This is a genomic window from Actinoplanes sp. CA-051413 (assembly GCF_050955795.1).
GTDB lineage: Bacteria > Actinomycetota > Actinomycetes > Mycobacteriales > Micromonosporaceae > Actinoplanes.
In genome coordinates, this window is the sequence record NZ_CP192100.1 from 3,127,067 (window position 1) to 3,353,950 (window position 226,884).

At 70.8% G+C, this 226,884-nt stretch carries 208 protein-coding genes and 2 pseudogenes (1 of these 210 running past the window's edge); 113 read left to right on the forward strand and 97 right to left on the reverse strand.

What is annotated here, in order from left to right; translation table 11 throughout:
* The 4 genes in view from ACQP2Y_RS14850 to ACQP2Y_RS14865 are tightly spaced (at most 57 nt apart) and all read left to right on the forward strand, a layout consistent with a single transcriptional unit that may run on beyond the window.
* A protein-coding gene (locus ACQP2Y_RS14850) for a DUF5996 family protein (RefSeq protein WP_433728400.1) crosses the window boundary here: on the forward strand, positions 1-508 show its 3' portion. It extends 398 nt beyond the left edge of the window; the window shows 508 of its 906 coding nt (coding positions 399-906); its start codon lies beyond the left edge, outside the window; its stop codon occupies positions 506-508.
* Between the two features lie 57 nt (positions 509-565).
* Positions 566-895 carry a PadR family transcriptional regulator gene (locus ACQP2Y_RS14855; RefSeq protein WP_433728403.1) on the forward strand — a complete coding sequence of 110 codons (330 nt, stop codon included), beginning with the start codon at positions 566-568 and terminating at the stop codon, positions 893-895.
* Complete coding sequence (locus ACQP2Y_RS14860; protein ID WP_433728405.1) at positions 892-1,890, forward strand: hypothetical protein; 999 nt, start codon at positions 892-894, stop codon at positions 1,888-1,890. Before ACQP2Y_RS14855 ends, ACQP2Y_RS14860 begins: the two co-directional genes overlap by 4 nt.
* 51 nt (positions 1,891-1,941) lie before the next feature.
* Complete coding sequence (locus tag ACQP2Y_RS14865) at positions 1,942-2,529, forward strand: hypothetical protein (protein WP_433728407.1); 588 nt, start codon at positions 1,942-1,944, stop codon at positions 2,527-2,529.
* 24 nt (positions 2,530-2,553) lie between these two features.
* On the opposite strand, the gene ACQP2Y_RS14870 is transcribed toward ACQP2Y_RS14865, so the two are convergent.
* Both ACQP2Y_RS14870 and ACQP2Y_RS14875 read right to left on the reverse strand, forming a co-directional pair.
* Positions 2,554-3,687 carry a glycosyltransferase gene (locus tag ACQP2Y_RS14870; protein WP_433728409.1) on the reverse strand — a complete coding sequence of 378 codons (1,134 nt, stop codon included), beginning with the start codon at positions 3,685-3,687 and terminating at the stop codon, positions 2,554-2,556.
* Positions 3,688-3,943: 256 nt separating this feature from the next.
* Positions 3,944-4,990, reverse strand: coding sequence for a DUF5937 family protein (locus tag ACQP2Y_RS14875; RefSeq protein ID WP_433728411.1), 1,047 nt, complete (start codon positions 4,988-4,990; stop codon positions 3,944-3,946).
* 99 nt (positions 4,991-5,089) lie between these two features.
* On the opposite strand from ACQP2Y_RS14875, the gene ACQP2Y_RS14880 reads away from it, so the two are divergent.
* Positions 5,090-6,193, forward strand: a complete 1,104-nt coding sequence (locus ACQP2Y_RS14880; protein ID WP_433728413.1) for an MFS transporter — start codon at positions 5,090-5,092, stop codon at positions 6,191-6,193.
* 48 nt (positions 6,194-6,241) lie between these two features.
* Here ACQP2Y_RS14880 and ACQP2Y_RS14885 read toward each other — a convergent pair whose 3' ends face one another.
* Complete coding sequence (locus ACQP2Y_RS14885; RefSeq protein WP_433728415.1) at positions 6,242-7,192, reverse strand: recombinase family protein; 951 nt, start codon at positions 7,190-7,192, stop codon at positions 6,242-6,244.
* Between the two features lie 530 nt (positions 7,193-7,722).
* Here ACQP2Y_RS14885 and ACQP2Y_RS14890 point away from each other — a divergent pair.
* From ACQP2Y_RS14890 to ACQP2Y_RS14900, 3 genes are all read left to right on the forward strand, one after another.
* Positions 7,723-7,950 carry a hypothetical protein gene (locus tag ACQP2Y_RS14890; protein WP_433728417.1) on the forward strand — a complete coding sequence of 76 codons (228 nt, stop codon included), beginning with the start codon at positions 7,723-7,725 and terminating at the stop codon, positions 7,948-7,950.
* Positions 7,951-8,217: 267 nt separating this feature from the next.
* On the forward strand, positions 8,218-8,430 hold the full coding sequence (locus ACQP2Y_RS14895) for a hypothetical protein (protein WP_433728419.1): 213 nt from the start codon (positions 8,218-8,220) through the stop codon (positions 8,428-8,430).
* 326 nt (positions 8,431-8,756) lie between these two features.
* Positions 8,757-8,909 (forward strand): aKG-HExxH-type peptide beta-hydroxylase, encoded by a 153-nt coding sequence (locus ACQP2Y_RS14900; RefSeq protein WP_433731951.1) that lies wholly within the window; start codon positions 8,757-8,759, stop codon positions 8,907-8,909.
* A 188-nt stretch (positions 8,910-9,097) separates the two neighbouring features.
* Here the strand turns inward: ACQP2Y_RS14900 and ACQP2Y_RS14905 are convergent, their stop codons facing one another.
* On the reverse strand, positions 9,098-12,838 hold the full coding sequence (locus ACQP2Y_RS14905) for a hypothetical protein (RefSeq protein WP_433728421.1): 3,741 nt from the start codon (positions 12,836-12,838) through the stop codon (positions 9,098-9,100).
* Between the two features lie 362 nt (positions 12,839-13,200).
* On the opposite strand from ACQP2Y_RS14905, the gene ACQP2Y_RS14910 reads away from it, so the two are divergent.
* Positions 13,201-13,992, forward strand: coding sequence for a hypothetical protein (locus ACQP2Y_RS14910; protein ID WP_433728423.1), 792 nt, complete (start codon positions 13,201-13,203; stop codon positions 13,990-13,992).
* Between the two features lie 165 nt (positions 13,993-14,157).
* Here ACQP2Y_RS14910 and ACQP2Y_RS14915 read toward each other — a convergent pair whose 3' ends face one another.
* Complete coding sequence (locus ACQP2Y_RS14915; protein ID WP_433728425.1) at positions 14,158-14,496, reverse strand: hypothetical protein; 339 nt, start codon at positions 14,494-14,496, stop codon at positions 14,158-14,160.
* A gap of 371 nt (positions 14,497-14,867) precedes the next feature.
* Between ACQP2Y_RS14915 and ACQP2Y_RS14920 the strand changes: the two genes are divergently transcribed.
* From ACQP2Y_RS14920 to ACQP2Y_RS14940, 5 genes are all read left to right on the forward strand, one after another.
* Positions 14,868-17,117, forward strand: a complete 2,250-nt coding sequence (locus tag ACQP2Y_RS14920) for a galactose-binding domain-containing protein (protein ID WP_433728427.1) — start codon at positions 14,868-14,870, stop codon at positions 17,115-17,117.
* Positions 17,118-17,408: 291 nt separating this feature from the next.
* Positions 17,409-19,115, forward strand: coding sequence for a cholesterol oxidase substrate-binding domain-containing protein (locus ACQP2Y_RS14925; protein WP_433728429.1), 1,707 nt, complete (start codon positions 17,409-17,411; stop codon positions 19,113-19,115).
* 318 nt (positions 19,116-19,433) lie between these two features.
* Entirely contained in the window at positions 19,434-20,678 is a 1,245-nt protein-coding gene (locus tag ACQP2Y_RS14930) for a polymorphic toxin type 24 domain-containing protein (protein ID WP_433728431.1), read from the forward strand.
* A complete protein-coding gene (locus ACQP2Y_RS14935; RefSeq protein ID WP_433728434.1) occupies positions 20,678-21,130 on the forward strand; it encodes a hypothetical protein in 453 nt (150 codons plus the stop codon). The genes ACQP2Y_RS14930 and ACQP2Y_RS14935 overlap by 1 nt, the downstream gene beginning before the upstream one ends.
* Positions 21,131-21,176: 46 nt before the next feature.
* Positions 21,177-21,593, forward strand: coding sequence for a hypothetical protein (locus tag ACQP2Y_RS14940; protein ID WP_433728437.1), 417 nt, complete (start codon positions 21,177-21,179; stop codon positions 21,591-21,593).
* A gap of 2 nt (positions 21,594-21,595) precedes the next feature.
* Here ACQP2Y_RS14940 and ACQP2Y_RS14945 read toward each other — a convergent pair whose 3' ends face one another.
* From ACQP2Y_RS14945 to ACQP2Y_RS14970, 6 genes are all read right to left on the reverse strand, one after another.
* Entirely contained in the window at positions 21,596-23,320 is a 1,725-nt protein-coding gene (locus ACQP2Y_RS14945) for an ABC transporter ATP-binding protein (RefSeq protein WP_433728439.1), read from the reverse strand.
* A 33-nt stretch (positions 23,321-23,353) separates the two neighbouring features.
* Entirely contained in the window at positions 23,354-24,001 is a 648-nt protein-coding gene (locus ACQP2Y_RS14950) for a hypothetical protein (protein ID WP_433728442.1), read from the reverse strand.
* 71 nt (positions 24,002-24,072) lie between these two features.
* Positions 24,073-24,276 (reverse strand): MbtH family protein, encoded by a 204-nt coding sequence (locus tag ACQP2Y_RS14955; protein ID WP_433728444.1) that lies wholly within the window; start codon positions 24,274-24,276, stop codon positions 24,073-24,075.
* Positions 24,273-30,239 (reverse strand): amino acid adenylation domain-containing protein, encoded by a 5,967-nt coding sequence (locus ACQP2Y_RS14960; RefSeq protein ID WP_433728446.1) that lies wholly within the window; start codon positions 30,237-30,239, stop codon positions 24,273-24,275. The genes ACQP2Y_RS14955 and ACQP2Y_RS14960 overlap by 4 nt, the downstream gene beginning before the upstream one ends.
* Positions 30,240-30,426: 187 nt before the next feature.
* Positions 30,427-31,260: a metallophosphoesterase family protein gene (locus tag ACQP2Y_RS14965; RefSeq protein WP_433728447.1), complete on the reverse strand. Its 834-nt coding sequence runs from the start codon at positions 31,258-31,260 to the stop codon at positions 30,427-30,429.
* A gap of 13 nt (positions 31,261-31,273) precedes the next feature.
* Positions 31,274-31,666, reverse strand: a complete 393-nt coding sequence (locus ACQP2Y_RS14970) for a winged helix-turn-helix transcriptional regulator (protein WP_433728450.1) — start codon at positions 31,664-31,666, stop codon at positions 31,274-31,276.
* A gap of 88 nt (positions 31,667-31,754) precedes the next feature.
* Between ACQP2Y_RS14970 and ACQP2Y_RS14975 the strand changes: the two genes are divergently transcribed.
* From ACQP2Y_RS14975 to ACQP2Y_RS14990, 4 genes are all read left to right on the forward strand, one after another.
* Positions 31,755-32,612, forward strand: coding sequence for an NAD(P)-dependent oxidoreductase (locus tag ACQP2Y_RS14975; protein WP_433728452.1), 858 nt, complete (start codon positions 31,755-31,757; stop codon positions 32,610-32,612).
* Positions 32,609-33,481: an NAD(P)-dependent oxidoreductase gene (locus tag ACQP2Y_RS14980; RefSeq protein ID WP_433728454.1), complete on the forward strand. Its 873-nt coding sequence runs from the start codon at positions 32,609-32,611 to the stop codon at positions 33,479-33,481. The genes ACQP2Y_RS14975 and ACQP2Y_RS14980 overlap by 4 nt, the downstream gene beginning before the upstream one ends.
* A gap of 61 nt (positions 33,482-33,542) precedes the next feature.
* Complete coding sequence (locus ACQP2Y_RS14985) at positions 33,543-33,902, forward strand: hypothetical protein (RefSeq protein ID WP_433728457.1); 360 nt, start codon at positions 33,543-33,545, stop codon at positions 33,900-33,902.
* A gap of 224 nt (positions 33,903-34,126) precedes the next feature.
* Positions 34,127-36,130, forward strand: a complete 2,004-nt coding sequence (locus ACQP2Y_RS14990) for a sensor histidine kinase (protein WP_433728459.1) — start codon at positions 34,127-34,129, stop codon at positions 36,128-36,130.
* A gap of 15 nt (positions 36,131-36,145) precedes the next feature.
* Here ACQP2Y_RS14990 and ACQP2Y_RS14995 read toward each other — a convergent pair whose 3' ends face one another.
* Positions 36,146-36,832 carry a FadR/GntR family transcriptional regulator gene (locus ACQP2Y_RS14995; RefSeq protein ID WP_433728461.1) on the reverse strand — a complete coding sequence of 229 codons (687 nt, stop codon included), beginning with the start codon at positions 36,830-36,832 and terminating at the stop codon, positions 36,146-36,148.
* Positions 36,833-36,842: 10 nt separating this feature from the next.
* A complete protein-coding gene (locus tag ACQP2Y_RS15000; RefSeq protein ID WP_433728463.1) occupies positions 36,843-38,030 on the reverse strand; it encodes an MFS transporter in 1,188 nt (395 codons plus the stop codon).
* A 184-nt stretch (positions 38,031-38,214) separates the two neighbouring features.
* Between ACQP2Y_RS15000 and lon the strand changes: the two genes are divergently transcribed.
* The 3 genes from lon to ACQP2Y_RS15015 all read left to right on the forward strand — a co-directional run bounded on the left by lon (position 38,215) and on the right by ACQP2Y_RS15015 (position 42,807).
* A complete protein-coding gene (gene lon, locus ACQP2Y_RS15005) occupies positions 38,215-40,467 on the forward strand; it encodes an endopeptidase La (protein WP_433731953.1) in 2,253 nt (750 codons plus the stop codon).
* Positions 40,468-40,544: 77 nt separating this feature from the next.
* Positions 40,545-41,345 (forward strand): Fpg/Nei family DNA glycosylase, encoded by an 801-nt coding sequence (locus ACQP2Y_RS15010; RefSeq protein ID WP_433728465.1) that lies wholly within the window; start codon positions 40,545-40,547, stop codon positions 41,343-41,345.
* Between the two features lie 43 nt (positions 41,346-41,388).
* A complete protein-coding gene (locus ACQP2Y_RS15015) occupies positions 41,389-42,807 on the forward strand; it encodes an MFS transporter (protein WP_433728467.1) in 1,419 nt (472 codons plus the stop codon).
* A 6-nt stretch (positions 42,808-42,813) separates the two neighbouring features.
* Here ACQP2Y_RS15015 and ACQP2Y_RS15020 read toward each other — a convergent pair whose 3' ends face one another.
* The 4 genes from ACQP2Y_RS15020 to ACQP2Y_RS15035 form a co-directional block, all read right to left on the reverse strand.
* Complete coding sequence (locus tag ACQP2Y_RS15020; protein ID WP_433728469.1) at positions 42,814-44,025, reverse strand: PQQ-dependent sugar dehydrogenase; 1,212 nt, start codon at positions 44,023-44,025, stop codon at positions 42,814-42,816.
* Positions 44,026-44,258: 233 nt separating this feature from the next.
* Positions 44,259-45,476, reverse strand: coding sequence for a hypothetical protein (locus ACQP2Y_RS15025; RefSeq protein WP_433728471.1), 1,218 nt, complete (start codon positions 45,474-45,476; stop codon positions 44,259-44,261).
* The gene (locus tag ACQP2Y_RS15030; RefSeq protein WP_433728473.1) at positions 45,463-47,133 is read right to left on the reverse strand and encodes a hypothetical protein; all 1,671 of its coding nucleotides are present in this window, start codon (positions 47,131-47,133) and stop codon (positions 45,463-45,465) included. Before ACQP2Y_RS15030 ends, ACQP2Y_RS15025 begins: the two co-directional genes overlap by 14 nt.
* Positions 47,134-47,152: 19 nt before the next feature.
* Complete coding sequence (locus tag ACQP2Y_RS15035) at positions 47,153-48,322, reverse strand: STAS domain-containing protein (RefSeq protein ID WP_433728476.1); 1,170 nt, start codon at positions 48,320-48,322, stop codon at positions 47,153-47,155.
* A gap of 246 nt (positions 48,323-48,568) precedes the next feature.
* On the opposite strand from ACQP2Y_RS15035, the gene ACQP2Y_RS15040 reads away from it, so the two are divergent.
* The 10 genes from ACQP2Y_RS15040 to ACQP2Y_RS15085 all read left to right on the forward strand — a co-directional run bounded on the left by ACQP2Y_RS15040 (position 48,569) and on the right by ACQP2Y_RS15085 (position 59,280).
* Complete coding sequence (locus tag ACQP2Y_RS15040) at positions 48,569-50,128, forward strand: hypothetical protein (RefSeq protein ID WP_433728478.1); 1,560 nt, start codon at positions 48,569-48,571, stop codon at positions 50,126-50,128.
* Entirely contained in the window at positions 50,125-50,748 is a 624-nt protein-coding gene (locus tag ACQP2Y_RS15045; protein WP_433728481.1) for a hypothetical protein, read from the forward strand. The genes ACQP2Y_RS15040 and ACQP2Y_RS15045 overlap by 4 nt, the downstream gene beginning before the upstream one ends.
* Before the next feature lie 471 nt (positions 50,749-51,219).
* The gene (locus tag ACQP2Y_RS15050) at positions 51,220-52,467 is read left to right on the forward strand and encodes a multidrug effflux MFS transporter (protein WP_433728483.1); all 1,248 of its coding nucleotides are present in this window, start codon (positions 51,220-51,222) and stop codon (positions 52,465-52,467) included.
* 275 nt (positions 52,468-52,742) lie between these two features.
* The gene (locus ACQP2Y_RS15055; RefSeq protein ID WP_433731955.1) at positions 52,743-53,195 is read left to right on the forward strand and encodes a (2Fe-2S)-binding protein; all 453 of its coding nucleotides are present in this window, start codon (positions 52,743-52,745) and stop codon (positions 53,193-53,195) included.
* A gap of 4 nt (positions 53,196-53,199) precedes the next feature.
* Complete coding sequence (locus ACQP2Y_RS15060; protein WP_433728485.1) at positions 53,200-54,180, forward strand: FAD binding domain-containing protein; 981 nt, start codon at positions 53,200-53,202, stop codon at positions 54,178-54,180.
* Positions 54,177-56,372, forward strand: coding sequence for a xanthine dehydrogenase family protein molybdopterin-binding subunit (locus ACQP2Y_RS15065; RefSeq protein WP_433728487.1), 2,196 nt, complete (start codon positions 54,177-54,179; stop codon positions 56,370-56,372). The genes ACQP2Y_RS15060 and ACQP2Y_RS15065 overlap by 4 nt, the downstream gene beginning before the upstream one ends.
* Complete coding sequence (locus ACQP2Y_RS15070; RefSeq protein WP_433728489.1) at positions 56,372-57,424, forward strand: XdhC family protein; 1,053 nt, start codon at positions 56,372-56,374, stop codon at positions 57,422-57,424. Before ACQP2Y_RS15065 ends, ACQP2Y_RS15070 begins: the two co-directional genes overlap by 1 nt.
* 34 nt (positions 57,425-57,458) lie before the next feature.
* Positions 57,459-58,481, forward strand: coding sequence for a zinc-dependent alcohol dehydrogenase family protein (locus ACQP2Y_RS15075; RefSeq protein WP_433728491.1), 1,023 nt, complete (start codon positions 57,459-57,461; stop codon positions 58,479-58,481).
* A 41-nt stretch (positions 58,482-58,522) separates the two neighbouring features.
* Complete coding sequence (locus ACQP2Y_RS15080) at positions 58,523-58,687, forward strand: hypothetical protein (protein WP_433728493.1); 165 nt, start codon at positions 58,523-58,525, stop codon at positions 58,685-58,687.
* A 233-nt stretch (positions 58,688-58,920) separates the two neighbouring features.
* On the forward strand, positions 58,921-59,280 hold the full coding sequence (locus tag ACQP2Y_RS15085; RefSeq protein ID WP_433728494.1) for a cyclophilin-like fold protein: 360 nt from the start codon (positions 58,921-58,923) through the stop codon (positions 59,278-59,280).
* Positions 59,281-59,296: 16 nt separating this feature from the next.
* On the opposite strand, the gene ACQP2Y_RS15090 is transcribed toward ACQP2Y_RS15085, so the two are convergent.
* Both ACQP2Y_RS15090 and ACQP2Y_RS15095 read right to left on the reverse strand, forming a co-directional pair.
* On the reverse strand, positions 59,297-60,184 hold the full coding sequence (locus ACQP2Y_RS15090; RefSeq protein ID WP_433728496.1) for a helix-turn-helix transcriptional regulator: 888 nt from the start codon (positions 60,182-60,184) through the stop codon (positions 59,297-59,299).
* Positions 60,185-60,602: 418 nt separating this feature from the next.
* Positions 60,603-61,952 carry an MFS transporter gene (locus ACQP2Y_RS15095; protein WP_433728498.1) on the reverse strand — a complete coding sequence of 450 codons (1,350 nt, stop codon included), beginning with the start codon at positions 61,950-61,952 and terminating at the stop codon, positions 60,603-60,605.
* Between the two features lie 295 nt (positions 61,953-62,247).
* Between ACQP2Y_RS15095 and ACQP2Y_RS15100 the strand changes: the two genes are divergently transcribed.
* The 4 genes from ACQP2Y_RS15100 to ACQP2Y_RS15115 are packed head-to-tail and all read left to right on the forward strand — an operon-like array spanning position 62,248 to position 65,336.
* The gene (locus tag ACQP2Y_RS15100) at positions 62,248-63,267 is read left to right on the forward strand and encodes an NADPH:quinone reductase (RefSeq protein ID WP_433728500.1); all 1,020 of its coding nucleotides are present in this window, start codon (positions 62,248-62,250) and stop codon (positions 63,265-63,267) included.
* A gap of 6 nt (positions 63,268-63,273) precedes the next feature.
* Positions 63,274-63,750, forward strand: coding sequence for an SRPBCC family protein (locus ACQP2Y_RS15105; protein WP_433728502.1), 477 nt, complete (start codon positions 63,274-63,276; stop codon positions 63,748-63,750).
* Positions 63,743-64,993 (forward strand): endo-1,4-beta-xylanase, encoded by a 1,251-nt coding sequence (locus ACQP2Y_RS15110; RefSeq protein ID WP_433728504.1) that lies wholly within the window; start codon positions 63,743-63,745, stop codon positions 64,991-64,993. Before ACQP2Y_RS15105 ends, ACQP2Y_RS15110 begins: the two co-directional genes overlap by 8 nt.
* A 31-nt stretch (positions 64,994-65,024) precedes the next feature.
* Positions 65,025-65,336: a hypothetical protein gene (locus ACQP2Y_RS15115; RefSeq protein ID WP_433728506.1), complete on the forward strand. Its 312-nt coding sequence runs from the start codon at positions 65,025-65,027 to the stop codon at positions 65,334-65,336.
* On the opposite strand, the gene ACQP2Y_RS15120 is transcribed toward ACQP2Y_RS15115, so the two are convergent.
* Positions 65,326-66,243, reverse strand: coding sequence for an aminoglycoside phosphotransferase family protein (locus tag ACQP2Y_RS15120; protein WP_433728508.1), 918 nt, complete (start codon positions 66,241-66,243; stop codon positions 65,326-65,328). The two genes, ACQP2Y_RS15115 and ACQP2Y_RS15120, sit on opposite strands and share 11 nt — an antisense overlap.
* Positions 66,244-66,402: 159 nt before the next feature.
* On the opposite strand from ACQP2Y_RS15120, the gene ACQP2Y_RS15125 reads away from it, so the two are divergent.
* Entirely contained in the window at positions 66,403-67,371 is a 969-nt protein-coding gene (locus ACQP2Y_RS15125; protein WP_433728510.1) for a zinc-binding dehydrogenase, read from the forward strand.
* Positions 67,372-67,385: 14 nt separating this feature from the next.
* Here the strand turns inward: ACQP2Y_RS15125 and ACQP2Y_RS15130 are convergent, their stop codons facing one another.
* Positions 67,386-67,625, reverse strand: coding sequence for a helix-turn-helix domain-containing protein (locus tag ACQP2Y_RS15130; RefSeq protein WP_433728512.1), 240 nt, complete (start codon positions 67,623-67,625; stop codon positions 67,386-67,388).
* Complete coding sequence (locus ACQP2Y_RS15135) at positions 67,625-68,203, reverse strand: DUF2975 domain-containing protein (RefSeq protein ID WP_433728514.1); 579 nt, start codon at positions 68,201-68,203, stop codon at positions 67,625-67,627. The genes ACQP2Y_RS15130 and ACQP2Y_RS15135 overlap by 1 nt, the downstream gene beginning before the upstream one ends.
* A 123-nt stretch (positions 68,204-68,326) precedes the next feature.
* Here ACQP2Y_RS15135 and ACQP2Y_RS15140 point away from each other — a divergent pair, with 123 nt between their 5' ends.
* Positions 68,327-69,004 (forward strand): DUF4253 domain-containing protein, encoded by a 678-nt coding sequence (locus ACQP2Y_RS15140; protein WP_433728516.1) that lies wholly within the window; start codon positions 68,327-68,329, stop codon positions 69,002-69,004.
* An 81-nt stretch (positions 69,005-69,085) separates the two neighbouring features.
* On the opposite strand, the gene ACQP2Y_RS15145 is transcribed toward ACQP2Y_RS15140, so the two are convergent.
* Together ACQP2Y_RS15145 and ACQP2Y_RS15150 are read right to left on the reverse strand one after the other, a co-directional pair.
* Entirely contained in the window at positions 69,086-70,210 is a 1,125-nt protein-coding gene (locus ACQP2Y_RS15145) for a hypothetical protein (RefSeq protein WP_433728518.1), read from the reverse strand.
* Complete coding sequence (locus ACQP2Y_RS15150; RefSeq protein WP_433728521.1) at positions 70,211-71,266, reverse strand: helix-turn-helix domain-containing protein; 1,056 nt, start codon at positions 71,264-71,266, stop codon at positions 70,211-70,213.
* Between the two features lie 318 nt (positions 71,267-71,584).
* Between ACQP2Y_RS15150 and ACQP2Y_RS15155 the strand changes: the two genes are divergently transcribed.
* Together ACQP2Y_RS15155 and ACQP2Y_RS15160 are read left to right on the forward strand one after the other, a co-directional pair.
* The gene (locus ACQP2Y_RS15155; RefSeq protein WP_433728524.1) at positions 71,585-71,821 is read left to right on the forward strand and encodes a hypothetical protein; all 237 of its coding nucleotides are present in this window, start codon (positions 71,585-71,587) and stop codon (positions 71,819-71,821) included.
* A gap of 87 nt (positions 71,822-71,908) precedes the next feature.
* Positions 71,909-72,541 (forward strand): GNAT family N-acetyltransferase, encoded by a 633-nt coding sequence (locus tag ACQP2Y_RS15160; RefSeq protein WP_433728526.1) that lies wholly within the window; start codon positions 71,909-71,911, stop codon positions 72,539-72,541.
* A gap of 79 nt (positions 72,542-72,620) precedes the next feature.
* Here the strand turns inward: ACQP2Y_RS15160 and ACQP2Y_RS15165 are convergent, their stop codons facing one another.
* From ACQP2Y_RS15165 to ACQP2Y_RS15185, 5 genes are all read right to left on the reverse strand, one after another.
* The gene (locus tag ACQP2Y_RS15165; protein WP_433728529.1) at positions 72,621-73,214 is read right to left on the reverse strand and encodes a hypothetical protein; all 594 of its coding nucleotides are present in this window, start codon (positions 73,212-73,214) and stop codon (positions 72,621-72,623) included.
* 104 nt (positions 73,215-73,318) lie between these two features.
* A complete protein-coding gene (locus ACQP2Y_RS15170; RefSeq protein WP_433728531.1) occupies positions 73,319-73,981 on the reverse strand; it encodes a response regulator transcription factor in 663 nt (220 codons plus the stop codon).
* Positions 73,978-75,126 carry a sensor histidine kinase gene (locus ACQP2Y_RS15175; protein ID WP_433728534.1) on the reverse strand — a complete coding sequence of 383 codons (1,149 nt, stop codon included), beginning with the start codon at positions 75,124-75,126 and terminating at the stop codon, positions 73,978-73,980. Before ACQP2Y_RS15175 ends, ACQP2Y_RS15170 begins: the two co-directional genes overlap by 4 nt.
* Before the next feature lie 22 nt (positions 75,127-75,148).
* Entirely contained in the window at positions 75,149-77,329 is a 2,181-nt protein-coding gene (locus ACQP2Y_RS15180; protein WP_433728536.1) for an MMPL family transporter, read from the reverse strand.
* A gap of 117 nt (positions 77,330-77,446) precedes the next feature.
* Positions 77,447-77,797, reverse strand: a complete 351-nt coding sequence (locus ACQP2Y_RS15185; protein WP_433728538.1) for an ArsR/SmtB family transcription factor — start codon at positions 77,795-77,797, stop codon at positions 77,447-77,449.
* 77 nt (positions 77,798-77,874) lie between these two features.
* On the opposite strand from ACQP2Y_RS15185, the pseudogene ACQP2Y_RS15190 reads away from it, so the two are divergent.
* The 4 genes and pseudogenes from ACQP2Y_RS15190 to ACQP2Y_RS15205 all read left to right on the forward strand — a co-directional run bounded on the left by ACQP2Y_RS15190 (position 77,875) and on the right by ACQP2Y_RS15205 (position 83,608).
* Positions 77,875-78,893: pseudogene (locus tag ACQP2Y_RS15190) on the forward strand (NADPH:quinone reductase).
* Between the two features lie 14 nt (positions 78,894-78,907).
* Complete coding sequence (locus ACQP2Y_RS15195; RefSeq protein WP_433728540.1) at positions 78,908-79,753, forward strand: class I SAM-dependent methyltransferase; 846 nt, start codon at positions 78,908-78,910, stop codon at positions 79,751-79,753.
* A 46-nt stretch (positions 79,754-79,799) separates the two neighbouring features.
* Positions 79,800-80,582 carry a PHP domain-containing protein gene (locus ACQP2Y_RS15200; RefSeq protein WP_433728542.1) on the forward strand — a complete coding sequence of 261 codons (783 nt, stop codon included), beginning with the start codon at positions 79,800-79,802 and terminating at the stop codon, positions 80,580-80,582.
* Positions 80,583-80,896: 314 nt separating this feature from the next.
* Positions 80,897-83,608, forward strand: coding sequence for a tetratricopeptide repeat protein (locus tag ACQP2Y_RS15205; protein ID WP_433728545.1), 2,712 nt, complete (start codon positions 80,897-80,899; stop codon positions 83,606-83,608).
* A gap of 51 nt (positions 83,609-83,659) precedes the next feature.
* Here ACQP2Y_RS15205 and ACQP2Y_RS15210 read toward each other — a convergent pair whose 3' ends face one another.
* Positions 83,660-85,123: an endo-1,4-beta-xylanase gene (locus ACQP2Y_RS15210; RefSeq protein ID WP_433728548.1), complete on the reverse strand. Its 1,464-nt coding sequence runs from the start codon at positions 85,121-85,123 to the stop codon at positions 83,660-83,662.
* 252 nt (positions 85,124-85,375) lie between these two features.
* Between ACQP2Y_RS15210 and ACQP2Y_RS15215 the strand changes: the two genes are divergently transcribed.
* A complete protein-coding gene (locus ACQP2Y_RS15215) occupies positions 85,376-86,545 on the forward strand; it encodes a PQQ-binding-like beta-propeller repeat protein (RefSeq protein ID WP_433728551.1) in 1,170 nt (389 codons plus the stop codon).
* A gap of 1 nt (position 86,546) precedes the next feature.
* On the opposite strand, the gene ACQP2Y_RS15220 is transcribed toward ACQP2Y_RS15215, so the two are convergent.
* A complete protein-coding gene (locus ACQP2Y_RS15220) occupies positions 86,547-87,470 on the reverse strand; it encodes a hypothetical protein (RefSeq protein ID WP_433728553.1) in 924 nt (307 codons plus the stop codon).
* 76 nt (positions 87,471-87,546) lie between these two features.
* Positions 87,547-88,275, reverse strand: a complete 729-nt coding sequence (locus tag ACQP2Y_RS15225; protein ID WP_433728555.1) for a DUF5984 family protein — start codon at positions 88,273-88,275, stop codon at positions 87,547-87,549.
* Positions 88,276-88,345: 70 nt separating this feature from the next.
* Between ACQP2Y_RS15225 and ACQP2Y_RS15230 the strand changes: the two genes are divergently transcribed.
* Positions 88,346-88,888: a hypothetical protein gene (locus ACQP2Y_RS15230; RefSeq protein WP_433728557.1), complete on the forward strand. Its 543-nt coding sequence runs from the start codon at positions 88,346-88,348 to the stop codon at positions 88,886-88,888.
* Here ACQP2Y_RS15230 and ACQP2Y_RS15235 read toward each other — a convergent pair.
* Both ACQP2Y_RS15235 and ACQP2Y_RS15240 read right to left on the reverse strand, forming a co-directional pair.
* Positions 88,857-90,680 carry an RICIN domain-containing protein gene (locus ACQP2Y_RS15235; RefSeq protein WP_433728560.1) on the reverse strand — a complete coding sequence of 608 codons (1,824 nt, stop codon included), beginning with the start codon at positions 90,678-90,680 and terminating at the stop codon, positions 88,857-88,859. The genes ACQP2Y_RS15230 and ACQP2Y_RS15235 overlap by 32 nt on opposite strands.
* A gap of 75 nt (positions 90,681-90,755) precedes the next feature.
* On the reverse strand, positions 90,756-91,769 hold the full coding sequence (locus tag ACQP2Y_RS15240; RefSeq protein WP_433728562.1) for a LacI family DNA-binding transcriptional regulator: 1,014 nt from the start codon (positions 91,767-91,769) through the stop codon (positions 90,756-90,758).
* Positions 91,770-91,999: 230 nt separating this feature from the next.
* On the opposite strand from ACQP2Y_RS15240, the gene ACQP2Y_RS15245 reads away from it, so the two are divergent.
* Genes ACQP2Y_RS15245 through ACQP2Y_RS15260 form a run of 4 tightly spaced genes read left to right on the forward strand, consistent with a single transcriptional unit; the run spans position 92,000 to position 96,732 of the window.
* On the forward strand, positions 92,000-93,253 hold the full coding sequence (locus tag ACQP2Y_RS15245; RefSeq protein ID WP_433728565.1) for a sugar ABC transporter substrate-binding protein: 1,254 nt from the start codon (positions 92,000-92,002) through the stop codon (positions 93,251-93,253).
* A 1-nt stretch (position 93,254) separates the two neighbouring features.
* Positions 93,255-94,208 carry a carbohydrate ABC transporter permease gene (locus tag ACQP2Y_RS15250; protein ID WP_433728567.1) on the forward strand — a complete coding sequence of 318 codons (954 nt, stop codon included), beginning with the start codon at positions 93,255-93,257 and terminating at the stop codon, positions 94,206-94,208.
* Positions 94,205-95,014, forward strand: a complete 810-nt coding sequence (locus ACQP2Y_RS15255) for a carbohydrate ABC transporter permease (RefSeq protein WP_433728569.1) — start codon at positions 94,205-94,207, stop codon at positions 95,012-95,014. The genes ACQP2Y_RS15250 and ACQP2Y_RS15255 overlap by 4 nt, the downstream gene beginning before the upstream one ends.
* A gap of 23 nt (positions 95,015-95,037) precedes the next feature.
* The gene (locus ACQP2Y_RS15260; protein ID WP_433728571.1) at positions 95,038-96,732 is read left to right on the forward strand and encodes an amylo-alpha-1,6-glucosidase; all 1,695 of its coding nucleotides are present in this window, start codon (positions 95,038-95,040) and stop codon (positions 96,730-96,732) included.
* On the opposite strand, the pseudogene ACQP2Y_RS15265 reads toward ACQP2Y_RS15260, so the two are convergent.
* A pseudogene (locus ACQP2Y_RS15265) lies at positions 96,729-97,681 on the reverse strand (helix-turn-helix transcriptional regulator). The gene ACQP2Y_RS15260 and the pseudogene ACQP2Y_RS15265 sit on opposite strands and share 4 nt — an antisense overlap.
* A 62-nt stretch (positions 97,682-97,743) precedes the next feature.
* On the opposite strand from ACQP2Y_RS15265, the gene ACQP2Y_RS15270 reads away from it, so the two are divergent.
* Positions 97,744-98,847: an epoxide hydrolase family protein gene (locus ACQP2Y_RS15270; RefSeq protein WP_433728573.1), complete on the forward strand. Its 1,104-nt coding sequence runs from the start codon at positions 97,744-97,746 to the stop codon at positions 98,845-98,847.
* Positions 98,847-99,896, forward strand: a complete 1,050-nt coding sequence (locus ACQP2Y_RS15275; RefSeq protein ID WP_433728575.1) for a winged helix DNA-binding domain-containing protein — start codon at positions 98,847-98,849, stop codon at positions 99,894-99,896. The genes ACQP2Y_RS15270 and ACQP2Y_RS15275 overlap by 1 nt, the downstream gene beginning before the upstream one ends.
* A 4-nt stretch (positions 99,897-99,900) precedes the next feature.
* On the opposite strand, the gene ACQP2Y_RS15280 is transcribed toward ACQP2Y_RS15275, so the two are convergent.
* A complete protein-coding gene (locus ACQP2Y_RS15280) occupies positions 99,901-101,274 on the reverse strand; it encodes a UTP--glucose-1-phosphate uridylyltransferase (protein WP_433728577.1) in 1,374 nt (457 codons plus the stop codon).
* 206 nt (positions 101,275-101,480) lie between these two features.
* Between ACQP2Y_RS15280 and ACQP2Y_RS15285 the strand changes: the two genes are divergently transcribed.
* Genes ACQP2Y_RS15285 through ACQP2Y_RS15295 form a run of 3 tightly spaced genes read left to right on the forward strand, consistent with a single transcriptional unit; the run spans position 101,481 to position 104,995 of the window.
* Positions 101,481-102,467, forward strand: coding sequence for a 1,3-beta-glucanase (locus ACQP2Y_RS15285; RefSeq protein ID WP_433728579.1), 987 nt, complete (start codon positions 101,481-101,483; stop codon positions 102,465-102,467).
* Positions 102,468-102,479: 12 nt separating this feature from the next.
* Complete coding sequence (locus ACQP2Y_RS15290) at positions 102,480-104,171, forward strand: glycosyltransferase family 2 protein (protein WP_433728581.1); 1,692 nt, start codon at positions 102,480-102,482, stop codon at positions 104,169-104,171.
* Between the two features lie 11 nt (positions 104,172-104,182).
* Positions 104,183-104,995 (forward strand): HlyD family efflux transporter periplasmic adaptor subunit, encoded by an 813-nt coding sequence (locus ACQP2Y_RS15295; RefSeq protein WP_433728583.1) that lies wholly within the window; start codon positions 104,183-104,185, stop codon positions 104,993-104,995.
* Between the two features lie 11 nt (positions 104,996-105,006).
* Here the strand turns inward: ACQP2Y_RS15295 and ACQP2Y_RS15300 are convergent, their stop codons facing one another.
* The 3 genes from ACQP2Y_RS15300 to ACQP2Y_RS15310 are packed head-to-tail and all read right to left on the reverse strand — an operon-like array spanning position 105,007 to position 108,812.
* Positions 105,007-107,910 carry a BTAD domain-containing putative transcriptional regulator gene (locus ACQP2Y_RS15300; RefSeq protein WP_433728585.1) on the reverse strand — a complete coding sequence of 968 codons (2,904 nt, stop codon included), beginning with the start codon at positions 107,908-107,910 and terminating at the stop codon, positions 105,007-105,009.
* Positions 107,911-107,919: 9 nt separating this feature from the next.
* Positions 107,920-108,327, reverse strand: a complete 408-nt coding sequence (locus ACQP2Y_RS15305; RefSeq protein ID WP_433728587.1) for a VOC family protein — start codon at positions 108,325-108,327, stop codon at positions 107,920-107,922.
* Positions 108,324-108,812, reverse strand: coding sequence for a nucleoside deaminase (locus ACQP2Y_RS15310; protein WP_433728589.1), 489 nt, complete (start codon positions 108,810-108,812; stop codon positions 108,324-108,326). Before ACQP2Y_RS15310 ends, ACQP2Y_RS15305 begins: the two co-directional genes overlap by 4 nt.
* A gap of 95 nt (positions 108,813-108,907) precedes the next feature.
* Here ACQP2Y_RS15310 and ACQP2Y_RS15315 point away from each other — a divergent pair, with 95 nt between their 5' ends.
* Positions 108,908-109,573 carry a TetR/AcrR family transcriptional regulator gene (locus ACQP2Y_RS15315; protein ID WP_433728591.1) on the forward strand — a complete coding sequence of 222 codons (666 nt, stop codon included), beginning with the start codon at positions 108,908-108,910 and terminating at the stop codon, positions 109,571-109,573.
* On the opposite strand, the gene ACQP2Y_RS15320 is transcribed toward ACQP2Y_RS15315, so the two are convergent.
* Positions 109,570-110,445 carry a hypothetical protein gene (locus tag ACQP2Y_RS15320; RefSeq protein WP_433728593.1) on the reverse strand — a complete coding sequence of 292 codons (876 nt, stop codon included), beginning with the start codon at positions 110,443-110,445 and terminating at the stop codon, positions 109,570-109,572. The genes ACQP2Y_RS15315 and ACQP2Y_RS15320 overlap by 4 nt on opposite strands.
* Before the next feature lie 10 nt (positions 110,446-110,455).
* Positions 110,456-110,956, reverse strand: coding sequence for an RNA polymerase sigma factor (locus ACQP2Y_RS15325; RefSeq protein ID WP_433728595.1), 501 nt, complete (start codon positions 110,954-110,956; stop codon positions 110,456-110,458).
* Between the two features lie 190 nt (positions 110,957-111,146).
* On the opposite strand from ACQP2Y_RS15325, the gene ACQP2Y_RS15330 reads away from it, so the two are divergent.
* Complete coding sequence (locus ACQP2Y_RS15330) at positions 111,147-111,752, forward strand: response regulator transcription factor (RefSeq protein WP_433728597.1); 606 nt, start codon at positions 111,147-111,149, stop codon at positions 111,750-111,752.
* A gap of 9 nt (positions 111,753-111,761) precedes the next feature.
* Here the strand turns inward: ACQP2Y_RS15330 and ACQP2Y_RS15335 are convergent, their stop codons facing one another.
* On the reverse strand, positions 111,762-114,068 hold the full coding sequence (locus tag ACQP2Y_RS15335) for a sensor histidine kinase (RefSeq protein WP_433728599.1): 2,307 nt from the start codon (positions 114,066-114,068) through the stop codon (positions 111,762-111,764).
* A gap of 119 nt (positions 114,069-114,187) precedes the next feature.
* Here ACQP2Y_RS15335 and ACQP2Y_RS15340 point away from each other — a divergent pair, with 119 nt between their 5' ends.
* On the forward strand, positions 114,188-115,351 hold the full coding sequence (locus ACQP2Y_RS15340) for an epoxide hydrolase family protein (RefSeq protein ID WP_433728601.1): 1,164 nt from the start codon (positions 114,188-114,190) through the stop codon (positions 115,349-115,351).
* Positions 115,352-115,397: 46 nt separating this feature from the next.
* Complete coding sequence (locus ACQP2Y_RS15345) at positions 115,398-115,988, forward strand: TIGR03086 family metal-binding protein (protein ID WP_433728603.1); 591 nt, start codon at positions 115,398-115,400, stop codon at positions 115,986-115,988.
* Between the two features lie 44 nt (positions 115,989-116,032).
* Here the strand turns inward: ACQP2Y_RS15345 and ACQP2Y_RS15350 are convergent, their stop codons facing one another.
* From ACQP2Y_RS15350 to ACQP2Y_RS15360, 3 genes are read right to left on the reverse strand one after another with little or no spacing between them, the layout of a single operon-like run.
* Positions 116,033-117,085: a HAMP domain-containing sensor histidine kinase gene (locus ACQP2Y_RS15350; protein ID WP_433728605.1), complete on the reverse strand. Its 1,053-nt coding sequence runs from the start codon at positions 117,083-117,085 to the stop codon at positions 116,033-116,035.
* A complete protein-coding gene (locus ACQP2Y_RS15355; protein ID WP_433728607.1) occupies positions 117,085-117,750 on the reverse strand; it encodes a response regulator transcription factor in 666 nt (221 codons plus the stop codon). Before ACQP2Y_RS15355 ends, ACQP2Y_RS15350 begins: the two co-directional genes overlap by 1 nt.
* Before the next feature lie 34 nt (positions 117,751-117,784).
* Positions 117,785-119,446: a serine hydrolase domain-containing protein gene (locus ACQP2Y_RS15360; protein ID WP_433728609.1), complete on the reverse strand. Its 1,662-nt coding sequence runs from the start codon at positions 119,444-119,446 to the stop codon at positions 117,785-117,787.
* Positions 119,447-119,759: 313 nt separating this feature from the next.
* Here ACQP2Y_RS15360 and ACQP2Y_RS15365 point away from each other — a divergent pair, with 313 nt between their 5' ends.
* Positions 119,760-120,065, forward strand: coding sequence for a hypothetical protein (locus tag ACQP2Y_RS15365; RefSeq protein ID WP_433728611.1), 306 nt, complete (start codon positions 119,760-119,762; stop codon positions 120,063-120,065).
* Here the strand turns inward: ACQP2Y_RS15365 and ACQP2Y_RS15370 are convergent.
* Complete coding sequence (locus ACQP2Y_RS15370; protein ID WP_433728613.1) at positions 120,062-121,273, reverse strand: low temperature requirement protein A; 1,212 nt, start codon at positions 121,271-121,273, stop codon at positions 120,062-120,064. The two genes, ACQP2Y_RS15365 and ACQP2Y_RS15370, sit on opposite strands and share 4 nt — an antisense overlap.
* 76 nt (positions 121,274-121,349) lie before the next feature.
* On the opposite strand from ACQP2Y_RS15370, the gene ACQP2Y_RS15375 reads away from it, so the two are divergent.
* Positions 121,350-121,604: a hypothetical protein gene (locus ACQP2Y_RS15375; protein WP_433728615.1), complete on the forward strand. Its 255-nt coding sequence runs from the start codon at positions 121,350-121,352 to the stop codon at positions 121,602-121,604.
* A 55-nt stretch (positions 121,605-121,659) separates the two neighbouring features.
* Here ACQP2Y_RS15375 and ACQP2Y_RS15380 read toward each other — a convergent pair whose 3' ends face one another.
* From ACQP2Y_RS15380 to ACQP2Y_RS15400, 5 genes are all read right to left on the reverse strand, one after another.
* The gene (locus ACQP2Y_RS15380; protein ID WP_433728617.1) at positions 121,660-122,235 is read right to left on the reverse strand and encodes a TetR family transcriptional regulator; all 576 of its coding nucleotides are present in this window, start codon (positions 122,233-122,235) and stop codon (positions 121,660-121,662) included.
* A gap of 120 nt (positions 122,236-122,355) precedes the next feature.
* Positions 122,356-122,694 (reverse strand): DUF4387 domain-containing protein, encoded by a 339-nt coding sequence (locus tag ACQP2Y_RS15385; protein WP_433728620.1) that lies wholly within the window; start codon positions 122,692-122,694, stop codon positions 122,356-122,358.
* Positions 122,687-124,066, reverse strand: a complete 1,380-nt coding sequence (locus tag ACQP2Y_RS15390) for an acyclic terpene utilization AtuA family protein (protein WP_433728622.1) — start codon at positions 124,064-124,066, stop codon at positions 122,687-122,689. Before ACQP2Y_RS15390 ends, ACQP2Y_RS15385 begins: the two co-directional genes overlap by 8 nt.
* A gap of 5 nt (positions 124,067-124,071) precedes the next feature.
* Complete coding sequence (locus ACQP2Y_RS15395) at positions 124,072-125,013, reverse strand: phosphoglycerate dehydrogenase (RefSeq protein WP_433728624.1); 942 nt, start codon at positions 125,011-125,013, stop codon at positions 124,072-124,074.
* A 12-nt stretch (positions 125,014-125,025) separates the two neighbouring features.
* Entirely contained in the window at positions 125,026-126,294 is a 1,269-nt protein-coding gene (locus ACQP2Y_RS15400; protein WP_433728627.1) for an MFS transporter, read from the reverse strand.
* A 95-nt stretch (positions 126,295-126,389) separates the two neighbouring features.
* Between ACQP2Y_RS15400 and ACQP2Y_RS15405 the strand changes: the two genes are divergently transcribed.
* Both ACQP2Y_RS15405 and ACQP2Y_RS15410 read left to right on the forward strand, forming a co-directional pair.
* A complete protein-coding gene (locus tag ACQP2Y_RS15405) occupies positions 126,390-127,079 on the forward strand; it encodes a GntR family transcriptional regulator (protein WP_433728630.1) in 690 nt (229 codons plus the stop codon).
* Positions 127,076-128,170 (forward strand): tartrate dehydrogenase, encoded by a 1,095-nt coding sequence (locus ACQP2Y_RS15410; protein WP_433728632.1) that lies wholly within the window; start codon positions 127,076-127,078, stop codon positions 128,168-128,170. The genes ACQP2Y_RS15405 and ACQP2Y_RS15410 overlap by 4 nt, the downstream gene beginning before the upstream one ends.
* On the opposite strand, the gene ACQP2Y_RS15415 is transcribed toward ACQP2Y_RS15410, so the two are convergent.
* A complete protein-coding gene (locus ACQP2Y_RS15415; RefSeq protein WP_433728635.1) occupies positions 128,171-128,539 on the reverse strand; it encodes a cupin domain-containing protein in 369 nt (122 codons plus the stop codon).
* A gap of 76 nt (positions 128,540-128,615) precedes the next feature.
* Between ACQP2Y_RS15415 and ACQP2Y_RS15420 the strand changes: the two genes are divergently transcribed.
* Positions 128,616-129,440 carry an MEDS domain-containing protein gene (locus tag ACQP2Y_RS15420; RefSeq protein ID WP_433728637.1) on the forward strand — a complete coding sequence of 275 codons (825 nt, stop codon included), beginning with the start codon at positions 128,616-128,618 and terminating at the stop codon, positions 129,438-129,440.
* Positions 129,437-130,393 (forward strand): anti-sigma factor RsbA family regulatory protein, encoded by a 957-nt coding sequence (locus ACQP2Y_RS15425; RefSeq protein WP_433728639.1) that lies wholly within the window; start codon positions 129,437-129,439, stop codon positions 130,391-130,393. Before ACQP2Y_RS15420 ends, ACQP2Y_RS15425 begins: the two co-directional genes overlap by 4 nt.
* 14 nt (positions 130,394-130,407) lie before the next feature.
* Here the strand turns inward: ACQP2Y_RS15425 and ACQP2Y_RS15430 are convergent, their stop codons facing one another.
* Both ACQP2Y_RS15430 and ACQP2Y_RS15435 read right to left on the reverse strand, forming a co-directional pair.
* Positions 130,408-130,701 (reverse strand): hypothetical protein, encoded by a 294-nt coding sequence (locus ACQP2Y_RS15430; protein WP_433728641.1) that lies wholly within the window; start codon positions 130,699-130,701, stop codon positions 130,408-130,410.
* Between the two features lie 30 nt (positions 130,702-130,731).
* Entirely contained in the window at positions 130,732-131,439 is a 708-nt protein-coding gene (locus ACQP2Y_RS15435) for a GDSL-type esterase/lipase family protein (protein ID WP_433728643.1), read from the reverse strand.
* A gap of 163 nt (positions 131,440-131,602) precedes the next feature.
* Between ACQP2Y_RS15435 and ACQP2Y_RS15440 the strand changes: the two genes are divergently transcribed.
* The 3 genes from ACQP2Y_RS15440 to ACQP2Y_RS15450 all read left to right on the forward strand — a co-directional run bounded on the left by ACQP2Y_RS15440 (position 131,603) and on the right by ACQP2Y_RS15450 (position 136,020).
* Entirely contained in the window at positions 131,603-133,099 is a 1,497-nt protein-coding gene (locus tag ACQP2Y_RS15440; protein ID WP_433728645.1) for a S8 family serine peptidase, read from the forward strand.
* A gap of 68 nt (positions 133,100-133,167) precedes the next feature.
* Positions 133,168-134,763, forward strand: coding sequence for a diguanylate cyclase (locus ACQP2Y_RS15445; protein ID WP_433728647.1), 1,596 nt, complete (start codon positions 133,168-133,170; stop codon positions 134,761-134,763).
* Positions 134,764-134,835: 72 nt separating this feature from the next.
* Positions 134,836-136,020 carry a S8 family peptidase gene (locus tag ACQP2Y_RS15450; RefSeq protein WP_433728649.1) on the forward strand — a complete coding sequence of 395 codons (1,185 nt, stop codon included), beginning with the start codon at positions 134,836-134,838 and terminating at the stop codon, positions 136,018-136,020.
* A gap of 63 nt (positions 136,021-136,083) precedes the next feature.
* On the opposite strand, the gene ACQP2Y_RS15455 is transcribed toward ACQP2Y_RS15450, so the two are convergent.
* Positions 136,084-136,269: a hypothetical protein gene (locus ACQP2Y_RS15455; protein ID WP_433728651.1), complete on the reverse strand. Its 186-nt coding sequence runs from the start codon at positions 136,267-136,269 to the stop codon at positions 136,084-136,086.
* Positions 136,270-136,316: 47 nt separating this feature from the next.
* Between ACQP2Y_RS15455 and ACQP2Y_RS15460 the strand changes: the two genes are divergently transcribed.
* A complete protein-coding gene (locus tag ACQP2Y_RS15460; RefSeq protein WP_433728653.1) occupies positions 136,317-136,679 on the forward strand; it encodes a hypothetical protein in 363 nt (120 codons plus the stop codon).
* Between the two features lie 79 nt (positions 136,680-136,758).
* Here the strand turns inward: ACQP2Y_RS15460 and ACQP2Y_RS15465 are convergent, their stop codons facing one another.
* Complete coding sequence (locus tag ACQP2Y_RS15465) at positions 136,759-138,042, reverse strand: epoxide hydrolase family protein (protein ID WP_433728655.1); 1,284 nt, start codon at positions 138,040-138,042, stop codon at positions 136,759-136,761.
* A 33-nt stretch (positions 138,043-138,075) separates the two neighbouring features.
* Positions 138,076-139,287, reverse strand: a complete 1,212-nt coding sequence (locus ACQP2Y_RS15470; protein WP_433728657.1) for an epoxide hydrolase family protein — start codon at positions 139,285-139,287, stop codon at positions 138,076-138,078.
* A gap of 305 nt (positions 139,288-139,592) precedes the next feature.
* Here ACQP2Y_RS15470 and ACQP2Y_RS15475 point away from each other — a divergent pair, with 305 nt between their 5' ends.
* Positions 139,593-140,288, forward strand: a complete 696-nt coding sequence (locus ACQP2Y_RS15475; RefSeq protein ID WP_433728659.1) for a type 1 glutamine amidotransferase domain-containing protein — start codon at positions 139,593-139,595, stop codon at positions 140,286-140,288.
* A gap of 22 nt (positions 140,289-140,310) precedes the next feature.
* Positions 140,311-141,114, forward strand: coding sequence for an MBL fold metallo-hydrolase (locus tag ACQP2Y_RS15480; protein WP_433728661.1), 804 nt, complete (start codon positions 140,311-140,313; stop codon positions 141,112-141,114).
* Here the strand turns inward: ACQP2Y_RS15480 and ACQP2Y_RS15485 are convergent.
* Positions 141,064-142,050 (reverse strand): hypothetical protein, encoded by a 987-nt coding sequence (locus ACQP2Y_RS15485; RefSeq protein ID WP_433728663.1) that lies wholly within the window; start codon positions 142,048-142,050, stop codon positions 141,064-141,066. The two genes, ACQP2Y_RS15480 and ACQP2Y_RS15485, sit on opposite strands and share 51 nt — an antisense overlap.
* Positions 142,051-142,063: 13 nt before the next feature.
* On the opposite strand from ACQP2Y_RS15485, the gene ACQP2Y_RS15490 reads away from it, so the two are divergent.
* Both ACQP2Y_RS15490 and ACQP2Y_RS15495 read left to right on the forward strand, forming a co-directional pair.
* The gene (locus tag ACQP2Y_RS15490; RefSeq protein ID WP_433728665.1) at positions 142,064-142,804 is read left to right on the forward strand and encodes a hypothetical protein; all 741 of its coding nucleotides are present in this window, start codon (positions 142,064-142,066) and stop codon (positions 142,802-142,804) included.
* Between the two features lies 1 nt (position 142,805).
* Entirely contained in the window at positions 142,806-142,997 is a 192-nt protein-coding gene (locus ACQP2Y_RS15495; protein WP_433728667.1) for a hypothetical protein, read from the forward strand.
* Positions 142,998-143,079: 82 nt separating this feature from the next.
* Here the strand turns inward: ACQP2Y_RS15495 and ACQP2Y_RS15500 are convergent, their stop codons facing one another.
* Entirely contained in the window at positions 143,080-144,906 is a 1,827-nt protein-coding gene (locus tag ACQP2Y_RS15500) for a CocE/NonD family hydrolase (protein ID WP_433728669.1), read from the reverse strand.
* A 217-nt stretch (positions 144,907-145,123) separates the two neighbouring features.
* Here ACQP2Y_RS15500 and ACQP2Y_RS15505 point away from each other — a divergent pair, with 217 nt between their 5' ends.
* On the forward strand, positions 145,124-146,092 hold the full coding sequence (locus ACQP2Y_RS15505) for an SDR family oxidoreductase (RefSeq protein WP_433728671.1): 969 nt from the start codon (positions 145,124-145,126) through the stop codon (positions 146,090-146,092).
* On the opposite strand, the gene ACQP2Y_RS15510 is transcribed toward ACQP2Y_RS15505, so the two are convergent.
* Positions 146,076-147,521 (reverse strand): ArnT family glycosyltransferase, encoded by a 1,446-nt coding sequence (locus tag ACQP2Y_RS15510; RefSeq protein ID WP_433728673.1) that lies wholly within the window; start codon positions 147,519-147,521, stop codon positions 146,076-146,078. The genes ACQP2Y_RS15505 and ACQP2Y_RS15510 overlap by 17 nt on opposite strands.
* A gap of 92 nt (positions 147,522-147,613) precedes the next feature.
* On the opposite strand from ACQP2Y_RS15510, the gene ACQP2Y_RS15515 reads away from it, so the two are divergent.
* A complete protein-coding gene (locus ACQP2Y_RS15515; RefSeq protein WP_433728675.1) occupies positions 147,614-148,417 on the forward strand; it encodes a maleylpyruvate isomerase family mycothiol-dependent enzyme in 804 nt (267 codons plus the stop codon).
* Positions 148,418-148,594: 177 nt separating this feature from the next.
* A complete protein-coding gene (locus ACQP2Y_RS15520; protein ID WP_433728677.1) occupies positions 148,595-149,335 on the forward strand; it encodes a GAF and ANTAR domain-containing protein in 741 nt (246 codons plus the stop codon).
* A 58-nt stretch (positions 149,336-149,393) separates the two neighbouring features.
* Here ACQP2Y_RS15520 and ACQP2Y_RS15525 read toward each other — a convergent pair whose 3' ends face one another.
* Positions 149,394-149,774, reverse strand: coding sequence for a PPOX class F420-dependent oxidoreductase (locus tag ACQP2Y_RS15525; RefSeq protein WP_433728680.1), 381 nt, complete (start codon positions 149,772-149,774; stop codon positions 149,394-149,396).
* A gap of 63 nt (positions 149,775-149,837) precedes the next feature.
* On the opposite strand from ACQP2Y_RS15525, the gene ACQP2Y_RS15530 reads away from it, so the two are divergent.
* Positions 149,838-150,248 carry a nitroreductase/quinone reductase family protein gene (locus ACQP2Y_RS15530; protein WP_433728682.1) on the forward strand — a complete coding sequence of 137 codons (411 nt, stop codon included), beginning with the start codon at positions 149,838-149,840 and terminating at the stop codon, positions 150,246-150,248.
* Between the two features lie 3 nt (positions 150,249-150,251).
* Here ACQP2Y_RS15530 and ACQP2Y_RS15535 read toward each other — a convergent pair whose 3' ends face one another.
* Positions 150,252-153,143 carry a GH92 family glycosyl hydrolase gene (locus ACQP2Y_RS15535; protein ID WP_433728684.1) on the reverse strand — a complete coding sequence of 964 codons (2,892 nt, stop codon included), beginning with the start codon at positions 153,141-153,143 and terminating at the stop codon, positions 150,252-150,254.
* A 116-nt stretch (positions 153,144-153,259) separates the two neighbouring features.
* Here ACQP2Y_RS15535 and ACQP2Y_RS15540 point away from each other — a divergent pair, with 116 nt between their 5' ends.
* The gene (locus ACQP2Y_RS15540) at positions 153,260-156,502 is read left to right on the forward strand and encodes a GH92 family glycosyl hydrolase (RefSeq protein ID WP_433728686.1); all 3,243 of its coding nucleotides are present in this window, start codon (positions 153,260-153,262) and stop codon (positions 156,500-156,502) included.
* 41 nt (positions 156,503-156,543) lie between these two features.
* Here ACQP2Y_RS15540 and ACQP2Y_RS15545 read toward each other — a convergent pair whose 3' ends face one another.
* Both ACQP2Y_RS15545 and ACQP2Y_RS15550 read right to left on the reverse strand, forming a co-directional pair.
* Entirely contained in the window at positions 156,544-157,323 is a 780-nt protein-coding gene (locus tag ACQP2Y_RS15545; protein WP_433728688.1) for an FkbM family methyltransferase, read from the reverse strand.
* A gap of 29 nt (positions 157,324-157,352) precedes the next feature.
* Entirely contained in the window at positions 157,353-158,090 is a 738-nt protein-coding gene (locus ACQP2Y_RS15550; RefSeq protein ID WP_433728690.1) for a CDP-alcohol phosphatidyltransferase family protein, read from the reverse strand.
* Between the two features lie 432 nt (positions 158,091-158,522).
* On the opposite strand from ACQP2Y_RS15550, the gene ACQP2Y_RS15555 reads away from it, so the two are divergent.
* Together ACQP2Y_RS15555 and ACQP2Y_RS15560 are read left to right on the forward strand one after the other, a co-directional pair.
* Positions 158,523-158,855 carry a PadR family transcriptional regulator gene (locus ACQP2Y_RS15555; RefSeq protein WP_433728692.1) on the forward strand — a complete coding sequence of 111 codons (333 nt, stop codon included), beginning with the start codon at positions 158,523-158,525 and terminating at the stop codon, positions 158,853-158,855.
* A gap of 48 nt (positions 158,856-158,903) precedes the next feature.
* Positions 158,904-159,947 (forward strand): hypothetical protein, encoded by a 1,044-nt coding sequence (locus ACQP2Y_RS15560; protein WP_433728694.1) that lies wholly within the window; start codon positions 158,904-158,906, stop codon positions 159,945-159,947.
* A 3-nt stretch (positions 159,948-159,950) separates the two neighbouring features.
* Here ACQP2Y_RS15560 and ACQP2Y_RS15565 read toward each other — a convergent pair whose 3' ends face one another.
* Complete coding sequence (locus tag ACQP2Y_RS15565) at positions 159,951-160,541, reverse strand: TetR family transcriptional regulator (RefSeq protein WP_433728697.1); 591 nt, start codon at positions 160,539-160,541, stop codon at positions 159,951-159,953.
* 63 nt (positions 160,542-160,604) lie between these two features.
* On the opposite strand from ACQP2Y_RS15565, the gene ACQP2Y_RS15570 reads away from it, so the two are divergent.
* Together ACQP2Y_RS15570 and ACQP2Y_RS15575 are read left to right on the forward strand one after the other, a co-directional pair.
* Positions 160,605-161,438: an NAD(P)H-binding protein gene (locus ACQP2Y_RS15570; RefSeq protein WP_433728699.1), complete on the forward strand. Its 834-nt coding sequence runs from the start codon at positions 160,605-160,607 to the stop codon at positions 161,436-161,438.
* 109 nt (positions 161,439-161,547) lie between these two features.
* Complete coding sequence (locus ACQP2Y_RS15575) at positions 161,548-162,165, forward strand: DedA family protein (RefSeq protein ID WP_433728701.1); 618 nt, start codon at positions 161,548-161,550, stop codon at positions 162,163-162,165.
* Here ACQP2Y_RS15575 and ACQP2Y_RS15580 read toward each other — a convergent pair.
* Complete coding sequence (locus ACQP2Y_RS15580) at positions 162,146-163,042, reverse strand: LysR family transcriptional regulator (protein WP_433731957.1); 897 nt, start codon at positions 163,040-163,042, stop codon at positions 162,146-162,148. The two genes, ACQP2Y_RS15575 and ACQP2Y_RS15580, sit on opposite strands and share 20 nt — an antisense overlap.
* Before the next feature lie 86 nt (positions 163,043-163,128).
* On the opposite strand from ACQP2Y_RS15580, the gene ACQP2Y_RS15585 reads away from it, so the two are divergent.
* Positions 163,129-164,058 (forward strand): LysR family transcriptional regulator, encoded by a 930-nt coding sequence (locus ACQP2Y_RS15585; protein WP_433728703.1) that lies wholly within the window; start codon positions 163,129-163,131, stop codon positions 164,056-164,058.
* Here ACQP2Y_RS15585 and ACQP2Y_RS15590 read toward each other — a convergent pair.
* The 10 genes from ACQP2Y_RS15590 to ACQP2Y_RS15635 form a co-directional block, all read right to left on the reverse strand.
* A complete protein-coding gene (locus ACQP2Y_RS15590; RefSeq protein WP_433728705.1) occupies positions 164,033-165,121 on the reverse strand; it encodes an FAD-dependent monooxygenase in 1,089 nt (362 codons plus the stop codon). The two genes, ACQP2Y_RS15585 and ACQP2Y_RS15590, sit on opposite strands and share 26 nt — an antisense overlap.
* Positions 165,109-165,618: a nuclear transport factor 2 family protein gene (locus ACQP2Y_RS15595; RefSeq protein WP_433728707.1), complete on the reverse strand. Its 510-nt coding sequence runs from the start codon at positions 165,616-165,618 to the stop codon at positions 165,109-165,111. The genes ACQP2Y_RS15590 and ACQP2Y_RS15595 overlap by 13 nt, the downstream gene beginning before the upstream one ends.
* Positions 165,619-165,698: 80 nt before the next feature.
* Positions 165,699-166,463 carry a sulfite exporter TauE/SafE family protein gene (locus tag ACQP2Y_RS15600; RefSeq protein WP_433728709.1) on the reverse strand — a complete coding sequence of 255 codons (765 nt, stop codon included), beginning with the start codon at positions 166,461-166,463 and terminating at the stop codon, positions 165,699-165,701.
* Positions 166,436-167,635, reverse strand: a complete 1,200-nt coding sequence (locus tag ACQP2Y_RS15605; protein WP_433731959.1) for a metal-dependent hydrolase family protein — start codon at positions 167,633-167,635, stop codon at positions 166,436-166,438. Before ACQP2Y_RS15605 ends, ACQP2Y_RS15600 begins: the two co-directional genes overlap by 28 nt.
* 71 nt (positions 167,636-167,706) lie before the next feature.
* Positions 167,707-169,386 (reverse strand): CocE/NonD family hydrolase, encoded by a 1,680-nt coding sequence (locus ACQP2Y_RS15610; protein ID WP_433728711.1) that lies wholly within the window; start codon positions 169,384-169,386, stop codon positions 167,707-167,709.
* A complete protein-coding gene (locus ACQP2Y_RS15615) occupies positions 169,383-169,700 on the reverse strand; it encodes an NIPSNAP family protein (protein WP_433728713.1) in 318 nt (105 codons plus the stop codon). The genes ACQP2Y_RS15610 and ACQP2Y_RS15615 overlap by 4 nt, the downstream gene beginning before the upstream one ends.
* Positions 169,701-169,824: 124 nt before the next feature.
* Complete coding sequence (locus ACQP2Y_RS15620; RefSeq protein ID WP_433728715.1) at positions 169,825-170,400, reverse strand: NADPH-dependent F420 reductase; 576 nt, start codon at positions 170,398-170,400, stop codon at positions 169,825-169,827.
* Between the two features lie 75 nt (positions 170,401-170,475).
* Positions 170,476-171,012, reverse strand: a complete 537-nt coding sequence (locus tag ACQP2Y_RS15625) for a universal stress protein (protein WP_433728717.1) — start codon at positions 171,010-171,012, stop codon at positions 170,476-170,478.
* Between the two features lie 62 nt (positions 171,013-171,074).
* Positions 171,075-171,368, reverse strand: a complete 294-nt coding sequence (locus ACQP2Y_RS15630; protein WP_433728719.1) for a DUF3040 domain-containing protein — start codon at positions 171,366-171,368, stop codon at positions 171,075-171,077.
* A gap of 37 nt (positions 171,369-171,405) precedes the next feature.
* Positions 171,406-172,257, reverse strand: a complete 852-nt coding sequence (locus tag ACQP2Y_RS15635) for a universal stress protein (protein ID WP_433728721.1) — start codon at positions 172,255-172,257, stop codon at positions 171,406-171,408.
* Positions 172,258-172,549: 292 nt separating this feature from the next.
* Between ACQP2Y_RS15635 and ACQP2Y_RS15640 the strand changes: the two genes are divergently transcribed.
* From ACQP2Y_RS15640 to ACQP2Y_RS15650, 3 genes are all read left to right on the forward strand, one after another.
* Positions 172,550-173,458 carry a universal stress protein gene (locus ACQP2Y_RS15640; protein WP_433728724.1) on the forward strand — a complete coding sequence of 303 codons (909 nt, stop codon included), beginning with the start codon at positions 172,550-172,552 and terminating at the stop codon, positions 173,456-173,458.
* A gap of 91 nt (positions 173,459-173,549) precedes the next feature.
* Positions 173,550-174,806, forward strand: a complete 1,257-nt coding sequence (locus ACQP2Y_RS15645) for an NAD(P)/FAD-dependent oxidoreductase (protein ID WP_433728726.1) — start codon at positions 173,550-173,552, stop codon at positions 174,804-174,806.
* Positions 174,807-174,913: 107 nt separating this feature from the next.
* The gene (locus ACQP2Y_RS15650) at positions 174,914-175,243 is read left to right on the forward strand and encodes a TraR/DksA family transcriptional regulator (RefSeq protein WP_433728729.1); all 330 of its coding nucleotides are present in this window, start codon (positions 174,914-174,916) and stop codon (positions 175,241-175,243) included.
* Positions 175,244-175,293: 50 nt separating this feature from the next.
* Here the strand turns inward: ACQP2Y_RS15650 and ACQP2Y_RS15655 are convergent, their stop codons facing one another.
* On the reverse strand, positions 175,294-175,851 hold the full coding sequence (locus ACQP2Y_RS15655; protein WP_433728731.1) for a MarR family winged helix-turn-helix transcriptional regulator: 558 nt from the start codon (positions 175,849-175,851) through the stop codon (positions 175,294-175,296).
* A 90-nt stretch (positions 175,852-175,941) separates the two neighbouring features.
* Between ACQP2Y_RS15655 and ACQP2Y_RS15660 the strand changes: the two genes are divergently transcribed.
* From ACQP2Y_RS15660 to mnhG, 8 genes are all read left to right on the forward strand, one after another.
* On the forward strand, positions 175,942-176,403 hold the full coding sequence (locus ACQP2Y_RS15660; protein ID WP_433728733.1) for a hypothetical protein: 462 nt from the start codon (positions 175,942-175,944) through the stop codon (positions 176,401-176,403).
* A gap of 107 nt (positions 176,404-176,510) precedes the next feature.
* Positions 176,511-176,993 (forward strand): cation:proton antiporter regulatory subunit, encoded by a 483-nt coding sequence (locus tag ACQP2Y_RS15665; RefSeq protein WP_433728735.1) that lies wholly within the window; start codon positions 176,511-176,513, stop codon positions 176,991-176,993.
* A gap of 77 nt (positions 176,994-177,070) precedes the next feature.
* The gene (locus ACQP2Y_RS15670) at positions 177,071-179,899 is read left to right on the forward strand and encodes a Na+/H+ antiporter subunit A (protein ID WP_433728738.1); all 2,829 of its coding nucleotides are present in this window, start codon (positions 177,071-177,073) and stop codon (positions 179,897-179,899) included.
* A complete protein-coding gene (locus tag ACQP2Y_RS15675) occupies positions 179,896-180,306 on the forward strand; it encodes a Na(+)/H(+) antiporter subunit C (protein WP_433728740.1) in 411 nt (136 codons plus the stop codon). Before ACQP2Y_RS15670 ends, ACQP2Y_RS15675 begins: the two co-directional genes overlap by 4 nt.
* On the forward strand, positions 180,303-181,823 hold the full coding sequence (locus tag ACQP2Y_RS15680; protein WP_433728742.1) for a Na+/H+ antiporter subunit D: 1,521 nt from the start codon (positions 180,303-180,305) through the stop codon (positions 181,821-181,823). Before ACQP2Y_RS15675 ends, ACQP2Y_RS15680 begins: the two co-directional genes overlap by 4 nt.
* Positions 181,820-182,413 (forward strand): Na+/H+ antiporter subunit E, encoded by a 594-nt coding sequence (locus ACQP2Y_RS15685; RefSeq protein WP_433728744.1) that lies wholly within the window; start codon positions 181,820-181,822, stop codon positions 182,411-182,413. Before ACQP2Y_RS15680 ends, ACQP2Y_RS15685 begins: the two co-directional genes overlap by 4 nt.
* Positions 182,410-182,670 (forward strand): monovalent cation/H+ antiporter complex subunit F, encoded by a 261-nt coding sequence (locus ACQP2Y_RS15690; RefSeq protein WP_360556738.1) that lies wholly within the window; start codon positions 182,410-182,412, stop codon positions 182,668-182,670. Before ACQP2Y_RS15685 ends, ACQP2Y_RS15690 begins: the two co-directional genes overlap by 4 nt.
* Positions 182,667-183,047: a monovalent cation/H(+) antiporter subunit G gene (gene mnhG, locus ACQP2Y_RS15695; protein WP_433728746.1), complete on the forward strand. Its 381-nt coding sequence runs from the start codon at positions 182,667-182,669 to the stop codon at positions 183,045-183,047. Before ACQP2Y_RS15690 ends, mnhG begins: the two co-directional genes overlap by 4 nt.
* On the opposite strand, the gene ACQP2Y_RS15700 is transcribed toward mnhG, so the two are convergent.
* Entirely contained in the window at positions 183,044-184,270 is a 1,227-nt protein-coding gene (locus tag ACQP2Y_RS15700; RefSeq protein WP_433728748.1) for an Ig-like domain-containing protein, read from the reverse strand. The genes mnhG and ACQP2Y_RS15700 overlap by 4 nt on opposite strands.
* 157 nt (positions 184,271-184,427) lie before the next feature.
* Positions 184,428-184,793: a hypothetical protein gene (locus tag ACQP2Y_RS15705; protein ID WP_433728750.1), complete on the reverse strand. Its 366-nt coding sequence runs from the start codon at positions 184,791-184,793 to the stop codon at positions 184,428-184,430.
* 276 nt (positions 184,794-185,069) lie between these two features.
* On the opposite strand from ACQP2Y_RS15705, the gene ACQP2Y_RS15710 reads away from it, so the two are divergent.
* On the forward strand, positions 185,070-185,483 hold the full coding sequence (locus ACQP2Y_RS15710) for a TrmH family RNA methyltransferase (protein ID WP_433728752.1): 414 nt from the start codon (positions 185,070-185,072) through the stop codon (positions 185,481-185,483).
* Positions 185,484-185,487: 4 nt separating this feature from the next.
* Here ACQP2Y_RS15710 and ACQP2Y_RS15715 read toward each other — a convergent pair whose 3' ends face one another.
* Positions 185,488-185,949, reverse strand: a complete 462-nt coding sequence (locus tag ACQP2Y_RS15715; RefSeq protein ID WP_433728754.1) for a GNAT family N-acetyltransferase — start codon at positions 185,947-185,949, stop codon at positions 185,488-185,490.
* Positions 185,950-186,043: 94 nt separating this feature from the next.
* Here ACQP2Y_RS15715 and ACQP2Y_RS15720 point away from each other — a divergent pair, with 94 nt between their 5' ends.
* The 5 genes from ACQP2Y_RS15720 (at position 186,044) to ACQP2Y_RS15740 (ending at position 189,499) form a co-directional block, all read left to right on the forward strand.
* A complete protein-coding gene (locus ACQP2Y_RS15720; protein WP_433728756.1) occupies positions 186,044-186,382 on the forward strand; it encodes an ArsR/SmtB family transcription factor in 339 nt (112 codons plus the stop codon).
* A 1-nt stretch (position 186,383) separates the two neighbouring features.
* Positions 186,384-187,028, forward strand: a complete 645-nt coding sequence (locus tag ACQP2Y_RS15725) for a dihydrofolate reductase family protein (protein ID WP_433728758.1) — start codon at positions 186,384-186,386, stop codon at positions 187,026-187,028.
* Between the two features lie 9 nt (positions 187,029-187,037).
* Positions 187,038-187,499 carry an SRPBCC domain-containing protein gene (locus tag ACQP2Y_RS15730; RefSeq protein ID WP_433728760.1) on the forward strand — a complete coding sequence of 154 codons (462 nt, stop codon included), beginning with the start codon at positions 187,038-187,040 and terminating at the stop codon, positions 187,497-187,499.
* Between the two features lie 151 nt (positions 187,500-187,650).
* A complete protein-coding gene (locus ACQP2Y_RS15735; RefSeq protein ID WP_433728762.1) occupies positions 187,651-188,571 on the forward strand; it encodes a hypothetical protein in 921 nt (306 codons plus the stop codon).
* 133 nt (positions 188,572-188,704) lie between these two features.
* Positions 188,705-189,499, forward strand: coding sequence for a MarR family winged helix-turn-helix transcriptional regulator (locus ACQP2Y_RS15740; RefSeq protein WP_433728764.1), 795 nt, complete (start codon positions 188,705-188,707; stop codon positions 189,497-189,499).
* Between the two features lie 60 nt (positions 189,500-189,559).
* Here ACQP2Y_RS15740 and ACQP2Y_RS15745 read toward each other — a convergent pair whose 3' ends face one another.
* Together ACQP2Y_RS15745 and ACQP2Y_RS15750 are read right to left on the reverse strand one after the other, a co-directional pair.
* Entirely contained in the window at positions 189,560-190,909 is a 1,350-nt protein-coding gene (locus ACQP2Y_RS15745; RefSeq protein ID WP_433728767.1) for a DUF4832 domain-containing protein, read from the reverse strand.
* 35 nt (positions 190,910-190,944) lie between these two features.
* The gene (locus ACQP2Y_RS15750; RefSeq protein ID WP_433728770.1) at positions 190,945-192,879 is read right to left on the reverse strand and encodes a DUF4832 domain-containing protein; all 1,935 of its coding nucleotides are present in this window, start codon (positions 192,877-192,879) and stop codon (positions 190,945-190,947) included.
* A 142-nt stretch (positions 192,880-193,021) separates the two neighbouring features.
* On the opposite strand from ACQP2Y_RS15750, the gene ACQP2Y_RS15755 reads away from it, so the two are divergent.
* From ACQP2Y_RS15755 to ACQP2Y_RS15780, 6 genes are all read left to right on the forward strand, one after another.
* A complete protein-coding gene (locus ACQP2Y_RS15755) occupies positions 193,022-193,903 on the forward strand; it encodes a carbohydrate ABC transporter permease (protein ID WP_433728772.1) in 882 nt (293 codons plus the stop codon).
* A 14-nt stretch (positions 193,904-193,917) separates the two neighbouring features.
* On the forward strand, positions 193,918-194,799 hold the full coding sequence (locus tag ACQP2Y_RS15760; RefSeq protein ID WP_433728774.1) for a carbohydrate ABC transporter permease: 882 nt from the start codon (positions 193,918-193,920) through the stop codon (positions 194,797-194,799).
* Between the two features lie 28 nt (positions 194,800-194,827).
* Positions 194,828-196,174: an ABC transporter substrate-binding protein gene (locus ACQP2Y_RS15765; protein ID WP_433728776.1), complete on the forward strand. Its 1,347-nt coding sequence runs from the start codon at positions 194,828-194,830 to the stop codon at positions 196,172-196,174.
* A 91-nt stretch (positions 196,175-196,265) separates the two neighbouring features.
* Complete coding sequence (locus ACQP2Y_RS15770; protein ID WP_433728778.1) at positions 196,266-197,762, forward strand: glycoside hydrolase family 36 protein; 1,497 nt, start codon at positions 196,266-196,268, stop codon at positions 197,760-197,762.
* A gap of 87 nt (positions 197,763-197,849) precedes the next feature.
* On the forward strand, positions 197,850-199,019 hold the full coding sequence (locus ACQP2Y_RS15775; RefSeq protein ID WP_433728781.1) for an ROK family protein: 1,170 nt from the start codon (positions 197,850-197,852) through the stop codon (positions 199,017-199,019).
* A complete protein-coding gene (locus ACQP2Y_RS15780; RefSeq protein WP_433728783.1) occupies positions 199,016-199,528 on the forward strand; it encodes a nucleoside deaminase in 513 nt (170 codons plus the stop codon). The genes ACQP2Y_RS15775 and ACQP2Y_RS15780 overlap by 4 nt, the downstream gene beginning before the upstream one ends.
* A 23-nt stretch (positions 199,529-199,551) precedes the next feature.
* On the opposite strand, the gene ACQP2Y_RS15785 is transcribed toward ACQP2Y_RS15780, so the two are convergent.
* Complete coding sequence (locus tag ACQP2Y_RS15785) at positions 199,552-200,307, reverse strand: helix-turn-helix domain-containing protein (RefSeq protein WP_433731961.1); 756 nt, start codon at positions 200,305-200,307, stop codon at positions 199,552-199,554.
* Entirely contained in the window at positions 200,216-200,500 is a 285-nt protein-coding gene (locus tag ACQP2Y_RS15790; RefSeq protein WP_433728785.1) for a nuclear transport factor 2 family protein, read from the reverse strand. Before ACQP2Y_RS15790 ends, ACQP2Y_RS15785 begins: the two co-directional genes overlap by 92 nt.
* 125 nt (positions 200,501-200,625) lie before the next feature.
* Here ACQP2Y_RS15790 and ACQP2Y_RS15795 point away from each other — a divergent pair, with 125 nt between their 5' ends.
* Positions 200,626-201,525, forward strand: a complete 900-nt coding sequence (locus ACQP2Y_RS15795; protein WP_433728787.1) for a hypothetical protein — start codon at positions 200,626-200,628, stop codon at positions 201,523-201,525.
* Here ACQP2Y_RS15795 and ACQP2Y_RS15800 read toward each other — a convergent pair.
* From ACQP2Y_RS15800 to ACQP2Y_RS15820, 5 genes are all read right to left on the reverse strand, one after another.
* On the reverse strand, positions 201,503-204,202 hold the full coding sequence (locus ACQP2Y_RS15800) for an AAA family ATPase (RefSeq protein WP_433728790.1): 2,700 nt from the start codon (positions 204,200-204,202) through the stop codon (positions 201,503-201,505). The two genes, ACQP2Y_RS15795 and ACQP2Y_RS15800, sit on opposite strands and share 23 nt — an antisense overlap.
* Before the next feature lie 45 nt (positions 204,203-204,247).
* On the reverse strand, positions 204,248-205,303 hold the full coding sequence (locus ACQP2Y_RS15805) for a medium chain dehydrogenase/reductase family protein (RefSeq protein ID WP_433728792.1): 1,056 nt from the start codon (positions 205,301-205,303) through the stop codon (positions 204,248-204,250).
* Positions 205,304-205,325: 22 nt separating this feature from the next.
* Entirely contained in the window at positions 205,326-207,137 is a 1,812-nt protein-coding gene (locus ACQP2Y_RS15810) for a multicopper oxidase family protein (protein ID WP_433728794.1), read from the reverse strand.
* Between the two features lie 70 nt (positions 207,138-207,207).
* Positions 207,208-209,235, reverse strand: a complete 2,028-nt coding sequence (locus tag ACQP2Y_RS15815; protein WP_433728796.1) for a hypothetical protein — start codon at positions 209,233-209,235, stop codon at positions 207,208-207,210.
* Positions 209,232-209,570 (reverse strand): PadR family transcriptional regulator, encoded by a 339-nt coding sequence (locus ACQP2Y_RS15820; protein WP_433728798.1) that lies wholly within the window; start codon positions 209,568-209,570, stop codon positions 209,232-209,234. The genes ACQP2Y_RS15815 and ACQP2Y_RS15820 overlap by 4 nt, the downstream gene beginning before the upstream one ends.
* 62 nt (positions 209,571-209,632) lie before the next feature.
* On the opposite strand from ACQP2Y_RS15820, the gene ACQP2Y_RS15825 reads away from it, so the two are divergent.
* The 3 genes from ACQP2Y_RS15825 (at position 209,633) to ACQP2Y_RS15835 (ending at position 211,180) form a co-directional block, all read left to right on the forward strand.
* Positions 209,633-210,046 carry a nuclear transport factor 2 family protein gene (locus ACQP2Y_RS15825; RefSeq protein ID WP_433728801.1) on the forward strand — a complete coding sequence of 138 codons (414 nt, stop codon included), beginning with the start codon at positions 209,633-209,635 and terminating at the stop codon, positions 210,044-210,046.
* 9 nt (positions 210,047-210,055) lie between these two features.
* A complete protein-coding gene (pdxY, locus tag ACQP2Y_RS15830; protein WP_433728803.1) occupies positions 210,056-210,907 on the forward strand; it encodes a pyridoxal kinase PdxY in 852 nt (283 codons plus the stop codon).
* 93 nt (positions 210,908-211,000) lie between these two features.
* Positions 211,001-211,180 (forward strand): hypothetical protein, encoded by a 180-nt coding sequence (locus ACQP2Y_RS15835; protein ID WP_433731963.1) that lies wholly within the window; start codon positions 211,001-211,003, stop codon positions 211,178-211,180.
* Here the strand turns inward: ACQP2Y_RS15835 and ACQP2Y_RS15840 are convergent.
* From ACQP2Y_RS15840 to ACQP2Y_RS15850, 3 genes are all read right to left on the reverse strand, one after another.
* A complete protein-coding gene (locus ACQP2Y_RS15840) occupies positions 211,155-211,859 on the reverse strand; it encodes an alpha/beta fold hydrolase (RefSeq protein WP_433728805.1) in 705 nt (234 codons plus the stop codon). The genes ACQP2Y_RS15835 and ACQP2Y_RS15840 overlap by 26 nt on opposite strands.
* A 119-nt stretch (positions 211,860-211,978) precedes the next feature.
* Positions 211,979-212,596, reverse strand: a complete 618-nt coding sequence (locus ACQP2Y_RS15845) for an NADPH-dependent F420 reductase (protein WP_433728807.1) — start codon at positions 212,594-212,596, stop codon at positions 211,979-211,981.
* Between the two features lie 51 nt (positions 212,597-212,647).
* A complete protein-coding gene (locus tag ACQP2Y_RS15850; RefSeq protein WP_433731965.1) occupies positions 212,648-213,382 on the reverse strand; it encodes an SDR family NAD(P)-dependent oxidoreductase in 735 nt (244 codons plus the stop codon).
* Between the two features lie 156 nt (positions 213,383-213,538).
* Here ACQP2Y_RS15850 and ACQP2Y_RS15855 point away from each other — a divergent pair, with 156 nt between their 5' ends.
* Positions 213,539-214,429, forward strand: coding sequence for a LysR family transcriptional regulator (locus tag ACQP2Y_RS15855; RefSeq protein WP_433728809.1), 891 nt, complete (start codon positions 213,539-213,541; stop codon positions 214,427-214,429).
* Here the strand turns inward: ACQP2Y_RS15855 and ACQP2Y_RS15860 are convergent.
* Positions 214,325-214,873 (reverse strand): hypothetical protein, encoded by a 549-nt coding sequence (locus ACQP2Y_RS15860; RefSeq protein ID WP_433728812.1) that lies wholly within the window; start codon positions 214,871-214,873, stop codon positions 214,325-214,327. The two genes, ACQP2Y_RS15855 and ACQP2Y_RS15860, sit on opposite strands and share 105 nt — an antisense overlap.
* Positions 214,874-215,014: 141 nt before the next feature.
* Between ACQP2Y_RS15860 and ACQP2Y_RS15865 the strand changes: the two genes are divergently transcribed.
* From ACQP2Y_RS15865 to ACQP2Y_RS15875, 3 genes are read left to right on the forward strand one after another with little or no spacing between them, the layout of a single operon-like run.
* Positions 215,015-220,792, forward strand: coding sequence for a ThuA domain-containing protein (locus tag ACQP2Y_RS15865; RefSeq protein ID WP_433728814.1), 5,778 nt, complete (start codon positions 215,015-215,017; stop codon positions 220,790-220,792).
* A 31-nt stretch (positions 220,793-220,823) separates the two neighbouring features.
* Positions 220,824-221,360, forward strand: coding sequence for a hypothetical protein (locus tag ACQP2Y_RS15870; RefSeq protein ID WP_433728816.1), 537 nt, complete (start codon positions 220,824-220,826; stop codon positions 221,358-221,360).
* A 45-nt stretch (positions 221,361-221,405) separates the two neighbouring features.
* Positions 221,406-221,834, forward strand: a complete 429-nt coding sequence (locus tag ACQP2Y_RS15875; protein ID WP_433728818.1) for an OsmC family protein — start codon at positions 221,406-221,408, stop codon at positions 221,832-221,834.
* Positions 221,835-221,849: 15 nt separating this feature from the next.
* Here ACQP2Y_RS15875 and ACQP2Y_RS15880 read toward each other — a convergent pair whose 3' ends face one another.
* From ACQP2Y_RS15880 to ACQP2Y_RS15895, 4 genes are all read right to left on the reverse strand, one after another.
* Positions 221,850-222,899 carry a carboxypeptidase-like regulatory domain-containing protein gene (locus ACQP2Y_RS15880; RefSeq protein ID WP_433728820.1) on the reverse strand — a complete coding sequence of 350 codons (1,050 nt, stop codon included), beginning with the start codon at positions 222,897-222,899 and terminating at the stop codon, positions 221,850-221,852.
* A gap of 101 nt (positions 222,900-223,000) precedes the next feature.
* Positions 223,001-224,650, reverse strand: coding sequence for a hypothetical protein (locus tag ACQP2Y_RS15885; RefSeq protein WP_433728822.1), 1,650 nt, complete (start codon positions 224,648-224,650; stop codon positions 223,001-223,003).
* Between the two features lie 93 nt (positions 224,651-224,743).
* Positions 224,744-225,685 carry a hydroxymethylbilane synthase gene (gene hemC / locus ACQP2Y_RS15890; protein ID WP_433728824.1) on the reverse strand — a complete coding sequence of 314 codons (942 nt, stop codon included), beginning with the start codon at positions 225,683-225,685 and terminating at the stop codon, positions 224,744-224,746.
* A gap of 389 nt (positions 225,686-226,074) precedes the next feature.
* Positions 226,075-226,881: an alpha/beta fold hydrolase gene (locus ACQP2Y_RS15895; protein WP_433728826.1), complete on the reverse strand. Its 807-nt coding sequence runs from the start codon at positions 226,879-226,881 to the stop codon at positions 226,075-226,077.
* Between the last annotated feature and the right edge of the window lie 3 nt (positions 226,882-226,884).

Consider the following 226,884-nt stretch of genomic DNA (forward strand, 5'->3'; position numbering starts at 1 on the left):
CGAGATGCACGACGCGTACGACCGGGAGGCCGCGCAGCTGTTCTGGCGGCAGTTGCTGCGGGCCGAGGAGGTCCTGGGACGGTTCCGCTCCGGGTTCGTCGGCAAGGCGAGCCCGGTGCACTTCTTCTGGGGCGCGATGGACCTGGCGTACACGCGTTTCTCCGGCCGGATCGCCCCGCCGCACCCGGGCGGTGCGCCGAACTGCCCGCCGTCGGTGATGCGGGAGGGCTACTCGCACGAGCTGGCCAGCTTCGGCTTCTGGCCCGGCGGCGGCGAGGAGGGCGCCTTCTACTCGTACGCCTACGTCGAGCCCGCCGGTTACGCCGAGCGACCGGTCCGGCCGGAGGCCGCGTACTACGACCGCGACCTGCGGGAGCTGCTGCTGCCGTACGAGGCCGTGGCCGGTGCGAAGGACCCGGATGCGGTGCTCACCGAGTTCCTGCGTTCCTCCTACGAGGCCGCCGCCGACCTCGGCGGCTGGGACCGCCGGGCGCTCGACGGCCCTTGACCGGCCAACCTCGATACTACGGTTGCCGATATATAACGGCCGCTGTAGCGTGACGGCATGCAGGAACCAACATTTCTCATCCTCACCGCGCTCGCGGCCCAGCCGCTGCACGGATACGGGATCGTCCAGGCGGTGTCGGCGCTGTCCGCCGGCGAGGTGACGTTGCGGCCGGGCACCCTCTACGGGGCGCTCGACCGGCTCGACCAGCAGGGTCTGATCGCGGTGGACCGGGAGGAGCCGGTCGACGGCCGGCTGCGTCGCTACTACCGGCTCAGCGACGGCGGTGCCGCCGCCCTGGCCGAGCAGGCCGAGCGCCTGCGCCGCCGGGTGGCCGCCGCCGACGAGCAGCTGCGCCTGCGTCCCGGGATCGCCGGGGGTGCCGCGTGAGCAGTGTCGACGGCTACGGGCACCTGCTGTCCGCGTACCCGGCTCGGCTCCGCCGCACCTACGGCCCGGAGCTGGTCGCGACCATGGTCGAGATGGCCCCGGGCGGCCGCCCCGGCCGCCGGGAGCAGTTGCGGCTGGTGGCCGACGGTCTGCGCGAGCGGTTCCGCCCGCCCGTGCGCCGCCCCTTCGCGCTGGTGCTGGCCGTGCTGGCCCTGCTGATCGGCGGTGCCCTGGGTGCGGCCGTCGGATCGTGGGCCGGCACCTTCGGATACCCGGCGCTGCCGGACGCCCAGCGGATCCTGCCGGCGGGTGAGATCCATGCCGATCGCACGAGCCGCTACGTGTTCGCGGGGGAGACCCTCCAGGACGGCGCGGCGGTTCGACGGGCGGTCGAGGACAGCCATCGGCAGCTGGTCGCCGAGGGCTGGCAGGCCACCCCGGTGCATCTCGGCGGCCTGGTCACCGGTTACAGCTACACCGCGACCAAGGACGGCGTACGGTTCGATGTCCACTCGGCGTCCGATCCCGCCCAGGGCGCGGTCTACATCGGCGTCAGCGGTTGGCCGCTGCGGCCCGCCGCCTACCTGCCGCTGACCATCGCCGGCATCCTGCTGGGCATGCTGGCCGGCTGGCTGATCGGCGTCGCCCTGACCCATCGGATCCGGGTCGCCCGGCGCCCGATGACCAGCGCGATCCTCGCGGTGACCGGCCTGGCCCTCGCGATCCCGTCCGCGGCCGGCTTCGTCGTCTCGCTGATGAGCTACCTGACCGCCGTCGAGCCGACGCCGATCAGCGGCGCGATGATGCACGAGGAGGGCTTCTCCTTCGGGCCGACCGCGGAAACCCTGCTCGGGCTGCGCGTTTCGGAGTGGCCGCTCGTCTCGGTCCAGAGCCTGCAGCTGCTGTGGATCTGGGGCTTCGCGGTGGTCGCGGTGGCCGCCGTGCTCGCCCGCCGGGGCGTCGAACGGGAAAAGCTGGTGCCCACGGCCGGGTGATGCTCGAAAGCGGAGCAACCGGACGGGCGACGGCCGTGAGACCGTTCCGGAATGATCACAGTCCCGGCGGGCAGCACGCTCCTGCTGCGCTGCCCAGGAGAGCAGCCGCTGGCGTTGATCGTGCTGGCCGAGGTGAGCGCGGATTTCGTCGCCGAGCTGCCACCGATCGCGGTGCTCAGCCCCGACGGCCCGGGCGTCCGCCGCTTCGGCGTCCTCGAGCTGGTCAGCAACGCCGGCGTCACCTGGGTCGAGGCGGAGCTGCGCGACGGCATTCTCACGCATTCCGGCGAAGCACCCACCGACGTGGTCCAGCGCCGCGGTGCCGCGCGGCGCCCCGGCGCGTACGCCGCCACCGGCACCGCCCAGCTCGACTCCGAGCCGGGCCGGCGGCTGGTGGCGGTGTCGGGCCAGGTCGAGGACGTGTCCACCAGCGGCCTGCTGCTGCGCGCGACGCCCGCCGACAGCGTTCACCTGCCGCCCGGCATCGTCCGGAGTCTGCTGCACATCAGCATGCCGTGGGGCGACATGGCGGCCACGGTCGCGACGATCGACCAGCGGGCCGACCAGCTGCGGGGCACGTACGAATGGATGTCCCCGGCCGATGAGGCGGCCCTGCGGGCTTTCTGTTCGGCCCGCTGAGAACAATGGCCCGCGCCGGTCGGCTCATGACGCCGCGTGCTCCCGGTTCACCGCGTCAAGCAGCAGCTTCGCGGCTGTTGCTGCTCCGTCGGGGCTGATGGTGTCAGCGACCGACTTCGCCCTTGCCCGGACATGAGGAGTGAGGGCTGTCCTGAGGGCCTCTGACATCGAGTCGACGGTCGGGGTCCGGCCGCCGTGTGCCGCTCCGATGCCCAGTTCCGCCACCCGCGCGGCCAGGTACGGCTGGTCCGCGATCAGGGGCACCACGATCTGGGGCACACCGGCCCGGGCGGCTGTTGTCGTGGTCCCGGCACCACCGTGGTGCACGACGGCGGCCACCCGCGGGAACAGCGCCTGCTGATTGACCTCTCCTACGGTGAAGCAGTCCTCCTGGTCGTCGATCGGGGTCAGGCCGGCCCAGCCCCGGCCGACCAGGACCCGGCGGCCGTGTGCGCGGCTCGCTTCGATGGTCACCCGAGCGATGTCTTTCGGGGCATAGGCGGCCATGCTGCCGAAGCCCACGTATACCGGTGGTGCGCCCGCTCCCAGGAAGGCCTCAAGATCGGCCGGCAGCGGGCGGTCGTCGGGCAGGATCCAGGCGCCGGTCTGCACCAGATCAAGCTCGGTCATCCCCTCCGACGGGCACAGGGCCGGGTCTGCCGCCAGCCACGGCTGGTCGGTGAAGACGTGGTCGCGGACGTTGTCCACCGGCGGCAGGCCGAGCGCAGCCCGATGGCTGTTGAGCGCCTCGCCGTAGAGGGCGTTCACCCGTTGAGCGTCCTGCTCCCACAGCGCCTGGAGGTCGGTCTCGTCCTGGGGGGACGGCGTGCCCGGCCGCGCGCCTGGAGGAAAGTGCCGCGAGGGCAGCCCGTAGGTGTGGAAGCAGGCGTACACGTAACGGATACCCAGCTTCTCGGCCACGTCGCGGACGCCGGCCGGCATCAGACCGGTGGCCAGCAGCGCATCGCTACCCTCGGCGGCTGCGGTGAGCGTCTCGAACCGCGCGGCGACCAGCTCGCGAGCGAGCCGGAAGGCGTCATCCGCCGTCGGGGGCTTTGTGCCGGCGACCACCGAACGCACCGTCGGGCCCAGCGGCACCAGCGGTACGCCGACCCGCGCCAGCAGGGCCGAGAAGTCTTCGTCGGGCGGCGCGGACACCACTGCCTCCGCGCCGATTTTCCGTAACGCCACCGCGAGGCCCACGAGCGGTTCGACATCCCCGCGGGATCCCCATGTCGACAACAAGACACGCATTCTTGTCTCCCATTCCTGCGCATTCCAGCTTCGGCCGACGATTCTGCGGCACGACCCGGACCTTGCCGCAAGCCCCCCTGTGCGCTATATTCTCGAAATGGCAAGAAGAATGGACTTCTTGCCATTTTTGTTGCCCGGCACGGGTGGCCGGCTCCGGCCCTCAGCGCAGCAGAACGGCGATCAGGTCGGCACCCAGCGCCGCCGTCACCGACAGGTCCAACTGATGGCTGACGTAGCGCCCGCGCCGCGTGGTCACGGTGAGGCCCGCTTTCTTGAGCACGGCCAGATGCCGCGAGACCTCCGGTGTGCTCAGATGCCACGCTTCCGCGAGCTCACCCGTGGTCCGAGGCCCACGCGCCAGAGTCCGGCAGAGCCTGAGCCGTACGGGATGGCCGAGCGCATCGATCCGCCGCTGCACCACGTCGAGCGGCACCGGTTCCTCAGCCGCGGTGGGGTACTGCACGACCGGACGGCGACCCCGCGCGTGCACGGCGAGCAGGTGCGGGCGGCCGAACGCCGTGGGGACGAAGGTCAGCCCGTCCTCGGCGCTGGTCCAGTTGTCCTGCAGCTTGTCCACCACGATGCGAGTCCCGGACAGCGTCAGCGCCGGGGACATCGCCGTGAGTGCTGCGCTCAGCCCCTGCTGCTCGTGCAGGTCGGCCATGCGCCGCGCGTCGACCGCGAGGGCGAAGGCGATCCGGCGCCACGCCTCACCGAAGAACTCCTCGACGCAGTCCTCCAGCAACCGTCGCACGCGTACCCGGACCGGGCCGGGATCGTCGAGCAGCTGTTCGGCGAAGGCGGCCTGGACCGGCCCGCGAGCCCGCGCCAGGTCTTTGAGCCGTTCCGGTTCGCTGCGGCGGAACGACAGCCGGGAGCACCCGCAGGTGGTGATGAGCGCGGCCGCCACGTAGTCCTCGTCGCTGAGCGCGTCGACGTCGTCGAGCTCCTCGGTGAGGGTCGGGCGCGGGTGGGCCGGCACCAGGAAGTCGGCGCGCGACGAGCTCCACAGAAACTCCGCCGCCAGCAGCCGGTCGGTGAACGACGGCTTGCACCCCGCGAGGACACCCGCGGCCCAGGGCTGCAACGCCGGGTGATGACCGGGCGCGGCCAGCACGTGCAGCATCGCGCCCAGCTCGGCCAGCGGCGACGCGGCGAAGCGCAGGCGCTCGGCGGGCAGGCCGGTGATGTCGATCGTCAGGGCCACGTCGCTATTGTGGCGCTGCTTGCGCCGTACGCCCGCAACAGTTGACGCAAACCGTCAATCCGCGGGCCACCGCGGGCCGCGAGGCCGACGCTCGTCGGCATGTTCTCGCGTCGCTTCGCGGTCGCCCTGGCGGTGGATGCCCTCGGCTCCGGCCTTCTGCGGCCTTTTCTTCTCCTGTACGGCCTCAGCGTGCTCCACCTGTCGGCCACCTCCGCCGGCCTGGCGCTGACCGCCGGCCTGCTCGTCGGACTCGCCGGCATCCCGCTGCTCGGCCGCTGGATCGACGCGGGCGGCCGCCGGGCCCCGATGGCGGCGACGATGCTGATCCGCGCTCTGGGCATCGTGGTGCTACTGCTGGGCCACGGCCTGCCCGGCTTCGTCGCGGCCGCGGTTCTGCTGGGCGCGGGCAACCAGGCACTGCCGACCGCCCAGGCGGCTCTGGTCACCGCCCTGACCGACGGCCCGGCGGACCGGGTGCTCGCCCTGGCCCGGACGATCCGCAACGCCGGGCTGGGACTGGGCGCGCTCATCGCTGTCATGGCCGCGGACTCGCTGCGCCTGCTCGCTGCCGTCAACGGCATCGGCTATCTCCTCGCCGGCGCGCTCATCCTCTCCCTGCCGCGCCCCGTCCCGACGCGGGCGCCGATCGAGGGCAGCACGGGCGTCGGGATCGGACCGTTGACGTGGGTGAACCTGCCCTACGCGCTGTGTTTCGGCGTACTGGAGGTTGCCCTTCCCGCACTCCTGATCACCCGGATGGACGCGCCCCCGGCCTGGTCGGCCGCATTGTTCGCGGGCAACACCGTGCTGGTCGTCGCGGTGCAGGTGCTGCTGGTCGTCCGACTGCGGCGGCTGCCCCGCCGCAGCGTCCTGGCGGCCGCGGGCGTGGTCCTCGCCGCGTCGTACCTCGGGTTCTGGGCGGCCGAACCGGCCGGCCCGGCGGCGATCGCCCTGGTCGCGGTGCTCTACACCCTCGGGGAGATCCTGTACGCGGGGAGCGGCACTGCGCTTGTCGCGGCTGCGGCACCACCGGATCTACTCGGTCGGGCCCTGGCCCGCTGGCAGCTCTCCACCGGGTTCGGCAACGCCGCCGCCCCGGCCGTGCTGACGACGCTGCTGGCGGCCGGCCCGGGCCTGCTGTGGGTGACGCTGGCCGGGACGACGCTGGCGGCCGCCGTCCGCCGCTGGGCACCGGCCGTCTGAGCCGGGTTGGCCCGTGCCGGGTGACGGCGGCGTGTTATCGCTCGCGACCTACTTCCAGAGGAACTCCAACCGCTCTGGATCGAACGGGACGTTCCCCCGCCGCGGGGCCCGGTGGACTACCACGTGGTGCAGCACCAGAGAGATCAGCTCGCGTTTCTCCCGGACTTCGGCGTCGGTCCACCAGGTAGCCAGCGCTGCGGGATCCGGTAGCTTCGCGAGTCGTTCGGCCTGCCTGGCGCGTTCCCGCAGAGCGTCCCGCTCCTGTTTTGTCCTGTCCCGGAGCCACTGCAGAGCTTGGGGACCCAGTTCGCCGCGGGCGTGTTCCGCGCCGGCCTCCCGCAGCCGATCATCGAGGTCCGTCAGCAGCTCGTCGAGATGAGCACCCGCGGCACCGGCCGAGCGTCTGAGCCGGCCCAGCACCGTCGGGGACGACAGGCGGGTGAGTGCGCGGGTGGCGACCACGGCCTCGACGGCCGGTCCAGAGATCCGCGTCCGCCCGCAACCGTAGGACGGGCCGCCGGAGCGGCAGATGTATCCGCGGGTGACCGACCCGGACGGCTGGGTGTACAACGTCTTCCCGCACGGGTACGGGTCGCCGGCGCGGTCGGCCTCGATCCCGGAGCCGCACACGAGCAGACCGCCCGACAGCAGATACTTCGGTTGGTTGTCGGCCGGACGCTTGGGGGCGGGGTCGCCGAGAAGTCGCACGAGCTGCTCGTGCTGCCGGCGGGTGATGATGGCCGGCCAGGGCGCCGCGACGAGCTCGCCCTGCGCCCGTCGCAGTCCGGCCAGCCGCGGATACCGCGCGAAGCGACGCAGCGCGCTCTCCGTCCATGCCGCACCCGTCACCGTCGGAACGCCTCGGTTCCGCAGGTCGGCGACGACGGCCCCGGCCTTCTTGCCGCCCAGCAGACCGTCGATGAGGGCGAGCCGGATCTCGGTGACCTCGGACGGCACCAAGTGACGCCCGGTGGCGTCATAGCCCCAGCTGCGCGTCACCGCACCTCCGGATATGTAGGGCCGCAGACCGAAGCGAGGCCAGTTTAAGGTTCAGCGGGCTGCTTCCGCCGACAGTGATGAGACTACGTAGCGTAGGCAAGTCGTCGATTCTGGTCTCCATGGAGCGACGGGGCCTGTCGTGACGAACTGCCCCCTCGGAGGGAACGCTAATATCCTCGGCACCAGTCACCGGTCTCCTGCGGCATACTCCGCCGGGGATGCGGCGCTGGTAACCGACGTACCTCTACTAAGATCAGATGGACCGAGCCGACCGTGGAATGGATCAGGACCCCACGACAATTCGGTGTATGGTCTGCGGCAACAATGAACGGAGAGCCCCGGCGGACGCCGCCGGGCTCACGTCGAAGAGGAGAGAAATTGCTTATCCCACTATTTCCGCGATCCAGGTCGGGCGCGAGGGACCCAGCGCATGAGAATGGGTCCGCGATCGTAGTTGCAGCTACGGCGGACCCATTCAACACCTGCACCCACCAGGCCGACGCTTGCGAACATCAGGACGGGAGTGTGAGGTGCCAGCCAGCATAGTCCACGCCGCAGCGCAGGCGACGTGCGCCCTGGCCGGCCAAGGTTCGGACCATCTGGGCAAGCTAGCGCTGGAGGTCATCGTCGCCGTGCTGATCGGCGGGGTCGCGCAGTATGTCGGGTGGCGCGCTCTCGGTGATCACTGGAAGGCCCTGCTCGTCAGCGTACCCACCGTGGTAGGTGCCATCTATCTGCTCCGGGACCTGTTCAATTGAAAATGCACAACAAATGCGGATGCCTCGAACCGGGGCATCCGCATTTATGTTCCGGCGAATGGGCGAAAGGGTCCGTTAGGAATTCTGTGCGAATTTACATTGTGGAGCGCATTGCATCTGTCTTGCGTCGCCTTTTCGGTACGGTCCGGTGTGTCTGCCGTTTGGTGAGGTCATCCTCGAGGTGCACCGCCGCTGCAACCTCACCTGCTTCCACTGCTACGTGAACGGTGATGGTCGAGGAAAGCGAACTTCACCGCCCACGGCGATATGCCGAGGGCGCTGCACGGCATCGGTGGCGTCGGCAAGTCTCAGATCGCCATCGAGTACGCGTACCGCTACCGCGCCGACTACGACGTGGTCTGGTGGATTCCCGCCGAGCATGACCCTGAGATCACGATGTCCCTCGTCGACCTCGTGAGCAGCGAGTCCGCGGACGTTCAGCGCCGCCGTGTGGTGCGCGCGCTGGTTCCTGATCTTTGACAACGCCGAGATCCTGAGCGAGTCACCAGGAATCCGACTGCTGCAGATCTGCTCGTTCTTCGCCGCCGAGCTCATCTTCCGTGAGCCGCCAGTCGGCGAGGTCGCGGTATGGATCGAGGTCGTCGAAGCGCACTGACAGGCTGGACCAAGCCCGCTGACCGGGTGCGATGTAGCGGTGTGACGATCTGACGGTGCGTCCCAGCGACGAGGACTTCGGCGCCCCCGTGGGACCGTAGCGAACCTGACGATGCGCCACTGCACGAACTCATGCAGATCAAGCTGGGTGGTCTGACGCAGCTGCGCTGACTGTGCAGTGGACGTCCCGGGTGCATCACGCGCCGTGGCGCGATAACCCCCGCCCGCTGGGCGGACTGATGCACGGCGTCTACGCGTTCTTCGGTTTCGCCGGGTTATGGCGCACCAGCGGCCGACAGAAGACCCGACGAAGTGGCCGCTCGCTCAGCCGAACAGCCAGGTGATCCGCCGCCGGCGTTCGACCGGCGCGCAGGGTGGCGGTGCGTACTTGGAGCACCTTCGACTTGCCCGACCCCGATGAGGTGACTAGGAGCGGCTCGAACCAGCAGCTATGACTACAGGCGGTAATTGACCGATCCAGCGACTCGCTCATGATTTATATGGCCACACTCCTCGCGGGCCAAGAGTCGGCTCAAGTCCACGAGATGATCAATGAGCCCTGTCGGCACCAGACGATGACTTCCGCTGACGCGACCGCCGCGATGGACAGCACGGCCGAGCCCAGCACGATGCGGCGCCGCGGGACCGGTGAGAACCCGCCGTTCTCGATGGGGGAGACGACCAGCGTTCCGCCACGATCGCCGGATACGGCGGCCAGACCCGCGCCGGCGTGGGCGAGCGTGACGGCCGTGATCGGCGTGGTGTGCCGCTCCGCGCGCGCCCCCAGCAGCTGAGGATCATCGTCGCCGAGACGCCAGAGGGCCAGCTCGCCGGCCGCATCGCCGGTGACCAGCAGATCACGCCCGCTGCCGTCGGCGGCGACGGCCGTCCGCGGGTCCGCGATGGTCAGCGGCCATCCCCGAGATCCGGACCACTCGTGCACGTCGCTCCACCGCCGCACCCACACCTTGCCGTCGGCGTCACCGCAGCTGACCACCGCTTCTCCGTCGGCCAGCCGACCGAGCGACAACGAGATCGGCTGCGTGATGCCGGTCGCGATCTGCGCGGTGGCTGTGTCCAGGTCATCGGCACTGTAGACGTCCAGCCGGCCGTCGCCGCGGATGGCGAGGACCTGCGTTTCGTCATCGACGGCGGCGACGGCGACGCCCCGGAACGGCCGTAGCGGAATGGGCCGCCGTCCGCCTGCCGTGCTGGTGGCGAGATCGCTGCGAAACTGGCGCCTGAGGCCCCGAGCGTCGACGGTTCCGGTTACCGGCGTACCGCGGATCGGCCTGGACGATCCGGGCGTCGGACCGGCGGCAATCAGGGCACGGCCCGGCCCCAGGAACCAACGTTGGGTGGTGGCATCCTCGCGGGTCACCACACTGACCGATGCCTCGCCGGGTGACGATCCCGCCAGATCGATGTCACGGACGTCCGCCGCCGGGTCGCTGCCGGCCGCCGATGGATCCCAGACCGCCACCTTGCCGTCGCGACCGCAGCTCACCGCCCGAGGGCCGGTCGTCCCGCGGATCATGGCGAGCGTGAGCACCTCGTCCTGGTGCAGGCGGCTCAAGCGTTGCCGGTGCAGCCCGGCGTGTTCATCACGGCTCCAGTACTGAACGACGCCGTCGTAGTCACCGAGCAGGAGCCCGCCCTGGTCGCCGGAGACGATCGACAACGACGAGATGCCGGCCGATCCGGCGTCCGTCACCGTCTTCAGCTCGCCGGTTGACGGGTCATAGAAGTGGACCTCACGACCGCCGGTGCCCAGGACGACCACCCCGGACCCTTCGTCGATGGCGATCGCGGTGACGGACCATCGGCCGATGCGGAACTCGTCGGCTCGAAAGCTGCCGCGCCCGTCCGGTCGTAACAGACGGACCCAGCCGTCCGAGGTGGCGGCTACGACGGTGACGGTGTCGTCGCGCAGGTGCACGGCGACATGCCGGGTATGAGCCCCCGTCGTCTCGGCCACCGTCGTGACTCCATCGGCGCTGAAACGCGTGAGCGATATGGCGCCTTGTTGATCGCAAGCGGCCACCAGCGCCCCGCCAGTTGTGGCGGTCACCGCGACATCGACGATCGAATGGTTGCCCGGCCGGTGGATGACCGGCGTCGGTGCCAGACCGGAATCCACCTGCCAGAACCGCATCTCACCGTCGTCGGCGGCGCTGACCAGCAGCTGAAGCCCATCCGAACCTCGTACGCCGGTCACCGCCGTGACCCGGCGCCGATGGGGATCGAGCTGCACCGCGGGCAGAGCGATACCGTCCATGATCTCGTGGAGCCACAGCGTGCCCTGCTGATCACCACTGACGAGGTACGCGGTGCCGTCCGCCGCTGACAGCAAATCCGCCGCCGTTGTGCGCCCGTCGAGCCGCGCGACGACATCGTGGTCATCCGGCGGGCGCCACTCGCCGCCGCGCGGCGACCAGGGCAACGTCAGACCACAGCTGCGGAAGATGTCACGCAGAGAGAGGTCGCCGATCTGCTGGGCGCTCAAGGCCAGGTAGGCCGCCCGCTCGTTCGGATCGATCGTCCCGACAGGCAACTGACGGTACACACGAGCGACCCTCTTGCCGTCATCCGTCCGTACGTGGCTCAACGCCCAGGTCAGGTTGGCCGGCTCGGCCGTAGCGACGAACTGAGCATCGCCCAGCAGGGCGTCGAGCTCGGCTCCGGCCGCCGCGTGCCGGGCGAGATAGGTGATCAGGTAGCGGTCCGCCGAAGACCAGCCGATGCCCCGGACCGATGTGGACATCCAGGCGGTGACCAACGCGCGTTCCGGTTCGATCGCCGGACATCGGCCGCGCAGATACTGGGCGAGTGCGTCGTGAAAAAGCCGGTAGGTCCGGACGCCGTCGCGTTCGGTGGTGACCAGGTAGGTGGCTGCTCGCTCGAGCAAGACGGACAGGTCCTGTAGCTGATAGTCGTCGCGCGACCGGCCGAGAGCCCGTGCGGCGACGACCCATAGTTCGTTGTCCGGTAGCCCGTCGCCCAACGCGAAGGCCAGCGGCGTGAGCAACTCCCGGATATAGCGCTCCTCGTCTCCGAACCGGGCGAGGTACTGGTCCATCGCGCTTTCGACGTCGACCGGAAACTCGGCCCACCACCGCCGTCGCCGGATGTCGACGCCCTCAGGCCTGTCGGCGAGGTTGCGACTCGCCATCTGGGCGACAAGGAAGTTGCCTCCGGCCCGGGTGACCACCGCCCGGGCGACCCGGCCGATGATGTCCGGGCCGGTGTAGGCGGTCGGGTGGTGGAAGTCTGTCTCCTCGAGCCGGCGCTGGACGTAATCGATCACGTCCTGGCGAACGAGGTAGGGAGCACGATCGACGGCCAGCGTGGTCTCCGGTGTCGCCGCCAGCGACAGCCGCACGACGTCGGCCAGCGAACTACCGGTCGGCGCTCGCCGGACACTCACCACCACCCGGGTGCCGCGGCGGTCCGGATCCAGACTCAGGCGGCGCAGCAGCAGCGCGATCGGCCTGATCTCGTCGGGGTCGGCCTCATCCAGCGCGTCGACGACGATGTTCAGCCCGGTGTCCATGGCGTGAACCGCGGCCACCAGGCGGCCGGCATCGTCGACCTCCAGCTGCGCCGCTTGCGCCACCGCCGTGACCACGTCCTTCATGGTTTTGCCGGTTGCCCGGACAGCCACATCGACCGACCCGGTCAACGCCTCGGTGCCAGGACCCCGGTAGCGCAGTGGCATCTGCTCCCGCAGCACCGGATCGGCCAGTACCAGCACGTGCGCAAGCAGCGCCGACTTGCCACTGCCGGGCTCACCGATGACGGTCAGTGGAGACCTTGGGGAGTTCTCAGCGGTCAGGTGGGCGGCGACACGCGCAACCGCAGCGCCGCGGCCGACGAATCTCCAGGCCGACCCGCCGGCATCGGGGTCGGCGCCGCGAGCCCGCGGCAGCCAGTAGATCGCGAGGTCGTCGTCCGCGGCAAGTGTCCACGGTCGTTGCGGGCGCGACGGCATCGATGCGGTGCTGGTCGCGACGGGCAACGCAACCGGTGCGTCGAGGACGTCGCCGACCATCTCGGCCAGGTCGGGGCGGTCGATGTCACGGAGGTTCTCGGCCAATTCGCCGAGCCTCTTCCGGGCTTCGAGCCACTTCCAGATCTCGTCTGCCTCACGGCCGGGAGGGAACCGGGCGAACTCGTACGTGGGGATGCCGATCAGAATCGCCAGATCGTTCCAGCTGGTATCGAGGCGTTGGACGAGCGCCAGCCTGACTCGGCGTACTTTCTCTGCCGTCATCACGATGAACCGACAGCCTTCCGGATCGGACGGGCAGGAAGTTCAGGATCCCATCGCAAGTCTGGCTCATCGCCGTCGGTGGTCGGTGTCCCGGTGGCCGCCCTGTCCAGTACGCGGCTGCGAACTCTTGGCAAGATCACCTCACTCACCCTGCGTAACGTTGCAGGCGCCGACAAAAGGCTCCGGCATCCAGACCCAGCGTATTCGTCATATGGCTCACGGTAAGTGCACCGTCCGGCCCCTATTCGGCGAGCCAATGCGCTGCGACCTTCTGTAATCGTTTCGCGTTTCCCCGGTCATGCAAAGATCAGAAATGCAACACGAATGCGGCTCGGTGTTGACGTGCGGGCGAAGATACAGCGGTGATCGATGAATCTTACGAGTGGGCCCAGCCGCCGGCGCGATTGACCACCAGGTCGCACCGTGTGCCGGGCGGAGATCACTACTCAGTCGCTCGTCATAATCAATCCCGGCCGGCCGATGACCGCCCCGAGCGCGGGGGCGCTATCCAGGCCCTTGATCACGATGTGCTCATCCGCCGTTCACTGGAGATCTCGTCCAGCTGCTTCACCACGATCATCAGCATCCTGCAGGGCGTCGCGCTGGCGATCCTCGCGGACAACACCTTCAACGACCCCTCGCCGCTCGCCTACTTCCACAGCGTCTGCCTGGCGTTGGTGCTGGTCGGCGTGTTCTACACCTACGTGAACATGAGCATCATGCTCCGCTGGGCGCCGTCCTTCCTGGACTCGTTCATGCCGTTCATGATCGCGGGACTCGAAATACCGCCCGCCTACTTCCTCGGCCAGGTGGCGGCCTGGAACACCTGGCTCGGAATGCTCTGGCTGGGCGCGGCGACCGGCTTCTACGTCAACATCAAATGGTCGCCGGCCTCGCACTTCGGCAAGGAACCCAAGGCGCACCGCATTTTCCACCGGATGTATCACGAACTGATGCTGACCTCGCTGGCCTGCGGACTGGCCATGGGCTTCTTCGGTATCACCGCGCACCTTTACCCGGCCGCCGGCCCCTGGCTGGGCGTCGCCGGAGTCGTCACGGTGCTGGCGACGATGGCGATATTCGTGGCTCGTTCGGAGATCAGGTCCTCGCAGATCCACGCACGGTTCGGCGTCCACCGGCCGCCCTTCAACTGAAGTTCTCCGGTCCGGGTGGAGGCGGTTCGGTGGCTGCGGGCCGTTGATGAAGCCGGGCGAGGCGGGCACGCCACTGCCGAGTGGCCGACCGCACGCACGGAGATGTCGCATCGATCTATCTCCGTGGCCACCGTCAGGCAGTGACCATCAATTGCAATTCCAGCACTAGAAGTCTGCGAGACACGTCCAATAGGTCCACCCATTCGGGCCGTTGATCACGTAGACCGGAAGCCAGCCGTTCGCGCGAGTGACCCCGCAGGCGTCGTACCGGTCACCGAGGACGACCTGCGTGCTGCGGCAGCCGAGAATGTCTCCACGCTGGAGGGTGTCCACGCGGCGCGAGGTGATGGAGTTCCGCTCGAAGATCGGCAGATTGTTGGCGACGGACTTCGCATAACCGGTACGACACGTGGCGTAGGACGCGGCCAGGGCCGGGCTTGCGGGAGTCACCAGAGTCGCGCCCAGTGCCGCCAAAGCCGCCCATGTCACTCTGCTTCGCTTCATGTATCTTCTCCTTCGTCCGGCGCCAATGGCCGTCATGAATGTCTGTGCGCCGACCGTATTGGCTCGTTCTCTCGTTCTGCCCTCGTTCTGCTCTCGTCCGGGCAGTCACCCGAGGTGACCAGCCACCCGGACGAATCAGACTTAACGCCGGATAACAATTTTCCGTGAACTCTTTTCGAATGCATTCGTGAACCGGCCGGCGGACCGGAACCGTCCCACCTGTTCATGCTTTGTTGCCGGGATATTGACGTCTCGCAACACGGAAGTAACAATCACCGGAGAGCGCTCTCTGCTCGTACCGCACGGTCATCCCCCGCCCCGCCGTACGTCTGTCCCCACGGACGCGCGGCAACCCGTCCGACAGGTAGAACATGACTCTGACGTCCCCACCGCCGCAGAAACGCCGACACCGCGGGCGGGTGGTGCTGAGCGCCGTCCTGGCCGCCGCCCTCGGCACCACCGTCGTCTCGATCGCCACCAACGCCAGCGCCGCGGACATCCCGGTGTCGCAGGGCAAGCCGGCCACCGCCTCGTCCGTCGAGAGTGCCGCCTTCACCGCGGCCGCCGCGGTTGACGGCAACGCCGGCACCCGCTGGTCCAGCACGTTCGCCGACCCCCAGTGGTTGCAGGTCGACCTGGGCAGCACCCAGTCGATCAGCCAGGTCGTGCTGAACTGGGAGGCGGCGTACGCCTCGGCCTTCACCATCCAGACCTCGCCGAACGGCACCAGCTGGACCAACATCACCCCGGTCACCGCGGGCCAGGCCGGCGTCCAGACCCTGAACGTCACCGGCAGCGGCCGGTACGTGCGGATGAACGGCACCACCCGGGCCACCCCGTACGGCTACTCGCTCTGGGAGTTCCAGATCTTCGCCGGCGGCACCACGCCGACGCCCACGGTCACCCCGACGCCCAGCGGACCGGCCCTGCCGACCTCCGACACGCCTGACCTGGGCCCGAACGTGCGGATCTTCGATCAGGGCACGCCGGCGTCGACCATCCAGTCGGCGGTGGACCAGGCGTTCAACGCGCAGCTGCGCAGCCCGACCGCGCAGTTCGGCACCCAGCGTCACGTGTTCCTGTTCAAGCCCGGCAGCTACGGCCGGGTCTGGGCCAACGTCGGCTTCTACACCACGCTGGCCGGTCTCGGCCTCAACCCCGACGACGTGACGATCAACGGCGCGATCAACGTCGACTCCGGGTGGAACTACGGCGACGAGAAGAACGCGACCCAGAACTTCTGGCGCAGCATGGAGAACCTGTCGATCGTGCCCGAGGGCGGCACCAACCGCTGGGCCGTCTCCCAGGCCGCCCCGATGCGCCGGGTGCACATCCGCGGCAACCTGACCCTGGCGCCGTCGAACCAGGACAACGGGCAGGGCTACTCCAGTGGCGGCTACCTGGCCGACGCCGTGGTCGACGGCACCGTGTCCTCGGGTTCCCAGCAGCAGTGGTACACCCGCGACAGCCGGATCGGCCGCTGGGAAGGCGGCGTCTGGAACATGGTCTACTCCGGCGTCCAGGGTGCCCCGCCGAACGCGTTCCCGAACCCGCCGCACACCACGCTGGGCACCACCCCGGTCTCGCGGGAGAAGCCCTTCCTGTACGTCGACAGCGCCGGCCTCTACCGCGTCTTCGTGCCGGCTCTGCGGCGCAACTCCGCCGGCGCCAACTGGCCCAACACGGCCGGCGCGTCGATCCCAATGCGGGAGTTCTACGTCGCCAAGCCCAGCGACAGCGCCGCCCGGATCAACTCCGCCCTGGCCCAGGGCCTGAACCTGTTCTTCACCCCGGGCACCTACTCGCTCAACGAGACCATCCGGGTCACCCGCCCCAACACCGTGGTGACCGGCATCGGCTTCCCGACCCTGATCCCGAACAACGGGGTCGAGGCCCTGAACGTCGCCGACGTCGACGGGGTCAAGGTGAGCGGTCTGACCTTCGACGCCGGTACGACCAACAGCCCGACGTTGATGAGTGTCGGACGGGCCGGGGTCCACACCGACCACGCCGCGAACCCGACCAGCCTGCAGGACGTCTTCTTCCGGATCGGCAGCAGCGTGCAGGGCAAGGCCACCACGACTCTCGCCGTGCACAGTGACGACACGATCATCGACCACATCTGGGCCTGGCGGGCCGACCACGGTGGCGCGCCGACCGGCTGGACGGTGAACACCGGCGACACCGGTCTGCTCGTCAACGGTGACGACGTCCTGGCCACCGGCCTGTTCGTCGAGCACTACCAGAAGTACGAGGTGATCTGGAACGGCAACCGCGGCAAGACGATCTTCTTCCAGAACGAGAAGCCGTACGACGTGCCCAACCAGGCGGCCTGGATCGGGCCCCGCGGTAACGGGTACGCCGCCTACAAGGTCGCCGACGCCGTTACCGACCACGAGCTCTGGGGCGGCGGCTCGTACGCCTACTTCAGCGCCAACCCCAGCGTGCGGGTGGACCGGGCCTTCGAGGTGCCCAACCGGTCCGGCGTCCGGCTCCGCAGCGTCCTGACCGTTTCCCTCGGCGACGTCGGCACCATCGCCAACGTCGTCAACGACACCGGCGGCTCGGTTCCCAACCCCGCCGGCAACACCACTCCGCGCAACGTCGTGGCGTACCCCTGATCCTCGATCCTGAATGCAGTGCCCAGCGGCCACCGGTGCGATCCGCACCGGTGGCCGCCGCCGTCAGGTGCCGGCGGCATCAGTGAGGTCGGCCTGGAGGCGGTCGTACAGGGCGCGGAAGTCGGCCCGGCCATCAGGGCGCGCTGATCGCGGGGCCGGCCGTACGGGACCTCCACGTCGGTCCGGACCCCCCAGCCCGGCCGCGGCCAGCCGGGGCTTCGGTGCGACGACCCGGCCGGACGTCAGCTAGATCGACGTGCGGACGCCTCCCGGCGGGCACACGATGGTCGGATGACACAGCCGTTGCCCCGACGCCGGATGCTCACCGCGTCTGCCGGCGCGCTGGCGCTGGTCTGGATGCCGGTCCCACGGGCCGAGGCGGTCCCGGCCGGCGCCGACTGCCCGGCCCCGCCGGACTTCCCGGCGGGCGTGGAGCACTACCGGCAGAGCTACCGGAACTGGGCGGGCGAGCTGCGTGCCGACGATGTCTGGACCGCGGTCGTCCGCACCGCGCAGGACGTGGTGACGTTGGCCAACTGGGCGCATCGGCACGGGTTCGCGCTGCGTCCGCAGGGCTTCCGGCACGGCTGGGCGCCGCTGACCCTGACCGCGGGCACCGATTGCGCGAGCCGCGTCGTGCTGGTCGACACCCGCCGCCTCAACGCGATGGAGCTCGGCGGCCCTGGTGCCGAGCCGGGCTCCGCGACCGTACGCGTCCAGGCGGGCGCCGGCCTGGAGGCGCTGCTCGGCTTCCTGGAGGCGGCCGGCTACGGCCTGACCGCCACCCCGGCGCCCGGTGACTTGTCGGTCGGCGGCGCCCTGGCGGTGGACGCCCACGGCACCGCCGTGCCGGCCGAGGGGGAGGTCCGGCCGCCAGGTACCACGTACGGGTCGCTGAGCAACCTGATCCTGCGGCTCACCGCGGTGGTCTGGGACCCGGGCGCCGGCGCCTACGTCACGCGATCCTTCGAGCGGACCGACCCGGATTGCGCTGCGCTGCTGACCAACCTCGGACGGGCGTTCCTCACCGAGGTCACGCTGCTCGCCGGGCCGCTGGCCCGGCTGCGCTGCGTGAGCAGGGTCGACATCCCGGCGGCGGAGCTCTTCGCGGCGCCCGGCGCCGGGGGCCGCACGCTGGAGAGCTTCATCGCGGCGAGCGGACGGGTGGAAGCCATCTGGTTCCCGTTCACCGCCCGCCCCTGGCTGAAGGTGTGGAGCGTCAGCCCGCAGCGGCCGCCGACGTCGCGTCCGGTCACCGGGCCCTACAACTATCCGTTCAGTGACAACGTTCCGGCGCCGGTGGCCGACCTGGCCGGCCGCATCCTGGCCGGGCAGTACGAGCTGGCCCCGGCGCTGGGCCAGGCGCAGTACGCAGCCACCGCGGCCGGGCTCCTCGCGACCGCCTCGGCCGACCTGTGGGGCGCGGCCAAGAACCTCCAGCTGTACGTGCGCCCGACGACTCTGCACGTTCACGCCAACGGCTACGCGGTGCGGGTCCCACGCTCCGGCGTGCAGGCCGTCGTTCATGCCTTCGCCAACTTCTACACCGCGCTGCTGCTGGCTCATGCGGCCCGTGGCCGGTTCCCGGTCAACGGGGCGGTGGAGATCCGGGTGACCGGCGTCGACGACCCGGCCGAGGTGGCCGTCCCCGGCGCGCAGGCACCGGCCCTGTCGGCGCTGCGGCCGGACTCCGCCCGCCCGGCGGGGCAGGTGGCGGTCTGGTTCGATGTGCTGACGTTGCCCGGTACGGCCGACGCCAACCGCTTCTACCGGGAGGTGGAGCGGTATCTCCTGACCGCTCACCCGGGCACGCGGGTGGAGTGGTCGAAGGGGTGGGCCTACACCGACCAGGCGGCCTGGAGCGATCCCGACGTGCTCGACCGTGCCGTACCGTCCTCGTTCGGCCCGGGCTGGCCCATTGCCGTTGCGGCGCTGGACCGGCTGGATCCGGCCCGGGTGTTCAGCAATCCGTTCCTCGACCGGCTCCTGCGCTCCTGACACCTGGTCCCGGTTCTGACATGTTCGGGTAGCGGCGGTTGCCCCCAGGGTCGCCCCTTCGGCCGCGTGACGGGCGGCTGGTCGTGCTACCCCAGTGGAGTGGTCCACCGCGCCGAACCGCACCGCCGCATCCCAGCCGAGCCGGGTGGGACAGCGCAGAGCCGGCTGCCGCCGGCTCGTGCCCGTGCGGCCCCGGCCACAGGGCCCGCACGCCTGCTGAGTCTGCAGGGCGCGGCGGGAAACCGGGCGGTGAGTTCCTTGGTGATGAGCCAACCCCTTGTGGTGCAACGCGGCCCGCCGCCTGGCGGCGGTGCTGTCGTGTTGACGCCGGCGGAGCAGCAGTACGAGTTGTCGATCTCCACGCTGGAAGCACGCCTGGTCGGGCTGCGGGACGGTAGGCCGTTCTTCCGGGTGCTGTACCGGGGCGAGGAGCTGGGAACGATCGTGCTCGAGAGCAGCACGAGGCAACCGCTGCCGTCGCGCAAGCTGCAGATTCTCGATATGACCGGCTCGCGCGGGGGCGACACGAAGAACTTCGAGACTGCCGTCAAGCAGATCGAGGTGAGCGTCCGGCACACCGCGGACGTGCGGCCGGTATGGACGCCGTCGCCGAAGCTGCCCGGCTTCCTGCGGCGGCGTGGCCTCACCGGCCTGACCTTCAGGGCGGCGACGGCGCAGGCGCCGTTCCCCCGGCACGAATTCGAGATCTGGCCGGCCGTGCTGCCCCCACCGCGAGAGCGGCGCCGACCGCTGGATGATCCCGGCCCGTACGGCGGTGGTGGTCCAGCAGCCGATTCGGGGCAACCTGGCGGGCGCCAGGACGCTGCCCCGGCCGCGCCGGGCGGTCGGCGGCGGAACCGGCTGGCCGAGGCGGTCCGGCAGGGCGTGGACATCGTCACCGACTTCGTGCCCGGCGTCAGCAACGTCAAGGACCTCACGATCTTCCTGACCGGCATCAACCCGGTGACCGGCGAGAAGGTGCCCTGGTGGGGCCGGCTGCTCGCGCTCGTCTTCGCCATTCCCGGGGTCGGCAACCTGCTGAAGTACCTCGGCCGGGGCCTCAAGTACTCGCTCAAGCTGGTGTTCGGACCGCTGTTGAAAGCGGTCCGGCGCCTGAGCCCACGGGTGCGGCGGCTGGGCGAGCGGCTGTTCGGGCGCGGGTCGCGGATCGCGAGCTTCGGCGGCTGGGCCAAAGCACGCGCCGCCGCCGCGCTCGCCGTGCTGACGAAGGCGATCCGCCGCAACGCGGCGGACCGCCTGATCGAGCGTGGGACGCAGGTCAGCGGGCACTTCCCGTACTCCGCCGGCCCGAACGCGGTCCTGTTCCGGCGCAGCCCGCAGACCGGCAAAGTCACCCACTACGCGGTCTACGGCCCGGACGGTCTGCGGGTGAAGCGGGTCGACCTGGACCCGTTGGGTGCTGCGCACGGTGGCGTAGCACCGCCACATGTCATGGAATACGTCCGTAACACCGATCCCGCCACCGGTAGGGTTTTTGCCAATGAGCCGAAGGGCCGCAGCGTGCGGAAGACACGGCCCGACGAGGAACCGAGGGTGAACTGATGAGCGGTCCCGCCCTCTCCGGCGCGGAGTCGGAAGAAGTGCGCTGGCACGATGTCCGGCTGCACGGGTTCGGATTCTCGCCCGGGACCTTCGAACTGCTCCTCGACATCGACTACATCCTGCAATGGCGCGAGCCGCCGGCGGGCGAGGAGTATTACGAGTTCGTCGTCGCGCCGGCGACGCTCGTCTTCCACAGCGTGGCTGACGTGCGGATCGACCTCCAGTCGTACACCGGGGAAGTCAGCATCGACACGGTGCAGCGCGAGGACGCCCAGCCGACCCCGGCCGGGGTGACGGACTACGCGTGGCTGCTGAACACGCACGAGGGCACGATCCGTTTCCGCGCTGCCGGCTTTCAGGTGCACCTCAGGCAGGATCCGCGGGTGTCGGCAGGCCCTTCGCTCACCCTCACCGAGCGCGGCGGGGTCTCGTTCGACCGGCCGCGTGTCTGAGTCTGTGGATCTGTCGAGTCCGGCCCGGCGCCGGGAAGCGCTCCGGATGGTGGACGTCGATGATCCCCGGCCGCACCACGCGCTGCTGCGGCAGATCTTCGACCTCGAAAGGATCTGGCGCGAAGGCTCCGACCACGGCGAGAGCGACGAGTTCGAGCAGATCTACGTGGCCGCCTTGCTGCTGTTCCTCATCGGTGATCCCGCGGACGCGCCCCGCCTGTACGCCGCGAAGTTCCGTACCGGTGACATGGATCTGGGTATCGGCCTCGACGCCCAGGCCATCTTCGGGGCGGGCCGGCACGAGACGCTGCGCTGGCTCGCGGCGAACGGGTACGCCGACGAGCACGCCCATCTGTCCGAGTGGTTGTCGCACTCGGAGGACCCGAGGATCGAGGACTGGGCCCGGCACGTCCGCGGGTACTTCTACTCACCCGACGGCGTCCTGCTGCTGGACGAGCTCTGATCTCACGCGGTGAGGGCGGCGTACCGGCCGCCGACCGAGACCAGGGTGTCGTGGGTGCCCTGTTCGAGGATGCGGCCGTGGTCGACGACGGCGATCTGGTCGGCGTTGCGCACGGTCGACAGCCGGTGCGCGATCGTCACCGTGGTGCGGCCGCGGGCCAGTTCGTCGAAGGCGCGCTGCACGGCCCGCTCGGTGGAGGTGTCCAGGGCGCTGGTGGCCTCGTCCAGGACCAGGATCCGGGGGTTGCGCAGCAGCGTCCGGGCGATGGCGATGCGCTGCTTCTCACCACCGGAGAAGCGGTGCCCGCGCGAGCCGACGACGGTGTCGTAGCCGTCGGGGAGCCTGGCGATCACGTCGTGGATCTGGGCGGCGCGGGCGGCCTGCTCGATCTGGGCGTCGGTGGCGTCCGGGCGGGCGTACCGCAGATTTTCCCGGACCGTGGTGTGCAGCAGGTAGGTCTCCTGGCTGACCAGCCCGACCACCCCGGCCAGGTCGGCCAGGCGCAGGTCGCGCAGGTCGATGCCGTCGATGGTGATCCGGCCGGCGGCCGGGTCGTGGAACCGCACGATCAGCGCGCCGATGGTGGTCTTGCCGGAGCCGGTCTCGCCGACCAGCGCCAGCGACGTGCCGGCCGGCACGTCCAGGCAGACGTTGTCGATCGCGGCCGTGCTGCTGCCGGGGTAGCGGAAGGTCACGTTCTCGAAGCGCAGGTGCCCGCGGACCGGATCGGGCAGCTCGACCGGCTGGGCCGGGTCGTCGACCTCGATCGGCAGGTCGAGGTATTCGAAGATGCGTCCGAACAGCACCTTCGAGGTGCTCAGCGAGACGCCGACGTTGAGCAGGCCCATCAGCGGCCGGAACAGTCCGGCCTGCAGGGTGGTGAAGGCGACCAGGGTGCCGATGCTCAGGGTGCCGGCGGTCGGCGGCAGTCCGGCGCTGAGGTAGATGATCGCCGGGATGGCGGCGAAGATGATGCTCATCGTGGCCATCCGCCACCGGCCGGCCAGCTGCGAGCGCATCTGCAGGTCGATGAGACGGGTCGAGGACAGGCTGAACCGCTCGACGAGCGCGGCGCCGGCGCCCATGGTCTTGCTCAGCTGGGCCCCGCTGATCGACAGGCCCTCCTCGATGGTCACGTTGAGGTCGGCGAGCTCGGTCTGGCGCAGGGCGGTGATCTCCTTGCGCATCTTCGCGGCGCGGCGGCTCAGATGCAGCGCCGGTGGCAGCACGATCAGCGAGACCAGGGACAGCTGCCAGGACAACGCGACCATGGCGACCGCGCTGGCCACCGCGGTGGTCAGGTTGGAGGTGATCGACGCGGCGGTCGAGGTGACCACCGACTGCACGCCGCCGATGTCGTTGGTGATGCGCGACTGGATCTCGCCGGTGCGGGTCCGGGTGAAGAACGCCACCGACTGCCGCTGCAGGTGGGTGAAGACGTCGATCCGCAGCTGGTGCACGACCCGCTGGCCGACGGTGGCGGACATCCACGTCTGGACGACGCCGAGTGCGGCGGTCACCGCGGCGACGGCGACCATGCCGGTGACCAGCCAGGCGAGCAGCGTGGCGTTCTTCTCCGGCAGGGCGCGGTCGATGACCTCGCGCAGCAGGAAGGGGGAGGCCATGCCCAGCACGGAGGACGCCATGATGAGCCCGGTCACCACGGTCAGGCGCAGGCGGTGCGCCTTGAACAGCCGGGCGATGCGGCGCAGCGGGACGTCTGGCAAAGAGCACAACCTTCCGTACGGGATGAGCCGAGGTTAACGGGCCGCCCACGCGCGCAGGAATTCGTAGTGCGGCAGGTGACACCGGTAGCACTCGGCCAGCTTCGGATGGTTGTCCACCGTGTCCGCGTACGTGCGCTGCGGTTCGGTGAAGCCGGAGCTGCCCGCGACGTCGCGGTGCCACGGCCGGGTCCGGCTCCAGACCCGGTGGTCGCCCGGCTGCCAGGAAAGCGCCGAGGCCAGGAACGGTATCCCGGCGTGCTCGCAGTAGCGCCGGACGACCTCGGCCGGCGCCGCGAGCAGCGTCTCGGCCTCGACGACGTGCGGGGTGGCCCCGGACGCCTCCCGGACCCGCCGGGCGAGCTCGGCCTGGTGGCCGTAGCCCACCTCGGCGCAGACCATGTCCGGGTTCATCGCGTAGTGCGAGGCGATCACCGAGCGGGGGTCGCGGATGATGAAGGTGTGCCGACCGGTGGCCGGGATGTCCTCGCCGCCGGTGCCGAGGTAGTCGTACTCGGTCGTCTCCTTGACGAAGACGCGCCGGTCGCGCGCCCGTTCGTCGAGCAGTTTGAGCAGTTCGGCGTGGCTGGTGGCGGTGGCGTCGCCGACCGTCGCGTGGCCCTGCACGACGATGCTGGAGAACGGTTCGTGGTAGACCTCGTGGTCGCCGCGTTCGAGCATCATCCGCAGGAACGCCGTCGATCGGGACCGCGGCGTTCCCCAGAGGAAGAGGAGTCCGGAGTGGGCGGCCGGCATCACACCGGCCCGGCCAGGCCGGCGGGACGGATGTCGGTCCACTCCCGCTCGATGTAGCTCAGGCAGGCGTCGCGGGTGTCCGGGCCGGACACGGTCCGCCAGCCCGCCGGCACGTCGACCGTCTGCGGCCACAGCGAGTGCTGGTTCTCGTGGTTGACCAGGACCAGGTACGGGGTGTCGTCGCGTTCGAAGGGATTGCTCATTCGGCCGGCCTTCCGGTGGTCGTCTGCGCGCTGGGGGAGCGGTCGAGGTGCTCGGCCACCCGGGCGCCGATCATTTCCAGCACCTCCGCCCGGGCCAGCTGCCGGTGCAGGTATTTCAGGACGAGGACGTCGATGTGGCCGGTGACGTACCGCTGCCACATCGGGGAGAAGTACTGCTCGGGCGTTCGCGCCGCGGCCGCCTCGACGAACAGGACATCGCCGTCGAAGAGGCCGAACTCGTGGTTGTCCACGAGCTTGATCATGTTTTCGTAGAAGTCGACGATCGCCCGTCCCTTCTGCCGCATCAGGAACGAGTAGGGGCCCTGACGCTGCCGCAGCTGGTCGTAGAGGGCGTCGCCGGTCAGCAGGTGCCGCTGCTCGGCGGGCACGTCCAGGTCGAAGTGCCGCGCGACCGCGTTCAGCCGGGCCACCTGGGTCGCCCGGCGGTGCGGGGTGGGCCGGGAATCGAGCATCGCCAGCAGCTGCACCCGCTGGCCGTCCCGTTGCAGCTGCACGGCCATCTCGTGGACGATCTCGCCACCGGCGCACAGCCCCAGCAGGTGGTAGGGACCCTCCGGCTGGACGGCGCGGATCTGCTGGACGTAGTCGGCGGCCATCGCGGTCAGGCTGGCCGGCATGGCGTCGCCGGGGCGCAGGCCGCGCGCCTGGACGCCGTACACGCCGACCTCCTCCGGCACGGCGTTGACCAGCGGGTAGTAGAGCCAGCTCAGGCCGCCGAGCGGATGCACGCAGAACAGTGAGATGGTCCCGGTGTGCGGCCGCAGCGGCACGAGCACGTCCAGCGCCGCGTCGTCCGGCCCGGCCGCGACCCAGCCGGCCAGGTTCCGCGCGGTCGGCACGGCGGCGACCACGAGCGGATTGACGGGTACGCCGAACTCCGCCTCGATGGCCCGGCTCAGCCGCTCCACGGTCTCCCGGCCGCCACCGAGGTCGAAGATGTTGTCCTCGGCGGCGACCTGGCCGACCTCCAGCGCGTCGGCGACCAGCCGGCGCATCCGCTGCTCGGTCTCCGCGGAGCCGCTGGGCGCCGCGAGCGTGGGCAGGCCCTCGATCAGGTCGGCCAGGTCGGCCAGCGTCGCACTCTCGAAGACTGCGCGGAACGGCAGATCCACCCGCAGCACCGAACGGACCTGATTGACCAGCTGCATGGCGAGCAGCGAGTGCCCACCCAGGACGAAGAAGTTGTCGTCGCGGCCCGCGCGGGGCACGCCGAGGATCTGCGCCCACAACCCGGCCAGGGCCTGCTCCACGGCGCCCACCGGCTCGACATAGGCCTGCTCGGCCGCATCGCCCGGGTCCGGCAGGGCGAGCCGGTCCACCTTGCCGTGCACGGTCAGCGGCAGGGCGTCCAGCACCACGAACACCGACGGCACGAGATGATCGGGTACGGCGGCTGCCATCTCCCGGCGCAGCACCGCCACGTCGGTCGCGGGGTCGGCCACCACGTAGGCGATCAAGCGGGCGTCGACGCCGGTTCCGCGTACCGTGACCGCGGCCCGGCGTACCCCGGGAAGTGCCGCCGCGGCGGCCTCGACCTCACCCAGCTCGACCCGCACGCCGCGGATCTTGACCTGGTCGTCCTGCCGGCCGAGGAACTCGATCGCGCCGTCGGCGCGGCGCAGCCCCCGGTCGCCGGTGCGGTACATCCGCTCGCCGGCCACGAACGGGTCCGCCACGAACCGTTCCGCGGTCAGGGCGGGCCGGTTGAGGTAGCCGCGGGCCAGCGGACGTCCCGCGATGCAGATCTCACCGGGCACGCCGGCCGGCAGCTGCTCGGCGTCGGCACCGAGCACATAGACCCGGGCGTTGGGGATCGGGCGGCCGATGGGAACGGTGCGGCCGTCGTCGTCCGGCCGGCAGTCCCAGCTGGTCACGCCGATCGCCGTTTCGGTCGGCCCGTACAGGTTGTGGAGCTGGGTGCCGGGCAGTGCCTCGAAGAAGCGGCTGCGCAGTCCCAGCGGAAGGGCTTCCCCGCCGGCGATGACGTGGCGCAGGCTGGTGCACCGCTCGGCGCCCGGCTCGGCCAGGAACATCTCCAGCATCGACGGCACGAAGTCGGCCAGGCAGATCTCTTCGTCGCGGATGACCCCGACGAGGTAGCCGCTGTCGCGGTGCCCGTCGGGCCGGGCCATCACGACGGTCGCGCCGCAGGTCAGCGGCCAGAGCAGCTCCCAGACCGAGGTGTCGAAGGTGACCGGGGACTTCTGCAGCACGCGGTCGCCCGGCGCCGGCGCGAACTTCTCGGTCATCCAGGCGAACCGGTTGCCGATCGCGCCCCGGACGTTCACCACGCCCTTCGGCGTCCCGGTGGTGCCGGAGGTGTAGAGGACGTAGGCGGTGTCCTCGGCGGTCACCACGACCTCGGGGTCGTGCTGCGGCTCCGCCGCCAGGGCGGTGGCCTGCTCGTCCAGGCACAACAGCAGCCCGGGGTCCTCGGGGAGTCGCGGCCGGACCGGCCCGTGGGTGAGCACCACGGCGGTGCCCAGGTCGGCGATCATCAGCGCCCGGCGGGCGGCGGGCAGGTCGGGGTCGAGCGGGACGAACGCGCCGCCCGTCTTCATCACGGCCAGGACCGCGACCACCAGGTCGAAGCCGCGTTCCATGCTGATGCCGATCAGCACGTCCGGTCCGGCGCCGGCCCGGATCAGGCGGTGGGCCAGCTGGTTGGCCCGGCGATTGAGCTCCTCGTACGGCAGGGTCCGCCCCTCGAACCGTACGGCGGGCGCGGCCGGCGTGGCCCGGGCGTGGCCCTCGATGAGCTGGTGGATCCACGGCCCGGTCCGGTCCCGGACGTCGCCGGCGCTCGCCTGCTCGGCCACCCGGCGCTCGTCCGCGCTCAGCAGCGGCAGCCGGGCGATCGGCTTGCCGGGATCCGCCACGGCCGCGGCCAGCAGCCGGCCGAGCATCTCGATCATGCGCTTGGCGGTGTCCCGGTCGAACAGGTCGGCGGCGAAGGTCAGCTCACCGCCCATCCCGGCGGGCCGTCCGCCGGCATCCGAGAACTCCACGAACTGGAAACTCAGGTCGAACTTGGCCGACCCGGAACCGACCGCGACGCGTTTCATGTCGACGCCGGTCAGGTCGAGCACCGCGGTCCGGCCGACCTGCAACGCCACCATGACCTGGAACAGCGGGTGCCGGCCGGGCACCCGGGCCGGGTTGAGCACCTCGACCACGCTCTCGAACGGCACGTCCTGGTTGCTGAACGCCGCCAGGTCCTGCTCGCGCACCCGGCTCAGCAGTTGCTCGAACGACGGATCGCCGGTCAGGTCGGCCCGCAGCACCAGGGTGTTGACGAAGAAGCCGACCAGATCGTCGAGGGCCTCGTCGACCCGTCCCGCGACCGGCCAGCCGAGTGGGATGTCGGCCCCCGCACCCAGCCGCGACAGCAGCGCCGCCACCGCCGACTGGACCACCATGAAGACGCTCGCGCCGTTGCGGCGGGCCAGGGCCACGAGGCTCTCGTGCACGTCGACCGGCACCTTCAACGGCACCGATCCGCCGCGGTACGTGCCCACAGCCGGCCGGACCCGGTCGGTGGGCAGCGGCAACTCGTCGGGCACCCCGCGCAGCAGGCCGGTCCAGTACGCCACCTGGTCGCGGGCCACCTTCACCGCGTCGCGCTGCCACAGGGCGAAGTCCGCGTACTGCACCGGCAGCTCGGTCCACTGCGGGGCCCGGCCCGCGCGGCGCTGCTCGTACGCCTCGCTGAAGTCGCGCATCAGCGGCTCCATGGAGGAACCGTCGGCTGCGATGTGGTGCAGCAGCAGGATCAGGGCATGGTCGCCGGGTCCCACCGTGAGCAGGTGCGCCCGGAACGGCAGGTCCCTGGTCAGGTCGAAGCGACGCTTGACCAGCCCGTCCACGGCCCGGCCCAGCTCGGTGGCCTCGACCTCGCCGCGGACCAGCAGCGTACCGACGTCGGCCATCGGCACGACCCGCTGCTGGGGCTCACCGTCCAGCAGCGGGAACACCGTCCGCAGGGGCTCGTGCCGCCGGACCACGTCGGTGACGGCCGCGTGCAGGGCGGCGACGTCGAGCTCGCCGGTCAGCCGGACGACGACCGGGATGTGGTACGCCGTGTCGTTCGCGCGCAGCTGCGCGGTGAGCCACAGCCGCTGCTGCGGGTACGACAGCGGCACCACCGCCGGGCGTGCGCGGCGGCGCAGCACGGGCCGGGTCCCGCCCTTGAGCACCGACACCCGCCGGGCCAGCTCGGCCAGGTTCGATGTCTCGAAGAGGTCCCGGACCGGCAGCTCGACCTTGAGCACCGACCGCACCCGGTTGACCAGCTGCGTCGCCATCAGCGAGTGCCCGCCCAGGGCGTAGAACTCGTCATTGCGGCCGACCCGGGGCACGCCGAGGATCTCTTCCCACAGCCGGGCCAGCGTCTGTTCCACCGCGCCCACCGGCGCCGCGTACTCCCGCTCGTTCGCGCTGGTGTCGGGATCGGGCAGCGCCTGGCGGTCCACTTTGCCGTTCCCGGTCACCGGCAGCGCGTCCATCAGCACGAACACCGACGGCACGAGATGGTCCGGGACCACCGCTGCGAGACGTCGCCGCAGCGTGCCCACGTCACGGTGGCCGGCCTCGGTGACCACGTACGCCGTCAGCCGCCGATCCGCGCCGGCGCCGTGCACCAGCACCACCGCCTGATCGACTCCGGCCAGGCCCATCAGCGCGGCCTCCACCTCGCCGGGCTCGACCCGTACGCCACGGATCTTGACCTGAGCGTCCGCGCGGCCGACGAATTCCAGCTGGCCGTCGGGAAGCCGGCGCACCACGTCCCCGGTCCGGTACATCCGCTCCCCGGGTGGGCCGAACGGATCGGCCACGAACCGCTGGGCCGTCAGGGCCGGCCGGCCGGCATAGCCGCGGGCCACCCCGGCGCCGGCGAGGTAGAGCTCGCCGGTCGCTGCTTCCCGCAGATGGTCGTCGAGCACGTAGGCGCGGACATTGGGGATCGGCCGGCCGATCGGCGGCGTCCCCTCCGCACCGAGGGGCTCGCTGACGGTGGCGGCGACCGTCGTCTCGGTCGGCCCGTAGGCGTTGAGCATCACCCTGTTCCGGGACCAGCGGGCCACCATCGCGGGCGGGCAGGCCTCGCCGGCGACGACCAGCGTCACGCCGTCCGGCAGCCCACCACCGGTCTCCACAGCGGACAGCAGCGACGGCGGCAACGTCACGTGGGTGACGCCGCGGCTCTCCACCAGCTCGGCCAGCGCGCGGCCGGGCACCAGCCGCGACCCGTCCGCGACGACCAGCGTCGCGCCCGACAGCAGGGTCGACCACAGCTCGGACACCGACGCGTCGAAGCTGACCGAGGCGAACTGCAGGCGCCGCTTGCCCGGACCGAGCCCGAGCAGGGTCCGCTGCGCCGTCGCCAGGTTCGTCACGCCGCGATGGGTCACCACGACGCCCTTGGGCAGGCCGGTCGAGCCCGACGTGTAGATCACGTAGGCCGCGTGCTCCGGCAGCAGCGGGGCGTGCCGCTGTGCGTCCCGGAGGATGCCGGCGTCGTTCGAGGCGATCTCGTCGGCGGTCTTGGGGTCGTCCAGCACCAGCTCCGTGACGCCTGTCGACGTCGAGGCCCGCGTGGCGGTCGTGGTCACCACGCACCGCACCCGGGCGTCCGACATCATGAACGCCGCCCGCGCGGCCGGGTAGGCGGCGTCCACGGGGACGTAACTGCCGCCGGCCTTCACCACCGCCAGCGCCGCGACCACGAACTCGATCGACCGGTTGAGCACCAGCCCGACCGCGACCTCGGGACCGACACCCTGGGCGACCAGGACGCGGGCCAGCCGGTTCGACCGCTCGTCCAGCTCCTGAAAGGACACCGTGGCGTCGTCGGCGACCACAGCCGGGTCGCTGCCGGCGCGTGCGACCTGCGCGGCGAACATCTCCGGCAGGGTCCGGGCCTCTTCGGCAGAGCTGATCAAGGGCTCGTCTCCTCCGGTGTCACGCCGTCGTGCTCAGATCGTGCCAATCTGCTCTTTCAGCGTGGGCGGATCAAGATGAGACAAATCACCGGAAATAAAGTGCACAAAATCGGTCCGGAAAGAGTCCTGGAGGCGTGCTCGGTACAAAGTGGATTTGACGGTGGTCAAGGCAGCGAGCTGGGCGTACCTATGACCCGTCGCCGAGGATCCGGCGCATGGGCTGCGGGGGAGTGCCCCTACGGACCCACTCCCGTGGGTAACCGAGAGATACCTCTTCGAAGCGGACGCCGTCGTGGTGGGTCGTCCGGGGGATGTGCAGATGGCCGTAGACCGCCACGGTCGCCCGGTACCGCCGGTGCCAGTCCGCGGTCAGCTCGGTGCCACACCACTGCGCGAAGTCCGGATAGCGCAGGACATCGGTCGGCTCGCGGACCAGCGGCCAGTGACTGACCAGCACTGTGGACATGGCCGGGTCGACGGCGTCCAGCCGCTCGCGGGTGCGCGCCACCCGGTCCCAGCACCACGACTCCCGGTCCGGGAACGGCGCCGGATGCAGCATCATCTCGTCGGTGCAGACCACGCCGGCCTCGTACGCCCGGCGCAGCGACTCCTCCTTGCCGGTGACCCCGGGCACCCGGAACGAGTAGTCGTAGAGCAGGAACAGCGGCGCCACGGTGACCGGGCCGCCCGGTCCCGTCCACACCGGATAGTTGTCCTCCGGGGTGAGCACGCCGTTGTCCCGGCACATCCGGACGAGCGCGTCGTAGCGTTCCACGCCGCGCAGCTGCACCGGATCGTTCGGGTGGGTCCACAGCTCGTGGTTGCCGGGCGCCCAGATCACCGTGGCGAAACGCTCCCGCAGCCCGGCCAGGGTCTGCTCGACGTCGGCGAAGACCTCGCCGACATCACCGGCCACGATGAGCCAGTCGTCCGGCGACTCCGGGCGCAGCCGGCCGGCGATCTTCCTGTTCCTCGGGTACGAGACGTGCAGATCACTGACGGCGAACAGGCTCCCGGTCACCGCATCGATCATGTCAGAGCTCTGGTACGGGCCCGGGTAGCGGGTTGACGCCCTCGACGAGGCTGCCTTCGGCGGCAAGGCGCTTGACCCGCTGCTGACCCCAGGCGCCGAGTGCGCTGAGGGCCTCGTTGAGGGAGATGCCGTCCGGAGTCAGCGAGTACTCCACGCGGGGCGGCACCTCGCGGTAGATCTCCCGGTGGATCAGCCCGTCCTCCTCCATCTCCCGCAGGTGCTGGACGAGCATCTTCTCGCTCACCCCCGGCAGCCCCCGCCGCAGCTCACCGAAGCGCCGGACGCCGTGGGTGTTGAGCTCCCAGAGGATCAACGACTTCCACTTACCGGTCACCACGTCCATCCCGGCATCGATGCCACAGATGTACGGTCCACGCCTCGCGCCGGCTGCCATCGTCCCCTCCATACTCACCTCTAGGTAAGTACCGAACAAAATAGTGGGTACTTGCCGGCCCGACTGTACGGGCAAACCATCAATACCCATGACCACAATCCTGGGTACGGGCGCGATGGGCACCGCCCTGGCCGAGACACTGCTGGACGCCCGCCTTCCCGCGGTCGTGTGGAACCGCGACCCACGGCGGGCGCAGCCGTTGACCGGTCGTGGCGCGATCGTCGCCGACACCGTCGAGAAGGCCATCACAGGCGACGGCCCGGTCGTCGTCTGCCTGTTCGATCACCGCTCGGTCCACGACGTCCTGGACCCGGTCGCCGCCGCGCTGACCGGCCGCGCCGTGCTCAACCTGACCACGACCACACCCGCCGAATCGCGGGAGCTCGCCGCCTGGGCCGCCGGCCACGGCATCGCCTACCTCGACGGCGCGATCCTGGCCGTCCCCGCCATGATCGGCGGCCCCGGATCGGCGATCTTCTACGCCGGCGCGGAGGCCGTCTTCGCCGAGCACCGCGACCTGCTCGACCGGTGGGGCGAAAGCACCTTCTTCGGTGCCGACGCGGGACTCGCCGCGCTCTACGACATGGCCATGCTCACCGGCATGTACACAATGGTCGCCGGCTTCCTGCACGGCGCGGCGATGCTCGCCGCCGAAGGCGTCCCGGCGGCCGAGTTCGCCCGGCGGCAGGCGCCGTTCCTGGCCGCCATGACCGGCAGCTTCGCCGGCTACGCGGCGACGGTCGACGCCGGGAACTACGCCGGCGGGGGCCAGAGCCTGCGGTTCACCGAGGCAGCCCTGGCCGCCCTGCTGCGCGCGAGCACCGGCCAGGGCGTCTCGACCGAGGTGCTGCAACCCGTGCACGACCTCGTCCGCCGGCAGCTCACCGCCGGCCACGGCGACCTCGACACCGCCCGGATCTTCGAAGAGCTGAGGACCACCCGATGAGCCAGGAACCTGTCACCGTGATCGGCCTCGGCCCGATGGGCCGGGCCATGGCCGGCGTCCTGCTGCGCGGCGGCCACCCCGTCACCGTGTGGAACCGTACGCCCGCACGAGCCGATGGCCTGGTCGAATCCGGTGCCACCCGAGCGGCCACCCCAGCTGAGGCGGTCACCGCGAGCCCGCTCACGATCCTCAGCCTCACCGACTACGAGGCGATGTACCAGATCCTGGGCCGCGACCCGGACTTCCTGACCGGCCGTGACCTCGTCAACCTCAGCTCCGACACGCCTGACGCGTCCCGCACGGCCGCGACCTGGGCGGCCGGCCACGGCGCGCACTTCGTCACCGGCGGCGTCATGGTGCCACCCCCGGTGGTCGGCGGGCCCGGCGCGTACGTCTACTACAGCGGCCCCGGCGAGATCCTCGCCGCCCACGAACCGGCACTGCGGCTGATCGGCGAACCGCGCTACCTCGGCGCCGATCCGGGACTGGCCCAGCTGTTCTACCAGGCCCAGTTGAACGTCTTCCTGACCACGCTGTCCGGTCTGCTGCACTCCACCGCCATGGTGACCGCGGCCGGCGTGCCGGCGGCCGATTTCCTGCCCGACGCGATGACCATGCTCACCGACGTCCCGGCGATGGTCGGCAGCGGCGCGGAGCTGGCGGCCAGGATCGCTGCCGGGCAACACCCGGGTGACCTCAGCACCGTCCTGATGATGGGGGCCACGGCAGGGCACATTCTGCGTACCAGTGAGGAGGCCGGGGTCGACCGGGAGCTACCGGCGGCCGTCAGGTCGCACTACGACCGGGCTGTCGCCGCCGGTCACGGCACCGACGGCTGGACGGCTCTCTACGAAGTGATCAGGGCCTAATTTACAAAACCGGTTCAGTTGTCGGGTGTGGGAAAGCTCCGGCGGGGGCAACAATGGATGCATGTCTATGGACAGCGAAGATCCGGTTGCCTGCCCCGCCCGTATCACCCTTGACGCGGCACAGCTCGCCTTCTTTGGCGAGCTTCCGGTGCCGGCTCCGAGCGTGCAGTCCGAGCTGGGCTGTGAGCTCGAGCGGGGGCACTCGGGCTCACACGCCGCTCTCGGCCAGCAGGTCGAGGAGACGATGTGGTGGGTTCAGTGGACGTTGAGCGCGTCCGAGATCAACCCGTACACCTGGTGCCCGGAGCGCCAGGATCCTGCGGCGCAAAGCCGCGACGACATGGATTGCACCCTGTTCGTCGGGCACCCCGGCGGGCATTCGTCTCCCAAGCGGGGCTGGCACAGCAATGAGGCTGCCTGAAACGGTTCAGCGAGCCGCGCAACGGCGCCTATGCCGGCCCTCGAGGTGATCAAGGCGCGAGCCGGCGTCGTACGGGCACGATCCGTGGTCTTTCGGGGCACCTTCGGCGGATTCTGAACCACCGACTGTTCCACCGAGTACTCACATGGGAGCGATCCCAGATGGAGGCCCGGGGACGTCCACCTGATCCACGGGCACGCAGGAACTGCCATGAATGAGGTCTCGTGGGGCGTAAACCGAGGTCCATCCGTTCCAAGATCATCCTGGTGCTGCTGGTGCCCGTCGCGGCGTTGACCGCGCTGTGGATCCTGGATGTCAACGCGTCGTTCGCCGACGCGACGGCGCTGCGGAACACCAACCACACCCAGGACAACGTCAGCCAGCCGTGCGACAAGATGGTGGCTGCACTGCAGGCCGAGCGCAGCATGTCCGTCGAGATCCTGGCGGCGGCCGGCGGAGACATCGCCGCGCTGCGCGCTCAACGGGCGGCGACCGACGCGGCAGTGGCCGAGTTCCGCGACCTTTCCCGGCACTTCCGGGGCAGCGGCATCTCGGCCGACATCACCCGGGCCCGGATCGCCGACATGCTCGCGGCCCGCGACTCCCTGGTCCTGCTGCGCACCCAGGTCGACGCCGGGAGCATCACCCGTGCCGTGGCCGTGAGCGGCTACAACGGCATCATCAGCTACGCCTTCAGCGTGTCCACCGCGGCCGCCGTCTCCAGCGATCCCCTGGTGGAACGGGTCATGCGCACCTCGGTCGCCATGCGCCGGACCGGCGAGTTGCTCCATCAGGAGGACGCCCTGCTGACCGGCGTGACGTCGGCGGGCAGTTTCGACGCCGGGGAACCTCGGCAGCTGACCGAGATCGTCGGGGCGTTGCGCTTCCAGATCCCGGTCGCCGGCTCCACGCTGCCGGCGCCGGACCAGGCCGCCTTCAAGAGCATGCTCAGCGGCCCCAACTTCGTGGCGCTGCGGGCGGCCGAGGATCGCATCCTCCGGGACGAGGGCTTCGGTGGACCGGTGTCGACCACGCGGGCCGAGTGGAAGGCGACCTTCATCCCGGCTGTCCGTCAGTTCTACGACTTCCTGGCCACCGGCTACGGCAAGGCCGCGGAGTTCGCCGACGCGGAACGCGACCGGATCCTGTTCCGGTTCGGCATCTCGGGCATGCTGGGCCTGATCGCCATCCTGGCGTCGCTGCTCCTGTCGATCCGCATCGGCGGTTCCGTCGTACGGCGGCTGTCGGTCCTGCGCACAGCGGCCAACGAGCTGGCCCATCGGCGACTGCCCGAGATGGTCGTGCGGGTGCGGGCGGGCGAGCAGATCGACACGGACGGCGACCCGCTGCGCCTGTCCCTGGGCGACGACGAGATCGCCGACGTCGGAGCCGCGCTGAGCGAGGTGCAGCAGAGCGCGATCGACTCCGCGGCCGGCGAGGCCGCGCTGCGCTACGACATGAACAAAGCCCTGGTCAACATCGCCCGCCGCAACCAGACGCTGGTGGATCGCCAGCTCCAGGCCCTCGCCCAGACGCCGCCCGGGGACGCCGCCGCAGAACGCGCAACAGCCCGGGCCGAGCAGCTGGCCGTCCAGATGCGCCGGCACGCCGAACATCTCGTGATTCTCGCGGGCTCCGCACGCAGCCGGCGCGGATTCGGCCCGGAGCCGCTGGCCCGGGTCATCACCCGGGCGGCGGGCGAGGTGGAACACGCGGAACGGATCGAGATCGGCCCGCTGACGGACGCGGAAGTGCCGGAGCCGGCCGTGACCGACCTCGGGCATCTGCTCGCCGAGCTGCTGGAGAACGGCACGACGTTCTCGCCGCCGGACACGCCGGTGCGGGTGTCGGCCCAACGGGTCCCGGACGGCGTCACGATCGAGATCGAGGACCAGGGCCTGGGGATGTCCCGGTCCGTCCTGGACGAGACCAATCGCCGGCTGGCCGAGCCACAGGAGTTCGACCCGGCCAAGAGCGCGCGGCTCGGCCTCTTCGTCGTCGGCTTCCTGGCTGCCCAGTGGGGGATCGGTGTGGTGCTCCGGCCATCGCCCCACCGCGGGGTCATCGCGACGGTGACGCTTCCGTCGGAGCTGGCCGTCCCGGTGGCCGCACCGGTCACCACGACGGCCGGGGGAGCACGCCGTTCCAACGCCGCCAAGCTGGTGGGCATGGTCGCCCAGGGCCGCCGAGGGACGGCCGAGCCGGCGGAGGACAGGCAACGCGGGTGACGAACGGCCACGCCGTCAGGAGGGGGTGGCCGGCTCCGCGCCCTCGATCAGCGGCTGGAGCAGCGTCGACATGGTGGCCGCCGCGCGGTCGGAGTCGCCGTCGACGATCGCTTCGACCAGGTCGGTGTGCAGCTGGGCCAGGGCGTCCGTCTCGCCGGCCACGTCGTGCAGCTGCACCTCCTCGAAGACGCCGAGCAGTCCCTCGTAGACCTCCTGCATCAGCGCGTTGTGGGTGGCGCCGACCACCGCGCGGTGCAGGGCCGAGTCGGCGCGCACCCGCTCGTGCGCGTCGCCGCCGGCCCAGGCGTTCTGCCGCTCGTGCAGGAGGGTGACCAGGCGTTCGGTGTCGGCTTCGGTGCGGCGGACCGCGGCGATCCGGGCGGCCGCGGCGTCCAGCGCCAGCCGCAGCTCCAGGCTGTCGCGGCGGGAGGTGGCCGCGACCCGGCGGGACACTGACGAGCGCAGGTCGGACGTCGACACCACGAAGGTGCCGCGGCCCTGCTCGCGCCGCAGGATGCCGGCCTGCACCAGCGAGCCGATCGCCTCGCGTACCGTGTTGCGCCCGGCGCCGCTCCATTCGACCAGCTCGGACTCGGTCGGGATCTTGCCGCCCAGCGGCCAGGTGCCGTCGGTGACCTGGGACCGGAAGAGGTCGGTCACGCGGGTGCTGAGGGCGGCGCGATCAAACATCGGGCGGGACACGGGGTGCAGCCTAATCGGCGGGCGCGGGGACCGGCCGGCACGCGGCCCAGCCGGCGCCGAGGGTGATCAGCAGGGTGGCCGCCAGCAGCACGTACGTCGAGTTCCAGCCGCCGCTGAGCTGGTTGATCGCGCCGAGGGTCAGCGGGCCGACGCAGCCGATGCCGTAGCCGACCCCCTGGACCAGGCCGGACAGCCGGGAGGCGCTCTGCGTGTCGGCCGCGCGGGCGCCGATCAGGGTCAGGCAGAGCGGGAACGTGCTCACCCCCAGGCCGAAGGCGGTCGCCCAGACGAAGGCGCCGGTCGCCGGGGCCGCCAGCATGCCCCCGTAGCCGATGCCCATCAGCGCGACGCACACGACGACGATCGGGTAGCTGTTGCGCATGCGCTTGGTCAGCGGCGGCACCACGAAGGCGGCGATCAGGCCGAGCCCGGCGAACCAGGACAGCAGCAGCGCGCTCGCGGTCGTGCTCAGCCCGGCGTCCTCCAGCATGGCCGGGAACCAGGTCACCAGCGTGTAGACGTGCAGCGTGGTCATGGCCATCAAACCGATCAGACCCAAAACCAGTGGCGTACGCCAAAAGACGGGTGCCGGGGCCGGGGCCGGTATGGCCCGGACGCGGGACCGGGGAACCGCGACGAACCACAGCACCGCCGCCACGGCGGTCACCACGGCCCATGCGCCTGCTGCCGTACGCCAGCCGTACGCGTGGGCCAGCGGCAGCGCGAGCAGCGGCGCGGCCAGCTGGCCGACCTGGAGCAGGACCATGTACATGGTGCTGACCGCGTGCAGCCGCTCCGGGAAGTGCTGCTTCACGATCGGGATCAGAATGACGTTGGACGCGCCGACCCCGGCGAAGGCGATGACAGTGGCGACGATCATGACGGCCGGGGACCACGCGACGGCGCGCAGCAGGATGCCGGCGGTGGTGGCGGTCACCGCGAGCGCGGCGGTACGTTCCAGGCCGAGCCGGCGGGCCAGCGGCGGGGCGGCGAACGCGGCCACCGCGAAGCAGGCGGTCACGATCGTGCCGATGGCCCCGGCGACCAGCGGCCCGAAGTGCAGATCCTCGGCGGCTTCCCCGGTCAGCACGCTGAATCCGGTCACGGCCGTGCGCAGGTTGAGGGCGGTCAGGGCGACGGCGAGCAGGATGCCCCGGGCCAGCCGGGCCGGGGCGAGCGCGGTGGTGGTGGTAGACACCCGACCAGTGAAACATGGGATTATGGGATGAATCCAGTCCGGGTGATTTTCGCCTGCAGTGAACACCGGAAGATCGGGAACGGCTCCGAGGTTGAGCGCGACATACTCAACTTCTCGGAGGTACCGAGTGACCAGCAAGCGACTCCCCGTGTTGTTCCTTGACGACATCGTCCTGCTCCCCGGCATGGTTGTCCCGATCGAGCTGGATGAGGCGGCGCAGGCCGCCGTCGACGCGGCCCGCACCTCGGCCGGCTCCGAACTGCTCATCGCCCCGCGCCTCGAGGACCGCTACGCGACCCACGGCGTCGTGGCGAGCCTTCAGCAGGTCGGCAAGTCCCGCGGCGGGTCGCCCGCCGCTGTCCTGCGTACGGGCGTACGCGCCAAGATCGGCGGCGGGGTGACCGGCCCCGGCGCGGCCCTGTGGGTCGAGGCCGAACCGGTCACGGCCGGCGCGACCACCGAGCACGCCCGCGAGCTCGCCGCCGAGTACAAGCAGCTGGTGGTCACGGTGTTGCAGCGCCGTGAGGCGTGGCAGGTCATCGATTCGGTCAGTGCCATCGACGACCCCGGCGACCTGGCGGACACCGCCGGCTGGGCGCCGTACCTGTCCAACGACCGCAAGCGCGAGCTGCTGGAGACGGCCGATGTGGAGGCCCGGCTGCGGTTGCTGATCGAGTGGACCGGTGACTTCCTGGCCGAGTCCGAGGTCAGCGACAAGATCGACAGCGACGTCCGCGAGTCGGTCGAGAAGCGCAACCGTGAGTACCTGCTGCGTGAGCAGCTCAAGGCCATCCGCAAGGAGCTCGGCGAGGGCGAGGCCGACGGCAGCGACGACTACCGCGCCCGGGTCGAGTCGGCCGAGCTGCCGGACAACGTCCGCGAGGCGGCGCTGCGCGAGGTCGGCAAGCTGGAGCGCGGCGGCGAGCAGAACCCGGAGGCGGGTTGGATCCGGACCTGGCTCGACACCGTCCTGGAGCTGCCCTGGAACGTCCGGACCGAGGACGCCGTGGATCTGGACGCGGCCCGGGCCGTCCTCGACGCCGATCACCACGGGCTGGACGAGGTCAAGGAACGCATCGTGGAATACCTCGGTGTCCGGGCCCGCCGCGAGTCCCGGGGCCTGTCGGTCGTCGGCGGCCGTGGCTCCGGCGCGGTGATCCTGCTGGCCGGGCCGCCCGGTGTCGGCAAGACGTCGCTGGGTGAGTCGGTCGCGCGGACGCTCGGCCGTAAGTTCGTCCGGGTCGCCCTCGGCGGCGTCCGCGACGAGGCGGAGATCCGCGGCCACCGTCGCACGTACGTCGGGGCGCTGCCCGGCCGCATCGTGCGGGCCGTCCGGGAAGCCGGCTCGATGAACCCGGTCGTGCTGCTCGACGAGGTCGACAAGGTCGGCAGCGACTACCGCGGTGACCCCGCCGCGGCGCTGCTGGAGGTGCTGGACCCGGCGCAGAACCACACCTTCCGCGACCACTACCTCGACCTGGACCTGGACCTGTCCGACGTGCTGTTCATCGCGACCGCGAACGTGCTGGAGACGATCCCGCAGGCGCTGTTCGACCGGATGGAGCTCATCTCGATCGACGGCTACACCGAGAGCGACAAGGTCGCCATCGCCCGCGACTTCCTGGTGCCCCGCCAGCTGGAGCGCGCCGCACTGTCGCCCGGCGAGGTGACGGTCACCGAGGACGCTCTGCGCGAGATCGCGGCCAACTACACCCGGGAGGCCGGCGTACGGTCGTTCGAGCGTCTGCTGGCCAAGACGTTCCGCAAGGCCGCCCTCAAGGACCTGCCCGTCACCATCGGGCCCGCCGACCTCAAGGGCCTGATCGGGCGGCCCCGGTTCCTGCCGGAGTCGTCCGAGCGGACCGCCGTCCCCGGCGTGGCCACCGGCCTGGCCGTGACCGGGATGGGTGGCGACGTGCTCTACATCGAGGCCTCGCTGCTGCCCGGCGACAAGGGCGGGCTGTCGGTCACCGGCCAGCTCGGTGACGTGATGAAGGAGTCGGCGCAGATCGCCCTCTCCTACGTGCGGGCGCACGCCGAGGAGTTCGGCATCTCCCCGGAGCAGCTGGATCACCCGATCCACCTGCACGTGCCCGCGGGTGCGGTGCCCAAGGACGGGCCGTCAGCCGGTGTCACCATGACCACCGCGCTGGTCTCGCTGCTGCTCGGCCGCAACGTGCGCGCCGAGGTCGGCATGACCGGCGAAGTCTCGCTGACCGGCCGGGTGCTGCCCATCGGCGGCGTGAAGCAGAAGCTGCTCGCCGCCCAGCGGGCCGGCCTCACCGAGGTGTACCTGCCGCAGCGCAACGAGCCCGACCTCGACGAGGTGCCGGCCGACGTGCTGAAGGCGCTGACCGTACACATCGTCTCCGATGTCCGGGAGATCCTCGGCTCGGCGCTGGAGCCCGTGTCCGCCGGCATGGTCGCGGCGGCCTGAGGGTAGTTGCCGTACAAAGGAAGCCGCCCGGGCGATCGGCCCGGGCGGCTTCCGCGTCCGCCGATCGGGGAGAAACCATGCCGGAGCTGCCGGAAGTCGAGTCGGCGCGGGCGGTCATCGAGCGGGCCGGCCTGCGCCGCGAGATCGTCGACGTGGACGACTCCGACACGTACGTGTGCCGTCCGCACCTGCCGGGCCAGATCCGCGCCGCGCTGGTCGGGCGGGCCCTGACCGCGGCGCACCGCCGGGGCAAGAGCATGTGGTGCGACGCCGGCGACGACGGCCCCGAGCTCGGCATCCACCTGGGCATGTCCGGCAAGATCGTGATCGCCGACCCGGACGGCAGCGAGATCGACGGCGGCGACTACTGGGAGGGCCGCCGCCGGCTCGGCGACTACCGGTGGGGCCGCTTCTCGCTGACGTTCGCCGACGGCGGCCGGCTGATGCTGGTCGACCCGCGCCGGCTCGGCCGCGTACGCCTGGACCCGCCGATCGCCTCGCTGGGCCCGGACGCGGCCACGATGACCCCGGCCGAGTTCCGGGCGGCGCTCGCGTCCGGCACGGCGCCGGTCAAGGCGCGCCTGCTCGACCAGGAGGCGATCGCCGGGATCGGGAACCTGCTGGCCGATCAGATCCTGTGGTCGGCGCGCGTCAACCCGGGACGCCGGGTCGACCGGCTCACCGCCGACGACGTCGACCGCCTGCTGCGGGCCACCCGCCGGGCGGTGCGCTCGGCGATCAGGGACGGCGGGGTGCACACGCTGGGCATCATCCCGTTCCGCATCCCGGGTGGCCACTGTCCCCGCGACGGCGCTCCCATGGTCAAGAGCACGGTCGGCGGGCGGACGAGTTGGTGGTGCAGCCGAGAACAGGCCTGAATCGGCTCGGGCGGGGTAGATCGTCACGGTGACGGAGAACAATGTGGGGCTGCGTTCCGCCCGCGGCCCGGTCCTGCTGGCCATGATGCTCTCCACCGGCCTCATCGCCATCGACTCGACGATCATCGCCACCGCGGTGCCGTCCATCGTCCGCGACATCGGCGGCTTCACCGAGTTCCCCTGGCTCTTCTCCGTCTACCTGCTGGCCCAGGCCGTGTCGGTGCCGATCTACGGCAAGCTCAACGACCTGTTCGGGCGCAAGCCGGTGATCCTGTGGGGGATCGGGTTGTTCCTGGTCAGCTCGATCCTGTGCGGAATCGCCTGGAGCATCGTGCCGTTGATCGTCTTCCGGGTGCTGCAGGGTCTCGGCGCCGGGGCGATCATGCCGACCACCATCACGATCATCGGCGACCTCTACTCGGTCCGCGAGCGGGCCAAGGTCCAGGGGTACGTGGCCAGCGTCTGGGGCGTCGCGTCCGTGGTCGGGCCGACGCTGGGCGGAGTGTTCTCCGAGTGGGTGTCGTGGCGCTGGATCTTCTTCGTCAACATCCCCATCTGCCTGCTGGCCGGCGCCATGATCCTGCGCCGCTTCCACGAGCGCATCGAGCGGCGGCGCCCGGCCGTCGACTATCGCGGCGCGGGCCTGCTCGCGGCCGGTCTCACCCTGGTGATCCTGGGCGTGCTGGAGGGCGGACAGGCCTGGGCCTGGACCTCGCCGATCGGCATCGCGGTCCTCGGCGCCGGGGTGGTCCTGCTGGTCGCGTTCGGCTTCGTCGAGCGCTCCGCGCCCGACCCGGTGCTGCCGCTGTGGATCTTCCGCCGCCGGCTGCTGCTCAGCAGCGGCTTCCTGGCGGTGGGCGTCGGGGCGATCCTGCTCGGCCTCAGTTCCTACATTCCCGTGTACGCGCAGGAAGCGCTCGGCACCGGCCCGCTGGTGGCCGGTCTCGCCCTGGGCGCGCTCACCATCGGCTGGCCGATCTCCGCCAGCCAGGCCGGAAAGGTGTACCTGCGGGTCGGCTTCCGCGGCTGCGCCCTGATCGGCTCGTCGCTGGTGGTCGGCGGGGTCGCGTTGTTGCTGCTGCTCGACCAGCAGTCCTCGGTCTATGAGGTGGGCGCCTATTGCCTGGTCATCGGGCTGGGCATGGGCCTGACCGCGGCGCCCACGCTGATCGCCGCGCAGTCCAGCGTCGGCTGGACCGAACGCGGGGTGGTGACCGCGAACAACATCTTCCTCCGCTCGCTGGGCAGCGCCCTGGGCGTCGCGGTCTTCGGCGCGATGGCCAACGCGGTGGTCGGCCGCGGCGCCGTCGACCCGGCCCGGCTGACCGACGCCGTGCACCGCATCTTCATCGCCATGCTGCTGGTGTCCGTGGTCATGGTGGTGCTGGCCGGCCTGATCCCCCGCTCGGCGGACAAAGTGACCGAGGAATCAGCCACAGCGTCACCCGCTCCGGCCCGATAGCGCGATTCAGCGGTTCGCCACCGCAGCGCTCGAGGGTGGCTGGACGCGCTCGAAGTGCACCCGATTCAGCCAGCCCGGGAGGTCGCTGAGCACGTACAGCTCGCCCTGCACGTCGGTGCCGAACGCGGTCGGCTGGGTGGGGAAGCGGCCGATCGTGGCGGACTCGTAGCCGCCCCCGGGCTTGGGACGCACCGCGAAGGCGAGGGTCGAGCAGTAGTCGCTCGCGATGTAGGTGCCCCGGGCCTCGGGCGTGCGGGACCCTCGGTACACCACACCGCCGGTCACCGAGCAGCCTTCCGTCATGAAGTGTTCGTACTCGAAGACCGGGTCGGTGTACTTGCCGCCCGGCGTGCACTGCTGCGGGTCGAACACCGGGGTGCCCTCGCGGCAGGACCAGCCGAGGTTCGCGCCGCGCTGCGACGGGCGGATGTGGTCGACCTCCTCGACGAGGCCCTGGCCGACGTCACCGATCCACAGCGAGTTGTCGGCCGGGTCGATGGAGAACCGCCACGGGTTGCGCAGCCCGTAGAGCCAGATCTCGGGCCGCGCGCCGGCCGTACGGACGAACGGGTTGTCGAAGGGCACGCAGTAGGGCTTCGCCCCGCAGGCGCGGTTGACGTCGATCCGCACGATCTTGCCGAGCAGCGTGCCGAGGTCCTGGCCGGCCTTGAACGGGTCGTTCGCGTGCCCGCCGTCGCCGAGTGACCAGTAGAGGTAGCCCTCGCGGCCGAACGCCACCTGGCCGCCGTTGTGGTTGCCGTACTCGGAGTGCTCCTGGGTGAGCAGCACCTGGAGCCGCTCCGGGGCGTTGAGGGGCACCCGGGCCAGGGTCAGCGTGCCGGCCGGCAGGCTCGTGTAGGCGACGTAGAGGATCCCGGTCCGCGCGAAGTTCGGCGCGGGCGTGATGCCGAGCAGGCCGCGCTCGTTGTCCGACGTGTCGATCCGGGCGGTCAGGTCGAGCACCGGCTCGGCGGCCAGGCCCGTGTCGGGGTGGTAGGAGCGGATGGTGCCGTCCTTCTCGGCGATCAGCATGCGGCCGTCCGGCAGCCCGGTGATCGCGACGGGGCGCCGCAGGCCGGAAGCCACCTGTTCGGACACGACGGTCAGCTCGGCGAGGGGCGCCGCTCGGGTGTGGGACGGGCCGGCCGCGGCGATGCCCGGCACCGACACCGAGGTCAGCAGGAGCGCGGACAGGACCAGAACGAGTCGTCGCGACATATCGGCTCCTCGAGCAGAGTGGAGGACACAACCTGGGAGCGCTCCCACACTATATCGACTACTGACGATATCCAATACGTCGCCAGTGGACGCTTCGCCGATCGGGGGCGCATGGGCGTACCCGCCCGGCTCACTCTTGATGCGCCCGAGCCTCGCTCACGAGGGGCTGCTCAACCGCCGTCATCGCTGTCGGGCTCCGGCAAGCGTGTGGCCGTGCAGAGGACCCTCGCGCGTCAGAACACCAGGCCCTGCGGCGGGACGTACTCCTTCTGCAGGAAGTTCTTCAGACACAACGCAGCCGAGACGGCTGCCAGATAATGCCACTTGTCGCGAGTTTTCCGGTCGCCAAAATCGCTGACGCCCTTGAGTATCGCCCACCATCGGCCGTTACTCGCCGAGCCGAAGTCCCACGAGTCGTTGTCCACCATGGCGATGGGGAACTCCGTCTCGCCGACCTGCCCGCCGGCGACGTGGCCGCTCCCTGCCGGCCGGGCCGCTGACGACGAGAGCACTGCGGCGTTGAACAGGACCCGGGGCTGGAAACGGGAGGGCATCCGCGGAGGCAAATGATCCTTTCCGACCTTCTTCAGGATTGTCCGCAGCTCGCGCGGGAATCCGGCAGAATCGGGATCGTAACAGCCCAGGTTAAATTGCATGTCGCCGGGAATCCGTAACCGGCCGCCCGGATGCCGATGAATGCTTTGAGGCACGACCACGTCGCCGAGCTTCACCCGCCTCTTGTCGCCGGATCCCACTCCGACCAGAAAAAGTGCACCGGGCTCACAGAACTGGAAGACATCGACTGCGCTTCTCACCGGCTCGGCTTCGCTGTGCCCTCCGGTAGGCAGGATGGCGACCGTAAGCTGGTCGGATGAGCCATCCCGGGCCACCGTGGCGCGGTAGACCGGTTGCCCACCGTTGGAGGACGACTTCTCCACCGGGCGGAACACATCGCGTACGGCGTGGAGCTCGGTTCCGGCCGCGGCGATGATGGCGATATCGACGACGGGCCGCGACACCAGGTCGACTATCTGGTCACCGGCGGTTCTGTTCGGCGCCGTGCCACCAGGTGCAGGGCGCTGCGCATCGTCCGTGCTCGGGTGGCCGACGGGGCGGCCCGGCACGGTCGGATCCTCCAGGGCCAGAGTCTCGTCCCCCGTGAGGCTCTCCTGCGCTCCACGGAGGCTGCCCAGTCCGCGAAGCGGGCCCATGTCGGGTAGATAGTGGGCGAAAAACTCCTCGTCCATCGCGGCGCGCAGCCCGGGTATCAGCAAGAAGCGCCGCGCGGCATAATCCGCGAACAGCAGTCGCTGGGGCACCGCTGGCAGATCGGAGCTACGCAAGAAATGGAGCAGAGCGATACACGACTCGTCGGCCGGCTCAAGCAGGCGCGACCGAGTCTCCGTAACCTCGAGATCCGCCAGCGGACCGGGTTCGTCACCGGACGTCATCGGGGATCCTTCGAGGACTCGGAACGCTGTACACCGGCAGCACCGGTACCCCGCTTATTTCCGCCATGTCGTCCCGATCGAGGATGGGAACGTAGGCGCGCGGCTCGACGCCATGGCTACGCAGGATGTGGATGAGACTGGAAGCAGTGGTGGAGGAGGCGTTCATCTCGTCGATCACCACTACGGTGATCTCCGATTCTGCCTTCTGTAGGTGATCGAGCTGCTTCTCCCAGGCCGCACGGTCCTCGGTCAAATTCGTTTGGGACGCTGGCTCCAGCGCGCTCCGAGGGACGTGGACGGCTACATATCGGTCGTGGAACCGGGGACCCAGCCGGTCCGCGAGTTTCTTGATCTGCGGCTCCTCCGGGCACACGAAGACCAGGTTCTTCGACGGTCGGAGTGACTCGACGATCTGCTCGATCTTGTACGCCAGGTAGTCGCCGTACTCATTGATGGCCGCACCCAGATCAGGGGCTTCGTCGAACAGCTGCAGTCCGCTCGGCCCGTACGGCTCCTGGACCCACGGGAACTGCAGGAAGATGTCCCACGCGTCGAACGAACGCATGGTCAGCTGCCTCTCGACGAGCGGGTCGGTGAACGAAAGGCCGATCCGGCATTGCGGGCAATCGTCGCGGACCACCTTCGACGCGTCCACGCGAGCGAAGTGCTCGAGCGTCACGTCGTCAACGGGTTCGACAGGCCTCGCCCGCCGATCGAGCAGCACGGTAATGGCCCGTGAGGCCAACGGGGTGCCGGCGGCCCGCAAGCGTCTCAGCACCGAGCGCATCGTCGTGCCCGAGTTCACGACGTCGAAGACGCAGACACCGATCGCATCTGCGGCCAGGCCCGGCATGATGGCCTCGGGGTCCGATACGTCGACATAGCCGGCGCCCAGCAGGTGTGCAGCACTCAGCCCGGCTTCCTTCAACCAGGCCGACCGTGGCCCGTGGGTCATCAACACTATGCTCGGGCGCGCGGGCATGATCCGACGTCGGACGTAATCCACTATGGCGTACGTGATGTCGTCGAGGGCGAGGGAGCAGTCGAAGAAAAAGCGGGCACATTGAGGGCCGTCATCGGTCGGTATCGAGAAGTGCCCTAGCTTGCGCAGCATCTTGTGAGAAATTCTTGACTCCAGCGAGCCGGATAGCCGGGCTTGCGATGCCGCGTACTCGTTGATGGGTCCATGCGCAATTTCTGCTTCCGCCGCGCCCACGACGACACCATCGTTTTGGACCACCATCAGCCGCCCCGACTCCACCAGGTCGAGGACGGATGGCCAGAAAATGGATGCGTCCCTCGGAGGCAGCACCGGGATCAGAATGATGACGCTTCGATGCGCTCCGTCGCCGCACCACTCGGTGACGACGTCTCCGACGGCGGCGAGGAGCGGATCAGGAAGCAGGTCATACGGGTTCGCGGTCAGGTCAACGAGGAGAACCGCGTCCGAGTCGCCCTTGAGCGGTAGGGTCTTCTCGAGGGCCTCGCCGATCTGGCCGTACTGCTCCTGCAGAAGCTCTTCCAGCCCAAGATAAACTGTGGCGTCGTATTCGTCAGAGCTGCAGATGCTCCTGGTCAGGTGATCAGCAATCCACTCGTGAAGCTCCGCGCGCTGCCGCGACACCCGCTCGGAAGCTGCCTTTCCGATGCTGAGCACGCGCGGCCGGAGAGGCCGCTCAGGCATGGCCGAGAGGTATGCGGACGGCAATGATGTTACCTTGAAGGGCGAGACCGTGGACTTCTCGCAGTGCCAGGCGATACTTCGTCTTCTCGTCTCCTTTTTCGATTCCCGCAAAAAGGTCACCGGACCAGCATTCCAGTCGGCCGTCGAAGACGTTCGTCACTGACTGGTACAGGGCCTGCAGACTCCGATCGAGCGATCCATGCGACTCGACCGCCGATGCCACCGGCTTCGCCACTGACTTCGTCGTTTCGCCTTCTTGGCTCCCCGCCCGGTCCAAACCGGACGGTCGGTCCTCATCGGTCATCCAAGCGTAACTCTCGATGTCCGTGCCGGAGACGTTCGCATCTATCTCCAGCACGCCATCCTGGGTGCTCGACCTCTCGGCGGCATGCTGATAGAGCCGGCTGCACAGGTTGACCCGCGGTGTGATGGCCCCCTGCCAGGCGGCCACCGTCAGACAACGGATGTTGCCTTCCATCGATATCTGTGAGCCGGTCACCACCATGCCTTCGGCGACGTTGCGCAGCAGGCTCGCCAACATCTCCTGCACCACCACACGAGTAAAGTCCTTGGGGTAGCCGCCGGACCGAGTCTCGGTCCGCCCCTCCAGCACTCTCATCATGAGTGGGTTCCGCCAATGATCCCACTCAGTCTCGATGCAGGTGCTGCGGTCCGACCCGGACTTGATGCCATACGGGCGGAAAGCAAAGAATCGCTTGTTCGACAGGTACTCGATGATGGCGGCCGACGGATCCGTCTCCGGAACGGCCTGGGGCTCGGCCGTGGACTCACCGAAATACCGGACGTCGTGATCGTCGACCAGGAACCGAAATGGAGTGCCGGTCAGATATCCGACAGTCGACGGAAAGCTCTTCTTCCGGAGAAAATCTCGCGCTTCGGAATCCCGAGGTAGCCGGAACGTCGTGGGTAGGTCCCTGCGCCTGCGCTCAGCCACCACCGCCAAGACGTGCAACAGTGCCACGACATCGAATCGGCCGCAATCGCTGAGGTCTATGCAGACCGGTAAGTTCTGGCGCAAGGCCGCCAGCAGGCGACCGAGATCGTGAACAGCGTGACCCTGCAGCTCGGTTCCGACATTGACCTCGACCTCCCGCTTTTGCGGCGTCCGGCGCCGCGAGGGCTCGCGCGCGGTCCGAGCCATACATCAACCTCCCAGGGGGCGTGGCCCAGTCGCCCGCCCCTAAGCGCCACTCGAACTTGACGTGACGCCATGATAGCCAGCGTTCGAGATCAATTGGAGGAACGCGGTTCATTTACTCATGCTGTCCTTCCGGGCGCAACATTACGCCGGACCATCACGTTGCCGGTGAAATGTTGCCTGGCGGCTCGGCGCCGTCAATGATCGATCTAGGAACACCGCCACAGGGCGCCGCATCAAGATCGCAATTTGCCTGAGATCTGGATTTGCGGCGATCTCGTCGTTGTGGGAGGACAAGTGGCAGACCAGCGGTTCGGCCGTCTCACCAATCCCGAGCCGTGGCAGCAGATCCTGCCCGCGCCGCTCTTCAAGGCGCTCGCCGAATGGATTCGTGGACAGCCTTTCGACCTCACCCATCGGAGCTGGCTGACCAGCGGTGGCAGCGGCTCCATCGTCGCAGTGGTCTGGCTCCGGCCGCAGAAGGGGATGTTGCAGGGAGCGGTCCTCAAGCTCGTGCCGCCGGAGCTGGGACCTAGCGAGTCACGCGGCGTCGCCCTGGCGAAGCAACACGTCTCGCCGGATTTCTTCGCCGCACACATGATTGAGACGCGCTGGGCCATGCCACTGCCCGGCAGTGGCTGGTACGTCCACCTGCAAGAGGTGGCGCAGGCCGATCTCGCCCGCATGGTGCCGCTCGCGGAGCTGATCGACGATCCTCGGTTTGGCGACTATTGCGAGACCGTACTGCGGACGATCGTCAACGAGCTGAACGTCGGCGACGACGACCCCGCACCGACCACCGTCGTGCCGAGCGAGTTCCTGCATCGCGATCTCGGTTCAGTCAAGGTGTCGAAACTCCGGGCTTTCCTGGCGGAGGCAGGCCTCGGGACGGCCGGCAACGAGCGCGAGATCTTGCTTCCCGGGAGACCCGATCCCCTGCCCAACCCCATCGCACTTATGGACGGAGCACTCGATGCCGGACCGGTGGAGGTTTTCCGGGGCAACGGTCACGGCGATCTGCATCTGCAGAATATCCTGGTGCCGGTGGAGGACGAGGCCCGTCCCGAACAGTTTCGACTGATCGATTTCGGGCGTTTCGCGCACGACATTCCGGTCTCCCGGGACCCGATGAAACTGCTCCTGTCGGTGGCCGACGCGTGGCTTCCTGCGCTCGCTCCTCGTTCGGCCGCCCGGTCCAGCTTGGCTGAACTGATCGTGCGCCCGCAGTCGTATCTACCGGGGCCTGCCGTCAGTGGATACATCGACGTTGCCCGCAAGGTTCATGAGGCGGCGGGTTTGTGGGGCATCCGCCGAGGGCTGAGCAGCGACTGGATTCGTCAGAACATCTTGGTCCTAGCCGCTTCCGCGTTGCGGACCGTTGCCGACGACACCCTGGCGGCGGAGGAGCGTTGGTGGTACCTGGAGGTGGCCGCGCTGTGCACGGAGGGTCTGCTTCCTCCGAATCGCCAGGACGGGCGCGCGGCGACCAATACTCCGCCGTCCGCGGTGCGACCGGAACACCCAAACGAAATGCCATCCCGGAGCGGCTCCTCGGACGCCGGGGGTTCCTTGGCAGAGGCAGGGCTCGTGAAGCTTCGTTTCTGTCAGGCCGTCGCGGACAGCTGGCAGGATCTGGCCGACGTGCTCGTGATCCGGCCGTACGACCGTCGAAAGTTCGACAAAGGCGATGAGGCACGCGGTATCTGGGAATGGCTGGAGGTGCGAGGTCGGCTCGATGAGCTCCGCGGCGCCCTCCTCGCCATCGAGCGACCCGACCTAGCCCGCATGCTCGACGCGGAATCGCGATGACCCCGATGGACGGGGATCCGCCCGGACTTCCGGCAGTGGACCCACGGCGAAAGAACCCGCAAAGCGATCTCGGCGAAGAACTGTCGGCCCTACGCTGGCATCTGGATCGATATGACCGGCTGCGGGCTTCCACGGCAACTCGGGCCTCCGTGGTCACCAGTGCAAGCGCGCTGCTGTCGGCGGGCAACGCCGTGATCATCGCCCAGCTCTTGGGCGGCACGGCCGACATGCCCAGTGTGTTGCGCGTGCTGTTCGCCGTCGGTGCCCTCGCGAGCGGGCTGCTGGTGGTGCTGTCGCTGCTGGCGGCGGTCGGCGTGCTGGCAACCCCACGTGCCAGCCGGAGCACGTTCGGCGAGGCGCATCTGCCGACGAGCTTCCTCTACAACGGGACGGACACGGTCGCGAGTATCAAGAATTTCGGCGAGTTCAGCGCCGCCTTCGTGAGTCAGTCCCGGCCGGATGACGTGCTGGCTGCTCAGGTGGAGTTGTGGATCAACATAAAACAGCACCGAGCACGGTACGAGCAGCTCAGACGCGCCGTGCAGCTTCTTCGGTTGGCGGCGGTCATGTTCTTCATGCTGCTAACCGGCGTGGTGACCGTCGGTGTTTGGCCCTGGTGATCGCGCTCGTCAGAGCCCGAGATGTAGAAATAGCCCGACCGCGATCACGTATCTGCGCACTCGCTCGGGAACACGGTCTGATCCGCGGCAGCGCAGGCCGGAACGGTCGGCGGGGGATCGGCGCGGTGGTGTAGGCCCGCGGGTTGCGGTCGCGGGTCAGCTCTTGGGTCGGCCGCCCTGAGCGAATCTACTTCGGACGGTAGGTCGCCGGCGGTGGCGTGGTCACCGATCATCTTCACGAGTTCGGGCACCATGTCCGTGCAGGTGATGAACTCCGATGTAAGCGCCCTGGTCACGCTGACCTGCCTCCGCAAGGGGTCAGGCAACAAAGCTGGTGCTGACTCCGGCGGACCCCGCAGAAAGATTCCGCGTCACCCACGAACGCTTCTGATGAGGCGGCCAGCGGTGTACTGCTGGTACACCCCTCAGCCGTGACTTCCTCGCCGCGTCCGATCGGGGTGTGCTGGCCGGGTGCTTTCACTGACCTCCGTACCCGAACAGCCCGTCGCCCGTCGCCGGTCCGCGCTCACCGCCGGGCTGATCGGCACGGTGATCTTCCTGACCGCGATCGCGCCGCTGGCCACCGACATGTACGTGCCGGCGTTCCCGCAGGTGGCCGATGAGCTGTCCGCCTCGGCGACGCAGGTGCAGCTGACCCTGACCACGTTCTTCGTCGGCATGGCCCTGGGGCAGTTGATCGGCGGTCCGGTGTCGGATCAGCGGGGCCGGCGCCGGCCGTTGCTCGTCGCTCTGGTGGTGATGACGGTTGCCTCGATCGTGTGCGCGCTGACCCCGTCGATCGGGGTCATGATGCTGGCGCGGCTGGTGCAGGGCTTCGCCGGCGGCTGGGCGATGGTGATCGGCCGGGCGATCATCGTGGACCTGGCCACCGGCGCCCGCCTCGTCCGGGTGCTGAACGTCGTCGCCGGCGTCGGTGGTGTCGCCCCGATCGCCGGACCGCTGCTCGGCGCGGTCATCCTGCAGCTCTCGCACTGGCGGGTGTCGTTCTGGACCGTCGCGGCGCTGAGCCTGGCGATGCTGGTCGCGGTCCTGGTCGCCGTCCCGGAGTCGCTGCCGCCGGACCAGCGGCACAGCGGCGGTCTGCGCGCCTTCGCAGTCGCCGGGCGCCAGGTGCTCACGAACCGTCGCTACGTCGGCTATCTGCTGGTCACCGGCTCGGCCATGGCGGCGTTGTTCGCGTACGTCGCCACGTCGGCGTTCGTGCTGCAGTCGATGAACGGGATGTCGCCGATCGCGTACTCGGCCGACTTCGCGGCCAATGCCGCCGGGATGACCGTCGCCGCGCTGGTCGCGGCCCGGCTGGCCGGCCGGGTCGCCACCCGCAAGGTCATCCTCGTCGGGCAGGTGGCCGCTCTCGCGGCCGGCGGCGCGATGCTCGCCGGCGCGATCTGGTTCGGTACCCCGCTGCTGCTCGCGGTCGGCTGCTTCTTCGTGCTGATGACCGCCCAGGGCCTGATGATCGCCAACGGCGGTGCACTGGCTTCGGCCGAGGTGCCGGAGCATCCGGGTACGGGCTCAGCGGTCCTCGGCTTCGTCCAGTGGGTCGCCGCCGGAACCATCGCCCCGATCGCCGGGCTCGGCGGCGAACACACCGCGGTGCCGATGGCGCTGCTCATGGTCGGCGGGGCTGTCCTGTCGATGGTCGGACTGCTCGTGCTGGCCCGGGGCGGGACAGAACCGGCGCCCACGCTGCGCTGATGGGCGTCAATGCGGAAAGCGAGCGAAAAGCAGCCTTCCGTGGGGTGTACCGACAGAGTATCCCTGCGGAATCGGAATGCTGCTTTGCTCGGAACCGACCTCGTACTCGATTCCGGTAGGGAGGCATCGTGTCCAGTGACATCTCGGCGACACCGCTGTCGCGGCGCACGTTCATCGCCACGACGACCGCCGTCGGCGGCGCGACAGCGGCCGCCGGCCTGCTGACCGACGCACCGGCCGGCGCCGCGCCGGCCCCGGGCGCACCCGCCCGGGCGGTGTCCCTGACGGTGAACGGCCGGCGGCACCGGGTCTCCGCCGACACCCGCACCTCGTTGCTCGATCTGCTGCGCGAGGACCTGGACCTGACCGGTACGAAGAAGGGCTGCGACCAGGGCGCGTGCGGGGCGTGCACGGTGCTGGTCGACGGGCGGCGGGTCAACAGCTGCCTCACTCTCGCCGTGCGTCTGGACGGGGCCGAAGTGACCACGATCGAGGGTCTGGCCGACGGCGACGACCTGACCCCGTTGCAGGAGGCGTTCATCGCCCACGACGCGTTCCAGTGCGGGTTCTGCACCCCGGGTCAGATCGTGTCCGGCACCGCCTGCATCCGTGAGGGCCACACCGGCTCGCCGGCGGAGATCCGCGAATGGATGAGCGGCAACATCTGCCGGTGCGGCTGTTATCCCAAAATCGTCAGGGCGGTCGAGCAGGCCGCCGGGAAGCGGTGAACCAGTGTTTCCCTTCGCCTACACCAGGGCCGCCGACACCCGGGCCGCGCTGGCGGCCGGTGCTCGGGGTGGCCGCTACATCGCCGGTGGCACGACCCTGGTCGACCTGATGCGCGAAACCGTCGAGCGGCCGGACGAGATCGTCGATATCGAGGCCCTGCCGTTGCGCACGATAGCCGCCACCGGCGGCGGCGGATTGCGCCTGGGCGCGCTGGTACGCATGGCCGACGCGGCCCGCCATCCCCTCGTACGTACCGCGTTCCCGGTGGTGTCGCAGGCCTTGGAGCTGAGCGCGTCACCGCAGCTGCGCAACATGGCCAGCCTCGGCGGCAATATCCTGCAACGCACCCGCTGCACCTACTTCCGCGACGTCTCGGCGGCGTGCAACAAACGCGAGCCCGGCTCCGGCTGTGCCGCCCGCGACGGCTGGAACCGCAGCCACGCGATCCTCGGCACGTCGCCGGCGTGCGTGGCCACCCACCCGTCGGATTTGGCTGTTGCCCTGACCGCCCTGGATGCCGTCGTCCACCTGCTCGGTCCCGCCGGAGCCCGCCAGGTAGCGATCGATGACTTCCTGCTCCAGCCCGGCGGCACTCCCCAGCGGGAACACGATCTGCACCCGGGCGAACTGGTCACCGCGATCGACATCCCGCCGCATCCCCGGCCCCTGACGTCGGGCTACCTCAAGGTCCGCGACCGGCAGTCGTACGAGTTCGCGCTCACCTCCGCCGCGGTGGCGCTGCACATCAGCGACGGGGTGATCCGATCGGCGAAGGTCGCCGCCGGGGGAGTGGGCACCGTGCCCTGGAGGCTGGCCGCGGTCGAACGCCGCCTGATCGGGCAGCGACCGTCCGCCGCGTTGTGGCCCAGTGCGGCGCGTCACGCCGCCGACGGCGCACAGCCGTTACGGCACAACGCTTTCAAGGTGGAGCTGCTGCAGCGCACCGTCGAACGTCAGCTGCGGATCGTGGGAGGAACCCGATGACTCAGCCCCGTATCGCTGTCGGTGCCGACAAACGACGAGTCGACGGCCGCCTCAAGGTGACGGGCGCGGCCCGCTACGCCGCCGACCACCTCATCGACGGCGTCCTGCACGCCGTCATGGTCGACGCCACCATCGGCCGGGGCCGCATCGCCGGCGTCGACACCACCGCCGCAGCCGCCCAAACGGGCGTGCAGGCGGTCATCAGCCACCTCAACGCGCCGCGGCTGCCGTACCGGGAGAACACCGGTTCGAACAACCCACCCGGACAGCGGCTGCGCGTCTTCCAGGACGACCGCGTCCACTTCTTCGGCCAGCCGGTCGCCGTCGTCGTCGCCACCACCCTGCAACAGGCCCAGCACGCCGCGAGTCTCGTGCAGGTCAGCTACGCCGCCGAGACACCATCGTTCGACCTGACCGGCGCACCGGCCAACGAGCCCACCACGTACGCCCGCGGCGACACCGGCCAGGCACTGCCCTCAGCGCCGGTCCGCCTGGACGTCACGTACCGGACCGCCCGCAACCACCACAACCCGATGGAGCCACACGCCACCATCGCCCGCTGGCAGGGCGATCAGCTCACCCTGTGGGACAAGACCCAGTGGGTCGGCGCCGGCACCGCCACCGAACTCGCCGCGGTGTTCGGTCTGCCGCTGGCCTCGGTGCGGGTGCTCTCGCCGTTCGTCGGCGGCGCGTTCGGCAGCGGTCTGCGCGCCTGGCCGCACGTGACGGTCGCCGCCCTCACCGCGCGGCAGACCGGCCGGCCGGTGAAGCTGGTGCTGACCCGCCGGCAGATGTACTTCGGCACCGGCTTCCGGCCCTCGTACGAGTACCGGCTGCGGGTCGGCGCGGACCGGCAGGGCCGGTTGCAGGCGATGAGCCACGACATCCGCGCCGAGACCTCCCGGTACGAGGCCTTCAGCGAGGGCATCCTGCCCGCCGGGCAGATGATGTACAGCCTGCCGCACGTCTCCCAGCACTATGCCTCCGTGCCCGTGGACGCCAACACGCCCATCTGGATGCGCGGCCCCGGCTACGCCACCGCGGTCCACGTCATCGAATCGGCCATGGACGAGCTCGCCCACCGGGTCGGCGTCGACCCGGTCGAGCTCCGCCACCGCAACGAACCGAGCCGGGACGAATCCACCGGGTTGCCGTTCTCGACCCGCCGGCTGCGCGAATGCCTGCAGACCGGCGCCCGTGAATTCGGGTGGCGCACTCGTCCCCGCGCGCCGCGGTCGACCCGCGACGGCGACTGGCTGATCGGCACCGGTATGGCCGCCGGTGTCTACGACACCGCCCGCGCCCCGGCGCAGAGCCGGGCGCGGCTGTCCGCCGACGGCACCGCGGTGGTCGAATCCGCCACCAGTGACATGGGCCCCGGCACCTACACGTCCATGACCCAGGTCGCCGCCGACGCGCTCGGCGTCGACATGGGCCGGGTCCGGTTCCGGCTGGGTGACTCCCTGATGCCGGCGACCCCGCCGCACGGCGGGTCGATGACCATGGCCAGCGTCGGCTCAGCGGTCCAGGACGCCTGCGACAAGGTACGCCGCCAAGCAGTCACCCTCGCCGTCCAGGATCCGCGGTCACCGCTGTACGGCGCCGACCCAGCCACCGTCGTCGTCCGCTCCGGACGGCTGTCCCTGCGCGACCGGCCCGCACGCGGTGAGACATACCGCCGGCTGCTCGACCGGAACGGGCGTGAGCACCTGGAGGCCGACGGCTCGTTCACCCTGCCGACCGGCGAGGCCCGGTTCTCGTTCTACGCCTACGCCGCCACCTTCGCCGAGGTGGCCGTGGACGCGCGCCTGGGCATCGTCCGGGTCCGCCGGCTGCTCGGGGTCTATGACGCCGGCCGGATCGTGAACCCGGTGCTCGCCGACAGCCAGGCCATCGGCGGCATGGTCGGCGGCATCGGCACGGCCCTGCTGGAACACACCGTCACCGACACGCGCGACGGCCGCATCGCCAACGCCAACCTCGCCGACTACCTCGTGCCGGTCAACGCCGACGTGCCGGACCTGCGCGCGATCTATCTGCACGGCGAGGACCGCGAGGCCGACCCGCTGGGCGTCAAGGGTCTCGGCGAGGTGGTCCACGTCGGGGTCGCCCCGGCGATCACCAACGCGGTCTTCCACGCCACGGGCAAGCGGATCCGGGAACTGCCCATCACCGCGGAGATGCTGCGGTAGTGCTGCACGAGGTGTGGTCCTTCGTGGATGCCGAGCGGCGCGCGGGCCGGCCGGTCGTGCTGGCCCGGCTGGTCGGCCGCGACGGCCCGGGCGCGCGGCCGCTGGGCGCCACCATGGCGGTCGCCGCCGGCGGCGCCTGGCGCGGTTCGCTGTCCGGCGGCTGCGTGGAGGGCATCGTGCTCGACGCAGCCGCCGCGGTGCTGGACGGCGCGCCCCCGCGTCTGGAGCTCGTCTCACCGGGTGAGCACCTGATGCCCTGGGAGGACGCCCCGGCCTGTGCCGGGCAGCTGCGCGTCCTCGTCACCCCGGTGCCGCCGGCCACGGTCTGTACGGCGATCACCGCCGCCCTCGCCCGCGACGAGCCACTGGCCGTACGGGTCGCGCTGCACCCGCCGTACCTCTGGTCGACCGCCGCGACCATCGATGAGCTGGACGGGACCGGCGCCTTCGTCGAGCAGCTGCCGCAGCGGCAGCGGCTGATCCTCGTCGGTGCAACCGACCTGGCCGCGACCCTCGCCGAGCTGGCCGGGCCGCTGCGCCGCAGGGTGATCATCATCGACCCGCGTCCCGGGCACCTCGGCTCCGGTGCGTTCCCCGCAGGAGCCGAGACAGTGCCGGCCTGGCCGGACGACTGGATGGTTAGGCACCCGCTGCGGGCATCGGACGCGGTGGTCGTGCTCAGCCACGACCCGCGCATCGACGACCGTGGCATCCGAGCCGCGCTTTCCGGCGGCGCCGGGCACATCGCGGCGCTGGGCAGCCGCGCCACCCACCGGCAACGACTGCGCCGCCTGGACGGCCTGCCCGGCCTGGAGCGGCTGGTGGCCCCGGCGGGCCTGGATCTGGGCGGCTCGTCGCCGGCTGACACCGCACTGTCGATCCTGGCGGGGATCGTCGCCACCGGGAACGGCCGCAGCGGCGGTCTGCTGCGCGACACCGATGCGCCGATTCGCGCCGTCCCGGCGCCGAACGTTCTCAAACCTGCCTGGCGTGCTCTGCCGGTACACCCATCAGCAGGAACTTCCCCGCGCGAGACCGATGCGGTCTGCTGAGACGACGAGAAAATACACCGAGGAGAAGATCATCATGCGTGGTGTTGTCATGCACGGCCCGGGCGATGTCCGGGTCGAGGACCGTCCGGACCCGCGGATCGAGCAGCCCACCGACGCGATCATCAAGGTGTCGGCGGCCTGCGTCTGCGGCTCCGACCTGTGGCCGTACCGGGGCATCGAGAAGCTCGACGGCGCGACCCCGATGGGCCACGAATACGTCGGCATCGTCGAGGAGGTCGGCAGCGAGGTCACCACGCTGCGGCCGGGCCAGTTCGTCGTCGGCTCGTTCTGGGCCTCCGACAACACGTGCGAGATCTGCCGGGCCGGCTACCAGTCCGGCTGTGTGCACCGGGTCCTGATGGGCACCGTCGGCACCCAGGCGCAGTACGCGCGGATCCCCCTGGCCGACGGCACTCTGGTCGCCACGCCCGAGGTGCCACCGGCCGACCTGATCCCCGGCTACCTGGCTGCCTCCGATGTGCTGGGCACCGGCTGGTTCGCCGCAGTAGCCGCCGAGGCCGGACCGGGCAAGACAGTCGCGGTCGTCGGTGACGGCGCCGTGGGCCTGCTCGCGGTGCTCGCCGCGAAGCAGCTCGGCGCCGAGCGGATCATCGCCATGAGCCGGCACGAGTCGCGGCAGAAGCTGGCCCGCGAGTTCGGGGCCACCGACATCGTCACCGAGCGCGGCGACGAGGGCATCGCCAGGATCAAGGAGATGACCGGTGGGCTCGGCGCCCACTCGGTCGTCGAGGCCGTCGGCACGCAGCAGTCGATGATGCAGGCCATCAACTCGGCCCGCCACGGCGGGCACGTCGGCTTCGTCGGCGTGACCCACGACGTCGCACTGCCGGGCCTGGAGCTGTTCGGCGCTCTGGTGCACCTGCACGGCGGACCCGCCCCGGTACGCCGGTTCCTGCCCGACCTGATGGAGCTGATCGGCGACCGCACCATCGACCCGGGCAAGGTCTTCGACCTGGACCTGCCCCTCGACCGGGCCGCCGAGGGCTACCGGGCCATGGACGAGCGCCACGCCGTCAAGACTCTGCTGCGCCCGTAAACGATGCGGCTGCTGCCTGCACGTTGAGAAAGGACCGAGACGTGCGTGTGACCCTCGGTATGAAACTGGCGGTGGCCCTGGCCGTCGCGTTGACGTCACTGCTTTGGATCGCGCCCGGGCCCGCCGATCCGCCGCATCCCGAATCCGCGATCGTGCTTGTCATCGAGCAACCGGCTCCGGTGGACGACCTCTGTCCACGGGTGTGACAGCTGCACTGAGCACGCCTGGGGCCTGTGTGGCAGCCCACCCGACAGATGGAGACGTCATGCCAGCCTCCCGCGCGGCCGTCTGCGCAGCGCTGTTGACCATCGCCGGACTGGCTGTTGCCGGCTGTGGCGACCCCGACCGGTCTGAGGACACCCGGGCGGGTGCATCAGCTACCGGACCGGCGACACCCCAGCCGAGTGGCACCGAGACCGCATCCCCTCAGGAGGAGCAGATGAAGATCAGCATCGCCATCGGCGGCGAGCGCTTCTCGGCCACGATCTTGGACAGTGCCGCGGGTCGTGATCTGGTCGCCCAGCTACCGCTGACCGTCGCGATGACCGATCACGGCTCGGTGGAGAAGACCGGCCCGCTGCCGTCACCGCTGTCGCTGGACGGTCAACCGGACGGTGCCGACCCCGACGTCGGCGATGTCGGCTACTACGCACCCGGCAACGATCTGGTCCTCTACTACGGCGATCAGTCGTACTACCCCGGCATCGTGATCATCGGTCACCTGGACGGCGACGCGGCCGGCCGGATCGCCGACATGGAAGGTGCCGTCACCGCGAACGTCGACGTCCAGGCCGGCTGAGGAAGGTCATCTCAGGTCAGCGGTTGGTGAGCCGCTCGTCGGAGGCCGGGGTCTGGTGAGTGGCGGCCCAGGAGGCGAGCAGGCGCAGGGCGTCCTCGGTGGGGGAGGCGGGCTGCGCGGCGTACAGGGTCATGGTGAGGCCGGGGTCGGCGCGCAGGTCCATGCTTTCGTAGGCGAGTTCGAGGTCGCCGACGGCGCGGTGGTGGAAGGTCTTGACGCCGGTCCCGTGAATGCGCACGTTGTGAGCGCCCCAGCGGCGGCGGAAGTCGTCGCTGCGGGTGGACAGCTCACCGACGAGGTCGTGCAGGCCCTTGTCGTGGGGGTCCTTGCCGGCTGCCGTGCGCAGGTTCGCGACGGTCATGTCGGCGGCGAGGTCGAAGTTGGGGTAGAAGCGGCGGGCCGCGTTGTCGAGAAAGGTGAACCGGGCGAAGTTCGGTGGCCGGTTGGGGTCGGCGTAGACGTCGCTGTACATGGCGCGGCCGAGGTGGTTGGCGGCGAGCAGGTCCTGGCGGTTGTCGACGACGATGGCCGGGCCGGTGGTGATGGTGTCCAGCGCCCATTGCAGGCTCGGCCGGATCTGTCCCGGCCGGCGCCGGCGCTGTGGGCGCAGGACGACGTTGCTGCCGTCGGCCTCGTGGGCCAGGCGCATCAGGTGGGCGCGTTCGGCGTCGTCGAGCCGCAGGGTGCGGGCGATCGCGTCGAGGACACCGGGGGAGACCCCGGCGAGAGTGCCGCGTTCGAGCTTGGCGTAGTACTCGACGCTCATCCCGGCCAGGGCCGCGACCTCGCTGCGGCGCAACCCGGGCACGCGCCGCTGCCCGGAGGAGGGCAGACCGGCCTGCTCGGGGCTGATCTTCGCGCGTCGCGTGGTGAGAAATTCGCGGACCTCGGCTCGGTTGTCCATGTCCCGACGGTACGACGAGCTCAATCGGGCTGGGATGCCCTGCCAGTACACCCATCGTCCGGGACCACCCGTGCCTCGCGTCAGCGTGCACCATGCAGTCGCACATCCCGTTCCGGACGCCTTGAGTGACGACGCGGCAGCCCTCATCGAGCCGCTGTCGGTGGGTATCTGGGCGAACCGGCGGGCGGGCGTCGGGATGGGTTCCCAGGTGCTGATCACCGGCGTCGGCCCGATCGGTGTGCTGGCGGCGCTGGTGGCGCGCGCTGCCGGCGCAGGCCGGGTCGGCATCGCGGACGTCGATCCCGCCCGGCTCGAGGTCGCGGGCCCGTTCGGCGTGGACGACGTCATCGCTCACAGATGGCTTGATGCCATCACGGATCCGCCCGTCATGCGTGATCAGCGGCCTGGCCGTATGGGATCACCCTGTTACAGCAGTTTCGGGCGCCGCGGGTGCCGGCTCCTGCGTGTACCGGGCGCTGAGCCGACGGTACGGCCGGCTGTTCAGCGCCACCACGGTGGCGATCAGACCGATCACCCCGGTCAGCACGAACACCAGCGCGAGCCCGCGGTCCGCCCCGGTGCCGAACCAGCCGCCGATCGTCCGGGCCCCGGCGCCGTCGGTCATGAACGGGATGACCACGAACTGGGCCACCGGCGCGATGAGGAACGCGGTCAGCGGGGACGCGGCCTGCTCCACGCTCTGCGCGAAGCCGAAGACCCGGCCCTGCCGCTCGTACGGCACCACCTTCTGCAGGATGGTCTGCTCGGCCGCCTCGGCGAACGGTACGGCCAGCATGTAGACGTACAGGCCGGCCGCCATCAGCCACACCGACGAACGCAGCGGGAACAGCAGCGTCACGGTCCACAGGGCGATGTTGACCAGCAGCAGCAACCGGACCGGGTTACGGCTCAGCCCGGTACGCGCGATGAGCAGCCCACCCACGATGAACCCGGTGCTCAGCACGCCCCACAACAGTCCCCACGCCTGCACCGAGACGAGGGACAGCCCGTACGCGTCCAGCAGCGCCATGAAAACGCCGCCGAGCAGGTTGTTGAACGCGGAGAACAGGATCAGCGCGGTCAGCCCGGGCACCTCGGCCACTACGCGGATCGTCCCGCGCAGGTCGACGCGGCGTTCCTCGCCGGCGGGCACCTCCACCGCCGGGGCGGGCACCGGCACCACCGCGAGGTGGACCAGGGCGAGGACCAGGACCACCAGGGCCGGCGCCAGCACCCAGAACATGCCGTCGATCCCGACCAGGATGCCGCTGATCACCGAGGTGACCAGGAACGAGGTACCCGACGTCGTGCCGACGAGCCCGTTGGCCCGGTCCCGGGCGTCCTCGTCGATCAGCACGGTCACCAGCGTCGGCAGCGCGATCGTACGGATGCTGCCGGCGATGACACCCACCATGAGCAGCAGGACGAACGCCCACAGCGGCACGCTGCCCGCATCGGTGAACGAGGCCGGGGGCGTGACGAGGTACAGGGTGAACGCGGCCGCGTACAGCAGGAGCGAGACGGCCGCGGAGATCTGCATCATCGTCTTCTTCGCGTGGTGGTCGACCAGGCTGCCGAACCAGATGCCGGTCAGCGCGGTGAGCACGAGGAACACGGCGGCGACCAGGCCCGTGGCGAAGACCGAGCGGGTCTGCAGGTACACCCAGAAGGTCACCGCGAACCAGACGGTGTAGTTCACCACCGACACCAGCAGCGTGCTCACCAGCAGGTGGAAAAACGTGCGGCGGTGGCCCGTGATCGCGGTCATGGCCCGACGGTAGAACGTCGAGCGGGGTTCATGTCCAGTCATTTGCCGCCGGTACCGGCGACACCGCACAGCCGCAGCCGGCCGGCAGGGCCGGGTCGAAGTCCCGGGTGCGTTGGCCGCGCCGGATGACTCGTTCGAGGTGCGCGGTGCCGGCCAGGTGCGTGGCTTTGCTGCCGGGTGGGGTACGGGCCAGGACCGTGCACGCCACCCGGGACGAGCGCGCCCCGCTGACGCGGCGCTACCTGGACGTCGTTCTGACGGGCATCCGGACCGCCCGGCCTGGAAGAATCACGGCATGAAGGCCATCGTGTACGGCACCACCGGCGATCCCGACGTTCTTCAGCTCGCCGAGCGCGACCTGCCCACCCCCGGCCCGGGCGAGGTACGCGTCCGCGTCACCGTGTCCGGGGTGAACCCCACCGACTGGAAGACCCGCTCGGGCGCCACCAACTCCCTGCAGTTTCCCGAGGTCACGCCGCATCTGGACGGCGCCGGAGTGATCGAGGCGGTCGGCGCGGGCGTCGACCAGGGCCGGGTCGGGCAGCGGGTCTGGCTCTACATGGCCACGGCCGGGCGCCCGACCGGCACCGCCGCCGAGTTCACCGTCGTCCCCTCCGCCCAGGCCGTGCCGCTGCCCGACGCGGTCGGGTTCGACGTCGGCGCCTCGCTCGGCGTACCGGCTCTCACCGCGCACCGGGCGCTGACCGTCGCCGAGGACGGGCCGCGGCGCCTGCGGCCCGGAGCGCTCGACGGCAAGGTCGTGCTCGCCGCGGGCGGGGCCGGTGCGGTCGGGCACGCGGTCATCCAGCTCGCCCGGTGGGCCGGCGCCACCGTCATCAGCACGATCAGCGGGCCGGAGAAGGCCCGGCTGGCCACCGCCGCCGGCGCCCACCACGTGATCAACTACCGCGAGGGTGATCCGGCCGCGCGCATCCGGGAGATCGCCCCGGACGGCGTCGACATCATCGCCGAGGTCGCGCTGGGCGCGAACCTCGCCCTGGACCTGGCCGTGCTGCGCACCCGGGGCACGATATCGACGTACGCCAACGACGGCGGCAAGCCGGTGGAGCTGGACGTACGGCAGAACATGATGCTGAACACGCGCTTCCAGTTCCTCGTGCTCTACACGGTGGGACCGGAGGCGCTCGCGGCAGCCGCCGAGGACGTCGCGGCGGCCGTGGGTGACGGCGTCCTGCCGGTCGGGGAGGAGCACGGCCTGCCACTGGTCCGCTTCCCGCTGGAGCGCACCGCCGACGCGCACCGGGCGGTGGAGCAGGGCACGGTCGGCAAGGTCCTGGTCGACGTCGCGTCCTGACGGCCGATGCCCGCACTCATCGAGGTCGTGACGGACATCCAGGCGACAGCCGGGGTGGTCTTCGCGCTGGAACTGGACATGGACGTCCACGCCGCTTCCCTGGCCGGGAGCCGGGAGACGGCTACGACGAGCACCGGCAGGCGGGAAGTCCGGCTCGGGGACGAGGTCACGTTCCGCGCGCGTCACTTCGGCATCGTCTGGTCCATGACCAGCCGCATCACCGCCCATGAGCCTCCGCGTCGGTTCGTCGACGAGCAGGTCCGCGGGCCGTTCCGCGCTCTCGTCCACGAACACGTCTTCGAGGACCTCGGTGGCGGGCGGACACAGATGATCGACCGCATGACGATCACCGCGCCGTTCGGTCCGCTCGGTGCTCTGGTGACCCGAGTGGTGCTCTCGCCGTATCTGCGACGGCTGCTCGAGCAGCGCGCGGCCCACATCAAGCAGCTCGCCGAGCATCAGGAGGAACGGGACAGTGCCTGACGACAGCATGCAGCACCGGATCGGCGAGGTCACTCTCACCGTGCTCGGGCCGGACCGACGGCCGCTGACCGACCGGGTCGTCACCGTGGCCCAGCAGCGACACGCGTTCCCGTTCGGCAACATCGGTTTCGACTTCGTGAGCCTCGTCGGTGGTCCACCGCCCGACGCGGCCGGCCCGGCCTTCGGCGGCGCGACGGCCCTGAACCTGGACCGGCTGGGCGACCTGTGGCTCAACCTGTTCAACACCGCGACCCTGCCGTTCTACTGGGGACCCTACGAGCCGCGGCCGGGCACGACCGACATCGAACGGCTCACGCGAACCGCACGCTGGCTCGCCGACCGCGGCGTCACCGTCAAGGGTCACCCGCTGGTCTGGCACACGGTGCAGCCGCCGTGGCTGCTCGACCTCGACCTCGACGAGGTGGAACGGCTGCAGCGCAACCGGATCCGCGAGCTCGTCGGTGGATTCGCCGGCGTGATCGACGTCTGGGACGCCATCAACGAGGCCGTGATCATGCCGGTCTTCGCGAACGGGGACAACGCCATCACCCGGCTCGCCCGGTCCCGGGGCCGCATCGCCATGGTGCGGATGGCGTTCGAGGAGGCCCGCGCGGCCCATCCGGCGGTCACCCTGGTGCTCAACGACTTCGACCTCAGTTCGGCGTACGAGTGCCTGATCGAAGGGGTGCTCGAAGCCGGCATCCGGATCGACGCGATCGGGTTGCAGACCCACATGCACCAGGGGTACCGCGGTGAGGAGTACATGCGGGGCATGCTCGACCGGTTCGCCCGCTACGGCCTGCCGTTGCACCTGACCGAGAGCACCCTGGTGTCCGGGCACCTGATGCCGCCCGAGATCGTGGATCTCAACGACTACCAGATCCCGGACTGGCCGACGACGCCCGAGGGGGAGGCCCGCCAGGCCGACGAGATCGTCCGGCACTACCGGTCGCTGATGGCCCACCCCGCCGTCGCATCGATCAACTACTGGGGGCTCACCGACGACGGCGCCTGGCTGGGCGCGCCGGTCGGGCTGGTGCGCGCGGACGGCAGCCGTAAGCCCTCGTACGACGCGCTGAAGGATCTCATCAAGGGACAGTGGTGGCTGCCACCGACCGAGATGCGAACCGGCTCCGACGGCACAGTCGTGGTACGCGGCCTCTACGGCGACTACACGGTGTCCAGAACCCCGTTCACCGTCCGTCCCGGCCAGACCGCCGCGTCAGTGCAGATCGCGGAATAGTTCCCTGGCGGGCGTTTGCCACACTCCGTCCATGATGATCACCAAGCCGGCATGGACCGGGGCCGTCGTCGCTCTCGCCGGCCATGGTGTCGCTGTCGGCGTCACGATGGTCGCGGCTGTCAACGCCGGCGGTGGCCCGAACGCCGACCTGGACACCGGCGAGAAGGCCGGTGTGCTCGTCATCGTCGCGACGACGTACGGGATCGCCCAGATCGTCCTGCTGGGCGTCTGCATCGCCCTGCGATGGCGCCTCGGGCCGCTGTCCTCATGGGGCCTTGTTCTTGGTTGGCTGCTGGGACTGGCCGTCAGCGTCCTCTACATGTGCGGAGGTTTCAGCACCTGACATCCCCGCCTTTCAGGACACGGTCAAGGGCCGACCGGCCGGCGGGTCCCCACTTCGGCTTGCCGCCGGGCAGGCCACGGTCCCCGTTCTGACCCATCAGCATCAGGAACAGGCTCTTCAGGGCGGCCAGCCCGCGCGCCCGCCGGACCGTCGCCTCGTCCACCCGGCCGTAGCTGTCGAAGAACCGCGAGACGCTTCCCTCGGGCAGCAGCAGCCAGGCAGCCCCGAGGTCCCAGGCCGGATCGCCGGCGAAGAGCGCGCCGAAGTCGACGACGCCCGCCAGCGTGCCGTCGGCGACGACGACGTTCGCCGGATGCAGGTCTCCGTGCACCCACACCCGTGGACCCGGCCACTCGGGGGTCGCCGCCGCGTCGTCCCACACGGCCCGGATGTCGTCCTCGGCAAAACCGAAGGCGTCGAGGTCCACGGCCGCCAGGAAATGCTCGAACCCGCCCCTGGAATCCTTGGGATGGGTGCCGAAGTCCGAGGCACCCGGCGCGTCGGCGGGCGGCTCCACGTGCAGCGCTCTGAGGAAGGCCGCCAACGTGTCGGCCGCGTGGTCGCCGCGGACGATCGTCCCCTCGTCCAGGGACGTGCCGTCGACCCAGGTCATGACCGTCCACATCTTGGGGAAGCGCTCGGACGGCGTTCCGTGGCGCACCGGAGCCGGGATCGGCAGCGGCAGGCGCGGGCCCAGCACCGGCAGCCAACGCCGCTCCTTGAGCTGCGGATCGGGGCTCGTGTCCATCCGCTGCATCCGGACGACCAGGTCGTCCCCGAGGCGCCACATCTGGTTCCCCCAGCCGCTCGCCACCTCGCGGATGGGACGGTCGGCCAGGTCCGGGTGCTGCTCGCGCAACAGGTCGCGGACCAGATCTTCGCTGACCTCAATCTCGGACTCGATCACGGGAAGTCACGGTACTTGGGCCTCGCGACCCCGCCGGCGTGAGGCAAACGGTCGGTCACCGCTCTCACTTCGACTGAACAGACGGAGGCGTCCGTTAACGTCCGCGGTATCGGTCCGGCGCGGTGTCGGTCCGGTGCACTGCACGACGAGAGGAAGCACGTGAAGGCTGCCGCCATCCAGGCGTTCGGAAGCCCGCACGGCCTGGCGGTCGTCGACCTGCCGGAGCCCAGCCCCGCCGAGGGCCAGGTGGTGATCAGCACCGAAGCGATCGGCGTCGGCGGTGTGGACACCCTGATCCGGAGCGGCGCGCTCACCGCGTACGGTTTCACCGAAGGTCACATCCTCGGCGGCGAAATCGCGGGCACCGTGGCCGCGACCGGCGACGGCGTCGACCCGGCGTGGGTCGGCCGGCGGGTGTGGGCGTTCACCGGCGTCGGCGGCGGCTACGCCGAGCAGGCGGTCGCCCCGGCGGCGACGCTGATTCCCCTCCCGGCGAACTTGTCGGCCGTCGGCGCGGTGACGGTCGGTAGCTCCGCCGCGGTGGCCCACTTCGGCCTGCGCCACGCGCACTTCGCCGCCGGCGAGTCGGTGCTGGTGCGCGGCGCGGCCGGCGGCATCGGCATCATGACGGTCCAGCTCGCCGTCCGCGGCGGTGCCGGTGCGGTGGCGGTCACGACATCGTCGCCCGAGCGCGGTGACCGCCTGCGCAAGCTCGGCGCCACCCACGTGCTGGACCGCGCCGGTGCGGGAACGCCGGGCGACCCCGCCGGCTACGACGTCATCATCGACATCGTCGCCGGCCCGGCCCTGCCGTCGTTCTTCGCCCGGCTCAATCCGAACGGCCGCATGGTGCTGGTCGGCGCGGTCGCCGGCGACCCGCCGGCGGACTTCGGCATGAAGATGGTCGGTGCGTTCCAGAAATCGATGTCGTTCGCGACCTTCAGCGCCAACACGGTGCCCGAGCCCGACCGGTACGCCGTGACGGCCGACCTGCTCGACGCGGCTGGCCGAGGGGAGTACGAGGCGGTCGTGCACGAGGTGCTGCCCCTGGACCAAGCCGTGCTGGCCCACCAGAAGCTCGATGCCGGCGACGTGTTCGGCAGAATCGTCCTCACGCCGGGGAGCTAGCCGGCTCAAGGACACTACCTCCGGCTGCCGGTTCGGTCGGTGACCTCGAGGAGGTCGCCGGGCTGGCAGTCGAGGGCGTCGCAGAGGGCGGTCAGTGTGCTGAAGCGGATCGCCTTGGCCCGGCCGTTCTTGAGGATCGACAGGTTGGCCAGGGTCAGGCCCACCCGGTCGGCGAGCTCGGTGAGGGTCAGGCCCTTGCGGGCGAGCAGGGCGTCGAGGTGCAGGACGACGCGGTGTTGTTCCTCGGGTGGCATCAGATGACCGTGTCGAGCTCGGCGCGCAGGCCCCGGCCGTACCCGATGATCTGGGCGAACGCCAGCAGCAGGAGGCCGAGCATCAGCCACCAGACGCTGAGGGTGTAGTCGACCATCACCATCCGCTCGCCGGGCGGCACCACGGTGGCCGCCAGCAGATAGGCGGCGATGCTGCGGACGATCTCGGAGGCGGCGCCGGCGATCAGGACGACCACGCCGAGGCGGCGCAGGCCGGTTGCGGTGGCCTGGGTGAACGGCTGCGTGGCGGTGATGCGGTCGATGAGGCGCAGGGCGTACCAGATGATCGGCATTGTGCCGACCGCCAGCGGGAGTGGACCGGCGAGCAGGTCGAGCACGGTCTGGTAGGCGGTCGGGTCCTGGATCGACACGCTCACGGCCTGGATGCGCAGCTCGGTGGAGGGCTGCCCGACGGGCAGCGCCTTCGGCAGCACGTCGAAGCGGCGGGTGGCCGGGCCGTCGAGCTGCAGGACCTGGCCGAGAATGGCCACGATGTCGGTCAGTATCAGCACCCAGAGGAAGCTGCGGATGCGAGCGAAGGGGCGGTGGCGCTCGACCATGACCCATCTCCTTATCGATAATCGATGTATTGACAATCGATATCATCCGCTGGTCTGTCAAGGGGGAGTCCGGCCGGCGCCGGCGTTGATGACGGCTCGGCGGTCCATGACTACCGTGACGTGGTGGACAAGATCCTTCGAGCCGCCGGGCTCGAAAACCATCGGGCGCAACAGGTACGCATCCACGACGAGACGGTGATCGTGGTCCGCCCGGCCGGCGACGCCCAGCAGTTGTTGCGCTCCGCCCGCGCCGCCCTCCCGGATCACAATCCCGTACTGGCTTTCGAGAGCGACGCGGTCCTGGATCCCGACTTCCATCACGACAGCAGCCCGAGCGACCTGATCGCCTGGGCCCGGACCGCCGACGTCGATGCCGAACTGGGGCGCCTGCACAGTTTCTCCCACCCTGAGCAAGAGTTGCTGGGCACCGGCGACGAGGGCTACTACCTCGACGGCTACGACGTGACCGGGTACGGAGATCCGGAACTGCTGGTCATCCTGCCCCGTCCGGCGCCGTGGACCGCCTTCGCCTACCTGAATCCGTACGGCAGGTGGGGCACTCCGGGCGACCTGCTGCTTGCCGCGGCCCGTCGGTGGCACGAGCGGTACGGCGCGGCCCCGACCACGATCGGGCTGGCCAACGGCTTCACGGTGCCGCAGCCCCCGACGGAGCTGGCGGATGCCGAGCGGCTGGCGCTCGAACACGTGGCGATAGCGGGGCTGACTGCGCGGACCACGGTGCGGGCCTATGCCCGGGCCCTCCGCGAGCTGAACCAATGGTGCCTCTACAACCGTCCGTGACTCTAGATAGAGGCTGCCCAATGCGATCGCCGCACCGGCCCTCCGAACCATTGGCGGCAAGGCCAGGGGAGCGACGCCGGGTCAGTTCGGGAAGTCCTGGGTCTTGGCGAACGAATGCAGGTTGAGCTCCGCCAGAGCCATGTGCACCTTCACGTTCACCGGAAGCCCCTGCTTGGCTTTCCGCCACCGCGGCTTGTCCGAAGCCCAGGATCGCAGGAATTGGACGCAGTCGATCGGCTCGATCCTCTGTAGCGCCGCCGCTGCCGCGTCCAGCGACGCCCGCACTTTTGTCCCCTCCGCCGTGCCGGTCACCCCGTCGCGGAGTTTCGCGATGAAGTGGGCCCGGTCAGCGAGGAACGACGTCCAGTAATCGAGGCTCTCGTCGATCTCCTGGCTGACGTGCAGGCTCGCGTAAACACCTTCGGCGATGCAGTCGCCGAACTCCTGGAACCACGCGCGGTCGGCCTCGGCGAAGGGGTCGTAGGCCGCCTGTGTCGCCATACCGAGGCGGCCGACTTTGCGGGCACTGACCGCGTCCGCGATGAACAGCCAGTCCTCGTTGTAGATGTCCGGAAAGAACTGGTCCAACTCGTCGATGTGAACGGCGAGCGCACCACCACCGATGAAGGTTGACTGTTCGTTGCCCGCCTCACGGGAGGCATGACACACCACGGAGTTATCCGGAAAATTCTTGATCTCCAGACCGACAGCGTGGAACTCCGAGAGCCAGGCAGCGGCGGCCCGCGCGTGGAAGTCGTGGATGATCTCGATGTCATCGTCGTGATACAGCACCCGGCGCCAGGTGCCGGTCATATGGGCGACGAGCAGGCCCACGTTCCGCTTGAGGCTGCTGTTGTGGTACTTCTCGCCGTGCGGCAGATGACTGATGGCCCGGCTGCTCTCCAGCACCAGTGGCAACTCGGCGTCGCGGAAGTCGACCGCGATGGCCTCTGCCCGGGATGCCATCGCTGCGTCGACTACCTCACCCGGATGGGAGGCTCCACTGCAGAGCACGAGTGCCGGACAGTCGAGGACGTTCGCCAGCCTCAAGGCCGGCCCCAATGACTCGACCCGCCGCGCGGACGGCACGATGATCGCGTCAATCGTCGACTGGCGGGATGTGTCGAGTTCGCGCAGGAGCTGGTCGTGGGACGGTTGGTGGTGGACCATCGTCCGCCTGCCGGCGGGAGGCGGACGTTCCGTCATTCACGCCTCCGGCCATTCATGCAGGAGACTCTCGGGCGAGTTCCAGTCAGGAACCCTGATGCCGCCGGCGATGATCTGAACATAACAGAGAATACTCGAAACATTACTTTCCGCGAATCTCGTCGCAAGGTAGCCCGCATTCCGGTCACGCAGCCGCACATCGGTAAGTGCACGAACCATCCCATAGACCCCCAGAGCATACGATGCATTGAAGATGGTCAGTGACCGCTTGGTGTTGTAGGGGTTGGGGGCCTGGAGGAAGTGGCCGATGTCGGTGAACTCGTCTTCCTCCTCCAGTGTGGGCGTCAAGATTTCGGAGGAGGGTCCCTCGCCGAGCTGGAACCCGCCAGGGTCCGCGTCCGTGGCCCGGGAGAGCTGTCGGAGCGGGACACCGACGCGCCGGTACATCCGGCTGACCAGCCCGTTCCAGTCCACGCCGCCGAGCAGTACCAGGTGGCCGGACCGATCGTCGTCGACGAGCTTCTCCGGAACCCGAATGCTCACCTGGTTGTCCGGGTTGACCGCCCGGATGTGACCGAACAGCTCGATCAAGGAATCGAGGTCGGCGTACTGGTAGGACTCCACGTAGTCCGGGTCGATCGGGGTGATCTGCGTCGGCCACCGATCGGCGGGCAGCTGCGCCGAGACGATGGTGATGTCTTCGCCGGGCGGGAATCGCAACGGCGCCGTGCCTGCCGACGACCGGAGTTGGTTGACCAGGTGGCTACTTCCGGCCTGCCCGAGTGCCGCAGCGCGCATTCCGAGGAGTTCGTTCTCCAATGCCTCGAGCCGGGCCAGGTCTTGCGCACTCAACTCTTGGTCGGTGAGGAGCCTGGGATGGCCGTCCTCGAGTGAGCGAGGAGTGGCGAAGAAACGGGCGTATCCCTGAAGTCGCTCCGCGGGCGGTGTCGTCGGTGCGTCGATCCGTTCCCAGGAAGAGATCAGCTGGCCCGTGGCACCCAACGCCGTGGCCAGCCCCCGCTGGGTCACCCGCGTGCCGAAGAGGCCGCTCTCCCGCAGTTCACGGAGCCGGCGAGCAAGGGCGTCTGCGTCCACCTCCGCCATTCGGTGCCTTTCAAGGTCATGACGCACGATGGCATTCCGACAAAGGGCGCTGAACTATAGCTTCAGCTCATAGCTGAAGGCTACCTTCAGACTCAGCCTCGCAACAGACGGTATTCAGCGATTCCTGAAGTAGGGGAGACATGATGCTTCGGCCGGCGCTCTCCGCGCAACGAGCCCGCGGCGTATGCGAAGGTCTGAGAAGAGGCATGAACACAAACAGCGAGGTACCGCACCCGCGAATCTTTCCCGCTAACTCCATCGATTCAAGGCAGGAAGGAAGCCTCGACGATGCCCTCAAAGGTAGGGCTGATGAGCTCGTTCGTAAATCCGCTGACCAGCGGAAGCGCAGAAAACAACGACCTTACCGTTACCTTCGTCAACGCAACTCTGTTGACGTTGTGCGTGCTCCTCGGGTGGGCGACCATCGACCTGCTCCAGGGTCAGCGGCAGTGGAGGGTGACCCCCATCCAGCGCCGGATATTCCGAGCAATCATCGTGCTCACGACCGTCGCCGCCCTTGGAGTTGGCGCGTTCGCGATCCTTTGACCGGCGGCCGACACAAGTGAAGAGAATGCGCTCGCCCAGGGCCGACGTGCCTGGGCGGGGCGTCGTCCGTCTGTGAGGACCTGACTCGTGGAATTGGAAAGCCCTCTACCCTCTGCCCTCGCCTCGGTGATCTGTCCGCTCCTGCCGGAGCACATCCCGCTGATGTCCAAGACGCTGGGGCGTGGGCATGCGAAGTACTTCCGCAAGCACATGCCCTTGCAGAGGTCCAAACGAGGGATCGTATTGGTCGCTCTGCACCATGACAGGCCGGTAGGTGGGCTCTTCGTGCTTCGCGAGCCGGCCGACGAGCGCATCGTCCGGCAGGAGCTGCCCGGTGTGCCCATCCTGCACCAGCTATGGGTGAAGGAAGACATGCGCCGGCGGACCATCGGCACCCAACTGCTGAAGGCGGCTCACGAACAGCTCCGGGAGTTTGGGCACAGCCACGTCGCGCTCGGGGTGGACGTGCACAACAAGGACGCCATCCGGCTCTATGAACGGTTGGGCTATGAGCGGCTGGAGGGGCGGCGATGGGGGCAGCGGATGGTCGCCGGGAGATCGTTCCGCGAGCAGCCCGAGCGGCCGACCGCGTACGAGCTGATGGTGCTGGACCTGCAGAACAACGACCGCACCCGCTTCTGGGGGCCGCCCACGAGCTGGCGCAACTCGCAGCCGGTACGCGCTGCCTTTTCGGCACGCATTACCCAGCCTGCGCAGTAACGCGCTACCACCCCGGACACGACGAATACGCCTGCGGAAGTCGGAGGGCTTCCGCAGGCGTATCCACATCGGGGACGGGTCAGACGCGGACGCGCAGTGCCTCGAGGCTCAGGGACCGGCCGACGGTGCCGATCTCGACCTGTCCGCTGCGGCGCGAGCACTGCCAGTTCTGCCAGCCGATGTTCTGCACGTGGCCCTGGGCGCAGATGCCCGTACGGGTGCTCAGACGCAGCGCCTCGAGCCGCAGGGACTGGCCCTCGGTCCCGACGGTCACCGTGTCGTTGCGACCGGTGCAGCGGGTGCGCTGCCAGCCCTGGTTCTGCACGTGCGCCTGGGCGCACACCCCACCGGTACGGCGGGTCGAGACCGACAGCGCCTCGAGCCGCAGGGACTGGCCCACGGTGCCGGCCAGCGCGGGCCGGCGGTCGCTGGAACAACGCCAGCCCTGCCAGCCGATGTTCTGGACGTGCGCGTTGATGCACACGGCGTTGCGGTCACGCCGCATGAACATCTTGGCGGCCGGGCTCAGCGCCGGCGCCTTGACGACTGCCGCCGGAGCGGCCGGGCTCACCGGCGCCGCCGAAGCGGAACCGCCGAGGACGGGCAGAGAGATCGCGGAGACGGCCAGGCCGACCATCGCCGCCTTGCGGAGGAAGTTCGGAAACATTGCCATACCGAGAAGAGCCCGAACCCGGCCGCTCATGACGCGGTCCGAAGGCGATTTGTCGCCTTGTCACTCTTGCGGGCTATCACTTGTCGCCCGAACGGGGGCCGCGCTCACTGCACCCGGACCAGTCCCTGCTGATAGGCGACGACCACCAGCTGGGCACGATCACGCGCCCCGACTTTCATCATTGCCCGGTGGATGTGGGTCCGGACCGTCAGCGGGCTCACGACCAGCCGCTCGGCGATCTCCTGGTTGGACAGGCCGTGGGCGGCCAGCGCGGTGATCTCGCGTTCCCGGCCGGTCAGCGTCGCCAGCGAGCCCTGGGGCAGCTCGCCGACGCTGCCGGGACCGGACAGGAAGCGGTCGATGAGCGTGCGGGTCGCCGCCGGCGAGAGCAGGGCCTCCCCGCCGACCACGGTACGGATCCCGGCCAACAGTCCATCCGACGTGACGTCCTTGCCGAGGAACCCGCTGGCCCCGGCCTCGAGCGCGCGGGCCACGTACTCGTCGGTCTCGAACGTGGTGAGGATCAGCACGCGGGTGCCGGCCAGTTCGGGCGTGGCGCAGATGCGTCTGGTTGCGGCCAGTCCATCGACGACCGGCATCCGGATGTCCATCAGCACCAGGTCCGGCCGGTGCCGCCGGGCCAGCTCGACCGCTTCCTCGCCGTTCGCGGCCTCGGCCACGACTGTCATGTCGTCGCAGGAGTCGATCAGCATGCGGAACGTCGAGCGCAGCAACGCCTGGTCGTCGGCGAGGAGAATCTGGATCATCGGGATACCCGTTCTTCCTGCCAGGGGGCCAGTGGGATCGTGAGCGCGACCGCGTACCGGTCAAGGCCGTCCGGGCCCGCCCGGACCGACCCGCCCACCGCGAGGGCGCGCTGCCGCATGCCGATCAGCCCGTAGCCTCCGGTTCCGCCCGGACCGGGACCGGCCGAGGTGTTCACCACCCGGGCGCGGAACGTGTCCTCGTCGTAGGTCAGGGAGATCGTGACGACCGGGCTGACCGCGTGTTTGGTGACGTTGGTCAGGGCTTCCTGCACGATCCGGAACGCAGTCAGCTCGACCAGCGGCGGTAGGCGCCGCGGCGTCCCCTCGCTGATGACGCGGACGTCGATCCCGGCCGCCCGGCAGGCTTCGACCAGTTCCGGGAGCTGGTCGAAGCCGGGCGCCGGGATGGTGCCCGCTGCGGAGTCGTCGCCGGGGTCCCGGAGCAGCCCCACGGTCGCTTTGAGCTCCCGCAGAGCGGCCGAGGTGGAGCCGCTCAGCCCGGCGAGCAGCTCGCGTGCCTGCTCGGGACGCTTGGTCAGCAGGTGGGCCGCCGTCCCGGCCTGCGCGTTGGCGACGGCCAGGTGGTGCGCGACAACATCGTGCAGGTCCCGGGCGATGCGCAGGCGTTCCTCGCTCACCCGGCGGCGTACGTCGTCGTCCCGGCGGCGTTCCGCCTCCTCGGCGCGGGCCTCGACCATCTGCAGGTACGCATGGGTCATCCGGCCGGCGAACACCGCCGGAATCAGCCACAGGGCGACGCCGACGGTCCGCAGGAGCACGGACCCGCCAGTCGGGGTCGCGTCGGTCGTCACCCCACCGAGGATCACCGCGCTCACCGCGATCCCCGTCCACCAGGCGGCCGGCCTGGGGCCGAGCGGCACCGTCAGCCGGTACAGGCACCCGATCAGCGGGGCCAGCAGCAACGGTGTCGGCAGGTAGCCGGCCGCGCAGGCGGCGGCTTCGCAGCAGATCGCGACGGCGGTCGCCGCTCGAGGCCGGCGGGCGGCCGCGAACAGGGCGACGCTCGCGACCAGGCTGAGAATCGCACCGGGAAGCAGCTCGTCCGGCCGGAAGATGCCCTCGGTGCTGAGGCTGGCCCCGAGGACAGCGAAGATGAACGCGACCAGCGCGGCGAGCACGTTCATCGGGCCGACACTACCCGGGTGATCAACGCGCGCTCAGCGCGTGAGCCGGCTCGGGCTCAGGCTGCTCTTCGCTCAGCGACTCGCCTTCCACGTCGACGTGCGGCAGCACCCGGTCGAGCCGGCGCGGCAGCCACCAGGCGCGCTCACCGAGCAGTTGCAGGACGGCGGGCACCAGCGTCAGGCGAACCACGAACGCATCGAAGAAGACCGCGCACGCGAGCCCGAGGCCCACCATTTTGATCAGCGGTTCGTCGGCCGCCGCGAACCCGCCGAACACCGCGATCATGATCACCGCGGCCGCGACCACAACTTTCGAGCTCTGCTCGAAGCCGGTGACGATCGCATCGTGGGCCGGCCGGCCGTGCGCGTGGGCCTCGCGCATCCGCGACACCAGGAAGACCTCGTAGTCCATCGCCAGCCCGAACACGATGCCCACGAGCAGGATCGGCATCAGGCTCATGACCGGCCCGGTCTGCTCGACGCCGAGCACGCCGGCCGCCCAGCCCCACTGGAACACCGCGACGATCACCCCGAGCGCGGCGAACAGCGACAGCAGGAAACCGAGCGCCGCCTTGACGGGGACCCAGACCGACCGGAACACCACCAGCAGAAGCAGCACGGCAAGACCGATCACGATCGACACGTACGGCACGAGCGCCGACTGCGTCTTGCGTGCCATGTCGATGTCCAGGGCGGTGGTGCCGGTGATCTCGTAGCTCACGTTCCCTGCGGCCTCCACGCCCGGGCGTGCCGCCCGCAGCGTTTCCACCAGGGTCTCGGTGCGTGCGTCGGTCGGGCCGCTCGACGGTACGGCGGTCAGGATCGCCGTGTCGCCCTGCTGGTTGAAGCTCGCCTTGGACACCGACACCACGCCGCTGGTCGTCCTGATGCTGTCCGCCACGGTCGCCACCGCGGCTTCCGGATCCGCGGCACCACGCGCGTCGACCACCACCGTCAGCGGACCGTTGAACCCGGGACCGAACGCCGCGGCCCGCAGGTCGTACGCGCGCCGCTGGGTCTCCGTGACCGGCCGCGAGGCGTCCCCGGGGGTGCCGAGTTGCAGTGACAAGGCGGGAACGGCGATCGCGGTCAGCAGCGCGGCGCCGGCCAGCGTGATCGCGAGCGGACGGCGCAGCACCAGCCGCATCCAGGGACGCGCTACCGAGCGGCGAGTCGGGGTGGGGGCGCCGCCACGGCGGTGCGCTCGGGCGAGGACCCGGTTCGGGGCGAAGCCCAGCAACGCCGGGACCAGAGTCAGCGCCACCAGGACGGCCACCACCACCGCGCCGGCGGCGGCCAGACCCATCTTCGCCAGCGACGGGATTCCCACCACCGACAGGCCGGCGAGCGCGATCACCACGGTCATCCCGGCGAAGGCCACTGCGGAGCCGGCCGTTCCCACGGCGCGACCGGCCGCCCGCTCGGCGTCGTCCCCGCCGTGGTGCTCTTCCCGGTAGCGGGACACCACGAACATCGCGTAGTCGATGCCGACTGCCAGGCCCAGCATCAGGGCGAGCATCCCGCTGGTGATCGCCATCTCCAGTGGGCCGGCCACCGCCCAGACGCCGAGGAACGAGATCGCCACCCCGATGACCGCCGTGAGGAGCGGCAGACCCGCGGCCACCATCGAACCGAACGTCATCAGCAGCACGACAGCGGCGATCGCCACTCCGGCGAGCTCCATGGGACTCATCCGGGTGCCGGTCTTGAGAGCGGAGCCGGACATCTCCGCCGTCAACCCGGCAGCACGCGCTCGCCCCACCGCGTCGGTTAGCGCGATGCGCGACTCCTCGGTCACCTCGGACGACGGCACCCCGTACGACACCGACGCGAACCCGGTCGAACCGTCGGCGCTGATGCTCCCGCCGGTCGAGGGCCGTACGACCCGCGCCACCTGAGGACCACCCGAGATGGTCGCCAGCGCCGCGTCGATGGCCTTCGCGTTCTCCGCGGACGTCAACGCCTGACCCGGCGGAGCAACGAACACGAGGGTCGCCGACGCCCCGTCCGCGGCGGCGCCGGGGAAGCGCTCCGCGATGAGGTCGAACGCCTGTTGGGACTCGATTCCCGGCATCGTCGCCCGGGTGTTGACCGGGCCTTCCGACTTGACGGCGAGCAGGACCATCCCGCTGAGCGCGAGCAGCCACACCGCGACGACCAGCCACCGCCGGCGATAGGAAAAGCGACCAAGACGACTGAGCATGCCTGCCATGGGACGACACTCCACTTCTCTGTCGAACGTTGCCCAAAGCCTCTCGGCCGGGCCCCGGTCGCGTCGTCGTGCAGGTGCAGGCTCTGAATACGAAAATTGCAGTACGGCTCACGCTTCGGCGGGCGTCTCCGTGGCGGCGCGGGCCGGGCCGGGCGTGCGCAGCATCGTCAGCAGCCCGGGGAAGCGTTGCTCCACGTCGTCGTAGCGGAGCGTCACCAGCCGCCGGATGCCGTCGACCCGTGTGCGGATCAGGCCGGCGTCGCGCAGCACCTTGATGTGGTGCGACAGCGTTGATTTGCCGATGGTGACGCCGGTGTCTCTGAGGACGTCACTGCCGCACGTCCAGTCCCCGGCGGCGTCGAGGGCGCGGACGAACGTGAGCCGCACCGGATCGGCCAGTGCGCTGAGCACCACGTCGATCGTCACGGTCTCGATGGCGGGTTCGATCACCTCGGTCACGGGACGAGCCTAGCCAGATCTTGCGCAAAGTTCGACCGTCGTCGTACTGTTCGACGCAGATCGAACAGGGGGCAATCATGAAGGCGATCGTCTACCGCGAGAACGGCGACCCCGGCGTACTCCAGCTCGTCGAGCGTGACCGGCCCGCGCCCGGGCCCGGCGAGGTCCGCGTCAGGGTCGCCGTTTCCGGGGTCAACCCGACCGACTGGCAGGCCCGTTCCGGCCTCGCCCACCGCAAGCTGTTCACTGAGATGACCCCGCACCTCGACGGCGCCGGTGTGATCGACGCCGTCGGTGAGGGCGTGGACCCAGGCCGGATCGGCCGGCGTGTCTGGTTGTTCATGGCCGCGGCGGGTCGGCCCACCGGCACCGCCGCCGAGTTCACCGTCGTACCCGCCGATCAGGCCGTGCCGCTGCCCGACGCGGTCAGTTTCGACGTCGGCGCCTCACTCGGCGTACCCGCGCTCACCGCACACCGTGCACTCACGGTGACCGAGGACGGACCCCGCCGCCTGCACCCCGGCGCCCTCGACGGCAAGGTGGTGCTCGCCGCGGGCGGGGCCGGCGCGGTCGGGCACGCGGTGATCCAGCTCGCCCGCTGGGCCGGCGCCACCGTGATCAGCACGGTCAGTGGCGCGGAGAAGGCGAAACTGGCCACCGCGGCCGGAGCCCACCACACCGTCAACTATCGCGAGGGCGACCCGTCCGCCGCGATCCGTGCGTTCGCCCCGGACGGCGTCGACATCGTCGCCGAGGTGGCGCTGGGTGCGAACCTGGCTCTGGACCTGGTGGTGCTGCGCACCCGCGGCACGATCGCGACGTACGCCAACGAGGGTGGACACGCGGTCGAGCTGAACGTGGGGCAGAACAGGTGCTGAACACGCGCCTGCAGTTCCTGGTGCTCTACACGGCCGGCCCGCAGGCGCGCGCCGCAGCCGTCGAAGACGTCGCCGCCGCGATCCGAGACGGCGCCCTGCCGGTCGGCGAGGAACACGGCCTGCCGCTGCTCCGCTTCCCGCTGCACCGCACCGCCGACGCCCACCGATCAGTGGAGAACGGAGCGGTCGGCAAGGTCCTGGTGGACCTCATGCTCTGAAGTAGGGTCGCTTTGTGGATGGCGCTGAACTTGTCGGCGTGCAGAAGACGCTCACGCCTGTTCTCAAGGCCAAAGCCCTGGACAACCGCCTGCCGGACCCGATCCTCGGTGACCAGTACGCCGAGCGGGTGATGCGCCGGCTCGATCCCGGCTACGACCGAGGCCGCGGCGCTACGCAGCTGGGCCTCGTCGCCGTGATCCGGAGTCTGGCCCACGACACCTGGGCCCGGGGCTTTCTCGCCGATCATCCCGACGCGGTCGTGCTGCACCTGGGCTGCGGCCTCGATGCCCGGGTCCACCGGATCGACCCGCCGGCCACCGTCGACTGGTTCGACCTGGACTATCCGGCCGTCATCGAGTTGCGGAAACAGTTGCTGCCGCCGCGTGAGCACTACGTTCAGCTCGGCACCAGCGTCACCGATCTGGCCTGGCTGGACCGCATTCCCCGCGACCGCCCGCTGCTCCTGATCGCCGAGGGGCTGGTGCCCTATCTGACCGAGGCCGACGTCCGGCGGCTGCTCACCACCGTCGTCGACGCCTTTCCCAGTGGGCAGCTGCAGTTCGACACGGTGCCGGTCTGGGCGTGGCGCACCTCGCGCTGGGATCCCACGCTGCGCCGGTACGACGCCCAGTTCCACTGCGGATTCGACGACCCGGCGGCGCTGGCCCAGCGGCATCCGCGGCTGGAATTCGTCGACGAGGCGCCGATGTACGACGCGGCACTGCTGAAGGCCAAGGCGCCCGCGACCGTCCGCCGCATCTACCGGCTGCTCACCCTGCTGCCGGGTCTGAAACGCTCGACGCGAATCGTGCGGTTCAGGTTCTCACCACGGAGGTCGTCCGGTGCCCTTACCTCCTGACAATCACGTGCACAGTGAGTGGTCGTGGGACACGGCGGTGGGCGACATGGAACAGACCTGCGTCCGAGCCGTGGAGCTCGGTCTCCCGGCGATCGCTTTCACCGAGCACCTCGACCACACCGTGTGGCGTGTCGCGCTGGAAGGCCCGTACGTCATGGACAACCTCACCGCGCTGGCCGACGCAGACGGGCTGTTGACGCCGCCTGCCTTTGATGCCGCCGGATATCTGGAGGCGATCGAGCGTTGCCGGGAGAAGTTCCCGCAGCTGCGCGTCCTCAGTGGTCTGGAGCTGGGGGAGCCGCATCGCCACGCCGCTCAGATCGCGCAGGTGCTGGCTGCAGGCCAATTCGACCGGTTGCTCGGCTCGCTGCACACCTTGCCGGACCAAGGCGCCTTCGCCGAACCCTGGGGCATCTTCCCGCACCGGGACCCCCACGACGTGCTGCGCGCCTATCTCGCCGAGGTCGCCGCGATGGTGTCGACCGGCGAGACGTTCTCCGTGCTGGCCCACATCGACTATCCGGTCCGCTTCTGGCCGGCCGAGCACGCCGGCCCCTTCGACCCCGCCGCCTTCGAGGACGAGTTCCGGCATGCGCTGCGGCTGACCGCGCAGTCCGGCCGGGCGCTGGAGGTCAACACCCGGCTGCCGCTGCACGCGACGGTGCTGACCTGGTGGCATGAGGAGGGTGGCGACGCCATCACCTTCGGCAGTGACGCCCACCTGCCGGCCCTGGTCGGACACGGCTTCGCCGAGGCCGCGCAGATGGCCGAGGCGCACGGCTTCAGACCCGGTGGAAGCCCTTACGGCCTGTGGGGACGGATCGATTGACTCGACCGTTCCGGCGGGGCCTCCGCGGTGAGTCCCGTCTGGTTGGATGGGTCCCCGGACGACATGCGGGTGCGCCGGATCGATCAGTGCGGCACCCGGCCGCCAGCGGGACACGCACGCTGACGGCCGGGCCTTCCTGATCTGCGCCCCCGTTCGTCGACCTCGCAGATAAGGATTGAGATCAGGATGAACCCCCGCGGAGCCGGTGCCTCCCGCGAGACTGCGCCCGATTTCCCGGCCCTCGGCGTAACCGCAGGTCACGGGCGTACCGCGCGGGGTCCTGTGCAGGACTTCCCGCATGAGCACGTGACGGCATGAGCGGTCCGGGGTCCGCCAAGCGGGAGCTGAGAGACCGTTTCGCCCAGCTCTACCAGGCCGCCGGCAAGCCGCTGTACGCGACGGTGGCCAGGCACACCCGGTTCAACCTGGAGGAGGCCGGGGCGCCGGCCGCGAACATCGACAAACAGCGGGTCTCGAGCTGGCTCTCCGCGGCCAACCCGACGACCCCGGACACCTTCGCCAAGCTGCGGGCGTTCGTCGCCGCGCTCACCGAGCTGATCGGGAAGCGGCAGGCCACCGCGCCGGCCTGGAGCGAGCAGGACTGGCGGGCGCTGTGGGAACGGGCCCGCCGGCGCCAGCAAGCCGAGCCTGGCGCGTACCCCGGCCGTCGCCGGACCGGTGACCGGCCGCCGGAGCGGGCCCGCTGGGTCCTCCCGCCGGACACGCTGGCCTTCACCGGCCGCACGGCCGAGCTCGACCAGATCATCGCGGCCGCCACCGGCGGCGTGGTGTCGATCCACGCCATCGACGGGATGCCCGGCGTCGGGAAGACGGCGCTCGCCGTGCACGCGGCCCACCTGCTCGCGGACCGCTTCCCGGGCGGCCGGATCTTCCTCGACCTGCACGCGCACACACCCGGCCAGCGGCCGGCCGATCCGGCCGACGCGCTGGCCACCTTGCTGACCGCCGACGGGGTCGACCCGCGGTACGTGCCGGAGTCGCTGGACGGCCGGGCCGCGCTGTGGCGGGACCGGTCGGCGGCCAAGCGGATCCTGCTGGTGATCGACAATGCGGCCGGCAGCGACCAGGTCAATCCGCTGCTGCCCGGCAACCCGGAGTGCGCCGTACTGGTCACCAGCCGGCGCCGGCTCGGCGACCTGCCCGGACGGACCCGTCACCTCGCGCTGGGCCTGTTGCCGCTGGAGCAGGCCCGGACGATGTTCCTGCACCAGGCGCCGCGGGCCGGCACCGAGCCGCTGGCCGCGGTCGACGAGGTGGTCACGCTGGCCGGCCGGCTGCCGCTGGCGATCTCCCTGCTGGCGAAGGTCTACACCGCACACGCCACCTGGACCCTGGCCGACCTGCGGGCCGAGATCAACGCCCGGCTGCTGACGCTGACCGCCGAGCACGCCACCGTCGCGGCCGCCTTCGACCTGTCCTACGACACTCTGCCGGCCGACCGGCAGGACTTCCTGCTGCACCTGGCGCTGCATCCGGGCATCGACGTCGACCCGTACGCGGCCGCCGTGCTCGCCGGGTGTGCGCCCGACCAGGCCGTGGACCAGCTCGACGCGCTGCACCGGGAGAACCTGCTCATCGAGGTCGGCTACCGCCGGTACGGGCTGCACGACCTGATCCGCAGCTACGCGAAGGCCCGCTCCCGTGACCTGCCGGAGCCGGAGCGGCGCGACACCCGGGACAGGTTGCTGGACTACTACCAGCACACCGCCACGGTCGCCGGTGGTTACCTGCTGCCGTACACCCAGCCGCAGCCTCCTGAACTCACTGTGACCTGGGACGGACCCGAGCTGACGGGCAGCGTACGGGCGCTGAGCTGGGCCCGGGCCGAGCGCGCCAACCTGCTGGCCGCCCTGGCCGGCGCCCGGGCCGACGATCCGGCCCGTTTCGTCGGGCTGGCCGCCGGCCTGACCGGTCTGCTGCGGATGGACGGCCCCTGGGCCGATACCCTGGCGATGCACCAGGCCGCGGCGACAGTCGCGCAGGACCGCGACGATCCCTGGGCGCAGGCGTACGCCCTGGTCTGTCTCGCGGACACGCAGCGCCTGCGCAGCGACTACGACAGCGCCGTCGAGGCCCTGCAGCGTGCCCTCGACCTCTACCGCCGGCTGGGCTCCCGGGGCGGCGAGGCCAACGCCCTGCTGCAACTCGGCATGGTGCGGTACTCCGTCGGCGATCACCCGAGCGCGGTGCCGCCGCTGCAGGACGCCCTCGATCGCTATGTGGAGCTGGACGACCGCCGGGGCGAGGCCAACGCGCTGCTGCAACTGGGCATCGTGCGGTACATGGGCTCCGACCTGTCCGGCGCGGTTGATCTGCTGAACCGGTCGCTGCGCCGCTCGCGCGAGCTGAACGACCTGCCGGGAACGTCGTCGGTGCTGACGGTCCTGGGTTACGTGCACCGGATCCGCGGCGACTACCCGGCCGCCGAGGCAGCGCTGACCGAGGCGCTGCCGCAGTGCCGCGAGCTGGGCGACCGGCTGCGGGAGTCGAGTGCGCTCAACCACCTGGGCGCCGTGCTGCACCGCACCGGGGACCGGGCCGGCGCGGCGGACGCGCTCGCCCTCGCCGTCGAACGCAGCCGGGAGGTCGGCAGCCGACTGGGCGTGGCCACGGGGCTGGTCTTCCTCGGGACTCTGCGCCGCGAGAACGGCGACCCCGCGGCCGCGATCGAGACCCTGACGGAAGCCATCGACCTGGTCCGCGACCTCGGCGTACGCGGCGGCGAGGCGGAGGCGCTCAACGAGCTGGGGGCCGCGTACCGGGATCTCGGTGAGCTGGACCGGGCCGCGGAGCATCACCGGCAGGCGCTCGGCCTGGCCCAGGAGATCGACAGTGCCATCGACGAGGCCCAGTCGTACGCCGGGCTGGGCCGCACCGAGCTGGCGGCGGACCGCCCGGCCGCCGCGGCGGAGCACCTGCGCACCGCGCTCGCCCTGTTCGCCAAGGTCGGCACGGGCGAGGCCGCGGAAGTGGCCGCCGAGCTCGAACGGCTCGAGTCCCGATAGCGCCGACGCCCGGGCCGGCCCGTTCGAGGGCGGCCCGGGCGTCGGATCAGCTCACGAGGCGGTGCAGGTGGGCGAGGCGCCGACGGCGCTGCCGGTGCCCTGGAAGCCGAACTCCACCGACTGTCCAGCGGCGACCCGCCCGTTGTAACTGACGTTGGAGAACTGCACGGCGCCGCTGGTGCCGGAGTTGGTGGCGTTCCAGCCGCTGGTCACGGTGGCGCCGCTGGGCAGGTTCAGGCCGACGGTCCAGCCGTTGATCGGTGCGGACCCGACGGTGACGCGCACGGTGGCGACGAACCCGCCGTTCCAGGAGTTGAGCGACACCGCGGCCGAGCATCCGGCCGGGACCGGCGGCGAGCTGGCCGAGGCCGACGGCGAGACCGGGGGCACCGACGGCGAGACCGGCGGCGAGGAGACCGGCGGTGAGCTCGGCGAGGTCGTGGTGCCCCGGCCCTTGTTGAGCTCTTCGAGGACAGCCGTGTAGGCGGCCTTCTTCTGGTAGTTGCCGTTGCTCCCGGTGAACAGCAGGCCACGCTCGGAGGCGCGCCACGACTCGCTGTCGGAGATGCCCCAGACCGTGATGCCCGTGCACCGCGCGACGTTCAAACAGGCCCGGACGACCTTGCGGTAGTTCTCCGCCTGCCCCTGGCCGATGTCGTTGTTGCTGAGGTCGTCGTCGATGTCCAGCTCACTGAGGTGCACCTCGACGCCGAGGTCGGCGAAGCGCTGGATGTTGGCCTGCAGGTCGGCGGTGATGATGCTGTTCGGGTTGTCGTTGAAGTGGCTCTGGAACCCGACGCAGTCGATCAGCTTGCTCGACCCCTGGCTGTACGCCCGCACGATGTCGTACAGCGCGTCGGACTTCCTGTTGCGGCCGCCGCCCTGGACCGTCAGACCCTCGACGTCGTAGTCGTTGATGCAGAGCTTGGTGCTCAGCCCGTTCTGCTGGACGACCTGCTTGGCCCGGGTGAAGGAGTCCCGGATGTAGTCGGTGTCGGTCGCGTCGAAGTAATCGCCGTCGCCGTTGGCGTCGCGGTCCAGGGTGTGCGGCCACTGGCTGCGGCGCGTCCCGGCGTTGTTGTCGGCCAGGGACTCGTTCACGACGTCCCAGTAGGCGATCTTGCTGCCCCAACGCGTCAGCGCGTTGCCGATGTACGTGTTGAGCGTCGACTGGTTGGCGCCCTGCAACTGCCCGGCCTGCGAGTACCAGACCATGGTGTGGCCGCGTACCACCATGTTGTTGGACTGGGCGAAGTTGACCAGCGTGTCCGCGTTGCCGGTGTTGCGCAGCGTGCCGTTGGCGTTGGCGATCGCGTCCGGCTTCATGTCGTTCTCGGGGGTGAGCTGGCCGAACTCGCTGGAGAAGAAGGAGTTCAGTTTGCCGGGACCCGCGGCGGCGCCGAAGAACAGGCCGGCCTCGGCGGCGGCGGCCCGCAGGGTGCTGGCGGCTGCTTCAGCGGTGCCGGTGGACTGCACGGTCACGATGCCACCGACCAGAAGAACCGCTGCGCCCATCGCCGCAAGTTTCGGTCTACTTCCGGCCCGTCCAAGTACGCTACTCACGAGGTTTCCTCCTTGTTTCGACCCGGTAAGCCTCAGCCAAATATCGGGAGCTGTCAATCAGAAGTTGCTGATAGTGGATCTTGAGGCGCCGAAACTTCCGGGGATGTGGAGGTCGCTCGACCGGGTGAGCGCCGCGCCCGGCAGCCGTCCATCCGGGACATTCCTCTCTACGGTGATCTTCTTGTCCCGTGCCGAGGAGATGCCGTGAAACGTCGTTACCTGGCGGTCGCTGTGATCGCCGCGATCAGCGCCACCGCCGGCCAGATCCCGCTCCCGGATCCGGCCGCCGCGACGACGCCCGACGCCTGGGGGCAGGCCGCGGCCCACGCGACCGGCGACTACTACAACCCGGGCGAGACCCGGCTGACCCCCGCGACCGCCGGCAAGCTCAAGCCACGCTGGAACGTCCCGCTGGCCACCGCGAAGTGCGCTGCCCCGGCCGCGTCCCTGGTCGGCGCGAATCGGCTGATCACCGCGGCAGCGTACCGGATCAGCGGCTATGACGCGACCACGGGCGCGCTGGCCTGGCGGACGCCGGCCACCACCAGGAAGACGAGCATCAGCCTCGCCGCGATCGTCGGGACCAGGCTCGTCGCCCAGTCCCGGGACTGCCGCTCCGGCAAGACCTATCTGAGCGCCCACGACGTGACCACCGGCAAGGTCCTCTACAGCAAGCGGATCCCGGAAACCATGTACGGCCTGCTCGTCGACAAGGGCATCGTGGTCGGCAGCGTGTGGGACGCGCCGATCAGCAAGTACGGCATCCGGGCGTACCGCATCGCCGACGGCTCCCGGGTCTGGGCGCGACAGGGCTCGATCGCCGGGGAGACAGTGGCGGCCGGCGGCAAGATCCTCGTGGTCGGCGACGACTCGACCACGGCGGTCGACGTCACGACCGGCAAAACGGTGTGGCCGGCCGACGCGGGTTGTCACACCCCGATCGGCGCGTCACCCGACGGCTCGGCGTTCTACATGCGATGCGATCCGGACGAGCGGATCCGCAGCGTCAACGCGTCCACCGGAGCCGTGCTGAAGACCTTCCCGAGCCACGGCTCTACCTTCGGCTTCGCCACTGATGCTGAGCGGATCTACCTGCACACCTTCTCCAACGAGCTGATCGCCGTCGACGCGAAGGACGGCCGCCGGGTCTGGACGGCCACCTTCACCGAGGACGCCCCCATCACGTTCGCGATCGGCGGGGGAGTGGTGTACGGCTGGCGGGACACCGGTCACCCGCTGGCGGCGTTCGAGACGCGTACCGGAAAACCGATCACGCTGGACGCGAAGACCTCGGCATTGCAGGGCGCACCGATGGTGGCCAACGGCCGGCTGTACGGCCGGACCGGGTCGACGGTGACCGCGTACGCGCCCTGAGTCAGCGGCCTCCGGCCGCCGTGACGGTGTAGGCCTCGCCGTCCACCGCGAAGGGAAAGCCGAAGTAGGTGTAGCCGATGTTGTAGAGGGTGCCCTGCTCCCCGGCGGCGGTCTCGTCGGTGAAGGTGATGCGCAGTGTGGCCGTGTACGACTCGCCGGGCTGCAGACTCGGGTTGCCGTCGGCGTACCACCAGTAGTAGCTGTTGCTCGGGCCTGACACGGGCGTCCACTGGTCGCCGTCGAGGCGTTCGACGATGACCTGGTCGTTGCCGGCACGGTAGAAAGCAAGGCCCGGGCGCAGAATCGAGTACGCCAGCGGCGTCGTGTTGGTCAGCGACATCGTCACGACGGTGGGCGTGCCGACCTGGAGCTGACCGGACCAGCCGGTGATGTCAGCCCGCGGCTCGACCAGGGAGATCCGGTCGGCCCTGCGGTCGGTCGCGAACACGACGCCGTCACCGTCCAGCGCCTCGGTGGCCACGCGAACCGTCATCCTGTCGACGTGCGGCGCGCTGTCGGTGGGCCGGGTGGAGATGCGCAGCTGGATGGTGGCGGTGGCGTCCGCATCGACCGCGGTCAGCGCGGGCGTGGTGGCCACCAGGGCATTGCCGCGGACCTCGTAGTTCAGCGGGCGGTACTGCGTGCCGAACTGATAGCTGAGCACCAGCGTGGAGTCGAGCGGCCGCAGGTCACTGCCCGAGACCGGGGTGACGGTCATCCGCAGCGCGACACTCGACCGCGCGGTGCCGCCGGTGTTGACGACCTCGACCGGAACATCGGCGGCGGTGAGCCCGGCGCCGACCACGGCCGGCGGGGCGAAGGAGATGTGAGGTGACGCGGCCGCGGCGGCCGGAGCGATGGGCAGCGCCACGGCCCCGGCGAGCAGCAGGGACGTCGTGGTGGCGCGCAGGACGGCAAGACGCATGTCGCAATACCCCCGTGTCGTGACAGATCTCCCGGACACCATAGCGGTCCCGGTCGATACGTGCGGTCCCGGCGGCCTAGGGTGTGCTTTCGATGTCACCGACGAGGTGGCGGGCGCCTTGACGGACGGCGGCCCAGTCGGTCGCCGGTGTGCGGCCGAGGTTCCTGGTGAGCCACTGTGCACGGTCCTGGTGTTCCTGCTGCAGCGTGTCGAGGTCAAGATCGACGCCGGGTGGTCCGCCGCGGCGTCGGAGCTCCTGGATCCGCTGGTGCATGGCGGTCATCAGCTCGCGGTCGAGCGTGTGCACCGCCTCGACGTAGGCCTCCGTCGGGACACTGCACCGCTGAGTGAAGCCGATCTCGCCGTCGTCAACGTGCCGCCAGTCCAGGGTGATCTCGTCGCGGTCGCCGTCGACGGTTCGCCAGAGCCTCAGGTCGGGAGGGTTGCGCAGGTAACCGAAGTCGAGGTGGTGGCCGCTGTGCCAGTTCACGGCGGTGACCACCGGGTGATCCGGGCCGTCGTCCACCTCGGGAATGAAGTCGAGCGGATCACACGCCCACTGCGCCGAATCGGTGGCGATGAAGGACTGCAGGTCGTCGGGCACCGCCTCCAGGACGTCGGGGGTGAGGACATTGACGTCCTCCCAGAGCCGGGCCAGGTAGTAGTCGACGCATGGATGCGGCTGCCCGCCGACCTCCAGCCAGTACCGGCCTTCCGTAAGCCCGAACCAGTGCAGCGACGGCCGATCGCCGCCCCACGGCGACACCTCGTCCAGCGGGCAAAGACGGAAACCGAACCTGATCATCGGACAAGTCTGCCGGGCGCCCAGGTGCTGGTGGATCGTGGCCTCTCGTACCGCTGACACAATGGTCCTCGTGGCTTACGGAGTGGTGCTGCGGCCGGACGCGGAGACCTCGCGGTCGTTGATCGAGCTGTCGCACGCGATCGGGGACGGTCACGAGCCGCTCATGCTGCTCGGTGAGAAAGCACCCCCGCACCTCTCGGTCCTGCACATGGACTGCGCCGAGGACCAGACAGCCGGCATCGTCGCCGCGACCGCATCCCACCGAGGCCGGATCTTCCGGGCGACCATCATCGGCCTGCTGTACTCGGTGGTTCCTCCTGGCGACTACTACGTCCCGACCGGCGGCTACTACTTCGGCCTGGAGATGGTCCGGAGTCCGGAGCTGAACGCCCTGCACCAGGAGTTCCTGGGTCTCGGCCATCCGCCGCTGGGTCTGGTGGACCGGGACTACCGCCCCCACATCACCCTGGGCATGACCGCCGGGCCACCTTCCCGACCGCCTTTCGAAAGGATCCCCACCGGGGTCGTCCAGCTGACGATGTCCAGCGGCCCGGTGGGGCCCTTCGGAACCTTCCCCGACCTCATCGACCCAGCAGGCGCCAGGTCTGGTTGAGCGGGCTCGCTTGACCCACGGGCTTGCAGGTCCACTGGTGGACGACGGCGCGCGCCGCGGTGGACACACCACTGACGTCCACGCACTTGCCGCTGTGCCGGGCCACGAGCTGGTAGTCGTGCGCGTCGTTGCCCGCGTAGCTGACCCGCCGCAGAGTGAACTGCTGGTTCAGCCCGCCGCTGAGGCAGGTCCACTGCTGCACGGCGGCGCCGTCGGCGGTTGATACTCCGCTGACGTCGAGGCATTTGCCGCTCTGCTGGTTGACGACCGTGTAGGTGTCGGCCACACCGGACACCGGGCGGAAGTTCCACTGCTGCTGGGTGCCGCCGTCGCAGGGGTACTGCTGCTGCTGGTTGCCGTCGGTGGTCCGCTGGTCGGTGTTGTCGAGGCACATCCCGCTGTGCTGGGCTACGGCGGTGCTCTGGAAGCCCGCCGTGCTGGTGGGCGGCAGGAGCGTGATGGTGTACGCGTCGGTGACGGTGTTGTTGGCGATGGTCACGGTGGTCGCGTTGCCGTTGAGGGTGACGTTCTGGTCCTGCACGGTGGTGGGTCCGGTGACCGCGCCGCCGTTGTTGTGCGGGATGCGTTGCACCTGCACGCGGACCTGGTTGTTGGTCACGATGCCGGTGGTGGTGTTCAGTCCTTGCAGGTTGACCGCGATGTTGCCGGTGGTGCGCCCGCCGCCGACGAGGATCTTGGCGTTGCCGTCGGCCTTGGTGGCGTACGCGTCGTACCCGGCGGACGCCGTGGTGGACACACCGGTGCCGGTCTGTCCGGCGTAGAACCGGTAGACCCACCACTCGCCCTTGGGCTGGTACTGCCCGGCCGAGTTGTGGGTGAGCAGGTTGCCCAGGTCGTTGTGCAGGTTGCCGCCGCTGGCCCAGTTGGCGCGCAGCCCGTCGGCGCCGGCGCGTTCCAGCCGGGTGATGTACCAGGCGCCGTCGCCGGGGTTCTGTTCGTCGCCGGCGCCGTACTCGTTGATCTGGTACGGCCGGCTGTGCGGAATGCCGCGGGAGCCGAGCGAGGAGTTCGCGGCGGCCACGTTGGCCACCGGGTCACCGGGCAGGGAGTGCCAGCTGAAGATGTCCGGCACCGCGTTGTTGGCCTTGACGTAGTCCAGGTACTGGCCCCACCAGCCGCCGCTGGTCGAGGGGACGCCGGCCAGGCTCGGCCCGACGATCAGGGTGCCGGGCATGTCGGCGCGCAGCCGCTGGTAGGTGCGCCGCCAGAGTTCGAAGTACTGGGCCTGGGTGCGGTTCCAGAAGATGGAGAGGTTGGGTTCGTTCCAGATGTCCCACTGGACCGGCACCCCGGTGGCTTTGACGTCGGTGATGACGCGGCTGAGGAAGTTGTCGTAGTCGGTCCAGTTGCCGTTGTCGCCGGGGAACCGGGGGATGCCCGCGCCGTCGGCGCCCCACAGGTCGTGCGGCAGCAGGATGAACGTGCCGCCCAGGGCTTTGGTGCGCAGCATCTGGGCGCGGGTGGCGTTCCATCGGCGGTCGTATCCGCCGCCTTGCCAGCCGCCGCCGGGCAGCTGGGCGCCGCCGGCCCGCATGGCCTGGTATTTGATGTCGGTGAAGAAGTTGTCCGGTGGTGCGGTGCCGTTCTCGGTCATGCCGTAGATCCAGCCGGACGCCCGGTAGGTCGGCGCGGCCGTGGTGGTAGCGAAGTTCACGCTGATGCTCTGGTCGTCGGCGCGGGCCGGGGCCGGTGCGGCGAGAACGCCGGCGGCGGCCAGCGCACCGGCCAGGAGCCGGCCGATGCGGGTACGCGTGGGGGATGCAGGTCTCACGGTGCCTCCGGAGGGGGAGAAGGGCAGCAGGGATCGCGGGAGGAGCCGGCGGCTCGTCCCGGGGGAGTGGACGGTTCAGCTGGTGCGGGCGGGTCCGGTGCTGTCGCGCAGTGAGATGGGTGGCGCGAGCAGCAGGTGACGCGGCGGGCTGGCGGGCGCGGCGATCCGTTCGAGGAGCAGCTCGACGGCGTGCGAGCCCATCTCGAGGGTGGGGACGTCGGCGGCGGTGAGCTGGGGGCGGAAGCCCTCGGCCCAGTGCCGGGCGGCGACCCCGGCGATGGACAGGTCGCGCGGGACGGCGACGTTCAGCCGCTCGATGCCGCGCTGGAGGCCGGGCAGGGCCGCCTCGTTGATGGTCGTGATGGCGGTGACTTCCGGGTGGCGTTCGCGCAGCTGCTCGAACCATTCCTCGCCGGCGGCCGGGTCGTCGGCGCACGGCTGCTCGATCCCGGTCAGGCCGCGCTGGAGCACGGCCTCGGCGAAGCTCGCCTGGGCCCGGTGGGCCGGGCCGTAACCGGCGGCGACCAGTTCGGGCGACCGGTTGAGCAGGGCGATGTTGCGGTGGCCGAGGTCGGCCAGGTGGTGCACGCAGCGGGCCACGAGCGCGGCGTAGTCGACGTCGACCCAGCAGGTGCCGTGCGGGTGGGCGGTGTGGCCGATAGTGACGAACGGCAGCTCTCTCTGCTGGAGCGTGGTGACGCGTTCGTCCTCCAGCCGGATCTCCATGAGGATGACCCCGTCGACCCGGCGGCCGGAGACCAGGCGCTCGAACGAGCGGTCGTGGTCGCCGCCGGACGGCGACAGCAGCACGTCCAGGTCGGCGTGGGCCGCGGCCTCGACGACGCTGGCCACGAAGCCGAGCTGCATGTCGGTCAGGCGCAGGCTGGCCGGCGGGATGACCAGCCCGAGGGTACGGGTCCGGCCCTCCTTCAGGGCCCGGGCGGCGGCGTTGGGCCGGTAACCGATCTCGTCGATGACGGCCTGGATCCGCTGCTTGGTCTCCGTGCTCACCGATCGGCGCCCGCTCAGCGCGTACGACACGGTGCTGCGGGACACCCCGGCCCTTCGGGCGATCTCCCCAATGTTCATGAGCACCTGATCCTATCGATGTCGAATCGGTTCGCGGCTGACGCTAGGCAGCGACATCCAGCGATGTCAATAGGATGCCGCCGCGATGAACGAGATGTTTCAGAAAGCGACAATACCGTCCGGTGGAGGTGTTGACCGCGCGGTGGCGGAGTCCTACTGTCGGCGAACCGAGTAGTCGAACCGATTCGAATGCCTGTCGTTCCCGTTGCCGCATTCAGGAGTTGTCCGACATGAGAACCTCGACCATCAGCCGCCGGGCTGCCGGCTGCGCGTTGCTCGCCATCACTCTGGCCGCGCTCGCCGGCGCCTGCTCCGACTCCGGCTCTCCGTCGTCCGGCGCGTCGGCCAAGGAGTACACGATCTGGGACCCGTACCCGCAGTTCGACACCGGCTCCGACTGGGTGAAGCTGCTGACGGCCTGCGGCACCGACGCCGGGGTGACGATCAAGCGGACCGGCTACGACACCACCGACCTGACCAACAAGGCCCTGCTGGCCGCACAGCAGGGCAACTCGCCGGACGTCCTGATCGTCGACAACCCGGTGGTGTCGACGCTGGCCGAGGCGGGCGTCCTCACCACCACCGCGGACACCAAGATCGACACCTCTGCCGCGGAGCCGAACCTGCTGGCCGCCGGGCAGCTGGGCGGTCAGACGTACGGGATGCCGATCGGGGCCAACACCCTGGCCCTGTACTACAACAAGAAGGTCCTGGACGCCGCCGGAGTCGATCCGGCCCAGGTCAAGGACTGGGCCTCGCTGACCGCCGCGCTGGCCAAGGTCAAGGCGGCCGGCAAGAAGAGCATCACGTTCTCGGCCATCGGCACCGAGGAGGGCAGCTTCCAGTTCCTGCCCTGGTTCTGGGGCTCCGGCGCGAACCTGACCCAGCTGGACTCGCCGCAGGCCGTCGCCGCCCTCACCTTGTGGACCGACTGGCTGAAGCAGGGCTACGCCCCCAACTCCGTCATCAACAACACCCAGACCACCAGCTGGCAGGAGTTCGCCAGCGGCGACTATGCGTTCGCCGAGAACGGCACGTGGCAGCTGGCCAACGCCGAGAAAGCCGGCTTCGAGTACGGGATCATCCCCATCCCGTCCAATGCCGGCGGAACCGCCCCGGCGCCCACCGGCGGTGAGTTCGTCACCGCACCCGTGCAGAGCGACACCGGCCGGTACGCCGTCGCGGCCAAGCTCATCGCCTGCCTGACCAGCGCCGACAACGCGTACACGACGGACACGACGCTCTCCTACATTGCGGCCACCGACGCCGTGCAGGCCAAGCAGGTGGCCGCGACCCCCGCGCTGAAGGTGTGGGTCGAGGCGGTCGACGCGGCCAAGGGCCGCACCAGCGACAACCTCGGCACCAAGTACCCGAAGATCTCCGAGCCGATGTGGGGCGCGTTCCAATCCGCCCTCAGCGGGAGCAAGTCCCCGCAGGACGCGCTGAAGGCGGCACAGGCCACCGCTGCCGCGGCCACCAAGTGACATGGCCGCACCGGTGAAGGAACGCCTGCGCGCGCAGGCGGCGGCGGAACAGCCCGACCGGGCCGCGCGGCGCCGGGGCAGAGTGGAGCAGTGGTGGGCGTGGGCGTTCGCCGCGCCGGTCGTGCTCTACCTCGGCGCGTTCTACGCCTACCCGCTCTATCGCAACCTCGATCTGAGCCTGCGCGCCTACACCGTGCGCTCCTTCGTGCAGGGCGGGGCGCCCTTCAGCGGGCTGGACAACTACCGCACTGTGGCCGCCGACCCGACGTTCCTGCCCGCGCTGACGCACACCGTCGTCTTCACCGTGGTGTGCCTGGTGTTCCAGTTCTCGATCGGCATGGCGCTGGCGCTGTTCTTCCGCCAGAACTTCCCGCTTTCCGCGACGCTGCGCGCCCTGTTCCTCGTACCGTGGCTGTTGCCGTTGATCGTCTCCGCCTCGAGCTGGTCCTGGATGCTCAACAGCGATTCCGGGATCGTCAACGCCGCCCTGGGGGTGTTCGGGGCGGGGCCGGTCAACTGGCTGACCGACCCGCGGTGGGCACTGGTCAGCGTGATCATCGCCAACATCTGGATCGGTGTCCCGTTCAACCTGGTGGTGCTCTACAGCGGTCTGCAGGCGGTCCCGGCGGAGATCCACGAGGCGGCCGCGCTGGACGGCGCCTCCGGATGGCAACGCTTCTGGCGGGTCACGTTCCCGCTGCTGCGTCCCGTCTCGGCCATCACGATCCTGCTCGGCCTCGTCTACACGCTGAAGGTCTTCGACATCATCTGGATCATGACCCGGGGTGGTCCGGCCGACGCCTCCGCCACCTTCGCCACCTGGTCGTACCGGCTGGGCTTCGGCAGCGCGCTGCCCCGGTTCGGCCCGGGCGCGGCGGTCGGCAACCTGCTGATCGTGATGGCGCTGGTGTGCGGCCTGGTCTACATCCGGATGCAGCGCAGGCAGGCGGTATGAGCAGAGCGCTGAAGACGGTCGCCGGCCTGGTGCTGACCGCCGTCATGCTGTTCCCGGTCTACTGGATGATCAACGTGTCCTTCACCCGGGACACCGACATGCGCGCCGACCCGCCGCACCTGTTCCCGTTCGACGGCACGCTGGAGGGCTACCGCGCGGTCCTGGACCAGCAGTTGCCGTACCTGGGCACCAGCCTGCTGATCGGGGTGGGCACGGTGGCGGTGACGCTCGCGCTGTCCGCGCCGGCCGGATACTCGCTGGCCAAGCTGCGTCCCCGGGGCGGCGGCGCGCTCAGCTTCGTCCTGCTGATCGCCCAGATGATCCCCGGCATCATCATGGCGATGGGCTTCTACGCCATCTACCTGCGCGCCGGCGTGCTGAACTCGGTCGGCGGGCTGATCCTGGCCGACTCGACCATCGCCGTACCGTTCGGGGTGCTGATCTTCGCCGCCTTCATGGCCGGCATCCCGGCCGAGCTCACCGACGCCGCGATGATCGACGGCGCCTCCCGATGGCGCACGTTCCGCTCGGTGATCCTGCCGGTCAGCCGCAACGCGATCGTCACCGTGAGCCTGTTCGCCTTCCTGTGGGCCTGGTCGGACTTCGTGTTCGCCGCGACCCTCGACGGCGGTGGCAACCACCAGCCCATCACGCTGGGCATCTACCACTACATCGGCAACAACAACCAGCAGTGGAACGCGATCATGGCCACCGCGGTGGTCGCCTCCGTTCCCGCCACCGTGCTGCTCATCCTGGCGCAGCGTTACGTGGCCGCCGGCGTCACCGCCGGTGCGGTCAAAGACTGAGCAAACACCGGCGAAAGGCACCCATGTCCGTGGTCACCACCTTTTCCGTACGGGACATCCCGTTCAGCCACCGGGAGTCCTGGTTCGACATCTCCCCGGTCATCGCCGAGCAGACATACGCCGAGGATCTGCACCTGGTCTCCCACCGGTCCGGGATGCACGCGGTGCTGCGTTTCGAGGCCCGTAGCGAGGGGGAGCGCGTCGACGCGCCGGTCTCGGCCACCCCGTCCCGGCTGCGCTGGGAACACCCCTCCGGCCACGTCGACCTGGTCTACGAGAACGCCGACACGATCCGGTTGCGCGGCACCGGGCTGGGCCTGCGCATCGCGGTCGCGGCAGCGTCCCTGACCCCGTTCTCCGGCACCTACCTGTACCGCGATCCGCGGGACGGCGCGTACGTGTTCACCTCCTATGCCACCGGCCACCGGTACCGGATCACGGTGCTCTCCGGCGACCCGGCCGCCGCCGGCGCCGAACTGCTCGGCACCGGCGACCGGCACCTGGACCTGCCCGGCGGCCCGGCCTGGGAGCTGGCCATCGAGGAGTACGCGACCAGCCGCGACCCCTACCGCCCGGCCGCGACCTTCGACGAGGTGGCCCGCGACACCGCTGACGCGTTCGGCCGGTACGTCGATGCCGTTGCCCCGTGGCGCGACGCCCGCACCCCGGCCGCCGAACTCGCCACGTACGTGTTGTGGTCGGCCACCGTGGCGCCCGGCGGGTTCCTCGGCCGCCCGGCCGTGCTGATGTCCAAGCACTGGATGGACAAGGTGTGGAGCTGGGACCACTGCTTCACCGCGCTGGCCCTGGCCGCCGGCGATCCCGGGCTGGCCTGGGACCAGTTCCACATCCCGTTCGACCACCAGGACCCGACCGGCGCGCTGCCGGACTCGGTGACCCATTCCGAGGTGCTCTACAACTTCGTCAAACCACCCATCCACGGCTGGGCGTTGCGCGGCCTGCGGCAGGAGCTGCCGCCGCTCGACCGGGAGCAAGTGGCGCAGACCTACCGGCGGCTGAGCGACTGGACCTCGTTCTGGCTCACCCAGCGCCGGGTGCCCGGGCATCCGTTGCCGCACTACCAGCACGGCAACGACAGCGGCTGGGACAACGCGACCACCTTCGACGCGGGCCGGGTGCTGGAGACCGCCGATCTCACGGCGTTCCTGATCATTCAGCTGCGGGAGCTGAGCAGTCTCGCCGCCGAGCTCGGTGATGCCGGGGCGGCGGGGCACTGGACGGCCACCGCGGAGCAGCTGAAGACCGCGTTGCTGTCGACCCTGTGGGACGGCAGCCGGTTCCTGGCCCGTGATCCCCGTACCGGTGCGACCTCGGACAGCACCAGCCTGCTCGCGCTCATGCCCATCGCCCTCGGCGCCGACCTGCCGGCGGAGATCCGCACGGCCCTGGCCGCGGGCCTCAAGGCCCACCTCACTCCGCACGGGCTGGCCACCGAGCCGCTCGACTCGCCCCGGTACGCCGCTGACGGATACTGGCGCGGCCCTATCTGGGCTCCCGCCACCCTGCTGATCGAGGACGGCCTGCGGCGGGCCGGGCACGACGAGCTGGCCGACGACATCAGCAGCCGCTTCCGCGAACTGTGCGAGACGTCGGGCTTCGCCGAGAACTTCGACGCCGGAACGGGAGCCGGTCTGCGCGATCGGGCGTACACCTGGACCGCCGCCGTGTACCTGATCCTCGCCGCTCGAATGACCTAGCCGGCCGCCGCGGCACGCTGGTAGCGCTCCGCCAGCTTGGCCAGGACGGCCACCAGTTCGGGCGCGTCGGCCACGGTGAAGTCGGCGTCGAGCATGCCCAGGTACAGCGCGAGCATCTCGGGGCGGTCCGAGCCGGGGAGAAGGCGCACCGCTGGTCGCCGAGTTCCTCTATGTCCACCGGGATCGGCAGGCGGCTGCGGACGTGCTCCGCCGAGGCTTCGACGACCACGCGAGCCCGGTACCGCCACGTCGCCTCACCCACCCCGCGGGAGATCCGGGCCATGAGCTCCGGGTCCGGCGGCAGCGACCGCGGCGTGAAACGCGGTCCGGTCGGTGTACGGGGGTCCATCCGGTCCACCCGGAACGTCCGCCAGTCGTCGCGGTCCAGGTCCCAGGCCACCAGATACCACCGCCCCCGGTGGTGGACCAGCCGATAGGGCTCCACCGACCGCCGCGCCGCGCAGCCCGCGTGCGTCCGATAGTCGAAGGCCAGCCGATGATGGTCCCGGCACGCGCCGGCGATGGCGGTCAGCACGTCGGGGTCGACAGCGGACCCCGAGGACGGCATCACCACCGTCGCGGCCTGGAAGGCGCTGATCCGGTGCCGGAGCCGCGACGGCAGGATCTGTTGCAGCTTGGCCAGCGCGCGCACCGACGTCTCCCCGATCCCGGTGACGCTCGCCGCCGTACGCAGCCCCACCGCGACCGCGACCACTTCGTCGTCGTCGAGCAGCAGCGGGGGCAGCGCACCACCGGACCCGAGCCGGTATCCGCCGGCCACTCCGGGCCGGGCGTTCACCGGATATCCCAGGGCCCGCAGTCGTTCCACGTCGTTGCGCACCGTACGGGTGGTGACGCCGAGCCGGCCGGCCAGCTCGGTACTGGTCCAGTCCGGACGGATCTGAAGCAGCGACAACAGGCGTAGCAGCCGCGCGGAGGTTTCCAGCATTCTTCGATTGTGACCGCGAACTAGGAACGAGGCTTTCCGCTATTCGTCCTAGCGTGGCCGGCATGGACATCGAGCCCTTCCGCATCGCGATCCCCGACGCCGACCTCGACGAACTGCACCGCCGGCTGACTGGCGCCCGCTGGCCCGCCGAGCTCCCCGGCACCGGGTGGACGCGTGGCATTCCCCTCGGCCACCTCCGTGAGCTCGCCGACCACTGGCGCACCGGGTTCGACTGGCGCGCGCAGGAGGCCCGGCTCAACGCGTTCCCGCAGTTCACCACCGAGATCGACGGCCAGCGCATCCACTTCCTGCACGTCCGCTCGGAGCGGGCCGACGCCACCCCGCTGCTGATCACGCACGGCTACCCGAGCAGCGTCGCCGAGTTCCTCGACCTGATCGGGCCGCTCGCCGACGACTTCCACCTGGTGATCCCGTCGCTGCCGGGCTACGCGTTCTCCACCCCGCTGGCCGGCACCGGCTGGACCATGGCCCGCACCGCCCGGGCCTGGGCCGAGCTGATGCGGCGGCTCGGCTACCCGCGGTACGGCGTCCACGGCGGTGATGTCGGGGCCGGCATCTCGGGCCTGCTGGCCGGCCTCGACGCCGAGCACGTGCTCGGCCTGCATGTCGTGACGGACCCGTGGACGGCGGCCGCGACCGCGACGTTCATCCCGGGTATGGCCGAGCGGCTCGACCCGGGCGACCCGGTCGACCAGCTCATCAAGGACCGGATGGACGCGTTCCGGACGGACGGCTCCGGCTATCTCTCGATCATGAACAGCCGCCCGCAGACCATCGGGTACGGCCTGACCGACTCACCGGTGCTCCAGCTCGCCTGGATCGCCGAGAAGTTCGAGGAGTGGACCGACCTGCCGATCGACCGGGACCAGCTGCTCACCACGGTCAGCCTGTACTGGTTCACCGGCTCCGGGGTCAGCGCCGCGCACACCCTCTACGACCAGGCGCACTCGTCGGACTGGGGCACCCCGCCCGGCGTACCGCAGGGTTTCGCGGTCTTCGGCTCGGACCAGACGGTGCGCAAGCTGATCCCGGCGCCGGCCGGCGCGCACTGGACCGAGCACGAGCGCGGCCGGCATTTCCCGGCTATGGAGGCCCCGGCCGAGCTGGCCGCGGACCTGCGCGCGTTCTTCGGTCCCCTCACGTGATGGAGGTCCTGAGCCGGCGCGAGCTCAACCGGGCCACCCTGGCCCGCCAGCACCTGCTGGAGCGGGCACCGGCCGGGGCGCTCGACATGATCGAGCACCTGGCCGGGATGCAGGCCCAGGCGCCGCTCGCCCCGTACGTCGGCCTCTGGACCCGGCTGCGCGACTTCGCCCCGGACGAGTTGTCCACGTTGACCGAGCAGCGGAAGGTGGTGCGGATCCACGTGATGCGCACCACCGTGCACCTGGTCAGCGCGCGCGACGCCCTGGACTGGCGGCTGCTGTTCGATCCGCCGCTGGACAAGGTGTTCCGCGGCGACTACGACCGGGCGGCCCTTGCGCGCCGGGCGGCGACCCTGCTGGAGGAACGACCGCGGACCCGCGCCGAGCTCAGCCGCCTGCTCGCCGGGGACTGGCCGGACGCCGACCCGGCCTCCCTGGCCTATTCGGCCACGAACTCCCTCGCCCTCTGCCAGGTGCCGCCGCGCGGGATGTGGGGCCGCACTGGTCCGGCCGCGTGGGCCCAGGTGGAGACGTGGCTCGGCGCGAAGCTGCGATCCGTACCGGTGGACGGTCTGGTGCTGCGCTACCTGGGCGCCTTCGGCCCGGCGAGCGTCCCCGACATTCAGATGTGGTCGGGCCTGACGCGTCTGCGCGAGGTCGTCGAACGCCTTGGCCTGCGCACCTTCCGCGCCGAGTCCGGCGACACGCTCTACGACCTGCCGGACGCACCGCGCCCCGGCGGGGACGTGCCGGCCCCTGTGCGCTTCCTGCCCGAGTACGACAATCTGCTGCTCTCGCACAAGGACCGCTCCCGGATCATCCCGCACAACCGTCCGGTGCCGCTCCCGGCCGGCAACGGCGCCACCACCGGCACGGTCCTCATCGACGGCCGGTGGCAGGGGATCTGGCGGCTCCACCGCCGGGTCCTGAAGATCAACCCCTTCACCGCGATCCCGTACGCCGAGCGCGAGTCCCTGCTGACCGAGGCCGAGCGCCTCACCGCGTTCCTGTCACCCGGCGCGACCTGCGACATCGTCGTCGAAGCGTGAGAGGTCATCCGCGCAGCACCGTTCCGTCCGGCACGTGCTGCGGACAGGTCAGCGTGACGTCGCCCTCCACAACGACGTTCGCGCCGAAAGTGACGTCACCCTCGACCCGCAGCCGGGTGGCGCGGCGCAATGATGGTGGCCCCATCGCGAATCGTCGTTCGAAGTCCGGCATCAGCCGGAAATGGTCGGGGTCCAGGGTCACGACAGGCGCGGAGCCGTCGAAGGCGGGCGCCATCCGCCCGTCCCTGGCGATCTCGTAGGCATCCGACCGGACCAGGAGCAGGTCGTCGGTGGTCTTGACCGGCGCGAACCGAGCTCGGGGGGCCAGCGCCGGCCGAGCCCCGGGGATCGAGCCGATCGCGGCGCCCATCGCGGTCTCGAGCTGGATCACCGGCGTGCTCGACGGATCCTTGGGGTCGACGGTCTTGCGGTTGACGATGAGCGGGAGCTGCGGCGCCGCGGGGTCCGCCTGCTGCAGTTGCCGCAATGCGTGCAGGTCGATCCACAGATTGTTGGTGTTGTAGAACTTCCAACGCTCGACGTCGGTGAACGAGGTGTCGCCTTCGGGCACCTGGGCGGTCTCCCGTAATACGACCTGGCCGTCGCGAAGGGCGAGGTGCCCGCCCTTACGGTCGGCGGGCGTGCCCCGGACGGTCTCCATCACGAACGGGATCTGCTCGGCCGCGACCCAGGCGGCGATGCGGATGTCCACGGTCGCCCCGAGGTTGTCCGAGTTCGACACGAAGCACCAGCGCAGACCGGCGTCCAGTAACCGATCGAGGGTCCCCGAGGCCGCCAGGGCGGTGTAGAGGTCACCGTGTCCGGGCGGACACCATTCCAGCTCGGGGTCGGCCGGCCACTCCACCGGGTACAGGTCATCGGCGCGCAATTTGGGCTCACGACCTTGCCGGAAGTCCCGGGGCACACCCTGATCGCGCAGATCGTCGTAGCGATCCAGTGCCTCCAGCGACGGCCCGCGCGTGGCCACCGAGTTCATGAGGAGCAGCGGCAGTCGGGCGCCGTGGCGCTCGCGCACCGCCAGCACCTGCCTGGCGATGACGTCGAGGAAGCTCACGCCGGGTTTGACCTCGAGCAGTGACTTCGGCCCGGACAGGCCCATGCTCGTGCCGAGCCCACCGTTGAGCTTGACCACGACGAGGCGGTCGAGGACCTCGCGGGCCTGCTCTGCCGGCGGCTCAGGTAGATCCTCCAGGCTGACCACGTCTCGGAGAGGCTCGAGAGCCTCACCCGGTAGCAGCCCGGCCTGCGGCTCGCTCAGCTGCCGGAGGCGCGAGCGTAGCGCCGCCAGCTCCACCGGGTGCGCGCCGGCCTGCTGCGCCTTCAGCAACGTCGCCAGGTCATGAGCCGGAGCATTCATGTCTGCCCCTCAGGATGGGGAGTGCACCGAGATGCAATGGAAAGACCGGTGTTCCCGTACCGGCGACTTGTATAACCCCATGCGTCATTACCGACATGTGCCCTCGGCGTGATGACTGGGCATGTCTGGACCGAACAGTTCGCGTTCGTCACATCCTGCGTTGAATCCGGACGGTCGTGAGGCGCATGGCAGATCCGGCAGGTCCCATGATCACAACCCGGAAAGGCCGCCGATGGGCCGCCGCACTCGGCGGTTCGGCGCTGGCACTCGCCCTTGCCGCGTGCGGCGGCGCCGAACCGGCGCCGGGCACCCCCGCACCGGGCCCCTCCGCGCCGTCCGGTGCCGCGCCGTCCGTGGCCGGCGCCGGCTGGAGCCTGGTCTGGAGTGACGAGTTCGATGGCGCGGCCGGCGCCCGCCCCGCCAACAAGGACTGGATGTTCGCGACCGGAACCGGTTATCCGGGTGGGGCACCCCAGTGGGGCACCGGCGAGATGGAGAGGATGACCGACCAGCCCGCCAACGCGTCGCTGGACGGTGGAGGACACCTCGCCATCACGCCGCTCCGCCAGGGACCGGGGGCCGGGTCCTGGACGTCGGCGCGGTTGGAGACCCGGCGTACGGACTTCGCCGCGCCGGTGGGTGGGGCGGTCCGGCTCGAGGCGACGCTGAAGATGCCGGACGTCAGCGGGCCCGCCGCAGCCGGTTACTGGTCGGCGTTCTGGGCGCTCGGCGCCCCGGCCCGAGGGGTCGGGGCCACCAACTGGCCGCACATCGGCGAGTGGGACATCATGGAGAACGTCAACGGCCGCGACTCGGTCTGGCACACCCTGCACTGCGGCGAGCCCGTCGGGGGCCCTTGCGGTGAACCCACCGGCATCAGCAGTGGTGAGTTGCCCTGTGACAGCTGCCGGACCAACTTCCGCACCTACGCGATCGAATATCACCGCGAGGTCGCACCGGAAGAACTGCGCTGGTTCGTCGACGGGAAGAACACCTTCACCGTACGCGCGGACCGGGTCGATCCGGGCACCTGGACCGCGGCCAACGAGCACGGATTCTTCGTCATCCTCAATGTCGCCATCGGCGGCGCCTTCCCGGCGCCCTTCGGTGGCGGTCCTACCGCGGCGACGAAGCCTGGTGTGCCGATGCTGGTGGACCGGGTCGCGGTGTCCACAAGCGCCCGCACGAACTGAGGAGGTGGCGACATGGCCACCGATGGCACCATCACATCGAACGGCACCGACTCGGCCCGGGCACGCGCGGAGCCGACCTGGCGGCCGATCCAGCGGTCCACCCGGCTGGCGGTCGCCGCGGCTCTCGCGGTGACGCTCTACTACATGATCTTCCTGCTCAATCCGGCCTACCGGGGCGACGTGTGGGTGTGGGCCCTGGTCCTCTTCGCCGAGGGAGTCACGATCTTCAACGCGCTGGCGATGTGGTGGACGGTGCTCACGTTCCAGCACCGCCCCGATCCGCCCGAGGTCTACGCCTGGCGTCGTCAGTTGCTGGCCGGCGAGCTGAAGCCCACGATCGACGTCTTCATCACCGTCTACGGCGAGCCGCTGGACATCGTCCTGGTGACGATCCGGGCCGCCCGGGACATGAGCGTCGAGCACCGGGTCTGGGTGCTCGACGACGGCGACAGTGACGAGGTCCGCGCCGCCGCCGCCGCGGAGGGCGTGGGTTACCTGCGCCGTAAAGAGCACCTGCACGCCAAGGCGGGAAACATCAATGCCGCTCTGGTCCGTACCGATGGCGAGTTCGTCGTCATTCTCGACGCGGATCACGTGCCCAGCCCGGACTTCCTGGTCCGGGCCCTGCCGCACATGCAGGACCCGGGCGTCGCCTTCGTACAGACGCCGCAGGCCTTCCCGAGTGCGCGCGGCCTGGTGGCGGAGGGCACCGCCGAGTCCCAGAAGATCTTCTACGAGCTCGTGCTGCCGGGCCGCAACTCCTTCAACGCCGTCTTCTGCGTGGGCACCAACGTCATCTTCCGGCGCCGCGCGCTCGAGGAGATCGGTGGCATGTACGTCGCCAGCAACTCCGAGGACATCTGGACCTCGATCGAGCTGCAGCGACGCGGCTGGCGGTCCTGGTTCGTGCCGGAGGTCCTGGCCCGCGGACTCGCCCCGGACAGCCTGCTGTCCTACTTCAAGCAGCAGTTCCGCTGGGCGTACGGCGCCTTCGAGGTGATGCTGCGCGGCGGCCTGTTCCGCCGCGGCACCGGCCTGACCGTCGATCAGCGCTTCCAGTATCTGCTGGCGGGGGTCAACTATCTGCTGTCGCTCGCCGCGCTCATCCTGATGTGCCTGCCGGCCGCCTATCTGCTCTTCGGGCTGAGCCCGGTCCGCTCGGACATCAGCGTCTGGATCATCCATTACGCGCCCTTCTACACGCTGCTCGTCCTGGTGACGGTGATGCAGCTGGGCGGATTCAAGCCGGCCGCCGTGGTCACCAGCATCGCCGCCGCGCCGGTCCACGTGCGGGCCCTGGTGATGGCGATCTTCAAGCGCAAGGTGCGCTGGACGGTCACCAACGCCGGCCCGGCGGGTCTGCCGGGGGTGGAACTGGTGCTCCCGCACGTCGCGCTGCTGCTGCTCAACGCGGTGGCGCTGGCGGTCGGTGTCACCATGCTGCCGCTGCGCGGCACCAACATCGTCGCGGTCGGGCTCTCCGTCGTCTGGGCCGCCATCTATGTGGTCGTCCTCAGCCGCGTCGTCGCCGAGGCGGTCATCGCGCCGCACGTGATCAAGGAAAGGCTGGAACGGCGCAAGGCCGGTGCGCTGCTGGCCAGGGCGTTGCCCTGGCCGGCGCGGGCAGATGCCAATGACGACGTGATCGACGCGGCCATGGCTGAGTCCGCGGATGCCGGCGCGACGCGACGCCGGTCGAGCTGAGAGGAATCGTCATGGTGCAGCCGATCGATACCAGTTCCCCGGAATCCCGGCCCGCCCCGGCCCAGGCGCCGGCCGCTGCGTTCCAGCCGCCGCCTACTCGTCCCAAGGGCCACGGTTGGCGCAAGTGGCGGGCCCGCTTCATCGTCCTGTTGCTCCTGGCCGGCGCCGTGCTGGTCTTCATCCGGATCAGCGCGGACCGGGCGGCGGACTCGCGCCGGGTGAGCCTCGAAGAGGTGATCCTCACCGCCCAGGCGATACCGGTGGAACCGGCCCAGGCCGGCAAGGTGGTCAGCGTCGAGGTCACCGCCCGGCAACAGGTGAAGGCCGGCCAGCGGCTCGGCACCGTCGAGTTCGCCGGTGTCGACAACGACGGCGACCCGAAGATCACCAAAGCGAACCTGACCGCTCCCCGGTCCGGCATCGTCATCGACGTACCGGCCCCGGTGGGCTCCACGGTGGCGCCCAACCTGCCGTTCGTGGAGTTGTACGACCCGTCGCAGATGACCTTCGTCGCCGAGGTCCCGGTCGAGGACCTGCCCGTGATCGCACCGACCATGACGGCCAACCTACGAACGAAAGGGATGAACCGCACGGTTCACGCGACGGTCCAGCGCGTCATTCCCCAGGTGGAGCCCGTGGTTCCCCAGGCCGAGGCCACCCGATCCGCCGCCGAGGACGAGGATGAACCCGACACCTTGCCGGTCGCTCTCGTGCCGGCGAACGCCGCCGACGCGGCCGGACTGGTCCCAGGAATGCGCTTCACCGGCTACATCAACACGGTCAGCGGCCAGCCCGGCACCGCGCGGCTGGTGTCCATGCCGTGATGACTGCTTGCTCAGGCGGGGACGGCTTGCCTCAGGAGGGCCTCGGCCTTCGCCTTGAGCAGCGGTACGGACGCCACGTCTGAAGTGGACAGAAGCGTGCGCAGAAGTGTGATGGCACCGGGGGAGTCGCCACCGGCCAGCAGCGCTTCGGCCAGCCGCAGATTCGCCAGGAACACCCCGCGGGGATCGCCCGCCTCGACCATGCGCCGCAGCGCCTCGCGCGCGTCGCTCATGGCGGCGGGCAGGTCGCCACGCGCGCGTCGCAGCCGGCTGTGGTGCACGAGCAGCCAGCCGAAGCCGTGGGCGTTGTTGACCGCGTCGGTCACCTCGCGGGCCTGCGCGTACGTCGCGTCGGCCAGGTCGAGCTTCCCGAGCGAGATCGCGCAGTCCAGCTTGCGGACCAGCAGGGCACGATGGCTGTCGTTGTTCCACAGGGCCTGCGTGTGAGTCAGAGCCCGTTCCAGCAGCGGCAGTGCCTCGGCCGGCCGGTCCTGCAGGACCAGGGTGTCGGCGTGGGTGCGCAGGGCCAGCACGATGTCGTCCGGGTCGCCGGTCGCGTACGCGATCGCGGTCGCCTCCTCCGCGTGCGCGAGGGCCGGCCGTCCCTGGAACATCCGGGCGAACGCGAGGCCGGTGAGGCTGTGCACGAGTTCATGGCTCAGTCCCAGGCGGCGGAACACGGCGACCGATTCCTCGAACTCCGCGGCGGCCTCGTCGAGGCTCAGGGACAGCAGGACATCCGCCTGGCTGCTCGCCTGCCGGCTGGCCACCCGTTCGTCCCCGGCCGCCCGGGCGGCGTCTCGGACGTCGGCGCGGACCCGGACGATCTGTTCGTAGCCGCCGCGGATGGACAGCGGTGGAATGGTCAGGTCGGCCAGCAGCGCCGCCTTGTCGTAGCTGCCCAGCACGCACGCCTGCGTGATGGCGTACAGCAGCTGAGCCCGCTCGGTCTGCAGCCAAGCGCCCGGGTCGGCGGTCAGGGACGCGATGTCCACCGGCGCCGCATCGAGGTCGTCCGGCAGCGGGTCAGGCGGCAGCCCGTCCTTGCGGTCCACCCGCACGTGCACGTCATGGGCCAGAACGAGGAACGTGTCCAGCAGCCGCCGGTACGCGTCCCGGGTCACCTCTCGGTCCTCGCCGCAGGCCAGCTCCCGGGCGAAAAGCGCGACCAGATCGTGCGGCCGGTACCGCAGCTGGCCGGTCAGGTCCAGGCCGACCGGCTCCAGCAGTCCGGCCGCCATGAGCTGCTCGACGGCGCGTTCGCCGTCGCCGCCGTCGAGGACCGCGCCGAGCGTCCAGGCGGCGAACGACTCGGCGGGCAGCAGACCCATCCGGCGCAGCGCCAGCTGGACGGGGACGGCCAGCCCGCCGTAACCGACCGCCAGCTCGGAGCGGACTGCCAGCTCGCCCACGGCCAGCTCGTCGAGGCGTCGGCGTTCGTCCCGCAGCCGATCCGCCAGCGCGCGCAGCTGCACGGTGGGCCGGGGCTGGAGCCGGGCGCCGATGATGCGCACCGCGAGGGGGAGGCGGCCGCACAGATTCACCAGCTCCTCCGCTGCCGGCCGCTCGCCGGCGACGCGGTCCGGATCGAGGATCTCAGCCAGCAGCGATACCCCCTCCGCCACCGAGAACGGCTGCAGGCGGTGGTGATCGGCGGCGGGAAGCTCGTCCAGTGACCGCCGGCTGGTGATGAGGACGGCGGAGCCGGCGGTTCCGGGCAGCAGCGGTGCCACCTGTCCGGCGTCGGCGGCGTCGTCGAGCACGATCAGGACCCGGCGGTCGGCCACCCGCGCGCGGAACGTCGCCGCTCGCGCCGGCACCGAGCGCGGCTGCGCGTCCGGGAGCAGTCCGAGGGCGTACAGCAGCTCGCTGAGCACCTCGGCGACGTCCCGAGGGGCCGCTCCGCCACCACCGAGGTTGACGTAGAGCTGGCCGTCCGGGAAGCGGTCCCGTACGCGGTGCGCGACCTGCACGGCGAGCGCGGACTTGCCCACGCCGGCCACCCCGCTCAGCACCACGATCGGCAACCGGGCCGGCTCGCCGCCGGCGTCCAGTGAACCGGCGATCGTGGCCACCTGGTCTGCCCGGCCGACGAAGTCGCCGATCGCCGGGGGCAGCTGGCACAGCGCTGTCGGGTTCGGCGCGGCGCTGCCGGGGGCTTCGCCGTCGAGCGATTCTCCGAGCAGGATCGCCTGGTGCACAGCGCGCAGCTCGGACCCCGGATCCAGGCCCAGCTCGGTGCGCAGCAGGGCTGCGACGTCGCGGTAGACCTTCAGGGCCTCGGCCTGCCGGCCCGACCGGTAGAGCGCGCGCATCAGGTGCGCCCGCAGCCCTTCCTGGAACGGGTACGCCGCGACGAGCGCACGCAACTCCTCGACGACCGCCCGGTGGTGCCCGAGCGCCAGTTCCAGCGCGAACCGGCGTTCGGCCGTCTCGAGGCACCGCTCCTGCAGCTGCGGCACGTCCTCGCGATGCAGGACCGCTGATTCCACGTCGGACAGGATCGGACCACGCCACAGCGCGTTCGCCGCCCGCAACGACTCGAGCGCGGCCGCCCGGTCGCCGTGACCCAGGGCTGTCCGTGCGCTCCCCAGCAGCTCGTCGAGCTCTTGCCGGTCGCAGGAGCCCGGTGGCAGTTCGATGACGTACCCGCCGCTGCGGGTGTGGATGGCGAGGTCCGCACCCAGCTGCCGGCGCAGCCGTGCGACGTACGTCTGCAGGGCCGCGCGCGCCTCAGCCGGTGGCTCGTGGTCCCACAGCCGGTCGATCAGGACGCTGACCGGCACCACGCGGCCCGCGTGCAGCACCAGCGACGCGAGGATGATCCGGAGCTTCGCCGCCGTGATGACGACGAGCACGCCGTCCCGCCGGATCTCCAGGGTGCCCAGGATGCGGAAATGGATGACAGCCGCCACCGGCCCCCCTCAAGCGGGACCCGGGTCCGTCGGCTCCTCGAACAGGGTCAGGTGGATCGTCCCGGGCGCGTCCATCCGGGCGTTGACCGAGTCCCAGGGCGTACGCGTGGGTGGCGCGACCGGCGTGGCCCCGGCCTCGATCGCGGTGCGGGTGGCCGACTCGCAGTCCTCGACCTCGAGCGCCAGGCGGAACCGGGGTGCGACCCGTCGTCCGACCTCGACTTGGTCGATGAGCTCGATCTGTGCGGTGTTCGACAGCTCGAGGGTGGCCCGGCCCGCGTCCAGGATGGTCACTTCGGCGCCGCCGCCACCGGAGTAGGACTCCGCGACCGGCATCCCGAGGGCGTCGCGGAAGAAGGTGACCGCCTGCTCGTAGTCCTCCGCGTGCACCACGAGGCGGAGCTGGCGGACCGTCATGCCGTCGAACTCCGCAGCGCGGCCCGGTGGTGCAGCTCGCGCATGACGTCGAGCAGTTCGTCGGCCGGCCCGGAGACCGGGATGCCCGTGGTCACCGCCTCGACGGGAAGCACGCGTACGGGTCCGGGAGCGAGCCCCCAGCCGCTGCGCCACTCGGTGAGCTGCACCGCGGACACCGCATAGACGATGCGGCCGAGCCCGACCCACGCGTGGGCCGCCGCACACATCGGGCAGTGCTCACCCGAGGTGTAGACGGTGCAGCCGGGCCGGGTCGCCGCGGGCACCTCCGTGGCTGCCCATCGGGCCAGGTCGAACTCCGGGTGTCTGGTCTCGTCCCCGGCTCCGGCGCGGTTGCGTTCCTCGCGCAGCAGCTCTCCATCGGGTCCGACCAGCACGGAACCGAACGGGTCGTCGCCCGCGTCGAGCGCCTCGCGCGCCAGCTCGACGCAACGGCGCAGGTGTGCCAGGTCGATGTCGGTCAGCAATTCTGGCCCCCGTCGGCTTGAAACGGAACGGAACGTATTGCTCCTTCGGCACGCTAGCAGAGCAGCTCAACGTGATCCACTGCTAGCCTCCACTGATGGCCGAGGAACAAAACCGCAGCTCCCTGAGCGGCCGCCGGGCCGAGGCGCAGCGCAACGACGGGCGCATCCTCGACGCCGCCCGGGCGGTGTTCCTGGCCGATCCGGAAGCGCCGATCGCGAAGGTCGCCGTGCAGGCCGGGGTGGGGATCAGCGCTCTGTACCGGCGCTACCCCAGCAAGGAGCACCTCCTGCGAGCGCTGGCCGAGGACGGCCTCAACCGCTACATCGCCGATCTCGAGACAGCGCTGGCCTCCGCCGATGCGCCGTGGGACACCTACGTCGCCTGCCTGGAACGCGTCGTCGACGGTCAGAGCCAGGCCCTGGCGCAGCGGCTGGCGGGCACGTTCACCCCGACAGCCGAGCTCTCGGCTCTCGCCATGCGGGCCGGCAAGCTGGCCGAGACCCTCTTCCAGCGGGTCCGTCGTTCCGGCGAGCTCCGCGGCGACATCTCCGAAGCCGACGTCACCCTGCTGCTGGAGATGATCGCTTTCATCGAGCTCCCCGGCGCCGATGGTGGTGCCGCCCTGCGTCATCGTTACCTCGCTCTGCTCCTGCAGGCTCTGCACGCCCCGGCCGAGGCGACACTGCCGGGCCGCCCCGCGCGCCAGTCCGACCTGGCCGCCCGCTGGCGAACCGCGGGGCTCCCGGATCGCCCGCTCTAACGCGTCGGTGTGGGTTCGACCGGGACGTCGTCGTCGTAGTCCGGCGCCTGACCGTCCGGCGACGCCCAGATCACCACGACGCCACCGGCCAGCGGTGCGGTGTCGAAGATGATCCACGAGCCCGGCACCTCGGAGGCGGGAGCCTCCAGCGACTTCGGGCCGACCCGGTAGCTGGCCGTCTGCCCGTTCGCGCTCAGGAGCCGGCGCGCCTCGGACACGCGCTTGCCGACCAGAGCGTCCAGGGACTCCTTTTCCGTGGTGGTCAGGACGGGGGCATCGCCCTCGACGGATTCGCCGGGCAGCGGAGTGCGGCCGAAGACGATCCGGGCGTGCCCGCGATAGGAGAGCGGAACCCGGACGCCGACCGCGCAGTTGCCGTTGGCGGTGCAGTTCCCCGGCGCTTCCACCGGCTCGATCCCGCGGACGTCGTCCTCCTGGAAGACGACCCGGCCGACGCGCTCGGGCTCGGCGGCAGCCAGCGAGAGGTCGATGTCGAGCCCATGCGCCGCCAGCTCCTCGCGGTATCGCTGCGGATCGGCGGCCGGGTCCTGGATCCGGATCTCCAGGTACTTGTCGCCGGAGGTGATCCGGAGGGTGGCGGCTCGCGCCGGCGTCGGGCCGGTCGGGCTCGACTGGGGCAACCACAGACTGGCGGCCACCACGGCGGCGGCCAGGCCGGTCACCAGCGAGGCGCCGATGGCCAGGCGTACACCCCAGGGGCGGCGGTGCACCGATGGCGGCGTGGACATGACGCGGCGCAGCAGGTCGTCGGCGGCCGGGCCGGTCGGGTCGGCCGCGGGGTGCGGGATGTCGAGGTCCGGGGACAGCAGCTGGATCAGGCGATCGGGTTCGGTCATGGCGGGTTCGGTCATGGCGGGTCCTCTACTTCGTGATCGACGGTGACCGCAGCGCCGCGGCGAACCGGGTACGGGCGCGGTGCAGGCGGATGCGGGCGGCGTTCGCGGAGCAGTCGAGCGCCACGGCAAGCTCCTCCGCGGACAGTCCCTCCCAGGCGACCAGGCGCAGCAGCTCCTGGTCGGCCGCGTTGAGAGTGGCGAAGGCCGCCGAGATCTCGGGGGGTGCCTCGGGCGCGGTGACGATGGCGCCGCCGAGCTCATGACGCAGCCGGGCGGCCAGGTCAGCACTGCGGCGGGCCGCGCGGTACTGGTTGGCCAGCACGTTGCGGGCCACCCCGAACAACCAGGCGCGGCCGTTGCCGGGTGGCAGGTCGTCGAACCGCCGCCACGCGACCAGGAAGGTGTCCGCCACCACGTCGGCGGCCGTCTCCGGCTGACCGGTGCGGCGCAGGGCGTACCGCAGCAGATCCTCGTAACAGGCCCGGTAGAGGCGTTCGAAGTCGGCGGCATCGGATGTGCGGGCCAAGGCGGCTCCCTCAGTCGGTGATACCGGTCAGGTCCTGCCCGGCACCCCCTACATGTCTGTCGCCCCGGCACTATTTCACCGAAACTTCGCCGCCGGCTCGCGTGAGCGGGACGTCAGCGCGGCGACAGCGGGCACCCGTATGCTTCGCGCGGTCCGACATGAGCGAGGGGCGTCCGGAAGGGGAGCCGCCGTGATCCGCGTGCTGCTTGCCGAGGATGTGCGCATGCTGCGGGAGGCGCTGGTCGGCGTGCTCAACCTGGCCGACGACATCGAGGTCGTCAGTGCGGTCGAGGCCGGCGACGCCATCGTGACCACCGCGCTGCAGGTCCGCCCGGACGTGGCCGTCATCGACATCGAACTGCCCGGCCTGGACGGGATCAGCGCGGCCGCCCAGCTGCACCAGTGGCTGCCGGACTGCAAGACCCTGATCGTGACCGGCGCCGCCCGCCCGGGCAACCTGCGCCGCGCCCTCGCGGCCAAGGTGGCCGGCTTCATGGGCAAGGACGCCTCGCCGGAGGACCTGGTCGCGGCGGTGCGCACGGTGGCCGGCGGGGGCAAGGTCCTCGACCCGCAGCTGGCGTTCGCGGCCCTGGACGTGGCCGGCAACCCGCTGAGCGAGCGTGAGTGCGACGTGTTGCGGCTGACCGCGTCCGGCGCCGAACCGACCGAGGTCGCCGAGCGGCTGGGCCTGTCGTACGGGACGGTCCGCAACTACCTGGCCACGGCCGTCACCAAGCTGGGCGCCCGCAACCGGGTCGACGCGATCCGGATCGCCGGCGAGGCCGGCTGGCTGTGAGCCGGGCCGCTACCCGGCGACCGAGACCACGGCGTCGGGCAACCGCCCTTCAGGCCCACCGGTACGGATCTCGGCGACGAGGGTGAACCGGTCGCCCTGACGGTGCACCTCCAGGCGTCCGCCGGCCTCGCGCGCCCGTGACTGGAGGTTCGCCAACCCGTTGCCTGCCGTAGCTCCCGGCGATGCGGACGAGACGCCGTCGTTGGTGATCCGCAGCCGGATACCACCGGGCACCGGACGGGTCTCGATCTCGCAGGTCGTGGCCCGGGCGTGGCGCACGACGTTGGTGACCGCCTCGCGCAGGACGATAGCCAGCGGCGATTCCACCGACGGCTCGGGCCGGGCGAGCAGTTCGACCGCGACCCGGGTCCCGGCGGCCGTGAGCATCGCCCGTGCGCTCTCCACCTCGTCGGCGAACGACAGCCCGGCCGGCTCGGCCGTGACGGACCGCAGCGACCGCAACGCCTCCTCGGCGACCTGGCCCGCCTCGGCCAGTTGGACACGCGCCACGCTCGGATCGGTGCTCGCCAGCCGCCCACCGAGGTCGGCCTTGAGCGCGATCGCGGCGAGATGGAAGCCGAGCAGGTCATGGGTGTTGCGGGCGATGCGGAGCCGTTCGCGCAGCACCGCGAGCCGGGCCAGCTCCCGGCGCGCGACGACCAGTTCCTCGGCGGCGAGCGGGAGGCGGCACAGCGCGGCGACCGCGATCATGGTGAGTAGGGTCCAGGGCAGGGAGAGGGTCATCCAGAGCGCCACCGCCTGCGGCGCGGTGGCGGTGAGGTCGACTCCGCTGTGGTGCTGGGACACGAGTCCGGAAACCAGGATCAGGCCACCGGCGACGGCCCACGACCACGGCCGGCGCACATGGAACAGCACGACGCCGGCGACTGTGCCCGCGTACTGCAGCGCCGGCACGTTCTCACCCCCGACGACCGTGAGCGCGCCGAGCAGCAGAATCTGCAGGACGAGGGTCCACCGCCACCCCGGCGGAGCGCTGCCGGAGCGTGGCCGGACGTGGTGCAGTTGCAGCAGACTCAGCGGCACGACCAGAGCGATGATGCAGATCAGCCGGGGCGTGGAGACCGGTTCGAGGAAGGACCATGACGCCTGCGTCCGGGCCAGAGTGGTGACGAAGAGGTCGAGCTCGAGCACGGCCACGATCCACCACGCCAGCCAGGGGGCGGCGGCGACCGAGCGCGGGCTGCGCGCGCCGCCGGACCGATGGGCCTGGACGGGTATCCGTACGTCGATCCCGTCCGTGCTGCCCGGCCCGGACCCGGCCTGGAGCCGGCCGCCCAGCCGCTCGACCTCCTCGGCGATCCCGTCCGGAGCCGGCCGGCCGGGCTCTCCGCCGGTGCAGCTCACCCGCAGCCATGCCGAGCCGTCCAGCTCTATCCGGCAGCTCATTGGGCGTATGGCCCGCAGCGCGTCGATGACTGTGCGGCGCAGTATCGACCCCAGCAGGGCGTCGACCGGTCCGGGCAGGTCCTCGGGCACCGGCCCGGTGGTCACCTCGACGCCGGCGGCCGTGAGCACGGTACGGGCCGCGGCGACCTCAGCGGCCAGCGAACGGTCACGGTAGTCGTCGGCGACCGTCCGGACCTGGGCCAGCGCCTCCCGGGCCGCGCCGGCCACCGCTCGGGCCTCGTCGCTGTCGAGGGCGGCGTCGGTGCGCCGGCACGTCTTGATGATGGAGGTCAACCGTTCGCCGACCACCTCCCGCAGGCGGCGGGCGATCCGCAGCCGCTCATCCATCACCTCCAGCCAGGCGCCGGCGGCGCGCGTCGTGTCCAGGTCCCGGACCAGCTGACTCAGGCGCGACATGCCGAACAGCAGGAGCCCGTTGGCGACCGCCACGATGGCGGAGTACGCCACCCGCGGATAGAACACTCCGCCGTCGGCGTCCACAATGCCCGGTTGGTCGAGCATCACCCGGATCGTGAGGTCGCAGAGCACCGCGAACGCCGCCACCGCCCAGGAGTACCGACCGGCGAAGGTGAGCAGCACGGCGGCGACGACGAAGGCGCCGGACGGGTCCCACAGGGAGCCGAACACGAGATAGGGCCCGTAGACCAGCAGGACCTGGGCACCCAGCAGCGCGCCGGCGCGCAGACCGGACAGGCGGGTGAACGCGAGCCGGAGCTGCACGACGCCGGTCGCCAGGATGACGCCGGTGGCCAGCACCTGCCCGCCGGGGTCGAAGCCGGGATCGTAACCACCCCAGGGAACGACCTCGAGGATGCGGTACACGCAGTAGAGCGCGACACACAGCACGACCGGGATGGTGGCGAGCCGGATCGGCCTGGACGCGGTCACGAACCCTCCCCGACCGGTGTGCAATCTGCAGCCGAATTCGTGCGGCAGACACTACCTCGCAGCACTCGGCTCTGTGACCGTTCATGCAGGCCGAAGACGTCCACAGGGAGGCGACCGCCGTGCCCGATCCAAGCATTACTCCGTTCCGCATCGCGATACCGCAAGCCAGTCTCGACGACCTGGCCGACCGGCTCGCCCGTACCCGCTGGGCCGATGAGCTGCCCGAGAAGGAGGTCGTCGCCGGTGGCTCGGGCACCCCCGCCCCGGCCGGCTGGGAGTACGGCGTGCCGGGCTCGTACGTCCGGGACCTGGTCGAGCGCTGGCGCACCTCGTTCGACTGGCGGGCCCGCGAGGCCGAGCTGAACGAGTACCCGCAGTTCACGACCGAGATCGACGGGCAGCGGATCCACTTCGTGCACGTGCGCTCGGCCCAGCCGGACGCCGTGCCGCTCATCCTGACCCACGGGTGGCCGAACAGCTTCGTCGAGTACCTGGGCCTGGTGGGCCCGCTGACCGATCCGGCCGCGTACGGCCGTGCGGGCGCGCCGGCCTTTCACGTGGTCATCCCGTCGTTGCCCGGCTTCACCTTCTCCGGGCCCACGACCGAGCACGGCTGGAGCGCGTGGCGGACCGCCGCCGCGTGGGCCGAGCTCATGCGGCGGCTGGGCTACGACCGCTACGGCGCGCACGGCAACGACGCCGGCGCCATCGTCTCGCCGTTGCTCGGTGAGCTGGACCGCGAGCACGTCAGCGGGGTGCACGTCACGCAGATCTTCTCCTTCCCGCGCGGCGACGCGGGCGAGTTCGACGGGCTCACCGGCGAGGACTTCGGCGCCCTGCAGTTCGGCCAGGCGTTCTCCGAGCACGCCGTCCACGACCGGTCCCAGCAGGCCCAGCCGCAGACCCTGGCCCACGCCCTGGCGGACTCGCCGGCCGGACAGCTGGCCTGGAGCGGGCAGCTGTTCGGCACCGCGCTCAGCCCCGAGGACATCCTGACCAATGTGGCGCTGTACTGGTTCACCAACACCGCCGCCTCGGCGGCCCGGTTCTACTACGAGAACCACCGCGCCGCCCGCAACGCCGATCCGGCCGAGCCCACCACCGTGCCGATCGGCCTGGCTGCCTTCGCCTTCGACTTCCACGCCGTGCACCGGTTCGCCGAACGCGACCACCACACCATCGTCGCCTGGAACACCTACGACCGCGGCGGGCACTGGGCCACGCACGACGCCCCCGACCTGCTCGTCGAGGACATCCGCCAGTTCTTCGCGGCACTCACCTGACCGTCCGGCCCGACAGCCGGGAAGAACCCATCGAGAGGAACCATCCGTGACTTTCACCGTACTCACCACCGCTCTTGACGCCCTGCGCCAGGTCACCGCCGGGGCTGTCGACGCCGACCGGCTCGACGACCCGACTCCTTGCTCGGACTGGACCGTGGCCCAGGTGCTGTTCCACGCCGCCGGCGACCAGCACGCCTGGGCGTCCATCGTCGGAGCCGGCTCGCTGCCGTCCTACGACCCGTTCGATCCGCCGCGCCGGCTCGACGCCGGCGTCCAGGACACGGTCACCAAGGCGATCGAGGCGGCCACCGGTGCCTGGGCCGGTGTCGACCCGGAGGCGTCATCGGTGCGCACACCGTTGCCGCCCGTACCGGAGATGACACCGGCTCTCGCGGCTGCCGCCTGCGCTCTCGACGCCGGCGTGCACGCCTGGGACGTCGCCGTGGCGACCGGTCAGCCGACACCGCTGACCGATGCCCTGGCCGAGGAGCTGTTGCCGGCCGCGCGAGCGACGGCCGAACCGCTGCGCGGCTTCGCCTACGCACCCGCCCTGCCCGTGCAGGCCGGTGACGGCCCAGCCGCCACCCTGTTGCGCTACCTCGGCCGCGACCCGCTCTGGACACGGGCCGGCCGCTGACCGGCGCCGCCGGGGCCACCCCAGCCGGTGGCCCCGGGACGCGGTCAGCGGCGCAACGTCAGCCGGAACGCGCAGCCGTCGCCGGCCGGGCCGGGCGAGGCGAGGGTGAGCTCGCCGCCGTGGGCCAGCGCCACCTGGTTGGCGATCGGCAGGCCGAGGCCGGTGCCCGCGACGTCGGTCCGGCTGCGCCAGAAACGCCGGAACACCCCCTCCTGCTCGGCGGGCGGGATGCCGGCGCCGTGGTCGGTCACCACCACGGCGACCTCGTACGCCGTCACCTCCAAGCTGAGCTCGACCGTGCTGCCGGCCGGGGCGTACCGGACGGCGTTGTCGACCAGGTTCGTCACTGCCCGCCGTACGGTGGGTTCGTCGAATGCGCACTCCGCCGCTTCCGGGCCGGAAACGGACAGGTCGATGCTCTTCGCCGCGGCGAGCACGCCGACGTCGTCGGCGACCGCACGGACCACGGCCGTGAGGTCGGCCGGGCGGCGCGCGATCGTGCGGGCCCGGCCCCGGGCGTCCACCAGCAGCTCGTCGATGGTCGCCTGAAGGCGGGCCGCCGCCGTCGCGGTCTTTTGCAGCCCGTGCCGGTACACCTCGATCGACGGTTCGGGATGGGCCAGGAGCACCTCGGCGTTGGCCATCAGCACCGACAGCGGCGTCCGCAACTCGTGGCTGGTCTCCTCGATCAGCCGGCGCTGCGTCTCGGCCGCCTGCTCCAAGCGGGCGAGCATGTCGTCGATGCTCCCCGCGAGCCGGACCACCTCGGTAGGGCCCCGGTCGAGCCCGACGCGCCGGCTCAGATCGGTGGCCTCGATGTCCTCGGCGACGGCCCGGACCCGGTCGATGTCACGCACCGCCCGTCCGGCCAGGCCCCAGGCGAGGGCGGCGGCCACCGGTGCCAGGGCGAGCACCGTCCACGTCACCCAGGCCGACCGGTGCCCGGAGGCGCTGGTCACCAGCTCGCCGCCGCCGGCCGCCTCGGTCTCGACGTCGCTCACCACGACCACGCCGAACAGCAGAAGCGCGGGCACGTAGCCGGCCAGGAACCCCAGCACCGCGATCCGCGTACGCAGCGACCGCCAGCCCCGGCCCATCACGGCAGCAGCCGGTAGCCGGTGCTGGTGACCGTGGCGATCAGCGGCGGTTCGCCGAGCTTGCGGCGGAGCCGGCTGAGGATCACCCGTACCGACGAGGTGAACGGGTTGGCGTTGGCGTCCCAGACGTGCTCCAGCAGCGTCTCGGCCGACAGCACCTCGCCCGGGTGGTGCATGAAGTACCGCAGCAACGAGTACTCCCGCGCGGTGAGGTCGAGCGGTGTCGTGGCCCGCCAGGCCCGGTGGCCGGCGAGATCCAGCGTCAGCTCACCCACCCGCAACCTCGATCCGGCGCTGTCCTCGCGGCGGCCCAGCGCCCGCAGCCGGGCCAGCAGCTCGGCGAAGTGGAACGGCTTGACCAGGTAGTCGTCGGCGCCCGCGTCGAGCCCGGCGACGCGGTCGGCCACCGCGTCGCGGGCGGTCAGCACGAGATGACGCCGGGGCCGGCGCAGGGACGGGTCGGCCGCGGCGCGCCGGACCAGAGCGAGCCCGTCGCCGTCCGGCAGGCCCAGGTCGAGGCACACCACGTCGTACGCCGTGGTGTCGAGCAGCTCCTCAGCGGCCGCGTAGGTCCCGGCCACGTCCACCGCGTACGCCTCGTTGCGCAGACCCAGCGCGACGATCTCGGCCAGGTCCGGGTCGTCCTCGACCAGCAGGACGCGCATGGCACATTCCCCTTCCGCAGGCAGCTTTGCGATGTCATCGGGACCGGCGCGCGGTTGTCGTCCCGGCCGGCCCGGAGACGGTCACCTTGCCGCCGGCGAAGTCGAGGGTCACGTCCGGGCCGGTTCCGGTCGGATCGTCCGGGCGGTACCTGTTCGTGCCGACCGGCACCAGCGGCAGGGCCGGCGGCTGGGTCGGCAGCTCCGCCCCCGCGATGCTGCTGTGCTCGTCGACCGCGTACCAGCCGAGGCGCGGACCGTCGCGGGTGGTCAGCGTGACGTACGTGCGCATCTCGCTTTCGGCGACGACAGTGCCACCCGCGGCCACCGCGGAGATCGGTCCGGACTCGGCTTCTACGCCTGCGCGCTCCTCGCGTCCCTCGTCGGTCCGGCCGGCGAGCATGGAGAGCACGCGCTTCTCATGCTCGCGCAGGTCGTCGGCGGAGAAGCGGCCACGCGGCGGGAACAGCGCACCCACCGCGTCGGCACCGGAGGCCGAGATCCTCGGCCGGTTGCCGGCCACGGTCACCTCGAACGATCCTCCCGTCTCCAGCCGGTACCTCCCGACGATCGCGGCCGGGTCCGCACCTCCGGCCGGCGCGGTCGGCGTCGGCAGGGGATTGCCGGCCACCAGCGACGGTACCGTCGCGGCCAGCAGCTTTTCGGCCGTGAGCACCGATCGGTTGGACGACATGACGATCACCTGGTCCCGTTCGGGGATCCAGAGAACCGCCACGTTGTGGCCGACGTCGCCGCCACCGCCGGCGATGGCCACGATCGGCCTGCCGTACGCCGTGGCGTCGAACGCCATCCAGCCGCCCAGCGTGTACGACCGGCCGTCGCCCACCGGATACCCCGGATCTCCGGCGAGCTTCGCCGACCCGGGCGTGACCAGCCCACCGCGGAACAGCGCGCGGGCCCAGGTGGCCAGTTCCCGGGTGGTCATCGCCAGCGACCCGTTGCCCTCCGTCGTCCAGTACGGACCGGCGAAGTCGCGGGACCGGCTCGGTTTGCCGTCATCGAGGTACCCGGCCGCGAAGGGCCCGGCGGGTGCCGGTCTGCCCTGCCAGAAGCCGCCGGTGACTGCACCGCCGGGCAGCGTGAGGACCTGCGTACGGGTGTAGTCGCGGTACGACAGGCCCGACACAGTGTCGATGATGATCGCCAACAGCGTGTACCCGGCGTTGGAATAGGCGTCGCTCGTGCCGGGTGGGAACGCGAGCTTCAGCTTGTTGATCGCGGCGATGGCGCCGGCCCGGTCCAGCGGTTGGTCGTCGGCGCCGATCGAACCGCTGATCCCGCTGGTGTGCAGGAGCAGCTGGCGTACCGTCGCCTTGGCCACCGGCCCGACGATCGCCGGAACCAGCTCGCCGGCCCGGTCGTCGAGGGACAGCTTCCCGGCCTCGGCGAGCTTGAGGATCGCGGTGGCGGTGAACGCCTTGCTGACCGATCCGATGCTGTACACCGTGTCGGCGGTGTTCCGGGCGCCGGTGGCGTCGTCGGCCGTACCGTAACCGGCGAGGCACTCGAACCGGCCACCGGTCGAGACGGCGACGGCGCCGCTGAACCCGGCCCGCGCCCACGCGCTGAACGCCGCCTCCAGCTTGCCGTCACATTGCGGGGCCGGAGCCGGGTCTTCAGCGGTGCAGCTTGCCGTCACGGCCAGCACCAGCACCAAGGAAAGCCATCGCCTGTTCATGCCGCGACGGTAGGAGCGGGGCTGAGAACGTGATGTAAACGGAGTTGTGGGGAAGGTCGAGGCATGCCGGACGAGCTGGCGCCACCACACCGACACGCCACGTCGCTGGGACACGAGCTGAGGCTGGGACCGGTCGCCGGGCTCTTCGTGCGGGAGACCGAGGGACCGGCCCAGATGGCCCTCGGGACGCTGCTGATCGGGCTCATCCTCTCGCTGTGCCTGGTACCGATCGGAGTGGGGGAGACCCGGGTCGCTCCGCTGTGGGTCGCGTGGGTGACAGTCGCCGGGCTGGTGGTCCGCTTACGAGTTCCCCGTGCTGGCCGACGCGTTGGACGCTTCCGCCGTTCAGCCTCTCGCCCGCCGCGCCCGGCACGCCCTCGCCGCCGGGCAGCCGCTGGTCTTCGGCAAGGTGACCATCGATCGGGGTGGCCTCACGTACGCGAAGAAGGCACCCGTTCGCTGGGACGAGGTCGTCGGCTGGAAGCTCGATGACGGGCGGCTCATCCTCGAGCGGGCGGCGGGCCGGCCCAGGCGGCTCGTCATCCCGACGACGCAGGTCGAGGACGGCTGGATCCTGACCCACCTGCTGGCCGACCGGCTGCCGGCGACGGAACGCTAGCGGCGCCTGGTCTGGAACGCGACCACTGCCACCGTGATGAAGGTGACGGCGGCGAGCGTGGCCAGAGCCGGCCATCCGGCGCCCAGCCAGGCCAGCGGGGCTACGAGTACGGCCGCCGTCGGCAGCGCCGGATCGAACTTGCCGGTGGTACGCCACCGGAAGGCCGCCTGGGCGAGCAGGTGCAGAACCAGGCCACCCACGAGCGCGACCAGCGCAACGCCCTTGAGGGGGTCGCTCAGCGAGTGCGCCTCCTCGTCTCCCACGTACTCGAGGGCCTTCTTCAGACCCAGCGCGAGCAGCACGATCCCGGCCACGAGCGGAAGGTGCAGGAAGCTGTAGGCGTCGCGGGCCAGCCCGGCGCGCCGATCCTCGGCCGCCGTGGCGAGAGCGTGCTCACCGGCGGCCGAGCTGACGTCGAAGTACGCCCACCAGAGCGCACCGGCCAGGGCCAGGCCCAGGGTGGAGGCGACCACGATCGGCCAGGAGATCGGCAGCCGGGCGACACCGACACCGATCGCCACGATCGACTCGCCCAGCGCGATGATGACGATGAGCCCGTGCCGTTCGGCGAAGTGACCGGCGGAACGGACCCGCCATCCGCGCGCCCCGCCGAAGTACGTCCCGGCATAGTCGACGGTCAGCGCGGCCACCCACAGCCAGATGCGCGCTGTGCCGTCGGTTGCGGCGGCGGCCAGCAGCAGCGCCGTGCCGCCCAGCATCGCGGGCGTGAACCGCAACAGCTGATTGCGGAGCCCGGCGTCGCCGCGCGACAGCACGTAGAACAACAGCAGGTGCAGTGCCCGGAAGACGAAGTAGCACACCGCCACGACGACCGGGCCGGAGAGCCCGCCCGGGGCGTCGTCGAACGCCTCGGGGATGGTCAGGGCCAGGACGAACATCGCCGCCATCGCCGCGAACAGGCCGATCCGCGCGATCCCCCGGTCGGCGCGGACCAGATTGGCCAGCCACGCGTAGCCGGTCCAGCTCCACCACAGCAGGGCGACGACGAGCAGGCCGCGGAGCAGGCCGACCCCGCTCAGCTGCACTGCCATGGTGGCGGTGACCTGGGTCAGCGCGAAGACGAAAACCAGGTCGAAGAAGAGCTCGAGCGGAGTGACGGATCCGGTCTCCGGCATCTTCTCGGCGTCGAGCCGGATGCCCCGGCGGGGACGTGCCGGCTCGCCGGCAGAGTCCTGATCTTGGCTCACTGCGCCCCTCCTCGGGATCGGCTCGGCGTGCGCTGCCGCAGACATGTAATCATGTAATCGCCAATCAGGATGCCCCGTGCCAGGGGAACGTGGCCGGGCGGGAAGCTTTCAGCCGGTCTTCGACCGTCTCGGCCAGACGCTCCGCGAGGCGGACACAAATGCCGGCTGGCTCACGGTGGACCGTCGGGTGCGCTACGACGTGCCGAGCGAGGTTGTGCTCGTGCGCCGTTCGACCGGCCGGCCGCGACCGCTCTGGGCGTTGCTGGTTCTTGTGCCGCTCGGGCACGTCGGCGACGAGCGGATCGATCCGGAGGTGACGTGGACAGATTGACGTGGAGCACACCGTTCGGGTGAGGAGCACCGCGCGTCTGTGAGCCCGAGGTTGATCAGGGGAGCCGCGAGGCCGCGGGCACGATGGTGGCGAGGAGCGACATCACGGTTTCGGTGATCGTGGCCAGGTCCGTATCGTCGCCCGCCAGCCATCGCCGGTAGGCCGTACGGAAGACCTGGACCCCCACGTTCGCCGCGAGTTCGGCGGTGTCGGGGTCGGTTCCGCGCCGGCCGAGGGCATCGCTGAACCCGGCGGCCATCTGCTGCTGTTTGATCAGCTCCCGCTCCAGCAGGTGAGCGTTCGAGGCGATCAGCGCGTTCCGCTGGTGCTGGACCTCTCGTGATCCGAGTTTCTCCCAGTCGAAACCGGCCAAGGTCCGGATCACCGCCTGGAGCGGATCCGAGACGTCGGCCGCCTGGAAGAGCTCCTGGACCAGTGCCTCGTTGAGCCCGTCCGCCTCGGCGAAGAGGACCTCTTCCTTGTCCGGGAAGTACCGGAAGAAGGTCCGGGTGGTGACGCGGGCCCGGGCCGCGATCTGGACGGCGGTGGTGTCCTCGAACCCTTGCTCGTCGAACAGTTCCATGGCGGCCTGCTTCAGCCGCTCCTCACTACCGTGTTCCCACCGGGGCATGGCGCCAAGATACCTGCCCCGATGACTCGTCGTGACAACGGCGGGCCGTTCCACGGCTGCGCCGTGCGCCCCCAGCGCGCCGCCATGGACGGCGCGGTATCGGGTCGCCGGCTCTTGTGATCAGGCCGCGGCGGACGGCAGCGGGAACAGCGCCAGCGGTACGTGGTGCTGGCCGGCGTGGATGTCGCGGTCGCGCAGGCTGCCCTGGACCACCGGCCGGGGGAAGGAGATCTTCACGACGTTCAGCTCGGGGATCCGGAAGATCTGGATGGTCTCCGCCGCGACGTCGTAGAGGCGGGCGACGACCGCCGCGTCCAGGTACGCGGGATCGGCCACCGTGGCGTAGCCGGTGGCGTCGCGCATGAACAATTCCATGGTGACCCAGAACGGTCCGGCGTTCTTCGAGCGGACCTCCCGGGCCAGGTCGGCGATCGTCCGGGGGCGGGCGGGCTCAGACATCGCGGTCCTCCGGCGGGTTGATGCGGAACAGGCTGGTGGGGGAGTCCACGTCCACGACGTGGTTGAGGACGAACTCGTACGCCGCCCCGCGCTCGGTCTCGGCCGGTGAGGTGGCGAAGGCGAGGCTGGGCAGGTAGTCCATGTCCGGGGTGGGCAGGTGCAGCAGCAGCGGGTTGGCGATCTTCGCGACGGCCGTGGCTGTCTGCTGGTCCGCGGCGTTGACCAGGAGCATCACGCCGACCTCGCGGGGCGGACCGGTGTCCGGGTCGAGAGCTTCCAGGACGGCGTCGTAGCCGTAGAGGCGGATGTCGAAGGCGTACTCGTCGGGGCTCAGCTTGAGGGTCTGCCCGACCCATTCGGTGATCATCCGGCGCAGCAGCGCGGCCCAGGTGGTGATCTGGCCGAGGATGTGCGGGTCGCGGATGGCGGTGAACGACATCGTCTCGTACCCGGTGATCCGGGCGCCCTCCAGTTTGATGGTGTGCTGCTCGGCGGGTTCGAAGCGGGAGCCCTCGACGCGGACGCGCCGGTCGTCCAGGGCCCGGTAGGTGGCCTCAGAGACGTTGATGGTGCCGGCCGGCTCCCGCATGGAGTACGGGTTGACCGTCTCGTAGAGCATGTGCGCCGACACCGAGGTGGGTGTGCAGGCCACCGCCGGGTCGAGCGGTTCGATGGTGAAGCCGGTGGCGTCGATGGTGGCCAGGACGCCGCCGGAGCGCGGGTTGGTGGTGCACTGCCCGCCGCATTCGACGATCTTGGCGGCGTGCCAGGTGGGGCCGGCCGGCATGCCCGCCATGAGCGGATAGGCGGCGGCGACCGCGGTGTCGGTGGCCCGCCCGGCCAGGACGACGTCGGCGCCGGCGGCCAGCGCCTCGACGATCGGTTCGTGGCCCATCATCCCGACGATGTGCCGGCAGCTCTCCAGGGTCGCCGGGTCGAGCTCGCCGGCCGGCGGCAGCGGGTGCACCCGGCCGGCGTCGAGGTGTTCCTTGAGGTCGGCGGCCTGCTGTTCGCTGTAGATGGTGGCCACCCGCAGGTTCAGCCCTTCCTCGGCCAGGATGTCGCGGGTGATGCCGGCGACCCAGTCGACGCCGGAGTCGGTGCCGCTGGTGCCGCAGGAGCCGACGATCAGCGGGATGCCGGCGGTCGCCGCCGCGCGCAGCAGCAGGCGCAGGTCGCGGGCGACGGCCGCGGCGGCGGTCTTGGCGGTGCCGGAGCCGAGATAGTACGGGCCGGAGTCGGTCGAGCCGCCGTCGACGGTGATGACGTCGGCGCCGAGGTCCAGACCGCGGGTGATGGTCTCGGGCGGGAAGCCGCCGCCGAGCATGCCGCTGGGCGCCAGCACGCGTACGGAATCACGGGTTTCAGTCATGGTCCTCATCTCGGGGTCACGGGGTTGACGGCTGACCGGGGGTGGCCGGCCAGGGCGGCGACGAGTTCCTCGGCGCCCTCCAGCCCGGCGGCCAGGCGGGCCTCGGCGGTCTGCCCGGCCATGTGTGAACAGACGGTGATGCCGCCGACGCCGCGCAGGACGCTGTCGGCCGGTAGTGGTTCGACGTCCACGACGTCGAGGGCCGCACCCGCGAGGCGCCCGGAACGGACGGCCTCGGCGAGGGCCGCGATGTCCACAATGGGCCCACGCGCGGTGTTGATCAGGTGAGCGCTCGGTTTCATCCGGCTCAGCGCGGCCGCGTCGATGAGGTGCCGGGTGCGCGGGGTCAGCGCGGTGTGGACCGAGACGAAGTCGGACCGCTGCAGCAGCTCGTCGAGCGTGACCAGGACGGCGGGCGCGGGCAGCTCGCCGGTGCTCAGCACGGTCATCCCGAACGCCTGGGCGAGCGGCACCACCCGGCGGGCCACCGCGCCCCGGCCGATCAGCCCGAGGGTCTTGCCGCGCAGCTCGTGCCCGTCGCGGCGGGGCCACGCGCCGGCGGCGACCCCGGCGGCCATCGGCACCAGGTTCCGTGCCTGGGCCAGGAGCAACCCGATGGTGAACTCGGCCACCGCGTTGCTGTTGACGCCCGGCAGGTTGCTCACGCTGATGCCGAGCCGGGTGGCGGCCGCGACATCGACAGAGTCGTAGCCGACGCCGGTGCGCACGACGGCGCGCAGCTCGGGCGCCGCTTGCAGCACCTGCTCCGACATCGGCTCGTTGGCGATCAGGGCGCCCTCGACGCCGGCCAGAGCCGCGATCAGCCGCTCGGGCCGCCGCGGTCCCCGCATCGGGTCGTGCCGGGTGGTGAAGCCCTGCCGGGTGAGGTAGGTGTCCACCTCGTCGCCCGGGGTGAGGTAATCGGTGGTGATCAGAACGGTGGGCATCGGACTCCCGTGTCAGGTGAGGATGGGGGTGCCGCGGTCCCGGTGCAGGCGACCGAGGCGGATGACGACGAGGACGGCCAGAGCGGCGAGGATCCCGATGTCCAGCAACATCCAGTCCCAGCCGGTGAGGTCGACGACGGCGCCGATGAGAGCCGGACCGCCGAAACCGCCGAGGTACCAGGTGACCGCGTACAGGCCGGTGTAGGCGCCGAGCACCCGGCTGGACGGCGCCAGGTTCCACAGGGCGACTGCCGCGTTGATCATGAATCCGGCGGCGCCGACGGCCGCGACGCAGAAGGCGACGACCGTCCCGGTGGCGGTCTGGACGGCTGCGCCGGCCGCCATCGCGGTGGCGAAGATGATGATGCCGACGCCCATGGTGCGCAGCCGTCCGTAGCGCTCGGCGCACAGCGCGGCCGGGTAGGCCGCCAGCAGGAAGGCGATGCCGCTGGGCAGGGTGAGCCCGCCGGCCTCACCGCGGGTCAGGCCCAGAGCCTCCATCCCGTACGGGGTGACCAGCGACCGGGAAGCGAACCAGGCTCCGCCGAAGAGCAGGACGGTCAGCAGCAGCAGGAGCCGGCGGCGGTCGCTGTCGGTGACCAGGTCGGTGATGACCCGGCGGAACGGCACCCGCGCCTCGTCGTGAGCGGCGTCCGCGTCCTCGGCCAGCGCGGCCTGGTAGGCGGTCGACCGGCTGTCGCGGACCTTCGCGATCAGCACCACCGTGACGAGCAGCAGGATCACCGCGGGGATGACGAACGCGCCCCGGGGATGCTCGTCGATCACGAAGAGGCTGATCAGTGAGGCCACGATGATGGTCAGCGCGGCCGCGATCTTCACGACGGCGTTGGCCCGGCTGCGCCGCTCGGGCGGCAGGAAGTCCGGGATCATCGACTCGGCCAGCGGCCGGATGGTGTTGACGACCAGCGCGTACAGGAACATCACGGCGACCAGCGTGACCAGCGACGTGGTCCACGGCAGGAACGCGAAGAGCACCGCCGCCAGGGGCATGCCCACCGCGAGGTAGGGCACCCGCCGTCCCCACCGGGTCCGGGTGTTGTCCGACCGGTTGCCGATCCAGGGCTGGATGAAGATGCCCAGCAGGTTGTCCATGCCCATCAGCAGGCCGACGACCGCCGCGCTCGTGACGTGCTCGCGCAGCAGCACGGGCACCTGGTTGTCATAGAAGTTCCAGGTCGACTCCTGCGCGAACAGCGTCAGGGCGATGAAGAACGTGATCTTCCGGTGGGACACCGTGCTGTCCCGCAGCGTAACGGCCATGTTGCCTCCACGTGTCGGGCGTCACGCTAATTTGCTATGGCAAAACCGTCAACAGTTGCATGTGGATTTGCCATGGCAGGCGGTAAAGTGCGCTCATGACTGCCACCCAGACGCTGTCCGACCAGGCGTACCGTCAGCTTCGCAGCGCGATAGCCACCGGCGAGCTCGCTCCGGGGGACAAGGTCACCGAGCGCGGCATGGCCGAGCGGCTGACGATCAGCCCGACCCCGGTCCGCGAAGCGCTGCGCCGCCTGGAGCTCGACGGGCTCATCGAGCGGATCGGCCCCCGTACGGTGCGGGTCGCCGCCATCCGCGATGCCGCCATCGACGACCTCGCGGAGGTGGAGGTCGGCCTGCGCGGCCTGGTGGCCCGCTTCGCCGCCCGGCACGCCACCGCCGCCCAGCTCGACGCCCTGGACGCGATCCTCGACCGGGCCGACGACCTGCTGATCCTGCTCAAGGAACGCGGTCACCCGGGACAACCGTCGGAACGGCACCTCACCGCGCTGCTCGACACCATGCAGGAGTTCAACGACACCGTGGACGCCTGCGCCCACAACCCCGTCCTTATCCGGATGCTCGAGCAGAGCCGGGTGTTCTCCCGGCCGCAGCGCCGCGAGCTGCTGCTGCGGCGGGTGGCCGAGGACCAGACCTTCGGCCTGGAGCGCTACACCAGCCACCGCGCCCTGGTCCGGGCTTTGCGCGCCGGCGACTCCACCGCCGCGGAACGCATCGCCCTCGAGGACTCGCAGGGCGGCCTCGCGGCGCTGCGGGAGGCGCGATGACCGCGCATCGCATCGCCGTCATCCCCGGCGACGGCATCGGCAAGGAGGTCGTCCCGGCCGGCATCGAAGCGCTGCGGGCCACCGCCGACCACTTCGGGCTGCGGCTCGACTTCGACCACTTCGACTTCGCCAGCGCCGACCACTGGCAGCGGCACGGGACGATGCTGCCGCCCGGCTGGGAGGAGACGCTGCGCGGGTACGACGCCATCTACTTCGGAGCGGTCGGCTGGCCGTCGGTCGTCCCCGATCACGTGTCCCTCTGGGGCAGCCTGCTGCAGTTCCGGCGGGTCTTCGACCAGTACGTGAACCTGCGCCCCTGCCGGCTCATGCCCGGCGTCCGCAGCCCCCTGGCCGACCGGGAGCCGGGCGACATCGACTTCGTCGTCGTCCGGGAGAACACCGAGGGCGAGTACTCCAGCGTCGGCGGGCGCATCTTCGAAGGCACCGAACGCGAGACCGTGCTCCAGGAGACGGTGATGACCCGCGTCGGCGTGGACCGCGTCCTGCGCTTCGCCTTCGAGCAGGCGCGCCGCCGCCCGAAGCAGCACCTCACGTCGGCCACCAAGAGCAACGGCATCGCCATCACCATGCCGTACTGGGACGAACGGGTGGCGGCGATGGGCGAGCAGTTCCCGGACGTACGGCTCGACAAGTTCCACATCGACGCGCTGGCGGCGCAGTTCGTGCTGCACCCCGACTGGTTCGACGTCGTGGTGGCCAGCAACCTGTTCGGCGACATCCTGTCCGACCTCGGCCCGGCCTGCACCGGCACGCTCGGCATCGCCCCGAGCGCCAACATCAACCCCGAGCGCGAGCACCCGAGCCTGTTCGAACCCGTGCACGGCTCCGCCCCGGACATCGCCGGCCGGGGCATCGCCAACCCGGTCGGGCAGATCTGGTGCGGGTCGATGATGCTGGAACACCTGGGCCACCCCGAAGCGGCGGCTCAGCTGCTCGGCGCGGTCGAGGACGTCCTGGCGTACGGGCCGAAGGGGGCGCCGCTGACCCCAGATCTGCACGGCACCGGCACGACAGCCGAGCTGGCCCACGCAATCGCCGAGCGGGTCCGCGAACGCCCCCGCAACGGGTGATCAGTGCACGAACGTCGCCACCGGCTGTCCGGTCTCGACGAGGTACGTCGACAGCATGAGCCCGGTGTCCGGACCCAGATCGGTGGCGTTGTGCGGCGTGCGGGGCGGGATCAGGAAGCCGTCGCCCGGGCGCAGAGTGAGCGTCGGCTGGTCGCGGATCTCCATGCGTACCGTCCCGGCGATGATGTAGCCGACCTCTTCGCCGGGGTGGATGTGCCAGCCGGATTCCACGCCGGCGGGGATCTCCGTGCGCACCTGGACGATGTCCCGGCCGGGGATGGAGGAGCCGCGGCGCAGGGTCTCGGTGCGCTTGAGCTTGGCGGCGAGCTCGTCGGCCGGCCTGTTCGGGTCGGCGGCGTCGGACGACATGACAGAACCTCCAGGAAGCCAGGAATCAGGAAACGGCCCATCGGCACCGAACAGCCCGGCGACGACGAAGCTATCGTTGTCCGATGACCACTGCCGCGGTGTCCGGCACGTGAGCCGGGCCGCCGCGGCCGGGCATGTGTGCTGGTCATATGACGACTATCAGCCGTTCGACGCCTACGCGCGGGACTTCCTGCGCGCGGGGCTGGAGGCCGGTGAGCAGGTCTGGTACGTCCCGGGCCGCCACTCCACGGAAACCGCGGACTGGCTCGCAGCCCAAGCGGCAGCATCCGTGCTCTCGTCCGACCAGGCCTATCCCGGCGGCCTGATCGTCGACCCGGCCGCTCAGGTCGCCGCCTACACGGCCGCGACCGAGGACGCCCTGGCCGCCGGCTTCACCGGCCTGCGCGTGGTGGCCGACGCGACGGCGTTCGTGCGCACCGACGAGCAGCGGCACGCCTTCGCCCGGTACGAGTACGCGATCGGGCGCTACATGCGCACCGCCCCGATGCGCGCCGTGTGCGCCTACGACCGTCGTGAGCTGGGCGATCACGCCGTCGCCGAGCTGGCGTGCATGCACGAGTCCAGCCACGCCGAAGGCGTCATGTTCCAGCTTCATCCGGGGGCGACGACCGCCGACGCGGTGCTCGACGGCGAGGTCGACGTGTCGGTGGAGGAGCTGTTCGCCGGCGCCCTGCGGCACACCGACCTGGCCCCGGCCGGTGGGGAGGTCGTGGTGGACGCCGACGACCTCGACTTCATCGACCACCGGTCACTGCTCGCCCTGCAGCAGTACGCCGAGACCCAGAAGATGACCGCCGTGGTCCGGACCCGCCTCGGTGCCGCCGAGCGCCTCGCCGGGCTGCTGGAGCTGGCCCACGTACGGGTGGAGGTGACCCGATGAGGACAGGTGCCGCTGCCGGGCACACCGGCTACTTCCACGAGGCGGTCTGCTACGACTCCGACGACGATCTGCTGGCCGTGGCGGTCCCGTTCCTGCTGGGCGGCGTCGCGGCCGGCGAGCCCACCATCGTCGGGCTGGGCGGGCGCAACGCGGAGCTGGTGCGCGCGGCGCTGCCGGCCGGCTGCCCGGTCACGTTCCTTCAGGGTGGCTCGGTCTACGCGCGGCCGGCCGGGGCCATCCGGTCGTACCGTGGGCTGCTGGCCGACCACGTCGCCGGCGGGGCCGCCCAGATCCGGATCATCGGCCAGCTGCCGGTGGAAGCGCTCGGCGTGACCTGGGACTGGTGGGCGCGCTACGAGTCGGCCATCAACCACGCCTACGACGAGTTCCCGCTGTGGAGCATGTGCGCCTACGACACCCGGGTCACCCCGGACGAGGTGCTCGCCGACGTGCTGTGCACCCATCCGCGCACGGCTCTGCCGGACGGCCGGCACGTCCCCAACAGCCAGTACGTCGACCCGGTGCCGTACCTCAGCGAGCCGCGCCCCCCGGTGCCGGACCCGGTCGAGCAGACCCCGCCGCAGGCCGACCTGCTCGATCCCGGCCTGTCCGAGGCGCGCCGGGCCGTCCGTGACGCCGACCGGGGCCACCTGCCGGCCCAGGACGTCGACGACCTGATCGTCGCGGTCAGCGAAGCGGTGGCCAACGCTCACCGGCACGGCCGCGGGCCGGTGCGGATGCGGCTGTGGAGCGGCGCCGACCGGATCGTCGTCACGGTCAACGACTCCGGCGCCGGGCCCAAGGACCCGTTCGCCGGGCTGCTCGCCGCGGGCGACGGCAGCGCCGGTGGCCTCGGTCTGTGGATCGCTCACCAGTCGTGCAACCACGTCGCCCTGCACCGGCATCGCGACGGCTTCACCATCCGGCTGACCGCCGGAAACCCCCACCACTGACACCGTACGGGGGGTCAGCCGAGACCGCGGTGCCCCGCCCACAGGGCACTGGCCCGGCTGGCCGCCTCGGCGACGAGCGCGGTCAGTTCGGGACTGTCCGGTAGCGGGAACGAGACGTACGTGCCGCGGCCGCCGGCGACGGGACGGCCGTACGCCTTGGCGGCGAGGTGCCCGTCCTTCAAGAGCCGGACGTTCAACGTGGTCAGCTCGAACTCCTGACCACGGCGGGTGTCGGTCCAGCGGAGCTCTTCCGGAATCGAAACGTTGATCGCGAGAGCGCTCACGTCGGGGTTGGCGTCGCTGCCCATGGCCTCATCCTCGCACGGGCGTCAGCGCCTTCACGGCAGCCATCCCGCCCCTTCGAGCGTGTGCCACCAGGTGCGGCGGATCTCGTGGGCGCCCCACGCGTTCGGCTCGATGACGCCGCAGAACCACAGGTCCCGGTTCGCCGGCCGGGGGTCCGGCCGGCTCGGATCGCCGGCCCGCGCGCCGTGGCCCAGGAAGTGTGAGTGCACGTCGGCGACCTGAGCGCCGTGCCGGTCGGCCAGATCGGTCAGGACATCGTTCAGGGCGACCACCAGCCGCGGACCGTCCGGCCACGGCGGGAGGCCGCCACCCGGTACGGCACCCGTCCCGTCGCTCGGGTCGTACACGGTGGTGATCACCGTGCGCGGGAGTTCGCCGGGCCCGGCGGCGAGCTGGGCCAGGATCCGCTCGCCGCGTTCCGCGACCTGCGCGATGACGGCCTCGGCGGCCGCGGTGTCGCCGTACGCGCTCATGAGGTCGTTGCCGCCGATGGTGATCGTGACCAGGTCGGGCCGCCGGTCGAGTCGGGGGAGCTGCTGTCCGAGCACCCCGGCGGTGGTGGCCCCGTCGGAGGTCAGGTCCAGCAGGTCGTAGCCGTGCGTGCCGAGGTCCCGCCCGGCCCAGTCCGGGAAGTCGGTGTCGCGGTTGCGGTGCAGCAGACTCGTCGCGCCCCGGCCGGGCCCGCCGGCGTAGACGTCGATGGACATGGAGTCACCCAGCGCGGTGTACAGAAGCGTCACGACCGCCGCTTGCCCATTCAGCAGTCCGGTATTCGCGTCGTTCTGCCGGCCGATCGGGTGAGGAGTGGAACCCGACCGGCCACCTTTTCCGCAACTTGTTCACAACCGGCGTGATCCTGCCGAGCAGGCGGATCACATCGTCGGGACGTCGAAGGAGCCGCAGTTGAGGAAGACAGTCCGCCTCAGGGCCGCCGGGGCGGCTGTTGTCACAGCGGCCGCCCTGCTCTACCCGGGCACCGCGGAGGCCGCCGTCACGACGGCCTCCTTCACGGACTACACCTTCACCGCCACGGCCGCGACGTTGCCGGACGTGCGCCGAATCGTGCGGGACGACGTGGCGGCGGCCGCCGGCCTCACCGGTAAGGGCGTCGGCATCGCCCTCATCGACACCGGAGTCGTGCCGGTGGCCGGGCTCACCAGCGGCAACGTGGCGAACGGGCCCGATCTGTCGCTGGAGTCGCAGGTGCCGGGCCTGCTGCGCCGGGACACGTACGGTCACGGCACCCACCTGGCCGGCATCATCGCCGGGCGCGACGCCGCCGGAGGGACCTTCAAGGGGGTGGCGCCCGACGCCAAGCTGATCTCCCTCAAGGTGGGCGCGGCCAACGGCGCGGTCGACGTCACGCAGGTGATGGCCGCGATCGACTGGGTGGTGGCGCACCGTAACGACGACCCGGCCAACCCGATCAAGGTGCTGAACCTGTCGTACGGCACGGACAGCACGCAGAGCTGGGTGAGCAGCCCGCTCAGCGAGGCCGTGGAGAACGCCTACCTGGCCGGCATCAGCGTGATCGTCGCCTCGGGGAACACCGGCGGCAACATTCTGAACCCGGGCTCCAACCCGTACATCATCACGGTCGGCGCGACCGATCCGCGGGGAACCACCAGCACCGCCGATGACACGGTGGCGAGCTTCAGCAGCATGGGCACCTCCCAGGACAACGCCCCCGACGTGCTGGCGCCGGGCCGGTCGATCGTCTCGTTGCGTGACCCGGGCAGCTACGCCGACGTCAACTACTCCTCGGCGCGGGTCGGGGACCGGTTCTTCAAGGGCAGTGGCACCTCGCAGGCCGCCGCGGTGGTCAGCGGCGCCACCGCCGTCCTGTTGCAGAAGTACCCGACCCTGTCGCCGATGCAGGTCATGTGTTACCTGCGGGCCACCGGCACGCCGGTCACCGGTTCCTACGCCCCGCAGATCAACCTGCAGACGGCGATCAGGTCCACGCTGACCAGCTGCGGCCAGAGCGGCAGCACCATCACCGGTACGGGCAGCATCCAGAAGGACCGCGGCTCGTCGCAGGTGACCATGGGCGACGGGGTCGCGCTGACCGGGGAGCGGGACATCTTCGGGCCGCTGAGCTCCTCGGCCTGGGCCGCCGCGAGCGCCGCCCGGACGTCGTGGAAGGGCGGGGACTGGATGGGCCGCCCGTGGACGGGCACCGGCTGGGCCGGCTCCACGGACGGGCAGGGCAACTGGTCCGGCAAGGCGTGGTCGGGCAAGGCCTGGTCGGGCAAGGCCTGGTCCGAGCTGGCCTGGTCGGGACAGACCTGGTCCGGTAAGGCGTGGTCCGGCAGCGGCGGCACGGCGCCGAACTGGAGCGGAGCGGCCTGGTCGTCGACCGGCTGGCTCACCGCCGGCGACAAGGGCTGGATGTCCTGAGCGAAAAGGCACCCGAAGTGCAATCCGGTTCCCCTGCCGATGGCCCGGCGGTGGTCGATTCGGCTCCCGTGAGCACAACGGGCACGGGCGCTCCGGGCGCTGGTCGGCGACGCACGTCGCCGGCGCCGGAGCTTGCCCGCCTGCTGGACGATCTCGAGACCTATCAGGGCCGTGACATCGAGGCCAACCTGGCCTCCGCGGCGGCGATCGAGCGGGCGGCCGGGGAGTGCGGCGAGACCACCCTGCAGCTGCGGGCCCGGCTGGTCCAGGCCGACATGGCCCAGCGAAACGGTGACCGCAGTGGTGCCGCGCAAGTGTTCCTGGAGGTCCACCGGCAGGCGCAGGACCTGGCATCGCCCGCGCTGCTGGCCCGCAGCCACTTCCACCTGGCGCTGATCTACAACTACCTCGGCGACCACGCGGCGAGCCTGGAGAACGCGATCAGCGCCGTCGAGGTGCTCGATGAGCACGCCCCGCCGGGACTGCGGCTGATGTACCTGAACCGGCTGGCCAACTCCCTCGGCGACGTCGGCATGATCGACGCGGCGCGGGAACGTTACCTGCAGGCCGAGCAGCTGGCGATCGCGATCAACGACCTGACCCGGCGGCTGCTGGTGCTCAACAACCGCGCGTACACCGAGTTCCAGGCCGGTGAGCTGGCCGCCGCCGCGACGGTGGTCGAGCGCATGCGGGTGGTGGCGGCCGCCCTGGGCCGGGAGTTCCTGATCATCGAACGCGACACCGTCGCCAGTATCCAGATCGGGCTGGGGGAGTACGCGGCGGCCGAGCAGACGCTGCTCTCGGTGCTGGAATCGCCGCTCTGGTACGAGGTGCACGACCTGGCCGAAGCGACCCTCACCCTGGCCCGGGCCCAGCGCTGTCTCGGCGCGCTCGACCGGGCCCAGCAGAGCCTCGACCGCAGCCGTACCCTCGGCGAGGAGCGGGAGCTCACCGGGATCCGGGTGGCCGTGATGGCCGAGCAGGCCGAGCTGTACGCGGCGGCCGGCGCGTTCGAGCAGGCGTTCTTCGAGTACAAGCGGTATGACGCCGCCCGGGAACAGCTGCGGTCGGCCCAGCAGGAGGCGCGGGCCCATACCCGGCAGGTGATGTTCGAGACCGCGCAGGCCCGCAACGACGCCGAGCGGTACCGCGAACAGGCGCTCCGGGATCCCCTCACCGGGCTGCGCAACCGGCGCTACGTGGACGACCACCTGCCGGTCGCCGTCGCCCTGGCCGCCGAGACCCGTTCATCGCTCACCGTCGCGGTCGTGGACATCGACCACTTCAAGCGCATCAACGACACCTTGTCGCACGAGGCCGGCGACGAGGTCCTGGTGGCCGTCGCCCAGTTGCTGCGCTCGGTGCAACAGACCGTGTCGGACACCGGCTTCGTGGCCCGGATGGGTGGCGAGGAGTTCCTGGTCGTCCTGCCCGGCGTCGGCGCCGCACAGGCCGCCGGCCGGCTCGAGGAGCTGCGGGAGGCGGTCGACGTGTACCCGTGGCAGCCGGTGACCGGCGACCTGCCGGTGACGGTCAGCGTCGGGGCCACCGCGACCCAGGGCCATGACGCGCCGGCCGCGCTGCTCGCCGATGCCGACCGGATGCTGTACGCCGCGAAGGACGCCGGCCGGAACCGGGTCATCGTGTCGCCCGCCGCGTCCTGATTCACATGTGTCGATCCGCCTGCTAGCGTCACGTGGCGTGGTTGCGTGACCACCCAATGTGGGGAGGCTCAGGTGAGAACAGCCATCCGTCGAGGCGCCGCCGCAGCAGGCGCCGTTGTCCTGTCGATCCTCGGATTGTCCACCGGTGCGCAGGCGGCACCGGCCGAGGCGGACGTCATCTCGGTAGCCGGGGCCGAAGTGGTGCCGGACAGCTACATCGTCGTCCTCAAGTCGGGCAGGATTGCTCGCACCGTCGCCGCCGAGCACAACGCGACAGTGCTCCACACGTACACCAAGGTCTTCAAGGGTTTTGCGGCGACGATGTCGGCGCGCCAGGCGCGGCAGGTGGCCGCCGACCCGGACGTCGCGTTCGTGCAGCCCAACCTGATCCACCGGATCTCCGAGACGCAGGCCAACCCGCCGTCCTACGGCCTGGACCGCATCGACCAGCGCAACCGCCCGCTGAACCAGGCGTACACCTACTCCACGACCGCGGCGAACGTGCACGCCTACATCATCGACACCGGCATCCGCACCACCCACCAGGACTTCGGCGGGCGCGCGGTCAGCGGACACGACGCGGTCGACGGCGGTGCCGCCGACGACTGCAACGGCCACGGTACGCACGTAGCCGGCACCGTCGGCGGCAGCGCGTACGGCGTCGCCAAGGGCGTGCAGCTCGTCGCCGTACGCGTGCTCAACTGCGAAGGCAGCGGCACCACCGCGCAGGTCGTCGCCGGCATCGACTGGGTCACCGCCAACGCGGTCAAGCCGGCCGTGGCCAACATGAGCCTCGGCGGCAGCGCCGACACCGCCCTGGACAACGCGGTGAGCGCGTCGATCGGCTCCGGCGTCAGCTACTCGATCGCCGCCGGCAACGGCCTGTTCGGACTGTTCGCGCTGGACGCCTGCACCCAGTCCCCGGCCCGGGTGCCGACCGCCATCACCGTCTCCGCGACCAACAGCAGCGACGCCAAGCCGTCCTGGGCCAACCGCGGCACCTGCGTCGACGTGTTCGCCCCCGGCATCAGCATCACGTCGGCTTGGGGCACCGGCGACACCGCAACCAACACGATCAGCGGCACCTCGATGGCCGCACCGCACGTGGCCGGCGCGGCGGCGTTGTATCTGGCCGGTCACCCGGGGGACTCACCGGCGCAGGTGCACAGCGCCGTAGTCAGCAACGCGACCACGGGTGTGGTGACGAGTCCTGGGTCGGGCTCACCGAACCGGTTGCTCTACACGGGCGCCTTCTGAGTTCTCCAGCAACGCGGCGAGCCGGGTGGGATTCCGCCCGGCTCGCCGCACTGATCCGGCGCGTCACTGCGCCGAGAGGCCGGCTGCTTCGGCGAGCAGTCCGGCCTGCGTACGGTTGGCGCAGCCGAGCTTCTCCAGGATCTGGGCCCCGCGCCGCGGGCCATCGTGGAGTTCGCCGACGGGCTCGTCCGGGGACGGCAGGAGCGTCTCCGGCAGGAACCGGAGGCGGACGGCGTCCGTCGGACCCAATGGTGCGCATCGGCTCGCTGACCTGAGGCACGGACCGGAGGAGCGTCATGAGACGCAGGGCGATCACTATCGGCGTGGGGTTGGTGCTGGCTGTGGCCGGATGCGAACCTCCGGCCGCGCCGGATCAGACCCCGATGGCGACCCCAGCATCCCCGGCGGTTGCGTTCGACCTCCGCACGCATTGCGGCATCTTCGAGGCGAAGTTCGAAGGCCGCTATTACGAGGCCGTTCCTCCGCTCTCCGACGCCGATGGTGTCAACCCGCCGGACGGCTGGGGCAACCCCTACCAACGCGGCACGATGCGGATGCTCTCGGCCACCGAGGCGGAATTCCGCGACGAGGCCGGTCACGTTGTGCTGTTCCGCCTTCGCCCCCAGGCCACGGCCGCTGAGCACCCTTGCTGGGACTGACGGGGTCGCCGGCCCGGTCCGGCGACGCCACGGCAGCTACCACGAGCGTGCCGTCAGCGTCGCCGATGCCGGCCCCGGATCAGCGGAACGACCGGAAGGCCGCTCGCAGCTCCTGAGTGAACACCTGCGGCTCCTCCCAGGCCGCGAAGTGCCCACCCCGCCTGGCCTTGCTGTAGTGCCGCAGAGTGGGATAGCTCGCCTCGGCCCAGCTGCGCGGCGCCTGGAAGATCTCGCCCGGGAAGGCGCTGAACGCGACGGGCACACCGACCGACGGAGCGGCCTGGCCCGCCGTGGCGTTGGCGCCTTCCCAGTACGTGCGGGCGGCCGACTCGCCAGTGCCGGTCAGCCAGTAGGTCGAGATGTTGTCGAGGATGTGCTCGCGGGTGAGGTTGCCCGACGGCGGGCCGCCGCGGAAGGCGCGGGAGATCTTGAGGTAGCTGTCGGTGTCGTGATCGAGCATCCAGGCCGCCAGGGCGACGGGGGAGTCCAGCAGTGCGTAGCCGATTGTCTGTGGCCGCGTCGCCTGCTCGACCCGGTAGCCGTTGCCGGTCGTCGCGAAGGTCAGGAGCGCGGCGGCCGCGGCTTTTTCCTGGTCGGTGTTCTTCGGCAGGTTGCCGGTGCCGGCCAACGCCGGGACCAGCAGGTTCAGGTGGATGGCCAACAGTCCTGCCGGCGCCAGGCGCCCGATCTTGTCGGTGACGGCGGCGCCGACGTCGCCGCCCTGGGCGACGTAGTGGGTGTAGCCGAGGCGGCGCATGAGTTCTGCCCAGGCTTTCGCCGTCCGGGTGGTGTCCCAGCCGAGCTCGGCCGGTTTGCCGGAGAAGCCGTACCCGGGGATCGACGGCAGGACCAGGTGGAAGGCGTCCACCGCGGTGCCGCCGTGCGCGGTCGGGTTCGTGAGGGGGCCGACCGTCTCGAGCAGTTCGACGATGGAGCCGGGCCAGCCGTGGGTCATCACCAGCGGCAGGGCGTTGCGGTGCCGCGAGCGGACATGGACGAAGTGGATGTCGACGCCGTCGATCTCGGTCTTGAACTGGGGGAGCGCGTTGAGTTTGGCCTCGAACCGGCGCCAGTCGTAGCTGGTCGACCAGAACCGGGCGAGCGCCTGGGCGGTCGCCAGTTGCACGCCCTGCGAACGGTCGGCGACGAGCTCGCGGGACGGCCAGCGGGTTGCGGCGACGCGGCGGCGCAGCTCGGCCACCTGCTCATGCCGGATCGCGACCCGGAACGGGCGGATCCCGGTCGCGGCGGTGGACGGGGCCGCGCTCGCCGGCGCGGGGCCGAGTGCGGCGGTTGCGGCGACGGTGACGCCGGCGGCGAGGCCGCCCTGCAGCAGCTGCCGTCGCGTGGGTTGGGAAGTCATCGGTATCCACCTCGTGAGTCGTGAAGGTCCATGTCAATTTCCGGTGCGCAGCGGCCGGAAGGCGGCCCGCAGCTGGGCGGCGAACAGTTCCGGCTCTTCCCAGGCGGCGAAGTGGCCGCCCCGCTCGGCCTGGCCGAAGTAGTTGAGGGTCGGGTACGACTGCTCGGCCCAGCTGCGCGGCGTCCGCCAGATCTCGCCGGGGAACGTGCTGAAGCCCACGGGGACGCGGGGGTCCGGCAGCGGTGGGCGGCCCGCGGCGGGCGCGTCCGGCCCGTACGCCTCCCAGTACGACCGGGCCGTGGACGCTCCGGTGCCGGTCAGCCAGTAGGCCGTGACATTGTCGAGGATGTGGTCTCGGGTGAGGTTGCCCGTGGGCCGGCCGTCGACGAACGCACCGGCGATCTTGTAGTACGCGTCGGTGTCGTGGTCGATCATCCAGGCGGCGAGCGCGGCCGGCGAGTCCAGCAGCGCGTACCCGATGGTCTCCGGCCGGGTGGCCATCTCCACGAAGTAGCCGTTGCCGGTGGTCTGGAAGACCTTGATCGCGGCCAGCGCCGCGCGTTCCTCCTCGGTGTCGTCCGGCAGCGCGGCCGGGTCGTTGAGGGCCGGCACCAGCAGGTTGGTGTGGATGCCGATCAGGCCCTCCGGGCCCAGCCGGCCGATCGCGTCGGTGACCCCGGCGCCGACGTCTCCGCCCTGCGCCACGTAGCGGTCGTAGCCGAGCCGGCGCATCAGCTCCGCCCAGGCCCGCGCGGTGCGCACCAGGTCCCAGCCGACCTCGGTCGGCTCGGCCGAGAAGCCGTACCCCGGCAACGAGGGCAGCACCAGGTGGAACGCGTCGGCGGCGGTGCCGCCGTGCGCGGTCGGGTCGGTCAGCGGGCCGACCGAGTCGATCATCTCGATGATCGATCCGGGCCAGCCGTGGGTCATGATCAGCGGCAGCGCGCCCGGGTGCTTCGACCTGACGTGTACGAAGTGGATGTCCACACCGTCGATCTCGGTGGTGAACTGGGGCAGCGCGTTGAGCCGGGCCTGCACGCGCCCCAGGTCGTACTTGCTCGTCCAGTACTGACCCAGCGCCTGCATGGTGGCCAGTTGCACCCCCTGGGAGCGGTCGCCGACGAGCTCCCGGGTCGGCCAGCGGGTGGTCGCGAGGCGGCGGCGCAGGTCGTCGAGCGCTGCCTTGCGGAAGTGGACGGTGAACGGCCGGATCGCTTGGCCGGCTTGCTGTTCGAGCGTGGTCATCTCACGCACACTGCCTTTCGGTCGGAATCCCGATGCCTCACCAGCCTCCCGAGGCCCGGGTGCGTTGCGCACCCGTGAGATGCCCTGGTCGACACGTCCTGGGGTTCGGTCCTTCCCGGGCCACGACCGTGGTGGTGCATAAAACAGCAGGTCAGAGCCGGTCTGCCCACGGGTTTTCGGAGACGGGCGACCGTGAACGGGCCGCACCGGGTCCCAGGGTGCTGCCCCGGGGGTTCACCGGCGCGACGCGGCACCCGGGAGCGCGACCCTGATGCCAGGTGCAGGGACAAGAAGGAGGAGGCGTGATGGCGAAGGTGCTTTTCGTGGTCTCAGGAGCCACGTACCTGGTGCTGAAGGACGGCACACGATGGGCGACCGGATATTGGGCCGAGGAGTTCGCGATGCCGTACCGGGCGGTGACGGAAGCGGGTCACGAGGTGGTGGTCGCGACGCCCGGCGGCACCACGCCGAACGTCGACATGATGAGCCTGCGGCCGTCGATGGCCGGTGGCGAGCAGGGCGCCCTGGAGCTGGAGGAGATCATCCGGTCGGCCGAGGTCATGCGGCGCCCGCTGCGGCTGTCGGACGCCCGCCTCGAGGACTACGACGCGGTCTACCTGCCCGGCGGGCACGGCCCGATGCAGGACCTGGCCGTCGACGCCGACGCGGGCCGGCTGCTGACCGCGGCCCTCGCCTCGGGCAAGCCGCTGGCCATCGTGTGCCACGCCCCGGCCGCGCTGCTGGCCACCCGCATCCACGGCGAGTCGCCGTTCCGGGGCTACCGGGTGACCGGCTTCACCAACGAGGAGGAAGAGGCGGTCGGCCTGGCCTCCCGGTGTCAGTGGCTGCTCGAGGACGAACTGCGGGACAAGGTCGGCGTCGAATTCAGCCGGGGCCCGGTCTGGGAGCCGTATATCGTGGAGGACCGTAATCTGCTCACCGGCCAGAATCCGCACTCGGCTGCCACGCTGGCGGAACGACTGCTGAAGATTCTCGGCTGAGGACGCCCGCAGGGGGTTGATCATGACAGGCGTGCTCGCGCGGCAGGACTGCGCCGCCACGGTCCTCGGCGGTCCCACCGTGGTCATCGATGTCGGGGGTCTGCGGATCATCGTGGACCCGACGTTCGACGCCCCGGGCCCGCACGGCTATCTGACCAAGGTGGCCGGCCCCGCCGCGGCCGAAGCGGAGCTCGGCGCCGTTGACCTCGTCCTGGTCAGCCACGACCAGCACCCGGACAACCTGGACGACCGCGGCCGGGCCGTCGCGGCGGCGGCACCCCTGGTGCTGACCGGCCCGGCGACGGCCGGCCGGCTGGGGCCGCCCGCGGTCGGGCTGCCCACCTGGGCCGAGCATGCGGTGCCCCGCGCCGACGGCGGCGGAGATCTGACGGTACGGGCGGTGCCGGCCGTCCACGGCCCCGAGGACGGCGAGCGTGACGCCGACGGCAACGTCAACTGCGAGGTCAGCGGCTTCGTGCTGGCCGGCGCCGGCCTGCCGGTCATCTACGTCAGTGGCGACAACGCGTCGCTGCGGGCGGTGGCCGACATCTCCCGGCGCGTACCGGATATCGACGTGGCCGTGCTCTTCGCCGGGGCGGCCCGGGTGCCGGCGAAGTTCCGTGGCCGTCCCCTGACGCTGGACAGCCGCCGGACCGCAGCGGCCGCCGCGGTCCTCGGCGCGGGCATCGTGATCCCCGCGCACTACGATGGCTGGGCGCATTTCTCGGAAAGCGCGACGGACCTCGAGACGGCGTTCGACGAGGCCGGACTGTCCTCAGTGCTGCACCTGCGCGAGCACGGGACCTGGGTGTCGCTGCGACCGTGACCGCGACGCCGTACTGGTGGTCGGCGAGGAACCCGATCGGGCGACCGGGGTGCGGTCCGCCACCGGCTCGGAGACGATGGCGCCATGGCGCCGATGACGTACGCCCAGTGTCGCGCCGCGGCGCGCGCCGTCCGGGCGGCTGAGCTCGGTCGGCAGGCGATCCGGGTCGCCCGGCCGCGCAGTGTCCTCGGGATCGTCCGCTCGCGCGGGCCGCTGAGCGTCGTGCTTCGCGTGGCGGACGCCGAGAACCGGCTGGTGCGGCTCGGGCCGGAGAGCTTCGCACTGCTGGAACGTCCGCAGTTCATGCGCCTGCCGCCGCCGGCCCGCGGTGGCTTCGGTCTCCGGCTGCTCCGGCTGATCGACCGGCGCTGGGACATGCTGGTGTTCGCGGTACCGCCGGCGCTCGCGCTCGCGGTGGCGGCCACGCTGGCGCTCGGGTCGGTCGTGACGGACACGCGGCCGTCGCTGGTGATCGTCGGACTGGCGTTGTCCGCGATGGTCTACGTCGCGGTGTTCATGTGCGCCCAGGTCGTGAACGAGTCGGCGTGGCTGCGACGGACGTTCGTCGGCACGGCCGCGGACGAGCTGGCGGCCGAGTCGCTGCCGGGCTTCAACTGGTCGATGCCACTGTGTCACCACGCCGGTCCGGGCGACGGCACCCCGCTGCTGCGGCTGGCCTCCTCCCGGATGGAGGAACTGGTGAGGCGCCAGGCCGGCGCGGCGGCCCAGGCCAACGGTCTGGAGGTCGGGGAGGGCCGGGTGCGCGAGGTGCTGGTCTGCCTCACCCGGGGCGTGAGCACGCGAGCGATGCGCCAGGGGCGGATTCTTCTTCATCTGGGTCGGCGGCGTCACCGTCGTCGTCGCGGTCCTCGCCCTGTTCGTCGCCTCGATCGAGGCCCAGGCCTGCGGCACCTCGTGCGACGGGCGGCCCGCCACCTATCTGACCGCGTTGCAGTGGCTGGTGTGGCAGAGCACCCCCGGCGTCACCTCCGCCACCCTGCCGACGCAGATCCTGGGCTGGCTGCTCAGCGTCGCCGGGCTGATGACCATCGCCGTCACCTGGGCCTCCGCCCGGTTCGCGATCAACCGGCACCAAGGCATGCTCGCCGACTTCCGGGCCCTGGCCGCCGACCTGCCCAACACCCGGGTCCTGCTGCTGACCGTCACGGACACTGAGCGCGACGCGGTGCTGCGCGCTGTCCGTCCCGTCACCGGACAAGAGCCCGTACGGCCGTTCACCGGAGAAGTGGTCACCTACGACCTGGGCGCCATCGGCCCGACCACGCTGGGCCTCGCCCAGTGCGCCCGGCCGGGCGCCGGCGGTCCCGGCGGCGCGCAGTCCACCGCCACCGAGGCCATCCGGCAGTGGAAGCCGGACCTCGTCATCATGGTGGGCATCTGCTACGGGCTCCGCGAGGACTGGAAGTCGCCCCAGCGGCTCACCGACGTCATCGTCGCCACCACGATCCAGGACCTCGACCGGCGGATCGAGCACGAGGACCACACCGAGCTCTTCGGCGACCGGGTGAGCACCAGGTCCGCGATCGTGAGCCGGCTCCGGGCCGGCGTCGACCGACTGGCCCACCGCCAAGGTCTGGTTCGGCTCGCTGCTGTCGGCGCAGACGCTGTTCGATTCCCGGGAGCGCCGCGACCAGCTGAAGAAGGACCACAGCCGCGCCCTCGGCGGTGAGATGGAGGGGCACGGGCTCTACGCGGCCGCCGCCGATGCCGACGTCCCGTGGATCGTCGTCAAGTCGATCTCCGACTGGGGCGTGGACCGCGACAAGTACTACGAGCCCGGCACGGCCGCCGCCAACGCGGCTGACTTCGTGACACACGCGGTCGCCCTGGGCGCGTTCGACGACCTGCCGAGGCGTCGATAGGCGTCACCTGGAGCAGTCGAGCGTGGACTACCCGGGACCGTTACGGCGCGGGTAGTCCACACTCTCCTGGTCGACAGGTCGTTCAGTGCCGGTTGGGCAGCGTGAGCGGGAAGGTGCCTTCACCCACGCCGGTGAGCGTGCGGGTGTACTGCCTCAGGTAGGTGTCGAGGAACGGTGACCGGTCGCCCTGGGTCGGCACGTCGTACCGGGGGTTCTGCAGGGCCAGACCCAGCCGGGCCCGGCTGATCCGGATCGTGTTGCCGGACGGCGTGTCGAGCCAGCTCCCGCTGCCGATCGTGCCGACCTGGACCCCCAGCTGGTGACCCACCGCCAAGGTCCAGTCGGTGGACTTCAGGTCGAACGCCACCCGGCCGGCCCGCTCGATCAGCGAGACGTTCTCGTCGAACATCACCGCGGTCCCGTCCGGAGCGACGTCCCACAGCCGCACCATGACGTTGCCCGGCGCACTGGCGTGCAGCGTGATCCGCGGAGTGGCGGTGATCCGCACCCGGGACCTGACCGGCGTGGACCAGCTGAAGAAGCTCTGGGCGTCCGCGGCCGCCGGCATCGGCGCGAGGCTTCTCGTGGCGGGCGGGGCCGGATCCGTGGCGTGCTCCATGTCCCACTGCTGGCCGGCCGGAGCGGCCGGTGCAGCCAGTGTCGAGGCGACGCCGTCGTCGACGTACTGCCCGTCGGACAGGCGGGCTGCGGTGTACGACGACGGGGTCGGCCAGGTCGGCTGGGCCCGCCACGCGCCGGTGTTGTCCTCGATGGCGTACGCGGGGTCCTGGACCGACGGCCTGATGCCCTTCAGGTAGCGGTCGTAGAAGCGCATGACCTCGGCGAAGAAGCCGGCGCGGCCCTGGAGCAGCTGCCCCTGCTCGTTGGTGTCGTTGCCGCGGACGTGCTCCCACTGCCCCAGCCAGCCCCGCTCCACACCGCGGTGGTTGTCGAGGTACTCCTCCATGTCCTCCGGCTTGGTGTTGTTCTCGATGAAGCCCTGGGTGACGAACAGCGGGGTGCTCGTGCCCTTGGCCTGCGCCGCGAGGTTGCGGGCGCGCCAGTACCGCGAGCCGAGGTCCGGGTTGTTGTTGTTCGTGAGGTTGTCGGCCAGGCACTCGGGGTGGGCACTCTCGTAGGCGGCGTTGGCCTGGTAGCGCTCGGTGTCGTCGGGCAGCGCCTCGATCGTGGCGATGCTGTTGTAGGCGTCCGGCGTGGCGGTCACGTTGGGCCGGGGGACACCGCTGCTGAACAGGTAGTTGTACATGTTCCACACCGGTTCCTGGGCGACCACGGCCTTCAGCGCTCCGAGTCGCAGGTTGTTGCCGACCAGACCGGTCACCGCGTCGTACGACTTGCCGTACATGCCGACCTTGCCGGTCGACCACCGCTGGGCGGCCGCCCACTGGATCGCGGCCTTGACGTCCGCCTGCTCACCGGGGCCGACCCAGTCGAGGCAGCCGGTGCTGCCGCCGAAGCCGCGCAGGTCGACCATCACGTACGTGTAGCCGCGGTCGAACAGGTCCGTACCGCTGGTGAAGTCCGCGAACCGATTGGAGGGACCGGTCCGGTCCCAGCCCTGCGGCCCCGTCTGGCCCGCATGGCTGAAGTAGGGGCCGACGGCCAGGATCACCGGGGTCCGGGCGTGGGCCGGCAGGTTGGCCGGCCGGAGGACGTCGGCGTGCAGCTCGGCGCCGCTGCGGTCAGCGGACGGGAAGTAGGCCTCCGTCCACACCGCACCCTCGGGAACCCGGGGGTTCTCCTCGTGGGTGACGCCTCCCGGGGCGGGCGCCTGGACCGGCGCCTGCGACGGAGGGGCAGCGGTCGCCGCCGTGCTGGTTACCGCGAGAGCCGCAATCGTGATCAGCGCGCCGGCCGCGGCGGTTGAAGTCCGCCTGCGAATGTTCATCTGACCTCCCCGAGCGATAGAGCAATGTCTCTGCGTAGCTCGACGCTAGCGTGTCCGCCCGGGGTTGGGCTGCCCGCAGAGCGGGCCGATGACCGACAGCAGCTGGAGCTTGTCGTAGCTCTCGCTGCCCGGCACAGCCGTGTAGGCCTTCGGGGGCGCTCCAGCCTCGGACTGACAGGCCGTGGATAAGCCGGTTCCGGACCCGCATCCTGAGGTCATGTCACGTACCTCATCGACCATTCCCGTTCCTGACCTTTCCGGAAAGCTCGCGGTCGTCACCGGGGCGAGCGACGGCGTCGGTCTCGGCCTGGCCGCGCGGCTCGCCGGGGCCGGGGCCGAGGTCGTCCTGCCCGTCCGCAACCGGCGCAAGGGCGAAGCGGCCGTCGCGCGGATCAGGCAGCAGCACCCGCAGGCCGCGGTCTCCCTGCGGGACCTCGACCTGTCATCGCTGGACTCGGTCGCCGCGCTGGGCGCCACGCTGCGCGGCGAGGACCGCCCGATCCACATCCTGGTCAACAACGCCGGCGTGATGACCCCGCCCGACCGGCAGAGCACCGCCGACGGGTTCGAGCTGCAGTTCGGCAGCAACCACCTCGGCCACTTCGCGCTCGTCTCGCACCTGCTGCCCCTGCTGCGCGCCGGCCGCGCGCGGGTCACCTCGCAGATCAGCATCGCCGCGAACCAGGGCGCTATCAACTGGGACGACCTGAACTGGGAACGGTCGTACAACGGCGGCCGTGCGTACAGCCAGTCGAAGATCGCCTTCGGGCTGTTCGGGCTCGAGCTGGACCGGCGCAGCCGGGCCGCGGGCTGGGAGATTTCCAGCAACCTGGCCCACCCGGGGATCGCGCCCACCAGCTTGCTGGCCGCCCGCCCCGAGCTCGGCCGGGCCCGCGACACCGCCGGCGTCCGGATCATCCGGGCCCTGTCCGCCCGCGGCCTCATCGTCGGCAACCTGGAGACGGCTCCGCTGCCGGCCCTGCTGGCCGCGACGACCCCGGACGCCGGCGGCCGGTTCTACGGGCCAGCGGTTTCGGTCACCTGGGCGGCGCACCCGCCGAGCAGGACCTCTACTCGCGGCTGCGCAGCGAGGACGACGCCCGCCGCATCTGGGAGATCTCCGAGGACCTCACCCGCTGCGCCTTCCCGGCGGCAACCGGTACGAGTCGCTAGTCGTAGTGGATGAGCGACGGCCAGACCGCGGCCCAGCTGCCGGCCGGGCCGTCGCACACCTGCAGCGGCGCGCCCTGCTCGTCGTTGTCCAACCCGTACCCGTTGTCCACCCGGCCCGCCGGCCGGCAGCCCGTGAAGTGCCGGCTGGTCGCGTCGCCGGGGGAGAAGCCCGTCAGGATCACCGGGCCGGTGGCCGAGGCGGGCGGCGGCCAGAACGCGTACGCGTTGTGCCCGCTGTAGGCCGGCGGCAGGCCGCGGCCCAGCCGCACCGCGCTCGCCTCGGCATAGTTCGAGGCGAACACCAGCGCCCCGGTCCGCCGGTCCGGGGGCAGGGTCCGCACCGCGGCCCGGACCGCGTCCTGGAACTGCGGCCAGCCGACCTGCTCGCCCGCTTCCGGGTTGAGGTCGTTGATGCCGCTCTCCTGCAGCTGGGTGACCGGGGTGAGGGCCAGCGCGTTGATCGCGTTGAGCGCCAGTGACACCCCGGCCGCGGCGCTGACCAGGGCGATCCGGAGCCGCCGCCGGCCGCGGGCGAGCCAGCGGTCGGTGGCGAGCCCTGCGGAGGCCACGATCACCGGCAGCAGTCCCGCCGCGTAGTAGCCCTTGCCGCCGGTGGCGAGGAGCAGCACGAGCAGTGCCGGGTACGCGTACCCGAAAGCCCGAGCGGGCCCGGGCCGCAGCAGGCGCACGAGGCCCGCGATCAGGAACGGCGCCAGGAGGATCGACACCAGGACGAGCTGGACCGGGATCACCGCGACCCGGTTGCCCTCACCGGCGATGGACGCCGCCACCTGCGACTGCGGCCAGCCGTGAGCCGACTGCCAGAGCAGGTACGGCAACGCTCCCAGCACCGCCAGCACCCCACCGGCCAGGGCCTGCCACGTGAACAACAGCCGCCGTGGGCCCACCACCGCGAGCGCCGCGCAGATCACGCCGACGACGATGCCGATCACCAGCTTGTTCAGCAGCCCGGCGGCCAGCACCGCACCCGCCGCGAGCAGCCAGCCGGGCCGACCGCTCGTCAACGCCTTCAGCACGCACGCGACAACGCCCGCGGTGAACATGACGTCGAACGTCGCCGTGCTGACCAGGTGACCGGTGACCAGCGCGACCGTGCCGACGGCCCACATGCTCGAGGCCAGCAGCCGGGCCCGCCCGGAACCGCCGAGCAGGCCCGCGATCACGCCGACCAGCACCACGGTCGCGGCCGACGCCAGCGCCGAGGCCAGCCGGAGGACGACCAGGGAGCCGTCGCCGAGCCGGTACAACCCGGCCGACAGCAGCGGGGTGAGCACCGGCTGGTCGGGATAACCCCACGCGGGATGCTGCCCGGCGACGACGAAGTACAGCTCGTCGCGGTGCCAGCCGTACCGGGAGCTGGTCAGCACCAACAGCACGAGCAGCGCGGCGGCCACGAGCCACTCCGGACGTGTGCGGCGCACAAGGCAGACTACCGAAATTCCGCCGGACACCGATTAGTTCGACCGGCCCGCCGAGTCGACAAGAGCAACGGAACCTTGGAGAGGACGATCCCATGATCGAGCTGAACCCCGATCGCGCCCGGCGCGCGATCATCGAACACTCCGCCCGCCTGGCCGACGCGGCCGTCGCGGCCGGCTCTGACGCTGCCGTGCCGACAACTCCCGGCTGGACCGTCGCCGACCTGGTCGAGCACGTGGGCCAGACCCAGCACTGGGTCGCGGAGATCATCGAACGGCGCATCACCGACCCCGCACAGCTGCCGACGGAGATGGCCGTACTCCCCGCCGACCCCGGCGAGTGGCAGGCGTGGCTGTCGGAATCGGCGCAGCGGGTGGCGAGCGCGTGCTCCGACGACGCGCTGGACGCGCCGGTGTTCAACGCCGCGGGCGACGAGCGGTCCGGTACGCGCTTCTGGCTCACCAGCGTCCTCAACGAGACGGTCGTCCACGGCTTCGACGCGGAGAACGCGGCGGGCCGGCCGGTGGACATCAACGCCGACATCGCGGCTCCGCTCATCAGCAACCACTTCGCGATGCTCACCTCCCCGACGTGGGCGATGCTGCGGTCCGAGTCCGCCCACGCCATCCGGGGCACCGGGCAGACCCTGCAGTGGCTGGCCACCGACCTCGCGGACGACGCGGGCGCCTGGTCCGTCGAACGGCGGCCCGACGGGGCGACGTGGCAGCCTGGAACCCGGCCGGCCGACGTGACGGTGTCCGGCCCGGCCGGACCGCTGCTGCTGACCCTGACCCGGCGGCTTCCGCTCACCGGCGGGGAAGCCACCGGCATCAGCATCGACGGCGACGCCGGCCTGGTCCGGCACTGGCTCGACCACACCGCCCATGTCAGCGACTGAAGATGCAGCGCCGGGCCGGGGTGGTCCGCCGCCTCGATCGCGGCCGGCCCGCCACCCGACAGGGCCGCCGAACCCTCAACACGTCCAGATAGCAGCCCTCTGAAGCACTCACCCGGTGCCGGCGCGGGTAAGTCAGTGGTGTCTTCGCCCATCATCAGAACCGTCCGGGAGCCGACTATGATCACCGTGTCCCCGCACCGCCTCGCGACGATGTTCGTTGAGGTCGCCGACACCCACAGCCCCGACCTCGACGTCGTCGAGTTCCTGCAGATGCTCGCCGACCACATCGCCGAACTCGTCCCCGACGCCACCGCCGGAACGCTGCTGGCCGACCCGCAAGGCCGCCTGCACTACATGGCCGCCTCGGACGAGACCACCAAGTTTCTGGAACTGTTGCAGTTGCAGAAACAGGACGGCCCGTGCGTAGACGCGTTCCACCAGCGCGAACCGGTGATCAGCACCGACCTGCAGAGCGCGGCAGAACGCTGGCCACAATTCGCACCCCAGGCCAGCGCTGTCGGGTTCCGCTCCGTGCACGCCTTCCCGCTACAGCTACGCGACCACGCCATCGGAGCGCTGGGCGTGTTCGGCACCACCCCCGTCCGTTTCGACGACACCGATTCACACATCGTGCAGTCCCTCGCCGACGTCGCAACGATCAGCCTGCTGTACCACCGGTCGATCAAACACGCCGAGGGCCTGACCCAACAGCTGCAGACAGCGCTGAACAGCCGAATCCTCATCGAACAGGCCAAAGGAGCGGTCGCCCACGCCCGCAACATCAGCGTCGACGAGGCCTTCAACCTGCTGCGCGCCTACGCACGGCACACCAACCAGCGCCTGCAACACGTCGCCGGCCGATGCGTCACCGACCCGAGCTTCCTGCCCGCACCCGCCTCCGGCGGCAGCCCCACATAGCGGCGGCTCCACCACCGGCGCTTCACAAGTCCGGAGAACAGCCCTCGCAAAAACTCACTCAGAGTCGGATGGCGATGCCGATCATCGGTGGACGGCGCAACCGCAGCAGCTTGGCGACCCCGTTGCCGAGCCGGGAGGTGACGTACCGCTGGCCGAGGAGCTTGCGGGCGTTGGCCGTACCGGCCTCGTCGAGGAGCCGGGCCGTGCCGGTGGCGCTCGGGGCGCCCGGTTCGACCTTGCCGCGGAGACTGCAGACCGTGACGACGACGTCGGGGTTGCGGCGGATCCGCTTGACCTTCCACGCCTCGGCCTCGGACACGATGACCAGCTCGTCGCCGTCCGGCACGTGCCAGACGGGCGTGGCCACCGGGGTGCCGTCCTTGCGGTAGGTCGTCAGGCTGACGTACTTGCTCCGGCGGATCTCCTGCGGCACGGTCATCGACCGATCCTATCGATCGCACCACGCCGCGCGTCGTAGCCGGCTGTGGTAGAACCGCAGCACATGCGTTCCCGGAAGTACCGCATCGTCACGGCAGTCGAGCGGATCAACAACCGCCTGACGCGCTTCGCTCTGCGCCGAGGCATCGCTCCACGCGCGTTCGCCTTGCTCGAGACGACCGGCCGGCGCACCGGGCTGCCACGGCACACGCCCGTCGGTAACGGCTGCGTCGGCAACACTTTCTGGTTGGTCGCGGCGCACGGAACTCAGGCGGACTGGGTCCGCAACCTCCAGGTCCATCCGGCGGTACGGGTGAAGGTCGGCGGCCTCTGGCGTACGGGGGTCGCGGTGGTGCTGCCCGACGACGATGCGCTGGCTCGTTCGCGGACGCTGCCGTATCAGTGGGACGCGGCTCTGGGCCGGCTGATGGCTTCGAGCCCGTTGACCGTGCGCATCGACCTGCGACCGCGATGAGGGTCATTGCAGGGTGAGGGCGTACAGCTTGATCCGGGTGTCGTCGGGCAGGGTGACCGACCGCAGGTCCTTGCCCGGGTCGACGGCCACAGTGACGCCGAACAGGTTGACCGCCGGTCCGTCGGTGCCCTGCCCGGCCTTGATCCGGTGCGGCATGGACAGGACGACCGAGCCGGTGGCGCACCAGTCCGGGACCGTCACGGTGGTCGCGGCGGTGCTGCCGTCGGCGTAGCGGACGGTCACCGTGCCGGGCACCGGGCCGTGGTTCGCCGCGACGACGAGCCGCAGGGTGCTGCGCCGCAGCGCGGGCAGCGGCAGAGTCTGCCGGCCGGCCGCGACGAAGTTCTTGGCCGTACCGCCGGGCGGTGGCGCGCTGTAGGTCACGCCGGCCCAGCTCACCGAGCCGGCCGCCGGCAGCAGGGCCGCGTCGTAGCTCCAGCCGCCGCCGTCGAAGTTGCCCTCGCCGGTCGCCGCGGTGGTGGCGGTGCCGTCCGTGTTGCGGGCTGAGGTGACGTCGACGCCGCACTGCGTACCGGATGTCAGCAGACATGCCGGGCTGTTCACCGACGGCGGTTGGTCGGCCGCGGCCGTGCCCCAGCTCGACGCCGCCGTGCCGACGGTGTGGGCGATGGTGCCGCCGCGGGCGACGGTCGGCCAGGTGAGCCAGTTCGCGTTCTGCGCGCGGCCGTTGACCTGGACGGACTGGACGTAGCGGCGGGTGTCGCTGACGTCCGGCGCGGTGATCGTCAGGGTGCCGCCCTGGTCGGTGTGGCTGCCGATCCGCACGGTGGCCGAGGGGAACTGGGGGCTGCTCACAGTCAGGAAGTTCGCGCCGCTCATGGTCGGGTAGAGGCCGAGGGACGAGAAGACGTACCAGGCGCTCATCGTGCCCAGGTCGTCGTTGCCGGTCATGCCGTCCGGGCCGGTGGTGAAGAGCGTCATCGCGGCGCGGACCACGGTGGCGGTCTTGGCCGGGGCACCGGCCCAGTGATACAGGTACGGGGCCAGCAGATCCGGCTCGTTGTTCGGGTTGTACGTCGCCTTGCCGTAGTAGTCGTACGGCGCGGCGATCCAGTCCGTACGCGCGGTCCCGGCCGGGTCGTTCAGCAGTTTCGGGTACGCGAAGAAGTCGTCCAGCCGCTTCTCGGTGGCCGGCCGTCCGCCCATCAGCGACACCAGCCCGGCCGGGTCCTGCGGCACCAGCCACTGGTACTGGTACGCCCCGCCCTCGTGGAACTGGTGTCCGGCGTCGACCGGGTTGTACGGCGTGACCCACGCGCCCGAGGTGGTGCGCGGCCGGAAGTGCTTGATCGAGGCGTCCCACAGGTTGTGGTACCACTGCCCGCGCGTGGCGAGCGTCCGGGCGTCGTCGGTGCGGCCCAGCGCAGTGGCCATCAACGCCAGCGAGGCGTCGGCGGCCGCGTACTCCAGGGTGGCCGAGGCAGGGTGGACGCAGTCGTTGTCGCCGCCCTGATGAGCGCAGTCCGTACCCACCGTCAGCCCGGACGGGACGTAACCGCGGTCGCTGTAGTAGCCGTTCCCGCTGCGCCCGTTGTACGGCGAGCCCGCCGGCGGCCGCCCCAGCGCATTGGTCCGCAGCAGGGTGTACGCCTCCTGCTCGTACCCGGCCAGCAGCCCCTTGGACCAGGCCTCGACCAGGAACGGGGTGACCGGGTCACCGGTCATGATGTTGGTCTCGCTGTTGGCCAGCGCCCAGCGCGGCAGCCAGCCACCGTCACGTCCGATCGCCACCACGGACAGCGCCACGTCCCGGGCGACCTGCGGCGTCAGCATCTCGAGCAGCTGGTTCTGCGGGCGGTAGGTGTCCCAGAGCGAGAAGTTCTGGTACGGCGTGTAGCCGCTCGCCGTGTGCACCTTGTCGTCGAAGCCCGTGTACCGGCCGTCGACATCGCCGGCGACGTTGGGGTGCAGCAGCGAGTGGTACAGCGCGGTGTAGAAGGCGCTCTGCCGGTCGCCCGTCCCGCCTGAGATCCGTACGGCGTCGAGCTGCTGCACCCAGGCGGCGCGCAGGGCGGTCCGGGTTGCGGCGAAGTCGTACGAGCTGCCGGTCTCGGCCGTGAGGTTCTTCCGCGCGCCGTCCACTCCGGTGTAGGACAGGCCCACCTTCACCACGACGTCGCGGTCGGCGTTGGCGTCGAAGGTGACCCAGGCACCGTTGCCGCCCGCGCCGGCCGCGTCCCGGCTGCCCTGGCTGCGGGTCGAGTCGCGCCAGGTGCCGTAGGAGGCGAAGGGCCGGTCGAAACTGGCGGTGAAGTAGACGGTGTGGTCGTCTTTGCCCGCGCAGAAGTTGCCGGCGCGGACCCGGCCCTCGACGGTCCGGTCGCCGACCACGTGGATCTCGGAGTCGAAGACGTTCTGGTTGGCCTTGCCGGTGTTGAACAGGACGTTCGCCGCGCCGGTGGCCGGGAAGGTGTACTTCTGCCAGCCGGTGCGCGCGGTGGCGGTCAGCTCGGCGTTCACGCCGTACTTGGACAGGCCGACCCGGTAGTAGCCGGGCGTGGCCTGTTCGTCGGCATGGCTGTACGCCGAGCGGTAGACGTTCGGGTCGACGCTGCTGACGGCGCCGGTGGTCGGCATGATCGGCAGCTCGCCCGCGACGCCGCAGCCGACGCCGGACAGGTGGGTCTGGCTGAAGCCGTAGATGGCGTTCTGCAGGTAGTCGTAGCCGCCCTGGCCGCCGGTGTCCGGGCTGACCTGCACCATCCCGAACGGCGCGCTCGCGCCGGGGAAGGTGTTGCCGAAGTTCTGCGTGCCGACGAACGGCCGCACCAGCTCGACCGGCTCGGCGGCGGCCTCGGCGGCGGTGCCGCCGGCGACCAGCGTGGCGGCGGTCAGCAGGGCGGCGGCAGCCAGCCGGGGGAGTCGCGATGCCACGAGGGGTGCCTCCGGATCAACGGCGGAAAAAGATGGTGACATCGTTGTCACACGAAGTTAAATGAGTCAATATCTTGGGCAGGACTTCCCGCCTGAGTGGAATGCAGGTCGCCTTCATGAAGCAGAGATTCCTCGCCTGTCTGTCCACCGCGGTGCTGGTCGCCGGCGGAGTGGTCGCCACCGCGCTACCGGCCTCGGCCGCTCCGGGCGACTTCGTCACCGGGTTCGAGTCCGGCGATCCCCAGCCGACCTGGCAGAACAGCGTCGAGAGCACCGCCGGCATCAGCGGCTACTGCTGCGCGCTCACCGGCATGGAGACCGCGCCGCGCACCGAGACCGCGCACACCGGCTCGGCGGCGCTGATGTACTCGGGCAACGACACCAGCACGACCTCGTCGTACTCGTACAACCGGGTCTTCGATGTGGAATTGCCGGTCACCGCGGCGACCACGCTGTCCTACTGGGTCTTTCCGCAGTCCGGCGGGCACCTCGACGTCGCGGTCGACCTCGTCTTCACCGACGGCAGCTCGCTGCGCGACTCCGGCGCCGTCGACCAGCGCGGCGTCCGGGTGCACCCGGCCTTCCAGGGCAGCGGCTCCGGCCTCGCCTTCGACCAGTGGAACTTCGTCACCTCACGGATCGGGGACAACGTCGCCGGCAAGACCGTCGACCGCATCCTGATCGCGTACGACCAGCCGCTCAACACCGGCACCTTCCGCGGCTACTTCGACGACCTCGCGATCCAGGCCGGTGGCGCCCCGAGCCGGCTGTCCGACCTGGTCGACACCCGGCGCGGGTCGAACTCCAGCGGCAGCTACTCGCGCGGCAACACCTTCCCCGGCACGACCGTCCCGAACGGCTTCAACTTCTGGACCCCGATCACCAACGGCAACAGCGACAGCTGGCTGTACGAGTACAAGGCCACCACCGTGCAGGGCTTCGGGATCAGTCACGAGCCCAGCCCGTGGATCGGTGACTACGGCCAGCTGCAGGTGATGCCGATGACCGGCGGCGTCAAGTCCACTCCGGACGCGCGCAAGTCCACCTTCAAGCACAGCAACGAGGTGGCCCGGGCGCATTACTACAAGACCCAGCTGGACACGTACGGGATCACCGCGGAGATCGCGCCGACCGACCATGCCGGCGCCCTGCGGTTCACCTACCCGTCCGCCGCCGAGTCGGTGCTCCTGTTCGACACCGTCGACAGCGCTGGCGGCTCGATCAACGTCGACACGGCCGCCCGCGTCATCTCCGGCTACGTCGACCACAAGGGCCAGCGGATGTACTTCTCCGGCGCCGTCGACAAGGCCATCGCGGCCACCGGCACCGTCAGCGGGCAGGGCGCGACCACCTGGATCCGCTTCGCGACCACGGCCGGCGAGAAGGTCAACCTCCGGATGGCGACCTCCTTCATCAGCGTGGCCCAGGCCGCGAGCAACCTGAGCCAGGAGATCGGCGGCAAAGCCTTCGACACCGTACGCGAGGAAGCTGCGGCCACCTGGGACACCGCGCTCAGCAAGGCCCGCATCGAGGGGGCGACCGACGATCGGATGGTCACCTTCTACTCCAACCTGTACCGCGCGTTCATGTATCCGAACAACCGCTCCGAGATGGTCGGCGGGGTCCGCAAGTACCACAGCCCCTACGACAACGCGGTGCACGACGGGCAGATGTATGTCAACAACGGCTTCTGGGACACGGCCCGCGCGGTCTGGCCGCTGTACTCACTGCTCACCCCGACGCGGACCGGCGAGATGCTCGACGGGGTCGTCAACGCGTACAAGAACGGCGGCTGGACCCCGCGCTGGACCGGCCCCGGCTACATCGACATCATGGTCGGCACCAACCAGGACCTGGCCTTCGCCGACGCCTACGCCAAGGGCGTGCGGAACTTCGACTACCGCGCGGCGTACGCCTCGATGGTCAAGAACGCCAGCGTCTACTCCAGCTCCGGCTCCCGGGGCCGCAAGGGCGTCGAGGTCTCCACCTTCAAGCGGTACGTGCCCACCGACGTCCGCGGGGAGGCGGCCTCCTGGACGCTCGAGGACGCCAACAACAACTTCGGCATCGCGCAGCTCGGCCGGGCGCTGGGCTTCACCGAGGACGCCGACTACTTCCAGAACCGGGCGCTGGACTACGCCAACCTCTACTCCTCGTCGGTCGGCTTCTATCGCGGCAAGCAGAAGTCGGGCGCCTGGCGGACCGCCGACTCGGCGTTCAAGCCCAACGAGTGGGGCTGCGAGTTCACCGAGGGCGCGCCGTGGCACTACGCCACCCCGGCCCCGCAGGACCCGCAGGGCATGGCCAACCTGTACGGCGGCCGGGCCCAGCTCGCCAGCAAGATCGACTCGGTCTTCGCGGCGTCCCGGGACTTCCTGCCCGGCTGCTACGGCGGCACGATCCACGAGATGACCGAGGCCTACGACACCAACATGGGCCAGTACGCGCACTCCAACGAGCCGATCCACCACATGCTCTACATGTACAACTACGCCGGCACCCCGGCGAAGACCCAGACCCGCGTCCGCGACGTGCTCACCAAGCTGTACGACTCGGGTGCCGGCACCGGCAACGGCTACCTCGGCGACGAGGACAACGGCCAGATGTCAGCCTGGTACGTCTTCAGCGCCCTCGGCTTCTACCCGGCCCGGATGGGCAGCACCGACTACACCATCGGCGCACCGCTGCACCCCAAGGCGACCGTCACGCTGGAGGACGGCAAGACGTTCACGGTCAACGCGCCCGGGGTGAGCGACACCAACCGCTACATCCAGAGCGCGACCCTCAACGGCGTCGCCTACACGAAGAACTACCTCACCCACGCCGACCTGATCGCCGGCGGCACCCTCACCTTCACCATGGGCCCGTCCCCGTCGTCCTGGGGCACCGGAGCGAACGACATCCCGGCCTCGATCACGACCGGCAGCGCGGCGCCGCGACCGCTGGCCGACAAGGCCACCGGCGGCACGCTCACCGCCAGCGGCGAGAACGGCACCACCGAGGGCCGCGCGAGCCTGGTCGACGACACCTCGATGACCAAGTGGCTGACCTTCCAGAACACCGCGACCCTGGAATACCGCTTCGCCGGCACCGGCACCGCGGCGGTCCGTCAGTACACCCTCACCTCAGCCGACGACAGCCCGCAACGCGACCCGAAGAGCTGGACCCTGCAGGGCTCGACGGACGGCACGACCTGGGTCACCGTCGACACCCGCAGCAACCTGGACTTCAGCGACCGCCGCCAGACCCGTGCGTTCGTCATCGCCGGCACCGCCGCCTACCCCCGCTACCGGTTGCAGATCACCGCGAACCACGGCGCCGCCGAGACCCAGCTGGCCGAATGGGAGCTGCTCGGCTGACCGTCCGGAACGCCCGCAGCGTGCCGGGTCGGTGAGATCCCTCAGCGACCCGGCACCGCCAGGCAGTAGACGTCGCCGGCGTTGGCCTCGTGGGGGAGGGCCATGATCTGGTCGGCCATCGTCTGCGGGGTGACCCATTCGTCGAGTTCCAGCCGCATGCTTTCCCCCATGGCCCGGTTGTAGTGCACGGCCCCCGACGCCGCTGTCCGGTCCAGGCAGCGTTGCGCCACGTCGCGCTGGATCGTGGTGAACTCGAAGGACAGGGCCGGCAGGCTGTGGCTGAGGCCGGACAGGACCACGTCCTCGTAGCCCTCGACGTCGATCTTCACGAAGGCGGGGGTTCCGTAGCGCTCGATCAGCCCGTCGAGGGTCACGGCCGGCACCCGCATCTCGGCGTCCCAGACCTCCTGATGCCAGCCGCCGGCGGTGTCGGCCGCCGCCACGAACTCCGTCGACGCGGTGGAGACCGTGGGGTTGGCGGAGTTGACGAAGAGCGTGACCGGCTCCTCCGATGCACCGCACACGGCCTCGACGAGGATCACGTCCGCGTCGTCGGCGTAGATCTCCCGGATGGCGCGGCCGCACAGCGGTTGGGGCTCGACGGCGACCACCCTGGCCCCCAGCCGCCGGAAACTGCCGATCCGGTCGCCGACGTGGGCCCCGATGTCGAACACCAGGTCGCCGGCCTGCACGAACTGCGCGTACAGGGCATCCATCGCCGCGTCCTGGCCCGCGTCGCCGTAGTAGTAGTCCAGCGAGCGGCGGATCGCGGCGTACGCGGGATCGGTCTTGAGTGTCGCCGCGCGAGCACTGTGAGTCATATTGCCGTCTCCTGCGTCCGGTCCGGGCCTCAGAGGTTCCCGCCGGACGTGGCAAGGGTGCGCCGGCTCCGGAGCCACACGACGTCCGTCCCGAAAGACCAGGTCAGGAAGCCCAGCGCCAGCGCCACGACGATCTGCGCCTGCCAGACGGGAACGAGATCGGCGCTGGCGAGGACCAGGACAGCACCCTGCAGGGCGGCGACGACCTTGCGCACCATCCGCGGCGGCAGCGAGCCCCGCAGCCACGGCCAGGCCCAGGACGCCGCGACGAACGCGTACCGGAAGAGGCCGATCGCGGCCACCCACCAGCCGAGTGAGCTGGCGACGAACAGGCTGAGGATGAGCACGAGGACGGAGTCGGCCTCCATGTCGAAGCGGGCGCCGAAGGCCGAGGTGGTCTTCGTGCGCCGGGCCACCTGACCGTCGACCGCGTCCAGGGCGGCCGCGACCGCGGCCAGGCCCACCAGCGTCATCAGCATCGTGCGGCCGGTCAGCGCCTCCGCCACCAGCGCGGCGACGCCACCGGTCAGGGCGAGGCGGACCAGGGTGATCGTGTCCGCCGGCCCCCAGCTGCGCGCCCCGGACCGGCGGATCCCCTCGGCCAGCACGGACCAGGCCAGTACGCCGAACGCCACGCCAGTCGCCCAGCCGATCGCACCCAGCCCCACGGTCGCCGCCAGCGACATGATCACACCGGCCTGCACGGCGGCGCCGAGCCCGGCCGGATGGATCTGCAGGGTCATCTCGCGACGGGCGAGAAGCGTCATGTGTTCCTCCTGGTAAGCGGTCGCCGGAGCGAACGCATGATGGCCGTCTACTTCAACACGGCTCACAGCAGTGATCGGTTCACCCGCGGACGGCGGAATCACCGGGTTGCAATGCCCCTCCTCGGCCGCGAGCAGGTCGTCCCAGCCGGCGAACCGCTCACGCCAGACCTGCTCCAGGCGATCCAGAGAGTCCACAGTGAAGTCCCAGAGCTGCCCGGTCTCCGCTCGGCGCTTGTAACAGGCACCGGAGGCCTACAAATGGGAAGATTCCGGCGCTCGCTCCCCCGGTTGGGGACCCACATCAGCTACCCCGGAGTCAGCTCCATATGCACCTGGTGCTCCGCGGTTCTGTCGCGATGGGTGCCGCCGCTGTTCGTCGTCCGGACTACCGCTGATAGCTCGATCAACTGTATATTGGCCGGCATGGCGGGCATGCGGAGACCGAGCTTTCTGATCCTGTCGGCGCTCGCCCTCGGCCCGCTCCACGGGTACGCGGTGATCAAGGAAGTGGAGCGGCTGTCGGCGGACAGCGTGCACCTCGCCGCCGGCACGCTGTACGCGGCGCTCGACCGGCTCACCGACGAGGGCCTGATCGAGGTCGACCACGAGGAGACCGTCGACGGCAGGCTCCGCCGCTACTACCGGCTGACCGTTGCGGGCACCGCCGCGCTGGCCGCCGAGGCCGAGCAGATGCGCCGTGACGCCCGGATGGTGGCTCAGCGGCTGCGCGGTGCGGGCCCCGCCGGTGCCCCCAGCCCCGCCTGACGACGCGAACGGCATCGCCCCCGGCCGAGACACCCCGAAGGGACCGACATGCCCGACGACACCCGGACCACGCTGCTGGCCCGCCGATACCGTCGATGGCTGCTGGCGTACCCCCGCGCCTATCGCCGCGAACGCGGCCCGGAGATCCTCGCGACGCTGCTCGACGCCGCCGATCCCGGCCGGTCCCGTCCGCCCGCCCGCGAGGCGGCCCTGTTGCTGCGACACGGACTCGGCCGGCGCTTCGCTGAGGCCGGGCGCCGGGCGTTCGTGGTCGCGGCACTCGCTGCCGTGCTCGGTGGGCTCAGCGGCATCGCTCTCGGTTCGTGGCTGTCCTGGCGCGACGTGGACAGAATGGCGCCGGACAAGGCCACGGCGGTCAGCTTCGCGCATTCGGTTCTGCCGGGCGCTTTTGAGGACCGGGCCAGTCACTTCGGGCGCAGCACGTTCTGGAACCCGTACAGCAACAACAGCCTGCACGGTGGCACCGGCGTACGGGTCGGAAGGACCTCCGTGACCGGCACCGTGCCGCCGCCCGGCGGCCCGGAGCGGGTCGCTGCGGCTGTGCGGCAGCAGCTGAACGCCCAGGGCTGGCGCGACGTGCGCACCAAGGTCGTGCGGGGCACCTCGGCGCCGGTGAACGTCGAGGTGACCGGCACCCGCGCCGGATATCTCGCCGCAGTGCAGATCACCCCGGACCTGAGCTTCGACCTGATGTGGGCCGAGCCGCCCGGCCACCTGCGCGACACCATCCTCGGCGGTGTGGCCGGCGCCCTGCTCGGCGCGCTGTTCGGGCTGGGCACCTCGATCCGCATGCGCCGCTACGGCCGGGGCCGGCAGCGGGCGTACTCGGGGCTCTGCGTCGCCACGCTGCTGATGCTCACCCCCGCCTGCCTGGGCAACATCCCGACCTCGACCGGCTCGTTGCTGGCCAACACCAACCGCAACGGCACCGGACCGTCGGTGTACTGGGGCGGCTTCGTGATCTACGGGGCCGAGCCGCTGGCCATCCTGTCCCTGCTGCCGATCCTGGCCGTCATCGTGGCCTGCGCCTGGCCACAGCCCGCGGCCGCCCGCACGTCCACCACGGCCTGAGCCCTACCGCCCGATCAGGCCCTCGAGGATCAGGGTGCAGATGACGTCGAGCTCGTGCTCGATGCCCGGCTCGGTCCATCCGCTCGCCAGGCCGGGGTGGTGGAAGTGGGTGGTGGCGGTGAAAACGGCCCGGGCGGTCTCGGTCGGGTCGGCGCCGCGGAACGAGCCGTCAGCCATGCCGTCGGCGACGATGGCTTCCAGCTGGCCCAGGAGGTCGGCCACGTGGTCGACCGCCGCGGCGCTGTCCTCGGTGACCAGGATCTTGTAGGCGGCGAACAGTTCCGGATCGTCGTGGGCCTTGGCCCGCTTCGCGGCCAGCAGGGCGGCGAGCCAGGAGCGTAGCCGCTGGGGCGGTGCGACCGCCGGGTCGCGTGCGATGGCCGCAAGGGCATCACGATCGCGATTGAGCCAGCGCCGGGAGACCGCCTCGCGCAGCGCCGTCTTGGACGGGAAGTGCTTGTAGACGGCGGCATGGCTGACGCCGAGGGCCTTGCCGACGTCGACGACCGTTGCCTTGGCCGGCCCGTGGCGGCGCAGCACGTCCTCGGTGGCCGACAGGATCGCCTCGGCATCCAGTGGCCCGCTCGTCCGCATGGCCCGAGCATACCGAGCCGCATCGCGCCTTGTTACAAGTTTCAGACTCTGTAGAGTGAAACCATGACCATTCTGGTGACCGGTGCCCGCGGACATGTCGGCGCTGCGGTGCTGAACGAGTTGGCGGCCGCGGGAGCGCAGGTTCGCGCGTCCAGTCGTACCCCGCGGCCGGGCGACTTCCCGCAGGACGTCGAGGTGGTGCGGGCCGACCTGGCCGACCCGGCGACCCTGCCGCAGGCGCTGGCCGGCGTACGCAAGGTCTTCCTCTACGCCCATCCGGAGACCGCGGCGGAATTCGCGGCAGCAGCCCGCCGCGCCGGCGTCGAGCACGTGGTCCTGCTGTCGTCCTACACGGTGATGGCGCCGGACGCCGGGTCCAATCCGATCGCGGTGCGGCACCTCGCGGTGGAGCGCGCGCTGGACGACGCCGGGCTCGCCCGGACCTTCGTGCGACCGGGCTACTTCGCCACCAACTCCCTGCGCTGGCAGTCGATCCGGCACGATCGCGTGCTGCGGACGGCATTCCCGGACGCGACAACCGCGCCGGTCCACGAACGTGACATCGCCGCGGTGGCAGCGCGGGCCTTGCTGGACGACGCCGGGGGCGCCGCCTATCCGGTGCTGGGGCCGGGTCCGGTGACCATTCGCGATCAGGTCGCCGCTATTGCCGAGGCGATCGGCGAGCCGGTGCGGCTGGAGGAAGTGGACGTCGACACGTACCGGGCCGATCTGTTGACGCAGTTGCCTGCGCCGTTGGTCGAGATGTTGCTTCAGGCCGGCGGGAGTGTTCGGCAGCTGCCCGCGGAGGTGGCCGTCGATGCGGTGCCAGAGCTTCTGGGGCGGCCCGCGCTGACGTTCGCCGAATGGGCCCGCGACCACGCCGACGACTTCCGCTGACCGGATTCCTCACGGCGCAAGGACTCCATACCAAAGGTGCACTGGTGATGACTGCAGTTCTTTCCTAGCTTCGGAGTCGGGAAGCCGGCTGAATCAAGGAGGAATTGCCGTGATCGACTGGGTCGGACTCACCGAGTCGCTGGCATCATCCTCCTGGCTGTATCTGATCCTGATCTCGGTGTCCCTGCTCGATTCGTTCCTGCCGCTGATCCCCAGCGAACCGGTCATCATCATCGCCGGCGTCCTGGCCGCCACCGGAGTCACCAACCTGACGCTGGTCATCGCGGCCACCGCGCTCGGCGCTTTCCTGGGCGACCAGATCCCGTACGCGTTCGGCCGGCGGTTGAGTTTCGCCCTGGAGAAGCGGCTGCCGCCGGGCACCAGACGGCGAGCCACCCACGACTGGGTCAGCCGGCATCTGCACACGCGCGGCGGGTTCATTCTCGTGAGCACCAGGTTCATCCCGGTCGGGCGGTATCTCGTGACCATCACCGCGGGCACGGTCCGATACAACTACCGCAACTACGTGCTGTTCACCATCATCGGCGGCACCGCCTGGAGCGCCTACACCGTGCTGACGGGCTATGTCGGCGGCGTGCTCTTTCAGGACAACGCGTTGCTGGCCTTCGGGGTGGGAGTGGGGCTGGCGGTGGTGCTGTCCGGTGCGATGGAGCTGATCCGGCGCGTCAGCATCCGGCGGAGCGGAGTCACAGGCGTCCCGGAGTGATGACCCGGCGGATGCGGTCGCGGAGCCACTGGTGCGTACGGTCGCTGTCGTTGCGGGGATGCCAGGCCATCCCGATCGTCGGGGTCGGCAGGCTCAGTGGCAGCTCGAAGGTGTGCAGCCCGAGCGCGGTGACGGTGTCGCGCCCGGCGCGGGCGGGCGCGATGCAGACGACGTCGGTCGCGCGGGTCAGGAACAGCGACGCCGCGTAGGTCGGCACCACGGCGACGACCTTGCGGGTGAGCCCGAGCTCGTCGAGGCGGTCGTCGATCGGTCCGCGCCGCCGGCCGCGGCGGGAGACGGCAACGTGGTCGGCCGCGGCGAACTGCTTGACCGTCACCTTTGCCCTACGCGCCAACGGATGCTCCGGCCGGACGACACCGACCAGCGTCTCGGTGAACAGGGGCTCGCTGTGCACCTCGGGGTCGTGCCGGCCGAGGATGCCGACATCGAGGTCGATCAGGCCGTCGCGCATCCCGGTGTCGTCGATGCCCTCCGGTCGCAGCCGCAGGGTGATGCCCGGCGCCTCGGCGCGGACGTCGGTGATGAGTTGCGCGGTCACCGTCATCGAGAAGATGTCGGACATGCGCAGGTCGAAGATGCGTACCGTGTGCGCCGGATCGGACGTCGGCGAGGGTTCGAAGAGCACCCGGGCCCGCCGCATCACATCGTGCACCTCGCCGCGCAGTTCGAGGGCGCGGCGGGTGGGCACCATGTCGCGCCCGGCCCGTACGAGAAGGGGGTCGCCCAGCAGGCGGCGCAGCCGGGCCAGCGATCTGCTCATGGCCGGCGGTGAGGTGTGCAGCCGGGCCGCGGCGGCGGTGACGCTGTTCTCCGTCAGCAGCGCGTCGAGCGCCACCATCAGGTTCATGTCCAGCATTTCCACTCCCGGATTATCACAGGTGGAATGGCCCGATACCAAAGATGCATTAGTGATAACTACGGGGCTGTCCTACCGTCGGACGCATGCCTGTGGACCTGAATCTGCTCACCGCGCTGGACGCCCTGCTCGAGGAGCGCAGTGTGATGGGCGCGGCGGAGCGGCTGCACCTGTCGTCGCCCGCGGTCAGCCGGACGCTCGGCCGGCTCCGCAAGCTCACCGGCGACGACATCTTGGTGCGCACCGGCCGCTCGATGACGCCGACGCCGTACGCGCTGGCGATCCGCGACGACGTCCGCCAGCTGATCCGCCAGGCTCACGACGTGCTCACGCCGCGTCGCGAAGTGCAGCCGGCGACCCTGGACCGGATCTTCACCATCCAGTGCAACGACGCGCTGGCCACCTCGCTGGCGCCCGTGCTGGTCGCCGGGATCCACGCGCAGGCGCCCCGCGTACGGCTGAGGATCCTGGGCGAGAGCACCGTCGACACCGGCGGCCTGCGGCAGGGCCACGTGGATCTGGAGCTCGGCACCGGCCGCCCGAGCCTGCCCGAGTTCCGGTCCGAGACCCTCGGCCACGACTCCCTGATCGTCGCGATGCGCCCGGACCATCCCTGCGGCAAAAGCCTCGACCTGCCCTCGTACGCGGCAGAGCAGCACGTGCTCGTCTCCCGCCGGGGGCGGCTGACCGACCCGATCGACGACCTGCTCGCCGCCGAGGGCCTGGGCCGCCGGGTCGTCGCCACCGTCGCGAGTCTCACGATGGCCCTGCGCATCGCCGGCCGCAGCGACATGCTGGTCACCACCACCGCGCTGATCAGCCGTCCGGTCGTCGAGAGCTTCGGCCTGATCACCCGCCCGCTGCCGGCGCAGGTGCCGGCGGCCCCGATCAACTGCACCTGGCACCAGCGCAACGACTCGGACGCCGCGCACGCCTGGCTCCGTGACCAGATCCGGGCCGCCCTGGCGGAGATCTGCCGGATGGCGCCCGCTACCGGTGGAGCATCCAGCGCGTGAAGGCGACGTAGTTGGTGGCGAACTCGTCCGGGGTCGCCGAGTTCTCCACCTTGCTGGACAGCTCGTTGACCTGGGCGTAGTGCGGCAGCCGGTCCCGCTCGTACGCGGCGAGCGCGTCCGGGATCTCCGGCGTCGAGGCGAGCAGCCGGGCCAGCACCAGCGGGTCCTGCACGCCCAGCGACGCACCCGCGGTGATGTGCGGAGACAGCGCGTGCGCGGCATCACCGACCAGCGCGACGCGGTGCGAGACCCACTGGGTCAACGGCGGGACGAGCATGATCTGGTTGTGCAGGATCTTGTCGTCGGGACTCGACTCGATCAGGGCCAGCATGGCCGGATTCCAGCCCGTGGTGTCCAGGAACCCGGCCCGGTCCGCGGCCTGTTGCTTCGGCGTGCCCTTCAGCGGATCCGCGTCGAACTGGTTGACCAGCCAGTAGACGGTGCCGTCGGCGGTGGGCACGTACCCGCCGCGGGTGCGCTTCTCGCCCAGCACGATGACGCTCGCCTCGATGGTGACCCCGGGCGGTGGCGGGACGACCGAGCGCCAGGCGTGGTGTCCCTCGTGCTCGATCGCGTCGCTGCCGGGCACCAGCAGGGACCGGACGACCGAGTAGGCGCCGTCCGCGCCGATGAGCAGGTCCGCCTCGGCGGAGGTCCGGTCGTCGAAGTGGGCCGTCACGCCGGCGTCGGTCTCCTCGTAGCCGACGAGGCGCGAGTTCAGGCGGATGTTGTCGTGGCCCACCGCCTCGGCCAGCAACGCGTTGAGCTTGGGGCGGTTCACCAGCAGGTAGCGGTGGTCGTCCGGGGAGAACCCGGGCGGGTCGATGAGCCGGCCGGCCGGGTCCCGGAAGTACATTTCGGCCGGCCGCCCGATGGCCCTGAGCTTCTCGCCCAGCCCGAGCTCGTCGAAGACGGCCAGCGCGTTGGCCCACAACCCGAGCCCGGCGCCCGCGGCGCGGATCTCGGGTGCCTGCTCGTGCACGACGGCGTCGATGCCGGCGGCCCGCAAAGCGATGGCACTGGTGAGCCCGACGATTCCGCCGCCGGCGATCATTGCCCGCATGTGGTCGATCTCTTCTCATCATCTGCTACGACGCGGTGCTTTCCCTTGCTGGCTATGCGGTACAGATCAGGGTTCCCCTCCCAGGGCGCGGTGCGCACAATGGCCCAGCGCCGGATCAGCCAACGCTGCTGCGGCGTCCGAGTCAGGTCCAATTGCCAATAGCCGCGCATGACGCAGAAGTCGACGCCCGGCGTCGGAAGGTGGTGATGGGCGACCATGTGCGCCCGGCAGGTCACGCCCGCACCGGTCGCGTCGACGAGCAGGTCGGAGCTCGCATGGTGGGTGGAGGTGAACCCCTCCAGCACAGTGCGGGCCTTCGTGGTCAGCTCGTCGGCCGTCAGCTCCTCGGCGGGTGCACCGGACTGCCCGGACTGATCGAGCGTCACCCGGTCGGCGAACAATTGTCGGAAGCGTTCCCAGTCCTTGTCGTCCTGGGCGTGGGCCAGAGTGGCAACAACTTCAGCGATCTGCATGTGGTCGAGCGGCGTGATGTTCATCGTGGGCACAACGCTAAGAAATCTCACCAGCAATAGCCAATGCGAAATGGTGAAGCAATGATTTACCGTGACGCAATCAATCAGGTGAGTGCGCGCGCCAACAGAATGAGGCCGATGGCGGTGCCGAAGCTGACGATGAGCGCTTTCAGAAGGCGCGTGGGCAGACGCCGGGCCAGCAGTGCACCCCCGTAGCCGCCGACGACCGTCGCGGGGGCCAGGATCAGCACGACCGGCCAGTCGACCGGGCCGAACAGCGCGAACGTCAGCAGGGTGACGGCGCCGACGGTGGCGGACAGGACGTTCTTGAGGGCGTTGAGGCGGTTCAGCGTCTCGTCGAGCACCAGGGCGAGTGCGGCCACGTACATGACGCCCATCGCGGCGCCGAAGTAGCCGCCGTAGACCGCGCCGACGAAGACGACGACCTGCAGGGTGATCACCTGGCGGCGCGGGCTGAGCGCGCGCGGATGACCGACCAGGCCGCGCAGCCGGTCCTGGAAGAACAGCGCCGCGGCCGCGGCCAGCACCAGGAACGGCACGATGAGCTCGAACGCGCGGGCGGGCGTGGCCAGGAGCAGCGCGCAGCCGGCGGCCGAGCCGGCGACACACGCGGGCAGCACCCACGGGAGCCGGTGCCGCTGCCCGGCCAGGTCGGCCCGGCTGCCCAGCACGCTGGACAGATAGCCGGGAAAGACCGACACGGAGTTCGTGACGTTCGCCTGGACCGCGGGCAGGCCGGTCATGAGCAGGGCCGGGAACGTGATCAGCGAGCCGCCACCGGCCAGTGCGTTCACCCCTCCCGCGAGGACGCCGGCGAGGATCAGCAGGAGGACGCGTTCGAGATCCACGTTGGCTGTCGGCCTTTCACCGGGATGCCGGCCCGCCAGACCGCCGAGATCCGGGACGGGTCCGCGAGCAGGGAGACGTCGCGCAGCGGGTTGCCGTCGACGATCACGACGTCCGCGTCGTAGCCCGGCCGCAGCTGCCCGGAGAGCGGCGCCTGCCGGCCCAGGGTGGCCGGGCCGTTGGCGGTGGCGGCCTCGATCACCTCCAGCGGCTCCATGCCGATCTCGTGGAGCAATCCCGCCTCGCGCCCGTGCCGTCCCCAGGCGGCCGGGGCATCGCCGGTGCTCTGGATGTCCGACCCCATCGCGATCCGCACGCCGGCCCGATGGGCCCGGGCGATGTTCTCCCGGTGCAGCTGGGCGATTCCCCGCAACTTCCGGATCGCGTACGGCGGGAGCAGCTCGCTGTCCAGCAACTCCTGGACGATCGTGAGGGTGGGCACCAGAATCGCCCCGGCCTCCGTCATCGCCGCGCACGCCTCGTCGTCGAGGTAGCTGCCGTGCTCGATGGTCAGCACCCCGGCCTCCAGCGCCGCCATGATCCCCGGCTTGCCGTGGCAGTGCGCCGCGACACTGCGTTCGGCGAGCCCGGCGACCTCCACGACGGTGCGCAGCTCGCGGCCGGTCAGCTCCTGGTGGATCGGATCGTCGATGACGCTGAGCACGCCGCCGGACGCGCACACCTTGATGATCCGGGCGTTGTGGCGGAGCTGCTCGCGTACCGCTTTGGCGCACTCGGCCTCGCCGTCCGCCAGCCGGAAGCCGGCGCCCGCGCGACCACACTCGTGCACCCATGCCGTAGGCAGGGTGTGGATGTCGCCGTGGCCGCCGGTGGCCGACAGCACCGAGCCCGCCGCGTAGATCGCCGGGCCCGGCACGAACCCCTCGGCGACCACCGGAGCCAGGTGCAACCCCATCCCGCCGAGCTCCCGGATGCTCGTGACACCGGCGTCGAGCGCGCGGCGCAGGCTCTGCGCACCCCGGGCGGCGCGGGTCGCGAGATGCTCCTGCACCAGCTGGGCGAAATCGAAGGTGCCCGGCCGGCCACCGTTGAGGTGCGTGTGGCAGTCCCACATTCCCGGCATGACGGTACGGGCCCGGACCGGCTCGGCCGCCTGGGATCCGGCCGGAGCACCGCCGCGCGGGCCCGCGTAAGTGATGACCGGGCCGTCCATGACGACGACACCGTCGGAGACGGGCGCACCACGGCCGGGGATCAGCAGATCCGCCTCGATGCGCTGCACGCTCACGTGGTCCTCGCGATCACCGGCACCGTCAGCCGGCTGGGATGCCGCGGCCCGTGGAAGATGCGATTGACGGCGACCTGGCCGTCGGTCGCGGGGTTGCGGTCGTACCGGGGGAAGTCGCTGCTGGACACCTCGAGCCGGATGCGGTGCCCGGGCCGGAAGACGTTGGAGGTCACGCCCAGCTCGATCGTCGCCTCGACGATCTCGCCCGGCTCCAGCGGCTGCGGCCGGCTCAACGAACCTCGGTACCGCATCCGGCAGATGCCCTCGCACAGGATGATCGCGCGACCGTCGGGGAAGACGTCGACAAGCTTGCCGGTGACGTCGGTGTCGACCGCGGTCGAGGAGACGTGCACGGTGAGGGTGACGTGGCCGGTGACCTCCAGCGGCGCCTCGAGCGATTCGCTGGTGTAGCAGAGGACATCGTCACGACGTTCCACGTCCGCCTGATCGGTGGGGCCGGCGAGTCCGTCGACGCCGAGGGTCGCTCCGCCCACGGTCGGGACCGGGTGGCGCGGATCGTAGGAGAACGAGTCACTGCGGTCCTCGACGGCCGGGGTCCGGTGGAGCCGCCCGTCGCCTTCGGAACTGTTGGCCCGTCCCGCGCTGTGCAGGAAGTAGTCCTCGTACCGGGTGTCGGGCAGGGGCCAGTCGTCCTCGTCGCGCCACTGGTCGAGGCCCATGACGAAGATGCGTACCCGCGCGCCGGTGCCGGTGTCGTCGTGGCCCTTCACCCACCGGTCGAAGAACCGCAGATGCGCCTGGGTGATCGCCGCCGCCTGGACGGACCCGGCGAGCCCGAACGAACGGTCCGGGAAGACTCCGAGGTCGGCACCGTCACCGTGACCCCACGGGCCGATGACCAGCCGCTGTCCTTCCCGGGCCGCCACACTGCCACCGCTGCGGCGCATGGTGGTGTACGAGCGGACGACCTCCCGCGCGAACACGTCGTACCAGCCGGTGAGGTTGAACGCCGGAACGGTGATCGCCGCACTGCGCTCCAACGCGGACCGGGACTGCCAGTACGCGTCGTACTCCGGGTGGGCGAGCATCTCGCCGAGCCAGGGCAGGCCCCGGACGATGGCGCTTTGACGGCCGATCAGCTGGTCGACATCGCCGAGCGCACCCCGGATCTCTGCCGAGGGCCTGTCGCTCTCGCGTGACAGGTTGGCCATCGCCATGCGGGCCGACCAGTTGAGCAACGTGCCCTGCGCCAACGCGCCCTGCGCCGAGTGCCAGGCCCGGTACGGGTCGGCCGAGGTCATCAGGGGAGCGATCGCGCGCAGCATCGGCGGTGCCTGGGTGGCCGCCTGCCACTGCGGGAAGCCCATGTACGAGGCGCCCCACATCCCCACGCGGCCGTCACACCAGACCTGCCCGGCGAGCCAGGCCAGGGTGTCGACGGTGTCGCTCTGATCAAAGCGGTGCGGTTCCAGCAGGCCGGGGGAGTCCCCGGTGCCCCGTACATCCTGGACGACCACCAGGTAGCCGTGGTCGACCAGGACCCGGAGGTCGGGCAGCTTCGGATTGCCCAGGTGGGCGGTCGAGGTCCGACCGTACGGAGTGCGCGTCAGCAGGACCGGCCACGGACCGTTCCCGGCCGGTCGCCACAGATCGGTCGCCAGGGTGACGCCGTCGCGCATCGGCACGGCGACACCGGACTCGATGGACAAACTCATGAGAGCTTGGAGGAGGCGGTCGGCGTCAGCCGTACGGTGACCGCTTCACCGCCCAGAATGTGCCCGAGCCGCGGCCTGATCTCGGATTCGAAAAGCGGATTCTGGTGCACCCGGGCCACGACTTCTTCGCGTTCTTCCGCATCGCGGAACTTGCGGATCCAGACGAAAGCGTCTTCGTCGTCGGTATCGGTGAACGCGCCCACGACCATCATTCCGGCGGCCTCATGCACGGGAATGACCTGCTCGTCCATCCACCGTGCCAGTTCCTTGCCGCGGCCCGGTGCCGCCGTTTCCCGCCGGATCTCGTAGAACACGCCAAGCTCCTTTTCGGCTTCCCGGTTGCCTTGCGGCCAGGCTAAGCCGGGAGCTTGGCGTGAATCCAATGTCCTTTGGTTAATCGGTCGTTTACCGTCGTGCAATTTGCCGGCCGGCGATTGGTCAGGCGACGACGCCGAAGCCTCCGGTCCAGGCGATCTTCTCGCCGGCGGCCAGGGTGAGCTGGAGGAAGCCGATCGCTTCGAGCTCCCGGGCCCGGCTCAGGGCGCCCGCGTCCACGGCGCGCAGGCCACCGGTGGTGATCACTCCCGCCAGCAGGGCCTTGGCGTCCGCGTCGTCGCCGGCGATCAGGACGGTGGTCGGCAGCGAGCCGACAGCCCCCGAGACCAGGGTGGCGGCGAAGTTGGTGTTGAACGCCTTGAGCACCCGGGACTGCGGCAGCGCGCGGGCGATGTCGGCGGCGGCCGAGGAGTCGGCGGCGACGTTCAGCGAGTCGAACGTCTCGAAGTTCAGGGGGTTGGTGATGTCGACGACGACCTTGCCCGCGAGCTGGTCGGCGCGCTCGGCCAGGATGGTCGGCACGGCCCCGTGCGGGACGGCCAGGACGACGATGTCGCCGGTGACCGGCTTGCCGGCGTCGGAGGAGCTGAACACCTCGACGGTGTTGCCGCCCTTGGTGACGAGGCCGGCGATCGCCGAGCCCATGTTGCCGGTGCCGATGATGCTGATGTGCGCCATGACCGTCCCTCTCGTTGAAGCGGATTTACTTGAAGCAACAACTAATACCGTAGGCTGATTGACTTGAAGCTGCAACTACCTGGGGCGAGATGTAACGGGAGACACCCCGCTCCGGCTCACGAGGTCGGCGCGCTGGTGATTGACCGGGTGACCCGGCTGCGCCGGCTGAACGCCGGTCCACGGCGAGATCGAGGCGGACCGGGACGGCACCGCGATGATCGGCAACGACGCGCCGTGCAGCAGCCGGATGGCGGTCCGGCCGAGCAGAAGGTTGAACACTGGTCCGTGCCCGCGGTTCCCGATGACGAGCACGTCGGCCCGCGCGGCACTGACCAGATCGAGGATCTTCCGGGGCACGTTACGGGTGGTGGTCCGGGACGACAGCACGGTGGCGGCGACGCCGTCGTCCCGGAACCGCCGGACCGTGCGGTGCAGCGAATCGAGCACGGCTGCGCTGTCCTCGGCCAGGAAGCCGGACCTGCTGATGGTGACCTCCTGGACGTGGATGATCACCAGCTTGCCGCCGGTGGCCCGGGTGAGGCCCTCCGCGACGGGCAGTGCGTCGGACGCCGACGCGGTACCGTCGGTGGCCCAGGCGATGGTCGTGAACATGGCCCCTCCTCGGGGAGTCGGACCTCCTCGCCGGAACGGGGGAGGAGTTGAGGCGGACCGGGCTACGGCCGTGGCGGTTGCCGGTCGTCGGAGGAGCGGAGGTGGCGGGTCAGCCAGATGCCGCCGCTCACGGCGGCCACGCACACCGCGATGAGCGCCATTCCCCGGCTGCCCATCAGCACGGCGAAGCCCATGACCAGCGCGGCCGCGAGCAACCACCCGCGTGCGGTCATGCCCCGCCATTCCTGGGGGGAGCGCAGCGGGATCCGGCCGAATCGCTGCGTGAACTCTGGATCGTCGGACCGCAGTTCCTGTTCGATCTGCGTCAACCTGCGCTGTTCGGCGTCGTTGAGCATGTCTGTCTCCCTTCGGGTCGGCGACGGTGTCGTCGCATCAATGCACGTCCCAGGGCGCGGGAATCACCAGCACCGGGCACGAGGCGTGCTCGATCAGGCTGCGCGAGGTCGAACCCATCACCAGGCCGCGGAATCCGCCCCGGCCCCGCGTACCGACGACCAGCAGGCCGGCCGCGGTGCGGTACGCGAGGTCGATCAGTGCGGACGCGACTGAATCGCCCGGCACGACCTCGGTGCGGTACTTGACGTCGGGGTAGCGCGTACCGGCCCCGAGCGCACCCGCGTCGCCCGCGGTGGCCCAGAACGCGGAGCTGCTGCCGGCCGGCTGATGGTGGGCCACGATCAGCTCGACGTCGCGGAGCTGCGCCTGCGCGAAGGCGACCTCGGCCGCCCGGTTGGCCCCGGGTGAGCCGTCGGTGCCGAGCACGACCGGCGCGCCTTCCGGCGGACGGTCGCCGCGGACCACCACGACCGGGCAGCGGGCATGGGCTGTGGCCTGGGTGGCCACCGAGCCGACCAGGAGCCCGGCGAACCCGCCCAGGCCGCGATGACCGAGGACGAGCAGCTGGGCATCGCCGGAGGCGTCGACCAGCACCCCGCCGGGAGACCCGTCGATCAGCCGGGTGGTCACCGGCACGAGCGGGTGATCGGCGCGGACCTCGTGCGCGGTCCGCGCCAGGAGATCCAGCATCGCCGCCCGGGGCCCCTGATCATGCTGATCGTAGGGCGCGTGGAACGGCGGCAGGATCACCGGCCAGCCGAACGCGTGCACGATCTGCAGGCCACAGCCGCGCCGCAGCGCTTCCCGGGCGGCGTAGTGAACGGCCGACAGGGCTGCCGTCGAACCGTCGAATCCGACAAGTACCGGCAGCGGTGAAGGGGAACGCATGATGATTCCTTCCTGATCCGTCTCGGGGCCCTCTGCTGACGGGGCTGTGGCCGGCGATCGCAGCCGCCACTTCCACCATGGGCTCGGCCGCGGCTCACCGGCAGGCTCCACGGCGGACAAGTCGGCGACCGTGGACTGCCGGTCGCCGGCAATGTGCTGGTTCGGCTACCGCGTTGATTGCTGGCCGTCAGCAACGGGGAGCGCCCGGATTGGCGGCTCGCTCTCCTGCCCTGTCGCCGGAGTCGCGACAACCATGGTGCTGCGGACCCGTTTCCCATGACTGGAGGCAGAGATGAGACACCTCGACATCGTCGTCGGCATCGACGGCTCGGAGCAGAGCCGGGGCGCGTTGCGGTGGACCGCTGCGGAGGCCCGGCGCAACGACGCTCCACTGAGGATTGTCACTGCCTACGAAGCGCCGGACGTCAGCGCGCAACAGCCCGACGAGATCGCGGCCGCGGCCGTCGCGGAGGCGCGGGCCCTGGCGCCGGGCGTCGAGGTTTCCGGCGCCGCCGTCAGCGGTGACCCGGCCTCGGCCCTGCTGCGAGCCGGCCGCACCGCCGCCATGCTCGTGGTCGGCAACCGGGGTCGCGGAGGCTTCGCCAGCCTGCTGCTCGGCTCGGTCAGCCAGCAGGTGGTCACCCGGGCGACTGTTCCCGTGGTCGTCGTCCGTGGCCGGCGCGAAACCCCGTCCGGCCCGGTCACGGTGGGCGTCGACGGCTCGGTCCCGGCGAACCGCGCTCTGGCGCTGGCGTTCGACCAGGCGCAGCGGCGTGACGGCGAACTGCTCGTGGTGCGCAGCTACCCCATGCCGATGCCGCCGTACGGGATGGCTGTGCCGCCGTTGCCCTACGACCCGGACGCGGTCCGGCGGGACGTGGCCCGTGACCTCGACGCGACCCTGACGCCGTGGCTGGACAGGTACCCCGCAGTGCGGGTGAGGACCCGCATCGAGCCGGGCAGCGCTGCGAAGAACCTGATCGACGTGTCCCGCGAGGCGGGTCTGCTCGTCGTCGGCAGCCGTGGGCACGGCGCGCTGGTCGGCAGTCTGCTCGGCTCGGTCGGCCAGCAACTGCTCCACCACGCCGACTGCCCGGTCATGATCGTCCACCCGGAACAGCGGACCGCCCTGCGCCCGCGCCGGGGCGCCGGCCGGCCGGCCCGGCTGGTTGCCGGGCGTCGGCAGGGAGCGAGGCCGTAGATCGGCCGGTGCCGGCCCTCGCCGGCCGGCCGGCCCGCGGAGACGATGGTGGGTCGGTGCAACCGCAGAGATGAGGTACGACGTGTCTTCCGTGTATCAAGGGCGTGGCTCGCCGGGCGAGGTCGCCGTCATCGGGGCGGGGATGGTGGGCCTGTCCACCGCCTGGTTCCTGCAGGAGGCCGGCGTACAGGTCACGGTGTACGAGCGGCACCAGGTGGGCGCCGGCGCATCCTGGGGCAACGCCGGCTGGCTGACGCCGGCGCTGACCGCACCCCTGCCGGAACCCACAGTGCTGCGCTACGGCCTGCGGGCGGTGCTGAGTCCCCGGTCACCGGTGTATCTGCCGCTCCGGGCCGACCGCGACCTGCTGCGTTTCCTCGCCTCGTTCGTCAGGCACAGCACAGCTCAGCGATGGAAACGTGGGATGGCCGCCTACGTCCCGCTCAACGAGCGTGCGCTGGAGGCGTTCGATGTGCTGGCCGCGGGCGGCGTCACCGCGCCCACGACGAAGGCCGCCGCCTTCCTCGCCTGCTTCGCCCGCGAGCGCGACGCGCGCGGCCTGCTGGCCGAGCTGGAGCAGATCGCCGCCGCCGGTCAGGATGTCGACTACCGACGGGTCTCCGGCCGGCGGGCCCGGGTCATGGAACCGGCGCTGACCGGCCAGGTCGGCGCCGCCGTGGAGATCCGCGGGCAGCGCTATCTGCACCCGCCGGAGTTCGTCCGGTCCCTCGCCGGAGCGGTGCGGGCCCGCGGTGGCCGGATCGTCGAAGACGCCGAGGTGACCGACCTGCGGCACGGGTCCGACGAGGTCGGCGTGGTCTGCCGATCCGGCGAGCAAGCCCGGCACGACGCGGTGGTGGTCGCCACCGGCGCTGTCCTGGGCGCCCTGACCGCGAGCTTCGGGGTGCGGCAGCCGGTCCAGGCCGGTCGCGGCTACAGCTTCAGCGTGCCGGCCGCGCGGATGCCCGCCGGTCCGCTGTACTTCCCGCGGCAGCGGGTCGCCTGTACGCCGCTGAACGGCCGGCTGCGGGTGGCCGGGATGATGGAGTTCCGGCGCCCCGGCGAGGCCCTCGATCCGCGGCGCATCGCTGCCGTCGTGGAGGCCGTACGCCCGTTCCTGGCCGGCGTGGACCTCGACGACCGCCGCGACGAATGGGTGGGTTCCCGCCCGTGCACCGCGGACGGGCTGCCGCTGATCGGCCCGACCGCCGCCCCGCGGGTGTTCGTCGCCGGCGGGCACGGCATGTGGGGCATCGCGCTCGGTCCCGTCACCGGGCAGTTGCTGGCCCAGACCGTGCTCAAGGGCGAGGCGCCGCCCGAGCTGGCGCCGTTCGACCCGCTGCGCTGACCGCCCCGCCGGTGCACCGGCTGTCGAGCCCGGCGCGCACCGGCCGCGGCCCTCCCACGGAGTCTTCGGCCCTTTCTTGTTTTCCCGCTTATTCGAAAGGCATTCCCATGAGCATCGACCACCGGACCGTTGACCACAGTTGGCTCGCCGACCTGCGCGCATCCCTGTCGGCCGACTTCGCCACCCAGACCGCCCGGCTGCGAGAACTGACCGAGATCAACGCCGACACCGGGGACCCCGGCGAGGCCCACAACCGGGCCGAACTGCTGGTCGCCACCCGGCGCACCATCGAGCAGATCACCGGCGCCCTGCACCGCATCGCCGAGGGCACCTACGGCGTCTGCCAGAAGTGTGACCGCACCATCCCCGTGGAACGCCTTGAGGTGCTCCCGCACGCCCGCTTCTGCGTGCCGTGCCAGGAGAGGACCAACGGATGACCTAGGCGGCGGTTGCCGTGCCGCCTCGGCGGCACGGCAACCGCGATCCATCACACGGCAGTGGCCGGCGCGGTCCCAGGTCCGCGCCTCGACGATCTGTCCTGCGGCACCTGGGCGAGCTCGTCGCCAGGTCCGCGCCTCGGCGATCTGTCCTGCGGCACTTGGGCGAGCTCGTCGGCCAGCCGTTGCATGAGGGCGGCCAAGGTGCCCCGATCGGTGTCGGACCAGCCGTCGAGCGCGTTCTCGAACAGGCGCACGCCGGCCCGGTCGATCGCCTGCAGCCGCAGCCGGCCCTCGTCGGTCGCGGTGAGCAGGACCGCTCGCCGGTCGCCCGGGTCGCTGTGGCGGGTGACGACGCCGCGCTCTTCGAGACGGTGCACCTGGGGGGTGACCGTCGACTTGTCGACGCCGTGCCACGAGGCGAGATCCGAGACGCGGACCGGGCCGTGCCTCACGATCATCCGCAGCAGCGTGATGTCGTTGGTGGACAGGGTCTGCGCCGCGGCGCCGAGCAGCGACCGGCGGACGTCGCCGCGATGGGCCCACCACAGCAGGGTCGTGAACGCGTCCTGAACCCGTTCGGCGGGTCGGGTGTCGTCTGGGAGCACGTGCCGGAGGTTACCACTAGTTGGTTTGCCCAAACCAACTATGTGCGATATGGTTGGGCCATACCAACTATCGGAGGGTGGCGAGCAGTCGTGGTCACCACGGCAGTCCTGATCCGCAGCACGTATCCGGCCGGAGAGTCCGTCCAGGAGTTCGGCAGTTTTCGCGAAGCCGAGCGCATGGCGGGCCGGCTGTCCGAGGCAGGGTTCCCGGTCCAACGGGTCCGTGTCGTCGGGACCGGTCTGCGCGCCGAGCCGGCGACCGCCCGCCCCGACAAGACCGGTCCCGACAAGGCCGGCCGCCACAAGACCCGGGCGGCGCTGCTCGGTGCCGGCCTCGGCGCCTGGCTGGGCATGCTCACCGGGCTGGTGCTCGGATTGTTCATCGCCGGGCCGGCCTGGCTGAGCGTGCTGCTGGGCGGCCTGCTGATCGGCGCCTTCCTCGGCGGCCTCACCGGGTTGCTGACCCACTGGGCCGTCGACAAACGGACTGACCACGCGGGCACGAGCGTGATCCGGGTGCAGCGATTCGCCGTCGAGGTCGACCCGGCCTGAGCCATCGCGACGCCAGGTCCGCCGACCGCACCGCAGGGGAGGCTGGGCGTGCGGCGGCGGTTGACACCGCAGGACCCGAGACGACATGTTCATCCTGGAGGCGACTCATGGAGCTGCAGAGAACCGCACTGCCCGGGACGGGCGTGGCGTACTCGCTCGCCACAGCCGAGGGGCAACACATCGGCGTGGTGGCTCACCTGAGCGGCCGGCGGGACCTGATCTCCTACGACCCGCAGGACCCCGAACGCGTGCTGCACAGTGTGGCGCTGGACCAGAGCGAGGCCCGGACAGTCGCCCATCTGCTCGACCTCCCGGTCTTTGTGGACCAGGTGACTGCCCTGGCCCGCGGGCTCGACGGCGTGGAAGCCGTGCGCATCCCGGTCGCGGCGGGTTCGCCGTACTGCGGGCGCAGCCTGGGCGACACCCGCGCCCGTACCCGCACCGGCGCTTCCGTCGTGGCGGTGGTCCGCGACGGCCGGGTGATTCCTTCACCCCGGCCTGATTTCGAGTTCCGGCCGGACGACGGCGTCGTGGCCGTCGGCGACGACGCGGCCACGGCCGCACTGCGGGAACTGCTGATCAACGGCTGACCCGCCGCCCGGTGGGCACCGGACCGATGGACGCGTACGCGCCATCCGCGAGACCGCGGGTGGAGGAGGGACGACGCATGCTCGTACTGCTGACGGTTCACCTCATCGCGGCGATGCTCGCGCCGCCTTTGGTGCGGTGGCTGGGGCTGCGCGCGTTCTACCTCCTGGCCCTCGTGCCGGCCGCCGGGCTGGGCTGGGCGCTGACCCACACCGCCGGGATGCGCGAAGGAGGTGCGGTCGCCGAGGTGTACCCGTGGGTCGGGCAGCTCGGCATCGAGCTGGCCTTCCGGATGACCACGCTGTCCTGGCTGATGGTGCTGCTCGTCGGCGGCGTGGGCGCGCTCGCCCTGGTCTACTGTGCCCGCTACTTCACCGCCGCTGAGCCGGGGCTGGCCCGCTTCGCCGGGGTCTTCGTCGGATTCGCCGGTGCGATGCTCGGCCTGATCGTCTCCGACAACCTGATCGTGCTGTACGTCTTCTGGGAGCTGACCACGGTCTTCTCCTACCTGCTGATCGGGCACGACCCGAGCAGCCGGTCCGCCCGGCGGGCCGCCCTCCAGGCGCTGATCGTCACCACGCTGGGCGGGCTGGCGATGCTGGTGGGCATCATCATGCTCGGCGAGCACGCCGGCACCTACCGCTGGTCGCAGGTGGTGGGCGCACTGCCGGACGGCGGCTACCTCGCGGTCGCGGTGATCCTGCTGCTGCTCGGCGCCCTCTCCAAGTCGGCGATCTTCCCGTTCAGCTTCTGGCTGCCCGCCGCGATGGCCGCACCCACGCCGGTCAGCGCCTATCTGCACGCGGCGGCGATGGTCAAGGCCGGCGTGTTCCTGGTGGCCCTGCTCGGCCCGGCGCTCGCCGACGCCGCGTCCTGGCGTCCGGCAGTGCTGATCGCCGGCACCGTCACCATGCTGTTCGGCGGATGGACGGCGCTGCGTCAGCACGACCTGAAACTGCTGCTCGCGTACGGCACCGTCAGCCAGCTCGGTCTGCTGGTCGTCGTCCTCGGGGCCGGCTTCCGGGACGCGGCCCTGGCCGGGGCCATGATGCTGCTGGCGCACGCGATGTTCAAAGCAGCCCTCTTCTTCGTGGTGGGCATCGTCGACCACGCCACGGGCACCCGCGACCTGCGCGAGCTCAGCGGCCTGCGGCGTTCGGCCCCGGCGCTCTGGGTGGTCGCCGTCCTGGCCGCGGCCTCGATGGCCGGCGTGCCGCCGCTGGCCGGTTTCGTCGGCAAGGAAGCCATCCTCGAGGCGTTCCTCCACGGTGGCTGGTGGGAACAGCTCGTGCTGGCCGGCGTGGTCAGCGGATCCGCGCTGACCGTCGCGTACACGTTGCGTTTTCTCTGGGGTGCCTTCTTCGACAAGCCGGCAGTGGCTCCCCGCCCGGTCCATCGGGTGTCCTGGGCCTTTCTCGCACCGGCGGCGCTGCTGGCGGCCGCCGGCCTCGTGGCCGGGCTGGGCGCCGCGCCGCTGGACGGCCTGCTGGCCGGTTATGCCGACCTCTATCCCGATGAGGGCGGCTACCACCTGGCCGTATGGCACGGTCTGACGCCGGCGCTGGCCCTGTCCGCGCTGGTGCTGGCCGGCGGTGCGGCCGTGTTCGGGCTGACTCTGCGGACCCGGTGGTGGCGGCGGCTGCGGCTGCCGGTGGACGGAGTCACCGGCTACGAACGGTCGGCCGACGGGCTGGGCCGGCTCGCGGTCGAGGTCACCGGGGCCACTCAGCGCGGCTCGCTACCGGTCTATCTGGGCACCATCCTGCTCGTGCTCGTCGGGCTGGGCGGCGGTGCCCTGGTGGCGGGCCGGCCCTGGCCCGGCCGGTTCCACCTGTGGGACAACCCGCTGCAGCTCGTCCCGGCGGTCGTGCTGGTCGTCGCGGCCGTGTTCGCGACCCGGGCCCGGCGGCGGCTGGCCGCGGTGGTCCTGGTCGGCGTGACCGGGTACGCGACCGCGATCCTGTTCGTCCTGCACGGCGCGCCGGACCTGGCCCTGACCCAGTTCCTGGTCGAGACCTGCACGATGGTGATGTTCGTGCTGGTGCTGCGCCGCCTGCCCGGGCACTTCTCGGTACGCCCCCTGGTGGCGAGCCGGCGCATCCGGGTGGCCATCGGGGTCGCGGTCGGCACGGTCGTCTCGGGCCTGGCCTACGTCGCCACCGCGGGCCGTCAGGCCACCGCGATCTCCACCGCCTTCGGAGAACCGGCGGTCTCGTACGGCGGCGGACGCAACGTGGTCAACGTGACCCTGGTCGACATCCGGGCCTGGGACACGATGGGGGAGATCTCCGTCCTGCTGGTCGCGGCCATCGGGGTCGCCAGTCTGGTCTTCGGCGGCTCGCAGCGGCTCCTGCGCCCGCGGCGGCCACCACCGCCGACCCCGCCCCGGGGTCAGGTCTGGCTGATGGCGGGCCACACGCTCGACGCGGGCCTGCGCTCACCGATCCTCGAGGTGGTCACCCGCCTGGTGTTCCACACCATCGTGCTGTTCTCCGTCTACCTGCTGTTCGCCGGGCACAACGCGCCGGGCGGCGGCTTCGCCGGCGGTCTGGTCGTCGGGCTGGCACTGGTCCTGCGCTACCTGGCCGGCGGCCGGCACGAGCTGGACGCGGCCGCGCCGGTCGACGCCGGCGCGGTGATGGGCACGGGCCTGTTCATCGCGCTGGGCACCGGTCTGACCGCCATGGTCCTCGGTGGCGAAGTGCTGCAGAGCGCCCTGCTGGACTGGCACATTCCGGTGCTCGGGCACGTCCACTTCGTCACCTCGTCGATCTTCGACGTCGGTGTCTATCTGGTGGTCATCGGCGTGATCCTGAACATTCTGCGCAGCCTCGGCGCCGAGATCGACCGGCACGAGCAGGCCGAGCGCGTCGCGGCCGAGGCCCGGCCGGAGGAGGAACTGGTATGAGTCCCAACCTGCTGTTGGTGATCGTCGTCGGCGTGCTCTTCGCCGCCGGCGTCACCCTGCTGCTGGAACGCAACCTGACCCGGGTCATCCTCGGCATCACGCTGCTCGGCAACGGGGTGAACCTGCTGATCCTGCTGGGTGGCGCGTACGGCGGACCGCCGATCGTCGGCCTCACCGCCGAGGGCGAGATGAGCGATCCGCTGACCCAGGCGATGATCCTGACCGCGATCGTGATCACGCTGGGCATGACCGCCTTCCTGCTGGCCATGGCCTACCGCAGCTGGCTGCTGACCGGTCACGACGACGTGCAGGACGACGTCGAGGACCGGCGGATCATGCAGCGGGCCGAACGGGACCAGGGCCTGGAGGACGAAGACGTCCCCACCGCCGAAGGGGCCCCACGATGACCTGGCTGGTTCCGCTGCCGGTGGTCATACCGCTGGTCGGCGCGGCTGTGACGCTGCTGCTGCGGCGGCATCCGAACCTGCAACGGTCGGTGAGCCTGCTCGCCCTCAGCGCGACCCTCGCCGTTGCCGTAGCACTGCTGGCACTCACCGCGGGCGGGGGACCACTGGTCGTCAACGTCGGTGGCTGGGCCGCCCCGCTGGGCATCGTGCTCGTCGCCGACCGGCTCGCGGCACTGATGCTCGTGGTCTCCGCCGCGGTGACCCTCTGCGTGCTCGTGTACTCCATCGGTCAGGGCATGGCCGACGGGGACGACGCTACGCCGGTGTCGGTCTACCACCCGGCGTACCTGATCCTCACCGCCGGGGTGACCAACGCCTTCCTGGCCGGTGACCTGTTCAACCTCTATGTCGGCTTCGAGATCCTGCTCGCCGCCAGCTACGTGCTGATCACCATCGGTGCCACCGAGAGCCGCATCCGCGACGGCACGACCTATGTGGTGGTCAGCCTCCTGTCGTCGTTGATCTTCCTGACCGCGATCGGTCTCATCTATGCCGCCACCGGCACGCTGAACCTCGCGCAGCTCGCCGGCCGGCTCGACGCGCTGCCCGACAGCCTGCAACTGGGCCTGCAGAGCATGCTGCTGCTCGCCTTCGGGATCAAAGCCGCGGTCTTCCCGCTGTCGGCGTGGCTGCCGGACAGCTATCCGACCGCCATCGCGCCGGTCACCGCGGTCTTCGCCGGCCTGCTGACCAAGGTCGGCGTCTACGCGATCATCCGCACCCAGACGCTGCTGTTCCCCGACGGCCCGGCCTCCGGCATCGTGCTGGTGGCCGCGCTCCTCACCATGATCGTCGGCATCCTGGGCGCGGTGGCGCAGTCCGACATCAAGCGGCTGCTGTCCTTCACCCTGGTCAGCCACATCGGATACATGCTGTTCGGGATCGGGCTGGCCACGGACGCCGGGCTGTCCGGCGCCATCTTCTACGTCGTGCACCACATCATCATCCAGACCACGCTGTTCCTGGCCGCCGGGCTGATCGAACGCCGGGGCGGCACCACGACCCTGGACCGGCTCGGCGGGCTCGCCCGGCTGGCCCCGGTCCTCGGCGTGCTGTTCTTCCTGCCCGCCCTCAACCTCGCCGGCATCCCGCCCTTCTCCGGCTTCCTCGGCAAGCTCGGGCTGCTGCAGGCCGGGGTCGCCGCCGACGGCGTGCTGGCCTGGCTGCTGGTCGGCGGCAGCGTGGTGACCAGCCTGCTCACCCTCTACGCGATCGGCCGCGTCTGGAACCTGGCCTTCTGGCGTACGCCCCGCGAGCAGGAACCAGCCGCGGCGAGCCCCGTCACCGGCCGGGTGCTGCCGCGGCTGATGGTCGGCGCGACGCTGGCGCTCGTCGTGCTGGGCACCGGTCTCACCGTGGTCTCCGGACCCCTGTTCGACGTCACCAGCCGGGCGGCGGCGGAGCTGCGCGACCGTGAGCCGTACGTCCGCGCCGTCTTCGGAGAGGAGTCACCATGAGCCGGACAGCGCCGGCGACGGCCGGGCCGGTGCCGGCCCGTACGCGATGGCGTGACCGCATCGTGACGACGGCCGTGCTGGTCACCGGATGGATGCTGCTCTGGGGTGTCTTCTCCTGGGCCAACCTGATCAGCGGGCTCCTGGTCTCGGCCGTCGTGCTCGCCGTCTTCCCGCTGCCGCCGGTGACCTTCGCCGGGCGTCCGCGTCCGCTGGGCCTGCTGCGCTTCGCCGGGCGGTTCCTCACCGACCTGGTCGCCGCCAGCGGGCAACTGGCCGTGCTCGCGTTCCGGTTCGGTCACCAGCCCCGCAGCGCCATCATCCGGGTGCCCCTGCGCGTCCCGTCGGACCTGATCCTCACCCTGACCGGCGAGGCCGTCTCGCTGGTGCCCGGCAGCCTCATCGTGGACACCGACCAGGCCTCCACGACGCTGTACATCCATGTCATCGGGGTCTCCGACCGCGCCGCCGTCGAGAAGTTCCGCCGCAGCGTTTACGAGACCGAGGCGCGCATCGTCCGGGCCATCGGCTCCGATGCCGAGATCAGCCTGCTCGACGGCCCGGCCCCGGCCGGAAGGGAGCACCATCCATGATCATCGTCGGTATCACCGTGTCCGCGCTGCTGTTCGCAGCGGTGTCCCTCGTGCTGGTGCGTATCGTCCGCGGACCGACCACCCTGGACCGCATCGTCGCCGTCGACGTGCTGCTCGCCATCGTGGTGTGCGCGATCGCCGCCGAAGCCGCCTACACCCGCGACGCGACGTCGCTGCCGATTCTCGTCGTCCTGTCGATCCTGGGCTTCATCGGCTCGGTCAGCGTCGCCCGGTTCTCCCCCCGGAGCCGGCGATGACCGTGCAGACCATCGCGGACATCCTCGCCGGCGCCTGCCTGATCTCCGGCGCCCTGCTCAGCCTGGCCGCCGGCGTCGGCCTGCTGCGCTTTCCCGACCTGCTCTCCCGCATGCACGCGGCGACCAAACCCCAGGTGCTGGGCCTGCTGCTCATCCTCGCCGGTACGGCGTTACGGCTGCAGAACACCATCGACATCACCACCCTGGTGCTGATCGGCGTCTTCCAGCTCGTCACCGCACCGGTCGCCGCGCACATGATCGGCCGGGCGGTCTACCGGTCCGGGCAGGTGCGGGCCGACCTGCTGGTGGTCGACGAGCTGGCCGACGACCGCACGAACGGGGGACCGGAACCGCGGCATCGGCCCCCGGAGCGCTAGCTGCCGTACCGGTCGAACGGGACCGTCCAGTCGCCCAGGCCGTTCCAGATCGGGAGCTCGCGCGGGGTGTTCTTGACGTCGACGATGTCGCCGACGAGGAAGTTGTTGTAGACCCACTTGGCGTCGGCCGTGGTGAGGTTGATGCACCCGTGCGACAGGTTGGCCCGGCCCAGCGAGCGGTTCCACGGCGCGGCGTGCAGATACTCGCCGGAGTAGCTGATCCGGGTGCAGAACTCGATGTTCTCCGACACGTAGTAGTTCGGGTCCTTGGGGTCGGTCACGCCGTAACTGGCCGAGCTCATCGTGTGCTTGCGCTTCTTGCCCAGCACGACGTGCGGACCGCCCGCCGTCCAGTAGCTGATCCGCTCGCCGTTCGCCCCGGTCGTGCCGCCGCCCTTGCCGAGGCTGCTCTTCATCGTGCGGACGAGCTTGCCGTTGATGTAGACCTTGGTCAGGTGCGTCCGGTTGTCACTGACGGCGATCAGCTGCCGGCCGATCCGGAAATTCGTGGACGCGTTCTTCGCCCCGTAGGTCGTCTTGCCGAGCTTCACGCCGTACATGTTGACGCTGACCTTGATGGTCGTCCCGGCGGCCCAGTATTTCGCGGGCCGCCAGTGCACGGTCTTGTCGTCTTTCCAGAAGAACTTGCCCTTCACCGCGGGCAGGGTCGTGATCTCGATGGCCTTCTCGGCCGCCTTCTTGTTGACGGCGCGGCTGAACGCGACGATCACCGGCTGCCCGGCACCGTACGTTCTGCCCTCTTTGAGGGCGAGCATGCCGTTGGCCTGGAACGTGACCCGGGCGACGTTCTCCGGCTTCAACGTGGTGAAGGTGGTGGTCTCGGTGGTCGCCTTGCCGGCACTGTCGGCGGCGGTGACGGTGACCGTGTACTTCTTGCCGTACGCGAGGTCCTCGCTCGACTGCCAGGTCCCGTCGTCCTGCATCTTGCCGTCGATCTTGGCCTTACCGGCGGTGACGGCGACCGACTGGAGCTTGCCGTCCGCGGCGCTGACGACGATTGGCTTCACCGGAAGAACATCGGCGTCCCCGTCCGCCGGCGTCACGGTCAGCTTGACGGGCGTAGCGACCGCCTGCTCGATGTTCGCTGCCGGCTCAACCCAGCCCGCGTTGTCGTCCGCCTTGCCGGACGAGGAACACCCGGCCGCCGTGGCAACCGCGGCCATGCCCACCGCGCCGATGATCACCTTGCGTCGCTGAATCATTACTCTCACATTCGAGGGAAGCCGACCGGCGCCATCCAGGGCCCTGCCCTCCTAGACGGGAGCGGGGCCCGAAACGTTGCGTCCGTCTTCGAAAGAGGATCATCTTGACAGATCTGGATCCCGGCCGGTAGCCCGGATCGATCGACGGTGTGACTACTCATTCGGGAACATCGATCATCAGGTCGTGGTAGTCGCCGATCGAGAGCAGCACCGTTCCGTTCGCCATGAGCTCGTAGTCCCACAGCTTGTGTTCGGGGTCGAACGACTCGACAGACACCTCCAGCCGTAGGAACAGGGCCCTCGCGGCCGGCGTCATGGGGCCGACGATTTCGATGGCGTCACGCATGCCGCTCCATGGGCGTACCTGCGACGCCGGCAGTTCCATGAGCTCCGCCCGGCCGTAACTGAGCTGTCCGTCACCATCAGGCATGTGGGCCCGGAACTCGTCGGCGCGGTCCAGGGCGTCGGTGAGCAGCTTCCGCCACTCGGGGTCGGGCACGGAACCGACGTACTCTCTCGTCATGCCGTGATCGTCTCCTGCGCCGCCAAGCGGCCGCATCCCTGATTCTCGGTGGCCCGCTCGGCCCGTCGCGGCTAACCTCACCGCGACGTTGTTGTCGACGATGGCCTGGGTGCGCCGCGAAGTGCCCTACCTGATGACTGCTGATCCGAGGAGCCTGGTCGCTCCGGAGCGGTGAGCCCCGCGATCCGGGTGCGGTCCGGCAAGGACCTTCGAGCCGCCCGCCGGCGCCGTGAACATCGCTGCTGGGGACATCTGATCGCGGCGGCGTTGTGGCCGATGCACGGGACGAACCTCGGCACACTTCTGCGCACCTGCGACGCGGTGGGTGCCTGTCTGGCCGTACCGCCGTACCGATGGGTTGATGAAGCCCTCGCGCGGGGCAACACGCTGCGCCGGCCCACCTGCGTGCACCGGGTCGGGGATCCGGCCGGCTGGCTGGCGGCCGAGCGGGCCGGCGGCTCGCGCATCGTCGGCGTGGAACTGGCCGACGAAGCGATCCGGCTGGCCGATGTCCCCATCGCCGACCGCCGGACCGTCATGGTCCTCGGTCACGAGGCCACCGGCCTCCCACCTCAGGCCCTCGACCTGCTCGACTACGCGGTGGAGATCCCCATGGTGGGAACCGGCCACAGCCTCAACGTCGCCGTCGCCGGCTCCCTGGTGCTGTACAAACTCGCCGGACTCAGCTGACCACTCATCGGACGTAGTGCCGGAGCCGCACCGCCTCTCCGCGCGGACCGCTCCAGGTTGCGGTCGTCGTGTGCGTGTACCGCCATCCGGTGGCCTCGGAGAACGCGGCTGCGGGGGAGTCCGGCTTGTCGACGACGTGGAGGATCAGCCGGCCGCCGGCCCAGACGCTCACGTGGTCCAGCAGGGCACTGGCGACCTTCAGGCGCCGGGCTGCGGGCGCCACGAACAGGCGCGTGACCTCCCGGCCGTTCTGTACGGCGACGTGCCCGTCGATGACACCGGGTGAGCTCTGGGCGACCCAGGCCTGGTCGAGCTGCGGCTGGTCCAGCCAGGCTCGGGGATCCGACGGCCATTTCATCGGATAACCGTCGGCCAGGCGCACCTCACGCAGCACTTCCACACACTGGTCGAGGTCCTCGGACCGCCGGGCTCGGATGGTCAGGGGCCGGATGGTCAGGTTGCTCACCCGCCCATCATGAAGCACCGCCACCCCGTCCCGCGAAACGATCGGCCGGCCCCGACGGTTGACGGAGTCCTGCTCATCGGCAATAGTAAGGCGCGTGCCTAAGTATCACGATGATCTCGACGCCGTGCTCCGCGCGCTTGCGGATCCGACGCGCCGGGCCGTCGTGGAACGGCTGGCCAAGTCACCGGCCGTCGTCTCCGAGCTCGCGGCCCCGTTCTCGATGGCCTTGCCGTCGCTCATGCAGCACCTGCGCGTTCTCGAGGACGCGGGGCTGATCACCTCGGAGAAGCACGGACGCGTCCGCACTGTCAGCCTGCGACCGGGCGCCCTCGACGTCCTGCACCTGTGGCTCGACGAGCAGCGCACCCCGGCGGAACGGCAAGCCGACCGGCTCGGCATTCACCTGACCCGTACCAACCCGAAGGAAACCTGACATGACCCGTGTTCGTATCGACCTTTTTGCCTCGCTCGACGGTTACACCTCGGCCGGCCAGGCCCCGGACAATCCGATGGGGGAGGACTGGGGGCCTCTCACGGCGGCCTGGGCCGCAACCCGGACGTTCCGTGAGCGCGTTTTCGGCGACACCAGCGGCGCCGGCACGACCGGTGTCGACGACGCGTACGGCGCCGCGCACTCCGAGGGGATCGGTGCCGAGATCATGGGTGCGGCCATGTTCGGGCTGCACACGTTCCCCGACGACCCGGACTGGAAGGGCTGGTGGGGTGACGAGCCGCCGCACGGCACCCCGGTCTACGTCCTGACCCACACCGCACCGCGTCCGTCGATCCCGATGGCGGGTGGCACCACGTTCCACTTCCGCAGCGCGGCCATCGAGGACGTGCTCGCCGAGGCGACCGAGGCGGCCGGCGGTCTCGACGTACGCGTCGGCGGCGGGGTGAGCACCGCCCGCGACTTCCTGCGCGCCGGCCTGGTCGACCACCTGCATGTCATGATCGCGCCGATCGTGCTCGGCCGGGGCACCCGGCTGTGGGACGACCTGCGCGGCCTCGAGACCACCCACAAAGTGACCACGGAAGTGGCCGAGAGCGGCACGATCCACGTCACCTTCGCGCGATAGGACCCACCGATGACGATCGAACGCCGGCTCGCCCGCTCCGGGTTCAGCCTGACCCGTGACTACCCGGTTCCCGTCGCGCGCGTCTGGGACTCGTTCGCCGAGGAGAAGCAGAAACTGTCCTGGTGGGGCGCCGGCGATGCGATAGAGCCCCGCGAGTGGGCCTTCGACTTCCGCCTGGGCGGACGCGACGTCGCCGAGGGCAAGTTCCACAACGGACCGCTTTCCCGGTACGAGGCCACGTACACCGACATCGTGGAGCACGTCCGTATCGTCACGACGTACGACATGTGGCTCGACGGCACCCACATGTCGACGTCGCTGGCGTCGCTCGAGTTCGACTCGATCGACGACGGCACCCGGTTCACGCACGTCGAGCACGGCGTGTTCTTCGACCAGTTCTGGGCCGACGGGCCCGAGCGCGAGAGAGGCACCCGGGGCCTGCTCGAAGCTCTGGGCCGATACCTGGGGTGACGCCTGGCGTCGGGATGGGGTTCCGTACCAGCCAGAGCTGCGGTGGCCTTGGACGCGCTCGCCGCGGAGCGATGGTCCGGCCGCTGCGCGTTCCTGCACGAGGCCGCCGCCTATCTCCGGGGCTCCACCGGCGACACGTAGGGAGACACGAATGATGCAGCTCTGGCTTGAAGCGCAGCTGAACGTCGACACCAGCCGCGGCCCGCTCGGCGACGCGGCGTACGTCTGGTTCGACACGCTGACCCGGGCGCTGACCCCCGCCGAGCGGGCCGAGCTGGCCGGCCTGCCGGCGGCCACGCGGATCAACCCGCTGGCGGAGGGTCCGCAGGGCGAGCCGGGCAAGCTGTACGGCCTCATCGAGGTCGACCGTTCGATCGGCGGCGGCTACCCGACCACCGAACGTCGCCACCTTTCTGACGAGGGCTGGGAGTGGTTGCGGGGCGAGTTGGCCGACCTGCCGAAGAACGTGACGGTGTGGATCGGCCGCTTCACCGGGAACGGGTTCCTCGGCGGTCGGTTGATGGTCGCCAAGGCGTGGCCGGTGCGTAACACCCCCGGCTGGCTGGTCCTGGACGCCCAGGTGGTGGCCGACCAGTTCACCGACCCCGGCTCCGGACGGGCCGAGCAGCAGCGGTGGCTCGGTGCGATCCGGCAGGCCGCGGACCGGCTCAACCCGAGCTTCGGACAGATCGACTACTGGCGGGACAAGGGCACTACCGCACTGGAGAGATGGTCCACCGGGCTCGCGCGGGACGCGCAACTGGCAATTCCGCAGACCCGGGAGCGGCTGCGCGGCTACTCCTGGCTGACGATCGCCTCGCAGGAGGTCGCGGAGAAGCTCGGCGGTGCCGCTGCGGTGGCCGCGACCGGCGCGTTCGCCGAGGTTGAACCCCTCACCGAGGGCGGGCTCTGGCTCCTGGCCACGGAGGACTTCGCCGACTACGGGATGAAAGCCGCGGAATCGGTGTTCCACGCGGTGGCGCCGGCGCTGCCGCCCGGCATGCCCCGGCAGCGCGACAACTACGGCGAGCCGCCGACGTTCGTGGTGATAGCCGACCCGTCCGATCGATGACGCTGACCCTGGCTGATTGATGTCGGATCCGGGCCGCGCCGTTCGTAGCTACGGTGAACACCGCCCACCAGGGCGTCGTCACGACCACGGGAGGTGCCGGCCGATGTTGCATCCACAGGTCAAGGTTCACCGTATGTTCGAGCTCGTCGAGCCGATCGCCACCGTCACCTTCTCGGAGGGGCCGAACGAGGCGTTCCTGGCCGTGGGCATGCGCAACTACTGGGACGGATACTTCGCCGGCCGGGCGGCGCCGCTGGGGTTGGCACCGGCCGAGGTGGTGCACGCGGTCTTCTACAACTTCGCCGACGGTGAGGTGGCCCGCCATATCCCATGGGTCTGGGGAAAGGTCACCCCGCAGGAGGCGATCGCCGTACGCGAGCGGGGCAGCGCTGCCGCGCTGCGCCAGCTGATCGGGGACCTGGCCGACTCGCCAGGTCTGGCGCGGGCCGCTGACCTCGCCACCCGGGCGTCGGTCAGCGCGCCGACCGAGGGCCGGGTGCTGTACGCCGGGCTCAAGGCACTCAAGGTGCCGGATGAGCCGGTGGCCCGGCTCTGGCACGCGGCGACGCTGCTGCGCGAACACCGCGGGGACGGCCACAATGCCGCCCTGGTCACGCACGGCATCGGCGGCACCGAGGCGCACGTGCTGCTCGCTCTGTCACTCGGCATGAGGGCGCAGGAGTTCGGCCGGATCCACCACCTGCCGAAGGCGCAGCTGACCGCTGTCGTCGACGGGCTGCGGGGCCGTGGCCTCGTGGATGCCGCCGGCGGGTTCACCGACGCCGGCCGGGAGATCAGGGGGCGGATCGAGGCCCTCACCGACGAACTGGCGGCGCCGGCGTACGACGTGCTGAGTGCGGACGAGTTCGACGAGCTGATCGCGGAACTCGAACCGATCGCCGCCGCCCTACAGACCGCCGACAACTGAGCGGCGAGGGCGCAGGCGGTGGCGGTGCCCGCCGAAGCTGCCGGCGGGCACCGGACCGCGCTACCGGGCCCTGAGGGAGCCGAGGGTGAGCCAGCCGGACGTGGTGTCCTGACCGGTGTTGGCGAAGCGCAGCGGAATACCGCCGGACATGGGATTGGGCAGGCGCATGACGATGTCGTAGCGGCCCGGGCGCAGGCCCCGGGTGTTGATCCGGGACGACAGCTGGGTGGGCTCCTCGCCGGGCTGGATGCCGGCCACGGTCCAGCGGGTGGGCCAGCGCCGCACGACGTGGCCCGAGCGGTCGACGGCGGCGAGCTCGACCGGCCAGTCGTAGTAGAACGGTGCCGCGCCGCGGTTCGCGATGCGTACCGACACCCGGTCGCGGGTCAGTTTCGCTTCGGTGACGGTCAGCTCGTAGCCCAGCGACTTCGCCCCGGCTACGGCCCGCTGGTACTTGTCGCCGGTGAAGCCTGTCCCCGTGAACGCGGCGTGGTTGATCAGCCAGGAGGCGTGGGTCTGGGCCACGGATGCGGTGTAGTCCTCGTACTGCGTACAGCTGACCGGCTGGTCCCACAGGCAGGACTGGATCTCCGGGCGCAGCTCGCCGCCGATGGGTTGGCGGCGCCATTTGTCCGTGACGCCTTCGTCGATCAGCCGCTGGACGAAGTGCCAGGACGTGGGGGGCAGGGTCTCGAAGGCGAACGAGTCGTCGTGGTAGCCGATGTCGAGGTTCTTGTTCTGCGCGCTGGGATAGCGGGCCAGCAGCCGGGTCTCGTCGAACGCGGCCTCGTAGCGGTGCAGGATCCGGGCGAGGATGTCGTCGCCCGGCATCCAGTTCTCCGGCTCGGTCGTGCCGTCGTGCGGCCAGGTGTGCCACTCGCCCCAGAAGCCGATCAGGCCCAGCGTGATGAAGCCGATCCGCGGATCGCCGTCGTAGCGGCGGCCGAGGGCGGAGATGAAGGTCTCCAGGGCCGCGACCAGGCGGGGGTCGTTGTAGTCGGGGGCGACGCTGACGCCGTCGTTGCCGAAATCGGTGTACGGGCGGGTGAGCAGCCCCTGGTCGAGCAGGTACCGCGGGATCCCGCTGGGCCGGCCGGGATAGTCGAGGTAGAACCGGAACACGCCCTGGTGTCCGCGGCCGGCGATGGCGCCCAGCTGCGTCTCGAACGCCGCCCAGTCGAACTTTCGCGGTCCGGTCATCACGTCGCTCAGCGGCAGGTAGAACCATTCCATGCTGTGCGGGAAGGTCTGGTAGTCGCCGGCAAAGGGCAGCAAGCCTTTGAGGGGGTTGTCCGCCGGGGCGGAGGCGTAGGACAGCGACGTCCACGCCGGATTCGCGACGGCCGGCGTGCCGGCGGTCAGGGTGAGGGCGGTCAGGAGGGCGACGACGGCGCGTCTTGATCTGCGCATGTGGGTTCCTCAGTCGAAGGCGGTCGGGGAGGGCGTCAGCCGACGGTGATGCGGTCGATGTCGGGGGCCCAGCCGGTGGGGTTCGCGATGGTGATGGCGGTGGTGCCTACGGGCAGGCTGAGCGTCACGGTGGTCGAGCCGACGGTGTTCCAGTCGGCGGTCGGGGCGAACGTCACCGTCTGCCCGTTGACCACAGCCGTACGGGTGACCGCCGACGAGTAGTGGATGGTCACCGGCCGCGCCCCGCCGGTGCCTCCGGCGACACCGTTGACGGTCAGCGCCGCGCCGTTGCCGATGTAGCCCACCTTCGAGCCGCCGGAGCAGGCCGCGCAGGCCGCCACGACGGCGCCGTTGGTCAGGGTGTTGCCCGCGGCCTCGGCCTCGTAGCTGACCGGGGAGCCGCCGTTCGAGGAGCCGACGGTGACGGTGCCGAGGCCGAGCCAGCCGTCGGACTGCTGGGTGGCATTGGCGAAGCGCAGCTTCTTGGCGTTGGCGGTGACGGACTCCAGCGGGTTCTTGACCCGCAGCACCCACTGGTAGGTGCCGGCGGCGACGCCCGAGAGGTTCACGCTGTGCTGGAAGTACTGCCGGTGGCCGAAGTCGCGGTAGCTGGGGTCGGCGCCCGCGTTCCACTCGGGGAAGTTCCGGATCGTCAGCGGCTGGACGGTGCGCAGGTCCCAGGGGGTGTCCCAGGTGCCGACGACGGTGCCGGCGCTGTTCTTGAGGCCGAGGGTGATCGTCCAGGGGTAGTAGAAGGGCGCCACGCCGGTGTTGGCGATCCGGACGCCGACCTTGGCCGTGGCGCCGGCCGTGTTGGTGTAGTAGGCGTTGTCGACGCTGAGGTTGTAGCCCATCAGCCGGACGGCGGCGGCCACGTTCGCGTCGCCGGCGGCGTAGTTGCCGCTCTGCTCGTTGATCATCCAGGTCGGGTGCAGCAGCTCGATGCAGGCCTTGAGGTTGTCGACGGCTCCGGAGCCGCCGGGCCAGTACTGGAACGCGGTGGACTGGATCTCCGGCCGCAGCTCGCCGCCGATCGAGTTGGTGATCCACTTGTTCTCGATGCCGGCGGCCAGGGTCCGGGTCAGTTGCGAGTACGACGCTCCGCCCAGCGACGCGGGCAGGGTCACGCCCTGCAGCGGTGAGCCCTCGCGGTAGCAGAACGAGTCGTCGTGGTAGCCGATGTCGCGGCTGTTGGCGGCCCCGCCCGCGACGTCCGGGTACCGGATCTCCAGCTTCGTACGGTTGAAAGCGCTGTCGAACGCGGCGACGAGCTGGGCACCGTTGGCGTCGGTGGGCATGTAGTTGGGCCGCCCGTCGGCCGTGTCGGTGTCGTAGGGCCAGGTGTGCCACTCGCCCCACAGTCCGACCAGTCCCAGGTGGATGAACCCGAGCCGGGCATCGCCGTCGTAGCGGGCGCCGAACGCGGCGATGAAGTTCTTCAGCGCGGTGATCGCGAACGGGCTGTCGTAGTCGGGGTGGGTGACGTTCCAGTAGGTGTCGGCGCGGTTGGCCACGTTGCCGTTGAAGCACGGCGGGATGGCGTTGGCGGGGTGGGTGCCGGTGCCGCCGGGGTAGGTCAGGTAGATGCGGATCGCCGCCTGATTACCGTTGGTCGCGGTCTCGGCCAGCATGCTGTCCACGATGGACCAGTTGTAGCTGCCGCAGCTCGACGCGCTGGTCATGATTTCCGACAGGCCGAAGTATCCCCAGGTCAGTGAGTGCGGATAGCCGACGTTCTGGCCGGCGCCGGGGGAGTAGAACTTCGCCCACCCCTTGAGCGGGTTGTCGACCGGGCCGGGCGCCGCGGTCAGCGGGTGGGCCTGGAGTGCCGGGTCAGGGGTGGCAGGTGCCGCCGGGCGGGGCGGTGGGCCGGCCGGGGCGGCGTGCGCACCGGCCGGGGCGAGCAGGACCGATGCGGCCCCGATGAGGGTGACGGCGAGAGCGGCCAGGGCGGGGCGAGCTGACTTCATGGGGATCTCCGATGGGGGTCGGGAGGATCAACGTTACGGGCTCATTTCGAAGAGGTATTGACAAAATATTGAAGGTCTACATCATTATTCGAGAACGGGGCGGCTGGCAAGAGCCAACCCGGATCCGGATATGAGGCGACCGATGAGCTCGACGAAACAGCGCGACGACCGTCGTGCGGCGTGGTGGTTCCTGCTGCCGGTGGCGGCGGGTTTCGTGATCTTCTACGGCTATCCGGCCGCCCGCGGCGCCTGGTACTCGGTCACCGACTACACCATGCTCAACACGCCCTCGTTCGTGGGCGAGGAGAACTACACCAAGCTGCTGGCAGACGACCAGTTCTGGCACTCCCTGCGGGTCACCGCCTGGTACGTCGTCCTCAACATCGTCTCCCAGACCGTGCTGGCGCTCGGCATCGCGGCACTGATGCACCGGTTGACCGGCTCGGTGCTGTTACGGGCCACACTGCTGGTGCCCTGGCTGATCCCCAACGTCACCATCGGCCTGCTCTGGATGTGGCTGCTCGACACCAACCTGGGATTCGTCAACCACCTGGTCACCTCGTTCGGCCTGGCCCCGGTCGGCTTCCTCACCGACGCCACCCTGGCCATGCCGTCGGTCGCCGGCATCAACACCTGGGCCTACACCGGCTACACCGCCCTGCTGCTGTACGCCGGCATGCTCCAGATCCCGCAGTACCTGTACGAGAGCGCCGCGATCGACGGCGCCGGCGAGTGGCGGATGTTCCACCGCATCACCCTGCCGCTGCTGCGCCCGGTGCTGGCGCTCGTGCTGGTGGTCTCGCTGATCGGCTCGTTCCAGATCTTCGACACCGTCGCGGTCACCACCCAGGGCGACCCGGCCTCGGCCACCCGCGTCATCTACCTCTACATCTACGAGCAGGCGTTCAAGTACTTCCACCTGGGATACGCCGCCGCCGCGGCCGTCTGCCTGGCGCTGATCCTCGGCGTGTTCACCGCCGTCCAGATGCGCCTGCTGCGTGCGTCCCGCTCGGACCTGGCGTAAGGGGCCTGACACACATGCGCAAGACCTTCAGTCCCGGCCGGTTGCTGGCGTGGACGCTGCTGGCCGTGGTCATCGTGGTCACCGTCTTTCCGTTCTGGTGGATGGTCCGCACGGCGCTCACCCCCGCCGCCGACCTCTACACCGACAACGCCGGCCTGTTGCCGCACGATCCGACCCTGATCAACTTCGCCCGGGTGCTGGGCCTGACCACCGAGGCCGAGGCGCGCGCCGCCGGCGGTTCCGGCGCGCAGCTGCACTTCGCGCGGTACCTGCTCAACTCGGTGGTCTACTGCACGTTGATCGCGGTGTGCCAGACCCTGTTCTGCGCGATGGCCGGCTACGCCTTCGCCCGGCTGCGCTTCCCCGGCCGCGACCTCACCTTCGCCGTCGTGATCAGCGCCCTCATGGTGCCGCCGATCTTCACGCTGCTGCCCAACTTCGTGCTGGTGAAGGATCTCGGCCTGATCAACACCATGGCCGGGATGGTCGCGCCGTCGATCCTGATGACCCCGTTCGCCGTGTTCTTCCTCCGCCAGTTCTTCCTGTCGCTGCCCCGCGACGTGGAGGAAGCCGCGATCCTCGACGGCAACGGCCCGTGGGGCGTCTTCTGGCGCATCGCCCTGCCGATGAGCCGGGGCCCGCTGATCACCATCGGGATGACCACGACCGTCTGGGCCTGGAAGGACTACCTCTGGCCGCTGCTGGTCGGCCGGGGCGAGGACAACCGCCTGGTCACCGTCGCGCTCGGCGTGTTCCTGCAGCAGTCGCCCAACACCCAGCCGGACTGGACCGGGCTGATGGCCGCTTCGACGCTGTCGGTCGTTCCCGTGCTCGTGCTGCTCGGCTTCGTCGGCCGGCGCCTGGTCCAGTCCCTGAACTTCACCGGCAGCAAGTGAACCCCCAACCCGCAGAGAAGAGAATCCGATGATCCGTAAGACGCGTGCCGGTGCGGCACTGCTGGCGCTGGCCATCGCGGCCGGCCTGACCGGTTGCTCCGGCTCGGGCGACGACGCCGGTGGTGCCGTCACCCTGGACTACTGGCTCTGGGACGACAACCAGAAGGCCTCCTACCAGGCGTGCGCCGACGCGTTCACCGCCGCCAACCCGAACATCAAGATCCAGATCACCCAGTCCGCGTGGGAGCAGTACTGGCAGGGCCTCACCACCCAGCTCGCCGCCGGTGAAGCCCCCGACGTGTGGACCAACCAGGGCTCCTACTACCCGCAGTTCGTCAGCTCGGGCCAGATCCTCGACATCCAGCCGTACGTGACCGCGGACAAGATCGACCTGTCGCAGTACCAGAGCGGCCTGGCCGACCTGTTCACCAAGGACGGCAAGCGCTACGGCCTGCCGAAGGACTGGGACACCATCGCGCTGGTCTACAACACCGACCAGCTCAAGGCCCAGGACATCACCCCGGCCGACCTGAAGGAGCTGAGCTGGAACCCCACCGACGGCGGCGCCTTCGAGAAGATCATCGCCCGGGCCACCGTCGACACCGGCGGCCGCAACGGCCTGGACCCCGGATTCGACAAGACCAAGATCAAGACGTACGGCTACCTGCCCGAATGGGGCGACGGCGCGCAGGGCCAGAACGGCTGGGGCATCTTCGCCGCCGCCGACGGCTTCACCTATCTCGACAAGAACCCGTGGGGCAGCCGGTACAAGTACGACGACCCCAGGCTGGCCCAGACCATCGAGTGGTTCAAGTCGCTGATCGCCAAGGGTTACAGCCCTCCGCTGGACAAGTCGTCCACGCTCAGCCGCGACGCGCTGCTCAACGCCGGCAAGGGCGCCATCACCACCGCCGGCTCCTGGATGATCAACAGTTATCTCGGCGACGGGGCCAAGGCGAAGTTCGCGTTCGCGCCGCTGCCGGCCGGGCCGCAGGGCCGCAAGACGCCGATCAACGGGCTGTCCGACGCGATCTGGGCCGGCACCGAGCACAAGGACGAGGCCTGGAAGTGGGTCAAGTTCCTCGCCTCCTCCGGCTGCCAGGACATCGTCGGGGGCAACGCCGCGGTGTTCCCGGCCATCAAGTCGGCCAGTGAGAAGGCCCTCGCCGCCCACAAGAGCAAGGGCCGCGACGTCCAGCCGTTCGTCGACGAGGCGCAGGCCCCCGGCGGCACCTTCTTCCTGCCGATCACCGAGCACGGCAACGAGATCAGCCAGATCGTCCAGGACGCCATCCAGTCCTCGGTGCTCGGTCAGAGCGACTCGGCCACCGCCCTGAAGAAGGCCAACGAGCAGGTCAACGCCCTGTTCAAGTAGCACCGGCCGAGCAGTCCGGCGCGGCGGGAACAGCCTCCGCCCGCCGCGCCGGAGCCCGCACCCGACCACGCACACCCCGCCAAGGAGAACCATGGCATCGCTCATCGAGCTGGCCGGCCGCACGTTCGCCCTCGTACACGAAGGCCCCGGCCACCCGCAGGCAGCCGACGGCGGCCTGATCCTGCCGCCGGGCCGCGTCGCCCTGCTGCACGAACTGGGCGACGCCCTGTTCTACCGCCACGGGCAGAACTCCTGGAGCCCGTGCGGCTGGCGGCGGCTGAGCGAACCGCCGCTGCGCATCGCCGACCCGCGGCGGCGCCTGACCGCCGACGACGACCTCTGGGACGACCCGACCCGCCACCACTCCTCCGCGGTGGCCGCCCTCGACGGCGGCGACGGCAACATTTTGCTGCTCGGCGGGCTCGGCCTGGGCACCGCCCGCCTCGCCGCCGACCACGACACCCTGGCCGGCTGGTACGAACACGGCGCCCAGCCCTGGTTCGCCGCCTACGGCCCCGAGGACGAGGTGTTCGCCGCGTACACCAGGCAGCTGGCCGGGCGGCTGGGCAGCCGCAGCCGTCGCGCCGGCAACGTCTGGTGCTCCTGGTACGCGTACTACGAGGCGATCACCGAGCAGCAGCTGGCCAAGGACCTCCAGGACCTGCACGGCCTGCCCTTCGACGTCGTGCAGGTCGACGACGGCTGGGAGCGGATGGTCGGCGACTGGCAGCCCAACGACAAGTTCCCGGCCGGCATGCGGGCGCTGGCCGACCGGATCGGCGACGCCGGCATGACCCCCGGGCTGTGGCTGGCCCCGTTCATCGCCCTGCCCGGCTCGCGGTTCGCCCAGCAGCACCCCGAGCTGTTGCTCCGCGACACCCGCGGCGAGCTCGTGGTCGCCGGGAACAACTGGGGGACCGGCTACCACGCCCTCGACCTGTCCCGGCCGGCCACCCTCGACCACCTCGCCGAGTTGATCCACCGGGTCGTGCACGACTGGGGGTTCAAGTACCTCAAGCTGGACTTCATCAACGCCGGCGCCGTGCCGGGCGTACGCGCCGACGGCGCCGAACGGGAGCAGACCTACCGCGACGCCCTCACGCTGATCCGTCAGGTCGCCGGGGACGACGTCTACCTGCTGGGCAGCGGCGCCATCCTGCTGCCGTCCCTCGGCATCCTCGACGGCCTGCGCAGCGGCCCCGACGTCGCCCCGATGTGGCAGAACTACGCCAGTGACGACCCGTCCGACGCCATGGCCCGCAACGCCGTGGTCAACACCGTGCACCGGCTCTGGCACCAGCCGCTCACCGAGGTCGACCCGGACGTCGTGTACTTCCGCAGCCGCCTCAACCTCCTGACCGACCAGCAGCTCGGCTGGCTGCGCGACCTGGCCGACATCTGCCGGTTCCGGGCCCTGTCCGACCCGCCCAGCTGGCTCAGCGCCACCGAGCTCGACGACCTGCGGACGTATCTGGCGGCGCGACCGGAGATCCGGCGACGCAGCCGCTACGTCTACACCGTCGATGGGAGGGAGGTGGACTTCGCCCCGGCGATCACCCCGGCCGCGCAGGCGTACCCGATCACCTGACCCGGCGCCTTGCGATCCCCCCGCTGTTTTGTAAAGCTCGAAGCGTATTTGGGCGGCTACCCGCCGCTCAACGATGAGGGACATACCTTGACGGAACTGGTGACGGCCGGGGCGGACCTGCCCCGGCTGCGTGAGCTGAACTCCCTGAGCGTCGTGCGTGCGCTGCGCGCCCACCCGCCGGCCACCGTCACCGAGCTGTCCCAGCGCACCGGCCTGTCCCGGCCCGCCGTCGACGTCATCGCTCAGGGGCTGGTCACCGACGGCTGGGCCAGCCTGCTGGAGCCCGGGGCCAACAGCGTCGTCGGGCGGCCCGCCCGCCGCTACCAGTTCCGGGCCACCGCCGGCCACGTGATCGGCGTCGACGTCGGGGCGCACAAAGTACTGGCCCTGATCGCCGACCTCGACGGCAACATCGTGCGCAGCCTGCGCCACTCGGTGGCCGCGGACGCCGGCCCGGTCGCTCGCCTCGCCGAGCTCGACGCGGTCATCAACGCCTGCCTGACCGAGGCGGGCATGACCCCGTCCGACATCTGGGCGGTCACCGTCGGGGTCACCGGCGCCGTCGACGCCACCGGGCGGACCAGCTTCTTCACCCCGCTGCCGGGCTGGCAGAGCGTCGACCTGACGGCCCACCTCGGCGGCCGGTTCGCCTGCCCGATCCTGGTCGAGAACGACTGCAAGCTCGCGACCCTGGCGGAACGGTGGAAGGGCGCGGCGAGCGACGCCAACGACATCGTCTACCTGCTCGCCGGCATGCGCACCGGCGCGGGCCTGATCATCGACGGCATCCTGCGCCGCGGCTTCGGCGGCGCCGCGGGCGAGATCGGCGCCCTCAAACAGGTCCGCTGGCTCGACGCCCCCGCCCACCTGCAGAACTGTCCCGGCGTCCCCGACACCGTCGGCCCCGACGACGCCGCCGCCTGGGTCTTCAACGCCGCCCGCGAGGGCGACAAGGCCGCCCACCGTGCCGTCAACCGCTACGTCAAGGACCTCGCCGTCGGCACCGCCGCGCTGGTGCTGACCCTGGACCCGCAGGTCGTCATCTTCGGTGGCGGCTTCTCCCGCTCCGCCGACCTGATGCTCGACCCGCTGCGCCGCGAACTCGAGCGCCTGTGCCTGCGCATGCCGGAGGTGCGCGCCTCCACGCTGGGGGCGGACGCGGTCGCCCTCGGGGCGCTGAAGATGGCCCTCAACGAGGTTGACGACCGGCTGTTCAGCGCCGGCCTCTCCGCCCCGGTGGCCCCCCGCCGTCGATGACGCCGGACTACCTGGTCAGTGCCGCCATCGACGTCGCCGAGGAAGGCATGAGGCAGGGCGAGATCCCGATCGGGGCAGTCGTCGAGATGGGCGGCCGCATCATCTCGAGCGCCTTCACCCGGGACATCTCGCTGGGACGCCGGCTGGTCCACGCCGACCTCCTGGCGATGATCGCGGCGGACGAGCAACTCGGCTGGGGGCCACGCCCCCACCCCGTGCGGCTGGCGGTCAACTTGGAGCCCTGCCTGATGTGCGTCGGTGCGGCGATGGCTCTCAAGGTGAACGAGATCTACTACGGGCTCGAGTCTCCCGCGGACGGCGGATCCGCCGTCGCGGCAACGTGGCCGACCAGCCCCGACCTGCCCTGGTACGCAGCACCCACCATCACCGGCGGCATCCGCCGTGCCGAGGTGCAGGACCAGTTCCGCCGCTATCGGGATCGCGCCCCCGCATCAGGTCTTCGTAGCTGGGCCGACACACTCGTGGCGCTGCCGGAACCGCCGGTGTGACGCCGCGTCGTGCGCCACGCCGATCAGGGCTGGGTGAAGACGACGAGCCGGAGATCGCCCGGTGACACCGTCAGCACGTCCTTGTCGAACGACGCCCGCCCGCCGCGCCCGTCTGGCACGTCCAGCCGGTCCAGGCTGTCCGGCGGGTCGGGCGAACCGTCCCACAGGCGGGCGAACGCGCCGCCGCGGGCGTACAGATCGCTGATCAGGGGCCGCAGCCGCGGGTCGGCCGGATAACGGTGTGCGGCGGCCCGCAGACCCGTGACCATCGACGCGCGGACGGCGGCGAGGTGCTCCGGCGTCCGGAAGACGTCGGTCGGCGCCTCGGTGAAGACCCGCCAGGCCATGTTCCGGTCGCGGCCGTGCGCCGCGCCGGCCGGGCACCCGTACGCGTCCCAGCGCGCGTTGCCGGCCAGCACCGACCAGGTGGCGTCGCAGACGCAGGCCGGCACCTCGGTCAGCCGCTCGAGCATCCGGGTCGCCGCGGGAGTTATCTCACGCGGCACCAGGCCGGCGCGGTCCGCGGGCGGGGCGAACCCGGCGAGGGTACGCAGGTGGCCTTGTTCGTCGGCGTTCAGCCGCAGAGCCGCCGCCAGCGCGTCGACGACGTTCGGCGACGGCCGGCGGCGGCCCTGTTCCATGCGTCTGAGGTGCTCCGCGGAGACACCGGCCCGGCCGGCCAGCTCGTCACGGCGCAGGCCCGGGACCCGGCGCCGGCGGGGCAGGGAGGGCGGTATGCCGGCGGACTCCGGAGAGACACGCTCGCGCAGTACGCGCAGCGCGGTCCCGAAGCTCCGGGAACTGCGTGAAGACCGCTTCCCAGTTCCGGCGCACCTGCTGCGGTGAGCTGAACGAGCGGGCCGGATGAGCGGGCCACGTGCTGGTGAAGTCGTCCGCGAAGGTCGCAGTGAGCGCGTCCAGGTCGTGCGCGTTGATGGCGTCGATGAGCCGTTCGACCACGGGGAAATCCATGGTGGGCAACGGTAGTGACGGGCGGGGCCGGCTGCCGGGGCCAGTTTGTACCCCGTAATTCAACCCGGCGGAATAGGCAACTCTTACGGACGCGGCGGGCCGGGTCGCCCGAACAGGCTGCGGGCATGGCACTTTCGACCCACGACACAGCGGAGCCTGCGGTGCTGAGCCGCGCTCGCTCCTGGAACCGGCCCATGATGGTGCTGGCCGCGGCCATGGCGGTGCTCACCGTCGTCACGGCGACCGGTCTGCTCGCCGACGACCGCGTGCTCACCGGCGCCGCGATCTGGCTGAAGCCGTTCAAGTTCTCCGTCTCCATCCTCCTCTACGCACTCGCCCTGGCCTGGCTCATCGCCCTGCTGCCGCGGCGCAGCCGGCTCGCCGAGCGGTCGGCCTTCGTCATCGTGCTGTCGCTGTTCATCGAGATGGCCGTCGTCGTCGTGCAGGTGATCCGCGGCACGACCAGCCACTACAACACGTCCACGCCGCTCAACGCCGCGTTGTGGAACGTCATGTTCGCGGCCATCATCGCCCTGTTCTTCGCGCATCTGCTGATCGCTGTCGCGGTGCTGCGGGCGCGTATCCCGGATCGGGTGGCCCGCACCGGGATCGCGCTGGGGGTGGGGGTTTCGCTGCTCGGCCTGCTCGTGGCGACCCCGATGGGCGGCGCCAACCAGCACACCGTCGGCGCGCCGGACGGCGGGCCCGGGCTGCCCGTGGTCGGCTGGAGCACGGTCGGCGGCGATCTGCGCGTCGGGCACTTCATCGGCCTGCACGCCCTGCAGGTGCTGCCGCTGCTGGCGTGGGCGATGATCCGGTTCGCGCCGCGGCTGCCCGAGCGCGCCAAGGTCCGGCTGCTGCTCCTGGCCGGCGGCGGCTACGCCGGGATCACGCTACTGACTACTTGGCAGGCCCTGCGCGAGCAGCCGCTGATCCGGCCGGACGGGTTGACGCTCACCGCGCTCGCAGCCCTGGCCGGGTCGGTCCTGGTCGGTGTGCTGCTCACCCTGCGGGCCGACCGGTGAGCAGCCCGGGGTGGTCCTTGAGCTGACGCCGCGAGGTGAGGCCGAGCTTGCGGAAGATGCTGCGCAGGTGGGCGTCGACGGTGCGCTTGCTGAGGAACAGCTGGCCGGCCACCTCGTTCGAGGTGGCGCCGGACGCGACCAGCCGGGCCACGGCGACCTCCTGCATGGTGAGTTTCTCGTAGGGCGTCGCGGACTGGGAGCGGACCTTCTCCCCGGTGGCGCGCAGTTCGTCGGCCGCGCGCCGGGCGAAACCATCGGCGCCCGCCTTGGACAGCAGCTCGTACGCGGTGTGCAGGTGCGGCCGGCAGTCCCGGCGGCGGCCCTGGCGGCGTAGCCATTCCCCGTACAGCAGGTGCGCCCGGCCCAGGTACGGCATCAGGTTGCCCTCGGCGAGCAGTTCCACGGATTCCCGGAAGTCGTCCTCAACGCCGGTCACCAGCCCTCGGGCGTACGCGGCGATGCCCCGGCCCACGCTCGTTCCGTTCGCCTCGGCGCGTTCGGTGAGCGACACCAGCGCCTCGGCTGCGGCGGCGTGCTCGTTGCAGCGGACGGCAGCCTCGATGAGCTCGGGCAGGGTCGACCCGGTGAGGAAGATGTCGTCCTGGGCGGCGACCCTGCGGGCCGCGGCAAGTGCGGCCGGGTAGTCGGCGAGGCCGTTGTTGAGGGTCGCCGCGGTCGCGTGGATGTTCGTCACGTGCCCGGCCCGCGTCGGTGCCCGGTCGAGCGCGTCGACCACGTCCTGGAAGTCCTGGCGCCGGCCGCGTTGCGCGGCCAGGTGCAGCCGGTGGTAGGCCAGGGGAGGCACGCCGGCCGCGTCCGCGATCGCGGCCTCCTCGGCGGTGGCGGCGATGGCCCGGCCGAGGTCGCCGACCAGGGCCGCGTCGATGACCGTCTGCCCGAGGCCGAGCTGCAGCAGTGCCGGTGAGCCGGACTCGCGGCCCTGCTTGACCAGCCAGGCGGCGATCGTGCTGTGGGTCTCCACGTCCCACAGCTCGGCGGTGACCATCACGGCCAGCGCGGGCCGCCGCACCCACAGCGGCTCGCCGGCGCCGTCCAGGGTCCGGCGCAGCAGCGGGATCGCGGCCGGGTATCCGCTGGAGACCAGCTCGATCAGCGCATCCAGCAGGTCCGGGGCGGGCGAGGCCGGCGCCGCGGCGCGGGCCGTGGCCACCACGTCGCGGATGACCCCGCCGGCCCGGCCGACGACCAGGCTCATCTCGAGGGCGTCGAGGAAGCAGTCGCGGGCCTGCGCCGGGTGCCGGGCGGACAGTCGCTGGGCCGCGCGGGCCATGAACTTGGGCCCGGTGTCGTCGCGCTGGCGGGTGAACGCCACCCGGCCGTGCAGCTGGTCGACGCGGGCGCGCTGGTACTCGTCCAGGGCGGCGGTCTCCAGAGTGGCCAGCAGTTCCGAGGCCCGATCGGTCATCCCGGCGTCCAGGTGAGCCTGGGTCGCGGCCAGGGTCCGTTCGGTCCGGCGGGCGGGGTCCAGCGACAGCGCCACCGAGCGTTCGAGGAAGGCGGCCGCCGCGGCCACGCCCCCGCGGGCCTGGGCCCGTGCCGCGGACTGCTCCAACTCGTCGGCGATGCCGTCGTCGGGGCCGGCGCCGGCCTGGGCGCGGTGCCAGGCCCGCCGGTCCGGGGCCGCGGTCGGGTCGGTGGCCTCGGCCAGCGCGCCGTGGGCTGTGCGGCGTTCCCCGGCCGAGGCGGCGCGGTACACCGCCGACCGGGCCAGGGGGTGACAGAAGCGGATGCGGTGGCCGAACTCGGCCAGCCCGGTGTTCGCGGCCTGGTCACTCGACGCGGTCAGGTCGAGGCCGAGCCGGCCGGCGGCCGCCCAGAGCAGGCCGGGGTCGCCGGTCGGGTCGGCGCTGGCGACGATGAGCAGCAGCCGGGCGTACGGGGACAGCCCGTCCAGCCGGGACCGGAAGCCGTCCTCGATCCGCGTCGGCACGCTCGACCCGTCCGGTGGCACGAAACCCCCGGCCCGGGGCAGTTCGAGCAGCGCCAGCGGACTTCCCTGGGCCTCGGCGATCAGTCGGTCACGAACCTGATCGTCCAGCGGGAACGGGCTGCGCGTCACGAGCAGTGTCTTGGCCTCTTCGTCGCTCAGCCCGGGCAGGGTCAGCCGGGGCAGCTCGCCGAACCCGTCCGGGTCAGGCCGCGTCCGGACCCCGAACAGCATCGCGACCGGGTCGGTCGTGACCCGGCGGGCCAGGAAGAGCATGACCTGGGCGGACGCTTCATCGAGCCACTGCGCGTCGTCGATCAGGCACAGCAGGGGCTGGTGCTGGGCGGCGGCGGTCAGCAGGCCCAGGGCCGCCATGCCGATCTGGAACGGGTCGGACGGTCCCTCGGCCAGGCTGAAGGCCACCCGCAGGGCGTCGCGGCTGCGCGGCGGCAGCTCCGACAGGCGGTCCAGCAACGGCAGGCACAGCTGGTGCAGACCGGAGTACGGCAACTCCTGCTCGAACTCGGAACCGGACGCGTGGACCACCCGGAACGCCGCGGCCGTCTGGGCCGCGTACCCCAGCAGTGCGCTCTTGCCGATGCCCGCCTCCCCGGCCAGCACGAGCGCGCCGCCGTGGCCCGCGGCCGCCCGGCCGGTCAGCTCGGTGAGGCGTTGCGTTTCCGCACGCCGGCCGACGAGCCGGTCGGGTCGTGAGGACAGCGTCAACATGGCGCCGACAGTATGGGATCGGCGCACCGCCGACACGTCGATCGCTCAGGGCGTACCCGTCGCCGGGTCCGGCACCAGGATGACCTTGCCCGCGACGGTGCGGGACTCGGCGAGCGCGAGGGCCTCGCCCGCCCGGCTCAGCGGGAAGGTGGCGGCGACCTGCGCGGTGAGCACGCCCTCGGCCAGCAGCGCGAACACCGCGGTGAGGTCCTCGCACAGGCGCGCCCGGAACGCCGCCGTCCGCCGTTCGCCGGCCCAGAAGTTGTAGAAGCGGGCACCCTTGCCGTTCGGCGAGAGATGCCACATCCACAGCTGGGAGAACAGGCTCAGGAAGACGGCCTGCGGCGAGGCGGAGTCGTCCTTCAGGGCGGCCGTGCCGTAGGAGACGAGCGTGCCGCCCTTGCGGACCAGGTGCCACGATTGCTTGAGCCCGTCCCCGGCGAGGTGGTCGAAGACGGCGTCCACTCCGCCCGGGGCCAGCGCGGCGATCCGGTCGTACAGGTGCGGGTCGCGGTGGTCGACCGGGATGGCCCCGAGCTTGTCCAGCAGCGGGTGGTGCCGCGCCGCCGCGGTGCCGATGACCTTGATGCCGTCGTGCTGGGCGAGCTGCACCAGCGTGGATCCCACCCCGCCGTTGGCGCCCAGCACCACGATGGTCTGGCCGGCGCGGACCTTCGCCAGCCGCAGCAGCTGGCGGGCGGTGACGCCGTTGACCACGACCGTCTCGGCCTCGGCGGGGTCCACGCCGTCCGGCACCGCCACCAGGGCGTCGGCGTCGGCCAGGACGTGACTGGCCCAGCTGCCGACCTTGGTCACCACGGCGAACCGGCGCCCGGCCAGCGCCGGGTCGACCCCCGGCCCGAGGCGGGCCACCCTGCCCACCGCGTCGTAACCGGGGACGAACGGGAACGGCGGCTGCCCGTAGTACCGGCCGAGCCGCATCTGCTGCTCCGCGAACGAGACGCCGGTGGCCTCGACGCGCAGGATGACCTGCCCGCGGCCGGCCGCGGGGATCGCGCGGGTACGGACCTCGAGGCCATCCGGTTTCACGATGCCGGGAAGAACGATCTCCGTCATGACGTCTGCGCCGATCTCGGACACAAAGGCTCCTTCGATGGTGAGGCTATTCGGGGGAGTGCTCCGAGGCGTACGGTGTCCGGACGCCCTGGTACGCGAGGTGCATGATCATGCCGTTGGCGCCGTGCCGGAAGTTGTGGCAGTGATCCATCCAGATGCCCGGGTTGTCGGCGACGAACTCGAACTCGTAGACATCGCCGGTGCTGATGTTCAGCGTGTCGGTCCACCACGGGCTGCCGGTGGCCGGCTCACCGTTGCGGGACAGCACCCGGATGCGATGGCCGTGCAGGTGGAACGGGTGCTCGATGGTGCTGCGGCTGGCGATGCGCATCCTGACCCGGTCACCGCGGGCAACCTCCAGCGAGGGCACAGCGGGGTACAGCCTGCCGTTGATGAGGCTGCTGACGTAGGACAGGCGGCCCTGACTGAAGCCGAAACCGTCGTCCAGCCGCAGGTCGAACGTCCGCTGGTAGGTCTGCGCGGGCAGCGCCGGGCCGGAGCCGTAGGTCAGCGGGTCGAACTGCTCCCCGCTGTCCGCCCGGACCGGTGCCGCTGCGCCGTCGGGACTGAAGGTCAGCGAGGCGTTCCCGGCGCCGGCCACGGTCACCGCACCGGCCGGCATCGTGAAGGTGAGGTCGTAGCGACCGCCCGCCGCCAGCACGAGCTGCGTTCCCGGCTCGAGCGGCGTGGCCCCCGCCACGGCGTTGCCGTCGATCGCCGCGACCCGGAACGGGGCACCGCCCACCGTGATCGACTGCGGCTCCTCGGAACTGTTGACCGCGCGGACCCGGACGTTGCGCCCCGCCGGCACCTGCTGACGGGCGGGCTGATCGTCGCGGTCGAGGGCGGCGACGTCCCCGTTCGGAGCCGGCCACACGTGGGTGAAGACGGTACGTTCCAGCTCGTCGGCGCCGGCGGGATCTGCCACGACCAGAGCGCCGAAGAGGCCCTTCTTGACGTTGAGCAGGCCGTCGCGGTGGGTGTGGTACCAGAAGGTCCCCACCCTGGTCGCGACGAAGCGGTAGACGTGCCGGCCGCCGGGCGGGACGGCGTCCTGCGTCACGCCGGGCACGCCGTCCTCGGCGTTCGGGACGTCGACGCCGTGCCAGTGCGCGGTCACGCCCTCCTCGACGTTCGTGTTGACCAGCGTCACCTCGAGCAGCTGACCCTGCCTGACCCGGATCTCGGGGCCGGGGGAGGTGCCGTTGAAGGTGAGCGCGTCCACGGTCGCACCGGAGGCCAGCTTGACCGGGGTCCGGGCCGCCACCAGCGTGGTCCGTACGTCGGGCGGCTGATTCCGCGGTCCGGTGAGTTGATCGACGCTCAAATGTCCGGCGCCGCCGTGCTGGTGGCCCGGCTCGGCCGCGTTGGCCTGACCGGCCATCACCAGCGTCACGGCGGGAACGAGCAGGAAGGCGCCCACGAGCCAGGGCAGCCGGGACAGGCGCGACCGCGACTCGCGCCAGCGGCCGACCACGACCGAGAGGCCGGCGATCGCGGCGAGCGCCAGCACCGACCCGGCCAGCACCCAGGGGGTGTCGCCGGGCGCGAAGGGGGCGAGCAGCCACCAGACGGACAGCATCGAGCCCGCGGCGGCGACGTGGGCGGCCGTCCGGGTCGGCCGCCACACCGCCCAGGCCGCCGGCAGGACCGCGAGCGGCACCTGGACGGACAGCCGCGAGTCGGCCAGCAGCAGTCCGCCGGTCAGCAGCAGGAGGCCGGCGGCGATCAGCCGGCCGGCCGCCAGACCGGCGAGGATGCCCAGCCAGCGGCGTGATGCCCGGAGGCCGGCGAGGGGTGCGGCGAGGAGGGTCAGGACGGCGAGCGTCAGGTCGACGAATATGAGTGAACCTTGCACGTCACCACGGTCGTCCGCCGCGGCGCTGCTCGCGTCGGCAAGGCATACCTATTCGCGTCCCGGCCGGGAGTCAGCCGGCGACCGGCGTCCGGGCTGATGCCACCGGCGGCACGGGATCCGGGACCGGCGGCGGATCGCTCGGCCGGGCCGGGCCGGGCGCGCCGTCGATGCGGGCCGCGGCCAGCGCCGCCAGCGGCAGGAGCAGCGTCGCCGTGCCGGGCACGTACGACAGCCCGTCGAACGAATAGCCGCTGCCGTCGATGTCGAAGACCAGGTTCGGCACGAAGAACAGCAGCAATCCACCCGCCAGGAACGCCAGGAGCGTGCCGGGCAGAGCGGCCACGGCCAGCGCGGCCCACAGGGCGGCGGTCCGGCCACGTCCGCGCGCCCGGTGCCGGCGCAACAGCGCGAGACACCCGACCGCGAGCGGCAGGGCGACGAACGCGGCGTACGCGGCCGGCCCGGTGTCGTCGTCCGACAGCGGCGGCGGGATCAGCCCGGCCCCGACGGTGACCACGATCGGCGACCCGAGCAGGAGTGCCGCGGCCCAGACCGGCACCGGGCGACGGCTGAGGGCCAGCGCCGGGACGACGGCGAGCAGGATGCCGGCCACGGCCAGGCCGATCGTCGTGACCTTCAGCCCGAGCGGCAGGTACGGGTGGTTCACCCCCGGTGTGCCCTGCAACATGATCAGAGGCAGCACGCCCGCAGCCATCAGCACACCGACGGTGACCCGGCGCAGCGCGGCACCGGTCAGCCGGCCGGGCATCGTGCCCCCGGACACCAGCCAGCCGGCGACCACCGGCACCACCCCGGCCAGCAGGGCGAGCCGCAGACCGCCCGGCCCGGTGACATCCAGCCGGTGCAGCACTGCGTTGGCCAGTGTCAACCCGGCACCGACCAGCAACGATGCGGCCGGGCCGAACCGGCGGTCGGCGGTGACGACCAGCATGGCCAGCACGGCCAGCAGGATCGCGGTGGCCCGCAGCTCCGCGGTCCACATGGCCAGCTCACCGTCGCCGCCGGGCATCGGCGCGGACAGCGAGACGTCTGTCATGCCGGGTGTCAGGATGGTCAACGCGTACGCCCAGCCGATCACGGCCACGGCCAGCGCACCGGCACCGGCGACCACCACGGCCACCGGCATCGGCCGCGCTTCGGCGGGTGCCACCCGCACCGGCGCCACCACCCTGCTGCGGTGCGGGCGGAGTGCACCGAAGCCGTACGCCAGGGTGAAAGCCGCGAAGCAGGCCAGCGTCAGCGCCCAGGGGCCCTGGTAGGAGAACGTGCGGCTGGTGGTCCCGTCGATGATCTCCGTGAATTCCGGGAGCGCCTCGCTCATGGTCAAGGACGCCACCATCGTGGCCGACCAGTCGCGGCTGCTCAGCGCGAGCGGCACGGCGGACGCCACCGCGGCGAGCGCGCAGACCACCGGTACGCCGATCAGCATCAGCGCCGCCGCCCTGGCCCGTCCGGCGGCCCGTACGGCGGCGGCACCGATTGCCGCGATGCCGGTCGCCCAGATCAGCAACCCGGCCAGCACGCCGGCCACGTACGGTATGTCCCCGCCGGGAACCGCACTGAGCAGGACCATCGGCGCGAAGGTGAGCGGTGCGAGCACAGCCGGGCCGGCGGCACCGAAGCGGCCGGAGCGCGAGTACGGCCAACGCCGGCCCAGCCACCGGCCGGCCGGCAGGCACCAGGCCAGCGTGATGAGGGCCCCGACCAGGAAGGTCAGCCACTCGCCGCCGAGTGAGAACGGATCCACGCCGATCAGCTCCAGCAACCGGATGGCCAGGTTGTGGGAGTACGCGGAAACGGACAGCGTGATCAGCGCGGCGACCACCAGGCCCACGGCCGGAGCGCCGTTTGCCAGCGATTCGCCCCAGCCGCGCGGTGCCCCGCTGGCGTCCCGGATCGGCGGTGCGGCGACCAGGCTGAACGCGTACCGCAGGCGCTCTTTGGCCGTGGCCCCCTCGGCCTCCAGCGTGTGCAGCTCGGCGAGCCACTCCGCGTGCATCTCCTCGCGCAGCTCGGCCGGCCAGCGCCGGGCGGCGCGGGCCAGGCACCAGCGGGCGAAGCGGTCCGCGGGCCTCATGCCGTGGCCGGTTTCGTCGCCGGCTGCGTCGCGGCCAGGCCCCGGTTCAACTGGGCCTGCAGCGCCGCGACCTCGGTGTACGCCGACGCTCGCCCGTCCGGCGTGAGCCGGTAGTAGCGGCGCGCCGGGCGCCCGGCCTGGACCGGGTCGATGTCCTCCCAGTACGTCTCGACCCAGCCGGCGTTCTGCAGGCGCAGCAGGATCGGATAGAGCGTGCCGCTGGGATGACCGCTGGCCCGCATGAGGTCGAGGCCGTAGCGGTCGACCTCGGGATCTTCGAGGAAGGCGGCCAGCACCTTGGAGACGGCGGCGGTGACCCGGAGAGGAGTTGCCATGCCGGCACCGTAGCGGACCCTAGCCAGTTTTTCTACATAGGGTCTGCCGCTACGCTGGCGTGGTGATCGACTTTCGGACCGCGGTGGAAGCACGCGACCCCGACGCCATCGCGGCGACCCTGGCCGACGACGTGGTGTTCCGCAGCCCGGTGGCGTTCAGGCCCTATCCGGGCAAGGCCATCACCGCGGCGATCCTGCGCGGCGTGCTGCGGGTGTTCGAGGACTTCCGGTACGTGCGTGAGCTGGGCGGCGACGACGGCCGTGACCACGCCCTGGTGTTCGAGGCGCGGATCGGCGACGTCGCCGTCGAGGGCTGCGACTTCCTGCACCTGGACGAGAACGGCCTGATCGACGAGTTCACGGTCATGGTCCGCCCGCTGTCCGCCGCCCAGGCCCTGGCCGCTGCGATGGCCGAGCAGTTCGAGCAGATCCAGCGCGAGGCGGTCGCGTCCAGCGGGCCGCGGGAGGGTCTCTAGGCTGGGGGGATGAAGGTTCTGTCCATCCAGTCGGCGGTGGCGTACGGCCACGTCGGCAACTCCGCGGCCGTGTTCCCGCTGCAGCGGCTCGGTGTCGAGGTCGTCCCGGTCCCCACGGTGAACTTCTCCAACCACACGGGCTACGGCGCCTGGCGCGGGCCGCTCATCCCGCCGTCGGACGTGGCCGAGATCCTGCTGGGCGTCGAGGAGCGGGGCGTGTTCCCGCAGATCGACGCCGTGCTGTCCGGCTACCAGGGCGGGGTCGGCATCGGTGACGTCATCGTCGACGCGGTCCGCCGGGTGAAGGCCGCCAACCCGTCGGCGCTGTACGCGTGCGACCCGGTGATGGGCAACGCCAAGTCCGGCTGCTTCGTCGCGCCGGAGATCCCCGCTCTGCTGCGGGACCGGGTCGTGCCGGTGGCCGACATCATCACCCCGAACCAGTTCGAGCTGGGCTTCCTGACCGGCACCGAGCCGGCCGGCATCGAGTCGACCCTCGCCTCGGCCGACCTCGCCCGGGCCATGGGACCCTCGACCGTGCTGGTCACCAGCGTGGAACGCCCCGACCGGGCCGAAGGCACGATCGAGATGCTCGTGGTGGACGCGGCCGGCGCCTGGCTCGTGAACACCCCGCACCTGCCGTTCAAGGCGAACGGGTCCGGCGACGTCACGGCCGCCCTGTTCACCGCCCACTACGTGGCGACCAAGGATGCGGCGGTGTCGCTGGAGCGTACGGCCTCCAGCATCTTCGACCTGATCGAGACCACGTACCGCTCCGGTGAGCGGGAGCTGCAGCTGGTGCAGGCCCAGGAGTTCTACGCCACGCCGCGCATGCAGTTCAAGGCCGAGCAGGTGCGCTGAGCTCCTCGGGTGGTCCAGGACAGCGCCTGGGCCGGACGTGGCGTGCCGGACGGGATCGCTCCGCCGCGAGTGCCGAATCAGGACGGTTCCGGGGTGGTCGACGCGGTCGGCGACGGAGTCACCGGGCTCGCGTCCGGCCACCGCGTGTGGGTGTGGGACGCCGGCGCCCTAGCTCCGCGCGAGGAAGACGACGGCGTCGAAGCCGGCCCGGCCGCAGGGCCGAGCCGGCTGTCCGCCGGGCGGTGGGTCAGGCGTCGGTCGCCTGCAGGATGAGGTCGGCGACCTCGGCCGGGTGCGAGGCGAAGACCGCGTGAGAGGCGCCGTCGATGCTCACCGTCTGGCCCTTGGCGCGTTCGGCCATGAAGTGGTGCGCGGCGGCGGGGATGTTCTTGTCCGCCTCGGCGATCAGGAAGAAGCTCGGGACCGTCGTCCACGCCTGCTCACCCTCGGCCGGCTCCTGCAGCGCGGCCAGAGTGATCGGGCGCTGGGTGGCGGCCATGATCCGGGTGGTCTCTTCCGGCACGTCGGCGGCGAACTGCCGGCGGTAGAGCTCCTGGGCGACGTACATGTCCTGGTTGCCGTCCGGCAGCGGGACCGGGCGCAGTGTCTCGGCCAGCGTGCTGCCCGGGTATCTGCCCGACAGGGTGGCGGCGCTGTCCCCGGCCTCGGGGGCGAACGCGGCGATGAAGACCAGCGACTTGACGTTGCTCGCGCCGGCGGCGGCCTTGCTGATCACCATGCCGCCGTAGGAGTGCCCGACCAGCACGACCGGCCCGCTGATCGAATCGACCAGCGCACGGACCTGCGCCGCGTCGAACGCGACCGAGCGCAACGGGTTGGGCGCGGCGATCACCTGGTGTCCGGCGGCCTGCAGCCGCTGCGCGACCGGACCCCAGCCGCCCGACTCCGCGAACGCGCCGTGGACCAGGACGACGGTGAGCTTCTCCGACATGACTTCCTCCTCATAGCTGCTGACGGGTCCATTCTTCGACCGTCCGGCAACCGGTGGCATCCGTCAGATGACGGGCCGACCCCCTGGGATCGTGATCATCCGCCTCGCGGAGGGTGCTTTCAGCGGGCCTCGGCGCCCAGGGCCACGTCGAAACCGGCGCCGTTGCGGGCCAGACCCACCAGGAGCAGGCCGGCCCATTCCAGGGCGTGGGCCATTTCGAGGCCTCCTGCGTCGAGGGCCCGCATGCCCAGGCTCTCCAGGAACGCCGCGACGCGGGCTTTGGCCTCGGCGTTGTCGCCGGCGAAGAACGCGTCCAGCGGCTTGTCCCCGGCGAGAACGCCGCCGAAGATCGTGTTGAAGGCCTTCACCACGTGCGCGCCCTCCGGGGCGGCGGCGGCGATCTGCTGGGACACCGAGTTGCCCGCGGTGGTCGCGAGTCCGCTGGCGTCGGCGTTGAACGGGTTGGTGATGTCGACGAGGGTCTTGCCGGCCAGTGCGTCGCCGTAGTGCGTGACCGCGTCCACCGCGCCGGCGTACAGGACGGCCACGATGACGATGTCACCCGCCGGCCTCGCGCCGAACGTGCCGACGGTGGCCCCGTTGCCGATCTGGCCCGCGAGTGCCTGAGTCTTGGCGGTGTTGCGGCTCATGAGCTCGACGGTGTGACCGTGCTTGGCCGCCCGGGTGCCGATGGCGGTGGCCATATAGCCCGAGCCGATGATGCTGATGGTGGTCATGAGGTGACTTCCTTTATTGGTGGACGGATCGGTGGGTAGTGGGGGACGCGTTCAGATCACTGTGGTGCCGCCGTCGACAACCAGCTCCATGCCGTTGACGTAGCTCGAGTCGTCCGAGGCGAGGAACAACGCGGCCGAGGCGATCTCCTCGGGCCGGCCCATCTCCCGCCGCGGGATCACGGATTCGAACTGCGCCTTCATCTGCTCGTCCATGACCTCGGCCAGCACCGGCGTGGCGACCTGGCCGGGGGTGAGCACGTTCACCCGGATCTTCCGGTCCCGCAACTCGGCTACCCACACCCGTGCGTACGCGGGCAGCACGGCCTTGCTCGCCGCGTACACACCCCAGTTGGGGTAGCCCCGGAGCGATGCGTTCGACCCGGTCATGAAGATCGAGCCGCCGTCGTTGAGCAGCGGCAGCGCCTTCTGGACGGTGAACAGCGTGCCGCGCGCGTTCAGCGAGAAGGCGGCATCGAACTGCTTCTCGGTGATCTCGCCGAGCCGGCTCTGCTCGCCTGTCCCGGCACTTGCCCACAGCACGTCGACTGTGCCCTTTTCCTGCTTGACCGTCTCGAACAAACGGTCCAGATCGTCGAGGTCGGCCGAATCGGCCTGCACGCCGGTGACATTCCGGCCGATCAGTTCGACGGCTTCGTCCAGCGCGTCCTTGCGCCGGCCGGAAATGAAGACGTGTGCTCCTTCATCAACGAACAATTTGGCCCCGGCCAGCGCCATCCCGCTGGTCGCGCCGGTGATTACCGCAACCTTGCCTTCGAGCTTTCCCACGATGACTCCATTCACCTGTCGTGCCGATTTGTTGCTGATACCGAATTCGCTCCGGCCCATCAGGTCTTTTGAGCGTGCCATCGGCCCGAGTTCGTTGTCCAAGACCTCTTTCAGCCGTTGCGATACCCTCAGGACATCGCCGGACCGGGAGGCTCCATGGATCTGGACCTGCGCAAGGTGCGCTACTTCGTCGCGGTCGCCGACAAGCTGCACTTCGGCCGGGCCGCCGAGGAGCTGCACATCGCGCAGCCGGTGCTCAGCCGGCAGATCCGCGCGCTGGAGCACGATCTCGGCACCCCGCTGCTGACCAGGGACAGCCACGGCGTGGCGCTGACCGACGCCGGCCGGCAGCTGCTGGACGACGCCGGCCCGCTGCTGGCCACCGCGCACGCGGTCCGCCGCCGGGTGACCGTGGCCGCGCGCGGCAGCCGGCGGCTCATGGTCGGCTTCCGGGCCGGCATCGCGGTCACCCCCGCGATCCGGGAGTTCGCCACCCGGCATCCGGACGTCCTGGTGGACGTGCAGCGCATCGAGGCCGACGACCAGGCCGCGATGCTGCTCGACGGCCGCATCGACGTCGCCTACGTGCGGCTGCCCATCGACGAGGCCGGCCTGCGCGTCACCCCGCTGTACGCCGAGCCCCGGGTGGCGGTGCTGCCCGCCGGCCACCCGCTGGCCGGCAAGGAGCAGATCACCGAGGCCGACCTGGCCGGCGAGCCGCTGCTCTGGCCCGCGGACCCGAGCCCGCAGCCCACCAGGCGCGCCCACCCCAACGCCGGGTACCTGGTGCGCGGGGTGGACGAGACGCTCGAGCATGTCGCGGCCGGCCGGGGCATCTCGTTCCTGGCCCGTTCGGCGACAGTTTTCTACTCACACCCGGAAGTCAGCTTTGTCCCCGTCCCGGATCTGGCGCCCGACCAGGTGTGCCTCGCGGTGGCGGAATCACGGACCTCGCCGGTGGTCGACGACTTCTTCTCCGCCGCCCACACGACCGCCGAGATCACAGCAGAATGCGGAAACTACGAAATGTGGCAGCTCGGCAACTGACTGCCCCAGCCCGATGGCCGGGCCGGCGGCCGGGCGTTCCGTGACGTGGTACGCCGCGCCGGGTGCCTCCGGGTCCGGAGTGCACCGGAGACCGTAGGTGCCCGGCTGGGCCGCCTCGAACGTCGCGATCCAGGTGTACGCCGCGTCGTCCTCGGCCCGGATCACCCAGACGACCCGCCTCGAGGCCGCTCTGACGGGCACAGGCGGGCCCGCCGGTGCGGTGACCTGGCAGCGGTTCGCGTCGCGCGCGGGGTCGCCGCTGGCCCAGATCGCGTGCTCACCGGCGTGCCGGACGACGACAGTGCCCGGGGCCGCCGACGAGCCGGGGAAGCGCACCTCCAGCGCCTCGGGTTCGGGCCGCGGTGTGCTCGGCGAGACGTGGCGCAGACCGAAGAGGCCCGCCACGAGCAGGAACAGCGCCACGGCGTACCAGATCTTGCGCACGCGCTAGGTTACCAAACCGTTACACGCCGAACTCTTGCTGGACATCCGGCGGGCAGGCCCTAATTTGTACAGGGAATCAACAAATCTCGATACGTGGGTTGTGGCGAGCGACCGCTGTCCACCCAGGACAAGGAGAAACACGTGTCCCGTCCACGCCCTCGCCACCTCAGACGCCGGCTGCTGACTGCCGCCTCTCTCGCGTTGGCCCTGGTGGTGAGTGTCCTCAGTGGGCCTTCGGCCGCGCATGCCGCCGCGGCCGACCCGGAGCCGTACTCCGTCCTGGTCTTCTCCAAGACCGCCGCCTTCCGGCACGACGCCATCCCGGCCGGGATCGCCGCCATCAAGCAGCTCGGCGCCGACAACGGCTTCACCGTCGATGCCACCGAGGACGGCGCCGCCTTCACCGACGCCAACCTGGCCAAGTACCGCGCGGTGATCTGGCTCTCCACCACCGGCGACGTCCTCGACCCCGGTCAGCAGGCCGCCTTTGAGCGCTACATCAAGGCCGGCGGCGGGTACGCGGGCATCCACGCCGCCTCCGACACCGAGTACAGCTGGCCCTGGTACGGCGAGCTGGTCGGCGCGTACTTCGCCAGCCACCCGGCCAACCAGCAGGCGACCGTGAAGGTGGAGGACCACGCCCACCCGTCCACGGCCGGGCTGCCGGAGCGCTGGTCCCGGTTCGACGAGTGGTACAACTTCCGGTCCAACCCGCGCGGTGACGTGCACGTGCTGGCCAGCCTGGACGAGACCAGCTACACCCCGGGCGCCGGGGCGATGGGCGCCGACCACCCGACCGCGTGGTGCCGGGACTACGACGGCGGACGGGCCTGGTACACCGGCGGCGGCCACACGATCGAGTCGTACTCCGATCCGGCCTTTCTCTCCCACCTGCTGGGCGGCATCCGGACCGCGGCCGGGCAGCTGGACGCCGACTGCGGCGCCTCGCTGACCGAGAGCTTCGAGAAGATCACCCTGGACAGCAACACCAGCAACCCGATGGAACTGGACATCGCCGACGACGGCCGGGTGTTCTACGTCGAGCGGGACGGCCGGGTCCGGATCATCAAGCCCGCCACCGGCACCACCGTCACCGCGGTCGACCTGGACGTCTTCACCGGCAACGAGGACGGCCTGATCGGCATCCGGCTCGACCCCGACTTCGCGGCCAACGGCTGGGTCTACCTCTACTACGCCCGCAACGACGGCGTGGCCCGTAACCTGCTGTCCCGCTTCACCGTCACCGGCGACACCATCGACCCGGCCACCGAGAAGGTCGTCCTGCAGGTCACCACCCAGCGCAACACCTGCTGCCACGCCGGCGGGAGCATGACCTTCGACAACGCCGGCAACCTCTACCTGGCCACCGGGGACAACACCAACCCGTTCGAGTCGGACGCGTTCACGCCGATCGACGAGCGCGCCGGGCGGCAGGACTACGACGCCCAGCGCAGCGCCGGCAACACCAACGACCTGCGCGGCAAGGTGCTGCGGATCCACCCGGAGGACGACGGGTCGTACACCGTCCCGGCGGGCAACCTCTTCCCGGCGGGCACCGCGCAGACCCGCCCGGAGATCTACGCAATGGGCTTCCGCAACCCGTTCCGGATCGGCGTCGACCCGGCCACCAACACCCTCTACGTCGCCGACTACGGGCCGGACGCCAGCGCCACCAATCCCGACCGGGGTCCGGAAGGGACGGTGGAGTGGAACATCGTCGCCGCCCCGGGCAACTTCGGGTGGCCGTACTGCATCGGCGCGAACTACGCGTACAACGACTACCAGTTCCCGTCCGGCCCGAGCGGGGCGAAGTTCAACTGCGCGGCGCCGGTCAACAACTCACCCAACAACACCGGTCTCACCACGCTGCCGCCGGCCGTCAGCGCCACGGTCGACTACGACTACGGCGGCAACCCCCGCTTCCCCGAGATCGGCGGTGGCGGCGCCCCGATGGGCGGCCCGGTCTACCGCTATGACGCGGACCTGAACTCCGCCCGCAAGTGGCCCGCCTACTACGACGGCAAGGCGCTGCTGGGCGAGTGGAACCAGTCGAAGATGTACACGATGCAGGTGACCGCCGACGGCCGGTCCCTGGTCGACATCAACCAGCTGCTGTCCGGGATGAGTTTCATCCGGCCGATGGACTTCGAGTTCGGCCCGGACGGCGCGATGTACATGATCGAATGGGGCACCGGCTTCGGCGGCAACAACGACGACTCCGGCATCTACCGGATCGACTACATCGCCGGTGAACGGGCTCCGATCGCGGCCGCCACCGCCACCCCGACCTCCGGGCCGGCGCCGCTGACCGTGCAGTTCTCCAGTGCCGGCTCCCGCGACCCGGACGGCGGTGCGCTGACCTACGCCTGGACCTTCGGCGACGGCGGCACCTCGGCCGAGGCCAACCCGACCCACACGTACGCCACGGCGGGCAACTACACCGCCCAGCTCACCGTGACCAACCCCAAGGAACGCACCGCGGTGGCCAACGTGCCGGTGACGGTGGGCAACACCGCGCCGACGGTCTCCATCGAGTTCCCGCCCGACGGCGGCTTCTTCGACTGGGGTGACCAGGTCCGGTACACGATCAAGGTCACCGACCCGGAGGACGGCGAGATCGACTGCGACCGGGTGCGGTTGCAGGTGCTGCTCGGCCACGACGAGCACGCCCACCCGCTGGAGCAGCACACCGGCTGCACCGGCACCGTGCAGACCACCCTCGCCTCGGGCCACGGCGCGGAGGCCAACGTCTTCGCGGTCTTCGAGGCCACCTACACCGATGACGGCGGCTCGGGCAGTGCCGGCCCGCTCACCGGGCGGGCGATCGAGCGGTTGCAGCCCAAGCGCAAGCAGGCCGAGTACTACACCGGCACCGGCCGGGTGCCCGGCGGCGTGGGCGGCGGCGACCCGGGCGTGGGCCGCGAGACCGGCAGCGACCCGGCCGGCGGTGGCCAGAACATCGGCTTCATCGAGGACGGCGACTGGTGGTCGCTGGATCCGGCCAGCCTGACCGGCATCGAGTCGATCCGCTTCCGGGTCGCGTCGGCCGCGGCCGGCGGCCGGATCGAGGTACGCGCCGACGCCGCCGACGGCCCGCTGGTCGCCACGGTCGACGTGCCGGGCACCGGCGGCTGGCAGACCTGGATCGACGTCACCGCACCGGTCACCGGCACCAACGCGGACTCGCTGTTCTTCGTCGCCCGGGACCCGGCCGCCGGGACGGGATCGCTGTTCAACGTGAACTGGCTGGACTTCCTCGGTCGCGGCGTCACCGAGAACGCGCCCCCTACGGTCAGCGCGGTCGCGACTCCGGCCGCCGGCACCGCGCCGGTCACCGTCGCGTTCGACGGTACGGCCACCGACGCCGAAGGCGACACCCCGCTCACGTACGCCTGGGACTTCGGCGACGGCGGTACGGCGACCACCCTGGACGCCAGTCACACGTACCGGGTGCCCGGCACCTTCACCGCTACCCTGACCGTCACCGACAGCCGCGGCGCCAAGTCGTACGCCAACGTGCCGGTCAAGGTCGAGGCGCCGAACACCTCCTGCTTCGGGGCCCGCTCGGACGACTTCCTCGGCAGCGCGCTGGAGCGTGACCGCTGGACGGTGGTCCGGGAGAACCAGCTCTACTCGGTCGCCGACGGCACGCTGCGGCTGCCCACCGCCTCGGGTGACCTCTACGGCACCCGCAACGACGCCACCAACCTCGTCCTGCAAGCGGCGCCCGGCGGCGCCTGGCAGGCCACCACCAAGATCTCCGTGCCGATCACCGCGACCTACCAGCAGGCCGGCCTGATCGTGTACGGCGACGACGACAACTACGCCAAGCTCGACCTGCTCTACAACGGCGCCCGCACGGTGGAGTTCATCCGGGAGACCGCCGCGAGCCCGCGCAACGAGAGCGGCGACAGCACCGCGGCGCCCGCCGGTGACGTGGTGTACCTGCGGCTCACCAGTGACGGGACGAACCTGACCGCGGAAGCCTCCGCCGACGGCCGGACCTTCACGCCGGTCGGCCGGGCCGCCGCGCTGGCCGGCATCGAGAACCCGCGTGTCGGCGTCTTCGCCCTCAACGGCGGCACCACCGCGCCGGTGGTGGACGCGGCGTTCGACTGGTTCCAGTTCACGCCGGACGCCCCGGCGGAACCGGTCGTTCCGTCGGACGAGTTCACCGGCGCGGAGCTGGACAAGTGCCGGTGGAACGCGATCGTCCGGGAGGACCCGGCGGCCTACCGGGTCACCGACGGGGCACTGCGCATCGACGTGCCCGACGGCGACATCTACACCGGCGGCAACACCGGGCCGACGAACTTCGTCCTGCAGACCGCGCCGGCCGGCGACTGGACCCTGCAGACCAAGGTCGACGCAAGCCTGCTGGACGAGCAGTACCAGCAGGCCGGGCTGCTCGTGTACGGCGACGACGACAACTACGTCAAGCTCGACTTCGTCGCCGACAACGCCGCGGGCCAGCCGGTCAGCCGGCGGATCGAGTTCCGCAGCGAGATCGGTGCCGCGGTGCAGGACCCGCAACCCCAGGCCGGCAGTCTGACCTCGGCGGTGTGGCATCTGCGGCTGGCCCGGGTGGGCAACACCTACACCGCCGCGTACTCGGCCGACGGCACGGAATGGACGACGTTCGAGCCGCTGACCAACGCCGCCGTCGGGGCCACCCCGAAGGTGGGGCTGTACAGCCTCGGCGCCGCCCAGACCGCCTCGAAGACCGTCGCGTTCGACTACTTCCGGATCAGCGCCGAGGACGCCGACACCACCGCCCCGGTGACCGCCGCCAAGGTGTCCGGAACGCCGGTCGAGGGCTGGTACACCGGCAATGTCACGGTCACCCTGACCGCGGCCGACGAGACCGGTGGCAGCGGGGTGGCGGGCACCGAGTACCAGCTCGACGACGCCACCGCCTGGACGGCGTACACCGCCGGGGTGCCGGTGAGTGGTGACGGCACCCACGAGGTGCGGTTCCGCTCGACCGATGCGGCCGGCAACGTGGAGCCGGCGAAGTCGGTCACCGTCAAGATCGACAGCACGGCGCCGGTCACCTCGGCCCAGTTCGCCCCGGCCAACGACAACGGCTGGCACAACGGGACCGTCCCGGTGGTGCTGAAGTCGGCCGACGCCGGATCCGGGGTGGCGCTGCTGGAGTGGTCGCTGGACGGGGGTGCCTGGACGCCGTACACCGCGCCGGTGGACGTGACCGGGGACGGCGAGCACGAGCTGCTCTACCGGGCCAGGGACAAGGCCGGCAACGCCGAGACGCTCAAGTCCGGGATCATCCGGATCGACGGCACCAAGCCGACCCTGCTGGTCTCCGGGCTGGCCAACGGTCAGCTGTACGGCGACAGCCAGGACATCCGCACCTCGTGGCAGGCGGTCGACCCGACCTCCGGCATCCAGACCACCACCGGCACCCTCAACGGGCGGGCGTACACCAGCGGCTCCCTGCAGGCGCTGTACGAGCTGCCGCTCGGCCTGCACGAGCTGACCGTGACCGCGACCGACAAGGCCGGCAACAGCACCTCCACGACGGTCCGGTTCTTCGTCACCACCTCGTTCCGGGACATGCAGAACCTGCTGGACCGGTTCAAGGCGACCGGACGGCTCTCCACCAAGGCCCACCGGCAGCTCTCCACGAGACTGGACACGATCCGGGTCTCGGAGGCGGCCGGCGAGGACGAGCGGGCCGTGCGGCAGCTGGCCACCTTCAAGACGCTCGTCAACGACGCCGCGCTGGTCACCGACACCGACGTGCGGGACACCCTGCTCCGCGACGCCGACGCGATGACCGAGCGGCTCGGCGGCACGGCCAGCAAGGCCGGGGTACGGGCCAACGACGGCAAGCCGGTCACCGGGGCCGGCCGGCTCGCCGCGGACCCCACCCGGATCTCCCCGGACCGCCCCCTCTGACGCCGTCCGCCGCGCAGGAAGGAACAGCTTGATGCGTCGTACCCGTGGAGCGGCCGCCGTCCTCGCCGGTCTGCTGCTGGCACTCCTGCCGGCGGCCGGCCCGGCGTGGGGGCACACCGGAAAACTCAAACTGGAGGTCGCCGGCGACGGCGCCACCGGCATCACCGTGCAGGCCCGCCACGGCGACGGGCACCGGCTGGACACCCTGGTCCGGCTGGTCCTCACCGCCACCGCCGCGGGCGGTCGGACCGTCGGGCCGGTGCAGCTCGAACCGGCCGGCGAGGGGCAGGGCTTCTACTCCAGCGGTCCGATCCTGACTCCCGGCAAATGGCAGGTGACGGTCACCGCGCCGAAGCCGCACGCGGGCAAGGCGACCGTCGAGGTGCGGGCCAGGGCCGCCCAGACGGCTCCGGCGCAGGTCGCGCCGGTCGCCGCGGCGAAACCGGGCGGGCCGGTGGACAACGCGTCGTCGTGGCGGTGGTGGCCGGTCCTGCTCGGTGTCCTCGCCGCCTTGGCGATCGCCGCGACGGTGGTGCTGACGGTTCGCCGCCGCAGAGCCCGGACCTGACGGCCCCGACGGCGAGCAGGGCCCGGGCGGGTAGCGTCGCTCGGCATGACAGCTGAAAGCCTGCGATCGGTGGAGATCGAGCGGACCGGGGCCGGCGCGTACGACGTGCGCAACGTGCGGGGCGGGGTCATCGAACTGGGCACCGGGGACGACGACCGGTTCACGCCGGTGGAGTTGCTGCTCGCGGCGCTGGGCGGGTGCACCGCGATCGACGTGGACCTCGTCGCGAGCCGCCGGGCGGAGCCGGCCCGGTTCGTGGTCCGGGTCCGCGGCGACAAGGTACGCGACGAGGGCGGCGCCAACCGGATGGAGAACCTCGAGGTCGAGTTCGACATCGAGTTCCCGCCGGGGACGGACGGGGACCAGGCGCGGAAGATCGTGCCGCGCCTGATTCAGCAGTCGCACGACCGGCTGTGCACTGTCACCCGCACCGTGGAGCTGGGCACGCCGGTGTCGACCTACCAGCTCTCCTGACCCGTCAAGGAGCCGCTACCGCGCCCGTCCGCCGTACGGATTGTGCGGCGGCACGGCGCGCAGCACCGTGGTCGGCGCGTCGGCCATGCCGCCACCGGCCGGCGCCGCCATCACCTGGGTCGACTGCAGGTCCGGATCAGCGGGGCGCTTCCGCCGGCGGATCAGCATCAGCACGAGCGTGCCCAGGCCCGCGGCGACCAGGAGCCCGCCCATCAGGGTGAACATGAGCGAACCGCTGCCGTCGTCGCCGGCGGTCCTGGCGGCCGGCGGCACCACCCCGGCCAGGCTGGCCTTCGGCGCGGGCTTCTCGGCCGCTGCGGGTGTGCTCTCCGCGGCGGTGGGCGACGGTGACGTCTTGGTGGGGGTGGGCAGGGCGGTCAGGACCAGCCGTACGGTCGCGCCGCGGGCGGTGCCCTGCACGGTCGCGCGAGCGGTGCGGTAGCCGTCCTTGTCCGCGACGACCGTGATGGGGCCGGCGGCGATCGGCTTGCTGTCGCTCGCCTTGATCGAGAACCGGCCCTTCCCGTCGCTGGTCGTCCGGTACTCGTGCCCGGCGCTGTCCCGGGCTGTCAGGCTCGCGTCCCTGATCGCCTTGCCGTCGGCGTCGCGGACCCGGCCGGAAACCCGGCTCACCGCCGAGGACGACGGCGTGTTCCCGCCCCGCACGATGATCATCTTGTGGTCGAAGGCGGTCTGCGTACCGATCCGTACGCTGACCGCGAGGTTGCGCCCGCTCTCCTCGCCGGGGCCTACCTTCGGGGCGACGACCGTGGCCTCGAAGGTCCGGCTCTTGCCGGGTCCGAGATCCGGGGCCGCGGCACATCCGGCGGTGCAGCGCAGTCCACCGGAGACAGCCACGAAGACCTTCTCGGTCCGCTGGTTGTTGTTCGTGGCCTCGAACCGCACCTGGACCGTCCCGCCGGACGGCACACTCTCCGACGACACGCGCAGGATGCGGATGGCCGGAGGGGCGGCCGCTGCGGGCGCCGCGTACCCCGCGAGCATCGCCCCGGCCAGCGCCACCGGCGCCGCGGCACGGATCAGCCGGGCCCGTGAGCTCGTCACGTCGAACCACCTTCTTCACGGCAAGCGACACCAGTCGATGACGCCGCGGGCCACTATGCCCTGTCGCGGGCGGCTCGCGCGACTCAGCGCCCGGGCCGCGGTCAGAAGAACGGGATGATCCGGACCGGCGGGCGGACCGGGGGACGGGGCGGCGGCAGGTACCGCGGTGGTGGGCGGTAGCCAGGGCCGGGGCGGTATCCCGGCACGCCGTAGTCGTAGATCCGCGGTGGCGGCGCCGGCAGGGGCAGCCTGGGCAGCTCCAGCGGCGGCAACGGCTTGAGCGGCAGCAGTTTCAGGTCGCCGGGCTTGCCGGGGCGCGGTCGCGGGGGCGTGCGGCGGGCCAGCGTCTCGGCCACCGTACGGTCGATCGTGGCGCTACCGGCCGACAACGACGCCATCAGCATTCGGCGGGTCGTGGCGGCCCGTTCGGCGTCCGGCACGGCCCGCTCGACCGCCCGGGTCACGTCGGTCTGCTCGACGATGACCCGGGCCTCCTCGGCCACGTCCGGCTGACCGGTTCCGCTTCCGCCGGGCCCGCTCCGGCCGCGCCCGGACAGGGCGGCGTTCACCAGCCGGTCGTACGCCGCGCCCAGTCGTTCCTGCAGGGCCGTGTCGGCGACCTCGGTGAACGCCTGGACCAGCGGATCGAGGATCGGCATCGCCTCGGTGAACGGCTTGAGGAGCGCGACGATCCGTTCGCTGACCACTTTCTCGAATTGCAGGGTGACGGTCCGGCGGCCGTCGACGACCAGGTCGATGCCCGGCTGCGGGGATTCGCCCACGGCCGCGCGTGCGGTGGCCACCTGCTCCGGGGTGACTGTCCTCGGCAGCTCCGTGCGGCCCTGCGCCGGCAGCCGGACCTCGGCCGGGGTGATCCAGATCCGGTTCCGCCGGGCCGTCTCGTCGGCGACCATCCGGTCGATGGCGGCGATGCTGACACCGTGGGTGGTGCGGGCCTGCTCGGCGGCGGCCCGGACCTTGTCCAGCAGGTCGCTGATCGCGGCCTCCTGGCTCAGGGTGTCCCGGTAGGACTGGGGCAGCGACCCGTACACCTTGTCCCAGAGCTTGCCGGCGACCCGCCGGTTGAGGTCGGCCTCGATCTGCCGGGTCACCTCCGCGTAGCCGCGCTGCGCGACCTTGAGCCGCAGGCGCAGGTCCTCGGAGGGCACGCCGAGGTGCATGCCGAACATGGTGAAGGCGGCCAGGGTGGCGAGCCCGGCCGCCGCCGGCCCGCTGAACCGGGTATAGAACGCGGTGCTCCGCTGCGCCGCGGAGGCGACCCGCCACCGCCATCCGCGGCCGGCGTCCGGCTCCTTCGGCTGCCGGCCGAGCAGCAGGCAGGTGAGCAGGTACACGGCGGCCAGGCCGGCGAAGACGGCAAGTTCACTCAACTTGAGACGGTCGGCGAAGAACCCGGACACCGCCTCGAACGTCCGCTGCATCGCGCCGAGCCGGTCCGCGCCGATGGAGTCACCGAACAGCTGCAGGTACGCCGCCAGGAGACAGTAGAACGTCGCGGCGATGCCGATCGGCACCAGGTAGAGGATCCCGACGGCGCAGAGGTGGTACCGCAGGCCGGTGCGTACGCCCTCCGGCCCGGCGGCCAGCCGCACCTGGCGGCGGCACCACCACGCCAGCAGCCAGATGCCTGCGACGACCGACACGAACGGCGTGACGATCATGGACAGGAAGAGCGCCGCCAGCAGGAGCAGCCCCACGACGACCGGGGTCCCACGTTCCCGCACCGGCATCCGCCACCTCCGTCGCGCAACGACGTTCCGCTACCAGAGAACCACGCAGCGGCAACAATCGTCGAGGCGGATATCCGCTTGTGGACACCTGGATCAGGCCGACCCGTGGCCGGACAGCTCGAGGAGGTCGCGTGCGCCCTGCCGGAGCAGTGCCGCGGCCACCGACGTCCCCAGGGTGATCGGATCGCTCGCCCATTCGTGTACGTCCAGCACGGTCTTGCCGTCGAGGCTGAGCACCCGGGCCCGCAGGCCGAGCCGACCGTCGGGCTCGGTGCGGGCCAGCGCCGCGATCGGGGAGTGGCAGTTGCCCTGCAGGATGTGCAGCATCGTTCGTTCCGCGACGGTCTCCTGCCGGGCCCGCGGGTCGCCGAGGCCGGCCGCCAGCTCACGAGTCTCCGCGTCGTCCTCCCGGCATTGCAGGACCAGGGTGCCGGAGCCGACGGCCGGGACCATCGTGTCCACGTCGATCGGATGGGTGATCCGGGACGCCTGGCCGATCCGGGTCAGGCCGGAGACCGCGAGCAACAGGGCGTCGTACTTGTTGCCGGCGTCGAGCTTGGCGAGCCGGCTGTTCGCGTTGCCCCGGATGGCCACCGGCACCAGGTGCGGCCAGTGCAGGGCCAGCTGCGCGACCCGGCGGACCGCGGAAGTGCCGATCCGGGTGCCGGCGGGCAGCTGCTCGATCCGTAGCCCGGCCGGGTGTACGAGGCAGTCGCGGACGTCGTCCCGGGCCAGGTAGGCGGCCATCACCGTGCCGGCCGGGGCCGGCCGGTCCCCGGGGACGTCCTTGACGCAGTGCACCACCAGGTCCACGTCCCCATTGACCAGGGCGGCGTCCACCTCTTTGGTGAACGCGCCCTTGCCGCCCAGTGCGGCCAGGTCGCCGAGCCAGCGGTCGCCGCTGGTCGACATCGACCGCACCGCCACGGTGATCCCGGGATGCCGGGCGGCCAGCATCGCGCGGACCCGTTCGGCCTGGGCCAGAGCCATCGGGGAGTTCCGGGTACCGATGCGCAACAGGCGGGAGTCGGACATACCGGCGAGGCTAGTTCGAGTTGTCGCGTTAACGGGATGCGGCGCCGCTCATGTCTCAATGATCATGTCATCGGCCGACATCCGTGAACCGGGTCTCGACAGGTGCGTCGAGACCACGGTGGCGCGGATTCTCATCGAGGTTGGCGGATCCGGTGCGTAAAGCGACTGCGACGAGATGGATCCACTCCGTTCGGCAGGTGCATCACCATAGGCTCGATCGTGACAGTGAGTAATCAGCGTGACCCGTCAAGCACAGCCGCCACGCCGCCGCCCTCGCCCGCTCGACGGACGCCAGAAGCCGACGTCGCCTCGGTGATGTGAACGTCCGATCGGCCAGACGGCACCTGATTCGCAGGACGGTTGCTGTTGGGATGTCCGACTGAAATGGATCAAGGGCCGGTGCGGCCGACGTTACTGAGATGCGCGAGAAGCAATGAGGTTGTCGTGTCAGCAGCCTGTTCGGGCACGTTGTGGCCGATCCCTTCGAGGTTCACCAGCCGATAGGGCCCGGTGACCCACTGGCTCGTAGCGTGGACGCCTGACGGTGCGACGAACGGGTCCAGCGTGCTGGCGATGAACAGAGTCGGCGCCGCCACCGTCTCGGTGAAGCCCTCGAAGTCGTTGGCCCGGTACCAGTTGAGGGCGGCGGTCAGGGCACCCGGTTCGGAGAGCCGGCGGAAGTACTCGGCGCACTTCTCGGCCGGAACCCCGGGTAGGGTCGGCGGACCGGCCGCGAGAATCGTGTTCTCCGGGCCTGGGCTGGGTTGCCGAAAAGTGTCCATGTATACCGACTTCTGCTGCTGCGCGGGATCCTCGCGCAGCGCCTGGGCGAATGCGCCGAGATGCGGCACGGACACCGCCGCGAGACTGCGCACCCGGCCGCCATAGCGCGCAGCGGCGATCCATCCGACCGCCGCGCCCCAGTCATGTCCGACGAGATCGAACCGCCGCCACCCGAGTGCGTCGGCCATCGCTTCGACATCCGAGACCGCATGCTCGAGCTGATAAGCCCCGACGGCGGACGGGCGCACCCCTGGCGAGTAACCGCGCTGGTCAGGCGCGATGGCCCGGTAGCCGGCCGCCGCCAGCCCGCGCAGTTGGTGCTCCCACTCGATACCGAACTCGGGAAAGCCGTGCAGGAGTAGCACCTTCCGGCCGCTCCTCGGCCCTGCGGCCACCGCGTCAAAGGTGCCCACGGA

Excerpts from the sequence above, each read along its gene's own strand:
- ACQP2Y_RS14855 (WP_433728403.1), top strand. The coding sequence starts at position 566 with ATGCAGGAACCAACATTTCTCATCCTCACCGCGCTCGCGGCCCAGCCG.
- ACQP2Y_RS14865 (WP_433728407.1), top strand. The coding sequence starts at position 1,942 with ATGATCACAGTCCCGGCGGGCAGCACGCTCCTGCTGCGCTGCCCAGGA.
- ACQP2Y_RS14880 (WP_433728413.1), top strand. The coding sequence starts at position 5,090 with ATGTTCTCGCGTCGCTTCGCGGTCGCCCTGGCGGTGGATGCCCTCGGC.
- ACQP2Y_RS14895 (WP_433728419.1), top strand. The coding sequence starts at position 8,218 with ATGCCGAGGGCGCTGCACGGCATCGGTGGCGTCGGCAAGTCTCAGATC.
- ACQP2Y_RS14905 (WP_433728421.1), bottom strand. The coding sequence starts at position 12,838 with ATGACGGCAGAGAAAGTACGCCGAGTCAGGCTGGCGCTCGTCCAACGC.
- ACQP2Y_RS14915 (WP_433728425.1), bottom strand. The coding sequence starts at position 14,496 with ATGAAGCGAAGCAGAGTGACATGGGCGGCTTTGGCGGCACTGGGCGCG.
- ACQP2Y_RS14920 (WP_433728427.1), top strand. The coding sequence starts at position 14,868 with ATGACTCTGACGTCCCCACCGCCGCAGAAACGCCGACACCGCGGGCGG.
- ACQP2Y_RS14925 (WP_433728429.1), top strand. The coding sequence starts at position 17,409 with ATGACACAGCCGTTGCCCCGACGCCGGATGCTCACCGCGTCTGCCGGC.
- ACQP2Y_RS14935 (WP_433728434.1), top strand. The coding sequence starts at position 20,678 with ATGAGCGGTCCCGCCCTCTCCGGCGCGGAGTCGGAAGAAGTGCGCTGG.
- ACQP2Y_RS14940 (WP_433728437.1), top strand. The coding sequence starts at position 21,177 with ATGGTGGACGTCGATGATCCCCGGCCGCACCACGCGCTGCTGCGGCAG.
- ACQP2Y_RS14950 (WP_433728442.1), bottom strand. The coding sequence starts at position 24,001 with ATGATGCTCGAACGCGGCGACCACGAGGTCTACCACGAACCGTTCTCC.
- ACQP2Y_RS14955 (WP_433728444.1), bottom strand. The coding sequence starts at position 24,276 with ATGAGCAATCCCTTCGAACGCGACGACACCCCGTACCTGGTCCTGGTC.
- ACQP2Y_RS14970 (WP_433728450.1), bottom strand. The coding sequence starts at position 31,666 with ATGGCAGCCGGCGCGAGGCGTGGACCGTACATCTGTGGCATCGATGCC.
- ACQP2Y_RS14975 (WP_433728452.1), top strand. The coding sequence starts at position 31,755 with ATGACCACAATCCTGGGTACGGGCGCGATGGGCACCGCCCTGGCCGAG.
- ACQP2Y_RS14980 (WP_433728454.1), top strand. The coding sequence starts at position 32,609 with ATGAGCCAGGAACCTGTCACCGTGATCGGCCTCGGCCCGATGGGCCGG.
- ACQP2Y_RS14985 (WP_433728457.1), top strand. The coding sequence starts at position 33,543 with ATGTCTATGGACAGCGAAGATCCGGTTGCCTGCCCCGCCCGTATCACC.
- lon (WP_433731953.1), top strand. The coding sequence starts at position 38,215 with ATGGTTGTCCCGATCGAGCTGGATGAGGCGGCGCAGGCCGCCGTCGAC.
- ACQP2Y_RS15010 (WP_433728465.1), top strand. The coding sequence starts at position 40,545 with ATGCCGGAGCTGCCGGAAGTCGAGTCGGCGCGGGCGGTCATCGAGCGG.
- ACQP2Y_RS15020 (WP_433728469.1), bottom strand. The coding sequence starts at position 44,025 with ATGTCGCGACGACTCGTTCTGGTCCTGTCCGCGCTCCTGCTGACCTCG.
- ACQP2Y_RS15025 (WP_433728471.1), bottom strand. The coding sequence starts at position 45,476 with ATGACGTCCGGTGACGAACCCGGTCCGCTGGCGGATCTCGAGGTTACG.
- ACQP2Y_RS15035 (WP_433728476.1), bottom strand. The coding sequence starts at position 48,322 with ATGGCTCGGACCGCGCGCGAGCCCTCGCGGCGCCGGACGCCGCAAAAG.
- ACQP2Y_RS15045 (WP_433728481.1), top strand. The coding sequence starts at position 50,125 with ATGACCCCGATGGACGGGGATCCGCCCGGACTTCCGGCAGTGGACCCA.
- ACQP2Y_RS15065 (WP_433728487.1), top strand. The coding sequence starts at position 54,177 with ATGACTCAGCCCCGTATCGCTGTCGGTGCCGACAAACGACGAGTCGAC.
- ACQP2Y_RS15075 (WP_433728491.1), top strand. The coding sequence starts at position 57,459 with ATGCGTGGTGTTGTCATGCACGGCCCGGGCGATGTCCGGGTCGAGGAC.
- ACQP2Y_RS15085 (WP_433728494.1), top strand. The coding sequence starts at position 58,921 with ATGAAGATCAGCATCGCCATCGGCGGCGAGCGCTTCTCGGCCACGATC.
- ACQP2Y_RS15090 (WP_433728496.1), bottom strand. The coding sequence starts at position 60,184 with ATGGACAACCGAGCCGAGGTCCGCGAATTTCTCACCACGCGACGCGCG.
- ACQP2Y_RS15095 (WP_433728498.1), bottom strand. The coding sequence starts at position 61,952 with ATGACCGCGATCACGGGCCACCGCCGCACGTTTTTCCACCTGCTGGTG.
- ACQP2Y_RS15100 (WP_433728500.1), top strand. The coding sequence starts at position 62,248 with ATGAAGGCCATCGTGTACGGCACCACCGGCGATCCCGACGTTCTTCAG.
- ACQP2Y_RS15105 (WP_433728502.1), top strand. The coding sequence starts at position 63,274 with ATGCCCGCACTCATCGAGGTCGTGACGGACATCCAGGCGACAGCCGGG.
- ACQP2Y_RS15115 (WP_433728506.1), top strand. The coding sequence starts at position 65,025 with ATGATGATCACCAAGCCGGCATGGACCGGGGCCGTCGTCGCTCTCGCC.
- ACQP2Y_RS15130 (WP_433728512.1), bottom strand. The coding sequence starts at position 67,625 with ATGCCACCCGAGGAACAACACCGCGTCGTCCTGCACCTCGACGCCCTG.
- ACQP2Y_RS15135 (WP_433728514.1), bottom strand. The coding sequence starts at position 68,203 with ATGGTCGAGCGCCACCGCCCCTTCGCTCGCATCCGCAGCTTCCTCTGG.
- ACQP2Y_RS15145 (WP_433728518.1), bottom strand. The coding sequence starts at position 70,210 with ATGACGGAACGTCCGCCTCCCGCCGGCAGGCGGACGATGGTCCACCAC.
- ACQP2Y_RS15155 (WP_433728524.1), top strand. The coding sequence starts at position 71,585 with ATGAGCTCGTTCGTAAATCCGCTGACCAGCGGAAGCGCAGAAAACAAC.
- ACQP2Y_RS15165 (WP_433728529.1), bottom strand. The coding sequence starts at position 73,214 with ATGGCAATGTTTCCGAACTTCCTCCGCAAGGCGGCGATGGTCGGCCTG.
- ACQP2Y_RS15170 (WP_433728531.1), bottom strand. The coding sequence starts at position 73,981 with ATGATCCAGATTCTCCTCGCCGACGACCAGGCGTTGCTGCGCTCGACG.
- ACQP2Y_RS15175 (WP_433728534.1), bottom strand. The coding sequence starts at position 75,126 with ATGAACGTGCTCGCCGCGCTGGTCGCGTTCATCTTCGCTGTCCTCGGG.
- ACQP2Y_RS15180 (WP_433728536.1), bottom strand. The coding sequence starts at position 77,329 with ATGCTCAGTCGTCTTGGTCGCTTTTCCTATCGCCGGCGGTGGCTGGTC.
- ACQP2Y_RS15200 (WP_433728542.1), top strand. The coding sequence starts at position 79,800 with ATGGAACAGACCTGCGTCCGAGCCGTGGAGCTCGGTCTCCCGGCGATC.
- ACQP2Y_RS15205 (WP_433728545.1), top strand. The coding sequence starts at position 80,897 with ATGAGCGGTCCGGGGTCCGCCAAGCGGGAGCTGAGAGACCGTTTCGCC.
- ACQP2Y_RS15210 (WP_433728548.1), bottom strand. The coding sequence starts at position 85,123 with ATGGGCGCAGCGGTTCTTCTGGTCGGTGGCATCGTGACCGTGCAGTCC.
- ACQP2Y_RS15220 (WP_433728553.1), bottom strand. The coding sequence starts at position 87,470 with ATGCGTCTTGCCGTCCTGCGCGCCACCACGACGTCCCTGCTGCTCGCC.
- ACQP2Y_RS15225 (WP_433728555.1), bottom strand. The coding sequence starts at position 88,275 with ATGATCAGGTTCGGTTTCCGTCTTTGCCCGCTGGACGAGGTGTCGCCG.
- ACQP2Y_RS15240 (WP_433728562.1), bottom strand. The coding sequence starts at position 91,769 with ATGAACATTGGGGAGATCGCCCGAAGGGCCGGGGTGTCCCGCAGCACC.
- ACQP2Y_RS15245 (WP_433728565.1), top strand. The coding sequence starts at position 92,000 with ATGAGAACCTCGACCATCAGCCGCCGGGCTGCCGGCTGCGCGTTGCTC.
- ACQP2Y_RS15250 (WP_433728567.1), top strand. The coding sequence starts at position 93,255 with ATGGCCGCACCGGTGAAGGAACGCCTGCGCGCGCAGGCGGCGGCGGAA.
- ACQP2Y_RS15255 (WP_433728569.1), top strand. The coding sequence starts at position 94,205 with ATGAGCAGAGCGCTGAAGACGGTCGCCGGCCTGGTGCTGACCGCCGTC.
- ACQP2Y_RS15260 (WP_433728571.1), top strand. The coding sequence starts at position 95,038 with ATGTCCGTGGTCACCACCTTTTCCGTACGGGACATCCCGTTCAGCCAC.
- ACQP2Y_RS15270 (WP_433728573.1), top strand. The coding sequence starts at position 97,744 with ATGGACATCGAGCCCTTCCGCATCGCGATCCCCGACGCCGACCTCGAC.
- ACQP2Y_RS15275 (WP_433728575.1), top strand. The coding sequence starts at position 98,847 with ATGGAGGTCCTGAGCCGGCGCGAGCTCAACCGGGCCACCCTGGCCCGC.
- ACQP2Y_RS15280 (WP_433728577.1), bottom strand. The coding sequence starts at position 101,274 with ATGAATGCTCCGGCTCATGACCTGGCGACGTTGCTGAAGGCGCAGCAG.
- ACQP2Y_RS15285 (WP_433728579.1), top strand. The coding sequence starts at position 101,481 with ATGATCACAACCCGGAAAGGCCGCCGATGGGCCGCCGCACTCGGCGGT.
- ACQP2Y_RS15290 (WP_433728581.1), top strand. The coding sequence starts at position 102,480 with ATGGCCACCGATGGCACCATCACATCGAACGGCACCGACTCGGCCCGG.
- ACQP2Y_RS15295 (WP_433728583.1), top strand. The coding sequence starts at position 104,183 with ATGGTGCAGCCGATCGATACCAGTTCCCCGGAATCCCGGCCCGCCCCG.
- ACQP2Y_RS15305 (WP_433728587.1), bottom strand. The coding sequence starts at position 108,327 with ATGACGGTCCGCCAGCTCCGCCTCGTGGTGCACGCGGAGGACTACGAG.
- ACQP2Y_RS15315 (WP_433728591.1), top strand. The coding sequence starts at position 108,908 with ATGGCCGAGGAACAAAACCGCAGCTCCCTGAGCGGCCGCCGGGCCGAG.
- ACQP2Y_RS15320 (WP_433728593.1), bottom strand. The coding sequence starts at position 110,445 with ATGACCGAACCCGCCATGACCGAACCCGATCGCCTGATCCAGCTGCTG.
- ACQP2Y_RS15350 (WP_433728605.1), bottom strand. The coding sequence starts at position 117,085 with ATGGGCCGGGGCTGGCGGTCGCTGCGTACGCGGATCGCGGTGCTGGGG.
- ACQP2Y_RS15355 (WP_433728607.1), bottom strand. The coding sequence starts at position 117,750 with ATGCGCGTCCTGCTGGTCGAGGACGACCCGGACCTGGCCGAGATCGTC.
- ACQP2Y_RS15360 (WP_433728609.1), bottom strand. The coding sequence starts at position 119,446 with ATGAACAGGCGATGGCTTTCCTTGGTGCTGGTGCTGGCCGTGACGGCA.
- ACQP2Y_RS15380 (WP_433728617.1), bottom strand. The coding sequence starts at position 122,235 with ATGCCCCGGTGGGAACACGGTAGTGAGGAGCGGCTGAAGCAGGCCGCC.
- ACQP2Y_RS15385 (WP_433728620.1), bottom strand. The coding sequence starts at position 122,694 with ATGTCTGAGCCCGCCCGCCCCCGGACGATCGCCGACCTGGCCCGGGAG.
- ACQP2Y_RS15390 (WP_433728622.1), bottom strand. The coding sequence starts at position 124,066 with ATGACTGAAACCCGTGATTCCGTACGCGTGCTGGCGCCCAGCGGCATG.
- ACQP2Y_RS15395 (WP_433728624.1), bottom strand. The coding sequence starts at position 125,013 with ATGCCCACCGTTCTGATCACCACCGATTACCTCACCCCGGGCGACGAG.
- ACQP2Y_RS15400 (WP_433728627.1), bottom strand. The coding sequence starts at position 126,294 with ATGGCCGTTACGCTGCGGGACAGCACGGTGTCCCACCGGAAGATCACG.
- ACQP2Y_RS15405 (WP_433728630.1), top strand. The coding sequence starts at position 126,390 with ATGACTGCCACCCAGACGCTGTCCGACCAGGCGTACCGTCAGCTTCGC.
- ACQP2Y_RS15410 (WP_433728632.1), top strand. The coding sequence starts at position 127,076 with ATGACCGCGCATCGCATCGCCGTCATCCCCGGCGACGGCATCGGCAAG.
- ACQP2Y_RS15415 (WP_433728635.1), bottom strand. The coding sequence starts at position 128,539 with ATGTCGTCCGACGCCGCCGACCCGAACAGGCCGGCCGACGAGCTCGCC.
- ACQP2Y_RS15425 (WP_433728639.1), top strand. The coding sequence starts at position 129,437 with ATGAGGACAGGTGCCGCTGCCGGGCACACCGGCTACTTCCACGAGGCG.
- ACQP2Y_RS15430 (WP_433728641.1), bottom strand. The coding sequence starts at position 130,701 with ATGGGCAGCGACGCCAACCCCGACGTGAGCGCTCTCGCGATCAACGTT.
- ACQP2Y_RS15460 (WP_433728653.1), top strand. The coding sequence starts at position 136,317 with ATGAGACGCAGGGCGATCACTATCGGCGTGGGGTTGGTGCTGGCTGTG.
- ACQP2Y_RS15465 (WP_433728655.1), bottom strand. The coding sequence starts at position 138,042 with ATGACTTCCCAACCCACGCGACGGCAGCTGCTGCAGGGCGGCCTCGCC.
- ACQP2Y_RS15470 (WP_433728657.1), bottom strand. The coding sequence starts at position 139,287 with ATGACCACGCTCGAACAGCAAGCCGGCCAAGCGATCCGGCCGTTCACC.
- ACQP2Y_RS15475 (WP_433728659.1), top strand. The coding sequence starts at position 139,593 with ATGGCGAAGGTGCTTTTCGTGGTCTCAGGAGCCACGTACCTGGTGCTG.
- ACQP2Y_RS15480 (WP_433728661.1), top strand. The coding sequence starts at position 140,311 with ATGACAGGCGTGCTCGCGCGGCAGGACTGCGCCGCCACGGTCCTCGGC.
- ACQP2Y_RS15495 (WP_433728667.1), top strand. The coding sequence starts at position 142,806 with ATGGAGGGGCACGGGCTCTACGCGGCCGCCGCCGATGCCGACGTCCCG.
- ACQP2Y_RS15500 (WP_433728669.1), bottom strand. The coding sequence starts at position 144,906 with ATGAACATTCGCAGGCGGACTTCAACCGCCGCGGCCGGCGCGCTGATC.
- ACQP2Y_RS15505 (WP_433728671.1), top strand. The coding sequence starts at position 145,124 with ATGTCACGTACCTCATCGACCATTCCCGTTCCTGACCTTTCCGGAAAG.
- ACQP2Y_RS15515 (WP_433728675.1), top strand. The coding sequence starts at position 147,614 with ATGATCGAGCTGAACCCCGATCGCGCCCGGCGCGCGATCATCGAACAC.
- ACQP2Y_RS15520 (WP_433728677.1), top strand. The coding sequence starts at position 148,595 with ATGATCACCGTGTCCCCGCACCGCCTCGCGACGATGTTCGTTGAGGTC.
- ACQP2Y_RS15525 (WP_433728680.1), bottom strand. The coding sequence starts at position 149,774 with ATGACCGTGCCGCAGGAGATCCGCCGGAGCAAGTACGTCAGCCTGACG.
- ACQP2Y_RS15530 (WP_433728682.1), top strand. The coding sequence starts at position 149,838 with ATGCGTTCCCGGAAGTACCGCATCGTCACGGCAGTCGAGCGGATCAAC.
- ACQP2Y_RS15540 (WP_433728686.1), top strand. The coding sequence starts at position 153,260 with ATGAAGCAGAGATTCCTCGCCTGTCTGTCCACCGCGGTGCTGGTCGCC.
- ACQP2Y_RS15545 (WP_433728688.1), bottom strand. The coding sequence starts at position 157,323 with ATGACTCACAGTGCTCGCGCGGCGACACTCAAGACCGATCCCGCGTAC.
- ACQP2Y_RS15550 (WP_433728690.1), bottom strand. The coding sequence starts at position 158,090 with ATGACGCTTCTCGCCCGTCGCGAGATGACCCTGCAGATCCATCCGGCC.
- ACQP2Y_RS15555 (WP_433728692.1), top strand. The coding sequence starts at position 158,523 with ATGCGGAGACCGAGCTTTCTGATCCTGTCGGCGCTCGCCCTCGGCCCG.
- ACQP2Y_RS15560 (WP_433728694.1), top strand. The coding sequence starts at position 158,904 with ATGCCCGACGACACCCGGACCACGCTGCTGGCCCGCCGATACCGTCGA.
- ACQP2Y_RS15565 (WP_433728697.1), bottom strand. The coding sequence starts at position 160,541 with ATGCGGACGAGCGGGCCACTGGATGCCGAGGCGATCCTGTCGGCCACC.
- ACQP2Y_RS15570 (WP_433728699.1), top strand. The coding sequence starts at position 160,605 with ATGACCATTCTGGTGACCGGTGCCCGCGGACATGTCGGCGCTGCGGTG.
- ACQP2Y_RS15580 (WP_433731957.1), bottom strand. The coding sequence starts at position 163,042 with ATGCTGGACATGAACCTGATGGTGGCGCTCGACGCGCTGCTGACGGAG.
- ACQP2Y_RS15585 (WP_433728703.1), top strand. The coding sequence starts at position 163,129 with ATGCCTGTGGACCTGAATCTGCTCACCGCGCTGGACGCCCTGCTCGAG.
- ACQP2Y_RS15590 (WP_433728705.1), bottom strand. The coding sequence starts at position 165,121 with ATGCGGGCAATGATCGCCGGCGGCGGAATCGTCGGGCTCACCAGTGCC.
- ACQP2Y_RS15595 (WP_433728707.1), bottom strand. The coding sequence starts at position 165,618 with ATGAACATCACGCCGCTCGACCACATGCAGATCGCTGAAGTTGTTGCC.
- ACQP2Y_RS15605 (WP_433731959.1), bottom strand. The coding sequence starts at position 167,635 with ATGGACGGCCCGGTCATCACTTACGCGGGCCCGCGCGGCGGTGCTCCG.
- ACQP2Y_RS15610 (WP_433728711.1), bottom strand. The coding sequence starts at position 169,386 with ATGAGTTTGTCCATCGAGTCCGGTGTCGCCGTGCCGATGCGCGACGGC.
- ACQP2Y_RS15620 (WP_433728715.1), bottom strand. The coding sequence starts at position 170,400 with ATGGCGCACATCAGCATCATCGGCACCGGCAACATGGGCTCGGCGATC.
- ACQP2Y_RS15625 (WP_433728717.1), bottom strand. The coding sequence starts at position 171,012 with ATGTTCACGACCATCGCCTGGGCCACCGACGGTACCGCGTCGGCGTCC.
- ACQP2Y_RS15630 (WP_433728719.1), bottom strand. The coding sequence starts at position 171,368 with ATGCTCAACGACGCCGAACAGCGCAGGTTGACGCAGATCGAACAGGAA.
- ACQP2Y_RS15635 (WP_433728721.1), bottom strand. The coding sequence starts at position 172,257 with ATGCGTTCCCCTTCACCGCTGCCGGTACTTGTCGGATTCGACGGTTCG.
- ACQP2Y_RS15640 (WP_433728724.1), top strand. The coding sequence starts at position 172,550 with ATGAGACACCTCGACATCGTCGTCGGCATCGACGGCTCGGAGCAGAGC.
- ACQP2Y_RS15650 (WP_433728729.1), top strand. The coding sequence starts at position 174,914 with ATGAGCATCGACCACCGGACCGTTGACCACAGTTGGCTCGCCGACCTG.
- ACQP2Y_RS15665 (WP_433728735.1), top strand. The coding sequence starts at position 176,511 with ATGGAGCTGCAGAGAACCGCACTGCCCGGGACGGGCGTGGCGTACTCG.
- ACQP2Y_RS15670 (WP_433728738.1), top strand. The coding sequence starts at position 177,071 with ATGCTCGTACTGCTGACGGTTCACCTCATCGCGGCGATGCTCGCGCCG.
- ACQP2Y_RS15675 (WP_433728740.1), top strand. The coding sequence starts at position 179,896 with ATGAGTCCCAACCTGCTGTTGGTGATCGTCGTCGGCGTGCTCTTCGCC.
- ACQP2Y_RS15680 (WP_433728742.1), top strand. The coding sequence starts at position 180,303 with ATGACCTGGCTGGTTCCGCTGCCGGTGGTCATACCGCTGGTCGGCGCG.
- ACQP2Y_RS15685 (WP_433728744.1), top strand. The coding sequence starts at position 181,820 with ATGAGCCGGACAGCGCCGGCGACGGCCGGGCCGGTGCCGGCCCGTACG.
- ACQP2Y_RS15690 (WP_360556738.1), top strand. The coding sequence starts at position 182,410 with ATGATCATCGTCGGTATCACCGTGTCCGCGCTGCTGTTCGCAGCGGTG.
- mnhG (WP_433728746.1), top strand. The coding sequence starts at position 182,667 with ATGACCGTGCAGACCATCGCGGACATCCTCGCCGGCGCCTGCCTGATC.
- ACQP2Y_RS15700 (WP_433728748.1), bottom strand. The coding sequence starts at position 184,270 with ATGATTCAGCGACGCAAGGTGATCATCGGCGCGGTGGGCATGGCCGCG.
- ACQP2Y_RS15705 (WP_433728750.1), bottom strand. The coding sequence starts at position 184,793 with ATGACGAGAGAGTACGTCGGTTCCGTGCCCGACCCCGAGTGGCGGAAG.
- ACQP2Y_RS15710 (WP_433728752.1), top strand. The coding sequence starts at position 185,070 with ATGCACGGGACGAACCTCGGCACACTTCTGCGCACCTGCGACGCGGTG.
- ACQP2Y_RS15725 (WP_433728758.1), top strand. The coding sequence starts at position 186,384 with ATGACCCGTGTTCGTATCGACCTTTTTGCCTCGCTCGACGGTTACACC.
- ACQP2Y_RS15730 (WP_433728760.1), top strand. The coding sequence starts at position 187,038 with ATGACGATCGAACGCCGGCTCGCCCGCTCCGGGTTCAGCCTGACCCGT.
- ACQP2Y_RS15735 (WP_433728762.1), top strand. The coding sequence starts at position 187,651 with ATGATGCAGCTCTGGCTTGAAGCGCAGCTGAACGTCGACACCAGCCGC.
- ACQP2Y_RS15740 (WP_433728764.1), top strand. The coding sequence starts at position 188,705 with ATGTTCGAGCTCGTCGAGCCGATCGCCACCGTCACCTTCTCGGAGGGG.
- ACQP2Y_RS15745 (WP_433728767.1), bottom strand. The coding sequence starts at position 190,909 with ATGCGCAGATCAAGACGCGCCGTCGTCGCCCTCCTGACCGCCCTCACC.
- ACQP2Y_RS15750 (WP_433728770.1), bottom strand. The coding sequence starts at position 192,879 with ATGAAGTCAGCTCGCCCCGCCCTGGCCGCTCTCGCCGTCACCCTCATC.
- ACQP2Y_RS15755 (WP_433728772.1), top strand. The coding sequence starts at position 193,022 with ATGAGCTCGACGAAACAGCGCGACGACCGTCGTGCGGCGTGGTGGTTC.
- ACQP2Y_RS15760 (WP_433728774.1), top strand. The coding sequence starts at position 193,918 with ATGCGCAAGACCTTCAGTCCCGGCCGGTTGCTGGCGTGGACGCTGCTG.
- ACQP2Y_RS15765 (WP_433728776.1), top strand. The coding sequence starts at position 194,828 with ATGATCCGTAAGACGCGTGCCGGTGCGGCACTGCTGGCGCTGGCCATC.
- ACQP2Y_RS15770 (WP_433728778.1), top strand. The coding sequence starts at position 196,266 with ATGGCATCGCTCATCGAGCTGGCCGGCCGCACGTTCGCCCTCGTACAC.
- ACQP2Y_RS15780 (WP_433728783.1), top strand. The coding sequence starts at position 199,016 with ATGACGCCGGACTACCTGGTCAGTGCCGCCATCGACGTCGCCGAGGAA.
- ACQP2Y_RS15790 (WP_433728785.1), bottom strand. The coding sequence starts at position 200,500 with ATGGATTTCCCCGTGGTCGAACGGCTCATCGACGCCATCAACGCGCAC.
- ACQP2Y_RS15795 (WP_433728787.1), top strand. The coding sequence starts at position 200,626 with ATGGCACTTTCGACCCACGACACAGCGGAGCCTGCGGTGCTGAGCCGC.
- ACQP2Y_RS15800 (WP_433728790.1), bottom strand. The coding sequence starts at position 204,202 with ATGTTGACGCTGTCCTCACGACCCGACCGGCTCGTCGGCCGGCGTGCG.
- ACQP2Y_RS15815 (WP_433728796.1), bottom strand. The coding sequence starts at position 209,235 with ATGAGGCCCGCGGACCGCTTCGCCCGCTGGTGCCTGGCCCGCGCCGCC.
- ACQP2Y_RS15820 (WP_433728798.1), bottom strand. The coding sequence starts at position 209,570 with ATGGCAACTCCTCTCCGGGTCACCGCCGCCGTCTCCAAGGTGCTGGCC.
- pdxY (WP_433728803.1), top strand. The coding sequence starts at position 210,056 with ATGAAGGTTCTGTCCATCCAGTCGGCGGTGGCGTACGGCCACGTCGGC.
- ACQP2Y_RS15840 (WP_433728805.1), bottom strand. The coding sequence starts at position 211,859 with ATGTCGGAGAAGCTCACCGTCGTCCTGGTCCACGGCGCGTTCGCGGAG.
- ACQP2Y_RS15845 (WP_433728807.1), bottom strand. The coding sequence starts at position 212,596 with ATGACCACCATCAGCATCATCGGCTCGGGCTATATGGCCACCGCCATC.
- ACQP2Y_RS15855 (WP_433728809.1), top strand. The coding sequence starts at position 213,539 with ATGGATCTGGACCTGCGCAAGGTGCGCTACTTCGTCGCGGTCGCCGAC.
- ACQP2Y_RS15870 (WP_433728816.1), top strand. The coding sequence starts at position 220,824 with ATGCGTCGTACCCGTGGAGCGGCCGCCGTCCTCGCCGGTCTGCTGCTG.
- ACQP2Y_RS15875 (WP_433728818.1), top strand. The coding sequence starts at position 221,406 with ATGACAGCTGAAAGCCTGCGATCGGTGGAGATCGAGCGGACCGGGGCC.
- ACQP2Y_RS15885 (WP_433728822.1), bottom strand. The coding sequence starts at position 224,650 with ATGCCGGTGCGGGAACGTGGGACCCCGGTCGTCGTGGGGCTGCTCCTG.
- hemC (WP_433728824.1), bottom strand. The coding sequence starts at position 225,685 with ATGTCCGACTCCCGCCTGTTGCGCATCGGTACCCGGAACTCCCCGATG.